Source organism: Saccharibacillus alkalitolerans, assembly GCF_011090185.1.
GTDB classification, from domain to species: Bacteria; Bacillota; Bacilli; order Paenibacillales; family Paenibacillaceae; genus Saccharibacillus; species Saccharibacillus alkalitolerans.
This window is the reverse complement of sequence record NZ_JAAFGS010000001.1, coordinates 173,015-403,700: the sequence shown is the minus strand read 5'-3', so window position 1 is coordinate 403,700 and position 230,686 is coordinate 173,015. Positions and strand designations below refer to the sequence as shown.

General features: G+C 58.5%; 197 protein-coding genes, 4 tRNA genes and 1 other RNA gene (2 of these 202 cut by a window edge). 40 read left to right on the top strand and 162 right to left on the bottom strand.

The features are described from left to right. The 6 genes from GYN08_RS01725 to GYN08_RS01700 form a co-directional block, all read right to left on the bottom strand. Window positions 1-1,219 carry the 5' portion of an L-lactate MFS transporter gene (locus GYN08_RS01725; protein ID WP_166271902.1) on the bottom strand. Its footprint begins 59 nt before the window's first position, so only the first 1,219 of its 1,278 coding nucleotides appear in the window; the start codon lies at window positions 1,217-1,219; its stop codon lies beyond the left edge, outside the window. A gap of 198 nt (window positions 1,220-1,417) precedes the next feature. Further along, complete coding sequence (locus GYN08_RS01720) at window positions 1,418-2,233, bottom strand: LytR/AlgR family response regulator transcription factor (RefSeq protein ID WP_166273068.1); 816 nt, start codon at window positions 2,231-2,233, stop codon at window positions 1,418-1,420. Between the two features lie 2 nt (window positions 2,234-2,235). Then, window positions 2,236-3,909, bottom strand: coding sequence for a sensor histidine kinase (locus GYN08_RS01715; RefSeq protein WP_206023566.1), 1,674 nt, complete (start codon window positions 3,907-3,909; stop codon window positions 2,236-2,238). Window positions 3,910-4,047: 138 nt separating this feature from the next. Continuing rightward, window positions 4,048-6,099, bottom strand: coding sequence for an ATP-dependent DNA helicase RecG (gene recG / locus GYN08_RS01710; RefSeq protein ID WP_166271900.1), 2,052 nt, complete (start codon window positions 6,097-6,099; stop codon window positions 4,048-4,050). A gap of 12 nt (window positions 6,100-6,111) precedes the next feature. Further along, on the bottom strand, window positions 6,112-6,975 hold the full coding sequence (locus GYN08_RS01705; RefSeq protein WP_166271898.1) for a DegV family protein: 864 nt from the start codon (window positions 6,973-6,975) through the stop codon (window positions 6,112-6,114). A 143-nt stretch (window positions 6,976-7,118) separates the two neighbouring features. Then, the gene (locus GYN08_RS01700; protein WP_166271896.1) at window positions 7,119-8,891 is read right to left on the bottom strand and encodes a DAK2 domain-containing protein; all 1,773 of its coding nucleotides are present in this window, start codon (window positions 8,889-8,891) and stop codon (window positions 7,119-7,121) included. A gap of 432 nt (window positions 8,892-9,323) precedes the next feature. Between GYN08_RS01700 and rpmB the strand changes: the two genes are divergently transcribed. Next, complete coding sequence (gene rpmB / locus GYN08_RS01695; RefSeq protein WP_087796850.1) at window positions 9,324-9,512, top strand: 50S ribosomal protein L28; 189 nt, start codon at window positions 9,324-9,326, stop codon at window positions 9,510-9,512. A gap of 197 nt (window positions 9,513-9,709) precedes the next feature. Here rpmB and GYN08_RS01690 read toward each other — a convergent pair whose 3' ends face one another. The 15 genes from GYN08_RS01690 to GYN08_RS01620 all read right to left on the bottom strand — a co-directional run bounded on the left by GYN08_RS01690 (window position 9,710) and on the right by GYN08_RS01620 (window position 25,713). After that, window positions 9,710-9,964 carry a hypothetical protein gene (locus GYN08_RS01690; RefSeq protein WP_166271894.1) on the bottom strand — a complete coding sequence of 85 codons (255 nt, stop codon included), beginning with the start codon at window positions 9,962-9,964 and terminating at the stop codon, window positions 9,710-9,712. Continuing rightward, window positions 9,961-10,626 (bottom strand): ribulose-phosphate 3-epimerase, encoded by a 666-nt coding sequence (gene rpe / locus GYN08_RS01685; protein WP_166271892.1) that lies wholly within the window; start codon window positions 10,624-10,626, stop codon window positions 9,961-9,963. Before rpe ends, GYN08_RS01690 begins: the two co-directional genes overlap by 4 nt. A 3-nt stretch (window positions 10,627-10,629) precedes the next feature. Then, window positions 10,630-11,535 (bottom strand): ribosome small subunit-dependent GTPase A, encoded by a 906-nt coding sequence (gene rsgA, locus GYN08_RS01680; RefSeq protein ID WP_166271890.1) that lies wholly within the window; start codon window positions 11,533-11,535, stop codon window positions 10,630-10,632. An 81-nt stretch (window positions 11,536-11,616) separates the two neighbouring features. Then, a complete protein-coding gene (gene pknB, locus GYN08_RS01675) occupies window positions 11,617-13,902 on the bottom strand; it encodes a Stk1 family PASTA domain-containing Ser/Thr kinase (protein WP_166271888.1) in 2,286 nt (761 codons plus the stop codon). Further along, window positions 13,899-14,678, bottom strand: a complete 780-nt coding sequence (locus tag GYN08_RS01670) for a Stp1/IreP family PP2C-type Ser/Thr phosphatase (protein ID WP_166271886.1) — start codon at window positions 14,676-14,678, stop codon at window positions 13,899-13,901. Before GYN08_RS01670 ends, pknB begins: the two co-directional genes overlap by 4 nt. A gap of 5 nt (window positions 14,679-14,683) precedes the next feature. Beyond that, window positions 14,684-15,742: a 23S rRNA (adenine(2503)-C(2))-methyltransferase RlmN gene (gene rlmN, locus GYN08_RS01665; RefSeq protein ID WP_166271884.1), complete on the bottom strand. Its 1,059-nt coding sequence runs from the start codon at window positions 15,740-15,742 to the stop codon at window positions 14,684-14,686. 239 nt (window positions 15,743-15,981) lie between these two features. Continuing rightward, window positions 15,982-17,553, bottom strand: a complete 1,572-nt coding sequence (rsmB, locus tag GYN08_RS01660; RefSeq protein WP_166273066.1) for a 16S rRNA (cytosine(967)-C(5))-methyltransferase RsmB — start codon at window positions 17,551-17,553, stop codon at window positions 15,982-15,984. 368 nt (window positions 17,554-17,921) lie between these two features. Continuing rightward, a complete protein-coding gene (gene fmt / locus GYN08_RS01655; protein WP_166271882.1) occupies window positions 17,922-18,863 on the bottom strand; it encodes a methionyl-tRNA formyltransferase in 942 nt (313 codons plus the stop codon). A gap of 5 nt (window positions 18,864-18,868) precedes the next feature. Next, window positions 18,869-19,351 carry a peptide deformylase gene (gene def / locus GYN08_RS01650; protein WP_166271880.1) on the bottom strand — a complete coding sequence of 161 codons (483 nt, stop codon included), beginning with the start codon at window positions 19,349-19,351 and terminating at the stop codon, window positions 18,869-18,871. A gap of 96 nt (window positions 19,352-19,447) precedes the next feature. Next, window positions 19,448-22,021, bottom strand: coding sequence for a primosomal protein N' (gene priA, locus GYN08_RS01645; RefSeq protein WP_166271878.1), 2,574 nt, complete (start codon window positions 22,019-22,021; stop codon window positions 19,448-19,450). Continuing rightward, window positions 22,018-23,460 carry a bifunctional phosphopantothenoylcysteine decarboxylase/phosphopantothenate--cysteine ligase CoaBC gene (gene coaBC, locus GYN08_RS01640; protein ID WP_166271876.1) on the bottom strand — a complete coding sequence of 481 codons (1,443 nt, stop codon included), beginning with the start codon at window positions 23,458-23,460 and terminating at the stop codon, window positions 22,018-22,020. The genes priA and coaBC overlap by 4 nt, the downstream gene beginning before the upstream one ends. A gap of 121 nt (window positions 23,461-23,581) precedes the next feature. Next, window positions 23,582-23,821, bottom strand: a complete 240-nt coding sequence (rpoZ, locus tag GYN08_RS01635) for a DNA-directed RNA polymerase subunit omega (protein WP_166271874.1) — start codon at window positions 23,819-23,821, stop codon at window positions 23,582-23,584. A 97-nt stretch (window positions 23,822-23,918) separates the two neighbouring features. Beyond that, window positions 23,919-24,491, bottom strand: coding sequence for a guanylate kinase (gene gmk, locus GYN08_RS01630; protein WP_166271872.1), 573 nt, complete (start codon window positions 24,489-24,491; stop codon window positions 23,919-23,921). A gap of 12 nt (window positions 24,492-24,503) precedes the next feature. Further along, window positions 24,504-24,764: an extracellular matrix/biofilm regulator RemA gene (gene remA, locus GYN08_RS01625; RefSeq protein WP_005548256.1), complete on the bottom strand. Its 261-nt coding sequence runs from the start codon at window positions 24,762-24,764 to the stop codon at window positions 24,504-24,506. Window positions 24,765-24,825: 61 nt separating this feature from the next. Continuing rightward, window positions 24,826-25,713 (bottom strand): YicC/YloC family endoribonuclease, encoded by an 888-nt coding sequence (locus GYN08_RS01620; RefSeq protein ID WP_166271870.1) that lies wholly within the window; start codon window positions 25,711-25,713, stop codon window positions 24,826-24,828. 203 nt (window positions 25,714-25,916) lie between these two features. Here GYN08_RS01620 and GYN08_RS01615 point away from each other — a divergent pair, with 203 nt between their 5' ends. After that, window positions 25,917-26,882: a ring-cleaving dioxygenase gene (locus GYN08_RS01615; RefSeq protein WP_166271868.1), complete on the top strand. Its 966-nt coding sequence runs from the start codon at window positions 25,917-25,919 to the stop codon at window positions 26,880-26,882. Window positions 26,883-27,102: 220 nt separating this feature from the next. Here GYN08_RS01615 and dapF read toward each other — a convergent pair whose 3' ends face one another. After that, window positions 27,103-27,939: a diaminopimelate epimerase gene (dapF, locus tag GYN08_RS01610; protein ID WP_166271866.1), complete on the bottom strand. Its 837-nt coding sequence runs from the start codon at window positions 27,937-27,939 to the stop codon at window positions 27,103-27,105. 287 nt (window positions 27,940-28,226) lie between these two features. Between dapF and GYN08_RS01605 the strand changes: the two genes are divergently transcribed. Further along, a complete protein-coding gene (locus GYN08_RS01605) occupies window positions 28,227-29,975 on the top strand; it encodes an Rqc2 family fibronectin-binding protein (protein ID WP_166271864.1) in 1,749 nt (582 codons plus the stop codon). Between the two features lie 105 nt (window positions 29,976-30,080). On the opposite strand, the gene GYN08_RS01600 is transcribed toward GYN08_RS01605, so the two are convergent. The 6 genes from GYN08_RS01600 to GYN08_RS01575 all read right to left on the bottom strand — a co-directional run bounded on the left by GYN08_RS01600 (window position 30,081) and on the right by GYN08_RS01575 (window position 34,784). Next, window positions 30,081-30,974 carry a PHP domain-containing protein gene (locus GYN08_RS01600; protein WP_235945690.1) on the bottom strand — a complete coding sequence of 298 codons (894 nt, stop codon included), beginning with the start codon at window positions 30,972-30,974 and terminating at the stop codon, window positions 30,081-30,083. Between the two features lies 1 nt (window position 30,975). Next, window positions 30,976-31,890, bottom strand: a complete 915-nt coding sequence (locus GYN08_RS01595; RefSeq protein ID WP_166271862.1) for a LysR family transcriptional regulator — start codon at window positions 31,888-31,890, stop codon at window positions 30,976-30,978. 177 nt (window positions 31,891-32,067) lie between these two features. Continuing rightward, entirely contained in the window at window positions 32,068-32,505 is a 438-nt protein-coding gene (locus tag GYN08_RS01590; RefSeq protein ID WP_166271860.1) for a hypothetical protein, read from the bottom strand. Window positions 32,506-32,694: 189 nt separating this feature from the next. Beyond that, window positions 32,695-32,979 carry a YlbG family protein gene (locus GYN08_RS01585; protein ID WP_166271858.1) on the bottom strand — a complete coding sequence of 95 codons (285 nt, stop codon included), beginning with the start codon at window positions 32,977-32,979 and terminating at the stop codon, window positions 32,695-32,697. A 39-nt stretch (window positions 32,980-33,018) separates the two neighbouring features. Beyond that, a complete protein-coding gene (locus tag GYN08_RS01580; RefSeq protein ID WP_166271856.1) occupies window positions 33,019-33,456 on the bottom strand; it encodes a YlbF family regulator in 438 nt (145 codons plus the stop codon). A gap of 158 nt (window positions 33,457-33,614) precedes the next feature. Further along, window positions 33,615-34,784 (bottom strand): M20 family metallopeptidase, encoded by a 1,170-nt coding sequence (locus GYN08_RS01575; protein WP_166271854.1) that lies wholly within the window; start codon window positions 34,782-34,784, stop codon window positions 33,615-33,617. A 271-nt stretch (window positions 34,785-35,055) separates the two neighbouring features. Here GYN08_RS01575 and ftsW point away from each other — a divergent pair, with 271 nt between their 5' ends. Continuing rightward, window positions 35,056-36,339: a putative lipid II flippase FtsW gene (gene ftsW, locus GYN08_RS01570; protein ID WP_166271852.1), complete on the top strand. Its 1,284-nt coding sequence runs from the start codon at window positions 35,056-35,058 to the stop codon at window positions 36,337-36,339. A 137-nt stretch (window positions 36,340-36,476) separates the two neighbouring features. Here ftsW and GYN08_RS01565 read toward each other — a convergent pair whose 3' ends face one another. Then, entirely contained in the window at window positions 36,477-36,863 is a 387-nt protein-coding gene (locus tag GYN08_RS01565; RefSeq protein WP_018975574.1) for an Asp23/Gls24 family envelope stress response protein, read from the bottom strand. Between the two features lie 194 nt (window positions 36,864-37,057). Here GYN08_RS01565 and cax point away from each other — a divergent pair, with 194 nt between their 5' ends. Further along, window positions 37,058-38,206 (top strand): calcium/proton exchanger, encoded by a 1,149-nt coding sequence (gene cax, locus GYN08_RS01560; protein WP_166271850.1) that lies wholly within the window; start codon window positions 37,058-37,060, stop codon window positions 38,204-38,206. A gap of 124 nt (window positions 38,207-38,330) precedes the next feature. On the opposite strand, the gene GYN08_RS01555 is transcribed toward cax, so the two are convergent. The 4 genes from GYN08_RS01555 to GYN08_RS01540 all read right to left on the bottom strand — a co-directional run bounded on the left by GYN08_RS01555 (window position 38,331) and on the right by GYN08_RS01540 (window position 42,439). After that, the gene (locus GYN08_RS01555; protein ID WP_166271848.1) at window positions 38,331-38,618 is read right to left on the bottom strand and encodes a YlaN family protein; all 288 of its coding nucleotides are present in this window, start codon (window positions 38,616-38,618) and stop codon (window positions 38,331-38,333) included. Between the two features lie 164 nt (window positions 38,619-38,782). After that, window positions 38,783-39,028 carry an HPr family phosphocarrier protein gene (locus GYN08_RS01550; protein WP_087796825.1) on the bottom strand — a complete coding sequence of 82 codons (246 nt, stop codon included), beginning with the start codon at window positions 39,026-39,028 and terminating at the stop codon, window positions 38,783-38,785. A gap of 110 nt (window positions 39,029-39,138) precedes the next feature. Further along, window positions 39,139-40,254 carry an aminopeptidase gene (locus GYN08_RS01545; RefSeq protein ID WP_166271846.1) on the bottom strand — a complete coding sequence of 372 codons (1,116 nt, stop codon included), beginning with the start codon at window positions 40,252-40,254 and terminating at the stop codon, window positions 39,139-39,141. 205 nt (window positions 40,255-40,459) lie between these two features. Then, entirely contained in the window at window positions 40,460-42,439 is a 1,980-nt protein-coding gene (locus GYN08_RS01540; protein WP_166271844.1) for a sensor domain-containing diguanylate cyclase, read from the bottom strand. 480 nt (window positions 42,440-42,919) lie between these two features. On the opposite strand from GYN08_RS01540, the gene rpsD reads away from it, so the two are divergent. Continuing rightward, window positions 42,920-43,519, top strand: a complete 600-nt coding sequence (gene rpsD, locus GYN08_RS01535) for a 30S ribosomal protein S4 (protein ID WP_166271842.1) — start codon at window positions 42,920-42,922, stop codon at window positions 43,517-43,519. A gap of 190 nt (window positions 43,520-43,709) precedes the next feature. Next, a complete protein-coding gene (locus tag GYN08_RS01530) occupies window positions 43,710-46,919 on the top strand; it encodes a penicillin-binding protein 1A (protein ID WP_166271840.1) in 3,210 nt (1,069 codons plus the stop codon). Window positions 46,920-47,026: 107 nt separating this feature from the next. Here GYN08_RS01530 and GYN08_RS01525 read toward each other — a convergent pair whose 3' ends face one another. The 4 genes from GYN08_RS01525 to GYN08_RS01510 all read right to left on the bottom strand — a co-directional run bounded on the left by GYN08_RS01525 (window position 47,027) and on the right by GYN08_RS01510 (window position 49,808). After that, window positions 47,027-47,731, bottom strand: coding sequence for a 5'-methylthioadenosine/adenosylhomocysteine nucleosidase (locus GYN08_RS01525; protein ID WP_166273064.1), 705 nt, complete (start codon window positions 47,729-47,731; stop codon window positions 47,027-47,029). A gap of 14 nt (window positions 47,732-47,745) precedes the next feature. Then, window positions 47,746-48,756: a catabolite control protein A gene (ccpA, locus tag GYN08_RS01520; RefSeq protein WP_166271838.1), complete on the bottom strand. Its 1,011-nt coding sequence runs from the start codon at window positions 48,754-48,756 to the stop codon at window positions 47,746-47,748. Window positions 48,757-48,896: 140 nt separating this feature from the next. Beyond that, window positions 48,897-49,238, bottom strand: coding sequence for a bacillithiol system redox-active protein YtxJ (gene ytxJ, locus GYN08_RS01515; RefSeq protein WP_166271836.1), 342 nt, complete (start codon window positions 49,236-49,238; stop codon window positions 48,897-48,899). Between the two features lie 114 nt (window positions 49,239-49,352). Then, on the bottom strand, window positions 49,353-49,808 hold the full coding sequence (locus tag GYN08_RS01510; RefSeq protein ID WP_166271834.1) for a hypothetical protein: 456 nt from the start codon (window positions 49,806-49,808) through the stop codon (window positions 49,353-49,355). A gap of 351 nt (window positions 49,809-50,159) precedes the next feature. Here GYN08_RS01510 and GYN08_RS01505 point away from each other — a divergent pair, with 351 nt between their 5' ends. After that, complete coding sequence (locus GYN08_RS01505) at window positions 50,160-50,696, top strand: type 1 glutamine amidotransferase domain-containing protein (RefSeq protein WP_166271832.1); 537 nt, start codon at window positions 50,160-50,162, stop codon at window positions 50,694-50,696. A 102-nt stretch (window positions 50,697-50,798) separates the two neighbouring features. On the opposite strand, the gene ptsP is transcribed toward GYN08_RS01505, so the two are convergent. The 4 genes from ptsP to aroA form a co-directional block, all read right to left on the bottom strand. Then, window positions 50,799-52,523: a phosphoenolpyruvate--protein phosphotransferase gene (ptsP, locus tag GYN08_RS01500; protein ID WP_166271830.1), complete on the bottom strand. Its 1,725-nt coding sequence runs from the start codon at window positions 52,521-52,523 to the stop codon at window positions 50,799-50,801. 92 nt (window positions 52,524-52,615) lie between these two features. After that, on the bottom strand, window positions 52,616-54,493 hold the full coding sequence (locus GYN08_RS01495; RefSeq protein ID WP_166271828.1) for a glucose PTS transporter subunit IIA: 1,878 nt from the start codon (window positions 54,491-54,493) through the stop codon (window positions 52,616-52,618). A 299-nt stretch (window positions 54,494-54,792) separates the two neighbouring features. Next, window positions 54,793-55,227 (bottom strand): CoA-binding protein, encoded by a 435-nt coding sequence (locus tag GYN08_RS01490; protein WP_166271826.1) that lies wholly within the window; start codon window positions 55,225-55,227, stop codon window positions 54,793-54,795. 67 nt (window positions 55,228-55,294) lie between these two features. Then, window positions 55,295-56,584 carry a 3-phosphoshikimate 1-carboxyvinyltransferase gene (gene aroA, locus GYN08_RS01485; RefSeq protein ID WP_166271824.1) on the bottom strand — a complete coding sequence of 430 codons (1,290 nt, stop codon included), beginning with the start codon at window positions 56,582-56,584 and terminating at the stop codon, window positions 55,295-55,297. 100 nt (window positions 56,585-56,684) lie between these two features. Here aroA and GYN08_RS01480 point away from each other — a divergent pair, with 100 nt between their 5' ends. Continuing rightward, window positions 56,685-56,993, top strand: coding sequence for a rhodanese-like domain-containing protein (locus GYN08_RS01480; protein ID WP_166271822.1), 309 nt, complete (start codon window positions 56,685-56,687; stop codon window positions 56,991-56,993). Window positions 56,994-57,233: 240 nt separating this feature from the next. Here GYN08_RS01480 and gndA read toward each other — a convergent pair whose 3' ends face one another. Continuing rightward, window positions 57,234-58,685 (bottom strand): NADP-dependent phosphogluconate dehydrogenase, encoded by a 1,452-nt coding sequence (gene gndA, locus GYN08_RS01475; protein ID WP_166271820.1) that lies wholly within the window; start codon window positions 58,683-58,685, stop codon window positions 57,234-57,236. Window positions 58,686-59,032: 347 nt separating this feature from the next. On the opposite strand from gndA, the gene GYN08_RS01470 reads away from it, so the two are divergent. After that, window positions 59,033-59,668: a YktB family protein gene (locus GYN08_RS01470; protein ID WP_166271818.1), complete on the top strand. Its 636-nt coding sequence runs from the start codon at window positions 59,033-59,035 to the stop codon at window positions 59,666-59,668. A gap of 74 nt (window positions 59,669-59,742) precedes the next feature. Here the strand turns inward: GYN08_RS01470 and GYN08_RS01465 are convergent, their stop codons facing one another. After that, window positions 59,743-60,537, bottom strand: a complete 795-nt coding sequence (locus GYN08_RS01465) for an SDR family NAD(P)-dependent oxidoreductase (RefSeq protein ID WP_166271816.1) — start codon at window positions 60,535-60,537, stop codon at window positions 59,743-59,745. 374 nt (window positions 60,538-60,911) lie between these two features. Further along, window positions 60,912-62,204, bottom strand: coding sequence for an MFS transporter (locus GYN08_RS01460; protein ID WP_166271814.1), 1,293 nt, complete (start codon window positions 62,202-62,204; stop codon window positions 60,912-60,914). Between the two features lie 579 nt (window positions 62,205-62,783). Here GYN08_RS01460 and GYN08_RS01455 point away from each other — a divergent pair. Next, window positions 62,784-64,262, top strand: coding sequence for an aminotransferase class I/II-fold pyridoxal phosphate-dependent enzyme (locus GYN08_RS01455; RefSeq protein ID WP_166271812.1), 1,479 nt, complete (start codon window positions 62,784-62,786; stop codon window positions 64,260-64,262). 210 nt (window positions 64,263-64,472) lie between these two features. Here the strand turns inward: GYN08_RS01455 and GYN08_RS01450 are convergent, their stop codons facing one another. Together GYN08_RS01450 and GYN08_RS01445 are read right to left on the bottom strand one after the other, a co-directional pair. Then, window positions 64,473-64,802 carry a DUF1292 domain-containing protein gene (locus GYN08_RS01450; RefSeq protein ID WP_166271810.1) on the bottom strand — a complete coding sequence of 110 codons (330 nt, stop codon included), beginning with the start codon at window positions 64,800-64,802 and terminating at the stop codon, window positions 64,473-64,475. A gap of 119 nt (window positions 64,803-64,921) precedes the next feature. After that, entirely contained in the window at window positions 64,922-65,470 is a 549-nt protein-coding gene (locus GYN08_RS01445; RefSeq protein WP_166271808.1) for a copper amine oxidase, read from the bottom strand. A 239-nt stretch (window positions 65,471-65,709) separates the two neighbouring features. Here GYN08_RS01445 and GYN08_RS01440 point away from each other — a divergent pair, with 239 nt between their 5' ends. After that, complete coding sequence (locus GYN08_RS01440; protein WP_166271806.1) at window positions 65,710-66,438, top strand: MBL fold metallo-hydrolase; 729 nt, start codon at window positions 65,710-65,712, stop codon at window positions 66,436-66,438. Window positions 66,439-66,738: 300 nt separating this feature from the next. Here the strand turns inward: GYN08_RS01440 and GYN08_RS01435 are convergent, their stop codons facing one another. Both GYN08_RS01435 and GYN08_RS01430 read right to left on the bottom strand, forming a co-directional pair. Further along, the gene (locus tag GYN08_RS01435) at window positions 66,739-69,957 is read right to left on the bottom strand and encodes a bifunctional cytochrome P450/NADPH--P450 reductase (protein WP_166271804.1); all 3,219 of its coding nucleotides are present in this window, start codon (window positions 69,955-69,957) and stop codon (window positions 66,739-66,741) included. Between the two features lie 284 nt (window positions 69,958-70,241). After that, window positions 70,242-70,646, bottom strand: coding sequence for a winged helix-turn-helix transcriptional regulator (locus tag GYN08_RS01430; RefSeq protein WP_166271802.1), 405 nt, complete (start codon window positions 70,644-70,646; stop codon window positions 70,242-70,244). Between the two features lie 361 nt (window positions 70,647-71,007). Here GYN08_RS01430 and hxlA point away from each other — a divergent pair, with 361 nt between their 5' ends. The 3 genes from hxlA to GYN08_RS01415 all read left to right on the top strand — a co-directional run bounded on the left by hxlA (window position 71,008) and on the right by GYN08_RS01415 (window position 73,190). Further along, the gene (hxlA, locus tag GYN08_RS01425) at window positions 71,008-71,658 is read left to right on the top strand and encodes a 3-hexulose-6-phosphate synthase (protein ID WP_166271800.1); all 651 of its coding nucleotides are present in this window, start codon (window positions 71,008-71,010) and stop codon (window positions 71,656-71,658) included. A gap of 4 nt (window positions 71,659-71,662) precedes the next feature. Then, the gene (gene hxlB, locus GYN08_RS01420) at window positions 71,663-72,244 is read left to right on the top strand and encodes a 6-phospho-3-hexuloisomerase (protein ID WP_166271798.1); all 582 of its coding nucleotides are present in this window, start codon (window positions 71,663-71,665) and stop codon (window positions 72,242-72,244) included. A 241-nt stretch (window positions 72,245-72,485) separates the two neighbouring features. Continuing rightward, window positions 72,486-73,190 carry a Na-translocating system protein MpsC family protein gene (locus GYN08_RS01415; protein ID WP_166271796.1) on the top strand — a complete coding sequence of 235 codons (705 nt, stop codon included), beginning with the start codon at window positions 72,486-72,488 and terminating at the stop codon, window positions 73,188-73,190. Between the two features lie 172 nt (window positions 73,191-73,362). Here the strand turns inward: GYN08_RS01415 and GYN08_RS01410 are convergent, their stop codons facing one another. Next, window positions 73,363-73,629 (bottom strand): hypothetical protein, encoded by a 267-nt coding sequence (locus GYN08_RS01410; RefSeq protein WP_166271794.1) that lies wholly within the window; start codon window positions 73,627-73,629, stop codon window positions 73,363-73,365. A 287-nt stretch (window positions 73,630-73,916) separates the two neighbouring features. On the opposite strand from GYN08_RS01410, the gene GYN08_RS01405 reads away from it, so the two are divergent. After that, a tRNA-Val gene (locus GYN08_RS01405) sits at window positions 73,917-73,988 on the top strand. Between the two features lie 146 nt (window positions 73,989-74,134). Beyond that, on the top strand, window positions 74,135-74,647 hold the full coding sequence (locus GYN08_RS01400) for a hypothetical protein (RefSeq protein ID WP_166271792.1): 513 nt from the start codon (window positions 74,135-74,137) through the stop codon (window positions 74,645-74,647). Between the two features lie 82 nt (window positions 74,648-74,729). Here the strand turns inward: GYN08_RS01400 and GYN08_RS01395 are convergent, their stop codons facing one another. Further along, complete coding sequence (locus GYN08_RS01395) at window positions 74,730-75,344, bottom strand: hypothetical protein (RefSeq protein ID WP_166271790.1); 615 nt, start codon at window positions 75,342-75,344, stop codon at window positions 74,730-74,732. Window positions 75,345-75,407: 63 nt separating this feature from the next. Next, window positions 75,408-75,626 (bottom strand): hypothetical protein, encoded by a 219-nt coding sequence (locus GYN08_RS01390; RefSeq protein ID WP_166271788.1) that lies wholly within the window; start codon window positions 75,624-75,626, stop codon window positions 75,408-75,410. A gap of 180 nt (window positions 75,627-75,806) precedes the next feature. On the opposite strand from GYN08_RS01390, the gene GYN08_RS01385 reads away from it, so the two are divergent. The 5 genes from GYN08_RS01385 (at window position 75,807) to GYN08_RS01365 (ending at window position 80,716) form a co-directional block, all read left to right on the top strand. Further along, on the top strand, window positions 75,807-76,127 hold the full coding sequence (locus GYN08_RS01385) for a hypothetical protein (RefSeq protein WP_166271786.1): 321 nt from the start codon (window positions 75,807-75,809) through the stop codon (window positions 76,125-76,127). Window positions 76,128-76,145: 18 nt separating this feature from the next. Next, a complete protein-coding gene (locus GYN08_RS01380) occupies window positions 76,146-77,780 on the top strand; it encodes a glycoside hydrolase family 32 protein (protein ID WP_166271784.1) in 1,635 nt (544 codons plus the stop codon). A gap of 231 nt (window positions 77,781-78,011) precedes the next feature. Beyond that, entirely contained in the window at window positions 78,012-78,263 is a 252-nt protein-coding gene (locus GYN08_RS01375) for a hypothetical protein (RefSeq protein ID WP_166271782.1), read from the top strand. 232 nt (window positions 78,264-78,495) lie between these two features. Then, entirely contained in the window at window positions 78,496-79,038 is a 543-nt protein-coding gene (locus GYN08_RS01370; RefSeq protein WP_166271780.1) for an RNA polymerase sigma factor, read from the top strand. After that, window positions 79,013-80,716, top strand: a complete 1,704-nt coding sequence (locus tag GYN08_RS01365; RefSeq protein WP_166271778.1) for a DUF4179 domain-containing protein — start codon at window positions 79,013-79,015, stop codon at window positions 80,714-80,716. The genes GYN08_RS01370 and GYN08_RS01365 overlap by 26 nt, the downstream gene beginning before the upstream one ends. 111 nt (window positions 80,717-80,827) lie before the next feature. Here GYN08_RS01365 and GYN08_RS01360 read toward each other — a convergent pair whose 3' ends face one another. Further along, window positions 80,828-81,985, bottom strand: a complete 1,158-nt coding sequence (locus GYN08_RS01360; RefSeq protein ID WP_166271776.1) for a copper amine oxidase N-terminal domain-containing protein — start codon at window positions 81,983-81,985, stop codon at window positions 80,828-80,830. Window positions 81,986-82,206: 221 nt separating this feature from the next. Here GYN08_RS01360 and GYN08_RS01355 point away from each other — a divergent pair, with 221 nt between their 5' ends. Next, entirely contained in the window at window positions 82,207-83,313 is a 1,107-nt protein-coding gene (locus GYN08_RS01355) for a glycerol dehydrogenase (RefSeq protein WP_166271774.1), read from the top strand. An 86-nt stretch (window positions 83,314-83,399) separates the two neighbouring features. Here GYN08_RS01355 and GYN08_RS01350 read toward each other — a convergent pair whose 3' ends face one another. The 3 genes from GYN08_RS01350 to GYN08_RS01340 form a co-directional block, all read right to left on the bottom strand. Continuing rightward, window positions 83,400-85,106: a hypothetical protein gene (locus GYN08_RS01350; RefSeq protein WP_166271772.1), complete on the bottom strand. Its 1,707-nt coding sequence runs from the start codon at window positions 85,104-85,106 to the stop codon at window positions 83,400-83,402. 177 nt (window positions 85,107-85,283) lie between these two features. Continuing rightward, window positions 85,284-87,596 (bottom strand): putative bifunctional diguanylate cyclase/phosphodiesterase, encoded by a 2,313-nt coding sequence (locus GYN08_RS01345; RefSeq protein WP_166271770.1) that lies wholly within the window; start codon window positions 87,594-87,596, stop codon window positions 85,284-85,286. A gap of 151 nt (window positions 87,597-87,747) precedes the next feature. Then, complete coding sequence (locus GYN08_RS01340) at window positions 87,748-88,239, bottom strand: general stress protein (RefSeq protein ID WP_166271768.1); 492 nt, start codon at window positions 88,237-88,239, stop codon at window positions 87,748-87,750. Window positions 88,240-88,462: 223 nt separating this feature from the next. Here GYN08_RS01340 and GYN08_RS01335 point away from each other — a divergent pair, with 223 nt between their 5' ends. Continuing rightward, window positions 88,463-88,909, top strand: a complete 447-nt coding sequence (locus GYN08_RS01335; protein ID WP_166271766.1) for a GNAT family N-acetyltransferase — start codon at window positions 88,463-88,465, stop codon at window positions 88,907-88,909. 70 nt (window positions 88,910-88,979) lie between these two features. Here GYN08_RS01335 and yfcE read toward each other — a convergent pair whose 3' ends face one another. From yfcE to rnhA, 4 genes are all read right to left on the bottom strand, one after another. Next, complete coding sequence (yfcE, locus tag GYN08_RS01330; protein WP_166271764.1) at window positions 88,980-89,531, bottom strand: phosphodiesterase; 552 nt, start codon at window positions 89,529-89,531, stop codon at window positions 88,980-88,982. Window positions 89,532-89,771: 240 nt separating this feature from the next. Next, entirely contained in the window at window positions 89,772-90,185 is a 414-nt protein-coding gene (locus GYN08_RS01325; RefSeq protein WP_166271762.1) for a hypothetical protein, read from the bottom strand. A 23-nt stretch (window positions 90,186-90,208) separates the two neighbouring features. After that, on the bottom strand, window positions 90,209-90,877 hold the full coding sequence (gene ung / locus GYN08_RS01320) for a uracil-DNA glycosylase (RefSeq protein WP_166271760.1): 669 nt from the start codon (window positions 90,875-90,877) through the stop codon (window positions 90,209-90,211). A 216-nt stretch (window positions 90,878-91,093) separates the two neighbouring features. After that, on the bottom strand, window positions 91,094-91,738 hold the full coding sequence (gene rnhA / locus GYN08_RS01315; protein WP_166271758.1) for a ribonuclease H: 645 nt from the start codon (window positions 91,736-91,738) through the stop codon (window positions 91,094-91,096). Window positions 91,739-92,019: 281 nt separating this feature from the next. Between rnhA and GYN08_RS01310 the strand changes: the two genes are divergently transcribed. Together GYN08_RS01310 and GYN08_RS01305 are read left to right on the top strand one after the other, a co-directional pair. Continuing rightward, complete coding sequence (locus tag GYN08_RS01310; protein WP_166271756.1) at window positions 92,020-93,828, top strand: ABC transporter ATP-binding protein; 1,809 nt, start codon at window positions 92,020-92,022, stop codon at window positions 93,826-93,828. A 216-nt stretch (window positions 93,829-94,044) separates the two neighbouring features. Next, window positions 94,045-94,905, top strand: a complete 861-nt coding sequence (locus GYN08_RS01305) for a polysaccharide deacetylase family protein (protein WP_166271754.1) — start codon at window positions 94,045-94,047, stop codon at window positions 94,903-94,905. 133 nt (window positions 94,906-95,038) lie between these two features. On the opposite strand, the gene GYN08_RS01300 is transcribed toward GYN08_RS01305, so the two are convergent. After that, the gene (locus GYN08_RS01300; RefSeq protein ID WP_166271752.1) at window positions 95,039-96,328 is read right to left on the bottom strand and encodes a Gfo/Idh/MocA family protein; all 1,290 of its coding nucleotides are present in this window, start codon (window positions 96,326-96,328) and stop codon (window positions 95,039-95,041) included. A gap of 207 nt (window positions 96,329-96,535) precedes the next feature. Between GYN08_RS01300 and GYN08_RS01295 the strand changes: the two genes are divergently transcribed. After that, window positions 96,536-97,363, top strand: a complete 828-nt coding sequence (locus tag GYN08_RS01295; RefSeq protein WP_166271750.1) for a MerR family transcriptional regulator — start codon at window positions 96,536-96,538, stop codon at window positions 97,361-97,363. 83 nt (window positions 97,364-97,446) lie between these two features. Continuing rightward, on the top strand, window positions 97,447-98,139 hold the full coding sequence (locus tag GYN08_RS01290) for a DUF554 domain-containing protein (RefSeq protein ID WP_166271748.1): 693 nt from the start codon (window positions 97,447-97,449) through the stop codon (window positions 98,137-98,139). A 32-nt stretch (window positions 98,140-98,171) separates the two neighbouring features. Here the strand turns inward: GYN08_RS01290 and GYN08_RS01285 are convergent, their stop codons facing one another. From GYN08_RS01285 to GYN08_RS01235, 11 genes are all read right to left on the bottom strand, one after another. Beyond that, on the bottom strand, window positions 98,172-99,887 hold the full coding sequence (locus GYN08_RS01285; RefSeq protein WP_328802433.1) for a hypothetical protein: 1,716 nt from the start codon (window positions 99,885-99,887) through the stop codon (window positions 98,172-98,174). A 123-nt stretch (window positions 99,888-100,010) separates the two neighbouring features. After that, window positions 100,011-100,988, bottom strand: coding sequence for a sugar phosphate isomerase/epimerase family protein (locus tag GYN08_RS01280; protein ID WP_166271746.1), 978 nt, complete (start codon window positions 100,986-100,988; stop codon window positions 100,011-100,013). Between the two features lies 1 nt (window position 100,989). Then, complete coding sequence (locus GYN08_RS01275; RefSeq protein WP_166271744.1) at window positions 100,990-101,862, bottom strand: carbohydrate ABC transporter permease; 873 nt, start codon at window positions 101,860-101,862, stop codon at window positions 100,990-100,992. Between the two features lie 42 nt (window positions 101,863-101,904). Next, a complete protein-coding gene (locus GYN08_RS01270) occupies window positions 101,905-102,852 on the bottom strand; it encodes an ABC transporter permease (protein WP_328802429.1) in 948 nt (315 codons plus the stop codon). A 134-nt stretch (window positions 102,853-102,986) separates the two neighbouring features. After that, the gene (locus tag GYN08_RS01265; RefSeq protein ID WP_166271742.1) at window positions 102,987-104,582 is read right to left on the bottom strand and encodes an extracellular solute-binding protein; all 1,596 of its coding nucleotides are present in this window, start codon (window positions 104,580-104,582) and stop codon (window positions 102,987-102,989) included. A 486-nt stretch (window positions 104,583-105,068) separates the two neighbouring features. After that, on the bottom strand, window positions 105,069-107,309 hold the full coding sequence (locus GYN08_RS01260) for a helix-turn-helix domain-containing protein (protein WP_166271740.1): 2,241 nt from the start codon (window positions 107,307-107,309) through the stop codon (window positions 105,069-105,071). Between the two features lie 76 nt (window positions 107,310-107,385). Next, the gene (locus GYN08_RS01255; RefSeq protein ID WP_166271739.1) at window positions 107,386-108,531 is read right to left on the bottom strand and encodes a glycoside hydrolase family 88/105 protein; all 1,146 of its coding nucleotides are present in this window, start codon (window positions 108,529-108,531) and stop codon (window positions 107,386-107,388) included. A gap of 159 nt (window positions 108,532-108,690) precedes the next feature. Beyond that, window positions 108,691-108,773, bottom strand: a tRNA-Leu gene (locus tag GYN08_RS01250). 177 nt (window positions 108,774-108,950) lie between these two features. Further along, window positions 108,951-110,651 carry a HAMP domain-containing methyl-accepting chemotaxis protein gene (locus tag GYN08_RS01245; RefSeq protein WP_166271737.1) on the bottom strand — a complete coding sequence of 567 codons (1,701 nt, stop codon included), beginning with the start codon at window positions 110,649-110,651 and terminating at the stop codon, window positions 108,951-108,953. 508 nt (window positions 110,652-111,159) lie between these two features. Next, window positions 111,160-111,402 (bottom strand): hypothetical protein, encoded by a 243-nt coding sequence (locus GYN08_RS01240; RefSeq protein ID WP_166271269.1) that lies wholly within the window; start codon window positions 111,400-111,402, stop codon window positions 111,160-111,162. Between the two features lie 190 nt (window positions 111,403-111,592). Continuing rightward, window positions 111,593-113,410 carry an APC family permease gene (locus GYN08_RS01235; protein WP_166271735.1) on the bottom strand — a complete coding sequence of 606 codons (1,818 nt, stop codon included), beginning with the start codon at window positions 113,408-113,410 and terminating at the stop codon, window positions 111,593-111,595. Window positions 113,411-113,750: 340 nt separating this feature from the next. Between GYN08_RS01235 and GYN08_RS01230 the strand changes: the two genes are divergently transcribed. The 5 genes from GYN08_RS01230 (at window position 113,751) to GYN08_RS01210 (ending at window position 116,115) form a co-directional block, all read left to right on the top strand. Continuing rightward, the gene (locus GYN08_RS01230) at window positions 113,751-113,933 is read left to right on the top strand and encodes a hypothetical protein (RefSeq protein WP_166271733.1); all 183 of its coding nucleotides are present in this window, start codon (window positions 113,751-113,753) and stop codon (window positions 113,931-113,933) included. 133 nt (window positions 113,934-114,066) lie between these two features. Further along, on the top strand, window positions 114,067-114,552 hold the full coding sequence (locus GYN08_RS01225; protein ID WP_328802423.1) for a NucA/NucB deoxyribonuclease domain-containing protein: 486 nt from the start codon (window positions 114,067-114,069) through the stop codon (window positions 114,550-114,552). 38 nt (window positions 114,553-114,590) lie between these two features. Beyond that, a complete protein-coding gene (locus GYN08_RS01220; protein WP_166271731.1) occupies window positions 114,591-114,965 on the top strand; it encodes a YidH family protein in 375 nt (124 codons plus the stop codon). Window positions 114,966-115,021: 56 nt separating this feature from the next. After that, on the top strand, window positions 115,022-115,159 hold the full coding sequence (locus GYN08_RS01215) for a hypothetical protein (protein WP_166271729.1): 138 nt from the start codon (window positions 115,022-115,024) through the stop codon (window positions 115,157-115,159). A 329-nt stretch (window positions 115,160-115,488) separates the two neighbouring features. After that, window positions 115,489-116,115, top strand: coding sequence for an FMN-dependent NADH-azoreductase (locus GYN08_RS01210; RefSeq protein ID WP_166271727.1), 627 nt, complete (start codon window positions 115,489-115,491; stop codon window positions 116,113-116,115). A 167-nt stretch (window positions 116,116-116,282) separates the two neighbouring features. On the opposite strand, the gene GYN08_RS01205 is transcribed toward GYN08_RS01210, so the two are convergent. Beyond that, entirely contained in the window at window positions 116,283-116,510 is a 228-nt protein-coding gene (locus GYN08_RS01205; RefSeq protein ID WP_166271725.1) for a hypothetical protein, read from the bottom strand. A gap of 316 nt (window positions 116,511-116,826) precedes the next feature. Here GYN08_RS01205 and GYN08_RS01200 point away from each other — a divergent pair, with 316 nt between their 5' ends. Further along, window positions 116,827-116,976 (top strand): hypothetical protein, encoded by a 150-nt coding sequence (locus GYN08_RS01200; RefSeq protein WP_166271723.1) that lies wholly within the window; start codon window positions 116,827-116,829, stop codon window positions 116,974-116,976. Between the two features lie 120 nt (window positions 116,977-117,096). On the opposite strand, the gene GYN08_RS01195 is transcribed toward GYN08_RS01200, so the two are convergent. The 4 genes from GYN08_RS01195 to GYN08_RS01180 all read right to left on the bottom strand — a co-directional run bounded on the left by GYN08_RS01195 (window position 117,097) and on the right by GYN08_RS01180 (window position 120,849). Further along, window positions 117,097-118,056 carry a ring-cleaving dioxygenase gene (locus GYN08_RS01195; protein ID WP_166271721.1) on the bottom strand — a complete coding sequence of 320 codons (960 nt, stop codon included), beginning with the start codon at window positions 118,054-118,056 and terminating at the stop codon, window positions 117,097-117,099. Window positions 118,057-118,238: 182 nt separating this feature from the next. Then, window positions 118,239-118,544 carry a hypothetical protein gene (locus GYN08_RS01190; protein WP_166271719.1) on the bottom strand — a complete coding sequence of 102 codons (306 nt, stop codon included), beginning with the start codon at window positions 118,542-118,544 and terminating at the stop codon, window positions 118,239-118,241. Further along, window positions 118,541-119,692 (bottom strand): DUF2264 domain-containing protein, encoded by a 1,152-nt coding sequence (locus tag GYN08_RS01185; protein ID WP_166271717.1) that lies wholly within the window; start codon window positions 119,690-119,692, stop codon window positions 118,541-118,543. Before GYN08_RS01185 ends, GYN08_RS01190 begins: the two co-directional genes overlap by 4 nt. Further along, window positions 119,686-120,849, bottom strand: a complete 1,164-nt coding sequence (locus GYN08_RS01180; RefSeq protein ID WP_166271715.1) for a glycoside hydrolase family 88 protein — start codon at window positions 120,847-120,849, stop codon at window positions 119,686-119,688. Before GYN08_RS01180 ends, GYN08_RS01185 begins: the two co-directional genes overlap by 7 nt. 134 nt (window positions 120,850-120,983) lie before the next feature. On the opposite strand from GYN08_RS01180, the gene GYN08_RS01175 reads away from it, so the two are divergent. Then, entirely contained in the window at window positions 120,984-121,805 is an 822-nt protein-coding gene (locus tag GYN08_RS01175) for a helix-turn-helix domain-containing protein (protein WP_166271713.1), read from the top strand. A gap of 123 nt (window positions 121,806-121,928) precedes the next feature. Next, window positions 121,929-123,104: a serine hydrolase domain-containing protein gene (locus GYN08_RS01170; RefSeq protein ID WP_166271711.1), complete on the top strand. Its 1,176-nt coding sequence runs from the start codon at window positions 121,929-121,931 to the stop codon at window positions 123,102-123,104. Between the two features lie 187 nt (window positions 123,105-123,291). On the opposite strand, the gene GYN08_RS01165 is transcribed toward GYN08_RS01170, so the two are convergent. From GYN08_RS01165 to pyrR, 11 genes are all read right to left on the bottom strand, one after another. After that, window positions 123,292-123,636, bottom strand: coding sequence for a DUF4064 domain-containing protein (locus GYN08_RS01165; RefSeq protein WP_166271709.1), 345 nt, complete (start codon window positions 123,634-123,636; stop codon window positions 123,292-123,294). 240 nt (window positions 123,637-123,876) lie between these two features. After that, window positions 123,877-123,950 (bottom strand) — tRNA-Ile (locus GYN08_RS01160). 48 nt (window positions 123,951-123,998) lie between these two features. Further along, a tRNA-Met gene (locus GYN08_RS01155) sits at window positions 123,999-124,072 on the bottom strand. A 61-nt stretch (window positions 124,073-124,133) separates the two neighbouring features. After that, window positions 124,134-125,711 (bottom strand): extracellular solute-binding protein, encoded by a 1,578-nt coding sequence (locus GYN08_RS01150; RefSeq protein ID WP_166271707.1) that lies wholly within the window; start codon window positions 125,709-125,711, stop codon window positions 124,134-124,136. A gap of 234 nt (window positions 125,712-125,945) precedes the next feature. Next, complete coding sequence (gene pyrE, locus GYN08_RS01145) at window positions 125,946-126,587, bottom strand: orotate phosphoribosyltransferase (RefSeq protein WP_166271705.1); 642 nt, start codon at window positions 126,585-126,587, stop codon at window positions 125,946-125,948. An 84-nt stretch (window positions 126,588-126,671) separates the two neighbouring features. Continuing rightward, on the bottom strand, window positions 126,672-127,439 hold the full coding sequence (pyrF, locus tag GYN08_RS01140) for an orotidine-5'-phosphate decarboxylase (protein WP_166271703.1): 768 nt from the start codon (window positions 127,437-127,439) through the stop codon (window positions 126,672-126,674). Between the two features lie 145 nt (window positions 127,440-127,584). Next, complete coding sequence (gene carB / locus GYN08_RS01135; protein WP_166271701.1) at window positions 127,585-130,809, bottom strand: carbamoyl-phosphate synthase large subunit; 3,225 nt, start codon at window positions 130,807-130,809, stop codon at window positions 127,585-127,587. A 2-nt stretch (window positions 130,810-130,811) separates the two neighbouring features. After that, window positions 130,812-131,942, bottom strand: a complete 1,131-nt coding sequence (carA, locus tag GYN08_RS01130) for a glutamine-hydrolyzing carbamoyl-phosphate synthase small subunit (protein WP_166271699.1) — start codon at window positions 131,940-131,942, stop codon at window positions 130,812-130,814. Between the two features lie 70 nt (window positions 131,943-132,012). Next, entirely contained in the window at window positions 132,013-133,362 is a 1,350-nt protein-coding gene (locus GYN08_RS01125; protein ID WP_166271697.1) for a dihydroorotase, read from the bottom strand. A gap of 102 nt (window positions 133,363-133,464) precedes the next feature. After that, window positions 133,465-134,376, bottom strand: coding sequence for an aspartate carbamoyltransferase catalytic subunit (locus GYN08_RS01120; RefSeq protein WP_166271695.1), 912 nt, complete (start codon window positions 134,374-134,376; stop codon window positions 133,465-133,467). Further along, window positions 134,373-134,930 (bottom strand): bifunctional pyr operon transcriptional regulator/uracil phosphoribosyltransferase PyrR, encoded by a 558-nt coding sequence (gene pyrR / locus GYN08_RS01115; protein WP_166271693.1) that lies wholly within the window; start codon window positions 134,928-134,930, stop codon window positions 134,373-134,375. Before pyrR ends, GYN08_RS01120 begins: the two co-directional genes overlap by 4 nt. A 570-nt stretch (window positions 134,931-135,500) precedes the next feature. On the opposite strand from pyrR, the gene GYN08_RS01110 reads away from it, so the two are divergent. Beyond that, the gene (locus GYN08_RS01110; protein ID WP_166271691.1) at window positions 135,501-137,009 is read left to right on the top strand and encodes a stalk domain-containing protein; all 1,509 of its coding nucleotides are present in this window, start codon (window positions 135,501-135,503) and stop codon (window positions 137,007-137,009) included. 225 nt (window positions 137,010-137,234) lie between these two features. After that, window positions 137,235-139,226, top strand: coding sequence for a methyl-accepting chemotaxis protein (locus GYN08_RS01105; protein WP_166271689.1), 1,992 nt, complete (start codon window positions 137,235-137,237; stop codon window positions 139,224-139,226). A gap of 162 nt (window positions 139,227-139,388) precedes the next feature. Here the strand turns inward: GYN08_RS01105 and pgmB are convergent, their stop codons facing one another. The 31 genes from pgmB to GYN08_RS00950 form a co-directional block, all read right to left on the bottom strand. Further along, window positions 139,389-140,015 (bottom strand): beta-phosphoglucomutase, encoded by a 627-nt coding sequence (gene pgmB / locus GYN08_RS01100; RefSeq protein ID WP_166271687.1) that lies wholly within the window; start codon window positions 140,013-140,015, stop codon window positions 139,389-139,391. A 203-nt stretch (window positions 140,016-140,218) separates the two neighbouring features. Continuing rightward, on the bottom strand, window positions 140,219-141,472 hold the full coding sequence (locus GYN08_RS01095) for an LL-diaminopimelate aminotransferase (RefSeq protein WP_166271685.1): 1,254 nt from the start codon (window positions 141,470-141,472) through the stop codon (window positions 140,219-140,221). Between the two features lie 563 nt (window positions 141,473-142,035). Next, window positions 142,036-143,007: an RluA family pseudouridine synthase gene (locus tag GYN08_RS01090; protein WP_166271683.1), complete on the bottom strand. Its 972-nt coding sequence runs from the start codon at window positions 143,005-143,007 to the stop codon at window positions 142,036-142,038. Between the two features lie 2 nt (window positions 143,008-143,009). Next, window positions 143,010-143,516, bottom strand: coding sequence for a signal peptidase II (gene lspA, locus GYN08_RS01085; RefSeq protein ID WP_166271681.1), 507 nt, complete (start codon window positions 143,514-143,516; stop codon window positions 143,010-143,012). Between the two features lie 196 nt (window positions 143,517-143,712). Next, window positions 143,713-146,805 (bottom strand): isoleucine--tRNA ligase, encoded by a 3,093-nt coding sequence (ileS, locus tag GYN08_RS01080; protein WP_166271679.1) that lies wholly within the window; start codon window positions 146,803-146,805, stop codon window positions 143,713-143,715. Window positions 146,806-147,300: 495 nt separating this feature from the next. Beyond that, window positions 147,301-147,831: a DivIVA domain-containing protein gene (locus GYN08_RS01075; RefSeq protein WP_166271677.1), complete on the bottom strand. Its 531-nt coding sequence runs from the start codon at window positions 147,829-147,831 to the stop codon at window positions 147,301-147,303. A 166-nt stretch (window positions 147,832-147,997) separates the two neighbouring features. Continuing rightward, a complete protein-coding gene (locus GYN08_RS01070) occupies window positions 147,998-148,780 on the bottom strand; it encodes a YlmH family RNA-binding protein (protein ID WP_166271675.1) in 783 nt (260 codons plus the stop codon). Window positions 148,781-148,811: 31 nt separating this feature from the next. Then, entirely contained in the window at window positions 148,812-149,102 is a 291-nt protein-coding gene (locus GYN08_RS01065) for a YggT family protein (RefSeq protein WP_235945688.1), read from the bottom strand. A gap of 7 nt (window positions 149,103-149,109) precedes the next feature. After that, a complete protein-coding gene (locus GYN08_RS01060; RefSeq protein WP_166271673.1) occupies window positions 149,110-149,559 on the bottom strand; it encodes a cell division protein SepF in 450 nt (149 codons plus the stop codon). A gap of 2 nt (window positions 149,560-149,561) precedes the next feature. After that, complete coding sequence (locus GYN08_RS01055; protein ID WP_166271671.1) at window positions 149,562-150,251, bottom strand: YggS family pyridoxal phosphate-dependent enzyme; 690 nt, start codon at window positions 150,249-150,251, stop codon at window positions 149,562-149,564. Further along, window positions 150,248-151,123: a peptidoglycan editing factor PgeF gene (pgeF, locus tag GYN08_RS01050; RefSeq protein WP_166271669.1), complete on the bottom strand. Its 876-nt coding sequence runs from the start codon at window positions 151,121-151,123 to the stop codon at window positions 150,248-150,250. Before pgeF ends, GYN08_RS01055 begins: the two co-directional genes overlap by 4 nt. A gap of 95 nt (window positions 151,124-151,218) precedes the next feature. Next, entirely contained in the window at window positions 151,219-152,340 is a 1,122-nt protein-coding gene (gene ftsZ, locus GYN08_RS01045) for a cell division protein FtsZ (RefSeq protein ID WP_166271667.1), read from the bottom strand. 51 nt (window positions 152,341-152,391) lie between these two features. Further along, entirely contained in the window at window positions 152,392-153,645 is a 1,254-nt protein-coding gene (gene ftsA / locus GYN08_RS01040; protein WP_166271665.1) for a cell division protein FtsA, read from the bottom strand. A 192-nt stretch (window positions 153,646-153,837) separates the two neighbouring features. After that, window positions 153,838-154,605, bottom strand: a complete 768-nt coding sequence (locus GYN08_RS01035; RefSeq protein ID WP_166271663.1) for a cell division protein FtsQ/DivIB — start codon at window positions 154,603-154,605, stop codon at window positions 153,838-153,840. 205 nt (window positions 154,606-154,810) lie between these two features. Then, window positions 154,811-155,944 carry an undecaprenyldiphospho-muramoylpentapeptide beta-N-acetylglucosaminyltransferase gene (murG, locus tag GYN08_RS01030; protein WP_166271661.1) on the bottom strand — a complete coding sequence of 378 codons (1,134 nt, stop codon included), beginning with the start codon at window positions 155,942-155,944 and terminating at the stop codon, window positions 154,811-154,813. A 16-nt stretch (window positions 155,945-155,960) separates the two neighbouring features. Then, on the bottom strand, window positions 155,961-157,391 hold the full coding sequence (gene murD / locus GYN08_RS01025; RefSeq protein ID WP_166271659.1) for a UDP-N-acetylmuramoyl-L-alanine--D-glutamate ligase: 1,431 nt from the start codon (window positions 157,389-157,391) through the stop codon (window positions 155,961-155,963). 4 nt (window positions 157,392-157,395) lie between these two features. Further along, window positions 157,396-158,361: a phospho-N-acetylmuramoyl-pentapeptide-transferase gene (mraY, locus tag GYN08_RS01020; RefSeq protein WP_166271657.1), complete on the bottom strand. Its 966-nt coding sequence runs from the start codon at window positions 158,359-158,361 to the stop codon at window positions 157,396-157,398. A 7-nt stretch (window positions 158,362-158,368) separates the two neighbouring features. Beyond that, a complete protein-coding gene (locus GYN08_RS01015; protein WP_166273059.1) occupies window positions 158,369-159,784 on the bottom strand; it encodes a UDP-N-acetylmuramoyl-tripeptide--D-alanyl-D-alanine ligase in 1,416 nt (471 codons plus the stop codon). Then, on the bottom strand, window positions 159,784-161,271 hold the full coding sequence (locus GYN08_RS01010) for a UDP-N-acetylmuramoyl-L-alanyl-D-glutamate--2,6-diaminopimelate ligase (RefSeq protein WP_166273058.1): 1,488 nt from the start codon (window positions 161,269-161,271) through the stop codon (window positions 159,784-159,786). Before GYN08_RS01010 ends, GYN08_RS01015 begins: the two co-directional genes overlap by 1 nt. A gap of 101 nt (window positions 161,272-161,372) precedes the next feature. Then, on the bottom strand, window positions 161,373-163,772 hold the full coding sequence (locus GYN08_RS01005) for a penicillin-binding transpeptidase domain-containing protein (protein ID WP_166271655.1): 2,400 nt from the start codon (window positions 163,770-163,772) through the stop codon (window positions 161,373-161,375). Window positions 163,773-163,859: 87 nt separating this feature from the next. Next, on the bottom strand, window positions 163,860-164,273 hold the full coding sequence (locus tag GYN08_RS01000) for a hypothetical protein (protein ID WP_166271653.1): 414 nt from the start codon (window positions 164,271-164,273) through the stop codon (window positions 163,860-163,862). A 34-nt stretch (window positions 164,274-164,307) separates the two neighbouring features. Then, window positions 164,308-165,264 (bottom strand): 16S rRNA (cytosine(1402)-N(4))-methyltransferase RsmH, encoded by a 957-nt coding sequence (gene rsmH / locus GYN08_RS00995; RefSeq protein WP_166271651.1) that lies wholly within the window; start codon window positions 165,262-165,264, stop codon window positions 164,308-164,310. A 44-nt stretch (window positions 165,265-165,308) separates the two neighbouring features. Continuing rightward, window positions 165,309-165,746 carry a division/cell wall cluster transcriptional repressor MraZ gene (gene mraZ / locus GYN08_RS00990; protein WP_166271649.1) on the bottom strand — a complete coding sequence of 146 codons (438 nt, stop codon included), beginning with the start codon at window positions 165,744-165,746 and terminating at the stop codon, window positions 165,309-165,311. A 229-nt stretch (window positions 165,747-165,975) separates the two neighbouring features. Next, entirely contained in the window at window positions 165,976-167,241 is a 1,266-nt protein-coding gene (locus GYN08_RS00985) for an adenosylhomocysteinase (RefSeq protein WP_166271647.1), read from the bottom strand. 51 nt (window positions 167,242-167,292) lie between these two features. Beyond that, window positions 167,293-168,924 carry a bacillithiol biosynthesis cysteine-adding enzyme BshC gene (bshC, locus tag GYN08_RS00980; protein WP_166271645.1) on the bottom strand — a complete coding sequence of 544 codons (1,632 nt, stop codon included), beginning with the start codon at window positions 168,922-168,924 and terminating at the stop codon, window positions 167,293-167,295. 212 nt (window positions 168,925-169,136) lie between these two features. Continuing rightward, the gene (locus GYN08_RS00975; protein ID WP_166271643.1) at window positions 169,137-170,060 is read right to left on the bottom strand and encodes an ABC transporter ATP-binding protein; all 924 of its coding nucleotides are present in this window, start codon (window positions 170,058-170,060) and stop codon (window positions 169,137-169,139) included. Window positions 170,061-170,093: 33 nt separating this feature from the next. After that, window positions 170,094-171,044, bottom strand: a complete 951-nt coding sequence (locus GYN08_RS00970) for an ABC transporter permease (RefSeq protein WP_166273057.1) — start codon at window positions 171,042-171,044, stop codon at window positions 170,094-170,096. Window positions 171,045-171,063: 19 nt separating this feature from the next. After that, window positions 171,064-171,996 (bottom strand): ABC transporter permease, encoded by a 933-nt coding sequence (locus GYN08_RS00965; protein WP_166271641.1) that lies wholly within the window; start codon window positions 171,994-171,996, stop codon window positions 171,064-171,066. 218 nt (window positions 171,997-172,214) lie between these two features. Next, window positions 172,215-173,948 (bottom strand): peptide ABC transporter substrate-binding protein, encoded by a 1,734-nt coding sequence (locus GYN08_RS00960; protein WP_166271639.1) that lies wholly within the window; start codon window positions 173,946-173,948, stop codon window positions 172,215-172,217. Between the two features lie 206 nt (window positions 173,949-174,154). Then, window positions 174,155-174,541, bottom strand: coding sequence for a DUF3397 domain-containing protein (locus GYN08_RS00955; RefSeq protein WP_166271637.1), 387 nt, complete (start codon window positions 174,539-174,541; stop codon window positions 174,155-174,157). 53 nt (window positions 174,542-174,594) lie between these two features. Next, window positions 174,595-175,551 carry a ketopantoate reductase family protein gene (locus GYN08_RS00950; protein ID WP_166271635.1) on the bottom strand — a complete coding sequence of 319 codons (957 nt, stop codon included), beginning with the start codon at window positions 175,549-175,551 and terminating at the stop codon, window positions 174,595-174,597. A 226-nt stretch (window positions 175,552-175,777) separates the two neighbouring features. Here GYN08_RS00950 and GYN08_RS00945 point away from each other — a divergent pair, with 226 nt between their 5' ends. Further along, the gene (locus GYN08_RS00945; protein ID WP_166271633.1) at window positions 175,778-176,863 is read left to right on the top strand and encodes a coiled-coil domain-containing protein; all 1,086 of its coding nucleotides are present in this window, start codon (window positions 175,778-175,780) and stop codon (window positions 176,861-176,863) included. A 97-nt stretch (window positions 176,864-176,960) separates the two neighbouring features. Here the strand turns inward: GYN08_RS00945 and GYN08_RS00940 are convergent, their stop codons facing one another. From GYN08_RS00940 to prmA, 43 genes are all read right to left on the bottom strand, one after another. Next, window positions 176,961-178,235: an ABC transporter substrate-binding protein gene (locus tag GYN08_RS00940; RefSeq protein WP_166271631.1), complete on the bottom strand. Its 1,275-nt coding sequence runs from the start codon at window positions 178,233-178,235 to the stop codon at window positions 176,961-176,963. 134 nt (window positions 178,236-178,369) lie between these two features. Next, window positions 178,370-179,707: a PhoH family protein gene (locus GYN08_RS00935; protein WP_166271629.1), complete on the bottom strand. Its 1,338-nt coding sequence runs from the start codon at window positions 179,705-179,707 to the stop codon at window positions 178,370-178,372. Window positions 179,708-179,863: 156 nt separating this feature from the next. Then, a complete protein-coding gene (locus tag GYN08_RS00930; protein ID WP_166271627.1) occupies window positions 179,864-180,316 on the bottom strand; it encodes a pyridoxamine 5'-phosphate oxidase family protein in 453 nt (150 codons plus the stop codon). A gap of 90 nt (window positions 180,317-180,406) precedes the next feature. After that, window positions 180,407-181,513: an LCP family protein gene (locus GYN08_RS00925; RefSeq protein WP_166271625.1), complete on the bottom strand. Its 1,107-nt coding sequence runs from the start codon at window positions 181,511-181,513 to the stop codon at window positions 180,407-180,409. 185 nt (window positions 181,514-181,698) lie between these two features. Next, window positions 181,699-183,540, bottom strand: coding sequence for a translational GTPase TypA (gene typA / locus GYN08_RS00920; RefSeq protein WP_166271623.1), 1,842 nt, complete (start codon window positions 183,538-183,540; stop codon window positions 181,699-181,701). 144 nt (window positions 183,541-183,684) lie between these two features. Next, the gene (locus GYN08_RS00915; protein ID WP_166271621.1) at window positions 183,685-184,191 is read right to left on the bottom strand and encodes a hypothetical protein; all 507 of its coding nucleotides are present in this window, start codon (window positions 184,189-184,191) and stop codon (window positions 183,685-183,687) included. Window positions 184,192-184,337: 146 nt separating this feature from the next. Beyond that, on the bottom strand, window positions 184,338-185,579 hold the full coding sequence (gene thiI, locus GYN08_RS00910) for a tRNA uracil 4-sulfurtransferase ThiI (protein ID WP_166271619.1): 1,242 nt from the start codon (window positions 185,577-185,579) through the stop codon (window positions 184,338-184,340). Between the two features lie 3 nt (window positions 185,580-185,582). Then, window positions 185,583-186,734, bottom strand: coding sequence for a cysteine desulfurase family protein (locus GYN08_RS00905; protein WP_166271617.1), 1,152 nt, complete (start codon window positions 186,732-186,734; stop codon window positions 185,583-185,585). A 126-nt stretch (window positions 186,735-186,860) separates the two neighbouring features. After that, complete coding sequence (locus tag GYN08_RS00900) at window positions 186,861-187,622, bottom strand: lytic transglycosylase domain-containing protein (RefSeq protein WP_328802392.1); 762 nt, start codon at window positions 187,620-187,622, stop codon at window positions 186,861-186,863. Window positions 187,623-187,722: 100 nt separating this feature from the next. Continuing rightward, window positions 187,723-188,223, bottom strand: a complete 501-nt coding sequence (locus GYN08_RS00895; protein ID WP_166271615.1) for a DUF3907 family protein — start codon at window positions 188,221-188,223, stop codon at window positions 187,723-187,725. A 361-nt stretch (window positions 188,224-188,584) separates the two neighbouring features. Beyond that, window positions 188,585-189,000: RNase P RNA component class A (gene rnpB, locus GYN08_RS00890), an RNA gene on the bottom strand. 85 nt (window positions 189,001-189,085) lie between these two features. Further along, complete coding sequence (locus GYN08_RS00885; protein ID WP_166271613.1) at window positions 189,086-190,201, bottom strand: Nif3-like dinuclear metal center hexameric protein; 1,116 nt, start codon at window positions 190,199-190,201, stop codon at window positions 189,086-189,088. Continuing rightward, window positions 190,168-190,938 (bottom strand): tRNA (adenine(22)-N(1))-methyltransferase, encoded by a 771-nt coding sequence (locus tag GYN08_RS00880; RefSeq protein ID WP_166271611.1) that lies wholly within the window; start codon window positions 190,936-190,938, stop codon window positions 190,168-190,170. Before GYN08_RS00880 ends, GYN08_RS00885 begins: the two co-directional genes overlap by 34 nt. Then, complete coding sequence (locus tag GYN08_RS00875; RefSeq protein WP_166271609.1) at window positions 190,935-191,768, bottom strand: hypothetical protein; 834 nt, start codon at window positions 191,766-191,768, stop codon at window positions 190,935-190,937. Before GYN08_RS00875 ends, GYN08_RS00880 begins: the two co-directional genes overlap by 4 nt. Window positions 191,769-192,116: 348 nt before the next feature. Then, window positions 192,117-193,244 carry an RNA polymerase sigma factor RpoD gene (gene rpoD, locus GYN08_RS00870; RefSeq protein WP_166271607.1) on the bottom strand — a complete coding sequence of 376 codons (1,128 nt, stop codon included), beginning with the start codon at window positions 193,242-193,244 and terminating at the stop codon, window positions 192,117-192,119. A gap of 44 nt (window positions 193,245-193,288) precedes the next feature. Then, entirely contained in the window at window positions 193,289-195,250 is a 1,962-nt protein-coding gene (gene dnaG / locus GYN08_RS00865) for a DNA primase (protein ID WP_166271605.1), read from the bottom strand. Window positions 195,251-195,287: 37 nt separating this feature from the next. Beyond that, window positions 195,288-195,737 (bottom strand): YaiI/YqxD family protein, encoded by a 450-nt coding sequence (locus GYN08_RS00860; protein ID WP_166273055.1) that lies wholly within the window; start codon window positions 195,735-195,737, stop codon window positions 195,288-195,290. 294 nt (window positions 195,738-196,031) lie between these two features. Further along, window positions 196,032-198,125 (bottom strand): glycine--tRNA ligase subunit beta, encoded by a 2,094-nt coding sequence (gene glyS, locus GYN08_RS00855; RefSeq protein ID WP_166271604.1) that lies wholly within the window; start codon window positions 198,123-198,125, stop codon window positions 196,032-196,034. Beyond that, a complete protein-coding gene (gene glyQ / locus GYN08_RS00850) occupies window positions 198,125-199,006 on the bottom strand; it encodes a glycine--tRNA ligase subunit alpha (RefSeq protein WP_166271602.1) in 882 nt (293 codons plus the stop codon). Before glyQ ends, glyS begins: the two co-directional genes overlap by 1 nt. A gap of 443 nt (window positions 199,007-199,449) precedes the next feature. Further along, a complete protein-coding gene (gene recO, locus GYN08_RS00845) occupies window positions 199,450-200,208 on the bottom strand; it encodes a DNA repair protein RecO (RefSeq protein WP_166271600.1) in 759 nt (252 codons plus the stop codon). Next, on the bottom strand, window positions 200,209-201,114 hold the full coding sequence (gene era / locus GYN08_RS00840; protein WP_166271598.1) for a GTPase Era: 906 nt from the start codon (window positions 201,112-201,114) through the stop codon (window positions 200,209-200,211). It abuts the gene before it with no gap. Window positions 201,115-201,171: 57 nt separating this feature from the next. Further along, a complete protein-coding gene (locus tag GYN08_RS00835; RefSeq protein ID WP_166271596.1) occupies window positions 201,172-201,576 on the bottom strand; it encodes a cytidine deaminase in 405 nt (134 codons plus the stop codon). Between the two features lie 70 nt (window positions 201,577-201,646). After that, entirely contained in the window at window positions 201,647-202,033 is a 387-nt protein-coding gene (locus GYN08_RS00830) for a diacylglycerol kinase family protein (protein WP_166271594.1), read from the bottom strand. Next, entirely contained in the window at window positions 202,033-202,539 is a 507-nt protein-coding gene (gene ybeY, locus GYN08_RS00825) for an rRNA maturation RNase YbeY (protein ID WP_166271592.1), read from the bottom strand. Before ybeY ends, GYN08_RS00830 begins: the two co-directional genes overlap by 1 nt. 3 nt (window positions 202,540-202,542) lie before the next feature. After that, complete coding sequence (locus GYN08_RS00820; RefSeq protein ID WP_166271589.1) at window positions 202,543-204,780, bottom strand: HD family phosphohydrolase; 2,238 nt, start codon at window positions 204,778-204,780, stop codon at window positions 202,543-202,545. A 76-nt stretch (window positions 204,781-204,856) separates the two neighbouring features. Then, window positions 204,857-205,828 (bottom strand): PhoH family protein, encoded by a 972-nt coding sequence (locus GYN08_RS00815; protein ID WP_166271587.1) that lies wholly within the window; start codon window positions 205,826-205,828, stop codon window positions 204,857-204,859. A gap of 204 nt (window positions 205,829-206,032) precedes the next feature. Further along, on the bottom strand, window positions 206,033-206,650 hold the full coding sequence (locus GYN08_RS00810; RefSeq protein WP_166271585.1) for a hypothetical protein: 618 nt from the start codon (window positions 206,648-206,650) through the stop codon (window positions 206,033-206,035). Window positions 206,651-206,673: 23 nt separating this feature from the next. Further along, the gene (floA, locus tag GYN08_RS00805) at window positions 206,674-207,678 is read right to left on the bottom strand and encodes a flotillin-like protein FloA (protein ID WP_166271583.1); all 1,005 of its coding nucleotides are present in this window, start codon (window positions 207,676-207,678) and stop codon (window positions 206,674-206,676) included. Window positions 207,679-207,776: 98 nt separating this feature from the next. Further along, window positions 207,777-208,616 carry an NfeD family protein gene (locus tag GYN08_RS00800; RefSeq protein ID WP_166271581.1) on the bottom strand — a complete coding sequence of 280 codons (840 nt, stop codon included), beginning with the start codon at window positions 208,614-208,616 and terminating at the stop codon, window positions 207,777-207,779. 208 nt (window positions 208,617-208,824) lie between these two features. Continuing rightward, the gene (locus GYN08_RS00795) at window positions 208,825-209,268 is read right to left on the bottom strand and encodes a GatB/YqeY domain-containing protein (RefSeq protein WP_166271579.1); all 444 of its coding nucleotides are present in this window, start codon (window positions 209,266-209,268) and stop codon (window positions 208,825-208,827) included. Window positions 209,269-209,420: 152 nt separating this feature from the next. Next, window positions 209,421-209,594: a 30S ribosomal protein S21 gene (gene rpsU, locus GYN08_RS00790; protein WP_005547957.1), complete on the bottom strand. Its 174-nt coding sequence runs from the start codon at window positions 209,592-209,594 to the stop codon at window positions 209,421-209,423. A 143-nt stretch (window positions 209,595-209,737) separates the two neighbouring features. After that, on the bottom strand, window positions 209,738-210,100 hold the full coding sequence (locus tag GYN08_RS00785; protein WP_166271577.1) for a histidine triad nucleotide-binding protein: 363 nt from the start codon (window positions 210,098-210,100) through the stop codon (window positions 209,738-209,740). Window positions 210,101-210,425: 325 nt separating this feature from the next. Beyond that, a complete protein-coding gene (locus GYN08_RS00780) occupies window positions 210,426-213,866 on the bottom strand; it encodes an AAA family ATPase (protein WP_166271575.1) in 3,441 nt (1,146 codons plus the stop codon). Further along, a complete protein-coding gene (locus GYN08_RS00775; RefSeq protein WP_166271573.1) occupies window positions 213,863-215,047 on the bottom strand; it encodes a metallophosphoesterase family protein in 1,185 nt (394 codons plus the stop codon). Before GYN08_RS00775 ends, GYN08_RS00780 begins: the two co-directional genes overlap by 4 nt. A gap of 136 nt (window positions 215,048-215,183) precedes the next feature. After that, window positions 215,184-219,203: a helicase-exonuclease AddAB subunit AddA gene (gene addA, locus GYN08_RS00770; protein WP_166271571.1), complete on the bottom strand. Its 4,020-nt coding sequence runs from the start codon at window positions 219,201-219,203 to the stop codon at window positions 215,184-215,186. Next, complete coding sequence (gene addB, locus GYN08_RS00765; RefSeq protein ID WP_166271569.1) at window positions 219,204-222,761, bottom strand: helicase-exonuclease AddAB subunit AddB; 3,558 nt, start codon at window positions 222,759-222,761, stop codon at window positions 219,204-219,206. A 144-nt stretch (window positions 222,762-222,905) separates the two neighbouring features. Further along, the gene (locus tag GYN08_RS00760) at window positions 222,906-223,457 is read right to left on the bottom strand and encodes a hypothetical protein (protein WP_166271567.1); all 552 of its coding nucleotides are present in this window, start codon (window positions 223,455-223,457) and stop codon (window positions 222,906-222,908) included. A gap of 57 nt (window positions 223,458-223,514) precedes the next feature. Further along, window positions 223,515-224,864 (bottom strand): class I SAM-dependent rRNA methyltransferase, encoded by a 1,350-nt coding sequence (locus GYN08_RS00755; RefSeq protein ID WP_166271565.1) that lies wholly within the window; start codon window positions 224,862-224,864, stop codon window positions 223,515-223,517. 42 nt (window positions 224,865-224,906) lie between these two features. Beyond that, window positions 224,907-225,338, bottom strand: a complete 432-nt coding sequence (locus GYN08_RS00750; RefSeq protein ID WP_166271563.1) for an NUDIX hydrolase — start codon at window positions 225,336-225,338, stop codon at window positions 224,907-224,909. A 129-nt stretch (window positions 225,339-225,467) separates the two neighbouring features. Beyond that, window positions 225,468-226,811, bottom strand: coding sequence for a tRNA (N(6)-L-threonylcarbamoyladenosine(37)-C(2))-methylthiotransferase MtaB (mtaB, locus tag GYN08_RS00745; protein ID WP_166271561.1), 1,344 nt, complete (start codon window positions 226,809-226,811; stop codon window positions 225,468-225,470). A 2-nt stretch (window positions 226,812-226,813) separates the two neighbouring features. Continuing rightward, a complete protein-coding gene (locus tag GYN08_RS00740) occupies window positions 226,814-227,575 on the bottom strand; it encodes a 16S rRNA (uracil(1498)-N(3))-methyltransferase (protein ID WP_166271559.1) in 762 nt (253 codons plus the stop codon). Between the two features lie 130 nt (window positions 227,576-227,705). Further along, a complete protein-coding gene (locus tag GYN08_RS00735) occupies window positions 227,706-228,377 on the bottom strand; it encodes a site-2 protease family protein (RefSeq protein ID WP_166271557.1) in 672 nt (223 codons plus the stop codon). After that, window positions 228,378-229,355 carry a 50S ribosomal protein L11 methyltransferase gene (gene prmA, locus GYN08_RS00730; RefSeq protein WP_166271555.1) on the bottom strand — a complete coding sequence of 326 codons (978 nt, stop codon included), beginning with the start codon at window positions 229,353-229,355 and terminating at the stop codon, window positions 228,378-228,380. A 103-nt stretch (window positions 229,356-229,458) separates the two neighbouring features. On the opposite strand from prmA, the gene GYN08_RS00725 reads away from it, so the two are divergent. Then, on the top strand, window positions 229,459-229,959 hold the full coding sequence (locus GYN08_RS00725) for a PH domain-containing protein (RefSeq protein WP_166271553.1): 501 nt from the start codon (window positions 229,459-229,461) through the stop codon (window positions 229,957-229,959). 170 nt (window positions 229,960-230,129) lie between these two features. Here the strand turns inward: GYN08_RS00725 and GYN08_RS00720 are convergent, their stop codons facing one another. Further along, window positions 230,130-230,686 carry the end of a DHA2 family efflux MFS transporter permease subunit gene (locus GYN08_RS00720; RefSeq protein WP_166271551.1) on the bottom strand. The gene runs 970 nt beyond the window's last position, so the window shows 557 of its 1,527 coding nt (coding positions 971-1,527); the start codon falls outside the window, past its right edge; the stop codon is at window positions 230,130-230,132.

Sequence of the window (230,686 nt, the reverse complement as noted above, 5' to 3'; positions counted from 1 at the left end):
CTTGGGCTTCTCTGCCGCGCGTTTCCGAAGAAGATTCCGCAGCGGTTCGCGCGCCCGCCGCCGGCGCCTTGAGCAGCAGGGCGATCAGGAACGAGATCGCGCACAGCGCGCCGATCACGAGGAACGTCGGCTTGAACCCGCCGAGCAGAGCCGCGATAAAGGACGCGGACAGGGCGCCGAGGCCGAAGCCCTGGTAGATGACGCCGTAATTTTTGCCCTGGTTCTTCAGGCCGAAGAAGTCGCTGACGATCGCCGGGAACACCGTGATATTGCCGCCGAAGCAGAAAGCGATCGCCGCCACGCTGGCGAAGAACAGCGGATAGCTCAGCGCCGCGAAGCTCAGGACCATGACGGCCGCGAACGTGACCAGCAGCGCGCCGGAGACGACTCTGAGGCGGCCGACTTTATCGGACAGCGGGCCGAGGATCAGCCGTCCCGCCGTGTTGAAGATCGCGATCATCGCTACCGCGTTGGCGGCGGTCGCCGCGTCCAGGCCGGCCAGCTGCACGCCGATGTCCTTGACGATGCCGATCAGGTACAGTCCGCTCATGCAGGCCGTGAAGAAGACGACGAACAGCAGGTAAGCCTGTTTGGTCTTGAGCATTTCTTTGACGGTATAGTCTTTGACGCGAACGCCCGAAGCCGATATCGGAGCCGCGGCGACCGCCGCTTCGCGGATCAGCAGCGAGCCGAGCACGACCATCGCCAGCACGATGATGCCCCAGATGAGAAAAGCCTGCGACACGCCGCGCGATTCGATCATGGCGCCGTTGACGTATTTGAAGATCAGGCTGCCCGTGCCATAGGCGCCGACCGACACGCCGGACATAAGCCCTTTATGCTTCGGGAACCATTTGATCAGGTTGGACAGCGACGTCATGTACGCCGTACCGTCCGCGTAGCCGACAAGCACGCCGGCGACCAGATACAGCAGACCGAGCGACGACACCTGCGAGGAGAGCATCAATCCGATACCGAGCAGAATGCCGGAAGCGGCGATCAGTCTGCGGATGCCGAATTTGTCCTGCAGCCTGCCGGAGAATAAGGTGGCGAAAGCGAGCGCGAAGCTTGTGATCGAAAATGTCATCGCCGTTCCGCCGAGCTCCCAGCCGAATTTATCGGCGAGCGGCTGGTTGAACAGGCTCCACGTATAAATGGTGCCGAGGCCCATCTGCACGATGATCGTCCCGATGACGATCCACAGGCGATTCACTTTCATAGCGGCATTATCTTGCGAACCCGAAAAGTTGGAGGAAGAAGCTGTAACGGTTTTCATTATTATTCCTTCTCTCATTCGTTATGCGTTCCTTATGGCTTTAGTATAAGCAGTCCGGCCGTTTCGGAAGCGTTTTTGGAATGAGATGCCGCCCAAGCGGAATGAAATGCACGGGAACCGTCACGAACGTTTTGAAACCGCTTAAATGCGCATGAGCTGACGGAATTCTTTGGATTTGCTGCGGCTGACCGGCACTTCGGCGTTCATATCGCGCAGACGCAGCAAGTACGTGTTGTTGAACCAAGGTACGATCTCCCGGATCTTCGACAGATTGACCGTGTAGGAACGGTGGCAGCGAAAAAATTTATCCTGCGGCAGATTCGCTTGAAAATCCGAGATGCTCATGTGCATGACATACTCTTCTTTGCGCGTGTAAACGAGCGTCGTTTTTTCCTGCGCGGACGCGTAGTAGATGTCGTCCGCGTCGACCACGATGATCTTGTCGTCCTTGTACAGATTGATGCGGCGGCTGCCGGACGGGCGGCCCGCTTCCGAAAGTTCCTGCGGCGACGCGCCGGATAACGGAGAGGCCGAAACCGCAGACGGTTCGCCCGAAGCCCCCGGCGGAGAGATTCCCGTTTCCCCTTCTTTTTTCGCCGCGAACGCCGCTTCGAGCTTGTGCAGCATCGCCGCGATCCGGGGCTCGTGATACGGCTTCAGAATATAATCGAACGCTTCGATCTCGAACGCCTCCGCCGCGTGTTCCTTATAGGCCGTCGTGAATACGATATACGGCCTGCGCGCGAATTTGCTGATGCTTTTGGCGAGCAGCACGCCGTCGAGCGACGGAATGTTGATATCGAGAAAAATGACGTCCACGTCGCTGCCCTGCAAAAATTTAAGCACGTCGATCCCGTCCTCGAATTTGCCGACGATCTCCACCGAGCTGTTTTTGCCGATCAGATAGTCCAATTCCTCCATCGCGAGAAATTCGTCTTCCACGATAATGCCTTTCATGCTCATTCCGTTCTCCCCTTTCTTACCGTAAATCCGATTACCGTCCCTTTTTCGAGCCTGCGGATGTCCACGCCTTCCCCGTAAATGAGCTTCAGCCGCTCGTGCACGTTCGACAGCCCGATTTTGTTCGACGGCATGCCGCCGCGGCGGATGTTCTCGATCACCGATTCGTCGATGCCGACGCCGGTGTCCGCGATCTCGAAGCGCACGGCCTCCCCTTCGTTTTTGACCCGAATGGTGACCGTTCCTCTCCCTTTGTCCTTCAAAATGCCGTGCACGATCGCGTTCTCGACCAGCGGCTGGATGATCAGGCTCGGAATTTTCACGTCCGTCTCGTCGTCGATGTCGTATTCCACCTGCAGCCGGCTGCCGAAGCGCGCTTTCTCGATTTCGACGTAATCTTTCACCTGTTGCAGCTCCCGGTGCACGTCGATCAATTCGTCGTTGAGTTCCAGGTTGTAGCGCAGATACCCGGACAGATTGATGATCAGCTCGCGCGCCTTGTCGGGATTCAGACGGATGGACGACGCGATCGCGTTCAGCGCGTTAAACAGGAAATGGGGACTGATCTTCGTCTGCAGCGCCTTGATCTCGGCCTTGTCCGCCATTGCCTTGATCTGTTCCACCCGGGACACTTCCATCAGCGTGGAAATGATCTGCGACAGCCCGACGGCCAGCTCGCGCAGCGAATACGTGATCTGGTGGGCATGCCGATAGTAAATTTTCAGCGCTCCCGTCACGACCCCTTTTTCCTGCAGCGGAATGATAATCATCGATTTGATCCACTCGTTCCGGTGATCGGCGTCGTTGTTGCGAATGGTGATGCTGCCGCTTCGGATCGTCTGCTTCGTCTCCTCCGTCATGATCTCGTGCCCGATATTGTAGCGCTCCTGCCCGAAGCCGGAATACGCCAAAATATGGCTCGTATCCGTGATCGCCACGGCGTCCGCGCCGATCTTCTCCTCGATGATCTCGCAGATCCGCAGCAGCGACGCACTGTCGACTTTGCGGAAATACGGCAGCGTCTCGTTGGCGATGTCGAGCGCGAGCTTCGCCTGCTTGGCCGCCACGTACTCTTTTTCGTCTTCCACGCTCTGCACGAGCATGACGATCAGCCCGATCATGACCTGGGCGAAAATCATCGGCGCGGCGATCTTGGACACGATGTCCGCTCCCAGTTCGTAAGGCTGCGCGAGCAGCAGAATCAAGCCCATCGTCAGCACTTCGCACAGCATGCCGGCGACGATCCCGTAATACCAGCGCTTAGGCTTGGGCACTCGCAGATGGATGACGCCCGCGACGATGCCCGCCACGATGCTGGTAATCAGACACGGCACGGCGGTCACGCCGCCGATGTCGATCAGATAACGGTGCACGCCGGACACGAGTCCCGTCACGATCCCGACCCAGGGACCGAACAGCAGCCCGCCCGACAGGATCGCCACGATGCGCACGTTGACGAGCGAGCCCTCCACGCTGATCCCCATATACGTCCCGAAAATGGCGAACAGCCCGAAGATTACCGTGACGGTCACGAGATCCTGCGGGCGGTATTCTTCTTTTTGAAAGACGGCTTTAAAGCGCGGGATGCGCGTCAGCACGAACAAGCACATGAGCAGCAGCGAACCCCGTTCGAACAGCTGCAAAAAAATAGTCAGCGGATGCGAAGAATCCATGGCGTTCCTCCTCCTTACTCGGTTTTGAATTTCAAACGCGCCGCGCTTCCGACGGATTTACTTGTCAGACTTATCTTTTGACGCGAAAAAGAAAGCCGCCGGCATAGACGCCGGCAGCCCTGCGAACGGACCGTTCTCTCAGTCGATCAGCTCGCCGCGGAACAGTTCCTGCGTTTCCAGCGAGCTCCGCAAATTTTCGTAAGCCGGCGAAGTCCAGAAGAACGAATCTTCCACCAGCTTCGCGGCGTCGTCGCGCGCCTGCTCCAGCACTTTGAAGTCGGCGACCATGTCCGCGACTTTGAATTCCGGCAGACCGCTCTGCTTTGTGCCGAAAAAGTCGCCCGGACCTCTCAGTTCCAGGTCTCGCCGCGACACTTCGAAGCCGTCGTTCGTATCGGTCATGACGCCCATGCGCTGACGGCCCAGCTCCGACTTCGGATCGGCGATCAGCACGCAGTACGACGCATGCTGACCTCGGCCGACCCGGCCGCGCAGCTGATGCAGCTGCGACAGGCCGAACCGGTCGGCGTCCATGATGACCATGAGCGTCGCGTTCGGCACGTCGACGCCGACTTCGACGACGGTCGTCGAGACGAGCAGATGCGTTTCGCCCGCGTAGAACTGCCGCATCGTTTCTTCTTTCTCCGCGGCGCTCATCCGGCCGTGCAGCAGGCCGACCTTGTAATCGGGCAGCGCCTGGCTCATCTGCATATGCAGATCGATGGCGTTCTGCACGTCCAGATTCTCCGACTCCTCGATCAGCGGGCAGATCATGTAAGCTTGACGGCCCTGGCTCACTTCGCGGCGGATGAAGCCCAGCACCCGCTCCATCATCTCGTGCTTGACCCAGTACGTCTCGATCGGCACGCGCCCTTTGGGCCGTTCCGCGATGGTCGAGACGTCCATATCGCCGAACGCCGTGATGGCGAGCGTACGAGGGATCGGGGTCGCCGTCATCGTCAGCACGTCGGGATTGTAGCCTTTGCGGCGCAGCACGCTGCGCTGGTTGACGCCGAAGCGGTGCTGCTCGTCGGTGACGACAAGGCCCAGCGCCCGGAAATTGACGTCTTCCTGAATGAGCGCGTGCGTGCCGACCAGAATATCGATCAAGCCCATCTGCAGGCCGGCGAGCAGATCTTTGCGTTTGCGTCCGGTCACGCTGCTCGTCAGCAGGCCGACCGTGATGCCGAACGGCTCGAACATTTTTTGCAGCGAGCGCGAATGCTGTTCGGCCAAAATTTCGGTCGGCACCATCAGCGCGCCTTGGAAGCCGGAGCGCACCGTCGTGAACAGCGCGACGGCGGCCACGGCCGTTTTGCCGGAGCCGACGTCGCCCTGAAGCAGACGGTTCATGCAGGCTTCCGAACGCATGTCTTTGAGAATTTCCAACTCGACGTTCTTCTGATCGTCGGTCAGCTCGAACGGCAGGCTGCGCACGAACTCGCGGATCGTGGCGTTGGGCGTCGTATGCACGACGCCGTCCCGCCGTTCCCGGTTCAGCGAACGGAACGCCTGCAGCCTGAGCTGGAACAGGAACAATTCCTCGTAGACCATGCGCTTGCGCGCTTCCTGCCCCTCGGCGATGTCGCCGGGCTGGTGCAGCAGGCGGATCGCCTGCGGGCGCGGCATCAGCTCGTACTTGTCGACCAATTGTTGCGGCAGCACCTCTTCCAGATGCTCGCCGTACTGGTCGAGCGCGCTGCCGATCGCCTTGCGCAGCGAATTCTGGGTAAGATTGCCGGCGATGGAGTAGACCGGCTGAAGCGAACCGCTGCGAATGACGCCGCGGTCAGGGAACTCCGAATGCGTCACGTTCATCTGCAGACGGCGTCCGTCCCATTTGCCGGTCAGAATGATCTCGCGGTCCAGCTCCAGCTGATCCTTGAGATAATTCCGGTTGAACCATACGGCCGTAAACATCGAATAATCCGCCAGCACCTTGCAGCTCAGCTTGGTCTTTTTGCCGAAACGCTGCACGATCGGCATGCCGACGATCTTCGCCTGTACGGTCGCTTTGTCCCCGTCCTTCACGTCGCCGAGCGATTTTTGCCGGAAATCTTCGTAACGAAACGGAAAATATTCGATAAGATCCTTAACGGTAAAAATGCCAACGGCGTGAAGCTCCTCCGCTCTCCGGGCGCCCACACCGTTGACTTCTTTCACCGGGATTTGATCCAGGCGTATGCTCATTATGCTCTCCTTCTATTTGACGGAAGGCCAGATATAAATCGCGTTGCAGCCGGGCCCCACGTGCGTGCCGACGACGGAGCCGATATGCGAGTAGACGACGTCGCCGACCTCGAAATGCCCACGAAGCAGTTCGAGAATTTCGTCGGCCGATTCCGGCTGCACGGTATGTCCGATCGCCACGTCCACCCGTCCGACGCCGCTCAGCTCCTGCTTGAACAGCTCCACGACCCGGGCCAGCGCCTTCTTGCGTCCTCTGGCCTTCTCTACCGCGTAAATGACGCCTTCCTTGTCGATCGACAGGATCGGCTTGATGTTAAGCAGCGTGCCGAGCACGGCCGCCGCGCGGCCGATGCGGCCGCCTTTTTGCAAATACTCCAGCGTATCGACGAGAAAATACAGGCTTCTCGCCGATTTCAGCCTTTCCACCTCGGCTTCGATCTCCTGCGGCGTGCTTCCGGCCTGCGCCATTTCCGCCGCGCGGACGACCATCAGGCCGAAGCCGTACGAAGCGGAACGGGAATCGATCATCGTAATGTTCGCGTCTTCGTTTTCCAGCATGGACTTTCCGAGCGTCGCGGACTGGAACGTGCCGCTCATGCCCGTCGAGATATGGATCGAGACGATCGGCGCGCCCGGATGTTCGTCCAGAATGCGCTGATACGCGGCGGTGAAATCCGCCGGGGAAGGCTGCGACGTCGTCGGCAGCTTGTCTGCGGCGACCAGGCGCCTGTAGAATTCCGGCGCCTTGATATCGACGCCGTCCATCAGCGCTTCGTCGCCGAACATGACTTTGAGCGGCACGACGACGATGCCGAGGCGCTGAATCAATTCCTCCGGAATATCGGATGTGCTGTCGGTTACGATAATCGGGTTCATCCTGTCACCGTCCTTTAAGTTAGAGGGGCGGCCTGGTGAAACCTTAAAATCCTATTCGTTCAGTTCGGAATCATAGGCTTCCGAACTGAACGAATCGAATTCCTAAGATCCCATACGGCCGGTTGTGGTGCGGGAAAGAATGATCAAGCTTCGACCGAGAACATGTAGTCGTAGACCGGCTGGCCGCCGCTGTGGAATTCCACTTCGGCGTCCGGGTACTCGGCTGCCAGCCACTCCGCCAGATCCGCCGTTTCGGCTTCCGAAGCGTCTTCTCCGGCGAGCAGCGTGACGATCTCGTCGCCGCTCTCGATCATGGCCGCCAGCAGGTTCCGGCTCGTCGTCAGACGGTCGGCCGCGGTCGCGACGATCTTGGAGTTGTAGATGCCGATATAATGCCCGGCCGTAATCTCCAAATCGTCGAACGTGGTGTCGCGAACGGCGTGAGTGACCTGGCCGGTCTTGACCCGCTTGATCGCTTCGTTCATCTGCGCCTCGTTCGCTTCCGGACTTTCGTCTTCCTGGAAGGCGAGCGCGGCCGCGATGCCCTGCGGGATGCTCTTGCACGGCACGACCGTGACCTGGCGTTCTCCTTCGAGCAGGTCGCGCGCCTGCTGCGCGGCAAGCACGATGTTCGAGTTGTTCGGAAGCAGGAAAATATGCTGAGCGGACAATTGGGCGATCGCATTGACGAAATCTTCCGTGCTCGGGTTCATCGTTTGTCCGCCGGACAGCACGATATCCACGCCGAGACTTTTGAAGATTTCCTCGATGCCCGCTCCGCTCGCGATGGCGATGAAGCCGTAAGGCGCCACTTCGTCGGCAGGCATCGCCGCCGTCTCTTCGTGAGCCGCCGCAGGCGCCGGCATGTCGGCGAACAGTTCCGGCGGAGCGGCTCCGTCCATGCCGGCATGCAGCAGATCGCGGTGCTGCTCGCGCATGTTCAGGATATGAATCTGCGTGATTTCGCCGTAGCGCAGAGCCAGCGTCATGACTTCGCCCGGCGTCTTGGAATGAACGTGCACTTTGACGATGTCGTCGTCCGCAATGATGATGATGGAATCCCCGTTCACGGACAACGCTTGACGGAAAGCTTCTTCGTCGAACTTGTCGCGCGGTCCGTCCCCGAGGCCGCGATTGATGAAGAATTCCATGTCGTACAGGAATTCGATGTTTTCCGTATCGAGCTGTGACTGCGCGGAAGCTTGAACGTTCGCCGCGGCGGGAGCGGATGCGGGAACCGGCTGCTTTTGCAGAGCCGGCGCGCCGGCCGCTGCCGGCTTGTCTCCGCTTGCCGAGGCTCCGTTTTCCAAGTAGTCGAGGAAGCCCTCGTAGATGTAGACCAGGCCTTGGCCTCCCGAATCGACGACGCCGACCTGCTTCAGCACCGGCAGCTGATCCGGCGTACGGTCGAGCGCGTACTGGGCTCTCGCCAGCACTTCGCGCATCAATTCGACGACATCCGTCGTACGGCGAGCGTAAGCGCCCGCATGCTTTGCCGCTTCGCGGGCAACGGTCAGAATCGTGCCTTCGACCGGCTTGACGACCGCTTTGTAAGCCGTATCGACGCCGACTTGAAGCGCCGCCGCGAACTGAATCGCGTTCAGTTCCTCATGCGAAGCCGCATATCGGCCGAAGCCCCGGAACAGCTGCGACAGGATTACGCCGGAATTGCCGCGCGCGCCCATCAGCAGTCCTTTGGACAGCACGGTCGCCGACTGACCGATCGAAGCGGAACTGCGCTCGCGCAGATCGGTTACCCCCGCCGTCATCGTCAAATTCATATTGGTGCCCGTGTCGCCGTCCGGCACCGGGAATACGTTCAGCGCATTGACATGCTCTGCCTGGCGCGAAAGTCTCTCCGCACCCGCCAACACCATGCCCGTAAAATCAGTTCCGTTAATCGAACGCCTGCTCAATGAAAATTCCCCTTCCTAAACCTGCTGGATACGCGGACGCCAAGCAAAAGGCGGCGACCGCTCTCTATTTCGATGTTGAGACCCTTATATTCCTTCGCTGTATGCCCGCCGGCCCCTGTAGGCTCGTGCGCGCATCGGAAACCCGGTTTCCGTCCCCCGCGGCGGCGCGCTGTCGGCTTGCGCCCGTTTCCTTGCATCCGTTTCGGATTTCATACGGACGAACCGCCTTTCGGTCCCATACATCATGAGCCCTTTGCAAAATCCGGGCAAAGTTCAAATCAGATTTTGCAAAAGGCCCCACCTAATATTGTACTATAAGCGCACGTAGAAATAAATAAAGTTTTTAGAACCGTTGACGGAGCTTTTTTGCGTGTGGTATGATGTTTTAAGTGTTGCTTATGTAGGTTTTATCTAAGCAAGGAGGTGTCATTCATGGCTCGCAGATGTTTTGTAACGGGTAAAAAACCAAGCTCTGGTAATCACGTTTCCCACGCTAACAACCGCAACCGTCGTTCTTGGGGAGTTAACGTCCAAAAGGTTCGCATCCTCGTAAACGGCAAACCGAAACGCGTATACGTCAGCACCCGGGCTCTCAAATCCGGTAAAGTGACTCGCGTTTAATCCAGATATAGACGAGAAAACACCTTCTTTCGAAGGTGTTTTTTTAGTCTATCGTCCGCCTTCGGGCATCGTCGACTGCGAAAAGATTCCGCGGACGACGCCCGTTAGGGCCGTTTTTTCCGTAACGAAACAAAAAGCCGAAAGCACGCGCTCCGCACGGAGCCGTCCTTCGGCTTTTTGTCTTTTTGCGCCGTTCTTCAGATCAGGCCCATCCGGTAGCGGATCGCGGAAATGAGCACGGTGAAAAACAGAAAATACACCAGCGTCCAGACCACGAAAGAAATCCGGCCGCCCCGCGTCTCGATTTTGCGGAAATACCAGACGACGAGTCCCGCCGCCAGCAGACCGACCAGAGCGTTGAACGGTACCGGCAAAAAAGCGAAGATGGCGATCAGCAGGCCGGACACGGAGGTGACCAGCGCAAGCATCAGCGTCGACTTGAAATTGTTCATTCGCCGCGCTCTGCCCCCGCGCGAATCGCCGAAATGGCGGCGGCACGGTCGCCCGCGCCGTAGACGGCGCTGCCGGCTACCAGCACGTCCGCTCCGGCGGCGACCACCTTGCCCGCCGCATCCGCGGCGATCCCGCCGTCGACTTCGATGTGCAGACCGCTCATGCCGAGCGAATTCGCCAGCTGCCGCGTTTCCCGGATCTTGTTTACGGTTCGCTCGATGAATGCCTGTCCGCCGAAGCCCGGGTTAACCGTCATGATCAATACGAGGTCCAGATCTTCCAGCACCTCGCGAATCGCGGATACAGGAGTCCCCGGATTCAGCGCAACGCCGGCTTTTACGCCGTGCTCCTTGATCAAGTGCACGACCCGATGAAGATGCACGCAGGCTTCGGCATGGACGGTAATGACCGAAGCGCCCGCTTTCGCGAATTCCGGGATATAGTTTTCCGGATTTTCGATCATCAGGTGCACGTCAAGCGGCAGATTGGTCAGCGGCGCGATCGATCGCATGATCGGGGCGCCGAACGAGATGTTCGGCACGAAATGCCCGTCCATCACGTCGACGTGCAGCCAGTCCGCGCCGCCGTTTTCCACTTCCTTGACGTCGGCTCCCAGCTTCGAGAAATCCGCGGACAAGATCGAAGGTGCAATCAGTACCATAAGTCAATACCTCCGTTTTTTATCTTTCATTTCTTGGTGAAAAGCGGCATAGTGCTTGTACCGGCTTGCGGCGATCTCTCCCCGCTCCAGCGCTTCGAGCACCTTGCATCCCGGTTCGTGCGTATGGGTGCAGCCGCGGAATTTGCAGCCTTCGGCCAGCGGCACGAATTCGCGGAAGCAGCTCGCGAGTTCCTCGACGCCCAATTCCAGAAAATCCAACTGACTGAAGCCCGGCGTGTCGGCAATATAGCCGCCGCCTCCCAGTTCGACCAGTTCCACGTGGCGGGTCGTATGACGGCCCCGGCCGAGCCGGAGGCTGATTTCGCTCGTCTGCAGATCCAGGTCGGGGAACATCGCGTTGAGCAGCGAGGATTTGCCGACGCCCGACTGGCCGGAGAAGACGCTGATCTCGCCCGCCAGCCGCTCCCGCAGCCGCTCGGCTCCCAAGCCTTGAGGAGAGCTCGTTTCCAGCACCTCGTACCCGATCGACGTATACAGCTCCCTGGCGCGTTCCACGTCTTCGCGGGTCTTCGCGTCGTCTCCGATCAGGTCCATCTTCGTCAGACAGATCAACGCATCCAGCCCCTCATGCTCGATATGTACGAGGAACTTGTCCAGCAGATTGAGATTCAGATCCGGTTCTTTGACCGAAAACACCAGCACCGCCAGATTGACGTTCGCCACCGGCGGACGAATCAATTCCGTCGATCGAGGCTTCACTTCCGTTACCGTACCCTCTCCGTTTTCGGTCAGGGCGTAGACGACCCGGTCGCCGACCAGCGGCGATTTGCCCTTAATGCGGAATACTCCGCGCGCCCGGCACTGAATCGCCGGCTCGCCTGGAGCAGCCTCGTCGTCCTTCACATAATAATAACCGCTTAACGCCTTTACGATTAATCCTTCAGGCATGCTTCACCTTCCTTTGTCCGTAACGGGAGCGGGCCGGACTTCCGTCCGGCCTGCGTTCTGCCCGTTTGATGGTCGGCCGGCTTATTGCCGGCCCTTGCCGTTCCCGTTACCATTTCCGTTGCTTTTGCCGTTTCCGTTGCCCCTGCCATTATTGGACTTTTCCTGCGAAGCCTCTGCCGCCGCTGCGGACGCCGTGGTCTTGCCGGGCGGCACGAAAGCCGACGGATCGGCTTCTTCCTCGCCGGTGTCTTCGCCCTGACCTTCCTGCCCGTTTTCCGGAGCGTTTTCAACGTTCGCTCCCTCGTCCGGCTCGGCATTCCCTTCGTTTTGGGCGCCGTTGTCGGCCGGAGGATCGACCGGTGCCGGCTCTGCGGGAGGAGGCGTCGGCTCAGGTTCTTTTTTCGGCATTTCCGGCTGCTGGAACGTCCCCCGGGCCGCTTCCGTGTAATCGACCGGATAAGTCGCGATGAGGGCTCCGTCCCGATAAACGGTAATCGCTCCGTTGCGATTCGGGGCGAGCACAAGCGATACCGGGAAAATGCGGAGCGAGGAAATCGTGTCCTGCCCCCATTCGATCCGCTCGCCGCGCGCGTCGCTGTATTCGATGCGGATTTTCGACGCCACGCCTTCCTGCGAAGGCTCGACCGGCACCTTAACGGTAAAGTTCAGCGCCTCCGGAGGAATGCCCGAACTGACGACAAATTTGACCGTCGCGCCCGGCTTGATCTCCGTTCCCGCCTGGGGATCCTGGCTCACGACTTTGCCTTTGTCTACCGTGAAGCTCGGTTCCTCCTGCGAAGACGGCGCCAACGCCTGTCCGTTGATCGCATCCAGCGCTTCCTGGCGCGTCTTGCCGACGACATCCGGCACCTGCTTGTTTTCGACGCCCTTGCTGACGGTCAGCGTCACGGTCGCTTGATCGGGATCGAAGTCTTCGCCCGCCTGCGGCGACTGCGCGATCACCGTCTCCGGATCGGAGTTGTCGAAGCTCTCGCTGCGCACGATCCGGTCTTCCGTCACTCCCAGGGCGACCAGGTCTCTCCGGGCTTCGTCATAGTTCGACGAAGTCAGCGACGGCATCTTGCTCAGCGGCTTCTCCGAGCCGACCGTCAGCAGCACCGAAGCGCCTTCCTTGACGCTTAAGCCTTCCGGCTTGCTCTGCTTGAACACCGTGCCCGCTTCCGTCGAAGGATCGTACTCGTACTTGACGCCCTCGACTTCCAGCTGACGTTCGGCCAGCGTATTGCGGGCCTCGTCTTCCGTCATGCCGACCACGTTCGGCACCGTCGTTTCCGGCACGACGAACTGCCGGCTCCAATACATGACCCCGATAAAGACGATAGCCAGCACCAGCAGCGTGGAACCGATAATGATCGCCGGTTTTTTCCAATTCTTTTTGCCGCCCGGCTGGGCTTTTCCTTTGCCGGCGGCTTCGCCGCGCTGCATCTCCGCCGAAGGCGGGGTATACGAGGAGCGGATTGCCGGCACGACCAGCGTACGATCGGCATCGTCGTTGTCGTCGAAGTTGACTTTTTGCTCGTCGCGGCGCGAAGGCAGCAGGCAGGTATCGAGGTCGCTCTGCATTTCGGATGCCGAGGAGTAGCGTTCAGACGGGTTTTTGCGCATCGCCCGGACGATGATGTTCTCCACGCTCTGCGGAATCATCGGGTTAAGCTTGCGAGGCTCTTCGAACTCGTCCTGCAAATGCTTAAGCGCCACGCTGATCGGACTCTCTCCTTCGTACGGAAGCGCGCCGGTCAGCATCTGATAGAGCACGATGCCGAGCGAGTACAGATCCGACTTTTCGCCGGCCGTCACGCCTTTGGCGTGTTCCGGGGAGAAATAATGGACGGAGCCCACGACCGAACCGGTCTGGGTGATCGTCGTCGACGTAACGGCCCGGGCAATCCCGAAGTCGGTCACTTTTACGCGCCCATTGCGTCCGATCAAGATGTTATGGGGCTTGATGTCCCGGTGAATGATCTGATTGTTATGCGCGTGATCGAGCGCGTCGCAGATCTGCGACGCGATGCGAACCGCTTCCTCGACGGGCAGCGGCGCTCTCTCCTTGATGACTTCATCCAGGTCGCGCCCTTCGATATATTCCATGACGATGTACTGCACTTCGCCGTCCTGCCCCACGTCGTAAATGCTAACGATGTTCGGATGGGACAGCGAAGCGGCAGACTGCGCTTCCCGCCGGAAACGACGAATGAATTCTTCGTCGTGCATGAACTGCTGGCGCAGCACTTTAACCGCGACGAAGCGGTTCAGCAGCAGGTCGAGCGCCTTGTACACCAGCGCCATCCCCCCGCCGCCTACACGCTCCAAAATCTCGTAGCGGCCGCTGAACACCTGACCGATCATTGTACCCACTCCTTCGTCGCCGCGTCCTGACCGGCGCGCCCGTTTTCAAACAAGGCGACCGTAATGTTGTCGTCGCCTCCGGAATTCAGCGCCATTCGAACCAGCTTATGCGCGCGATCTTCGAGCGCCGCACCCGGCTTCAGCACCGTGCGCATCATCTCGGCTTCGGCCACGAAATTGCTGAGTCCGTCGCTGCACAGAATCAGGGCCTCTCCCCGGTTCAAGGCCACCCGCCCGAGATCGACCTTCACTTCCGCATCGGTTCCGAGCGCTCTCGTCAGCACGTTTCGCCGCGGATGCGAACCGGCTTCCTGCGGACTGATCTGACCGCTTTTGAGCAGCTCGTTCACGAGCGTATGATCGTCGGTCAGACGCTCGATGCCGTCCGAATCCACCTTGTAGGCCCGGCTGTCGCCGATATGTCCGATAATTCCTTCGGCTCCGCTGAGCAGCACGGCTACGACCGTCGTCCCCATGTTGTGGTAGCGGATGTCCGATTCTCCCTGCCGGTACACCACTTCGTTGGCATGCAAAATCGCGTCGCTGAGCGCGGCTTCGCAAGCTTCGAGCGACAGGCCGGGTTCCAGCCCGCTCAAGTCGGCGACGATCGTCTCGACCGTCAGCCGGCTTGCCGTATCTCCGGCCAGGTGGCCGCCCATTCCGTCCGCCACGATGCCCAGCGTATAGCCGCCCGGCTTGATCCGGCCGACCCACGACAGGTCTTCGTTGATGCTGCGTACGTTTCCGATATGCGTTGCATGAACGGTATGAATCACCTAACTCACCTCGCAGCCTTTTCCTGTCCTTTTTCCATATGCTTGGCGCGCAGTTGCCCGCAGGCGGCCGCAATGTCGTGCCCCTGTTCCCGGCGGATCGTCGCATTGATGCCGTTTTCGGTCAAAATGCGCTGGAAGTTGAAAATGTCGCTGCGCGACGTGCGGACATATTTGCGTTCCGGCACGTGGTTGACCGGAATCAGATTGACGTGCGCCATACGGGTCTTGAGCACGTCCGCCAGTTCCTGGGCATGCTCGGCCTGGTCGTTTACCCCGCCGATCAGCGCGTATTCGAACGTCAGGCGGCGTCCCGTTTTTTCCACGTAGTAATCGAGCGAGGCCATGACGTCTTCGAACGGGAAGCGGCGGTTGACCGGCATCAGCTTGGAACGCAGCTTGTCGTTCGGCGCGTGAATGGAAATCGCCAGATTGATCTGCGTGTCTTCGTCGGCGAACTTGTAGATGTTCGGCACGATGCCGCTTGTCGAAACGGTAATGTGGCGCTGTCCGATGTTCAGACCTTTTTCGTGAATCATGATGCGCAAAAACTTCATCGTGGCGTCATAGTTCTCGAACGGTTCGCCCGAACCCATGATGACGATGCTGCTTACGCGCTCGCCGTCCGCGTCGAGAATTTTTTGCGCTTCCACGACCTGGGCCACGATCTCGCCGGCCGTCAGATTCCGCTTCAATCCGCCCAGCGTGGACGCGCAGAACGTGCAGCCGATGCGGCAGCCGACCTGGGTCGTCACGCAGACGCTGTTGCCGTAATTGTGCTTCATGACGACCGTCTCGATCGCGTGTTCGTCGTGCAGGCCGAAGAGGAACTTTACCGTGCCGTCTTTGGATTTGAACTTGGTGATTTCGTTCAGCGTCACGAACGCGAACTGCTCGTCCAGCTTGGTGCGCAGCGCCTTCGACAGATTGGTCATTTCCTCGAAGCTGGACACTCTCTTGACGTACAGCCAATCGAAAATTTGGTCGGCGCGGAACGCCGCTTCGCCGTTCTCCTTGACCCACTGCTGCAGGTCGTCGAGATTATAATCGTATATGAAAGGTTTCATGTTGTCGGATATCCCCTGTTCGTTGATTTATTGACTTTACCGCTTTCCATCTTATCTATATTAGCACAAAAGCCGTCCATGCTAAAGAAGAACCCCGGCCGTCCCGTAACGGGCTTCGGCGGAGGTCCCTCTTTATTATCGGTCGGAGATGTCTTTTTGCTGCGGTCCCGTTCAAAAGAAGCACCGGCGCCGTCCAAAATTGTTTTTCGGACGCGCGGACGTTTGCGGGCTCCGGCGTCCTAACCTCTTCGCCGCAGGCGGGCGATGTAGAATCCGTCCGAACCGAATTGGTTCGGCAGAATCTGCACGCCTGCACCGCCGGTCTGCGGCGCGTCCGCGAGCGCCGGCACGTCGAACGGCTCGGCGACGAATTCCGCATGGTCGCGCAGGAACTCGGCGACGGCGCGCTGGTTTTCCTCGCGCTCGATCGTGCACGTGCTGTAGACAAGGATGCCGCCCGGCTTCACGAGCTCCGCCACGCCGGCCAGCAGCTGACGCTGCAGGCGCGCGATCGACGCCGCGTCGTCCGGCGTCTTGGCCCAGCGCAGATCCGGCTTGCGCCGGATCACGCCGAAGCCGGAGCAGGGCGCGTCGAGCAGAACCCGATCGAACGAGGCCGGTTCGAAGCGCTCTTTCAGCGACAGCGCGTCGCCGACGCTCGTCTCGACCGAAGTCAAGCCCAGCCGCTCGGCTTGTTCCGCGATCAGTCCCTGCTTGTGCTCGTGCAGGTCGTTGGCGACGATGCGGCCGCGGTCTCTCATCTTCTCGGCGATATGCGCCGTCTTGCCTCCGGGCGCTGCGCAGCAGTCGAGCACGCTCATGCCCGGTTCCGGCGCCAGCGCTTCGGCGACCAGCATCGAGCTTTCGTCCTGAATGCTGAAACGTCCGTCGCGGTACAGCCGGTCGTTCGCCATATTGCCGCCGCTTTCGACGATGATTCCCTGCGGGGAAAGCTCGGAAGGACGTACGATGCGTCCCTCCGCCTCCAGCTCGCGCAGCAGTTCCTCGCGGCCGATCTTCAGCGGATTGACCCGGATGCTGACCTTCGGCGGCTCATTGTTCGCCGCGCAGACGGCTTCCGCCGTCTCCTCGCCGTACTGGGCGATCCAGCGTTCGACCAGCCACTGCGGATGCGAATGCTGCAGCGCGATTCGCTCGTTCGTCGGCAGGTCGCCGGGAATCTTCAATTCGTCGCCTTCGCGCAGCACGCTGCGCAGCACGCCGTTGATCATCGAAGCGATGCCCTGATGGCCCCGTTTCTTGGCGATTTCAACCGCTTCGTTCACCGCCGCATGCGGAGGAATCCGGTCGAGGTACTTGATCTGATACAGCGACATGCGCAGCAGTCCCCGTACCCACGGATTCAACCGCTTGACGCCGCTCTTGATAAAGAGATTCAGGAAGTAATCCAGCGTCGCCTGACGCGCGATCGTTCCGTAGACCAGCTCCGTGGCGAGCCCCGCATCCGCCGGACTCAGTTCCGCCTGTTGAAGCGTACGGTTGAGCAGCAGGTTGCTGTAAGCGCCGCTCTCGTCGACGCCGGCCAGCACGTTCAGCGCGGCTTCGCGAGCGGTGACCTGCACTTTTCTCCGGCGCGGAGCTTCGCCGCCGCTCTTCGCGCCTTTGGCGGCGATGCGCTCGGCCGCGCTGGTCGGCTTCGGCTGACGCGGCGGCTGTGCGGCTGCGCGCCGGGAAGCGGCCGGCTTCGCCGGAGCTTTGGACGCGGTTTCCGGCTTGGCGGCCGGACGAGGTTTCGGCGCCGGGCCGGATGGCGATCCGGCTGCGGGCTTCGCCGCGGAAGACGATTTCATGCCCGGTACCGGCTTACCGCCCTTCGCCGGCGTTGTGCCCGCAGCAGGCTTGGCTCCGGTTCCCGGTCTCGCGCTCGCCGAAGCCCGCTTTCCGTAAGCCGGCTTCGCATCCGTTTTGGAAGCCGATTCGGCTCCCTGTCCCCGCTTCGCCGCGATCCGCTTCTCCGCGAATGGCGCATTGCCGCGGCGCTCGGCAGGCTTCCTGCCCGAAGCTGCCGGCTTGCGGCCGTCCGCCTGCTTACGACCGGAAGCTTTAGTCTGTCCTTCCGGCTTGTTCGGATCGAAGCTTCCGCTTCCGGACGATTTCGCTCCTCCGAACATCCGAATGCCCGTCCCTTGGGGACGCTTGCCGTTCCCTTCCGCCGCGCTCATGCCAGCACCGTCCCCGTCTGCATCGACGCGCCGCGCACGAAATCGGACACCGGCATCGCTTTTTTGCCGGCCGGATGCACTTTTGTCAAACGAACCGCGCCGCCGCCGCAGGCGACGACGATCGCTTTATCGCTCACGTCGAGCACCGTGCCCGGCGCCGCTCCCGCTTCCGGTCCGTTCTCTTCCGGGCGCTGCACTTCCCATACTTTGAACACTTCGCCGTTCCACAGCGCATATCCGCCGGAAAACGGCGACAAACCGCGAACCTGATTGAAGATCTCCCGCGGCGAACGGCTCCAGTCGATCCGCTCGTCCTCGCGCGTCAAATTCGGCGCGTACGAAGCCAGCGATTCGTCCTGCGGCTCGGCCTGTACGCGGCCATGCAGCAGACGCGGCAGTTCGCGCTTGAGCAGCTCGGCTCCCGCTTCGCTCATCTTGGCGAAGAGCGTACCCGAAGTATCCTCGTCCGTTATCTCCACTTCGGTCTTCGCGATCATGTCTCCGGTGTCCAGACCTTGGGCCATATACATCAGCGTAATGCCCGTCTTCGTTTCGCCGTTTATGATCGCGCGCTGAATCGGCGCCCCTCCTCGGTAAGCCGGCAGCAGCGATCCGTGCACGTTCACGCAGCCGAGTTCCGGCACGTCAAGCAGCGACTTCGGCAGAATTTGCCCGTAAGCCGCCGTCACGATCAGATCCGGATGGAACGACGCCAGCTCTTCGACGGCATCCTTATCGCGCATGCGCTCCGGCTGCAGCACCGGCAGATGATGCTTGAGCGCCGCCTCTTTTACCGGCGACGGGGTCAGCACCTTTTTTCGGCCCTGCGGGCGATCCGGCTGGGTCACGACCGCTACAATGTTGCACTCCGACTCCAGCAGTGCCTCCAGGCAGGATACCGCGAACTGCGGGGTTCCCATAAATACGACTCTTTTCATTCCGCTCACTCCTTTGCCGCGCTCTCGCGGGCAGGTTCATACACTTTGTCCGCCACGTCCGTAAACAGAACGCCGTCCAAGTGGTCGATCTCATGCTGGAACGCCCTGGCCAGCAGGCCGCTGCCCGTCACGGTGAATTCTTCCCCGTCGCGGTTCAGCCCTTTGACCGTCACCGTCATCGCCCGGCGCACGTCGCCGTTCAGCCCGGGAATGCTGAGGCAGCCTTCCGGTCCGAACTGCTCGCCCTCCCTGGCCGTAATTTCGGGATTGATCATCGCGATCAAACCGTTCTCGTCGCCCACGTCGATCACGATAATCCTTTTCAAAATGCCGACCTGCGGGGCAGCGAGGCCGACGCCCTGCGCGTCGTACATCGTTTCCGCCATATCGCTCATCAGCTTTTGGACATTCGGCGTGATTTTCGCGACTTCCTTCGCCTTCTTATGCAGAACCTCATCGGGTTCTTTTACGATCATTCTTATAGCCATCGCCAAGCACCTTCCTCAAAACAATATTCATAGTCGTTTCCGCCCCGTACAGTTCTCCGCGCATGCCTTTCAACAAAAAAGACGCGGAGGACCGCGTCACATCATGACCTGGGGATCCACGTCGATGCTGATGAGCAGATCCTGCTCCTTCGCCGTGTCTTCCAGTTCGTCCGCGATTTCCCGCGCCAGCAGGGCGGCGTCCATATCTCCACGCCATTTTATCATACATTGAAATCTGTATCTATTTTTGATGCGGGGAATCGGCGACGCGATCGGTCCGAGCAGATCGAGCACGTTCGGGACCAGCTTGTCCATGCGGGCCAGCCAGCCGCGGGCGTGCGCCTTTTCCTTGACCATCGCCGCGTAATTTTCGGCCATCCGCACGACGACCGGCAGCTGCTCGTGCGAGAACGTCACGAGAATCAGTCGGCAGTACGGCGGATAACCCAATTTGCGGCGGTGACCCAGCTCCTCGCGCACGAACGAATGATAATCGTGCTTCGAGGCGTGCTGGATCGAGTAGTGGTCGGGATTGTACGATTGGATAAACACTTCGCCGGGCAGATGATGCCGCCCCGCGCGTCCCGCGACCTGCGTGAGCAGCTGGAACGTCTTCTCGCCCGCCCGGAAGTCGGGCAGGTTCAATGCCGAATCCGCGGCGATGACCCCGACCAGCGTCACGTCCGGGAAGTCCAGACCTTTGGCGACCATCTGCGTGCCGAGCAGCACGTCCGCTTTTTTGTCGCGGAACTGCTGCAGCAGCTTTTCGTGCGCCCCTTTTTCGCTTGTCGTATCCACGTCCATCCGCACGACGCGGATGCCCGGGAACAGCTTGGCCAGTTCTTCCTCGACCCGCTGGGTCCCGGTGCCGAAATATCGGATATGCTCGCTGCCGCACTCCGGACAAGTGTCCGGAATCGGCTCGGCATGACCGCAGTAATGGCATCGCAGATTGTTCGAGCGCTGATGGAACGTCAGCGAGATATCGCAGTTCGGACATTCCGCCACATAGCCGCAGGTCCGGCACATGACGAATGTCGAATAGCCGCGCCGATTCAGCAGCAGCACCGTCTGCTCCTTCCGTTCCAGCCGCTGCTGGATCGCATGGTGCAGCTCGCGGCTGAACATGGAACGGTTGCCTTCTTTCAATTCTTCCCTCATGTCCACGATCTTGACTCCCGGCAGTTCGCTTCCCAGCGCCCGCAGCGAAATCTCCGCGAGCAGCGGCGAGAAATGCGGATCGCTCTGCGAGCGCGCCGCATGATACGTCTCCAGCGACGGCGTCGCGGAACCGAGGATCACGACCGCATTATGCTGCTCCGCCCGCTTCACCGCCACGTTCCGGGCGTGGTATTTCGGGCTTTCTTCCTGCTTGTACGACGATTCGTGTTCTTCGTCCATCACGATCAGGCCGATGTCCTTGAACGGGGCGAAGATGGCGGAACGCGCGCCGATCGCCACCTGTACCCGTCCTTCGCGGATCTTGCGCCATTCGTCATAGCGTTCTCCGCCCGACAGGCGGCTGTGCATGACGGCGACCTTGGAGCCGAATCGGCTCTTGAAGCGCTCTACCATCTGCGGCGTCAGCGAAATTTCCGGAACGAGCACGATCGCCTGCCGTCCCTGCGCGATGCAGCGCTCGATCGACTGCAGATACACTTCCGTCTTTCCGCTGCCCGTGATGCCGTGCAGCAGGAAGACGCCTTCGCGCCGCTGGTTCAACCGTCCGACGACGGCGTCGTATACCTGCTGCTGCTCGGCCGTCAGCTTCGGCGCCGCGCTCGGCTTGAAGTCGCGTCCGGCGTAAGGATCGCGGAATACTTCCACGTCCTCCAGCCGGACAAGCCCTTTGTCCTCGAGCGACTTGACCGCGCTGGCCGTCACGCCGAGCGTGCTCAGCACGTCCTTCAGCGCCATCGGCACGCCGAGCTGCGTCAGAAACTCGAACACTTCCCTTTGCTTTTTGGCTCTCGCCGGAAAGTTCTCCAGCTCTTCCGCCGCCCGCTGCGCATCGACGTTCAGTTCGACGGTCTTGATCGTTTTGCGGCCCATCCGATCGCGAATTTCCTGGCTCTCGAACAGCAGGCCCCCGCGAATCAGCGCCTGCACCATTTTTTCGCGGCCCGGGAAGTTCTGGCGCAGCTGTTCCGCCTTGACCTGACCGCGGCTGCGCACATACCGAACGATCTCCAACGCGGAAGGCACGTCGGAAGCCGCCTGTCCTCCGAACAGCGACAACTCGCCCGATTCTTCCGGGATTTCCTCCAGCAGCCGTTCGATCTCCTGGCTTTCCTGCGCTTCTTCCTCCGGCTGCGCCGCATGAATGAAGCGTTCCGCCTTGCCTTTGAGCGCCGAAGGAATCATCGCCTGCAGCGCCGTCGTTTCGTGGCAGGCATATTTTTCGGCGATCCAGCTTCCCAGTTCCACCAGATCTTCCGGAAGCGGCGGCACCAGATCGAGCAGTTCGCGAATGGGCTTGATCCGGCCGTGTTTGTACTCGCTTTCGTCCGTCAGCCCGACGACGAATCCTTGAACCGTCCGGCCGCCGAAAGGCACTCCGACGCGGCTGCCCACGGCGATCCATTCCTGCATTTCGGGCGGAATCCGGTAATCGAACGGGCGGCTGACCGCCCGCACCGGCACGTCTACGATAACCCGGGCAAAATTCATCGCGTCGCTCCCTGGCCGAGGCGGCGCGAAGCTTCAAGCAGAATGCCGCGCGCGGTATCGTACTTGGACTGCTTCGGAAGATCGGCCACGCGTCCTTCCGGCCCGAAAATGCGCACGATATTCGTATCCGAACCGAACCCCGCGCCCGTCTGCGTCACGTCGTTGGCGACGAGCAGGTCGCAGTTTTTGCGCTGCAGCTTCTCGGCGGCGTACGTATCCAGATCATGCGTTTCGGCGGCGAAGCCGATCAGGAATTGATGCTCCTTCTGCGCGCCCAACGTCTGAAGCACGTCGACCGTCTTGACCAGTTCCAGCGCCATCGTATCGCCGACCTTTTTGATTTTGCGCGGGGAACTGGATTTCGGCCGGTAGTCGGCGACCGCGGCGGACATGATCAGCACGTCCGTGCCGCCCCACTCGTTCAGGCAGGCCTCGTACATGTCCTCCGCCGATTCGATGCGCAGGGCCGGAATATCCGGCGGAAGCGGAACCTGCACTTTGCCGGCGATCAGCTTGACGTCGGCCCCCAGGTCGCGCGCCGCCTGCGCAAGCGCGATTCCCATCTTGCCCGAGGAGTCGTTGGTGATATAGCGGACCGGATCGATACGCTCGATCGTTCCTCCGGCGGTCACGACGACCTTTTTGCCTGCGAGCGGACCTTCCGCGGAAAGCGGTGCCGAAGGCGAAGAGGTCAAAACATCCGCGAGTCCCGACTCCGCAGCTCCTCCGGCCGTGGCGAACAGCGTCTCTGCGCTGCCGGCTGCCGCCGTCCGCAGTTCGGCGGCCGCAAACGGCTCGGGACCCGGATCGCGGAACGCGCGTTCCGCTTCGCCGGTCTCCTCTGACGTTCCGATCGGCGCCGCTGCGTCCGACTGCGCCGCCGGACGGGAATCGCGTTCCGCGAAGAACCCGCGCAGCACCTCGACGATGCTTTCCGGCTCTTCCATGCGTCCTTTGCCGACGTAGCCGCAGGCCAGCATGCCGTCGCCCGGCTCGATCATCAGGACGCCGCGGTCGACCAGCGTTTGCATATTTTGCGCCACGGCCGGATGGGTGTACATATGCACGTTCATGGCCGGCGCGACCATGACCGGGGCGGTTACCGCAAGCAGCGTCGTGGACAGCATGTCGTCGGCCAAGCCGTTCGCCAGCTTGCCGATGACGTTGGCCGTCGCCGGCGCGATCAGGACCAGATCGGCCCAATCGGCCAGGTCGATGTGATTGACGACTTTCGGGTTATGCTCGTCGAACGTATCCGTATGGACGGAGTGACGCGTCAGCACCTGAAGCGTCAGCGCCGGAATGAACCGCTGCGCCGATTCCGTCATGATGACCTGGACTTCCGCTCCCGCTTTCGACAGTTGGCTGCACAGCGTCGCCGCTTTGTAAGCGGCAATGCCTCCGGTCACGCCGAGCAGAATTTTTTTTCCGTTTAACATGTCCGTTCCCCCTTCTGAAAAAAAATAACAACCTTTCGGTTGTTAAAAATGGAGCCTCCCGGCTTAGCTTATTCTGCCTCTTCTGTCGCATTCATGCCGATTGGCGCTGCCGAACGGAATCTTACAGATTCCGTTTGCCTTTTTGTTCTTCGACCACTTCGTTCTCGTCGCGGGCTTCCAGCTTGATGTAGTCGCCGTAGATTTCTTCGAGCGCCACGCCGACCTGCTTGTGCGATTTCGGGCGCGGGAGTTCGGATTCCGAACCTTCGCGCAGCTGTCTGGCCCGTCTGCTGGCCGCTACGACCAGGGAATATTTACTGTCCACTTTGGTCATGATTTTGTCGATGGAAGGATACAGCATTGTTTATCGTCCTCTCTGTATGCCCCGTCCGGCCTTCTTGCTTCGGTCCGAAGGGATTGGTCCGGTTTCTCCGGCAATCTGTGTGAAAATAATCGGCTTACTTCGCGATGCGGCAGTGCTCCGCCACGATGATCGATTCGATCCGCATGCAGGCCTTGTCCACTTCGTCGTTGACTACGGCGTAGTCGTAATGGCGCATCAGCGCAATCTCTTCTTCGGCTACGGACATGCGGTTGTGGATGACCGATTCCGTTTCCGTGCCGCGGCCGACGATGCGGTCCTTCAATTCTTCGAGCGAAGGCGGGGTGAGGAAAATAAACACGCCGTCCGGAAAAGTCTCCTTCACCTTGAGCGCGCCCTGCACTTCGATTTCCAAAATGATGTCGTTGCCCGCCTCGATCGTCTGTTCGACGAAATCGCGCGGGGTGCCGTAGAAGTTGTCCACGTACTGCGCGTACTCCAGCAGCTGATTGTCCGCGATCATCTCGCGAAACTCTTCCTGGCTTTTGAAAAAATAATTGACGCCGTGCTGCTCGCCCGCGCGGGGAGCGCGGGTCGTTGCCGACACCGAGTACACGAGTCCCGGCAATCTTTTGCGCAGCGCGCTGCATACGGTTCCTTTTCCGACTCCCGACGGTCCGGACAATACAATCAATAACCCTTTAGACATAGTTCTCTCCATTTATTCGTCGTTATCGTCGTCTTTGGTCGACAGACGGTGAGCGACCGTCTCCGGCTGCACCGCGGACAAAATGACATGATCGCTGTCGGTAATGATGACGGCGCGCGTTCTGCGGCCGTAGGTCGCGTCGATAAGCATATGCCTGTCCCGCGCTTCCTGAATGATCCGCTTGATGGGTGCGGATTCCGGGCTTACGATGGAAATGATTCGGTTGGCCGATACAATGTTCCCGAAGCCGATATTGATGAGCTTGATTGCCATGTCCAGGTTTTCCCCCTATTAATTGGTCCTCTTTCTGTAAGTCGGGCCGGGCGCCCGGCCGTTATTCGAGATTGGCGGCCTGTTCCCGCATTTTTTCAAGCTCCGCCTTCATCTCGACGACATGGCCTCCGAGCGCCAGATGGTTCGCCTTCGAGCCGATCGTATTGACCTCTCTGTTCATTTCCTGAATCAAAAAGTCCAGCTTGCGTCCTTTGGGTTCGTCGCTTGCGAGCAGCGCCGAGCACTGCTCGAAATGGCTGCCGAGCCTCGCCAGTTCCTCGTCGATGCTGCAGCGGTCCGCGAAGAGCGCGACTTCCATGCTCAGCCGCTGCTCGTCCAGCGCGAAACTGCCGTCCTGGAGTTCGCTAAGCCTCTGCCGAAGCTTGGCGCGGTAATCTTCGACCACCCCCGGCGCAAGCCGGAGAAGCTCCGCGTGGGCGGACGTCAAATTCGCGAGCCTCTGCCCGCAGTCGCGGGTCAGATGCCGTCCTTCCGAGCTTCGCATCGACACCAGCTCGCCGAGCGCCTGCGACAAGCCTTCCCGCAGCACCGTTTCCCAGTCCGTCTCTTCCGCGGCCGGAAGCGGCGCGTCCGAGGGAAGCATCACGTCCGGAAGCGCCAACAGTTCCGCCGCTCCGAGCCGTCCGTCGATTCCGAAAAGTTCTTCCAATTCGCGCGCGGCCCGGATATACGACTCGGCCGCCGCGCGGTTCAGCGTCATCGAGCTCCCGGACGACTCGCTCTCTCTGGTGACGTATACGTCAATCCGTCCGCGCTTGACATGCTGCTGCACGAGCCGCCGGAGACCTTCCTCGAAGCTGTTCCATTCCCGGGGCATCCGAAGTACGACTTCACAGTAGCGATGATTGACGGATTTAACTTCAAATTGAATTTTGTATCCGCCATGCTGCATGGCGGAGTGACCGTAACCGGTCATGCTGAAAGACATCGTCATCACATCCGTTACCCTATTTTAATGGATTATGCACGTTGAAACAAGAGGGACAGCGCCTGTTTGCGAATTCACGTTCCGCTCTTGCATATCTTGAACCAAAGATATATACTGAAATTAATAAAGCAGCTCAATTATTTTCACCATTCTATTTTGTCTTCGCCTCTTCAATTCCATTCCTTTTAAGGAGATGACCTTTTATGAAATTACTCGGACAGCACCACGTTTCGCTGATGACCGGCAGAGCCGAAAAGAATTTCGATTTCTTCACCCGCGTGCTCGGCATGCGTCTGGTCAAAAAATCCGTCAACCAGGACAATACGACTTCCTACCATCTCTTTTACGGAGACGCCGTCGCCAGCCCGGGCACCGAGGTCACGTATTTTGATTACCCGGGAATCGGTCCTTCCTATCCAGGAGTTTCCAGCATTTCCTCCACTTCGCTGCGCGTGCCGACGACCGAGTCGCTGAACTTTTGGGCCGGCCGTTTCGATTCGTTCGGCGTCAAACGCGGGGAAATTGTCAGCCGGGCCGGGCGGGACACGCTGTTCTTCGAAGATTTCGAAGGGACTCAGCTGATTTTGGCCGCGGACAACGGAGAAGCCGGCGTCGCGCCGGGACAGCCGTGGACTGCCGAAGGCATTCCGCTCGAGCACGCCGTCGTGGGCCTGGGCCCGGTCACGCTGACCGTCGCCGATCCGAAGCCGACCGCGCTCGTGCTCACGCAGCTGATGGGATTCCGAAAAATCGGGACTTATCCGTCTCCCGCGGGCGATTTTGCCGAGATCGAAGTGTTCGCGACGGGCGAAGGCGGTTCGGGCGCGGAAGTGCATCTCGAAGCGCGTCCCGACCTGCCTAAATTCCGTTTGGGACGCGGCGGCGCCCATCATGTCGCATTCCGCATTCCGAACGAAGAAGAATACGGCAAATGGATCGACCGCATCGCGGCGAGCGGCCTTCCGAACTCCGGACGGGTCGACCGGGATTACTTCCGCGCGCTGTATTTCCGCGAACCGAACGGCATCCTGTTCGAGCTGTCGACCGACACGCCGGGATTCGATATCGACGAACCGATCGAATCGCTGGGCGAAAAGCTCGGTCTCCCGTCGTTCCTGGAGCCGCGCCGCGCCGAGATCGAAGCCAATCTTCGGCCGCTCGACCTGTAAAGTCGGCCGCTCCCCGGCTGCCGGAATTCCGTAATGACTCGCCGCCTTCCCTTCAACGGGAGGCGGCGTTTCGGCTTTGCGCGCGGCGTCCGCGCCGCCGCTTTCCCGGAACGCGCAAAAGCCGCAGATCCGCGGCTCCGCCCCCGTTCCCCACGCGCCCGTGACAAACGAAAGCGGCTGCTCCGCGTTTCTGCGGCTTGCTCGGATGGTCCGGCCGCCTTTACTCGGCCAGTTTGCCCGTATAAACGAACGCCGCCGGCCCCGTCATATAGACGTGATTGTCGGCCTCGCTCCATTCGATGAACAGGTCGCCGCCTTTCAGCGACACGGTCGCTTCGCGGCCGCTGCGCCCATTCAGCACGGACGATACGAGCGTCGCGCAGGCTCCCGTTCCGCAGGCGAGCGTCGGGCCCGCGCCGCGTTCCCATACGCGCATGTCGATCTGTTCGCGGCTGTTCACGGTGGCGAACTCCACGTTGACTTTTTTCGGGAAAAGCGGATGCTTCTCCAGGACCGCTCCCCACTTGGCGAGATCGAAATTCACGGCGTCGTCGACGTAGATGACGCAGTGCGGGTTGCCCATCGAGACGGCCGTGAAGCGGAACGTCTCGCCGAGCGCTTCGATCGGCTGGTCGACGACCGGCTCGCCGTCCACGGCCACCGGAATTTTCGCGCCTTCGAGGATCGGGGCTCCCATATCCACGCGCACCGTCGCGGCGGCCCCGTTCTCCGCGCGGATCGTCAGCGGCTGCACGCCGGCGCCGATCGTCTCGATCGTGAGGTTCTCGCTCTGCGCGAGCTTATGGTCGTAGACGTATTTGGCGACGCAGCGGATCGCGTTGCCGCACTGCTCCGCTTCCGAACCGTCCGAGTTCATGATGCGCATCATGAAGTCCGCCTTTTCCGACGGAAGAATGTAGACGAGGCCGTCCGCCCCTACGCCGAAAAAGCGGTCGCATACTTTGATCGCGAGCTCGGCGGCATTCGCCGGCAGTTCCTTTTCTCCGTACACGATCACAAAGTCGTTGCCCAATCCGTGCATTTTCGTGAATTCCATAACGTTCTTTCCACTCCTTATCGTGTTCGAGACGGGACGTTCCGCCGCGGCATCATGCCGCGAAAAGTTGACGAAAGGCCCCGTTTCGCTCAATATAGATCATACCGTGCCCGTTTCCGGACTCCGCCCGCGGCGGCGTCCGGCAGCGGATTTTTCCGCGAAAGCTACATTAACTAAGATACCCGAACCGGAGCGCGAATGCTATTGATTTTCTGCGCGAAACTTTGTGTTTTTGCGCGCCAGCAGCCTTGGGACGTTCCGGTCAGACAGAAAGAAGGTCGTAATAGATGGCATTGGACGGAATCGTCACACGCGCAATATCCGCCGAGCTGGCTTCCCTGCAGGGCGCGCGCATCGGCAAAGTGCACCAACCGTCGGACAGCGACATCGTATTCCAGATCCGCTCCCGCGAAGGCAACCGCAAGCTGCTCCTTTCCGCCAGCCTGACTTATCCGCGAATCCAGTTTACGGAGCAGTCTTACATGAACCCGCCGGAGGCGCCGATGTTCTGCATGCTGCTGCGCAAACACTGCGAAGGCGGAGTCATCGAAAAGATCGAGCAGGTCGGCATGGAGCGCATTTTGCATTTTTGGATCCGGCAACGCGACGAGGTCGGCGACGTGTCGCTCAAAAAACTCGTCGTCGAGCTGATGGGACGCCACAGCAATATTATTCTGCTCGACGCCGCGACGGGCGCGATCCTGGACGGCATCCATCATGTCACGCCCGCGATCAGCAGCTATCGCGTCGTCATGCCGGGCTTCCAATACCAGGAGCCTCCGCAGCAGCACAAGCTGAATCCGCTGGAAACGACCGAAGAGCAGTTCAAGCAAAAATGGAACGAAAATATCGTGGAGCCTCCCGTCAACCGGATCGTCGACGCCTATACCGGGCTCAGTCCGCTGATCGCCCAGGAAATTCTGCACCGCGCGGCAGCCGGAGCGTCGGAGCCGGAAGCCGGAATCGACGCGGTATGGGCGGCGTTCGACGCTCTGATGAGCGACGTTCGCGAAGGCCGCTTCGCTCCGACCAGCGGCTTGAACGCGAAAGGCAAACTCGTCTTTTCCGCCATGCCGCTGACGCTGATCGCGGACGAGCTTCGCCGGTTCGACTCCATCAGCCTTTGCATGGAACATTATTATGGAGACAAAGCCGACCGCGACACGGTCAAGCAAAAAGTCGGCGACCTGATCAAGTTCCTGCAGAACGAGCGCAGCAAGAACGTCAAAAAGCTCGATCACCTGGACAAGGACCTGGAAGAAGCACAGGACGCGGAGCAGTACCGCATTTACGGCGAGCTGCTGTTCGCTTCGCTGCACGAGCTGCAAAGAGGCATGAAGGAGATCGAGCTGGTCAACTTCTACGACGAAGAACAGCGCCCGGTCAAAGTTCAGCTCGATCCGCTGCTGAATCCGTCGGACAACGCCCAGCGCTATTTCAAAAAGTACAACAAATACAAAAACAGTCTCGCCGTCATCGACGAGCAGATCAAAAAAACGCACGAAGAAATCGCTTATATGGACAATCTGCTCCAGCAGTTGAACGACGCTTCGCTGCGCGACGTCGACGAGATCCGCGCGGAGCTGGCCGAACAGGGATATGTGCGCAACCGGGCTTCACGCGGAGGCAAAAAGAAGAAAAAGAACGACAAGCCGACCCTGCACCTGTACACCTCGTCGGAAGGCATCGAAATCTACGTCGGCAAAAACAATCTGCAAAACGAGTTCATCACGAACCGGTTGGCCCACTCCAGCGACACCTGGCTGCATACGAAAGACATCCCGGGTTCGCACGTCGTGATCCGAAGCGGGGAATACGGCGAAGCCACGCTGAACGAAGCCGCCCAGCTCGCCGCTTACTTCAGCCAGGCCAAACATTCCAGCAGCGTGCCGGTCGATACGACCCAGATCCGCCATGTCCGCAAGCCGAGCGGTTCCAAACCGGGCTTCGTCATCTACGATCATCAGAAAACGCTGTTCGTGACGCCCGACGAAGATCTGATCAAATCGCTGCCGAACACGGTCAAAAACGGTTAACCGCAGAAAGTGCAGCATCTTTTTTTGCAGGCTTCGATAGTTAACTGATCAGACAAAAAGCGTATTCGCCATTTGGGCGGATACGCTTTTTTTGCGATTCATGCCTTATTCGAGCTGGCGTTTCCCCTGCATCCCCAAGTTCCGAAGCCTCTCTACCGCAGCAGCGCCTACCGTATAACCGCCCAGCTCGCCGTGGAACACTTTCCCCTGCCGGACTCCGTGATAATCCGAACCGGCCGTCGTCAGCAGTCCGTATTCCGCGGCCAGCTTCCGGTAGCGTTCCTCGTCTTCGGGCCCGTGATCCGGGTGACGGACCTCGATGCCGGCAGGCTTCGCTTCGCTCAGCACCGTCCGGACCAGTTCGTCGTCCCCGTACAGGCCGGGATGAGCCAGCACCGGAACGCCGCCCGCTTCGCGGATCCAGTCGGCCGCTTCGGACGGAGAGATTCGCGGCGGAGAGACGTAAGCGGCCGCCCCTTCGGCCAAATACTTATCGAAAGCATCGCGCAGGTCGGCCGCGTAACCTTTGCGCACCAGCACGTCCGCCATATGAGGCCGGCCTACGCTCTCTCCGGGAGCGAGCGGGCGGCCGCCGCGGTCCTTAACCTCTTCAAGCGTAATATCCACGCCGAGTTCCCTCAGTTTTCCCAAAATGAGATCGTTGCGCCGATCGCGAACGTCGCGCAGGCCGGCCAACCGCTCCAGAAACCGCTTGTCCGACGGATCGACGAAGTAACCGAGCACATGGATGTCTTTGCCTCCCGCCCGTGTGCTGATCTCTACGCCGGGTACGAAGTCCAATCCCGCTTTCCCGGCTTCCGCCGCCGCTTCGCTCACCCCGGCGACGGTATCGTGGTCGGTCAGCGCAACGCCCGCCAGCCCCCGTTCTGCCGCCAGCCGCACCAGTTCCGCAGAGGTATTCATCCCGTCGGAAGACGTGCTGTGCATATGCAAATCGTACAAAGCTGCCTTTTCTTTGCCGTTTATCATGCTTTCCATGTTATTCCTCCTCGTCCGTCAGCTGCCGATCCCGCAAAAAATTCAAAAAGGCTACGGCCGCGATCGGAAGCAGCGTCGATCGAAGGCGAACCGAATAAAACTGCCGCTTGAACGACGCATCCCGGATCGGGACGGCATGCAGCAGTCCGAGCGCCAGTTCGTGCTTGACCGAAGAAGGCGACAGCATGGTCACGCCCAGGCCCGCTTCCACGGCGGACTTGACGGCCCCCGTACTTCCGAGCTCCATCACCGTTTGCAGGCTGCGCGGGTCCATCCCTTTCGCTTTCCATTCGTCTTCCATCACCTGACGCGTACCGGACCCTTCTTCGCGCAGCACGAACGGATACGCGGAAGCCTCTTCCAGCGTCACCGATTCCCGTGCCGCGAGCGGATGTCCGCCGGGAACGATCAGGCGCAGTTCGTCCTGCATGACCGTTTCGCTGACCATATCCGGATGCGCCACGGGCGCCTCGACAAGGCCGAAATTCAGCGTATGCCGGGCAATTTCCTCCACAATCTGCGTCGTGTTCATCACCTTGAGCGAAATCGAGGTGTTCGGATGCCGGCGGCCGAACGGGACGAGCAGCGGAGGCAGAACATATTCGCCGATCGTGTTGCTGGCGCCGAACTGCAGCCGGCCTTCCAGCTTATGCGTAAAACGGGACATCTCCGTATCCGTCTCGCGCAAAAGCTCGATGCTGCGCCGCGCGAACGGCAGGAGCATGCGGCCGGATTCCGTCAGTTCGATTCTCTTCGTCGAACGGTTCAACAGTTTGGTGCCGAAATGCTCTTCCAGCGCCTGCACCTGCATCGTTACCGCAGGCTGGGTCATGTGCATGGCCGCCGCAGCAGCGGAAAAGCTCCCTTTTTCGGCAACCGTATGGAAGATATGCAGTTGGTGAAAATTAAGTGCCATTTTTATTCCTCCTCACAAAAAAAAGCATGAAAAATAAAATTTCCATGCCAGGGCTTCCCTATTCGATTGGATTCGATCCGTTATGCCGTACGCCCAGGTACGGCACGGCGAAGCCCGAAAGCTGCTGTCCGGTACGCCGCCCTTGTGCTTCGGCGCGCCGGATCCCTGTGTTGACCGCTACTTTTTTTTGCGTCCGTTTTTCATCAGCGTCATTCTCCGCGAGTGCCGAAGCCACGAGTAATACGATTTCAAATCGCGCAGCTCGATGGTTTCCGACATTTTGCCGAGGAAGGTCACGACGATCATCTTATGCAGCGGTCCGCCTTCGACCGGATAAGGACCGGTCAGCTCGCCGAATTCCGCCACCATGACGATATCGTCGTCAATCAGATAAACGTCTTCTTCCTTGCGGTAGTACGAAACGATTCGCTTGGCCTGCAGACATTCCCACAACCAGGACGCAATCTCCTCCGCATCTTTTTGTCCGCTTTCAATCCGATCGCCGTAGCGGCTTTTGGCATGATTCGTAATGACGATGTCTGCCACCTTTTTGTCACCGAGAGCGATGAAAAAAGGTTCGTAAGTGCTCCATCGTTCCGTCGCCTTATCCCGCACCGTTTATCACTCTCCAGAGACTCGACTTGGTCCATTTTAGGTCTTTATATCTATGTATATATACCCAATATATTACAACATGCCTCTAACTTATACAAGCGATTCAAAAAAAGCCGTTTTTATAAGGCTATGGTGCAGAAGAAGCGGCCCGAATTGGGCCGCTTCTTCTGCTGGCATCTGCCGATTCCGTTAGCCGGACAGCGCTTCGGAATCCGGAAGTTCAGCCGAAACTTCTTCCGGGAACTTGCTGCCGTAATCCGTCTTCAGCTCCGTCCGATGCGATCTTTCGATCTTGCGTACATAGGACAGCCTGCGCATATGTTTCGCCGTCTCCTCCGCCCGATCGGCGTTCAGGTAGACGACGGCGTAGTGCATCCGGCGCGATACGTAATGAAGCGTTCCGTACTTCTCCAAATTCCGTGCCGCTTTCAGGTCGTTCACCCATACAATATAGCCTATACGTTCCGGAACCATGATGCTCGCACCTTCTTTCTGTAATGACCGGCCCGCGGCTTAACCGCAGCCGCAGGAACCTCCGCTTCCGCAGCCTTTCTTCGGCAGCGGATCGTTGCCCGGTACCTTGATGCTCGAAGAGACCGAATAAGCGATCGTCTCCGACATTTCAAAGAGCAGGTCGTCGAGCGCTTTCTCTGCCGCTTTGAAACGGGCCACGGCTTCGATCTGTTCCATTTCCCGCTCCACGAGCTCGACTTCTTCTTTTGCCGCGTGATAATTCGGGTGAAAATGTCCGAAACGCTGCGTTTCCTCAAACAGTTCTCTCTTGGCGTTCAACTTGACGATAAGACGCCGCACTTCCGGATGCTCCTGCATCCGCTCGCGCCAATATAAATAATTCGCAACTTCGACAGAACCGTTGATCATATCGCCCAATTCGTATGCGCTCATGAGCACGCGGGCCATGTCGACTGTTTCAATCTCCGATACGCTCATTGTGTCATCCCGCTTCTATGCTGGAACTCTACCCGGTCCCACCCGGACCGGGCAGGTATGACTATCATAGCACAACGCCGCTCAGGATGTAAGCCTTTAACAGAATAGGGGAAGATAGAAGAGCTTCCATCGGCAGGCAAGGAAACCTGACTTCTGAGTCAAATTTCCTCTTCGAATACGGATTCCGCCATGGCGATTAATAAGGACGCCGCAGCCTTCATCGCCGATTCGTCGAAATCGAACCGTGGATGATGATGCGGATGAACGAACCCTTTTTCGGAATTACCCGCTCCCACGAGCATGAAGCAGCCGGGCTTTTCCCGCAAATAATAAGCGAAGTCTTCGGCGGGCATCAGCGGCTTCGCCGTTTCGATTCTGAATCCGGGCAGCGCCGCCGGCGCCACGCGGAAAAATCGTTCCGTCTCGGAAGCGTCGTTCACGAGCGCCGGGTATCCCACCAGATACTCCACCGAAGCCGAAGCTCCGTAACTTTCGGCAATCCGGAGGCTCATGTCTTCGATCCGTCCGCGGATCAGCAGGCGCGTATCCTCGTCGAACGTCCGTACCGTGCCGGTGATCCGGGTTTTTTCGGCCACCACGTTTTGCGCGAATCCCCCGTTGATCGTGCCGATGCTGACGACGGCAGGCTTAAGGGGATCGACGGAGCGGCTGACAACCGTTTGAAGCTGCATGACCAGCGCGGATGCCGCGACGATGCTGTCTACCGTTTCGTGCGGCATGCCTCCGTGTCCGCCCCGTCCGGCAATATCGATAAAAAACTCGTCGGTCGAAGCCATCATCGGCCCGGCGACGGATGCCGCCGTACCGGCGGGCATCGGCGTCCAGAGATGCACCCCGTACACCGCGTCGACCCCTTCGAGCGCGCCGTTCTCGATCAGCGGCATCGCCCCGCCCGGGCATACCTCTTCCGAAGCCTGGAACAGCAGCCGCACTTCTCCGCGCAGCCTCTCCCGCTTCTCCGCGAAGTAACGCGCGGCGCCGAGCAGCGCCGCCGTATGCCCGTCATGGCCGCAGGCATGCATGACGCCTTCGCGCAGCGACGCGTATTCCGCTCCGCTCTCCTCGGCGATCGGCAGCGCGTCCATATCCGCGCGCAGCGCCACGGTACGTCCCGGAAGACTCCCTTTTACCGTGCCGATCAGTCCGTATCCGCCGACATTGCGCCGCACTTCGATCCCGAAGCTCTCCAGCTTCCCCGCGACGAAGGCGGACGTTTCTTTCTCTTGATAAGACAACTCCGGATTGCGGTGCAAATATCTGCGCCACTCCACCATCTCTTCGAATCCGCGTTCTATCGTTTCGTTCATGATTTCAGGTCCTTTCCGTTTGGCCCGCGGCCTGCCGGGTTATGAAAATACGACAGCTTGCTTCTCGCGCCTTTCCGCCATTGTAGCAAAAAACAAAAGCGCCGCCCACCGTTATGACAGGTCTTGCACGGCTCTTTCAAAGCGACTATGATGAAAGATGAAGTTTGAGCATGCCGGATAAGGAACCATAAGGAATGTCGTCCCTGCCCACTGCATGAGTCTTTACACATAAACGGCGCTTCCGCAGCGTCCGCCGAAGGATTGAACTTACATGAGCACAATGAGAACGAATAGAACCAATCAGACGGGCGGGAACGGCGTGAAAACGAAAGCCGGGACGCCGAAGGCGCCGCCCGATTTTCAACTGCTGATCTTGACGCTGATCCTGACCGGCTTCGGCCTGCTGATGGTGTTCAGCGCAAGTTCCAGCTTCACCCTCCTTGGCAGCAAATTCAAAAACGATCCGCTCTATTTCGCCCTGCCCCAGCTTCAATATGCGGTGCTCGGCGTTATCGTGATGCTGATCGCCATGAGCATTCCGTACAAACGCTACAAAAAATTGTTTATCCCGATGTTTTTCTTCACTTTCATCATGCTGATCGTCGTGCTGTTCATGAAGCCGGTTAACGGCGCGCACAGCTGGATCAGTCTCGGCCCGGTCAGCTTCCAGCCGACCGAATTGGCGAAAATCAGCACGATCCTGTACCTGGCCGCCCTGATATCGAAAAAAGGCGAGCGGTTCCGCGACCTGCGATCGGGCTTCATGCCGGTTATCGTTATCGTCGGGGTCATTGCGGGGCTTGTCATGCTCCAACCGGACTTCGGCTCGTGCATGATTCTCGTTTCGGCCTGCCTGCTCGTCATTTATGCCGGCGGGGCGAGCTTGAAGCATATTCTGGGTTCGATTCTGATCGTAGGCGTCGTGCTCGGCTTATTTTTCGGCGCCAAAGAACTTTTGACTCCGAAGACTCCCGACGAAGCCATCGCAAGCTCGAGCTACAAAGCGGACCGGATTCAGGCTTATCTCAACCCGTTCGCCGATCCGAAAGGCTCGACCCAGAACCTGCTCAACTCGCTGATCGCCATCGGCGAAGGCGGCGCGACCGGCGCGGGCTACGGACAGAGCGTACAGAAGCTGTCCTACCTGTCCAACCCGCATAACGACTTCATTTTCGCGATCATCGGCGAAGAGTTCGGCTTTATCGGCACCGCGGCGTTCCTGCTGCTCTATCTCTACTTCCTGTGGAGAGGACTGCTCATTTCCCTGCGCTGCCCGGACATTTTCGGGACGCTGACCGGAGTCGGAATCGTGGGACTGATCGGCATCCAGGCCTTCGTCAACATCGGCGGGGTCAGCAATACGATTCCGCTGACCGGCGTCACGCTTCCGTTTATCAGCCACGGCGGCACGTCCCTGCTGATCACCCTGTTCAGCATGGGCATTCTGCTCAGCATTTCGCGCGACTCCAAAAAAGCGGCCCCGTCCGTAAAAGGGCAGACGACGGAGACCGTGACGGTACCGGAACGCCGGCCCGCGCTCTACCGTTCGCGATAACGGATAAGCCGGGCTTGCCCCGATCGGGCAGCTTCTCGTTCAAATCGCGGTCAAACAAAAAGGTTCCCCCGGCTGTCTTGGGAGAACCTTTTTTTGATGCCGCTCATGCGCATGCCGGCTCTGCCGTTCCCATTTCCTTAACGGATGCGGGACGGTTCTTCGATCGAAATGTCGTCTTTGAAAGCGACGCCTTCGACTTTGACGTTCACTTCGATCACTTTCAGACCGGTCATATTCTCCACCGCTTCGCGAACGTTCTGCTGCAGCATGCGGCAGACTTCGTGAATCGGCGTCTCGTACAGCACGATAATGCGCAGGTCGATCGCCGTCTCCAGCTGGCCGACTTCGACGGTCACGCCTTTTTGCACGTTTTTCCCGCTCAGACGCTTGGCCCAGCCTTCCGACAGACCGCCGGACATCGCAGCGATTCCCGGCGTTTCGAGCGCGGCCATTCCCGCTATTTTGGCTACCACATCGTTGGCGATTCGAACATTTCCATTGTCCAGTTGCACTTGTTCGGACATGACCATCCCTCCTTACTTCATACTTCTAGTTTAAGGGCTAACCCCCTTGCAGCGCAAATGACGATTTTGCTTTTTTTCGTTTCGCCTTTCCCAAATCGTTTCATCCGCCAAGAAAGTGTCGTATATTTGAAGTGGACTTGTTATTTTCATTTTTACATAACAAGCAAGACGACACCGTTACGGAGGCCTGATTCATGAAAAAAATGCTTTCTCCCATCCTGCTGATCGTCACGTTCGCGCTCAGCGCGGCCGGGCATCTGCTGCATTGGAACCCGACGCTCGAGTTCGTGCTGTCGGCCATCTCGGTCATCTTCGTGGCCGGCTTCCTCGGACGCGCCACGGAGAGCGTCGCCCACTATGCCGGACAGCGGCTGGGCGGCTTCCTGAACGCCACGTTCGGCAACGCCGCCGAGCTGATCATCGCCATCATGCTCGTCAAAGAAGGACTGTTCGACATGGTTAAGGCAAGCTTGACCGGTTCGATCATCGGCAACCTGCTGCTGGTGTTGGGATTAAGCTTGTTCGCCGGCGGATTGAAGTTCAAAGTGCAGCGCTTCAACGTGCCGCTTGCCGGCATGAACGGCTCGCTGATGATCGTCGCGGTCATCGCTCTGTTCGTTCCCGCGGTGTTCCTGAATACGCATTCGATCGAAGGCCTGCAGATCGATACGCTGAGCTTGATCGTTGCCGGCATTCTGATCATCGCTTACATCGCCTGGCTGTTGTTCTCGATGATCACGCACAAAGATTATCTGGCCGATCCGCCGGCATCTCCTGCGGCGGCCGCAGCGGTCGGCAGCGGCCTTCCGGCGAACGGGGCGGGAACGCCTTCCGCTCCGGCTGCCCACGACGGCGAAGACGACCATGCTCCGACCTGGTCGAAAGGACGCTCCATCCTGTATCTCGTGATCGCCACCGTCATGGTCGCCTTCGTCAGCGAATGGCTGGTCGGCACGCTGGAGACGTTCACGACTCAGTTCGGCCTCAGCGAGCTGTTCGTCGGCGCCTTCGTGGTCGCGATCGTCGGCAATGCAGCCGAACACAGCGCCGCGATCATGCTGGCCATGAAGAACAAGATCGGCGCGTCCGTCGAGATCGCCGTCGGCAGCAGCCTGCAGATCTCGCTCTTCGTCGCTCCGGTACTGATTTTCGTCAGCTTCTTCATGGGCGGTCTTAGCGGCACGATGGACATCGTCTTTTCGACGATCGAGATTGTCGCCATTGCCGTGTCGGTCTTCGTCGCCAAGTCGATTATTCAGGACGGCGAGACGAACTGGTACGAAGGACTGCTGCTTATCGCGGTGTACATCATCCTCGGCGTCTCGTTCTTCATGGTTCACTAAAGATGCCAAGCGGGATGCCGATCGATCGACCGGAAAGGCCTGCGAACAAAAAAAAGCGCGTACGGAGAGAGCTCCGTGCGCGCTTTTTGTTATGTTGAAGTCCGACAGAAGGGGCGGAAACCCGCTACTCCTTATTGTTCAGGGCTTCGTAGAGAACCGCCAAATTGCGTTCCAGCTTGCTCACGATCTGCTTGCCTTCCGACTCGCCGATAAGGCCCGCCCGGATCGCGAAATCGACCTGCCTGGAAAATCCGTACATTTGCGTATCCAGCACTTCCTCATAGAGAGGACAGTAGCGGGTCGCCAGATTCTCCATCTGTACTTCAATCAACTTCTCGATTTTATCTGCATCTTCCTGAAGAAGATTGGCTGCCTTGATTTGGAACTGCTCTTGCACGTCAGATGAAGTCATATTTTCTCCCCCCTATGCCCGAAAGTGTGGCCGGCGTTTCTAACCTAATATTAGACGAATTCAAAGGCTAATACAAGAACCGGCTAACAAAACGTAAACGAACATAAGAAAGGCACCGCCTCCGTTTGCAACGGGCGGTGCCTGGTTTGAATCCGTGCCTCTGCTTACTCCGGCGCGATGACGACGTTCAGGCCGTGTTTTTCGAACACTTCGACCATGGCCGCTTTCGCGTCTTCGGCGTCCGGTCCGATCACGTGCAGCTCGTACTGCTGGCTGCTCACGAGAGTCGTGAACAGGCCCAGAATGCTTTTCACGTCGATATACTTGTTTTCGGCCTGCAGGACGATCGAAGAAGAGTAGCGGGATGCGGTTTGAGCGATTTCGACAACCGCCGCATTGTTTTTAGCCATTATTATCCCTCCGTCTGAGTCTCAAAATGACAACCGGTGCTCACATGTTCCATGATAACTTGTATCCGCTTTCTTATCAACCGTTTTCCGCGTTTCTGAAACTTTTTGCTTTATTTCAAATTTTCCGGATTGAGGCATTCCAGCTCAGGGACGACAAAAATTCCGTCCTTGCGGATCAGTACGTCGTCGAAGTAAATTTCGCCGCCGCCGTATTCCGGACGCTGAATCAGCACGAGATCCCAGTGAATCGAAGAGCGGTTGCCGTTGTCGGCGATCTCGTAAGCCTGGCCCGGCGTGAAATGCAGGCTGCCGGCGATTTTTTCGTCGAACAGCGTGTCTTTCATCGGCGTCAGGATGTACGGATTGAAGCCGATCGCGAATTCGCCGATGTGGCGCGCGCCTTCGTCGGAATCGAGAATTTTGTTAAGCTTTTCCGTGTCGTTGGCGGTCGCTTCGACGATTTTTCCGCTTTCGAAACGGAACGTTACGTTCTCGAACGTGATGCCGTTGTACACGCTGGCCGCATTGTAAGCGATCGTGCCGTTGACGGAATCGCGCACCGGCGCGGTATATACTTCGCCGTCCGGAATATTGGCCGTACCGGAGCACTTGATCGCCGGAATACCTTTGATCGAGAACGAGAGGTCCGTTCCCGGCCCGACGATGCGGACTTTTTCGGTCTTGTTCATCAGCGCCTGAAGAGCGTCCTGAGCGCGGTCCATTTTGGCGTAATCGAGGTTGCATACGTCGAAGTAAAAGTCTTCGAACGCCTGCGTGCTCATGTTCGCCAGTTGGGCCATGCTCGGGCTCGGGTAGCGCAGCACGACCCATTTCGTGCGCTTCACGCGCTGTTCGCTATGTACCGGATGGTTGTAGAGCGCATTGTACATTTTCATCTTGTCTTCCGGAACGTCGGCCAGCTCGTTGACGTTTTCGCCCGAGCGGATGCCGATGTATCCCTGCATCTGCTTCATCCGGTTCAGATCGGTTTCCGCCCAGGTGCGGATCATCTCTTCCGTCGCGTTCATCAGCAGCGTGCGCTGCACCATTTTATCGGTCAGCTGCACGAACGGATTGCCGCCCAGAGCGGAAATTTCTTCCACGACCGCCTGAAGAAGATCGCGCTCGGGTCCGATCATTTCGACGAGAATATTTTCGCCGGGCTGTACGTTGACGGAATAACCCGCCAGCGTCTTGGCCAATTTCTGTACTCTTGGATCACGCATGCTGTCTGTTCCTCCCGCTGTTCGGGTGCCGGCAGCGCCGGCTGCCCGCTTGAATTGAACGGCGGTCGGCAAAATGCCGCCGCCGATGGCTTTACCATTGTAGCACTTCCCCCGCTTGAAGTCATTGCCGTCCCTGGGCCGTACGCGCAAAAAAACGCCCCGCCCGGCGCATGGCCGTTCGGAGCGTCGCCGCGAAACCGGGCGTTCAATCGGCGACCGCCGTCCGAATCCGGTTGCGGCCGCTGTGCTTGGCTTGGTACAGGGCCATGTCCGCCCGGTAAAACAGCGATTCGACGCTGATGGTGGAATCGTCTTTCGACCATTCCGCAACGCCGCACGATACGGTGACGGAAGGCCGCGTCTCCTCCTCGACCAGACTGCGGATTCGCTCGGCTACGAGCAGCGCCTCATCCAGCGTCGTTTCCGGGAAATACACGGCGAGCTCTTCGCCTCCCCAGCGCGCGGACACGTCGGTCGTGCGGATCGATCCGCTTACGATGCCGCTGACCTGCTGCAAAATGGAATCGCCGATTTGGTGGCCGTACGTATCGTTCACCTGCTTGAAGCGGTCGATGTCGATCACGAGCAGGGAACCTTTCGAACCTTCGAGCTGATGCCCGTGTATGCGTTCGTCCAGATAGCGGCGCACGTGCAGGCCGGTCAGCGCGTCCCGGTTGGCCATGCGCTGCAGCTCCGCGTGCAGCGTGGCGTTGCCGATGGCCAAGCCGAGATGCGTCGAAAGCATCTGCAGCAGCTTGAAGTTTTCGTAAGAGAAATAATGGTGTTCGCGCTGGGCCAGCAGCACGGCTCCCATCGTCTTGCCGTTCGAGATCAGCGGAGCCGCGATCATCGAACGGGCTTCTCCAAGCTCCATAAACCGGGACGGTACGGGCGATTCCAAATAATCCGACACGATAATCGGTTCCTGCGTCCGGAGTACGATGCCGCTGTATCCGTAATCGCGGCTGAACGAAGTCCCTTCCAACTCCTGCAGGCTGCAGGCCATGACGTCGAAACGATGTTCCGCCGGGTTGTCTTTTACGATGCAGCAAAATTCCGCCCGAAAAATGCCGACCAGTTCCTGAATCGCAAAGGAAAACACGTCGCTGAGCTGCAAATTCTGGTTGAGACGCTTGGTCAATTCGTTGATCAGCAGCAGTTCGCGGATCAGCAGATTCGACTGCTCGTACAGCTTGGCATTCTCGAACGCCTTGCCGGCCGTATCCGCGATCATGCCGAGCAGCCGCGTATCGAACCGTTCGGGGGGCAGGTCGAGCATGAAGTGGAACACGCCGTACACGCCCTGATGCCCGGCAAGAGGCAGCGCCGCCTCGATTCGCTCCGGGAATTCCGGCGACGGAATTCCCGCGACTTCCACGCTGCCCCTCATGAAAGCCGTCGTACAAACGTCCTCTTTGCGCTGGTCGAGCAAAAACACTTTGAGCTGCGGATTCGAACTCTGGTAATCCTGGGTCATGAGCAGCTGGCAGCGCGCCGACGGATGCAGCACGAGCACGATGCGCAGCAGTTCCTCGAGCACGCCCTCGACGTCGAACTTGTCGTACAGCCTCCGTACCATCCGGAACAGCGCCGAGTCGCCGTTCAGAGCCGAACTGCCGGCCTGCCGGGTATACAGCGTGTCGTAAATGAACGAATACTCCAGCTTTTGATAGAAGCAGGTTCGGAAATGAGCTCCTCCCATTTCGACGAGCTTCAGCATGCCGCCGGCTTCTCCCGCCGGCACGGAGCAGCCCAGCACGGCAAAGACGTCTCCTCCGCTGCGGGTAAATACCGGAACCGCCAGCGTGGCGCGCGTCCGCATATACCCGCCTTCATGGCCTTCGGCCGGAACCAGCACCGCTTCCCTTCTGGCAAGAGCCATCCATCCCGCATGTCCCGCTTCTTCGTTGAGCCCGAGGATCAGCTCGGAATCGCCGGCCACCGCTTCCCCGTCATGGCTGAACAGAAACCATTCCGCGCCTGCCGAGGAGACGCCGCTTTGTTCCTGCCATTCGGCAAAGCTTTCTCTTAGCAAAGGCTCTATATAAGGAAAATCGGCCGTGCCGATATCCACGGTCTGAATCCAGAAGGACTCGTCGCCGCGGGATATGACGGGAAACAGAGCTTCGCCGATTTCATCGCGCCGAATTTCTTCCACCGGGTTCTTCCCTGCGTGTTCGGACATAACTTCTCTCCTTTGCCGAAAACAATGCCGTATCGTAAAGCCCGGTTTTTTGCGCAGCAGCTGCGCAAAAGCCGGGCTTATGTGTGTAATCCGCTATACCTTCTTTCTATATTACTCTTTTCGCACCATTTTTGCATCCTATTTTTCACTGTTTCTCCTTGCTAATGGGCCTTTCGGCTCAAGACGATCTTTTTATTTTGTTCAATAGATTCTTTTTCGTTCTACCGCTTGACGCAGACGGTAATATCCTATAAAATTTAACGATGTATGAACGCCGGATACCTACGTATCCGGGTGTAACGGTGCGTCACCCTCACGCGTTTTGTTGCTATCGGGACAGCGGCTGAACTTTCCCGATATGAGTACGCTGATTCGTTGCTTCCTTATATAAAGGATGACGTTTCCGGCCTGCGTACGCGAAACAAAACACGGCGCACACGGTTCCCCGGCCATTACACATGACAAAGGAGTTTTTCCAATATGGCACGTTACACAGGCCCTAAATTCAAACTCAGCCGCCGCCTCGGTATTTCCCTGAGCGGTAACGGCAAAGATCTCAAGCGCAACTTCCCTCCGGGTCAGCATGGCGCTAACCAACGCAGAAAACAAAGCAACTACGGCATGCAGCTCCAAGAAAAGCAAAAGCTGCGCCACATGTACGGTCTGGGCGAAAAGCAATTCCGTACCCTGTTTGCTAAAGCACAAAAAATGCAAGGCATCGCCGGCGAGAACTTCATGTTCCTGCTGGAAAGCCGTCTGGACAACCTCGTGTACCGTATGGGCTTCGCCAACTCCCGCGCAGGCGCGCGTCAGCTGGTTGCTCACGGCCACGTAACGGTTAACGGCAAAAAGGTCGACATCGCTTCCTACGCGGTAAGCATCGGCGACGTGATCGGTCTTCGCGAAAGAAGCCGCGGTCTGTCCTCGATCAAGGAAGCTCTGGAAAACCGCGCTCACGTACCGGGCTACATCGAGTACAACGACGCGGCTCTGGAAGGCAAATACATCCGTTTGCCTGAGCGTGCCGAACTGTCGCAAGAAATCGACGAAAAACAAATCGTCGAATTCTACAACCGTTAATCGGAAACACGACGAATACCCGCAAGCTGCAGAGCTTGCGGGTATTTTTTATGCCGTTTCTTTTGCATGGACGCCGTTGTCCCGGTCTTCGCCTTCTTCTCCCCCTCAAGCCCTCCTCCCCATTTCTTATGCTGTTTTTCTTGTTTTTATGCTATAATAAGCCCTGTTCAATAAGGAGGAAGATACGCTAATGGCAGATGAGAACAAAACGCCCGAAACGAACCCTTCCGTCAAGAAAAGATCGTTTTTCCGCAAAACGCTGACTTTTTTCAAATGGATCGTCATTCTTGGCTTTGCGGTCGTTCTTTTCGGAGGAGGCGCGGCAGCGGGGTACATGACCTCCACTCTCAAAGATGAGCCTGTCCGCTCGAGAGCGGCGATTGAGCAGGCCATCGACGAGAACGCGATCACGGGCTTTGCTTTTTTCCGGGACAATTCCCCGATCGGCCAACTTCGGACCGATGAAGACCGAAGACCCGTCGGTTACGACCAAATTCCGAAGACCGTCATCGACGCGCTGGTTTCGATCGAAGACAAAAGCTTTTACGAACATCCGGGCATCGATACAAAGGGCACGCTTCGCGCAGTCAAGCAAAAGCTGCTCAACGACCCCGTGCAAACCGGCGGCAGTACGCTGACGCAGCAGCTCGCGCGCCGGATGTTTTTGAGTCTCGACAAAACGAACGACCGAAAAATCAAGGAAATCCTGCTGTCTCTGCGGATGGAGCGGTTCCTTTCCAAAGAAGAAATCGTAACGGCTTATTTGAACAAAATGCCGTTCGGGAAAGGTTCGGCCGGTTACAACCTGTTCGGCATAAAAGCCGCGGCCAAAGGAATCTTCGGACTCAGCGACCCTTCGCAGCTGAACTTGGCCCAGTCCGCCTACCTGGCGGGGCTCCCTCAGCTTCCGACGTCGTATTCCGCATTCGACAGCACCGGCAATTTTAACGAAAAGGGATTCCGGAATGCCGTCAGCCGGCAGCATCGCGTGCTTTCGAATATGCTGGAAGACGGAAAAATCACGCAAAGCGAATACGACGAAGCGCTTGATTTCGACCTGCAGAACTCGCTTGCGGGCCAAACGCCGAAAGCATACGCCACTTATCCGTATTTGATGGCGGAAGTGGAGCGCGAAGCCACCAAAATCATTATGACGCTGCAGAGCTCCGGAGACGCTTCGGCATCCGGCGAGGAAACTTCCTCCTACGAGACCGCCAACCAGGTACTGCTCACCGGCGGATACCGCGTCTATACGACCATCGACAAAGATATTTATAAAACGATGCGCAGCATCGCGGAAAACCCCGACAACTTCGGAGCCGCCGATCCCAATGGGCTGCCGCAGCAGCTTGCCGCCAGCCTGATCGACCAGAAAACGGGCGCGGTCGTCGGCATGATCGAAGGGCGCAGCTTCAGCACGCTGGAAATGAACCTTTCCACGCAAATGAAGCGCCAGCCGGGTTCCACGATGAAGCCGATCGCGGCCTACCTGCCGGCGCTCGACAGCGGCCTGATCCAGCCGGCCGGCGTCATCGACGACGCGCCGATCATTTTGCAGACGGGATCGACTTACCATATTCCGAAAAATGCCAACAATCATTATCAAGGACTCGTGACGGCGCGTTACGCGCTCAATAAGTCGCTCAACATTCCCGCGCTCAAATTGTTCAACGAAAAAGTCGGCATCGATAAAGCCTGGGCTTTCGCCAAAAATCTGGGCATTACGACAATCACCGACTCGGATTACAAAGCACAGACCGGCGTTCTCGGCGGGATGGAACAAGGGGTGACCGTCAAGGAACTCACCGGCGCTTATGCGGCGATCGGCAACGGCGGCGAGTTCAACGAGACGTACATGATCGACAAGATCGTCGACTCCAAAGGCAACATCGTCTACAAGCATCAGCTCAAGCCAAACCGGGTCTTTTCCGCGCAAACGGCTTATTTGATGACCGATATGCTGAAGACCGTCGTCAGCGACGGTACCGGCAGCACCCGGGGCAGCAGCATCCCGCAGATGTTCAAGCAGTACGGCCAGATTGCCGTGGCCGGCAAGACGGGTTCGACCCAGGATTACGCGGACGTCTGGTTTATGGGATATACGCCCGATCTGACGCTCGGCGTGTGGGCGGGCTACAACCAGCCGATCAATACGATGAACGACGACAAAGGACGTGCCCGGATGCTGTGGGCCACGATCATGAACGAACTGACGGCGCTGAAGCCGGAGCTGTTCCCGACCAAAACGTTCGCGGAGCCGGAAGGCATCGTCACGAAGACCGTATCGGGCTTCAGCGGCAAGCTTCCGACCGAACTTACGGTTCAGTCGGGCAAACTCGTGACGGACATTTTCAACGAAAAATATGTCCCGACCGACTACGACGACGGTCTTGTCCAGGCGAAATATATCGTGTATAACGGAGTCAATTATGTACCGCATCCCGAGACGCCGGACGATATGCTGCTGGAAAAAGTAACCGTCAATCGGGAAAAACCGATCAACCAACTGATTATCGAATTGAAGAATGCCCTGTCGAAGATGCGCAATGCGCAGCCGCTCAGTTACTATATCCCGGCGGACGCGGGCGTGGACATGCCGAAGGAAGTCGATCCGCGCACGGACGACGGTTATGCGCCTTCCGCTCCGGTAAACGTCTGGATGAACAACTCGGGAACGGCCATCGCCTTTACGGCCAATCCGGAAAATGACGTAGTCGGCTATCGCCTGTACACTTCGTGGGACGGCGGAAGTTCTTATCAATATGCGGGCACGGTTCGGACCGGCGAGTTCCTGCAGTTCGGACTGTCGCCGAACTCCGCGACGCATTACGTGACGGCCGTCGACGTGGCGGGCAAGGAATCGGCACCGAGCCGGATTGTCGGCATGGCGAGCCCGTCTCGCCCTTCTGCAGAAACCAAAACCGAAACCAAGCCTGCGGAAGAAGGCCAAACGGTCGAAGGAATCGTCGTACCGAACGAATCCATCGAAAAACCTGATCCTACGGAAGCCGAGGAGCCGCAGCAGGATCAGGAAGAACAAGGCCAGCCGATCGGCGAGATCGGAGGCGGCACGACCGAAGAAGCCGATAAGCCGAAGCCTCCGGTCGAAGAAGAAAAGCCTACTGCCGCGGTTACTCCGCCGGCAGCTCCAGGGCAGCTGCAAGCCAGCGCCTCGGCCGGCGGCGCCCAGCTCAGCTGGGCGGCTTCGGAAGGCGCCACTTCTTACACGATTTATTACAGCGCGACGGCCGACGGTCCTTATACCGCTATCGGCAGCACTTCGTCCGCTTCGTTTGCCTATACGGCCCAGGCTCCGTTCACGGCCTGGTTCAAAGTATCGGCGTCCAACGAAGCCGGCGAATCGCCGCAGTCGGCAGCTCTGTATACCGCAAGCCCGTAAACCGAAGACAGAAACGAAAAAAGCCCAGAGTCACCGATATTTCGGCGGCTCCGGGCTTTTTCGCAGCTCAATTCGCTTGAACCCTGTTTTCTTCGACACCCTATTCCTCAGCTTTCTTTCCAGCTTGCAAGCATCCCGGCGACAATCGCAAAAGAGCGCGCCGAGGCCGCCGCCGTGAAATCCGCAAAGCTGGCCGGTGCTTCTCCGTTCGCCTTGTCCGACATGGAACGGATCACGACATGCGGAAGCCCGTTCAGACGGCAAACTTGAGCGACCGCCGCTCCTTCCATCTCCGTGCATAATCCGTCGAATTCGCCGCGCAGCCGCTGCACTTCGTTTCGGTCCGCCACAAATCGGTCCCCCGACAGGATCCGTCCGACCCGAAACCGCACCCGTTCTTTTTCGCATGCGGCTTCGGCCAGCGCAACCAGCTTCCGATCCGCCGGAAACAGCCATTCTTCCTGAAAAGGAATAACGCCCGGCGCGAAGCCAAGCGGCGATGCGTCCATGTCGTGCTGCATGCTCTCGGAAGAAACGACAATATCGCCGATTTCCAGCTCGGGATGAAGCGCGCCGGCAACTCCGGTAAAGATCAGCGCATGCGCGCGGAATTCGCTGACCAGTACCTGTACCGCTGCCGCGGCGTTGACTTTGCCCACTCCGCAGCGGCAAACGACGACTTCATGTCCGCGAAAGCGTCCCTGCGTATAAGTAATGCCCGCCGCCTTCCGGCTGCGGGCATCCTCCATCTCTTCAAGCAGAAGCTTGATTTCTTCATCCATCGCGCCCATCAACGCAATAGGGTCTCTCATCGTCTTCGTCACGACTAATCGTTCAACCGGGCGACGGAAAGGCGAAGGATCGTTTCGTGCGGCAGAATGACCTGCGCGTTTTCCACGTTTTCCTTTTTCATCAGCTTCGTCAGCAGACGCATGGCTACGGCACCGATATCGTACATCGGCTGAGCGACGGTAGTCAGCTGCGGACGTACCATGGAAGCCATCCGAATGTTGTCCACGCTGATGATCGAGAAATCGTCCGGTACTTTATAGCCTTCGTCCTGCACGCTGTGAATGGCTCCGATCGCCATCTCGTCCGTAGCCGCGAAGATCGCGGTCGGCTTGCGCTTGAGACCGAGGAAATATTTCATCGCTTCCACGCCGGATTCATAGCGGTAATTGCCGATGCGCACCAGGTCTTCCTGGTATTCGATGCCTGCCGTTTCCAGCGCGCGCTTATAACCCTGGAAGCGCGAGTAACCGTTTGCCGGATCCTGCAGCGTGCCGCTGATCATCGCGATTTCGCGGTGACCGTGGCGAATCAGCGTGCTGACGGCGTCGAAAGCCGCCGCTTCGTGATCGATGTCGACGGACGGAATCGTACCGTTTTCATCTTTGGTCGCGCAAAGAACGATCGGCACGGAAGCCGTCTGGAACGCCTGGACATGATCTTCGGTAATCGTGCCGCCCATAAACAGCAGCCCGTCCACTTGTTTCTCGAGCAGCGTGTTGATGACACGAATTTCTTTTTCTTTCTTTTTGTCGGCGTTGCACAGAATGATATTGTAATGATACATATTGGCGATATCTTCGATGCCGCGTGCGATTTCCGCGAAAATCGAATTCGAAATGTCAGGGATAACCACGCCGACCGTCGTCGTCTTTTTGCTGGCCAAACCGCGCGCAACCGCATTCGGACGGTAGCCAAGACGCTCAATCGCCTCATAGACCTTTTTGCGGGTTTGCGGCTTTACGTTGGGGTTGTTGTTTACGACTCGCGAAACGGTGGCCATCGAGACTCCCGCTTCACGCGCCACATCATAAATAGTTACCGTCACATCTTTTCTCTCCATTGCCAGTAAATTTTTCAATCAGGTTTCAATGAATTACATTCAAGCTTTCATTAGTACCATGATACGATAAATTTGCTTGGTGCGCAATGTTAACGCTTCACTTTTTTCCAAAAAAGGCGGCTGTCCTAGGACAGCGCCTCCTTCAAAGCCGACGAAGTGATCCGGGAGTGCGACGTATTCCAGACCGCGCGGCCTTCTTTCAACAAAATGGCCTGCGGCGAAGCATGCTCCACGCCCAGACGGTCCGCCGCTTCCAGCGACACCGGACGGTCTTCCACGACGTGAATCAGAACATACGAAGCGTCGGAGTTCGGCGAGCCTGCCAAATAGCGCTGCGCTTCCGCATAGGCTCCCGCGCTGATCGGGCAGCGGGTGCTGTGCTTGAACAGCAGTACGGGCTTCTCCAGCGATTGTTGAATGGCGGCTTCCAGCTGTTCGCTGGTCGTAATTTGAGTAAAAGTAGGCATGGTTAAGTCTCCTTCCATTTTGCGGCGAATCTCGATGTTGTCCACACAAGTGTTCGATTTAAGTTTAACAACCCGGCAAAACGAAGTCAAAGACGCCTGACATGCGACTTTTTGTCATGCCGGCGAAAAGCGGGCTTCCCTGCCGTCGTCGACCGCGACTTTTTCGGTGAACTGCGCCAGGCGCAGTTCGATCTCGGCCATCCAAGAGCGATCGCCCGCGTCGCCGGCACAGCGGTACAAATCGAGCAGCGCATTAATCCGGGAGATGCAGCTTGCCTGGATTTCCGCTTTTAAAGCGTCTTTCGTATCCGCTTCGCTGCAGGTAAAGATCGTGTACATGATAAGCGCCAGCTCGTTGAATTCCGTGTAATCCAGCCCGTACGGCTCTTCGTCAAGCGGCAGGCTTCGCAGCAGCGAACCCAGATCTCCCTTAATCCAGGGAAGTACCTCTTCATGCTCGCATTTCGGGCAGATCAGAACCGGCACGTTGTCAATGCTGACATGTTTTTTGTAATCGACGAGCCGAAAATCCAGATCGTACCGTTGTCCGCATTTGCAATGCTCCTGCATTCCATAATCCCCTCCAACATCGATGTTTACCGCGTTCGGACGAATCTCTTAACAGCAGGCTTAAGCATGCGGCATTCCGCCGGCCGGATCGGCAAGAGCGGAAGCCGGAATCATCCCGACACAAGCAAAATGCCGGAATAAGGTCCTCATGCAAGGGATTCGCTGCGGCTTGCGCAAATTCCTGCTTGTTTTCCAAATTAATTAAGCGCTTTCAAAAAAACTTTCGCTTTTTTCTTCTCTTTTTTGCGGCGCTTCTTCCCGGCTGTTACAATGATACATGTGATATAGGGGGCGGAAACGATACGCTTTGCTGCCCGCTTCGTCGACAAAAATATGGAAGGAACGGTGAATATGCGTCTTGACGGAAAAAAAGTCATTGCTTTGGTAGATGAGGAATTCGAAGATCTCGAGCTGTGGGTTCCCGTTTACCGGGTACGCGAAGAAGGAGCCGAAGTTCATCTGGCCGGCGCGGAAAAAGGCAAAACGTATATCGGCAAATACGGCGTTCCCGCCGAAGCGGAGTACGGCTTCGACGAGCTGGACAGCGCCGATTACGACGGCATTCTCGTTCCGGGCGGCTGGGCGCCCGATAAGCTTCGCCGCTACCCGAAAGTGCTTCAGTTGGTCCGCGAAATGCACGAAGCGAAGAAGCCGATCGGACAGATCTGCCATGCCGGATGGGTACTGATTTCGGCCAAAATCCTTGACGGCGTTACGGTCACGTCCACGCCGGGCATCCGCGACGATATGGAAAACGCGGGCGCCGTCTGGAAGGACGAACCGGTCGTCGTCGACGGCCATATCATCTCCGCCCGCAGACCGCCCGACCTTCCTCCTTACGGGCGCGCATTTTGCGAGGCTCTGGCAAATTCGAAAGCCGCCCGGTAAGCGTCATCTCCCGCTCCGCGCATCCAAAAGAACCGCTCTCGCACAGAGAGCGGTTCTTTTTTGCGCCGATCGCGGCGGACGCTTCGTCGGCGCCGTGTTCTTCTATACGACCGGAGTCACGTACTCCGACAGCAGCCGCTCGATCTCGCCGGAACGCCCGAGCTTGAAGCACTCCCGTCCGGCTTCCCGCGCTTCGGACGCCGTCGTGTTCAAGATGCGGTGTTTCACCCGCAGCAGGGACTGCGGCGACATGCTGAGCTTGCCGACACCGAGTTCCAGCCAGATCGGAATCGCCCGTTCGTCGCCGGCCATCTCGCCGCACACGCTCACTTCGATCCCGCGCTCGCGGGCCGCGTTCGCCGTCATGCGCAGCATCCGCAGCACGGCCGGATGATACGGATGATACATATGCGCGATCTGTTCGTTCATCCGGTCGACCGCCAGCACATACTGGACAAGATCGTTGGTTCCGATGCTGAAAAAATCGACTTCTTCGGCCAGCAGGTCCGCAATCGCGGCCGCCGCCGGCACTTCGATCATAATTCCGACCGGAATGTCCGGGTTGTACGCTTCGCCGCGCTCGTCAAGCTGAATCATCGCTCTGCGGAGCAGCTCTTTGGCCTGACGAACTTCGTCGACCGAGGAGATCATCGGATACATGATTTTGACGTCGCCGAAAGCGCTGGCGCGCAAGATCGCCCGCAGCTGGGTCAGGAACAAATCGTGACGGTCGAGGCTGATCCGGATCGCCCGATAACCGAGAAACGGATTATCTTCCTCCGGCAGCGACAAGTAATCCAGCTGCTTGTCGCCGCCGATATCGAGCGTGCGGATGACGACCGACTGGCCGTTCGTCCGTTCCGCAATGCGGCGGTACACCTCGAACTGCTCTTCTTCGCTTGGGAACTCCGAACGATCCATGTAGAGAAACTCCGTTCGGAACAATCCGACGCCCTGGGCCCCGTGCTTGAGCGAAGTTTCCAGCTCTTTGAACGAGCTGATATTGGCCGCGAGCGTCAAGCGTTCGCCGTCGCGGGTAACCGCTTCGACTTCGGCCAGCAGCTGCAGCTGTTCCTTTTTGCGCTGAAGCTTTCGGCGCTTCTCCTCGTAAATGCGCAGCGTCCCTTCATCCGGCTCGGCAAACAGGACGCCTTCGTCCCCGTCGATCACGAGCAGCTCGCCGGTCTGGAACGGTTCTTCCCGCTTGCCTTCCAATCCCGCTACCAGCGGAATTCCGATGGCTCGCGACATAATCGCCGTATGCGACGTTTTGCCGCCAATCAGCGTCACGATGCCGAGCACATGCTGCGGATTCAAGTGCACAAGCTGCGACGGGGACAGCTCCTTGGCCACGAGGATATACGGCTGGGTATCGGACGGCAGCTTGATTTCCGGCGCTCCCAGAAGATGCTTGAGCAGCCGGTTGCCCACATCTTTGATATCGGCCGCCCGCTCCTTCATGTATTCGTCGTCGAGCAGATCGAACATGGTGACGAAATGGTCGATCGCCTCCTTGACCGCCACTTCCGCCGCTTTGTACTGCCGTTCGATAATGCCCCGGATTTCGCTCATGAATACCGGATCTTCGAGAATGGCGAGATGGGCGTCGAAGATGCTCGACTCTTCCGGCCCCACCATTTCCTTCACTTCTTTTTTCATGTCCTCGATCTCGCAGCGGGACGTTCGGATGCCTTCGGTCAAACGCTCGAATTCGCGCGTCAGATCAACGACGTCCATCTTTTGGTCCGGTACGTCCCATTCCCATGTCGGCAGAACGAAAGCTCTCCCGATCGCAACGCCGGGCGCGGCTCCGATACAGGTTATCATCGTTCTCCCCCTCTCGTTTCTCTTTCTGTTATGCGATCCCGAAATAAACGGCTGACGTCTTGGAGCGCGTGAGACACTTTTTCATCTCCTCTTTATTTCGGGATGTTCTCTTTATCGTAGAGTACGACCGACATGACCGATCCCTGGCCTTTTTTGACCGCTTTGAACGGCGCGAAGCTCCAGGATCGCACTCGGTCCGGATTCGTGATCAGCATAGGCGTTGCGAGCGACTTGGCTTTTTCCCGCAGCAGCGGCAGGTCGAAGCGAATCAGCAGCTGCCCCGGCTCGACGATATCCCCGACCTGCACGAACGCTTCGAACGCCCCTTCGAGATGCGAGGTGTCGATGCCGACGTGCAGCAGCACGTCGACCTCCTCGTTCGTCCGGATGCCCAGCGCGTGCTGCGTCGGATAAACGTGCAGCACCGTGCCGGCGACCGGCGATACCAGCTCGTCTTTTTCCGGAATGAACGCCACGCCGTCCCCGACCAACTTTTTCGCGAAAATTTGGTCCGGCACTTCGTCGAGCGGTATCATGCGGCCCTGAACCGGCGAGGAAAACAGCACGTGGTCCAGCTCGCGGTCGATCAGCTTGTTGATCTCTTCCCGGATCAGCTCGGAATACGTGCCGAACACGACCTGCACGTTGCCTCCGCCGAGTCGGATGAGGCCCGCGGAACCGAGCGATTTGAGCGCATGGCCGTCGATCTTCCGATCGTTCGCCACCGTCAGGCGAAGCCGGGTGATGCACGCCTGCACCTGCACGATATTGTCCCGGCCCCCGAGCGCCTGCAAAATGAGCGGCGCGCGGTAGGGAATGTTGCCGGCCCAGTCTTCGAGCGTCGAGCCTTCCTCGCGGCCCGGCGTCGGAATCTGGAACTTGCGGATCGCCCAGCGGAACAACACGTAATAGCCCAGCCCGTAGACGATGCCGATCGGAATCAGCAGCCAGCCGTTGGTCGACAGATGGAAGTTCAGCACGAAGTCGATCAGGCCGGCGGAATACGAAAAGCCGTGATGAATGTCCAGCGCGTACGTCAGCCACATCGCGAAGCCCGCAAGCACGGCGTGCAGCGCGAACAGAAACGGCGACGCGAACAGGAAGGCGAATTCGATCTGCTCCGATACCCCGGTCAGCAGGCAAACCAGCGCCGCGCGGACGAACGTCTTGCGTACTTTGGGTTTGAGATCCTCGCGCGCTTCGTGGATGACGGCCATCGCGGTTGCGGGCAGCGCAAACATCATGATCGGGAACAAGCCCGCCATGAACAGGCCCGCGGTCGGATCGCCGGCAAAGAAGCGGGGCAGGTCGCCCTGCACGATCATGCCGGAAGCCGTCTCGTAAGAGCCGAACTGGAACCAGACGATATTGTTGAGCAGATGGTGCAGCCCGAAAGCCGACAGCACCCGGTATAAAATGCCGTATACGAACAACCCGAAGCCGCCCGTCGCTTGAACTTCAAGGTCCATCCAATCGATCAGCGCCTGAAGCAGCGGCCCGACCGCCAGCATGGCGAACGCGAACAAGGCCGACAGAAGCCCCATAAACAGCAGAACGAAACGCGATCCGCCGAAGAACTGGATCGTTTCCGGAAGCTTGAAGTCTTTGAAACGGTTGTACAGCGCACCGGCGATGGCGCCGAGCAGAATGCCGATCAAAGTCGTCGGCTGAATCTGACCGCTCGCGAAGTGGTCGATGACCCGTTCGTAGATCGTCATGCCCATGAGCGCCGCCAGACCCGCATATCCCGCCTGATTGGCAAGCCCCAGCGCTACGCCTACGGCAAATAAATAGGGCAGGTAGAGCAGTACGCCCGAGCCTGCCACGTTCAACGCTTCGGATACGCCGGGAAGCCCCCACGCTCCCCAGGGAAGACTGCCCGCGCTGAGCAGAATGGCCGCCGCGGGGAGGACCATTGTCGGGATCATCACGGCCCGGCCAAGCTGTTGAAGCGAACCTAACCAATTCAAAGACGTCCCTCTCCTCTCTTCCTTCAAATGTTAAGCTTTGAAGGGGCGTTTGTCAAAGAATTTGCGGCGCTTTTACGCGCGGCAAAAAGGCTCTTCCTTATCGGAAGAGCCCCAGGCTGCCCTCAAAAATCCTATTCGTTGTAGAAGCTCGTCAGCCGCGGGAGAAATTCGTTAGCATATGCTTCCGAAGTGGCTTTCTACGAAAGCCCGTACTTCACTGAAGTTCTCTCTCCGTCTTCTCGCTTCCAGCTGCGTTAGACTTTCAAGGCACGTTGGGTTGATCAGACCGAACGACCTGTTCAGCGTCGGCTTCCGGCGCCGGTTACGGCGTCTTCGACCTTGATGCAGCGGTCCATAATGACGGTCATGCCGGCTTCGCCCGCGATCCCGGCGGCTTCGTCGCTGTATACGCCCGACTGCAGCCACAGCGTCTTTGCGCCGACGGCCGCGGCATCGCGGGCCACGTCGGCGCAAAATTCGCTGCGGCGGAACACGTCGACGATGTCGATCGGCTCCGGCACGTCGGCCAGCGACGCGTAGCAGGTCTCGCCGAGAATTTCTTGCCCCGCGGCGGTCGGATTGACCGGAATGATGCGGTAACCGCGCGACTGCATCGCCTGCGAGACCATGTACGACGTCCGGTCCGGCTTGTCGGACAAGCCGACGACCGCAATATTGCCGGCCTGCTCAAGAAGCTTTCCGATTTCTTCCCGGCTTGGATTTTGGAAAGGCATGTTAGACTCCTCCTTGATTCTCGAATGAATCCTGGAATACGTTTCTTTGTTATTTATCCGTTTGACCTTACTTTACCCATTCGACATTGGCGCCAAGCGCGATCATGTCGTCGAAAAATCCGGGATACGACTTGGCGACATGATAGGCGTCGGCAATCGTGATCGGCTGGTCGGCGCGCAGGCCCACGATCGTGAGAGCCATGATCACGCGGTGGTCGTAATGCGAGTCGATCCGGACGCCGCCGGCAACGCCCTGCGGGCGGCCGTGCACGATGATTTCGTCGCGCTTTTCCTCCACGTCCGCGCCCGCTTTGCGCAGCTCGGCCAGATAATCGGTGATGCGGTCGCATTCCTTGTAGCGCAGGTTCTCCACGTTATAAAAACGCGACGTCCCTTCGGCGAACACGGCCGCGGCAACCATTGCCAGTACCGCGTCGGTAGCGGCGTCGCCGTCGAATTCGACGGCTTTCAAGCTGCCGGTTCCCCGCACGACGGCAATGTCGTTCTCGTGCGTCAGCGGCGCTTCCATCATCCGCAGCACGTCGACGACGGCCCGTTCGCCCTGCTTGCTGTTCACGGCCAAGCGGCGCACGGTGACGTCGGACGGCAAAACGGAGGCGGCCGCCAGAATCGCGGCGGAACCCGGATAATCGCCCTGGACCGCATACTCGCCCGCCCGGTAGAACTGGCCGCCCGGCACGCGGAACAGCGAATAATCGTCGTTCGCTTCGATGGCGATGCCGGCCTGCTCCAGTACTTCGAGCGTCTGCCCGACGACGACTTTCGACTTCAGGTCGCCCGTGACCGTAATTTCGCTGTCCGCTTCGAGCAGCGGCGTCAAAAAGAGCAGCGCGCTGAGATACTGCGAACTGACTTCGCCCGATACGGTCACTTTGCCGCCTTTGACCGGTCCTTTGACCGTGATCGGCAGCCGGCCTCCGTTGTGATCGATCCGCGCGCCCATCTGCGTCAAGGCGTCGATGAGATCGTCATGCGGACGCTTGCCCAGCGAATCCGGATACGTATTGACGAAGTGAACGTCTTCCGACAGCGCCGAGACGGCCAGCAGAAAGCGCAGCACGGCGCCCGCGTTGCCCACGTTCAGCTCGGCGATCTTTTTCGGCTGCCGTCCGAAGCCCTTGATGACGATCTTCTCGTCGTCTTCTTCCAGCTCCGCTCCCAATTCCGCGATGCAGCGCCGCATGGCGTCGCTGTCTTCGCTGTGCGCAGGGAAGCGCACGGTGCTCGTGCCGTCCGCCAGCGCGGCGGCCAGCAGATAGCGCGTCGTATAATTTTTGGAAGACAGCGCCTCGATGGCGCCTTCCAGTTTCTCGGTGCGTCTGACAATCACGTCCATGCTTTTCCCCTCCAAGCCGTTCCCTTAAAATATTTGAGTTTGACACGGGTTTTTCCCGTTCGCTATCATGGACCTATCCCAACCGAAAGGCAGGAAGGCCATGAATCCTATTACGCAAATACAACCTTCGGAGCTGCGCGAGCGTATCGAACGGGGCGACGCCCCGCTGATGATCGACGTCCGCGAGCCGGAAGAAGTGGCCCAGGGCATGATCCCCGGCGCCGTCCACATTCCGCTCGGCCAACTGGCCGGACGATTGGACGAACTCGATCCCGACCGCGAGACGGTGTTCATCTGCCGCAGCGGCTACCGCAGCGAACGCGCCTGCGAATATCTGGAGCAATCCGGATTCGACAACGTCGTCAACATGACCGGCGGCATGATCGCCTGGCATGAAGACGAAGACTGATCCGGCAGAAGGAGCCCCGCGCGGGCTCCTTTTTTCATGTCTGCCCTTCCCCGGCCGCTTATCGGTCCCGCACAGCTTTTCCGCTTCCTCCACTATACACGCTCGTTCCGTCTTGTTCAATAATTAGACGCTGTGAAGCGTTAAATTACCTCTGTTCGGCAAAAGAAAAAGCGGCGCAGGGCAGTCCCGAAAGACGGCCCCCGCCGCTGTTCATCCGAAGGGATGAAAGGCTTTTTCCGATTACTGGTTTTTCGTGTTCGGCAGGTCGAGCGTGCCGTTGTCCAGGTCGAGCCACTCGTGGTGGAACACGCCTTCTTTGTCCACGCGTTTGAACGTGTGGGCGCCGAAGTAGTCGCGCTGCGCCTGGAGCAGGTTCGCCGGCAGACGCTCCGTGCGGTAGCTGTCGTAGTAAGCCAAGGCGCTGGAGAAGCCCGGAACCGGAATGCCGTTCGTGACGGCCGCGGCCACGACTTGACGCCACGAATCCTGGTAGTTCTCGATGACGCCCTTGAAGTAATCGTCGAGCAGCAGGTTCGCCAGCTTGCCGTCCTTGTCGTACGCGTCCTTGATGTTTTGCAGGAACTGCGAACGGATGATGCAGCCGCCGCGGAAGATCATGGCGATGTTGCCGTACTGCAGATCCCAGCCGTATTCGTCGGAAGCGGCGCGCATCTGCGCGAAGCCCTGCGCGTACGAAACGATCTTACTTGCGAACAGCGCTCTGCGCACGTTCTCGATGAACTCGGCGCGATCGCCGGAGAAGGCTGCCGCTTTCGGTCCGCTCAGCACTTTGCTGGCCGCCACGCGCTCTTCCTTCATGGCGGACAGGAACCGCGCGAATACGGATTCCGTGATCATGGACAGCGGAACGCCCAGGTCGAGAGCGCTTTGGCTGGTCCATTTGCCCGTGCCTTTTTGGCCGGCGGCGTCGAGGATGACGTCGACCATCGGCTTGCCGGTTTCCGGATCTTTTTGCGAGAAAATGTCGGTCGTGATCTCGATCAGGTAGCTGTCGAGTTCGCCTTTGTTCCACTCGCCGAAGATTTGGTGCAGTTCGTCCGTGTCGGCGCCGACCACGTCCTTAAGCAGGTGGTACGCTTCGCCGATCAGCTGCATATCGCCGTACTCGATGCCGTTGTGTACCATCTTGACGTAGTGGCCCGCGCCGCCAGGTCCGATGTATGTACAGCAAGGATCGCCGTTCACGTGGGCCGAGATCGAAGTCAGGATCGGCTCGACCAGCTCGTACGCGCTTTTCGGACCGCCCGGCATGATCGCGGGGCCTTTGAGCGCGCCTTCTTCGCCGCCGGATACGCCCGTGCCGATGAAACGGAAGCCTTTGGCTTCGAGGTCTTCGCTGCGGCGCTGCGTGTCCGGGAAGTAGGCGTTGCCGCCGTCGATGATGATGTCGCCCTGATCCAGATGCGGAATCAGCTGCTCGATCGTCGCGTCCGTCGCCGGACCCGCTTGAACCATGATCAGGATCTTGCGCGGCACTTCGAGCGATTGAACGAATTCTTCCACCGAGAATGTGCCTACGAGATTTTTGCCTTTCGCTTCCTCGACCAGATCGTGCGTCTTCTGCGGGGAGCGGTTATATACCGAGACGGTAAACCCTTTGCTCTCAATATTCAGAGCCAAATTTTTGCCCATGACGGCCAAGCCGACCACGCCAATTTGTTGTTTTGACATTTCAGGTTCTCCATCCTTTGCGTATGAAATAGGCTTGCAATAATTTTCATTGTACCCGTTTTGTTTAGTAAAGTGAAGTCCTCGGAATTGGCATCCTCCTTCGGGAAGACGCTCCGTTTCGAAAGTCCGCCGCCCGCCGCCCGCCGTCCGCCGCGTCGGAGCTCGAACACGCGGCTCTGGCGGGAAAAAGCGAAACCCGCCGTCCCGATCTCCCGGATCAAGCCGTGCCGTGCTTCATGAACTCTTCATCTTTTCTCCGCTTGTTCGGCTCCCCGCGCTCTGTGCTATAATGGCCGATGAATGTCTTGCAGGTTCCTTCGGAGCCGCTTTTTGAGAGGAGCATAATCATGGATTTCCAAGGATTCGACGAAAAAGATTTTGCCGTATTTGAAATAGAGGGGCTGGAACCCCGCATGAACGCCCTGATCGCCAACGTCCGCCCGAAGCTGGACGAGCTCGGCCGTACGCTGGCCCCTTTCCTGTCCGCCGCATGCGGCGAAGAAATGTTCCCCCACGTCGCCAAGCATGCCCGGCGCACCGTCCACCCGCCCGCCGACACCTGGGTCGCCTGGGCGGCCAGCAAACGGGGCTACAAGGCGCTTCCGCACTTTCAGGTAGGCATGTTCGCCGACTATCTGTTCATCGTGATGGCCGTCATCTACGAGAGCCCCAACAAGACGGTGCTCGCCGAGTCGCTGCGCAAACACGAACTCCAAGTCGCGAATCTCGTTCCGAACGGGCTGCAGGAACAGTTTTATTGGTCCGTCGATCACACCAAGCCCGGCGGCACCAAACATTCGGAGCTGGGCCCGGACGGCCTCTCCGCCATCGCCGAACGGCTCGGCAGCGTCAAGAAGTCCGAAGTGCTGTGCGGGCGCTTCCTGCAAAAAGGCGATCCGCTGCTCAAAGACGGCGGCAAGCTTGTCCAAACGATCGAAGAAACGTTCGAGACGCTGCTTCCTTTGTACAAAATGGCTTTCTGATCGCTGCGAACCGCGGCTTTCGCGCATGCTCGGCATGACGCGAAAGCCGTTTTTTCATGTCCGGAAAGGCCGCCTTACATGCCCTTGAACGAGCCGCCGTTGACCGGATACTCGGCGCCGAACGCATACTCGGCCCGGTCGGAGGACAGGAACACGATCATCGAAGCGATGTCCTCCGGCTGCCCGATCCGGCCGACCGGAAGCTCTCTCACCTCGTCGACGAAGAAATCGATGACCTCGTCTTTCGGTTTGCCGAACTTTTCGGAGATGGCGTCGATCATGCCGCCCGGCTGGTCCCAAATATTCGTATGGGTCGGCCCCGGGGACACGGTATTGACCCGGATGCCTTTTTCCCCGAATTCGAACGACAGCGCTTTGCCCACGCTCAGCAGCCCCGCCTTGAACGCCGAATAATCGACCGACATCGGCTGCGGCTGGCGCGCGTCTTCCGACGCCACGCTGATGATGACGCCCTTGCCCTGCTCGACCATATGCGGGATGGCGGCTCTGGACGTGCGCACCATGCTCATCAGATTGTTTCGGTACGTCTCGTCCCACTGTTCGTCGGTCGTGCCGAGAAAGCCGTCCAATCGCGAATGCGAAATGCCCGCGTTGTTGATCAGGATATCGATGCGTCCGAATTTTTCGACGGCCGCTCGGACGAGTTCCTTCGGTCCTTCCGCCGTACTGAGATCCGCTTCGACCGCCAGTACGGATTCCTCGTCTCCCAATTCCCGAATCTTCGCGGGATGGCGGCTCGCTCCCGCGACTTTCGCGCCTTCCTCCAGGAAAAGTTTGGCCGTCGCCAGTCCGATGCCCGAACTCGCGCCCGTCACGATTACCACTTTATCTTTCAGATTCAGCTGCATCCATTCGTCCTCCCGTCGTCCGATAAACTTTCGTTTTCGCCAAAAAGGCGCACCCTTATTCTTTAACCGTTTTGCCGGTTTTTGATCGGAAAGACGGAGGAAAAGACGCTGAAACGTCGAAAAGCCGCCCCGTCGGGCGGCTCAGGCTGTCGAAAAAGTCACGTAGTAGAGAGAAGCAAGCCGGCTCCGAGAGAAATTCGTTCCGGTCGCGTGTTGAAATCGGGAAAAGAGATCGAATTTTAGCGGAATTTTCCCGATTTCAAAGGCGAACACTATCGTTCCTTCACTGAATTTCTCTCTCCGCCGTCTCGCTTCTAGCTACGTTAGACTTTCTCGACACGTTGAGCCGCCCCGTCGGGCGGCTTTTATTTTGGTTAAGCGGTCCCGGCCCGGCGGCGCGACGACCAGGCCATCGGCGCATGAATCAGCAGCAGCAGGCCCATCGAGATGGCGCTGGCCCAGAACGGCGCCTGCGGACCGAAGCGGTCCCAAGTCCAGCCGCCGGCCAGGGGCCCCAGCACGGTGCCCACGCCCTGCAGCGTCAGGAACACGCCCCAGATGGCGCCGCGTTCTTTTTCCGGCACCAGCTCGGCCAGCAGCGTATTCCAGGCCGGCAGAATCATGGCGAAGCCGACCCCCGCGGTCAGGATGAAGCACCAGACGAGCGTCATCGCATGCGTCGAGGCCAGTCCGCACAGCGCGATCACGGCCAGCAGGAAGCCGATATGCAAAAACCAGCGGGTGCCGAATTTGTCGACGAGGCGGCCCGCCGGGATCATGCCGACGACCGCCACGCCTCCTCCGACGATCAGCAAAATATTGAACTGTCCCGGAGTCATGCCCAATTCGTTGCGGATATACACCGAAATGACGGGCGTCAGAATGCCGATCGCGAACGACTGCAGAAACATCGCCGGATAGAGCAGCGGCGTCAGCTTCAGCGCCGTCAGCGCCCTGAACACTTTGCGCACGGAGTAGACCGACCGGACCGTATGACGCTTCACGACGCGGCGTACCCTTTTGGGGAACGAGAAGTCGGCATGCGGACGGCGAACGACCTTCGGCGTAAGCGGAGTCAGCATCTGCCGGGGCAGCAGGAATGCGGCCGCCGTCACGAGCGCCATGACGCCGAAAAGCACCCAAAACACGATGCTGTAGGAGTCTCCGACCAACAGGTTGGAAACGAGGGGCCCCGCGCCGGTTCCCGCCAGGGTCGCGATTTGGATGCTGCCCATCTTGGCCCCCGTGCCTCCCTTCAGGTCGGCTTCCATGCTGATCGTGCTCATCACGACCGGCCAGATCGGCGCCGTTCCGATGCCGAGCAGCGTGCAGGCGACCACGAGCGACACGCCCGTCATGGAGAAAGCGATCACGCCCACCGCCGCCCATGACAGCAGCAGTCCGCCCACGATCGTCCAGCGAAGGCCCACATGCTCCGCCAGCCATCCCGTCGGGCTTCGCAGCAGATTGTCGCCCACGTACTGCAGCGAAAAGGCCAGGCTGATCGTCAAGGCCGGCAGGCCGAGCGTATCGTTCATATAAACGGGCAGCACCGTCACAAGCAGGGCGCCCTTTACGAATTCGGTCAAAAACACGATAATCCATAGACACGTAAACACGGAAAAAAGATTCGATGTCGGCTTGGCGCCGATGAATCGGCTGTTCATATAATGCCCCTTTCGGGCCGCTCGCGTTGTCGTCGCAGCAGGCCTCTCCACGTTCCGCACCCGGATGAATGCAGATTTTTTCTATACGGCTATTATATCGGGTGATCTTATAGGAAGTCTAACGAGAGGTTCGGCTGCCCCGATCGAAAATTCCTTCGTATACATCCAACACTTCCCGGCTCTCGAATCCGCAGCGACGGTAGAGCTTAATCGCCGATTCATTTTTCTCGCTGACCCCGCGAGCGAATTTTCGACTATGGCCAGCGTGAAATGGTTCTCCAGCTCCTCCTTTGAAAAATCGGTTTCCAACGAATGGGCAATTTCCGCCGCATCCATGCCGCAGTAACCGACATGACGATGTTCCAGCCGATTTTGCCGAGCGATCAGCAGAGCCGTTTCTTTCTTGTATCTCTCTGTGCTTCCGATATAATAGACGTTCATTCTGTTCATTCCCCCCGCATTTCGGTTTCGGAAAAATTGCTTTCTTGCAATCCTCCCCCGTTTTGCTATACTCAGTTTGTTTGATTTTTTTATTCGTGCTTCAATAATCTATGCACACGAAAGGTTGTGACAGCCCTAATGGATCATGCTCGTACTCCGCTCTTCACCGCGCTCAAGCGCCACGCGGACCAAAATCCGGTACAGTTTCACATTCCAGGTCACAAGAAAGGAATGGGTACCGATCCGGAATTTCGTGAATTTATTGGGGATAACGCCCTTTCCATAGACCTGATCAATATCGCTCCCCTAGACGATTTGCATCAGCCGATGGGCGTGATCGAAGAAGCGCAGCAGCTCGCGGCCGACGCGTTCGGCGCCACGCACACGTTCTTCTCCGTTCAGGGCACGAGCAGCGCGATCATCACGATGATCCTGTCCGTCTGCGGACCGGGCGACAAAATCATCGTCCCGCGCAACGTGCACAAATCGGTTCTCGGCGCCATCATTTATGCGGGAGCAAAGCCGGTATTTATCGCGCCGGTACGCGATACCAATCTGGGTATCGATCACGGCATTACGGTCAGCTCGGTGCGCAAGGCGCTGAAGCTGCATACCGACGCCAAAGCGCTGCTGGTCATCAACCCGACCTACTACGGCGTATGCGCGGATCTGCAGCAGATCGTCGCGCTGTCGCACAGCTACGGCGTGCCGGTGCTCGTCGACGAAGCCCACGGCGTGCTGATCCATTTCCACGACCAACTGCCGCTGTCGGCGATGCAGGCCGGCGCGGACATGGCCGCTACCAGCGTCCATAAGCTGGGCGGCTCGATGACGCAAAGTTCCGTTCTTAACGTCAATACGAAGAACGGCTATATCAATCCGAAAAGAGTGCAGACGGTCATCAGCATGCTGACGACGACGTCCACTTCCTATATTCTGCTCGCCTCGCTCGACACGGCGCGCCGCCAGCTCGCCCTGAACGGCTACGCGATGGCCGAGCGCGCGCTCGATTTCGCGGACTACACCCGAAGCGCGATCAACCAGATCGAAGGGCTGTACTGCTTCGGCGAAGAAATCCTGGGCAGCGAAGCGACATACGACTACGATCCGACCAAGATCACGATCCAGGTCAGACGCCTCGGCATCACCGGCTACGAAGCCGAGAACTGGCTGCGCGACCATCATAACATCGAAGTCGAAATGAGCGATATGTACAATATCCTCTGCCTGATTACGGCAGGCGACAACGAAGACACGATTCGCATCCTGCTGAACGCTCTCCGCGAAATGGCCGAAGAGTTCCGCGGTCAAGGCAAGGAAGTCAAGGAATTGGTCGTCAAGATTCCGGACATCCCGCATCTGGCCCTGCTTCCGCGCGACGCGTTCTACGGCGAGACGGAGTCGATTCCGTTCAAGGATTCCGCGGACCGCATCATCGCCGAATTCATTTACGTCTATCCGCCGGGCATTCCGATCCTGCTGCCGGGCGAAGTCATCTCGCAGGACAATATCGATTATATCACCGATCACGTCGACGTAGGCCTGCCGGTCAAAGGACCGGAAGACCGCTCGGTGCAGTTCGTCAAAGTCATCGTGGAGCCAGGCGCGATCCGGTAACGCGAAGACGCGGCAAGCCGCGGATCTCCCGGAGACTCCCGCGCTTGCACCGCACGGATACGCAAAAAAACGGCCGCTTTTGCGGCCGTTTTTTTGCGTCCGATTCTTCTGCCGCGGCAGCCCGCCCATGACGAAAAGCGGATGCTCTCCCGCGAGAACATCCGCTTTTCGTTTTCGGTACGGCTTCGCCCGGGGCTTGCCGAATTCTTCTTACTCTTCTTCGCTCTGCGCGGCAACGAGTTCGTTGTAGGCCGCTTCGACCTTTTCCCATTCCGCTTCTTCTTCGATATTGACGAGAACGGTCTCCCCGTCTTCCTCTTCGAGGCGCAGAATGAAGCCGTCGGCTTCCGGATTGTTGCGCTCGAGCAGCAGGGCGTAGACGTCTTCGCCGACGTCGAACGTCTGCACGAGCACCATTTCCTTCTCGTTGCCTTCTTCGTCGCTGAATGCGACTACGATTTCTTCGTCGTGACTATGATCATGACCGCATCCGCAATCGTCGCCGTGTTCGTGAGAGTGGTTATGTTCGTGTTCGCTCATTGTGGTAAAACCCCGTTTCTATAGCGTATGCGCGGACGGCGCACATGCCCTGAATTTAATGACACAGCCTATCCTACCACTTCGCCTGCCGGAGGTCAATTTGCTGCGCCCGCCGCCGTTCAATCGACCGCGTTGATCGTTTTTTGCGCAACCATCGAGTAGCCGCCGCCGTCTTTTTTGATATAAAACTCGACGTAGTATTTGCCGGCGCGGCTGAAGTCGTACGTAAAATCGTAGGTCTTGAACCAGAAATTGTCTTTGCGCGACTTGAGCTCCTGGGATTGGATATCTTTCACGTCGCCGGACGGATTCCGGATGGCAACCTTAACCGCGGCAATGTTGGCGTTCAGGCTGTCGACCTGCGAGAAGATGTAGAATTTCAGTTTGCCTACGCTGACGTTGCCGAACGGCGTATCTCCTTTAAAAAGAAAAATATCGACGTTGGGCTTGGTAAAGGTGACCGTCTTGGTATTGTCGTTGTATTCGGCCAAGCCGTCGAACTCGCGCACCGGCACGTAGGTCGTTCCGTCGATCAGGTAGCCGCCGGTGCTTACCGCGCTCCCGTTGATCAGAACCCTGATTTTTTGAAAAGCCGAGTCGGCGAACGCGACGGAGCCGCTCAGCAGCGACAAAGCCAGCGCACAGACCGCAATTCTCTTCCACCTCATTGTTGGGCGTCATCCTCTCTGTATGGTTTGGAGCTTGTAAGCTGGAGTTTCCCCTCTGCACAGCTTAAGGCCTTTTTCAAAAAGCCGTTCTCATACATGTATACTCCTGCCTCGCTGTCAAGTTGCGGTCCCTTCTGTTGATTCCGGCGGGGAAATCGGCCATAATAATGCGAAAGAAAAAGGGGTTCGACAGACAAAAATGCCGGCTGGCTCCGGCAATTCGAACGGGGGCATGCGCAATGAATCTGCAGATGATCGGAACGGGCAACGCCTTTGCCAAAAAGTACTTCAACAATAACGCGCTGATCGAACAGGACGGCTTCAAACTGCTGATCGACTTCGGCATTACCGCGCCTCTGGCGCTGTACGAGCTGGGAATCGGCATGGAAGAGCTCGATGCGGTGCTCGTCACGCATATGCACGGCGATCACGTCGGCGGATTGGAAGAGTACGGATTCCAGATGAAATTCAAGCACGGCCGGCGCCCGGTGCTGTATCTCGCCGACGCGCTCGCGGAACCGCTGTGGGAGAACACGCTGTCGGGCGGCATGACGCAGGACGGGCTCGAGCGTCTGGAGGACGCGTTCGACGTTCGCCTGCTGCGCGCGGGCGACGTGCAGCAGCTGGCTCCGAATCTGTGCGTGGAGCTGCTGCGTACCCGGCACATCCGGGGCAAAAAAAGCTACTCGCTGATTTTGAACCGCGACGTCTTCTACAGCGCGGACATGGTCTTCGACCGCGAACTGCTGACCACGCTCGTGCGCGACCGGGGCGTGCGGCGCATCTTCCACGAAGTGCAGCTCGAAGGTCCGGGAGCGGTACATACGACGCTGGACGAGCTGCTCTCGCTGCCGGAGGAAATCCAGGCGATGACGATGCTGATGCATTACGCGGACAACAAGGATCGGTTCGAGGGGCGGACGGGCAGGATGACGTTTTTGGAGCAGGGCTCGGTTTATTCGATTTGAGTTTCGCAAAAACGGCTTCTTTGCAGGCCCGGCGGCTTCGCACCGGGGAAGCATCGCACAAAAACCGGCGCATACTCGCGCCGGTTTTTGTGCGCGCCTTTTATCGAACGCGCAGAGCGATCCGAAGGCATGGCGGCGGACCCGAGCCATTCAACGGCTCGACGAAATTTCTTCGGTCTTACGCGCGGATGCGACCGCAATATTCGTAAAGTTCGGTTTCACGATCAAAAAAAGCCGACTTCCCGAACGATCCGGGAAATCGGCTTAATAATAGGGCGGTTGGTCAAGCGGCTCGTCCGCTTAGATGCCGGTCCAGACATCCTTTACGTATCGGCCGTTTTCTTCGAGCTCGTTCAGCCAGCGCTGCGCTTCTTCCTCGCCGACGCCGTGAACGTCGCGGTAGGAGCGGCGCAGGGTATTCTCGACGTCGGGAGCCATATGGACGCCGTCGCCGCAGACGTAGAAGATGCCGCCTTCGTCCAGCAGCCGGATCACTTCGTCGGTATTTTCGGCCATCCGATGCTGAACGTACGTTTTGGGCTGACCTTCCACGCGGGAGAACGCGGTATGAAGATGCACCAGACCGTCCTCGGCGTAAGACTCCAATTCGTCTTGATACAGGAAATCCGTCTCCGGGCTCCGGCATCCGAAGTACAGCTGGGCTTCGCCCAGAGCGGCTCCCTGCTCTTTGAGAACGCGGCGCGCCTGAAGGAAGCCGCGGAACGGAGCCAGGCCCGTGCCGGGGCCGACCATGACGATCGGGGTCGACGGATCTTCCGGCAGAGCGAAGCCGCTGCCGGGATCGCGGATGAAGGCGGAAATCTCCGCTCCTTCGGGAAGCGACGCCAAATAATTCGACGCGACGCCGGCGTATTCGCCGTTCCCGCTTCTCGCCGGTCCGCGAACGACGGCCACCGTCAGGCTGAGCCGGCGGGGGTCCGACTTCGGCGAGCTGGAAATGGAATAATAACGCGGTTTGAGCGGCGGAAGCAGCGTCAGGAAGCGTTCGAATTCCATTTCGCAGGCGCGGTACTTTTCCAAGATGTCCAGCATGGTCAACCGCTTGAACAGCACTTCGCGCTTGTACGTCTCCTCGTCCTTCATCAGCGCTTCGATCTCGACTTTGTGCGGCGGGCAGACGGTGCGCTCCGCCAGTTCTTTAAGCTGGGCGCGCGAAGCCGGCTCCTGAAGTTCCACGCTTCCGGTGAGCAGCTCGCGCAGCTCCACCGGACGGCCCAGAGGCAGATGCGCGGCGGCGCGGCCGCTGCCTTGAAGCTGAACGCGCGCGTCGCCTTGAAGACCGAAGCGTGCCAGCACCCGGTCGACGAGCGTTCTCGGATTGCGCGGCAGCACGCCGAGATGGTCGCCTTCCTTGTAAGAAGCTCCCGCCGGCACTTCCAGCTCGATATGCCGGGTACTGCGGCCGCCTTCCGGATGCTGCAGCTCGAAGCTGCGCACGATCTTCATCGGTACCGCTTCGTAGGCGTCGGCCAGCGGCGAATGCGCCTTGGCCGATTCCACGAATTCGACGCTAATGCCGCCCGGCGATCCCTTCGCCGATTCAGGCATCGTCGCTTCGATGTCCAGCGCCTTCAGCGCAGCCGGCCACAGCTTTTCCTTCCACTCGTCGAGCATCCGCTCGAAGTCGTCGTTGGCATCGCCTTCGCCGCGCTCCAGCGCCCGCTCGCCGCCGAGCCGCTCCAGCGCTTCGTCGACCAACCGAGGAATACGCTGATACGTATTCGCCCAGTTGCGGTCTCCGCAGCCGAACACGGCATAACGCAGCCCGCTCGCCGCTCCGGCTTCCGCCTTGTCCAGCCAAGCGACGAATTCGCCGGCATTGGACGGCGGACGTCCGTTGTACGAAGCCGTGACGACGATCAGCAGTCCGCTTTTCGGCAGATTGCCCGCGGCGTTGTCCATCTTCGACACTTCCGCCCGGAAGCCGAGACGCTCGCCTTCTTCGGCCAGCTCGTGCGCGATGCCTTCCGCGGTGCCCAGGTTGGAACCGTACAGAACGGTCAAAGGCGTCTCGTGCCGATCAACCTCAATCTCGTTTTCCTTGGGACCCGCTTCCGAGACCGCCGTTCCGCCTGCCGCTAGGTTTCCGCCGAACGCGGCAGGGGCGGGCGCCATCGGCGCGTTCGCGCGCGGGCGTACCTGCATGGTGAACCCGTCCGGCTTGAGCGTCAGCGTCTCCTTGATTTTCAGCTCGTAATTCGCGCCGTCCACAATATCGAAATGCCGCAGCAGCGTGCCGAGTACCAGCGTCGCTTCGTGCAGCGCGAACTGCTGTCCGATACAGGCCCGCTGTCCGTTGCCGAACGGCTTGTAGGCATCGTCCGGAATTTTCGACGGATCTTCGAAACGCTCCGGACGGAATTTTTCGACGTCGTCGCCCCACGCGCTTTTATCCCGATGCAGCGTCGGAATAAGCACATTGACCGCTTCGCCTTTTTGCATCGGATAGCGTCCGGCCAGCTTCGTGTCTTCTTTGGCCCGCAGCGAAAACGCAGGCGCGGTCGGCCACAGCCGCAGCGTTTCGTTCAAAATCATGCGGATATACTTCATTTCGCGAACTTGTTTGTACGTCGGGGCCGAGGAGTCGGTCAGGATGCCGTCGACTTCCGCCTGGGCTTTGGCCAAGGCATCGGGATGGTGCAGCAGAAAATACAGCGCGAACGACAGCAGCCCGCTCGTCGTTTCGTGTCCGGCGATCAGGAACGTTATGATCTGGTAGCGGATATTTTCGTCCGACAGCGAGTCGCCCGTATCCGGGTCCTGTCCGCCCAGCATATTGTTCAGCAGATCCTTCTCTCCCTGGTCTCCGCGCTCGCGGCGCTCTTTGACGATCTTGTCGACGAGCGCGAACATGTACTCGATGTCATGGCGCATTTGCGCCTTTTTGCCGATCATCAGCTTATTCTGCACGCCGAGGCGCTGCAGTTGGCTCATCGATTCGTCCAGCGAGCGGGTCATCGCCTCGACGAACGGATGGTTCGATTCGCGGTAGAAGCTGTTGAATCGGTAATGGAAGCCGCAGAGCCCGATCGTGTCGAGCGTCAGCCGGGTCATATCCTCCGGCACCTCGACGAATTCGTCCGGATTCAGCCTCGCCCATTTTTGCACGAGCTGCATCGCAATATCGACCATCATATCGTGATAGCCGGCCATCGCCCGCTGACTGAAGCTCGGCATCAGAATGTTGTGCGCTTTGCGCCAGTTGGGTTCTTCCGTCCAGCTGGTGAAAAGGCCGTCTCCCGAGAACGAGCGGACATTTTGCAGCGGAGCCCAAACGTTCTTTTCGAACCGCGACTCGTCGCAAGCGTCTTCCACCAGTTCGCGTCCCGAAATATAAAGATTGTTCGGACGCCCCGGAAGATCCATTTTAAAAATCGGGCCCTGTTCCTCCGCCAGCTTCATCAGCGATTGCACGGGCGCTTTCGTATCGACCAGCGGCAGATTGCCGAGCGGGCCGAACGTCTTGGGCTGCGGAATAGCCGTTTCGTTGGTCGCCATAAAGTTGTCCCCTTTCTTGTGCCGCATTCATTTGAAAAACCGGGCTTCCCCGGCGGTGTCTTCGTTGAATGAGTTCCGGTAAACGATCGAACGATTCGAATAAGGATGACCGAATGACCGTTTTTAAATTTCGGTTCTGCACATACCCTTATCCTTTGTCCCTTTTCCTTCTCGATGAAACGATGATCCGGGAAAATGAGTAAAAAGCCCCCCATTCGGCGTTTGCAACGCCCCGGGAGGCTCAGGCTTCGTACAGGCACAAAGAAGCCCATCAAAAAAGCGCCCTAAAGGGCGCCCGCTTGATCGCTGTTCGATTCCCCGACGCCGTGTTCCGGCTCCTTCCAGATGACTTCCTCGCCGTACTTTTTGCCCCAGTCGTACATCGTCCGCAGCACCGGAATCAGGCTTTCGCCGTAAGCGGTGAGCGAATACTCGACCTTCGGCGGCACCTCGCGGTATACTTCCCGGTGCACGAGCAGGTCTTCTTCCAGTTCGCGCAGCTGATTGGTCAGCATTTTCTGGGTGATGTTCGGGATCAGCTTCTTTAATTCGCTGAACCGCTTCGTGCCCTCGAGTCCCAGATGCCATAAAATGATCAGCTTCCACTTGCCTCCGATAACGGCCAGCGTCAATTCCTTCTCGCAGTTGATCGCCTGCAGGTCGATCCGTTCTCTTACTTCGCTTGCCATCGTCGTTTCCTCCGTTTATCGAATTCCGTGCGCCGCTCCTTCGGAACGTCGTCCGAATACCGTTATTTGCGTTCTGTCTTTCCCAATAGTATACATCGGATACGTACCCCCCGCAAAGAAAGTATAAACTTTTTCGAAACCGCCTTCCGTAAACCCTTGCCCCGTCCAATAGTATCCTCGGCGTAACTTCCCCACTTTGAAGTGCCTTCTTACGCGGCAGACGAGTTTGAGCTTACAATGGAAGCAGCGAAAGCGGCGCGGCGGCGAATCTCGCCGAGACGAGTTGGCGCTCGGCCGTTCGCCGCTTGCGAAACAGCATTTCTGCCGCTAATCCCACTAAACCGATAAGGAGTGTTTGTATATGAAATTGCAATTGGCATTGGACCTGGTCGATATCCCGGGCGCAATCGAAATCGTCGGAGAGGTACAATCCTATATCGACGTAGTCGAAATCGGAACGCCGATCGTCATCAACGAAGGCCTGCACGCCGTCAAGGCGCTGAAAGAAGCTTTCCCGAAACTTGACGTGCTCGCCGACCTGAAAGTCATGGACGCGGGCGGCTACGAAGTCATGAAAGCGACGGAAGCCGGCGCAAGCATCGTAACCGTACTCGGCGCATCGAACGATTCGACGATCCGCGGAGCGGTCGAAGAAGCGAAAAAGCACGGTACCGAAATTCTGATCGACATGATCAACGTGCCGAATCTGGCGGAACGTGCCGCTCAGGTCGACGCTCTGGGCGTAGACTACATCTGCGTGCATACCGGCTACGACCTGCAGGCCGAAGGCCAAAGCCCGTTCGAAGATCTGCAGACGATCAAATCGGTCGTGAAGAACGCCAAGACGGCCGTAGCCGGCGGCATCAAGCTCGACACGCTGCCGGGCGTTATCGCGGCTCAGCCGGATCTGGTCATCGTCGGCGGCGGCATCGCGAGCCAGGACGACAAAGCGGGTACGGCTGCGGAAATGCGCCGCCTGATCCAAGAAGGCTCCGCCGCAGCGCAGGTCTAAGGCCATGAGCGGCCAACCTTCCGCCCTTACGGGCATGGCGGCCTACGCCGCGGCGATCGCCGCCGAGCTGACCGAAGCCGTCCGCGGCATCGACCCGGCGCAGGCCGAAGCGTTCGCGGAAGCGCTGGACGGCGCCGCGAACGTGTTCACGGCCGGAGCCGGACGCTCCGGTCTGATGGGCAAAGCGCTGGCCATGCGCTTGATGCACAGCGGCAGCGCCGCCCACGTCGTCGGCGAGACGACGACGCCTGGCATCGGACCGGGCGACCTGCTCGTCATCGGTTCCGGCTCGGGCGAGACCCGGACGCTGGTGCCGATGGCCGAGAAGGCGCGCGAACTCGGCGCCGACGTCGCCGTCGTGACGCTGAAGCCCGATTCGACGCTTGCGAGGCTGGCGACCCTCGTCGTCCGGCTGCCCGGCGCGTCCAAATCCCGCGACGGCGACAATTATGCCACGATTCAACCGATGGGCTCGCTGTTCGAGCAGACCCTTCTGCTGTTTTACGACGCTTCCGTGCTGCGGCTGATGCAGCGGCGGGAACTCGACACGAACCGGATGTACGGCAAGCATGCCAATCTGGAATAGGCTTTTCCGTCTCCGTCTGTCATCTCCTCACCAAAAAGGTCGGCCTTCCCCGCGAAGCGCCGGCTTTTTCCTTTCCCCTCTTGCGAACCGAAAAAGCGTTCACTTTATTTTATTCAGGACATTCCCGGGCGGTTCCAAGCGCCTATTTAGGTTTATTTTGTAAGTAGACATTTTACCTGCTTCTCTCCTTATACATCCTAACGCTCCTGTACAATATCAAAGACAAAAGGAGCCCGGCGCCATGTCCCAGTACACGACCTCGGATACGATCCGTTATAAAACGCTCGCTCTGTTCGCGGAGCATTTCGGCATCTCGCCCGCGCGGGTTCATGTCACGCTCGACGACAGCTGCGTCATTATTTGCGCCGAACGGTTTCTCCAGCCTGTCGTAGAATCGCTGATTCACGAAGAATCCCACGGGGCGCTGCAGTCGACCCGCGAGCTGATGGTCGGCTATCTGCTGCCCGAACTGTGCCGCTACGTGCGCGACGACTGCCAGATTCCGGTCGAGGCGCACGCTTACGACTGGAACGACGATGATCTGTCCTGCATGATTTTTATGATGCTGAGCGAACCCGCCTTTTTGAGAGAAAACCTGTCTTATCCCGGACAAAACAAAATTCATCGGCACGTCGCCTCCCTTACATACGACGTCCAGAGATTTCCCGAAAAAATCTATTCGTTCTGGTTGGAACAACGGCTGCTCGTCATCATTCGCGACGGAACGATGATCGAGGTCGAACACGCCTTGATCGAAGACGGACACTGCGAAGTGCTGCGGAGGTCCAAACGCAGGGTGGAAAAGGCCAAATTTTGCGAAGAACCGCCTTTGGGAGGGACCGCCGCCCGCGATTTGAAAGGGGTCTATCTCGATTGGTTCTTCCCCCGGGACCGCAGCGTGCTTCTCTACGTGTTCGGCAGCCCCCAGACGAACGCCAACCCTTAACCGCCCTCTGCTTCGGTTCCGCTTCGCGATTCTTTTTTCCATGAGCTGCCTTGGCTTCCGAATCTTTTCGCGCAAAAAAAGAACCGGATTCCGCAAACCGGTTCTTGTTGAATCGGACCGGCGGACCGGTACGGCGAGGCCTCGTCCGCGGCGATCAAAACTGTCCGGCCGCCTACTCGTTATCGCCGGTCATTTCGATCCGGTCGATCCCCTGGACGGTAATCGAAACTTCGAAACTCCCGTCGCCGACGGGACTCATGCGCACCATTCCTTTTTCGGCCAAATAGCGGTAAGCCAGCTTTTTCTCCGTTTCGCCGTTGATCTCGTCCCCGGACAAAATGCAGGGCTCGCCTCCCCGCTCGAACCAACTGTCGTACAGACGGCCCAGCAGCTCGCGCCGAAGTCCGCGGCGGCGGTTGAATTGTCCCATGCGTTCCAAAGCCTTCTCCTCCTTCGCGTGTGGATCGCGGGGCTCTTCGCTCGCGCTCCGAGGCGAAAGGCCCTTACTCTCTATTACACGAATACCGGACACTTCTCCCAGATCAGTCGGCAAAATTCGGCATCGGCGCTTGTTTCTGACGCTCAGCCGGCCGCTTCGACATCCCTCGTAGTCAGCGATTTTCGAAAAAAAATTAAAAAATTACGAAAAGTGCTTGCTATACGTCCGCTTCTCATGGTATGATCTTTCTTGTCGAAAAGAACAGAAATTGTTCAACTCACACATGAAGGACGGTAGCTCAGCGGGAGAGCACTATCTTGACAGGGTAGGGGTCATGGGTTCGATCCCCATCCGTCCTATACAAGTAACAACGATTCGAAAATAGCCACTCTCTTACAGTTTACAAAACTGCGGGAGAGTGGCTATTTTTATGCCTTTAAGGACTGTCCCTTCCCCTAACGGACGATCGGACAAGCCGCCAAACCCGCACGAAAGGAACATCGCAATGAAAACCCTATCACGCGCCGCCGCTCTTATGCTCCTCATTCTCCTCGCCGCCTGCGGTTCCGACGGACGAAACGAACCCTATTCCACCTCGCAGGACGTAGGCGAATTTTTGAAGCACATGCATGCCGTGTCCCGGCGTATCGACGACATCCGGGAAAACATGCTGGAGACCGGACACGATTATCATCTGACGAAGAGAATCACAAGCTCGGAGGCCATGGATCGCATCGACGGCATGTACCGGTTATCCGACTCCCTGGAGAACGAATTTGACGAATTGAAAGTTCCCCATGTCAAAGACGCCGCCGCCGATACAGACCTGTATGACGTAAAGTCCGACTTGGAATCCATGCTTTCCGAAGAACGCCGAAGCGTCGATCTGTTGAAAGAAAGCGTCGAAAAAGAAGATTATGCTTATTTCGATCAAGCCATGGACAACACCACGAACGCGATGAACGCCATGGACACGATTGCCGAATCGCTGAATTCCCTGCAGTCCTGGCATGAATAGGAAGAGAAACGGAATACGAAAAAAGCGGCGCCTGCGAAGGCGCCGCTTTTTGATCGGACGGAATCGCTTTGCCCGAATCCGCTCACCTGTACTTCGGAACCCCCGCTTCCCACATCTCCTCCAGCGTGCGCAGCGGATAAGGATCTTCTCCCGTCCTCGCCTTCTCTTTCGCCGGATCGATCCAGCGGCCGCTTTCAAGCGACAGGATCAGGCGTCGGATCAGCTCGTAGCCGGTATTGTATCCGACCATTTCGCGATTTTCCCAGCACGAACGGTCGTTTCTCGGAACGTCTCGCCGCACGATCTCGTTTCCCATGATGCCCTGATCGCCCAGTGCGGGATCGATCCGTACCAGGTTATACACGAGCTCGCGATCCTCGAATGCGCTCCGGCGCAGCCACTGTTGGGGGTCGGGACTGATAAACCGCTCCGGCAGCGGCACGTTTGCACGAGGCATAAATTTCCCGTTCAGCTTGACTTCCGCGCAGGTTTTGAAAAAATCTTTTAGCACCATGCAGATTCCCAGCGGCGGGACGTCGTTCAGGTCCGCTCTCTCGCCCTCAAAGTCCTCCGTCCGGCTCGTTAGATCGAAAAAGACGGCGTAAGGCTTGGCGAGCAGTTGAACCGGAATATGCTGATCTTTCTTCAACCGAATCGAATAAATGTCGTTTTCTTTCCACACGAATCGTTTTAACACGCGTCCACCTCTTGCCCGGCCGGTTGAACGGCGAAGATCGACGGATTCGGCTCCCTTCGATCTTTACTCTTCCTCTCCCGCGCCTTCGTCGTCTTCCCGGATATCGTAGAACCAAAAATATTTGATCGTTGCCGTATTTACCGTATTGCCGTCGATTTCTACCCACGGATTCGAGGTGATGGCTTCAGGCAGGCGTTCGAATTCTTCCTCGCCGATTCCGATTTCCAGTACTTCCCCGTCCGTAAAATGAATCGCGATCACGGTCGTTGTTTCCGTTTCCATTGAACACGCCTCCCCATTGTTTCGACTCCCTTTTCATTTCGACGCCGGCCGGCTTTTTCCTTGTTTGATAAAATTATTCTTTGCCTGCGACGTCTTGATGATAGCGTATACACGGAAATTGGGACAAAGTCCTTCCTTCTGGTAAACTGAAGAAGAACCCGATCTGAAGGAGGATTCCCCATGCAGCTCAACCAACTGACCCGACAGGGCGAGGAGCTTCGCGAAAAGGCGGCGAACGGCGAAGATTTCCGCAGCATCACGCTGTGGCTGTCGAGCGCGGCCGTCTACCTCGAAGCCCGGCACAAGACGTTGAAGGAAACGGCTTCGTTTATCGCGGAAAAGGATAAGTTCAAATCGCTTGTCATGGAGAAAGGCGAATACTCGCTGCATTTGTTCGATTCCCTGTTCGGCACGCTGAAAGCGATCGAAATGCTGGAAGATATGCAGGCCCGGGAACGCAGCGAATCGAACCGGGGCACGCGCAACTGGAACGACTTCTGATAAGGAGGACGACGACCGATGACTTCGCCGCAGGATAGACACCGCGCAGCGCTGGAACAGGCCGAGGCTTCGCTGGCCGAAGCCCGGGAGCGAGCCGCACGTAATCCGTGGAGGCTCCGCTATCACCCCGCCGCTCCCGCTTACTGGATCAACGACCCGAACGGATTTTGCTTTTTTCGGGGCGAGTACCATCTGTTCTATCAGCATCATCCGTTTTCGAGCGAATGGGGACCGATGTACTGGGGCCATCTGAAAAGCCGCGACCTGGCGCATTGGGAGCATCTTCCCGTCGCCCTGGCTCCGTCCGAAGATTACGATGCCGACGGCTGCTTCTCCGGCAGCGCGATCGAAAAGGACGGGCGGCTCTGGCTGATGTACACGGGCAACCGCTGGACGGGGCCGGACCGCGACGCCGATCTGCTCCAGGTACAGGCGCTGGCCGTGAGCGACGACGGCGTCAGCTTCGAGAAGTTCGGCCGCAATCCGGTGATCGCCGAAGCGCCGCAGGGCGATATCCACGCTTTTCATTTTCGCGACCCCAAAGTCTGGGAGCATGACGGAAGCTATTACTGCGTGCTCGGTTCGCGCACGCAGGACCACCGGGGCCAGGCGCTGCTGTACCGCTCGGCGGACCTGATCGATTGGACCTTCGTCGGCGTCATGGCGGGCGGCCGGGAAGACGCCGATATCCTCGGCTATATGTGGGAGTGCCCGGATCTGTTTGCCCTGGGAGGGCAGGAGATTCTGGCCTTTTCGCCGCAGGGCGTGGCCCCCCGGGGCGATCTGTACCGCAATCTGCATCAGGCCGGCTATCTGCTCGGCAGATTGGACTACGGCACGGGAATTTTCGAACACGGCGGCTTCGTGCCGCTCGATTACGGCTTCGACTTCTACGCCCCGCAGACAATGGAGGACGACCGCGGGCGGCGCGTCCTGATCGCTTGGATGGCGATGTGGGAGAGCGAAATGCCGGAACGGGCCGGCGATTGGGCCGGCGCGATGACGCTGCCGCGCGTGCTGACGCTGGAGAACGGGCGGCTGCTCAGCCGTCCTGCGCCGGAACTTGCGCAGCTGCGCGGCGAGGAAGTCCGTCACGCGGACGTGACGGTCGGCGGCGCTGAGGTCGGCGGCATGGGGACCGCCGAAGACCAAGGCGGCGGAGCGCAGGAGCATACCGCTCCTGCGAGCGGCGCGGCGGCGGCCGAAGCGGCAAGCGGCGGTACTTTTCGAGCCGGCTCCGCCGCTCGCCGCGGAAAGGCACTGCCGGGCGTCTCCGGCGAGTGTCTCGAGCTGGAGGTCGAGTTCGACGCGGGTACGGCGTCGGCGTTCGGGCTCGCGCTGCGGGTCGGCGAAGCCCGCGGCGAGGAAACGGTGCTGGCGTACGACCGGACCGAGGAGCGTCTGCTCCTCGATCGGGAGCGTTCCGGCGCCGGGCCCGGCGGCGTGCGCCGGGCGCCCCTGCCGCTGCGGGAGGGACGCCTGCGGCTGCGGGTGTTCCTCGACCGGTCTTCGGTCGAGGTGTTTGCCGGGGACGGCGAGCTGGCGATGACGGCCCGCGTTTACCCGGATGCCGGTTCGACGGGCATCCGGTTCTTCGCGGACGGCGGCGTAGCGGAGATCGTGTCGCTGAGCTGCTGGACGCTGGACCGCTGAGCGGGCGAGCCGCGCCTTCATGCTTCCGGCTCTTCCGACGCGCTCAGCCGAGGCCGGGCAGGCAGGTCAGGCGGGCGAGACGATCGGAACGATAGGCGATCTCTCGTCCGCCGATTGGCTTCGGCTTTTTAAGTGTCGCAAAATCGTAAAAAACACCCCCCCGATCTCCATTTTTGTTTTCGCTTACAATGGATATAATGGGATTATAAATCAGGGAAGGTGGCGACGAAATTGGCGACTCGTAATCTTCTGTACCAGATTCTGAAAGAAATTCAATGCGAAAAGGACCCCACGGCGCTCGGCCTCGGAGTCGATCAGAGGGAATTTATGAAAGCGCTTATCGAAGTGGATCAGGCGGGCTATGCTTCCAATATTTCGTTTTTGCAAACCCAGGGCGGCGAGGCGATTCCGTTCGCGGAATACTCAAGGCTCAGACCGGCAGGCAGGGAATTCATACGCAACTATGAACACGGCGCGCGGTAATCCGCGCGCCGCTTTTTATTGTTCGGCCTTTTGCCGCTGCCTTTTCCGGCCGAAATACGTTCGCCTCGGCTTCCTTTCCTTCCTCCTTCCCTCTCCGCCGATTGATCCCCGCCCTGCCCCGACCGATTCCAAACATCGTATCCGCAATTCTCCGGTCGACGAAAAAAAAGAATGAACCTCCGCGCTCCTTCGTTTGTTGTATAGGCGAAACTACCGGAAAGGAGGCGCGCAAGTGACGAACAAAGAGCTGTTCGAGACGTATCGCTCGGACGTATACCGAACCTGCTATTACATGCTGGGCCAGGCTTCCGATGCCGAGGATATTTGCCAGGAAGTATTCATGACGGCTTTTCGCGGCGATTGGCAAAAAATCGACAACGTACGGACTTGGCTGCTGCGGATCGCGGTGAACCGATCGCTGAATCTGCTGAAGCGGCGGAACAATCTGCGCGCGAAGCTGAAGCATTATCCCCATCTGCTTGCCGGCAGGCCGGATACGACGCCCGACATTCGTGCGGAAGACCGGGAATCGGCGGAGGAATGGGCCGGTTATGTGGGCCGTCTGCCCCTGAAGATCCGGGCAGTCATCTCGCTGAGATACGTGCATGATCTGGGGACGGCCGAGATCGCGGATCTGCTGAACATTCCGCAGGGAACGGTCAAGTCGAGGCAGCACAAAGGACTGCGGCTGCTGAAGGCGATGCTGGAGCGCGAGGGAAAGTCGGAATCGATCAAAGGAGGAGCCTATCATGAATACCAATCTTACAAAGGATAAACGGGAGCGGATGGACGGATTGGAGAACGCGCTGCATCGCAAGATCGGAAAAGCTTCGCCGTTCCGGGAACCGGATTACGATTCCATGTGGCTGCGCATGGAATCGCAGCTGCGGCAGGAGGAAAGAACCGATGCCGCGCCGCGCCGCCGAACGGCGGCAGACCGGGGAGCGTCGAGACCGCTGCGCAAAACGGCCCTGGCGGCGGCGCTCGGCGCGGCCCTGATCGCCGTTCCGGCCTATGCGGCCGTTCAATACGACTGGGGCGGCCTGCTTCAGGGACGCGAGGGCGTTCGCGCCGCTCTGGAGGGAGGACTGGGCCAAGAAATCGGCCGTTCGGTAACGCATGACGGCGTGACGCTGACGCTGCATACCGCTTTCGTCGACGAAGGGCGCACGCTCATTTTATACAGTCTGGAAAGCGCGTCCGAACATTCGGCCTCCCTCCGATTTTCGAAAGCGACGATCACGGATGCCGAAGGAGAGACGTTCGAAGTCCAGATGACCTCGAAGTCCGAAGACGAAAACGGAGCGGCAGTCGGCTATTTCGAAACGGATTGGTCACCGAAAGGTTCTTCCGAAGCGGTGCGGTTCAGCGCGGAGGGTCTCGATTTTCACGAAAGCGCCGAGCAGCCTTTGTCTTTCGACGTTCGCAGCCCTCTGCCGCAGACAAACGAACTCGGCGTGGACGGCTTCCGATCCGCGCAAATTCAAGCATTGGACCAGGGAGACGGACGCACGCTGCTCCGCACGACTCTCGTGCCGGAATCGGGCGCGGCGGAAACGACGGCTTTTCCCAGACTGGCCGTGTACGATCGCAACGGGAACGAAATCCAGCCGTCGCAGCAGGCGATCGGCGCGCCGGGAGAAGGCGATTCGACGCTTAACGACACTTACTACGACACGACGTCCCTGCTGCAAAAAGGCATTTCGTTCAAATGGGTGTACGAGCGGATCACGCAGCGCAGCGACAAACGTTGGGAGTTCCCTCTCGTGCTGGACAAGTCGCAGGTCGAACATGCCTCCGCGAAGCAAAAGCTGGATGTTCGTATCGGAGAAGGCGACCAGGCATTTACCGCGGACAGCCTGACGGTCAGCCCGTCGCAGATTCGGATCGGCCTGCGGGGTTACAGCCGTTCTTCGCTGGCTTTTGCCGAATTCAAGTTGGCGGTGGACGGCAGGGAATTGGAGCAGCCGCTGTACTTCCGGTATACGGAAGGTTTGAAAGATCCCCAGTTGATATTGGAACGCCCCGCCGACCTCGCATTGTCCGCGGATTCGACGATCGAACTGCTGGCCCGGCACGCTATCGTCACGCATAAAGGCGATCTGCCCCATCCGGTCCTGCTGACGAACATCGGCGAGGGTAAGCAGACCGTGGTCTCGCAGGTCGGCGGCTACCCGGTGAGTTGGACCTATTACCGGCAAAACGGCGACCTGTACGTGGTGACGGGCAGCGCCGATCCGAATTTCGGCGGAATCGGCCAAACGCATATCGGAACCGGTCGGGACAAACTGTACACGGAACCGATCTCGGATCGCAGGGGCGGGACGGGCAGCAATCTGACAACCGAAATTTATCGCGGTTATGCCGGCGATACGGCGGAGATGCATATTTTCTCTTACACGGAGCATATGCCGGATCGGGAAGTCTCCGCGACGCTTTACCCCGCCGATTAAACGAAATCCCGGCCGCTTGGCCGAACTTCGAAAAAAAGGCAGCGCGAATGACGTAAAAACGCCGATTTCCCGAAAAGGGAAGCCGGCGTTTTCTTTTTCTTCGGATATTCGTCATGATCGCTTCAGCACATAGTCGAACCGCTCTTCGCGTCCCGAGTCTTTTCCCGGCGCGATCCGTTTGTAAGCGAAAATCAGGCGGTCGCCTTTTTGTTCGACGAAGCGGAGCCTCGATTGCAGGAGCAGGAGTTCTCCCGTATCTCCCGACATTTCCTCCCAGGCGCGAACTTCGTCCGGGTCGGGCAGCCGTTCGTACAGCAGCGCCGAGTTCCCGCTCGCCAGATCGATCACCGTCGGCTGCAGCGTCGCGAACGCGCGCACGAGCAGATAATCGGCCGTCACCGACTCGACGATGAACGGCCCTTCCTGTCCGGTTAATTCTTCCAGATCGTAGACGGCCGCCGCGCTGCCTCCCGCGCCTACGACATCGACGACTTTTCCGTCCGTCAGATAGGCCCGCTGTGCCGGAAGCGAAGCCGGTCCCATCTCGCTCGACGCGTACATGCCCGAATAGCGGTAATGCGTCTGCTTTTGCACGCTGCCGTCTTTGACCAGAAATTGATGGCGGTTATGTACCGTCTGCATGGCAGCTCCGTATTCCCGTTCCACGGTCAGCAGATAAGCGCCGTCTCCCAGGTTCCGAACGTCCGCCGTTCCCCAATCGAGATCCGAAACGTCGGCGGCCCGAAGTTTTTTCGGCAGGCCCGATTCCAGCGAATAGATCTCTCCCGTGGCAAAAAACACCCATACCGTCCGCCCTCCCGAAGAAACCATCCGGCAGCGGTCGGGATCCTCCAACGCGGCGCTACCGCTGGCGGCCTTCCAATCCGCTTTGGTCTTAAGCGCGGCGGAAAGAGCGTTCAGCGGCACATAGACCCGGCCGTTTTCGGCGAATGCCGCCGCGCTTTTCACTCGGCGTCCGTCGATCTCCGCCTCCCTGCTCCCAAGCTTCATCGTCAAACTCGCGTTCGGGCGCAGCAGCGTCAGCGTATGCGAAGCCCGATTATAATCGGCGAGGAAGCCGAGCAGCTCCGAAGCCGTTCGGGCCGGCATATAGGCCTGCCCTCCCCGGACTTCGAGCTTGCCGCTCTCCGCGGACGAACCGTTCAGCAGCAGCGAAGCCGTTTCTTCGGGTGCGGCATGCGCCACCGGCGCGATCAGCAGGCTTCCCGCGAGCAGTCCCGCCGCCCATTTGATCCATCTATTTTTCATTTGGGATATCCCCTCCATTCGGCGGATTCCGCGAAAACGCAGATCCCCTTTTACTAAGACGTTCAGCGGCGGGAAAAAGTTTCCGAATCGATCCCGGCTTCCGGTCGGACTTGTGAACGAAAAAGGAAAACCCTTTTTCCGTTCCTCGCGGGCGAGTCGGCCGAGGGCTTTTTCGGGTAAGAACATACGGTATGCTCAAAATGGAAAGGAGCTTGAAATCCATGAGTGAAAAAGTGTTTATCAGTCCCGGCAAGTACGTGCAGGGGAAAGACGTCGTCGACAAAGCGGGCGAATATGCGAAAGCGCTGGGCAGCTCCGCGCTCGTCATCGCGGACAAAGTCGTCTGGCCGATCGCCGGCGACCGCGTGCTCAAAAGCCTGGAAGAATCCGGTATTCGAACGACCAAAGCCGAGTTCCAAGGCGAAGCGTCCCGCGGCGAAATCAAGCGGATCGCCGACCTCGGACAGGACGTCGATCTGGTCGTCGGCGTGGGCGGCGGCAAAACGCTCGATACGGCCAAAGCCGTCAACGATGCGCTGGGTGCCGCCTGCGTCATCGTGCCGACCACCGCTTCCACGGACGCTCCGACGAGCGCATTGTCCGTGCTGTACACGGACGAAGGCGAATTTGACGCGTATTCGTTTTACAAAAAGAACCCGGATCTCATTCTTGTCGACACCAAAGTCATCGCCGGCGCGCCGCCGCTGTTCCTGACTTCCGGCATCGCCGACGCCCTCGCGACCTGGGTCGAATGCCGCGCCGTCATCGAAGCGCGCGCCACGACGATGGCCGGCGGCCTGCCGACGCTGGCGGCGGAAGCGATCGCCCGCAAATGCGAAGAGACGCTGTTCGATTACGGCCTGCTCGCCTACGAATCCGTCAAGCGCAAAGTGGTCACGCCCGCGCTCGATGCGGTCGTCGAAGCGAATACGCTGCTGAGCGGACTCGGCTTCGAAAGCGGCGGCCTGGCCGGCGCGCACGCTATCCATAACGGCTTCACCGTGCTCGAAGGCGATATCCATCATATGACGCACGGTCAAAAAGTCACGTTCGGCACGCTCGTGCAGCTTGCGCTGGAGCGCCGTCCGCTGCACGAAATCGAGCGTTACATCGACTTCTACCTGAAGCTCGACCTGCCGGTCACGCTCGAAGACCTGCATTTGAAAGACGTCTCGAACGAAGACCTGTACCGCGTCGCCCAGGCGGCGACCAAGGAAGGCGAGACGGCGCACAATCTGCCGTTCCCGGTGACGGCCGGCGACGTGCTTGACGCCATTCTCGCGGCGGACCAATATTCGCTGGCGTACAAGGCGAAGATCGGACGCTGATCCGCAGCATGCGAAAACCCCCGATTCCGAATAACGGAGCCGGGGGTTCTTTTATTCTTTTTACGGAGGCATGCGCGCCCTGATGCTTATTCGCTCGCAGGCAGCGTATACAGCACGCGTCCCGCTTCTTGATCGACGGACCAGATTACCCGGTCCCCCGCCAGGACGGGCTGCGTCTCGCCCAACCGGTAGTACGGGAGAGAACGAATCGGCCCGGCCGTCTGTCCCTGACCGTCGACGCGTACGAACTTCAGATCACCCGGTCGTCCTTCAAGATCGTATTCCTGCCACAACACCATGTACCGATCCTCGGACAGTTTGACCAGTTTCGGAACGGAAGCCAGACGGGATTGCCCGCTGTACGCCGCAAGCTTGATCTGACGGACCGCCGACTCGGTCATATTCCCTTTGGGAAGCACGCTCAGCATGATGTCGCGCTGATCGAGTTCCAACCCGGCCATCTCGTACGATGTGTAGGACTTTACTTTGGAGTGATCGACGGAATTCCAGGCCGTCAGATAGCCGGAAGGCGTCACTTCGAATCCTCCGATCGACACGCCGGTCGCGTTGGCTCCGGTCGGACCGGGAATATGGAACAATTCGACTTCCTGATAACTGGCGCCGTCCCCTTTTTGCAGCACGATCGAGCGGGGATAAGCGTCCCCGTGATCGACCAGCACATGCTCGCCCCCGTCGAAAGCCGCATATTGATCGAAAGAGTGGCTGACATGATTTTTTTGGAACCTGCCCAGATCGTTCGTCACGCTCATCGCGGACGTATCGACCAGAATCGTCAGCTGCGACTGATGGTTCAAGCTGTCGGGAGTCGTATACCGCTTCCGCGCAGTATGCACGACCAGCGTATTCCCCTGTTCCGCCATACGCAGACTGCCGGCGTTGAACGGAATAACCGTGTAGCTTGCTCCGCCGGTAATCGACACGCTGCCGATTCGCTTGAACTCCTTGTCGTAACGAACGATGCGAATAACTTCTTTGGCATCGTTCTCCTCTTCGTTTTTCTGCCCGAACACCGCATACTGGTACGTCTCTCCGCTGTAGAAACCGCCGAACAGCGGAAGCTCGTAGGCGATTTTGCGGCTGCCCTGCAGCTTATGGTCCGCCGTATACGTTTCGATCGTCAAGCTTGCCAGCTCGTCGTTTCCCGTCACGATGCCGGTCGTGCCGTCAGGGTTGAGCAGCAGGTTCGAGTGAATCGGCCGCTTCCATCGCTGGAAATCCGCCGTTTCCTGATTGTTCGGCGTCGGATAAGCCCGATCCAGCTCATATGCCCCTTCGGGCGGACGCGGCGACAACCGAATCTCGTTTTGCTCCGCATCGTATTTCAACCGAAACTGCGTCAGTTCCGCCAAGTCGCGCAGTTTGAAATAGGTGCTGCCTTCGATTTGATAAGCCTGTACCCGAAGCGGGCTGCCGTCGATCAAAATGTCGGCGTCCATCTTGCGGGCGTACGGGCGATACGCGTTTGTTTTTTTATCGGCGGCTGCCGGTACGTAAGGCTGCCCCGTCAGAATCTCCACTTTGCGCCGGCGTTCGTTCCAGGTGACCTGGAACTGGCTCGGCGTGCCGTTGAACAATGCGGCGACGTCTCTCAGCCGATAATACGTATTGTTGGCTATCGTGTATCCGTCTACCGGTGCGACTTCCCCATCCATCACGACGGACGCATAAGAACGCTCCGCGACGGTTCGCGGGACGTTCGCCGCATAAGCCGGGCTCCCCAGACCGGCCAGCAGTGTCGTTCCCAGCAGGACGACCAACGCTTTTTTTCTCAATTCAAACTCCCCCTGATTCCTTTTTGCTTGCTAAGTAATTATATCACGAGGAAGTATTAGGCAATATCATCTTTTTTCAATACGATTGGTTTCTTTGCGTCTTTTATGGATTGTTTATCAACAAAAAAGACCGCTCGTCGATGACGGCGGTCTTTCGAATGTCGGCTGAAGCCCGATTCAGGCCGTCCCCGGCATCGCGGTGCGGTCGTTCAACAGCTTTTCCACGCCTTCGGCGGGCAGAGGGCGGCTGAGGTAGTAACCCTGCACTTCGTCGCAGCCGGCGGTTCGCAGAAACTGCAGCTGCTCTTCCGTCTCCACGCCTTCGGCCAGCACTTCCATGTTCAGGCTTCGGCCGATCGCGATGATGGCCCGCACCATATTGCCCCTCTCTTCTTCGCGGTCGATCCCGTCCACGAAAAACCGGTCGATCTTCAGCAGATGAGGCTCGAACGTGCGCAAATATTTCAGCGAAGCATAACCGGTTCCGAAATCGTCGATCGCGATCCGGATTCCCGACTCGCGCAGCAGCCGAAGCTGCATCGATACTTTTTCGACATCCCGGATGGCCAGCGATTCCGTCACTTCGATCGTGACCTGATACGGATCGACGCCGGTTTCGCGGAGCGTGTGCAAAATTTTTTCCACGAACAATTCGTCCTGGAATTGATACGGCGAGACGTTCACGCTCATCCGCAGCGATCCGAAGCCCGATTGTTCCCAGCTTATCTGCTGCAGGCAGGCCGTCTTGAATACCCACTCGCCAATAGGAATGATCATTCCGGTTTCTTCCGCGACCGGAATGAATTCGGCGGGGGATATAAGGCCGAGTACCGGATGGTTCCAGCGGATCAACGCTTCCACGCCCACGACCGTGCAGGTCTGGATATTTTTTTGAAGCTGATAGTGCAGCGAGATCTCGCCGCGTTCGATCGCGCCTCGCATTTCGTGCTCCAGTTCGACTTTGTAAGCCAGACGCTCGCCGAAGCTCGGTTCGAAGAACAAACTCTTTTGATGCCGGTTCTTCTTGGCTTCGTGCATGGCCATGTCCGCGCTTCGCATCAATTCGTCCGCCGTCAGTCCGTCGCGCGGATACAAGGCGACGCCGATGCTCGCCGTCACGTACAGCGCCGTCCCTCCGACCAGCGCCGGCTTCTTGAACACCTCTTCGATCGCGGCAATCGTCCGGTAAGCTTCAATCTCTCCTTCGAGCGGATCGACCAGCACGATAAACTCGTCGCCCCCCTGTCTGGCAAGCAGCCGGGATACTGGGATATATTCACGCAGCCGCTCGGCCACGATCTGCAGCAGGCGGTCCCCCGCGGTATGCCCCATGCTGTCGTTAATGTGCTTGAAGCGATCGAGGTCGAAAAACAGCAGAGCCAGCTGCTTCCGTTCTTCGCCTGCCTGCTCTACGGCTTCGCGCAGCTTGGCATCGAATTTTCTGCGGTTGGGCAGGCCCGTCAGCGAATCGTGATTGGCTTCGTGTTCCTTGACCTCCGCCGTGTGGCTCAGTCTGTTCAGCAGATAATCGTTCTCGATAAAGGTCAAAATAAGCCGGGCGATAATAAGCAGGACGGCCAAAGCGCTGCCCAGCACCATGACATTGAATTCCGACAGTTCTTCCAAAATGATCGCGAACAAAGCTACCAGACTGACGTAAGGCAGCAGTCTTCGAATCCATCTCAGCCGAACCGCCAGCGCTCCCGATACCCGATTCGTTCGGCGCTCCGTCTCTTTTCGCAGCGATTCCAAGCCGGATGCGGCCAGCAGAAGAACGGAAGCCGTCCAGGTGGCGTCGATCGGGCTGCCGAGCAGATAAGTCCCGTTCAACTGCATATAGAGATACACCGAGTCACCGATCGTCAGCAGCAGCACACTGGCCAGAAAAGCCGTGTCCGTCCGGCGGCCGCCGATCGATTGGTTGGCGAACAACAGCAGGCTGAGCAAAAACAGATTCCCCAGGTCAATGATCGGGTAGCTCAAATTCACGAGTACGGGAAGCCAAAGGCTGTCCTGCAGGGAAGATTTGAACATCGGTTCGATGATCAGGCTCCAACTGAATACGACGGTCGTCGACATAAAGATCGAAGCGTCCAGCAGGTACTGCATCAGACGGAGACTTTTCAACCGCTGATACACGACGACAAGCAGCGCAAAAAACAGGGCCCCTCCTTCCGCCAGCCAAAAAAGGTCCGCCAAACTCGGAGAAGGCAGGGAAACGGAGTCAAACAGCGTATCGGCGAGCAGCAGGAGAAGGGAAAGCAGATAGAAAAAGCCGCTGCTTGCGTTAAACAGCCAGAAGAGGCGGTTTTCCGGCGCCGAACGTCTCCATACGCCAATCAACAGCAGCGTGCAGATCAGCATCGGAACGATATTCAAATGACCGATCCATTTAAGCGCGGTCTCGTTCCCTTGGTACAGACGGGATAAAAAAAAGAAAAGAACGAGGTAACCCGCAGAGATTCCGTAAAAAGTTTTTTTGTATGTCATGTTCTGCGGCCTCCGGGACAGAGTAAGGATATTCCTTATATCGGCCCCCCGCTTGTTGTTGCTTAGTTGTTTTTTACTTTTTATTACATAAATTCCGACAACAAAAAACCGGAACAAAAAGTTCCGGTCGTTTGCGAACAACGGAAATCCGTTATTCGCTTGTATTCGCCGACGTACCGAGAATGCTGCGAATGGCGCCGAGATCTCCCGACGTCTCTTCCAGCAGCAGCAGGATCGAGCCGCCCTCCATCGCTTTATCGTACTTTTCGGCTTCTTCTTCGCTGAAGCCGAGCGCGGTGAAGTCGTCTCTCCAGCCGTTGCCGCCGTAGTACGTGTCCGAGCCGATGAACTTCTTCGCCAAAGGTCCGGCCGCGACGTAAGGGCCGACGTTCGTGAATTCGCTCTCGCCCGAAGAACTGAATGTATCGCGAATGCTGTTCAGGAATCCTTTCGACTCTTCCGGCTTCGTATTCGATTCCGGAGAGTTCAGATTCGTATCTTCGCTGATCTCTTCGATATGCTCCGGGTTCCGGCCGATGATGGTAATCTTGTCGCTGCCGACTCCCTGCGTCTTCAACTGTTGAACGGCGTCGAGCGCCGCCTGTTCGGTCGGAAATACGCCGATAATGATTCGATTGGTCATAATGAGTTCCTCCTGTCTCTTCGGTTCTTGGTGGAATGCGTCTCGCTTCCTTCCCTTCCCCCTATTAACCTCATTGCCGCCGTTTCAACCGACCGCGCAGCGCGAGAATCGGAACCGTGGATTTTCGCTGCCGGCTTGGTTATAATGAGGGTTCGAGCCGCGGGCAGAACGACCAAAATCCATTAAGCCCGTTCGGCAGTAAAACGCGACAGGAGGGGTTCCCATGGAGAACTTGACAGTTGTGACGATCGAAAACGAAGACCAGCTCCAGCGCTGCCTCGCCGTGCGGCGCGAAGTGTTTATCGAGGAGCAGCAGGTACCCGAAGAATTGGAAATCGATGCTTACGACGCCATCGGCTCTTCCGCCGGACACGTTTTGCTGAGCACCGAAAACGGCGACGCGGCGGCGGGACGCTTCACGCCTTACAAAGACGGAGCCGCCAAGATGCAGCGCGTAGCCGTTCGTTCGGCCTATCGCGGGCAGGGAGTCGGCCGCGCGCTGATGACGGCGCTCGAAGACTCGGCGCGCCGGTCCGGCTACCGCCGCGCCGTCCTGGACAGTCAGTGCCATGCCGAAAAGTTTTACCTCTCGCTCGGCTACCGAACCGTTCCCGGCGAACCTTTTTACGATGCCGGGATTCTGCACGTTCGGATGGAAAAAGAGCTGTAGGCTGCCGCTTCAGGCGGCGAACGCTTAAACGCAAGAAGCCGGAAGCGGCAGCTTCCGGCTTCTTCGCTTGTCAGGCCAACTCCAGCCTCATGATCTCCGCGCCGTCCAGCCCTTTGACCGCAAGCCCGCTCCCGTCCAGCAGGCCGTAAGACGGCGGATAACCGCCCTTGGGCAGCGATACCGAGCCGGGATTGAACAAATGGATGCCGCCGCGCGTCTCGGCGACCGGGATATGCGTATGTCCCTGCATGAATACGTCTCCCGGCAGCAGGTCGGGCAGATCGTCCATGCGGCGATGGTGGCCGTGCGTGACGAACATTTTTCGCTCCTCGTGCAGCAGAACGGCGTATTCGCCCATGACTGCGAATCCGATCAGCATCTGGTCGACTTCCGCGTCGCAGTTGCCGCGCACCGCGCCGACGACCTGCGTCTTGCGCGAATTCAGCAGCCGGGCAACCTCCTGAGGGTCATAGCCTTCCGGCAGCGGATTGCGCGGCCCGTGATACAGCAGGTCGCCTAGAAGCAGAATGCGCTCCGCCCCTTCGCGGTCCGCCTGCTCCAATGCCCGCTGCAGTCCGGCCGCCGAACCGTGAATATCCGAAATGATCGCCAATTTTTTCATCCGTCTTCTCCTCCTTCATGCTGCGCAGCCTTCGGCCGCGTTCCTTCTCCCATTATAGCGCTCTGTTTCGGAGCAGCACAAAAGCCCCGAAAGCCGACGAGTTGCGGTCGGCTTTCGGGGCCCGTCTATCCGTTTTGATGCGTCCGCCTCGGTCTGCCTATCGGTCGATTGTCGGTCTGTTAGCCGAATGCTCCGGCCGACCGATTCGCGTGTCGAACAGGCTGTTTGGCGACTTCAGTCTCAGCCGCGGAACGAACGAACGATGAAGCGGTGCTCCCGCTTGTCCAGTACCGTTCCGTCTTCCAACGTGACGGTCTGGTCGTTATGCTTGGTCAGACGCGCTCGCCGAGCCAGCAGCTTGTCGCCTTCCCAGATCATCACTTCCGAGCCGAACAAGATGGCGTGTTCGAACTGCCGCATCGTCTTCATGACATAACCGATGGAGTTCGAACGCCCCGCGGCTTCGCGGCTTTCCTGCGGAAGAACGTCGATTTCCCGGATCGACATAATGTCCTTCATTCCGATCCGGACGCCGCCGGGGCTGAGCACGATATACTGCTCTTTGTCGTTCCAGCGGATCAAAGTCCCGTAGCGCTTCGTCTGATACGGTCCGCCGTTGTCGACTACCACTTTCTTTCCTACCCAATGTTTCAAAGCGCACACCTCCGGGCAATCGCTTACAGCGACGGTATTTCCCAATTTATCGGCTGGATGCCGTGAGATTTCAAGTAATCGTTCGTCTTCGTAAAAGGACGGCTTCCGAAAAATCCGCCCCGCGCCGACAAAGGACTCGGATGCACGGACTTCAACACGGCATGGCGATCCGTGTCGATCAGCGCTTCTTTTTTCTGGGCGTGGGCTCCCCACAAGATGAATACCGCGGGCCGCTCCCTTTCGCCGATGGACCGGATCACCGCATCGGTAAAACGCTGCCATCCCAATTTTTGATGCGAAGCCGCCTTGCCCTCCCGTACGGTCAATACGGTGTTAAGCAGCAGCACGCCCTGCTCCGCCCAGTGGATCAGGCAGCCGTGGTCCGGGGCCGCAATCGCAAGGTCCGAAGTCAGCTCCTTGTACATATTTCTCAGCGAAGGCGGAATCCGTACGCCCGGCAGGACGGAGAAGCTGAGTCCATGGGCTTGTCCCGGGCCGTGGTAAGGATCCTGGCCGAGAATAACGGCCTTGACGGCGGCAAAAGGGGTCAGCTTCAGCGCCTGAAATAAAAGCGGTTCCGGCGGATACACGGTATGCGTCCGGTATTCTTCCTCGACCCGATGCATCAACTCCTTAAAGTACGGTTGACGGATCTCGTCTTTCAGTACCTCATCCCAATCGTTGCCAAACATTCGCTTCGCTCCTTTACAAAATTTCCTGTTGCGGCATGAAAGAAATTCGTCCCGGCCTTCATTACCCGAAAATTGCGCTTGCGCTCCGAACGCCCCAAAACGGTCAAAAAGCCGACTCTCGCGCGAACAAGAGCCGGCCTGGCGGTCCGGTAAACGTTAGAAATTATACTAGCACGTTTGAGGGTACGGCGCAATTTGGCAAGCGCCCCGGGAGTCTTATTTCCGTCCATAGTCGGCTTTGATTTCTCCCCAATCCCGGGTCTCCCACTTCAGGATTTTCGTGCTGTATGGATGCGTTTCGAGCCACTGTACCGCCCGATCGACCAGCGTCCAGATTTCTTCGGTCGATTTGTCCCGCGGCAGCGTGGACGACACCCGGCGCTGCTTGACCCATTTAATGGCGTTGACGGAATCGCTGTAGACCGACTTGTCGCTGCCTTCACGCTGAATATGGGCAAGCGCGTGCACGATCGCGAGAAATTCCCCCAGGTTGTTCGTTCCCTTGGCAATCGGTCCATGGGAAAAGATCACCTCGCCGGTTGCCGTATCCACCCCCTTGTACTCGACGGGTCCGGGATTGCCGCGCGTCCCTACGTCAACCGAGATGCTGTTGTAGTCAATGTCTCCCACGGGTTTCTTCCCCGCTCCGGGGCTTCCCGCTTTCTTCGCGGCACCGGCTCCTCCGGACTTTATGTACGGCTTCGCGCCGCCGGCATAAGCTTCGTCCGCCGCGCTTCTCGATTCGAACGACTTGTATCTGGCGCCCGGAAATCCGTCTACCTGCGCCTTGCATTCCGCCCAGGTCGCGTAGACGCCGGGCTGTCTGCCCGCCCAGACCACGTAAAATTTTGACTTGCTCATACGCACCTCCAACCGTTATAGCTTTTTTGTGAAACACTTCATTATAAATGTTGGCCACGGAAGAATGCAACAAAAGACAAAGACTTACAGCTGGAAACCATATCCTTTCATGGTGGGCGGAACGATTCGCGCGCCGGAAAATGCGCGCTCAAAAACGATAGGTCCGCGAATTTTGTATACACTTGTATACGTTTTTGTATAGTGATAAACTATTTACATATCGAATTCGCTTGTCGGGATTTTGCTTGATTTTTTATTTCAAAAGGAGTTGGTTCATGCCCATGTCCAAATTCGGAACCCCTTCGATGGGACGTATGAAATTCGACGAAAATGCCGAAAAACCGGATTTGTCGCCCGCTATGCTGCGGCGGATCGCCGCTTATTTCCTGCCTTACCGGACGCGCACGCTGGCCGTGCTGGCCGTGTTGACGGTCACTTCCCTGCTGGGTCTGCTTCCGCCCCTGCTCATCCAGCAGATCGTCGACCGGGCGCTGCCGGACAAAGACCTGCGCCTGCTCGCCATCCTCGTGTTCTCTTCGCTCGCGACGACGATCGCGGCGGGAGCTCTCGGCGTGCTGCAAAGCTACCTGAATTCGTATATTTCGCAGCATATCGTATACGATATGAAGAACCGGATGTACCGCCATCTGCAGAGCCTGCCGCTGTCTTTTTTCTCGAACGTCAAGCAGGGCGAAGTGATTACCCGCATGACGAGCGACATCGCCGGCATTCAAGGCGTATTCAGCGGCACGATCGTGAGCTTCGCCAGCAACGTGCTGATTCTCGTCACGACCTCCGTCACGCTCTTTATCATGAACTGGAAGCTGGCCGTGCTCAGTCTGTTCGTGCTGCCGCTGTTCGTCGCGCCCACCCGGCGAATGGGCCGCGTCCGTTGGAAGTTCGCCAAGCAAACCCAGGAGAAATTGGGCGAGCAAAACCGGATTACCGAAGAAACGCTCGGCTTGAGCGGATATATGCTCATGAAGCTGTTTGCGCGCGACGACCGCGAATACGACGCTTTCCGCAAAGCCAACGCCGAGACGACCCGGCTGCAGATTCGCGAATCGACGGCCGGACGCTGGTTCATGATGATGGTAAGCACCTTCGGATCGATCGGCCCGATGCTGATCTATTTGTACGGAGGCTACTTGTTCATACAGGGCGAAATCACCGTCGGCGCAATTATCGCGTTCGTCGCCCTGCTCGGCCGCCTCTACGGTCCCGTCGGTCAGCTGACCAACTTGTACGTCGAAATCAAACGCTCCGTCGCGCTGTTTCAGCGCATTTTCGAATATTTCGACATCGTGCCGGAAATCGCCGACCGCCCCGGCGCTTCTTCCGACATTCCGGATGGCGGCATCGAGTTCCGCGGCGTCGAATTCGCTTACCGGCCGGACAAGCCGGCGCTGCGGGGGATCTCCTTCGCGGCGGAGCCCGGTACGATTACGGCGCTTGTCGGACCGAGCGGCGCCGGCAAAACGACGATTACCCAGCTCATTCCGAGACTGTACGAAGCCGAGAAGGGCATCGTGTCGATCGGCGGCGCCGATGTACGGTCGCTGAAACTCGACGCGCTCCGCTCGCATATCGGACTGGTCACGCAGGACACGTACTTGTTTAACGCCACGATTCGGGAAAATCTGCTGTACGCCGACGAAAATGCCGACGAGCGGCGGATGATCGACGCCTGCCGGGCGGCTTATATCCACGATTTTATCCTGTCGCTGCCGGACGGCTACGATACGCTTGTCGGCAACCGCGGCATCAAGCTCTCCGGCGGGGAAAAACAGCGCATCGCCATCGCCCGGGTACTGCTCAAGAACCCGCCGATCGTCATCCTCGACGAAGCGACCTCCGCGCTGGATACGCGGTCCGAGCATTATGTGCAGCAGGCGATGCGGTCGCTGCTGACCGGCAAGACCGGCATCGTGATCGCCCACCGCCTCTCCACCGTCCGCAGCGCGGACCAGATTCTCGTCGTCGACAACGGCGCAATCGCCGAACGGGGACGGCATGAGGAGCTGCTGGCGCTCGGCGGTCTCTACAAAGAACTGCATGACAAGCAGTTCGCGGCGAAATCGCCGGCTTGAGCTTCCGGGAGGACGCGAAGCGGGACGCAGGGCGACGCACAATGACCGCCCAGTGACCGCCGAATAGGAAAAATCCTGAAAAAGCTCTCGCGGTCACCGTCCGCCGCCGCTGGCTTTTCCCGGAACTTTGCGTCCATAATAAGGAAGAACGTCCGGGCGAACGAAGATCCGAGCAATCGGGCGGACACGAATTCGAACAGAGCGGAGGATGCGTTTATGCTTACTTTGGAAAACTGGAACAAACGGCGGCGCCTGATCGTGCACGCCGACGATTTCGGCATGTGCCATTCGACCAACCGCGCGATTCTCGACTTGTGGGAACGGCGCGCGATCACTTCCACCACGCTGATGGTCAACTGCCCCTGGGCGGCCGAAGCGGCGGAATACGCGGCGCGGGATTCCAAATTCGACGTGGGCGTGCACCTGACGTCGACCAGCGAATGGGAAACGTACAAGTGGGGGCCCGTGCTGCCTCAAGCGGGCGCCGAGACGCTGACGGACGAGTTCGGCCGCTTCCCGGCGGACTCGCAGCATATGGCGGACGTGAATCCCGCCGCCCTGCGCGCCGAACTGACGGCGCAGATCCGGCTGGCGCGACAGCTCGGCGTCGATCCCACGCATCTGGACAATCATATGGGCAGCCTGCGCAACGTGCATCATCGGCTGCTGATCGAACTCGGCGCGGAATTCGGGCTGCCCGTCCGCTTCTCGGAGCATCCCGCCTATGCTTCGGGAGACGAGGCGCGGATCGCCGCGCTGGCACGGGAGCTGGGCGTGCTGCATCCCGACCGGGTAATCGGTCTTCCGTTCGTTTACGGAGAAGGCGAAGATTTCGATTTTGCCCGGAACAACGTCTCGGAGCTGCTTCGGAATCTGGAGCCCGGAGTAACGGAAATGCTGCTTCATCCGTCCGCCGACACGGAAGAACTGAGAGCGATCACGGACTCCTGGCCTTCCCGCCGCTTCGATTACGATCTGTTCCTCGACCCGGACATCGCCCTGCTGATCGAGGAAGAAAATATCGAACTGATCGGCTGGCGCGAACTGCGAGATCTGCAGCGTACCCTGAACGCTTAAACCGATCGGCTCCGGCCGGCAGCCGGGCGGAAAGGGAGACGCCTTCCTATGCCGAACGAACAGCCGCGGAAAAATCCCGCGGCTTTTTGCTGCGCTTTATGCTTGTGAGGCAGCCGTCGCCGCTCCCGTTCGCTTAATCGAGCCGCACCAGCTCGTCGACCTTCACCGCCCGTCCCTGCGCCATCGAAAGATTGGCGGCGATGCCGGTCAGAATCGATCGGGCTCCGTCCGCGTGATCCGCCGCCCGGCGGAACCGGTCTTCCGTCGGTTCGCCGAACAGATCGTTCAGCAGGACGGGATCGCCGCCCCCGTGTCCGCCTTCTCCTTCTTCGAACTCCGCCTTGTAAGGCTCGCCGAACATCGGGAAGACGAGGATGTTGGCCCCCTGCAGAGCGCCCTCCAGCGCTTTGTCGCCGCCGGAATTGACGTACGACTGCTCCACCACGTTGGCTTCGATGCGCCCTTTCGTGCCGTTGAACGCGATGCGATAGCCTTCCCACGGGAGATAGGCGTTCAGCGAATAGGTGAGCAGCGCCCGATTTTTGTACCGGACCATGACGCTCATCGTATCTTCGATCGAGATGCCGTCGCCGAACACGCTCTGATCGCGCCGGTAGCCGTCCTCGCTCTCCGCGTCGAGGTACATCGCTTTCAGCTGCTCGTTGTCGTCCAGCGGCAGCGCGAAGGGGTCTCCCTGGGCGTTCGGATGACCCGTCGCCCGGTCGTAAAATTTCGTGATCCCGCGTTGTTCGGCGTTTTCCCGTCCGTAGAACAGCAGATCGCCCATCGCGAATACCGTTTCCGGCTGCGAACCGATCCAGAAATTGACCAGATCGAAGTGATGCGTCGACTTATGCACGAGCAGGCCGCCGCTGTTTCGTTTGTCGCGGTGCCATCTGCGGAAGTAATCGGCGCCGTGCTTGGTGTTCAGCAGCCATTCGAAATGAACGGACGTGACGTCGCCGATCGTGCCGTCTTCGATCAATTCGCGGATTTTCGTATGATGGGGCGCGTAACGGTAATTGAAGCTGACCCGCACTTTGCGTCCGGTGCGCGCGACCGCCTCCACGATCTCCCGGCATTTCGCCGCGTCGGTCGTCATCGGCTTCTCGGTGATCACGTCGCAGCCCAGCTCCATCGCGCGAACGATATAAGTATGATGCGTGCGGTCCACGCTCGTGACGATGACGCAGTCGGGCTTCAGCTCTCCGATCATCTCGTCGAACCGATCGATCTCGTACGTTTTGACCTCGGGGTAATCGTATTTTTCCCGCAGCATCCGATTGGCGTACTCCATCCGAATGCGGTTGATGTCGCAAAAAGCAAGCAGCTCCGCCGTTTCCCGAAAACGGCTCGCGATCGCTCCGTAGAAAAACTCCGCCCGTCCGCCGCTGCCGACCAGCACATAGGTTTTTTTGCCCATCTGTTCTCCTCCTCCGTTTGTCCCTTACGAATGTAAGCGTAACGCAAAAAAACGCAGTACTCTCCGCTTTTTTTCCGCAGCTGATGAAAACCCCGCTTTTTTTGTTACATTCCTTCCCTCTTTCCATTTTTGTTTGTGCCCTTTATCATAAAAACAAAGAATCCGGACGCGCATCTCGAATGCAGAGGAAAGGAAGAGTTCAAACGAATGAAAGAATTGTTCACGATCGGGGAAGTCTCGAAATTGTTCGGGGTCAAAGTGCCTACGCTGCGTTACTATGACGAGATCGGACTGCTCAAGCCCGAATATGTGGAAGAAGCCACGAAATACCGCTATTACTCGACCCAACAATTTGAACGTCTGAATCTGATCAAGTACCTGCGGGCGCTGAATATGCCGTTGGAGCGGATCTCCGATTTCTTCGAACTGCGGGAGATCGGGGCCATGACGGAGTTGCTGCGCATGCAGCAGGAAGAGTCGGCGGCGCAGCGGGAACGCTTGGAGCGGATCGAGCGCAAGATCGCCCGCAGATTGCAAGGCATCGAGGACGCGCTGAGCGTCCCGCTCGATACGATCGAGGAAGTCCGGCTGGGGCGGCGCCAAGCCGTTTATATGCGCAAAGATTACGAAACGGGCGACGACATCGAGCATCTTGTGACGGAACTTCGGGTACGCTACGGGTTGGAGGAAAATATTTTTCTCGGCAAGATCGGCATTTCGCTCTCCGCCGGAGACATCCGAGCCGGACGCTATGACCGATACGCGGGAATCTTCATGCTGCTCGAAACCGAAGATCCCCCTTTTACGGCATCCATGTCGTTTGCCGCGGGACCTTGGCTTCGCATCCGTTTCCGGGGAACGCATCGGGAAGCGGCCGCTTATTATGCCCAGCTCAACATCCATATGCAGACTCACGGCTACGAGCTGATCGGCAGCTCCGTCGAGACGACATTGATTGATTACGGGTTGACCAACGACCCCGATAAATTCGTGACCGAAATCCTGCTGCCCGTCACTCCTCCTCCAAGTCGTTGATCTGTTGATGCCCGGACTTGACCCTCTAGCCGCTTGAGGGTTTACCATGAGCGCATCAACGATACAAACGGAGGAATACAGCGATGTTCGGAACTTGGTTTAACGCAGGAATGATCGTACTCGGCTGCCTGATCGGCGGCCGCTTCAAAAAAGGACTGGACCCCGGGTCCCAAGAAATATTGATGCAGGCAATGGGATTGGCCGCCTCTCTTCTCGGCATCAGCGCGGTCGTGCAGCATCTCCCGGAAAGCCGATACCCCGTGTTATTTATCGTAAGCCTTGCGGCAGGGGGCCTGCTCGGAGAAAAGATGAATTTGGAGCGACGATTCGAAACGGCGATAACGCGATATTTCAAAAGCGGGTTGGGCGAAGGATTGGCCACCGCGATTCTGTTATTCTGCATCGGTTCGCTATCTATTCTGGGGCCGATCGAAGCGGCGTTGAACGGTAACTACAGCTACCTCTTGACCAACGGCATGCTGGACGGCATTACTTCGATCGTACTCGCCTCGACATTCGGTACCGGTATCGCAGTCTCCGCCTTGATCTTGGTCGGCTGGCAGGGTGCGATCTATATGCTGGCCAAGTTCGCCGCAGGGGCTCTGAACCCAGACATGCTAAACGAAATCACGATCGTCGGCGGCATCTTGATTTTCAGCTCCGGCCTAAGCATCCTGGGGATCCGCAAATTCAAATCCATGAATCTGCTGCCCGCGCTGCTGGGACCGCCGGTCTTCTGGGCGCTGCTCCATACGCTGGAATGGCTCGGGATGTAGTCAGCAGAGCATCCGGTTTTATTATCCTTTTATTATTCTGCCGCAGTCGTCTCCGTCGACAGCCGGATGCTCACCGTCTTGTCCAGCGGCGTCATCAGATTGATCAGCACGACTATGCAGCCGTCCGGCTGTACGGCTTCCCGGACCGAAGGCGCCAGATGGCTCATTTCCCCGCCGGTCAGCTCGATCCAGTCGCCGCCGCTTTCGTAGCGGAGCGCTCCGCCGCTCCACAGCCAGCGATCCTTCCCCGCCTTCGACAGCTCGCCGGATACGATCTTCCCTTCGCCGCCGAACACGAACGACAGCTGCGTCATGACGTCGCCGGGCTCGTCGGCTTGCAGCCGCAGATCCCAACCGCCTGCGATCGGCACCAGATCCGCCCGCATACGGAATACCTGCTCGTGCGTCAGCTCCCTGGCCTGGTGGGGCAGCAGGTACCACGGGCTAACGCCTTGCGCGGTTCCCGCCGGCAGCAGAGACGTCTCGACCGGGCCGTAGTAGCCTTTTCTCTGTTCGCCCGACAGCAGATAACGGCCGTCTTCCCCTCTCTCCATTTCCTGCATCGGCACGAATCCCGGATAAAAATAAGAAGAAGCCTGTACCGCCAGCAGCCGTGCTTGTCCGTGGCGCAGCGCAAAGAAAGACGGCGTTTCCGTCATCAGCGTGACGCTGGTGTTCCCGTCTCGGATCCGGGCGACCGGCGCACCGAAATCGGTATGCAGCCGGCTGTGAAAAATCCGCCCCTGATGGCCGGCCGCTTCCATCCGTCCCAAATATCCGCCGCGCAGAAATTCGCCGTTCAGCATTTTCTCGTAACGCACCGGCACGGCGTTCGCTCCGTCCCCCGAGGCCGCGAAAGGCCCGCGTACGCCCGGTTCCAGCAGCATCCGCACCAGCGTATGGACGGAAGCGGCGCCGGGGCCTTCCAGCGTCTTGGCCGCCCATTTGGCCATGCCGCCGAACAGCGGATCGCCGTCTTGAAGCGCCAGCATCGCATACGGCAAATAATACGGCGACAGGTCGTGGAACCGGCCCAGGTCCTGACGTCCGGAATAATCCGTCACGACCTCGCCGGACGGATGCACCAGATAGGCCATCATGCGCAGATTCGCCCGTACCGGCTCCAGCAGCTCCGGCCGATCCAGCAGACGGGCCGCATGAATCAGCATGATGTCGCTGACCGCGCTGTAAATGCCGTTGCTGCGCTCCGTCCATTCGCCGTCCGGCGTAATGTCCATCCCTTCCGCCAGCCATTGATCGGCTCTTCGCGCCGCTTGTTCCCCGGCTTCTCCGCCCAGCAGGCGGCGCAGGAAACCGAGCGCCGCGCACAGCACCCAGCGATGGTTCGGCGTATGGCATCCGCCCGTCAGCAGAACGGGCAGCGTCCGTTCCAAAAACAGCCGCATACGGGCAAGAGCGGGCGCCAGAGGCGCCCAATCCGCCCGCTCCAACAGTTCATGCAGCTGCGCGTAGCCGACAACGACGAATGCCGTATCCGGCGGCGAATGATAATTCGTCCAGCCCGGCGAAATGGAGCCGTCCGCGTGCTGCGACCGCAGCACGAATTCGGAAGCCAGCGTCAGCCGCCGCAGCAGCTCTTCGTCCCGGTAATAAGCGGATTCCGGATTGACCAGCGCAGCCCCCCAATTGCACATATCGGTCGGCGTCCCTGTCGTATGATTGACCCAGGCGATGCCGGTCGCCGGGTCGACCGTGCCGCCGTAATACCGGCTTTCCGGTTCCAGCACCTGCCGAGGCAGGCCGCCTGCGACCGCTTCGTCGTTTTTTCGTACCAGCCGCTCGTATTCGATAAGCCCGTTCCCCTTCCCTGTCGGCTCCGCGCGGCCTTAGAAGCGCACGGAGCACGGTATTCATCGTTCGAGCCGAACCCCCGCCCGTTTCCGGGCTTCGAGTTTTTCGGTCAGCAGCCGATGGCCGGCTTGAATCTCCTCCGGCAGGCAGGCCGCCTTCAGCTCGTACACTTTGACGCCCGCCCGCTCGATCATCGGCAGGTATCTGTCGTAAAAATGCAGGTCGCCGCTGTGCACGTACGGACACCAGTGATCCGACAATCCGATCGTCTCGTGGATATGCACGCCGACGATATGATCCATCAAACCTTCCATTTCCTTCACGCTGTCGTACAGGCCGAGCCGGTCCATCATGATCGCGTGTCCCGTGTCGTACCAGATGCCGACGGGCGCTCCCTTGAGCGCCTGCACGACCTTTTTCGCCTCCGCGAGAGTCGGCATCTGGTTGGGACGCGAACGGGTTTCGATACCGAATTTGACGTTCAGCCCCAGCGACTCGGCCCTGTCGCACGCTTCGTCCAAACTGGAGATGATCCGCTTCAGATAGACGCCGGCTCCCCGCTCCCGCCGTTCGATAAACGAGGCCCACGCCCGCCGGTACACTTCCGATTCCCGGCCCGCTTCGTGGTACGACCGCTCCAGCTCCTTGACGACCGCATGCTCGATCGGCACTTCGCCGGGATGAACGACCACCGCCTCCGCCCCGTAACGATGCGCGTATTCGGCGGAGCCGACCAGCAGGTCCACCGCTTTTTTCCGCTTATCCCCGTCTTCGAATCCGAGCAGCACCGAGTCCGTGCCGTAATCCGGATCGGGCGTATGCGGAAACGTGTTGTGCACGCTGGACACGCCGATCTCGCCGCGTTCGATCAGAGGCTCGATCTCCGTCAGCATCTCCCGTGTCACGTTATAATTCAATTCCGCCTCTCGGAATCCGAGCGAAGCGATCTCCTCGATCATCGCCCGGCCGCCGCCGCGCTTGATATTCCAGCAGGTCGAAAACGAAAATCCGCTTTTGTCCGTTGCAAGATCCGACATCTCAGCCTTTCACCGCCCCGAGCATGACGCCGCTGACAAAATATTTTTGCAGCCACGGATACACGCACAGAATCGGCACGGTCGCGAAGATGACGGTGGCCGCCTTCAGCGCTTCCGGCGTCAGCGGCGTCCGGTTGGCTCCTTCCAGCTGCGTCAGCTCGGTCACCATGTTGTTCTGCACCATCTGGAACAGCTTGAGCTGCAGCGGATAGATCTGAGGATCGTTGATATACATCAGGGCATCCTGGAAGCCGTTCCAGCGCCCGACCGCATAGAACAGCGCCAGCGTCGCCATGACCGGCAGCGACAGGGGCAGCACGATCCGCAGCAGGGTATTCAGGAACGAACTGCCGTCGATCTCCGCGGACTCTTCCAGGCTCGGCGGCAGATTTTTGAAGAACGAGATCAGAATGATCAGGTTAAACGGACTGACCAGCCCCGGCAGGATCAGCGCCCAGACCGTATTGATCATGTTCAGATCGCGGATCAGCAAATACTCGGGAATGATGCCGCCGCTGAAAAACATGGTCACGATAATCAGATAGAGGAAAAATTTGCGCCCTTTCAAATTCCCTTTGGTCAGCGGGTAAGCGGCGGCAATCGTGAAGATCATGCACAGCAGCGTAGTCGCGACCGTCAGCAGCACCGTAAAGCCGAGCGAGCGCAGCATGGAATGATCCGAAAAGACCTGCGCGTAAGCGTCCCAATTCGTTTCGACGGGCCACAGCGTGACTTCGCCCGAGGTGATCGCCCGGTTCGAGCTGAGCGATACGGCGATCGTATGAACGAACGGTGCCAGGCAGAAAATGACGAACAGCGATATAAACGTAATATTGACGACATCGAAAATCCGGTTGGAGGTGCGTTCACTCATCGCGGTTGCTCTCCCTTCTTCTTGTCCGATGATCGGCCTCGGTTACAAAATGCCGTCTCCGGTCGTTTTTTTGGAAATGTAGTTGGAACCCAGAATGAAGACCAGTCCGACGACCGCCTGGAACAGCCCGACGACCGTCGCCAGCGTGTATTGGCCGGCCTCCAGGCCGATCCGGTAGACGAACGTGCTGAGCACGTCGGAATATTCGCGCACCGCGGTATTGCCGATAATGTACGGACGGTCGAAGCCGATGCTGACCATTTTGCCCAGATTGAGAATCAGCAGCGTAACGATGGTCGGCTTGATGCTCGGAAGCGTGATATGCCAGATTTTCCGCAGCCGGGACGCCCCGTCCACGTCGGCCGCTTCGAACAGTTCTTTATTGACGCCGGTCAGCGCCGCGAGATAGAGAATGGTTCCCCAGCCCGCGCTCTGCCAGACGCCGGTGAACAGGTACGTAATGAGCCAGGAATTTTTTTCGGTCAAAAAAGGAACGGCTTCGAAGCCGAGTCCCTGCAGCACGCCGTTGATCATGCCCGACTGGGTGCCGAACAGCTGGTACACGATCCCGCCGATGATCACCCAGGAGATGAAGTGGGGAATGTAGAGCACGGTTTGAGAGAATCGCTTGAACCATCCGGAGCGGACTTCGTACAGCATGATCGCCAGGATGATCGGGGCGGGGAACGAGACGATCAGATCCAGAAAATTCAGCATGAACGTATTGCGCAGCGTGATATAGAAATCGTTCATCGCGAACACTTCGCGGAACGCTTCGAGTCCGATCCATTCGCTGTCGTTTATGCCTGTGAACAAATTGAAATCTTTGAACGCGATCTGCACTCCGTACATCGGGCCGTAGCGGAAGATGACGAAGTAGAGGATCGGCAGCGCCAACAGCGCGTACAGCTGCCAATATCGTTTGAGGTAAGCCGAGCGTTTGTTCAGTTCGCCGTACCGTTTGAGCGGAGTCGCTTTCGCTTTGGTCACGTCGTTTTCCTCCTGTCGGGCGCAGCGGCCTTTTTTGCTTCCGGCTGCCGGGCGTGCCCCTTAAAAGATAGCCGGAGCGAAAGCGAGGGGTTCCCGCTCGCGCCCCGGCCTTTTTCCGGACTTCGGTCTTTCGATCAGCCCTGTTCTTGAAGCGCCTCTTCCAGTTCTTTTTTCAGCTCGCTTCCGCCGATCTTCATGAAGTCGTTCATTTCGCGCTCGTAGACGGCTTCGAATTGATCCGGCGTCGCCATGGCGCTCTGCACGATGATGACTTTGAGCTTGTCGTTCAGCGCCGTGCCGTACTTGGCTTCCGCTTCGATCGGGCGATCGAAAATGATCGGTCCTACCGTGTCGGTATTGGCGATCTCGATCGACTGTTCCATCAGTTCCTGGTTCTGTTTCGGGAAGCCGGCCGTCCAGGCTCTCTCGTTCGTCTCCTGATCGCCGATCACTTTGCCGTTGGCCAGAATCGCCATGTCGCCGCCGTTGTAGACGCGGTCTTTGATTTCCTGGGAAGCGTCCTCTTTGATGACCGGAATGCCGTCCACCATATCGTAATTTTCGCCTTCCACGCCGGTGGACATGGTCAGCAGATTGTTGTCGGACGCCATCCAATCCAGATACTTGACGGCTTCCACGGAACGCTTGCTGCTTTTCGGAATCATGATGTACATGCCGTTGCTGCCGTACCGCGATTTGATATGCTTATTGTCCGCGTTCGGATTCGTATACGCGTCGACCGCCGCGACTTTGCTGTCCGGCATGTTTTTGTACAGACTGTCCAGCGCGCCGTCGGCGTACAAAATCTGTCCCACGTCTTCCGTCATAAAGCCGACATTGCCGTTCTGGAAATCTTTGCCGAGCTGTTCTTCCTGTTCGTCGAGACTGAAGTCCTTGCTGATCAGTCCTTCGTTGTACAGCTTGTTCAGGAACTGCATGGAGTCTTTGAATCCTTCGTGCAGCGGCAGCTCGTAGCGCTGGCTGTACGTCAGATCGCCTTTGACCGGCTTGATGAACCCGTAAATCAGCGGCTCGTAACCGGAAGGCGCGAGAGCCATGCCCATCGGGATGTTTTTGCTTCCGAGGCCGCCCGGATCTTTCTCTTTAAACGCTTTCAACGTTTCGTACAATTCGTCCGTCGTCGTCGGAGCCTTCATGCCCAGCTTGTCCAGCCAATCTTGACGGATATAGCCGTTATAGCGGGCCGTAATGGCTCGTTTGCCCGGAATGGCGAACTGCTTGCCTTCCAACTGCCCGAATTTCAGCGTCTCGTCGCCCAGATACTTTTTCAAATTTTGTCCGTGCTCGTTCAGCAGCTCGCCCACGTCGGTCAGGCCGCCCTGCTGCGCGTAACGGTAAAACACGCTGGAGTCGTACACAAATACGATATCCGGCACGTCGCTCGCGCTCGCCATCAGGACGTTCAGCTTGGTCGTTTCCTCGGAGCGCTGCACCGGCACGAACTGGATATCGATATTGTTCGGATCGCCGAATTCTTTCTGCGCGTACTGCGTCAGCCAATTGTTCGTGATGGTATGCGGAGAAGGACTGTTGCCCCGGTCGAACACTTCCACCTTCAACGTGACGCGTTTGCCGTCTCCGCTGCCGTTCGCCGCCGCTTCCTCTTTCGAGCCCGAGCCGCAGCCCGCCAGCAGCGATGCTCCCATCAATACGGCCAGTGCCGCACCCGCCGCTCTTTTCATGACCCCTCTGCGCGTGTTCCCTGTCATTTTCCCATCTCCTTTTTCTGTGGTATGACGGTACTTCGGACAATCTGCCGATGCTTCGGCTTTCGTCCTCGGGCTTCCTGCGTTTGCATGTCCTGCCCTTCGGAGTGACCCCAGTATTCCACACGGTTGATTGTTCTGGCAATAAACCAGTTTCGGCTGTCTTTTTTAAAAAAATCCCCCTTTCGGTTTATGCCGCGTCCTTTTTTCGTAGGGCTAACCGCTTTCCTCGAATCGCCAAAAAGTAAGCGTTTACAATAAAGTTCGAAAAGAATCAATAAACGATTTTCGTTCGATAAACCGGATTCGCAAAGCCCGAAGTCCCGCTTTTTGTCCCAAAATCAAAAATTTTCGGGTCCGCGCAGAACGAACGGATGCGAAACGACGGAACCGGAACGGTGGACAGCACAAAAAAACGCGTCCGAACGGGCGCCTTCCCGCCGGGGGAAGGCGTTCGTCCGAATGCGGCATCGCGACTCGCGCGTTCGTTCAGGCTTCGAACGTGGACATTCCTCGCTTCTGCCTGCGGTAATCGCCCGGCGTAATGCCCGAGACCCGTTTGAACACGCGCCCGAACGTAATGGCGTTGGCATATCCGACCTGCAGCGCGATATCCTGGAGCGGACAGTCGCTTTCCAGCAGCAGCCGCTCGGCCTCCTTCATGCGCAGCTGAGTCAGAAAATCGACGAACTTCATATCGAACTCCGTTTTGAACAGATAGCTGGCGTATTTGCCCGAAATTTGGAAGCGGTCGCTCAAGTGCTTCAGGGACAGGTCCGGATTCGCGAAATTTTCTTCGATATACGTCTTCATCTCGCTGACCATCGCGCGGTAGCTTTTGGTCTCGCTGGCCGACACGTATAGGCGGAACAGATCCGTCAAATGGTCCGACAGCAGGCTTTTCACCCGGGCCAGCGTGGTCGCTTCGGACAGCTCGCGTTCGAACTCGGCCGTCCGCTCGCCCGACAGCGCTTCTTGCAGCCCGTCCGACATGACGGCGACTTCCCGGCCCAGCATTTGCAGCAGCGCCTGGATCAGCGAACGGATCGCTTCGTCTTTGACGAAGTCCTGCTCGAACTCGTCGAACAAGACGTCCAGCTGCTCTCTCCACTGCCCGCTGGACATGCGGAACCGCTTGACCAGCTCGGCGATCGTCTGCAAATATTTGTACGTTTCCAGCAGCTGCGGAGCCGAATCACCGCTGTCCGCCAGCATGATCTCGCCGCTCAGCAGCAGTTTGTGCCGCAGCACCGAGTCGGCCGCTTCATAGGAAGCGAAAATGCGCTCCGTCCCCTGCACGACAGGACCGATTCCGCAGCAGAGGGACAGCCGAAGATGGCTGGCCACCCACGTCCGGTAACTTTCGGCCAGATGGCGGAGCGCCTCCATGGTCGTCGCATCGTCCTCTTCGGCAATGAAAATGACGGCCAGTCGGTCTCCTCCGAGCCACTCCGCCCAGCCCTGCAGCTTCGAAGTCCGGGTCAGTTCCTGGAAGACGTTCATAAGCGCGAACTTCAGGGTATTTTGGTCTCCCCGCGTGTAGCGGTCGCGAAAGACGCTCTCGTGGCGTTCGATTTCGTATACGACGACCGCAAACCGCGAAGAAGACGATCCTCCTCCTAGCGGAGAAAAGAGCTCCAGCCGTTCGGCGGCCTGTTCGGCACGTTCGCCGCGCAGCAGTTCGCTGAACAGCCGGCTGCGCTGCAGCCGTTCGTTTTCCCGCCGCTTCTGCTCGTAATCGTGCGTGTGATGAATCATGCTTTCCAGCACGCCGTCGATCAGCTTCAATTCGTCGGTGCGCTTCTCCCCTTGATCGAGCGTTCGAATCTGATGCGCTTCGATCCGGTTCATGATGACCTGTACCGGCTTGTAGTTGCGGCGGGTCACGTAAATCAGATACACAATCGCGCACAAGACCGTTCCGATCGCGATCGCGACCCACAGATAGGAAATGACCGATACCCAGCCGAACAGGCTGGCCCCCTTGATGCCGCTGGAAAAAGTCCAGCCGAGCCGTTCCAGCTTCAGTTCGTTGAGCGTCTGTCCCCCGCTTTCTTCCGCATGGGCCTGATACACCGTCTCCCCCGCTTCGTTTGTCACGTTTACGAAAGACAGCTCTCCGTTGACCATATTGTCGATCAAACGCTCGACGGCGCTCATCTTCACATTGATGACCAGCGTGCCCTCCGATCCGAACGGCAGCGGCATATCCTTATTGGCGGTCAGCACGCGTACCGGGCGCAGGTTCAGACCGGGCACGTATTCCCGCAGCGGCTGCCAACCCAGCCTTAATGCACCCGAATCGATTTGCTCGAGCCAGTCCTCGTCGAAAAAGCCGTTCGCTTCGGTCAGCCCGCTCTGCGTCAGAACGGTTCCCGTTTCTTTGTCGTACAAATAGACCGACTCGAGATACGCGGAAGAATCCGTCACGCTCCGAAGACTGCGCGCAATCGCGTACACGTTGTCCGTTCCGCGCCCTTCGGCATCGTTGAAGTACGCTTTGTAAGCCGGCGTCTCTTCGACGGCTTGGAGCACCGACATTTCCGCTTCCCGCACGGCCCGATCCACATTATCCACCAGATAGCGGGAGGCGGCCCGATCGGCTTTTTTCGTTTCCTGCCGGGAGATGTCGTTGATGAACACGAACGAGGTAAAGATCAGAATCGTGACGGTCAGCAGAAAAATCGGAAAATACGACAGCAGCAGCCTGCGGTACCATGTCCGTGACAATGGACGACTCCCCCCTCGCTTTTGCGGCCCGGAATCTCGAATCCGCAGCCGGTCTTTGTCCGATCGGACTCCCGTTTCAACCGCGATACAGCGCCTCTCCGAGCAGCGCGACGGTCAGCGCCTGGCCGTAAGCCATCGGCGCGGTGACGATGCGGGCGTAATCGTCGCGCAGCCTGCCGATCGGCGTTCCCGCGGAGACGCCCTGCACCAGACCGTCTTCGCCGATCCGATCCAGGACGGCGTCGACGGCGCGCATGGCCGGTTCGGCGAAGCTGCCGGGCAGCAGCCCCCGACGTACGCCGAACAAGATTCCGCCGGCGATCGCCGCGGAGCCCGACGTTTCCGTATAGCTGGCCGGATCGTCGAGCAGCGTATGCCATAAGCCGCTGTCATGCTGCAGACGAAGCAGCGCCTCGCTCTGCGAACGGAACGTTTGCGTCAAATAGACCAGAACGCCTTCATCGAGATAAGGACGCATCAGGTCGATGTATTCCGGCAATCCCAGCGTAAACCAACCGTTGCCCCGGCACCAAAACGCTTCGCTGAAGTTATGCCGGCCGCCAAAATGCCAACCGTGGAAAAACAATCCCGTCCTGCGGTCGTACAAATACTTGATATGTAACAGCAGCTGATGCAGCGAAGCCTGCCTCCAGTCGTCGCGGTCGTATTTGACCCCCATCTTGGCGGTGAACAAAATCGCCATGAACAGCGTATCGATCCAAATCTCGTTCTCGTTCAGCGTCACTTCATCCGGCGTCGTTCCGGTCGTCACGTGCTGATAGCCGTTCTCCTCCGTACGCGGCAGGCCGCTTGCCAGCCATTCGGCCCACTCCAGGCTGAGCGCATCGGCTTCCGGCAGCTCCATGAGCGACAGCAGCGGCGCCGTCGTATTGATGTTCCGGCTGGGCAGCCCCTCGGCGATTCGCGCCGCCATCCACGGTTTGGCGTAATCGGCAAAGCGCTCGTCGCCGAAATAGCTTCCGACCTTTTCCAGACCGTACAGTCCGATGCCCTGCGGCCAATCCCAAGCGTCCATGCCGAAATCGCGGGCGTAGTAACCTCTGCGCGCGGCATCTCCTTCAAGCGCCTTCAATTCGCTCTCGTTGTCCGGACGCTGCAGATGCATCAGCCGGTTCGTCACCTTGTCCAGCGCCTCGACGATCTTCGTTTTCCGCTTCTTCCCTTCTTCCGTTAACGTTTCGGTCGTCTCGTTTCTGTTCATTTTGCGCCTCCATTCGTCTGCCTGCCGCTTAGTTAAGCGCTTACTTTTATATTATCGCTTATTATAGCATCTCGGCGAGCTGTGCAAAACAAAAAGCACCGCATATCTTCTTCCGCTTCAAGCGGAAAATAAAGATATGCGGTGCTGTTGACCCACGGATGCCGAGAACCGGACTCGAACCGGTACGGGATTGCTCCCGGCAGATTTTAAGTCTGCTGTGTCTGCCATTCCACCACCCCGGCATATATGATGATAGTTTGCCGGCTTAAAAGATCATAGCATGGAGATCTTCGGCATGTCAATGAAAAAACCACGGAGCCTTTTTCTCGCGCATGAGTCTTTTCAAAAGTCCGTCTCAAAAGGAAAAAGCCCCGTTTCGGCCGAAACGGGGCTTCTAAGCGAGAAGCGTCAGGGCCGGCTCAGATCTTGAACCGGCTGACGTTGCTGTATAATTGCTCGGCAGTCTTCGACAGCGAACCCGAAGAAGATGCGATTTCTTCGATCGAAGCCAGCTGCTGCTGGGTCGCGGCCGATACTTCGGTCATGCCCGACGAAGCTTCGCCGGCGATCGTCGAGCTCTGCTGAACGTAATGAAGGATCTCGGAAGTGCTGGCCGACATTTCTTCGGCGCCCGCCGATACTTCTTCGATGTCGCTGGCGACTTGTCCGACCGCTTCGAGAATATTTTCGAAAGCATCGCCGGCGGCGGACACCAGCTCGATGCCTTTATGCACTTCGCGGTCGTTCGTTTCCGCCGCTTCGATCGCGCTGTTCGTGTCGGACTGAATCAAAGAGACCAGCTCGGTAATCCGCTTGGCCGATTCCGAAGACTGTTCGGCCAGCTTGCGCACTTCGTCCGCCACGACCGCGAAGCCGCGTCCGGCATCTCCCGCGCGCGCCGCTTCGATCGCCGCATTCAACGCCAGCAGGTTCGTCTGCGACGAAATGGCGGTAATTTCGCTCGTGATCATGCCGATTTCGCCCGAACGGGCTCCCAGTTCTTTGACGACCCCGCTCATGGAAGCGACGGAATCGCGGATCGAGTCCATCTGACCGATCGCCTGACGAATCGCTTCGTTGCCGCTCTGCGACTTGTGCGACGCTTCGAGCGCGGAAGAAGAAACGGCCTGCGCCTTGGCCGCGATCTGTTCGGCTCCCGACGACATTTCCTGCATCGCATGCGCGGAAGTCTCGGCGATGTCGACCTGGCGAACCGTGCCCGCCGCCGTCTCCTGCACGGTAGCCGCGATTTGTTCCGATGCCACCTTGTTCTGTTCGGCGCTTGCGGTCAGCTGCTCCGAAGACGCCGCCACGAGCTCCGACGAAGCGGCAACCGACTCGACCAGATCGCGAAGACTGAGCGTCATGGCGTTAAAAGAAGACGCCAGCGCCCCCAGTTCGTCCCGGCTGCGCACCCGAACGGCCTCGCCCGTCAAATCCCCCGACGCAATCTGCTCCGCCGCTTTTTGAATGCGTTTCAGCGGGCGCGAGATCATGCGGCCGAGCAGCAGGGCGATCAAGGCCGCCAATACGATCGCAATACCGCCGAACCCGATCACGATTTTCGTCGCAATGGCGGATTTGTCCACCGTTTCCTGAGACATCCCGCCGGCCTGACGGTTATCCAGCGCAATCAATTCCATGATCGTGCTGTTCGCCGTATTCCAGGCTCCGTACGCTTCCCGATGCATGTCCCTTGCGTCTTCGGTGCGATTGTTCTGCGCCGCCTGAATCAGAGGAGGCAGCGCCGCGATAAAGGCTTCGTAGTTCTCCGAAAACTTATCGTACAGCTGTTTTTCTTCGTCCGAGCGAATAAGCTGCTCATACAGTTCGCGCTTCTGCTCGATCTTGACCAGCAGCTCCGTGTATTCTTTTTGAATCAAAGTGAATTGACTCGACCGGTTTTCGACGATCATATTCAGTACGAGGCGTTCCACGTCCGAGATCTCTCCGTTCATCGTCCCGAGGAGCGTCACGCTCGGCATCCATTTGTTGTTCATCTCCTTGGCCTGGTGTCCCATTCCGTTAAGGTTGCTCAGCGAGACGAAGCTTACAAGCACGAGGAGCAGGATTACGCACAAAAAACCGCTCAGCAGCTTGGTTTGAATCGACATTTTCATTCCGTTTTCTCTCTCCTGTCTATGGTTGTCACGACAATATGTAGGCGGGCCTGTTCGTTCCGCAGCTTTAAGGATAAAGCCTCTTTATTTATCGACCAATCTTGCCGAATATTTAGAGGAGATTTTCGAAAATGGATATTTGGCGTTCAATCTGCACCGTCTGCATAACGTTTCTTTTATGAATTTTTCACATTTTTACACTTTAATATATGGAATAAAGATTTGGTAATCTTTATTCAAAAAGGGGTTGGCAGCGTCTTTACACTGTGCTAATATAACTTCAACAGAAAGGAGGTGCGTTCACATCTATAATGACATGCTGAACGTATCCCTTACCCGGACCGGTGCAGCTCTCTAACGAGAGTTTGCCCGGTGGCGCGGGATACGGAAGCCAAGCAATGAAATAGCGCCACGGGTAGAAAGGCCGTCCTCCGGGACGGCCTTTTTTGCGTTGTCTGTTTGTCGCGCAAAAAAGAGAAGCTTTCGCAACAAAGCTTCTCTTCGCCCGCTACTTTTTGACGGCGTAAGCCGATTTCCGCTTGCCCTTGGGCATTTCTCGCCGCCGAAACGGCGACGGGCTGCAGGCCAGAATCCGATCCCGGCGGAAAGTGCGGCGTTCCCCGCTCGCCAGGCAGGTCGAATATACCAACTCGCCGCGAATGCCGTGCACTTCGATTCTGCGCTGCGTCAGGTTGCCTTCCTTGTCCATATAAACGATCTCTACGACTTCTCCTATATATTTAACCGGCATATCGGTATCCTCCGTTCGGAACATGTGTTCGCTAATTCAATTATATGCGAACATTTGTTCCTTTGCAAGCGAACGAAAGTTTCTTTTTTGCCGAAAAGCCGCCGAATCGAATTCGGCGGCCGAAGGACATGTGTGCGGAAAGGAAGCGGGCGGCACAAAGGCCGTTTTTCCGGGCATCCTTGTCCGAAACTTACTTATGCAGATGGAACGGTACGGTCGTTACGATCACATCCTTGTTGTTGAGCAGGTAGGCGCGCATCATCAGGCTCGTCTGGTTATGCAGCACCGCTTCCCACCAATGCTTCGTGATGAACTGCGGAATAAGGACGGTAATGTTGTCGTGTTCCCCTTTTTTCCACTCGACCGTCTCGATAAATTTGCGCAGCGGGCGCATAATGCTCCGATAACGCGATTTGAGCACGATCAGGCGTATGCCCGGGTCCCACTCGGCCCATTTGTCTTCCATCTTGCGGATCGATTCGTCGTCGAAGCCGATGTAAACGGCGACCACGCTGTCCGACAGCGTCTTGGCATAACTGACCGTGCTGCGGACCACCTGAGTGATGCCCGACACCGGAATGATGACCGTATTGCCCTTAATGCACGGCTTGTCGGTCGCCAGGTCGATCCGCAGTTGGTCGGCCGTATTCTCGTAATGCAGATGGATCTTCGCGAACAGATAGACGACGAACGGCAGGAAGATGAAAATTACCCAGACCTGCGCGAATTTCGTGAAAATAAAGATCAGCGTAATCGACAATGTCGTAAGCATCCCGATCGTGTTGACGGTCAGTTTGCCCTGCCAGCCCTTCGGCTTATGTTTGATCCAGCGGATCATCATGCCCAGCTGCGAGAGGGTAAACGGAATGAAGACGCCGACCGCGTAAAGCGGAATCAGGCTGTCCGTGTTCCCTTTGAACACGACGACAAGGACGGCGGACATGACGCTCAAGAAAATGATGCCGTTGGAGAAGCCCAAACGGTCGCCGCGCACCATGAACATATGCGGCAGGTATTTGTCTTTGGCCAGCATGAATGCCAGCAGCGGAAACGCCGAATACGCCGTATTGGCCGCCAGGAACAAGATGACCGCCGTCACGCCCTGGATCACGAAGTACATCCAGCCGCGCCCGAACGTCGCTTCCGCGATCTGCGAAATGACCGTCGCCTTTTCGTCCGGCCGGATGCCGTACCAGTAAGCCAGCAGCGTGATGCCCGTAAACATCGCGCCCAGAATCAAGCCCATCATGACCAGGGTCGCCGCCGCGTTTTTCGGAGCCGGATCCCGGAAGTTCGGAATGGCGTTCGACACGGCTTCGACGCCGGTCAGCGCCGAGCAGCCGGAACTGAACGCTTTTAGGAGAAGAAACAAGCTGACATTCGAAATCGTCGCTTCAAGCTGCGGCGCGGCAGCCGGTGCTCCGCCGGTAAAATAGTTGATCGTGCCCACGATAATGAGCACGAAGATCGCCACGACGAACGCGTAGATCGGGATGGCCAGCACCGACGCGGACTCCGTTACGCCGCGCAGGTTCATGAGCGTCAGGAACACGATCATCGCAAGAGCGATCAGCACGCGGTCGTCGTGCAGGATCGGAAACGCCGAGGTGATCGCGTCCGTCCCCGCCGAAGAGCTGACCGCCACCGTCAAAATGTAGTCGACGAGCAGCGATCCGCCGGCGATCAGACTGGAGAACTTGCCCAGGTTGTCCTTGGCGACAATGTAGGCGCCGCCTCCCGTCGGGTAGGCGAAGATCGTCTGGCGATAAGACACGATCAGAATCGCCAGCAGCGCCAGCACCGCCAGGGCGATCGGCAGCGAATACCACAGCGCCGCGCTTCCCGCTATGATGAGAACAAGCAGGATTTGTTCGGTTCCGTACGCGACGGACGACAGGGCATCCGACGAGAGAATGGCGAGCGCTTTGAGCCTGCCGAGCTTTTCTCCCTCGAGTTCGTTCGATTTCATGGGTCTGCCGATCAAAAGTCTTTTAATATTGCCTGTCATGGTTGGGTAACTTCCTTTTTTGGTTGATATCGTAAGTTGAAGGCCCGATCGTCCGATACGATCAGCAGGCGCAGAATCTACCGTTTTACTTTAAGAATTTCCCCATTAATTAGCAATGCCTAATGAATGCTGTTTTCATTCATTTTCGTTCTTTTTTTCACATTTTCATTGTCGGATATCAACGCCGCGAAGCCCAGCGCGTTTAAGCTCATCCGCACGTGAAAATTCGCGCTTTGTGAACGGAAGTCGACGAAATTTTACAAAATGTTTCAGGCGGAAAGGGAACGTGTATCCTTTTAACATACGAAAAGCCTTATACTATGCAGAAAGGGTGAACAGTATGACCAGAGACCGCGACACCGATTTGGACGGCAGAGGGCCCGGCCCGGACGACATTCCCGATCCCGATCCCCGCTACGAGGATACCGACCCGGGCGAATTCAAGCAAATCACCCGGGACAATCTGAAAGGCAAGGACAGCCTGATCGACAATCCCGAAGATTCCGAAGAACTCGACAAGTAATCCGCAGGCGCGTCGGCACCGCTTACGCGCGTCACGGACGAAACACAGAAAACGGATCGAAAGTTCCGCATACGGGGCTGCCTCTTTTCCGGTATAATGAAGCTTCGACAACCGGTTAAGGAGGCTTCTTCGTGTGAGCAAAAAAAATTCCCGCAAAAAACAGGGCCGCGCTCCGTCGCTCATCACTATCGTGATCGCCGTTATGCTCGCCCTTTTTGCCCCCCAATTGTATAAACTGGTCGCTCCCCTGCTCGATTTGAACGTAAATATCGGCAGTATCGGTACGCGCACAGGCGAAGTCGTCAAAATTGAATTCCCTGCCGATCGCTATCCCCAGACGGCCAACCACATTCAAGAAGCCATCGAGAAAGGCGAATCTTCCGTCTGCACGATCGACCGGGACGGAGCGAAAGGAAATCGCGAAGATTCGCTCCGAGGCATCCCGACGAAAAAAGGATTCGACCGCGACGAATGGCCGATGGCGATGTGCAGGGAAGGGGGCGCGGGCGCGGACATCGAATACATTTTGCCGGCCGACAACCGCGGCGCGGGCTCCTGGGTCGGCAATGCGCTCGAAGACTACCCGGACGGCACGCAGGTGGAATTTACTTTTAAATAGTACGAAAGGCATTCCCGGAACGAAAGGAGGTGCGTCCGTTGAACGGGCACGATTCGGCCAATCCGATCGAAAACAAATACGTCCAGCAGCATCTGGCCAACGAACGGACCTACTTGGCCTGGGTTCGTACCTGTATCGCCGTCGCGGGACTCGGATTTCTTGCGGCAGGCCTGACGTTCAATTCCACTTACGGAGAAAAAGCCCATCTGTTTGCGGTGGCGGCAGGGGTCGGCGCGCTGCTCTTCGCCCTCTCCCTGCTGGTGTCCGCCACGTTCGACTACAAACGCAAACGCCGCGACATCAATGAAGGCATCTTTCGCTCCTCGCGAGGGATCGTCAATCTGACGCTCGGCTTCATGCTGGTCCTGTTCGTTCTGCTGTTTGTGTTGGCCGGATTTCTCCTGTTCGGCTGAAACGGTCGGAGGAGTTTGGAACCGAAATTTAAATTCGTCGGAAAGGAGGAAAGCGAATGTCCAGAGAAAATCCGCGCCAGGACCGGAACCATCAGCAGCAGGAAGGGATCATTTTGGTTCGCGAGCTGCGTACCATTTTGCTCTTCACGCTGGGTTCCGTCGCGGTCGTCGTCGGCCTGTCTTTCTTCTTATAATTCCCCCGGCCCTCGCTTGCGAGGGCTTTCGCCGTTCCGCGGGGGCGTCAATACGCAAAAAAGGGCCCCGATGCCGAAGCACCGGGGCTGAAGTCTATGTTACAGAGGGGTTGTATCGTTAATATACCTATCCAAGCTTAAGCGTACCTGATAGAAACCTGAAGATTCGATTAAAATTTCAAAAAAACCTCCCGGCTGGACGGCGATTGCGAAAACGGCTCCCTTTTGCTCGCTCTCTTTTTGTTAAAAACACTTGACGCTTATTTTTATTTCATATACTATATTAAAGAAAGTTAATACAAAAGATATTGTTCAGGAGGAAATTATCCATGTCCCACGTTCTCTTCATCAAAGCCAACAACCGTCCGGCCGAGCAATCCGCAACGGTCAAGCTGTACGACAGCTTCGTGCAAAGCTATAAAGCCGCTCACCCGGACGACCTCGTTACCGAACTGAACCTGTTCGAAGCGGATCTTCCTTACTACGATAACGACATGATGACAGGCCTGTTCAAAGCCGGTCAAGGTCTCGAAGCGACTCCGGAAGAACAGCGTCTGGCCGGCCTGGCCAACACGTACCTGGACCAGTTCCTGGGTGCAGACAAAGTCGTATTCGCCTTCCCGCTGTGGAACTTCACGATTCCGGCACAACTGCTGACTTACCTGTTCTACCTGAACCAAGCGGGCAAGACGTTCAAATACACGGCTGAAGGCCCTGTAGGCCTCGTAGGCGAGAAGAAAGTCGCTCTGCTGCAGGCGCGCGGCGGCGTCTACTCCGTCGAGCCGATGAGCGGCATGGAAATGTCCCTCAACTACGTCAAAAACACGCTGGCATTCTGGGGCATCCAAAATCCGGAAGTCGTTGTCGTCGAAGGACACAACCAGTTCCCGGACCGCGCCGCTTCGATCATCGAAGAAGGCGTGAAGCAAGCAGCCGAACTGGCCGCGAAATTCTAATCCGAATTATGCGAAAAGCTCCGCCTCGGCGGAGCTTTTTTTGCATTCCCCTCTGCCGGCGGCTAAAAATAAAGAGCTTCGTCCGAAGACGAAGCTCCTGCGCATGCGGGCGGTTCCCGAAAGATGCCTGCGTCGCTCTCTATACGATAAACGATCATGATCTGTTTCTATTCGTGGCCGGGAACTTCCGTGCTCTGAATATCCTCGATTGCGATCTGGTTCAATTCTCCCCATCTTCCGATCGTCAACGTTCCGCCATTCAGGTCAAGCTCCGTAATCTGCCCTACGAACAGTTCATCCGAACTGTGCACCCGAATCACGACAAAATAACCGTTCGTGAAAATGCGCTGCAAATCGGCATGCACCTTCATTACGCTCTGTTCTTCAATTTCCATATGAGTCTCCTTAATAAGGACCCACAAACGGACAGCCCGAACTTATAAATAAGCACAGCTATCAAATTGCACTCCTTTTTCAATACATTAACTGTACCACTCCTATGTTATGAAAAGCAAACTTTTTCACGCATGAAACGTTTCGGACGCTAAAAAATGGGTAAAATAGTGAGTTATATGTCATGTTTGCTGCCTTGCTGTTCGGGTATCGCCATTTCTATTTTCTATTCTCTATTCTTCATTCCCTGCAACCTTCGCTTCTTCGGCGCGTAACGGATGACAGCGACGACTTCGAACCCGAGGAGGAGGACAAAGAATGGCAAGAAGAGAACGAAGGGACCGGGACGGCCGGACAGGCCGTTTCGACACGATCATCGGCCTGCTGGAACTGCTGGTCGAACTTCTGGCTTATGCGCCTCGGCTGATTTTCGGACTGTTCCGCCTGATTTTCCGAATTTTCGACTGATCTCAGCCGTTCCCTCTGACAAACGACAGAGCATGAAGAACCTGTCCTCCAACGGGAGAACAGGTTTTTAAACGTCCGGAAGCTTTTCGCGAACCAAGCCGATTCCTTAAACGCTGCTCCTTATTTGTCTTCCTGCCGGATTTGCTTCAGCTCTCGAACTTCAAACGGAATCAGCGTCTTCTCCAGCTGCGCCCGGTACTGCTCGTACTGCGCCGGGAGCTTCAGCGCGGTTCCCATCGTCTCCGGCGTTTCGTCGTGCGCGAATCCCGGAGGATCGGTCGCGATCTCGAACAGAATCTCGCCGTGCTCCCGGAAATAGACGGCGTTAAAATAGCTGCGGTCTTGGACCGGTGTTACGCCGTAGCCGTGATCCGCCACGTAATCCTGCCATTCCAGCTGGTCCGCGTCGTCGTCGGCTCTCCAGGCGATGTGGTGCACCGTGCCGACTCCCATCGTACCGCGCGCGGCCGGCGTCAGTTTCAAGTCGATCACGTTGCCGATGTCCGACGCCGAACGATAGCGAGCCAGATCGCCGTCCTGCCCGACGTATTCCAGCCCCATCACTATCTCGAGCAGCTCGGCCGTCCGATCCGGCCGGGCCGACAGCAGCGTAGCGCCGCCGAAGCCCTTGATCGCCGTCTCGGGCGTCACGCCGCCGAACGTCCAATGGTTGGCCTCTCCTTCCGCGCGCTCCACCAGCTCCAGATGCAGGCCGTGCGGGTCGTCGAATTCGAGGTACCGTTCGCCGAAGCGTTCGTAATCCGCCACCGCCACGCCGAATCGGGTCAAGCGCTCCCGCCAGAATTCCAGCGAGCCGACCGGAGCGGCAAACGAGGTGATGCCGACCTGCCCCGAGCCGATTTTGCCGCGATAAGCGTTCGGCCAAGGGAAGAAGGTCATGATCGTGCCCGGTTTGCCGCCTTCGTCGCCGAAGTAGAAGTGGTACGTTTCCGGATCGTCGAAGTTGACCGTCTGCTTGACCAGGCGAAGTCCCAATACCCCCGCGTAGAAATCCACGTTTTCCTGAGGATGTCCGACGATCGCCGTAATATGGTGAATCCCTGCCGTTTGCTTGTTCATTTCAGATCCCTCCATTTATTTTATTTAAAGAATCTTTAATTTGAATTATTTCTGTTGAGTTTATGATATCTTTAATTAAAGATAATGTCAACACGTTTCGGCTTTCTTTTTTGATCGAATCCTAACCCAAAAGCGAACAAATAAAAACCGCCCGAAAACGGGCGGTTTTTCCTCGCTGCACATCAAGAATTGCGTTTGGCTTCGTCCTTGTTCAACTTTTCGATCAGGCGTTCGAAGCGTCCGTCGTATCCGAGTAGCAGGGAAATTTTTCTGACCGTGAAACGATCGTATCCGAAAGCGGCGGCGTCGCGCTCGATCTCTTCATAGCCGGTCGAAGACTTCGACCATTCGCGGTCGTTCTCGTAACGCTGCAAGATCGAAGCGATGTTTTCCTTGTCCTGATCGGTAATGCCTCGAAGCGAACCCAGTTCCCGTTCTACCGCTATAAATTCTGCGCGTTCGGGGAATGGGCCTTTATTTTTGCTCAAAGTTCTTTCAACGCGAAATCCATATTCATGTTTTCTCCCGCCGTGATCTTCACCGACGTCCAGGCCGCGTCAGGATCGATCCAAAACGGATCGTCGGGCGAAAGGCCCAACGGCAGAAATACGGTCGAACACAGATAAAGGCTGCCCACGCTGATATACCTTTCGGCCAGATTCGGCTGACGGCCGTACACTCCAGGCGTCAGCCATCCCTCTTCGTCCAGCGTGCCGGGAGCTTCCATGATCCGCCGAATAACCGAGGTCAGCGCGCAGCGTACCTGGGCCGGCGAAATTTTGTCTTCCAAAAAATGCTGCAGGGACGCCTGCGCAAGATGCTGAAACGCGCCGAAGCGGTATACGATCGAGCGTCCGATAAACGGATACGTGCCGTCCGGCGCGATCATGTGCTCCAACACCGAGGCGTATCTTTCGGCTCGCGCCATAATGACCTTCGCCATCTCTTCGTAAGCGAGCGAAGCCTGACGGTATACGGAGATCAGGTCGACCAACATCGGCTGAATCACGAAGCTGTTGTAATAGTCCCAGTGAAAATCGCGGCCGTCTCCGTACATGCCGTCGCCTTTGTACCATTCCATATGAAAATGCAGGGCCAAGTCGATCCGCATCCGATCGTAATCTTCGTCGCCGAGCAGATGCAGCGCCGCTTCCGCCATGGCGCTGAACAGCAGCCAGTTGCATTTGGGCGGAACGGTGCGGCGCGTGCGGCGCAGCTCCGTCTTCAAGCGTTCTTTTACCTCTTCGGACAGAGAGCCCGCGATCGCGCGCGGAGCCCGGACCAGAGCATGCGCCAAAAAGGCGGCGTCTACCAAAGGCTGTCCTTCCTCCGCGAAATTCATGTAATCCGGGGAAGCCGGGTCGGTCGCGGCGTCGATGCCGTCCAGCACCAGCTGCGCGTAACGGGCTCTCCGCTTCTCTTCTTCGCCCTGCAGCCCCTCCGATTCAAGCCAGGGCGCCATGCCGCAGACCAGCCGCCCGAACGCTTCCAGGCAGGCATAGCGGGCCCTGTCGGGGTGAAATTCCGTCGGCAGCCGCTCCTTAAGTTTGCGTTCTCCGAGAGCGTTCAGGACGGGCTCTCCGATCCGCAGCATCGTATCCAGCCAATAACGCCGATGATCGAGCCCGCTCACCACAGATGCACCTCCCTTTTACGGAAGCGGAGTACCGCCTCGACGAAGAAGTAATCGCCGTAAATGATCGGTACTTCTTGTTCCCCGTCGTGATAAGCGACCGTTCCGCCTCCGATCATTCCGTCTTCGTCCGGGTTCCAATTGGCGAACTTTCGCTCGACCGCCTGCAGGATGTTCAGCGCGGCTTCCGCGTACAGCCTGCGTTCGTGTTCGCCGACCGCCTCCGCGATCTCCAGCAGGCCGCAGACCGCGCAGAGAGCCGCCGTTGTATCGTAAGTGACCGGCTCGGCCGGCGAACGGAAATCGACCAACGGAATCCAGCCGGTCACCGCGGAATTGGCGATAAAGTAATGGGCGATGCGCTTGGCGGCGTCCAAGTATTCTTGTTTTTCCGTATGCCGGTGGCTCAGCGCCATCCCGTACAGCGCCCATGCCTGCCCTCGGCTCCACGAGGAGCCGCTCTCGAAGCCTTGTCCGCCCGGCGTTTCGAGCACGCGGCCGTCGTTCGGATCGAAGATCACGATATGATTGGAAGAACCGTCCGGGCGCAGCGCCGTTCGCAGCGCCGTATCCGCATGGCTGATCGCGATATCGCGGAACCTCGGATCGCCCGTCTCTTCGCTCGCCCAATGCAGAATCGGAATATTCATCAGGCAGTCGATAATCATCCAGCCGGCCAGATTGCTGTCCGGAGCACCGTTCCAGGCGCGGAGGTAGCGTCCGGCCGGATTGTAGCGGCCCGCCAGAACAGTTGCGGCATGAAGCCCTCTCCGTCTGGAGTCCGTACTGCCGGTCAGACGATAGTTGGCGACGGACGTATGCAGCCATAGAAAGCCCACGTCATGATCCAGCCCATCGAAGCCGTGCAGTGCGGCATCCAGACGGACTTCCACCTTTTCCGCGGCGGCGCGATAAGCGTCCTCCCCCGTCGCATGGTACATCTGCCACAGCATGCCGCCCCAGAATCCGTTGGTCCACCAGGAGATGTTTTTCGCTCCGTGGTCTTCGTAACGTCCGTTCACCGGAATATAGGGAATATTTTCGCCTACCCGCGCGCATTCCGTCGACATTTTCGCCTGCATATTGTTCCATACCTGCTCCAGCCATTCTTGGTCCGCGCCTTTAATCTCTGTATTCGTTCGTTTCTGCACATTTGTCATTGCGTTTTCCTCCGCTCTTTTTCGAAAAGTTAAGGGCTGCCGCTCTTCTTCTACTATAAAATCTTGCGGGCGGGCAAAGCGATAATCTATAATGAGCAAAAACTGACTTATTGTGCGAACGAAAGGAGAAGGCCATGCTGAGGCTGATTAAATGCGGCTTTAACACCACGCACCCTGAAGGGATATTGATCGACCGGCCGGACGGATCGGGCTGCTATGTTTTTGTCTTATTCAAAAGCAAAACGCAGGTCGAAGCCGCCGGCGGGAGCTTCACGGTGTACCCGGATACGTGGATGATTTTCGGGCCGCGAACGCCTTATCGCTACCGCAATCTGGAAGCGGCGTTCGTCAACGATTGGCTGCACTTCGGCGGGGACGAAGCCGCTGCGCTGATCGAAGAGCTGGATCTGCCGCTGGACGTTCCCGTTCCCGCCGTCCATTCCGCTTCGCTGTCGCGGCTCGTGATGGAACTTCATCGCACCGCTTCGCTCGGCGGCCCTCTGCAGGACCGGATCCTCGACGCCGATTTGACCGGTTTTCTGATGAAATTGGGCAATCTGCGCCGGCTTCGTCCCCGCTCCGAACCGATGGCCCGCTATTTCCCCCAACTGTCCGAAATCCGGAATCAGCTTTACAGCACGCCGCAGCAGCGATATACGATCGACGAGCTGGCGGCGGAGGTGAATTTGAGCCGTTCCCATTTTCAGCATTTGTACAAGGAACTGTTCGGATGCCCCGTCTCGCTGGACATGATTCGCAGCCGGCTCGAGTTCGCGAAATATTTGCTCGAGAACGGATCGCATCCGGTCGGAATCGTGTCCCGCATGTGCGGCTACGAGAACGAGACGCATTTTATGCGGCAGTTCAAAAAGTTCGCGGGCAAAACGCCGAGCCAATATCGGAACGGCTGCCTCGAGGAAGCGGCGCATGCGGCTGCGGGCAAAGCAGATTCGTGAACAAACGCGCGGTCCGTCCGCGTGCCGAAACCGTGAAAATCGGCGCTTCCTCTGTACAATATCGCCGAATAGGCTTACTATTTCCTGGGGAATGATTTGCGAGACAAAAGGAGACGTTGAAGTATGCTGAAACCGTACATAACCGAAAGGCTGCAGGAAACGCTGCGAACAAGCATCGAACGCGGCGAAATCGCCGGCGCGAACATGATGGTTCTTCAAAACGGCGAAGAAATTTTTTACCATGAAGACGGATACGCCGATCTGGAAACGCGGCGCCCGATCGCGCAGGATTCGATCTTCCGCCTGTATTCGATGACCAAACCGGTCACCGCCACCGCCGTCATGATGCTGGCAGAACGCGGCGAAATCGACCTGTTCGATCCGGTGAGCCAATATATTCCGGGCTTCCGCGGACAGCTCGTCGAGCACAGCGGCCAACTGCTGCCTCCCGGACGCGAGGTGACCGTTCACGATCTGCTGAATATGACTTCGGGGCTCGTGTACGGCGGAGAAGACCTGGCCGGCCGCCACACGGATGCCCTGTTCCGGGAACTGGGCGAGCGCCTGCACGGCGATCGTCCGATGAGCACCCTCGAATTCGCGAACCGCTTGGGCGAAGGACCGCTGTCGTTCGAACCGGGTTCCGCCTGGGCTTACGGCACGTCGGCGGACGTGCTCGGGGCGGTCATGGAAACGGTAAGCGAAAAGCGTTACGGAGAGTTTTTGTGGAAAGAAATCTTCGAGCCGCTCGGCATGCGCGATACCGGTTTCTGGCTGACCGAGGAGCAGCAGGAGCGCCTCGTCAATATTTATCAAAACGACGGCGAAGGCGGACTCAAACCGTATACGGACAGCCACTTGGGCGTCGTGCACCGGATGGACCGGGAACCGGCCTTCGAATCGGGCGGCGCGGGACTGGCTTCCACGATCGTCGACGCGGCCAAGTTCACAACGATGCTGATGAACGAAGGCGTTCTGGACGACGTGAGGCTGCTGAATCCGAAAACGGTTCAAAAACTGACTTCGGCCGGCTTGACGGACTGGCAGCGAAAAAACCTGAACGGCTGGCATACCCTCGCCGGTCACAGCTACGGCAATCAAATGCGGATTCTGACCGACCCGGAGCAAGCCGGCTTGATCGGCAGCGCCGGCGAATACGGCTGGGACGGCTGGCTGGGCGCTTACTTCACGAACAGTCCGAAGGACAAACTGACCTTCCTGTTCATGGTGCAAAAGCGCGACGCCGGCACGCTGCCGATCACGCGCAAACTGCGGAATATCGTGTTCAGCTGCTTGTAAGCTGCTGCGAAAAAAACGCTTGCGAGCATTCATACTCTGGCGGTTTTTCATACGGCGAATCCAAAACCCGTTCTTCAATCGGAGAACCTTCAGTATGAACCCACGTATTTTGACAATGTCTAGACGTTCGAACCCGACCTGCATAAAGCAAAAACTCCGCCAGCAATTTGCTAGCGGAGTTTTTGCTTTATGCTGCTTGTACCGGAGGAATTTCTTTGTTTTTCTTCTTCGAGAAAATTCCCATAAAACCGGCAACAATCAACAAAACGCCGGAAAGGATATAAAACATAGAAATACTGATAAATCCAGCGATACCGCTGATCAGCATTAGCCAACCGGCAAGCTTCGGCTTGCTTTTAGAGAACGCCGAGCCGATAATGCCCAAAATACTGAAAAGCAGTGCAGATACAGCAAGTCCCGTAATTTGGGACGTACCGCTTTCCGAAAAAGCTGCATCCACGCCTCCGATAAGCATAGCTACGATAGCAGCAATGATACCGAAAATGCCTCCAACCAATCCCATTGCAAACATTTTACTTCCCCTCTCTTTTATATAGTGCAATGGTATTATTCTAGCTATCCCCCTTACATCCTTCTTTTTACTCAATTATTTATGAATTTACTTGGAAAGCCAAGAAAAACGTAGGGGCCCTTGGTCATGATTACGTCAAAAAAATTATTATTTGGGGGTTGCCGCCGTAACTCCCTTCTGCTTTCCCAAGACGCAAAAATCCCCTTACTCGCCAAAGAGTAAGGGGATTTCCTGCCATAATGGGCCCTACAGGACTCGAACCTGTGACCAACCGGTTATGAGCCGGTAGCTCTAACCAACTGAGCTAAGGGCCCTGGTTCCGGAACGGCCGTCGAACCGTGCCGGGACAGTGATTTCTTCAATTGCGGGGGCAGGATTTGAACCTGCGACCTTCGGGTTATGAGCCCGACGAGCTACCGAGCTGCTCCACCCCGCGACATTCGCACGTCGTCTGCGAACAGCGACAATAATTAATATACCCTTTTTTACTGAGCAAGTCAAGAGTTTTTCAAGTTTGCCGCTTCTTCCGCAATTTGAACCCCCGCAAGCGGCCCGCCGGGAGGCGGCGGAGCGCCGAATGTCAGCGTTCCGTCCTCCGTAAACGGTCCTTTGAGCCAGCGGCGGCCGTCGTTTTCCCACTGTTCGAGCGCCTGCTTCACGGGCAGCTCGCCCTGCAGGACCCGCTGGAACAGCTTACGGCCGCTGTCTCCGATCTGCCACAGCTGCGGATTGTCCTGTACGGCCCGGTCTTCGCGTTCGGCAATCGGCTCGGCCGGGCGCAGCCGGGTAAACGCTTCGCTCCGGTAGCCGTTTTCCTCCGCTTCACGCGCGATCGCTTTGAGCCGGCTCGGCATCCGGTATGTATCGTGCAGCCCCATTGCTTGTATCCGCTCCCCGGTCGCGAAACGGATAAAATCCCACGCTTCCGCCTTATGGCTGCTCGACGAAACGATCGAAAACGTATCGCCGAGCTTCACGCCCGCCCCGATGCTTTCTCTGCCCGGATGCACCGGCAGCGCGACCGTCTTCCAGCGGAACGGATCGAAACGTTCGATCCGCTCGGCGTTGCGCGCCGCCGTCTGCAGATTCCCCGCGTAGCTGCTGTCCGCGATCGTCATGGCGGCTCGGCCGCTCAAAAACAGATCGCCGCCGAACGGATCGTAGCTGTCCGGGTCGGTCTCGGGTTTCAGGTCAAGAGGAACCGCGCCCTGACGGGTCATATCGGCCAGCTTCGTCCAAACGTCCAGCCATTCGGGCGTATCGACCGTCATTTCTTCCGTTTGCAGATCGAAGGTGGACAGCCCGAGCGGCTCGGTATAAGTCCGAATGGCCCAAAGCGGATCCTCTGCCGGCGCCTGAGTAAAGGACAGCCCGTAAACGTGAGCGCCGCTTTCGTTCTCTCCGCTGGCTGCCCGTGCCCGCGCGAACGCTTCGTCCCACGTCATGCCGTCTTCCGGCGGCTTGACTCCGCTGCGCTCGAACCAGTCGACATTGTAATAGAGCGCGGACGAAGCGTAGTCGGGCGCAAGCGCGTGCAGCTCTCCTCCTCCCAGGTCTTTCAGGCCGCCAATGACGGCAGGGGCAAATTCTTCCTCGGATTCGCCCGTGCTTTCCATATACGAAGCAAGAGGCTCCGTCCAGCCGTTTTGCGTCGCCCGGCGCAGCGCTTCCGGATCGAGGATCAACACGTCTACCGGATGTTCCCCTTCCGTAAGCTTCTTCAATTCGTCGAGCGGATCCTCCTCTTGGTAATGCTCCGAATCGGGATCGAGATACCGGTAACGCGCCGTGTCGACGGCCGGCACGATCTCGATATTTAGTTCGGGATGATTATATTCGTAAATGTCTGTATAAGTTTCGCGATAGTAGCGATCTCCCGCTTCGCCCGTCAAAATTCCGATCCGAAGCGTGTTCGCAGCATGCGGTTCGCCGCCCGACAGCCCGCCGGCAGCTTCTTTTTCCCTCTTCTCCGCCAGCGGCTGGCCCTTATCTTCCGAAAAGCAGCCCGGCAGAAACAGCAGCGCCGCAAGAGCGGCTGCCATGCCTTTCCGGGAAAGGCCTGTCCCCCTCTTCATGATCTCTGCCCCTCTCGTTGTCTGGTGACGTTTTTCCGGTAATGCCGTTTCGGCCGATCGGCCGCGCCCGAATCGTTCGGGTTCGCTCTCGGTCAAATCCGGCTTGCCTTTCCTGAATCAAGCTTAACGCATTCCCGAAACCGAGTCCAGGCAAGCGGCGGGAATAAGAACGAAAAAAGCCCGGTTCTGCCGAAGACCGGGCTTTCCTGTTCCGCAGAGCTCGCGGGTTTGAAATTAACGGCCGAACGCCGACGGATCTTCGCGCCAGGATTTCAGCAGTTCGATCTGGCTCTCCTGAATCGTGCCCAGCTCCAGCGCCGTCTGCATCAGCGCCGTATAGTTGGACAGCGTCGCCAGCGGCACGTTCTCTTCCGCAAAAGCCGACGTCGCGCGGTCCAGCTGATAGCTGAAGATCGCCAGGACGGCCAGCGGTTCCGCTCCCGCCTCGCGCACGGCCAGTGCCGCCTTCAGCGAACTGCCGCCGGTGGAGATGAGGTCCTCGATGACGACGACCTTCTGCCCTTCCTTGATCAAGCCTTCGATCTGGTTCTGCTTGCCGTGTCCTTTCGCTTTGTCGCGGATGTAGGCCATCGGCAGGTTCAGCTTCTGCGCCACCCAGGCGGCGTGCGGAATGCCGGCCGTCGCCGTTCCCGCGATCACTTCCGCGTCCGGGTATCGGCTGCGGATCAGTTCGGCGAAGCCCTCCGCGATGCGCTCGCGTACTTCCGGGTAAGCCATCGTCAGCCGGTTGTCGCAGTAGATCGGCGATTTGATGCCCGATGTCCACGTAAAAGGCTCATCCGGACGCAGCGCCACCGCTCCGATATTCAGCAGGTCCGCCGCAATTTTCGCTTCCGTCGTCGTTTGAGTCGTCATTTCCGTATCTCCTCCAGGTTTTGATTCGTTCATGCCTGTCCGCTCGGTTCGCTTGTCCGTCGCATGTTCGTTGCCATTCGTCCTTTACGTACGGTCCGCCTCGGCCGCATTCCGGCCTTGGCCCATTTCTTCGAGGATACGCTGAGCCGCCTCCCTCGGATCCGCCGACGCCGTGATCGGACGCCCCACGACGATGTAATCGCTGCCTCCGGCGATCGCTTGCCCGGGCGTCTTCGTGCGCGACTGGTCGTCGGCGGCGCTGCCCGCCGGACGAATGCCCGGCGTCACCGTACGAAATCCGTTCCCGCAGGCGGCCTTGATTTTTTCCGCTTCGAGCGGACTCGCCACCACGCCGTCCAGCCCGGCGCCGGCGGCCAGCTTCGCGTAGCGTACGACCGTTTTTTCAACGCTGCCCGGGATGCCGATCTCTCCGTTCATCGTCTCCTGATCCGTGCTGGTCAGCTGCGTAACGGCGATGACGAGGGGCCGGTTCAGCGAAGCGTCCGACGCCAGCGCTTCCTCGACTCCCTGTATCGCGCTTTCCATCATTTTGACGCCGCCCGCCGCATGCACGTTGAACATGTCGACGCCGAGCTTCGCGATGCTGTTCGCCCCGCCTTTTACCGTGTTCGGGATGTCGTGCATTTTCAAGTCGAGAAAAACCGAGTATCCGAGCGATTTGAGTTCCCGCACGAATTCCGGCCCTGCCTGGTAATACAGCTGCATGCCCACCTTCATGTAGCAGGGAATGCCCTCCAATTGGCGGATCAGCCCTCGGGCCGCTTCCGCGTCCGGATAATCCAGCGCGACCATCAGCCGCCGCGCCATTTGCGAAGTGGATATCGAAGTCATGGCGTTACCTCCGTATTTCGTATTCCGTATCCCGGTCCGATTCGCCGCCGAGCGCATGCGAGAGGCGCCCGCAGAATCTGCATGGCGCCTTTCGTCGTTTGTGATGGATTCGGAAGCCCGAACGATGCGAGCTCCGGTTCTTGTTTTAGACGTTCAGCACGCTCGCCGGCATCGCGCGGGACGTGAAGCTGACCGTCTCCAGCATATCGAGCAGCGCCGCGACCGTATCGAGCGAGGTCATGCAGACGACGCCGTTTTCGACCGCTTCGCGGCGGATGCGGAAGCCGTCGCGCGCCGGCGTCTTGCCTTTCGTCAAGGTGCTGAATACGAAGTTGGCTTCTCCGCTGCGGATTTTGTCCAGGATATTCGGCTCGCCTTCGCTCAGCTTGTTGACGCGCGTTACCGGGATGCCTGCATCTTCAAGCGCTTTGGCCGTGCCGCCGGTCGCCATGAGCGAATAGCCCAGCGTGTAGAAGCCTTCCATCAGCTTGACCGTTTCTTCCTTGTCCTTGTCGGCGACGGTCACGATGATCGAACCCGTGGACGGAATTTTCATGCCCGCGCCGACCAGGCCTTTGTACAGAGCCTTGGCGTAATGCTTGTCGCGGCCCATGACTTCGCCCGTCGACTTCATTTCCGGTCCGAGCGTCGGCTCGACGCGGCGCAGCTTCGCGAAGGAGAATACCGGAACTTTGACCGCGACCTGCTTGCTTTCCGGCCACAGACCTTCCTTGTAGTTCAAATCCGCCAGCTTGACGCCGAGGATAGCCTGGGTTGCCAGATTCGCCATCGGAATGTCCGTGACCTTGCTGAGGAACGGCACCGTGCGCGACGAACGCGGATTGACTTCGATGACGTACACTTCGCCTTTGAAGATGACGAACTGGATGTTGAGCAGGCCGATCGTTTTCAGTTCCTTGGCGATGCGGATCGTGATGTCGACGACTTTTTCCTGCAGTTCCTTCGACAGATGCTGCGGCGGATAGACCGCGATCGAGTCGCCGGAGTGAACGCCCGCTCTCTCGATATGCTCCATGATGCCCGGCACGAGCACCGTGTCGCCGTCGCAGATCGCGTCGACTTCCACTTCCTTGCCCAGCATGTAGCGGTCGATCAGCACCGGATGCTCCGGATTGACTTTGACGGCCTCTTCCATGTAGCTCAGCAGTTCTTCGTCGGAGTAGACGATTTCCATCGCGCGGCCGCCCAGGACGTAAGACGGACGAACCAGAACCGGATAGCCGAGGCCCTGCGCCGTTTCGACCGCCTGATCGACGGAAGTCACCGTTTTGCCGGCCGGCTGGCCGATGCCCAGCCGCGACAGCAGCGCTTCGAAGCGCTTGCGGTCTTCCGCTTCGTCGATGCTGTCCAGCGACGTGCCGAGAATGTTCACGCCCGCATCCTGCAGCGGCTTCGCCAGGTTGATCGCCGTCTGGCCGCCGAACTGCACGATGACGCCGATCGGCTGCTCCTGCTCGATGACGTTCATGACGTCTTCGAAGAACAGGGGCTCGAAGTACAGGCGGTCCGAGGTGTTGAAGTCCGTCGATACCGTCTCCGGGTTGTTGTTGATGATGACCGCTTCGTAGCCCGCTTTGCGGATTGCCCATACGGCGTGCACGGTCGAGTAATCGAATTCGATGCCCTGACCGATCCGGATCGGGCCGGAGCCCAGCACGATGATTTTCTTTTTGTCCGTCTTGGCGACTTCGTTTTCCTGCTCGTAGGTCGAATAGTAGTACGGCGTTTCCGATTCGAACTCGGCCGCGCAGGTATCGACCATTTTGTATACCGGCACGATGCCGATTTCTTTGCGGTACGCGCGGATTTCGGCTTCCTTCGTCAGCTTTCCTCCGGCGCGCCCCGGCGCGCGCAGCTCGGCGATGGCACGGTCGGTGAAGCCCATTCTTTTCGCTTCGTACAGCAGCTCGTCGGTCAGCTCGTCGGTCTCCGCGAGCACCGTCTCGAACACGACGATGCGCTCGATCTTATCGAGGAACCACCAGTCGATCTTGGTCAGATCCTGGATCGTTTCCAGCGTGTAGCCGCGGCGGAACGCTTCGGCCACCAGGAACATTCTCTCGTCGTCCGGCTTGGACAGGCGGCTGTCCAGTTCTTCCTGCGCAAGATCGCCCGCCCCCTTCAGCAGCAGACGGTGCGTGCCGATCTCCAGCGAGCGAACCGCCTTGTGGATCGACTCTTCGAACGTGCGGCCGATCGCCATGACTTCGCCGGTCGCCTTCATCTGCGTGCCCAGCTTGCGGTTGGCGCGGGTAAACTTGTCGAACGGCCAGCGCGGGATTTTCGATACGATGTAGTCCAGCGTCGGCTCAAAGCAAGCATAAGTCTGACCCGTAACCGGGTTGACGATCTCGTCGAGCGTGTAACCGAGGGCGATCTTCGCGGCCATCTTCGCGATCGGATAGCCGGTCGCCTTCGACGCGAGCGCCGAGGAGCGGCTGACGCGCGGATTAACCTCGATAACGTAATATTGGAAGCTGTGCGGATCGAGCGCGAACTGCACGTTGCAGCCGCCTTCGATGTTCAGCGCGCGGATGATTTTCAGCGACGCGGAACGCAGCATTTGATATTCGCGGTCGGACAGCGTCTGGCTCGGCGCGACGACGATGCTGTCGCCGGTATGTACGCCGACCGGATCGAAGTTCTCCATGTTGCACACGACGATGCAGTTGTCGTTCGCGTCGCGCATGACTTCGTATTCGACTTCCTTCATGCCGGCGATGCTGCGCTCGACCAGACACTGCCCGATCGGGCTGTAGCGCAGGCCGGATACGACGATCTCGCGCAGCTCTTCTTCGTTGGCGCAGATGCCGCCGCCCGTGCCCCCCAATGTATAAGCCGGGCGCACGATGATCGGATAGCCGATTTCGTTCGCGAAATCAAGCGCTTCGTCGAGCGTCGTCACGATGACGCTGTCCGGCACCGGCTGTTCGAGCTCCCTCATCAGGTCGCGGAACAAGTCGCGGTCTTCGGCTTTCTCGATCGAGTTCAGCTGGGTACCGAGCAGCTTGACGTTCTCGCTCTCCAGCACGCCGGCGCGGGCAAGCTCGACGGCCATGTTGAGGCCGGTCTGTCCGCCGAGCGTCGGCAGCAGGCCGTCGGGACGCTCGTGGCGGATGATCTGGGTCACGAAGTCGAGCGTGATCGGTTCGATGTAGACTTTGTCCGCCATGTTCGTGTCGGTCATGATCGTCGCCGGGTTGCTGTTGATCAGGACGACTTCGACGCCTTCTTCTTTCAGTGCTTGGCACGCCTGCGTTCCGGCGTAGTCGAACTCGGCCGCTTGTCCGATGACGATCGGACCGGAGCCGATCACCAGAATTTTTTTGAGTTTGTCGTTTTTCGGCATAATTAGCGTGCTCCTCTCATGGCGGCCATCATCGCCGCTTGGCGCGGCTGCTTCGGACTGCTCTTTTTATATTCGCGGATCGTGTCGATGAAGCGGTCGAACAAATAGCTGTTGTCGAACGGACCGGGTGCCGCTTCCGGATGGTACTGCACGGAGAAAGCCGGGAATTTCTTGTGGCGCAGTCCTTCGATCGTTTTGTCGTTGTTGTTGATATGCGTGATTTCGAAATCGGTGCCGGCCAGGGAATCTTCCTTGACCGTATAGCCGTGGTTCTGCGACGTGATGTAGCAGCGTCCCGTTTCGAGCTCTTTGACCGGGTGGTTGCCGCCGCGATGGCCGAACTTCAGCTTCTCGGTATCGGCGCCGCCGGCCAGAGCCAGCAGCTGATGCCCGAGGCAGATGCCGAAGATCGGGTACTCGCCGAGCAGCTGCTTGATCGTCTCGACCGCCTGCGGCACGTCTTTCGGGTCCCCGGGGCCGTTCGACAGCTGGATGCCGTCCGGGTTGAGCCGGCGGATCTGCTCGGCCGTCGTGTCCTGCGGCACGACCACGATGTCGCAGCCGCGGGAACTCAGCTCGCGGACGATGCCGCTCTTCGCGCCGTAGTCGATCAGGACGATACGCTCGCCTTTTCCGGGACTGTTGTACACATGCTGCGTCGAGGTGCGCTTCACTTGGTCGTTCACCAGCGCGGAGCCGTGCAGCATTTCTTTCAATTCTTCGACCGACTTGTCGCCCGCCGTCAGAATGCCGCGCATCGTGCCGTGGTTGCGCAGAATGCGTGTCAGCATGCGGGTATCGATGTCGCTGATGCCCACGATGCCGTGTTCTTTGAGCAGCTCGTCGAGCGTGTACTCGGCGCGCCAGTTGCTCGGCACGGGCTCATAGCGCCGCACGACGAAGCCGTTCACGAACGGGCGGACCGATTCGAAGTCGTCGCGGGTGATGCCGTAATTGCCGATCAGGGGATAAGTCATCGTCACGATCTGGTTGCAGTAAGAAGGATCGGACAGCACCTCTTGATAGCCGGTGATGCCGGTATTGAATACGACCTCTCCGGTTGTGTCGCCTTGGGCGCCGAACGAACGGCCGGTGAAGAGCGTGCCGTCTTCGAGCAGAAGTTTTGCCTGCATGATGTGTAATCCTCCCTTATATATGAAGAAAATGCTTTTTCGTGTATTCGCGATTCGGAAAGCGTGCCGCTTAAGCGTTGACGTTCTGCGCATGCTCGGCGCCGAATACCGCGCGGCCGCCGACGAAGGTGACCACCGGCCAACCGGAAAGCCTGCGGCCCGTGAACGGGGTGTTCCGGCCCTTGGTGGCGAATTCCGCCGGATCGACGGCTTTTTCGAGCTCCAGATCGATGATCGCCAGATCCGCGGCCGCGCCGACTTCCAGCCTGCCGGATTTCAGCCCGAACACGCGGGCGGGGTCCTGGGTCATGCGGCGGACGAGGAAGTCCAGCGTCCAGCGTCCGGTCTTGACGAATTCGGTGTAGAGCAGCGGGAAGGCGGTCTCGAAGCCCACGATGCCGAACGGCGCGAGCTGCATGCCTTTCGCTTTTTCATCTTCGCTGTGCGGCGCATGGTCGGTCACGATGATGTCGATCGTACCGTCTTCCAGCGCCTCGATGCAGGCCGCGACGTCGCGAGGAGTGCGCAGCGGCGGATTCATTTTCCAGTTGGCGTCCATGCCCGGGATGTCTTCGTCCGACAGCACCAGATGGTGCGGGCAGACTTCGGCGGTCACGTTCACGCCGATCGACTTGGCCAGACGGATCAACCGGATGGACTGTTCGGTGCTGACGTGGCAGACGTGGTAATGCACGCCCGTCGCTTCGGCCAGCAGCACGTCGCGTCCGACGTGGATCGCTTCGGATTCGTTGGGGATACCTTTGATGCCGTGTTTTTTCGCGAAGTTCCCTTCGGACACGTACAGCCCTTTTACCAGCGAGTCGTCTTCGCAGTGGGCGATGACCGGCATGCCCAGTTCGGCGGCCTTCGTCATGGCGTCCTTCATCATCTGAGCGTTCTGCACGCCTACCCCGTCATCGGTAAAACCGATCGCGCCCGCCTCTTTCAGCGCTTCGAAGTCGGTCAGCTCGCGGCCCAGCTCGTTTTTGGTAATTGCCGCATACGGAAGCACGTTGACGAGATTCGCTTCTTTCGCTTTGTCCAGCACCAGCTTGACCGTGTCCGGATTGTCGGTGACCGGCTTGGTGTTCGGCATGCAGGCGATCGTCGTGAATCCGCCCCGCGCCGCGGAACGCGCGCCGCTCTCGATCGTTTCCTTATGCTCGAATCCCGGTTCGCGCAGATGGACGTGCATGTCGATCAGCCCCGGCGTGACCAGCTTGCCCTGCGCATCGTATACGCTCAACGTTCCGCTGCCGTTCTCGATAAGCCGCCGGTCGGCCGCGCCGTAAGAGCCCGAAGCCAGAATGGCCAGCACCCTGCCGCCTTGAATCAGAATGTCGCTCTGCTGAAGCTGTCCGTCCTCGTTCAGCACGTTCGCATTTTGAATCCATACATCCACGTTCGAATAATTCGTCATTTTAAAAGTCCCTCCGGTTCCGTTCTCGGTCTCTCCGATTTGCCGTTCCTGTCCGTCCGTTTTCCGCTTCGCTTTATCGCTTGCCCGCTTTTACGGAGCAATTTAACGCAGTGCGCGTTCGACGACCGCCATCCGGATCGGCACCCCGTTCCGCATTTGCGGGAAAATTCGCGAGCTCGGCGCTTCCACCAGTTCGCTGTCGATCTCCACGTCCCGATTCACCGGAGCCGGATGCATGATGATCGCGTGCGGCTTCATCTTCGCGGCCCGGTCCGTCGTCAATCCGTACTGCGCCCGGTACTCGTCCGAAGACTTGAGAATGCCTTCGGCGTGACGTTCGAGCTGCACCCGCAGCATCATGACCGCGTCGGCCTGCAGCGCCTCTTCCATCGTCACGTAGGGCGCGTAAGCTTCCAGCTCCGGCGCTCTCATGCTGTCGGGCGCGCAGAACTTCACGTTCGCCCCGAGCATCCGCAGCGCCCACAGGTTCGAGCGGGCCACGCGGCTGTGCTTGATGTCGCCGACGATCGACACGGTCAGGCCGCGAACGTCGCCGAACTGCTTCTTCATTGTATATATGTCTAGCAGCGCCTGCGTCGGATGTTCGTTGTTGCCGTCGCCGGCGTTGATGAGCGGGACCCGGACATGCTGCGCCAGCTCGGCCAGCACGCCGATCGGCTTCAGCCGGATGACGCCCGCGTCGATGCCCATGCTCTCCAGCGTGCGGACCGTGTCGTAGATCGACTCGCCCTTCTCGACGCTCGAGGCGGCGGCCGCGAAGTTCAGCACCTGCGCGCCGAGCCTCTTCTGCGCCATCTCGAACGAAAATCTTGTCCGCGTGCTGTTCTCGAAAAACATGTTGGCGATGAAGCGATGTTCCAGCACCGGAATGCGTTTTTCTTCGTGGGCTTCCCAGTAAGCGGCGCGTTTCAGGATCGACTCGATCTCGGCGGCGCTCAGTTCTTTCAATCCGAGCAGTTGGCGGTCTTTCAGCGAATGTCGGTAGGCGATCATGCGAGCACCTCCCGGCGGCTGCTGATACGGACGATGTCGCTGTCGTCGATCTCGCTCAGGAACACTTCGATCTCTTCGGTGCGGGAAGTCGGCACGTTTTTGCCCACGTAGTCGGCGCGGATCGGCAGTTCGCGGTGTCCGCGGTCGGCGAGCACGGCGAGCTGGATCATCTGCGGCCGTCCGCAGTCCATCAGGGCGTCCATCGCGGCGCGGATCGTACGGCCGGTATAGAGCACGTCGTCGAACAAAATCACTTTTTTGTCTTCGATGGATACTCCGGCTTCTCCGAACAGCTCCTGGCAGTTCACGGTAGGTTCGCTGCCTTTGCGGTCGTCGCGGTAAGAGCTGATGTCGATCTCTCCGCACGGCACCGGCGTTCCCTCGATTTCGAAGATGCGTTTGGCGATCCGCTGAGCCAGCGGCACGCCGCGCGTCTTGATACCGACCAGCACGCAGCCTTCGATCCCTTTGTTTTTCTCCAAAATCTCGTGGGCGATCCGGGTCAGCGCTCGGCGAATGGCGGCTTCATCCATAATGACGTGGGTTTCGTTCATGACTGTGCGCCTCCTTGGCAAAAGGTTGGTGTCACCTTTCGGCCCCGTGAACGTCGGCTTCTTTTTGCCGGATATGCAAAAAGACTCCTTGCCCGTTCGGATGGTCCGAGTGCAGGCAAGGAGTCGAAATCGACATCTCGATGCGACGAAGCGCGCCAAAAAGCAATCCGCTCTCGGCGGACGCATTCCTGGTGAATCGTCGTTCACGTTACCTTGCCAGTCTCACGGGACTGAATTAAAGGTGCTATTCATCGGGCGCGGTAAGGCGCCTCTGTTGCAATGAATTATGACAGAAGGCCAACCCTCTGTCAACCACCCGCCTTCGCTTCCGGCTCCGCAGCCTCTGTCCGCAGGCAGAAGCGCCCCTATTCCATACACCTTTTTATGCGCCAAAGCGGCGATAAACGCCTTTAACTTTGTCTTTGTTTAATAATTATACATTAAATAGTTATATTTATTCAATCCCTTTTTCTATTTTTGTCCTTCGACAACTTTTATCGCGCCGAATACGTCTAAGAATAAGAAACTTTCGTCATATTCGCGCAGCGCTTATTAAAGGAGGAAACCACAATGACCATCACATCCAAAAAAAGCTTGGCAGCCGTTCTCCTGTCCGCATCGCTCGGCCTGTCCGTCGCGGCGACCGCTTCGGCGGCGGAGACCGGCCTGTCGATCCGCGATTTCACGCCGAATTCGCTGATCAAATCCGACGGCAGCTATTGGAGCTGGGGAGGCAAGACGCCGGTACCCAACGAACTGCGGGGAATCGGAGCGGCCGAGCAGGCCTTTTTCGACGGCGACATCGATTACTTGATCGAAAAAACGGACGGCTCGCTGCTGATGCTGAAGCCGGGCTCCCTGGCCGCCCTGCAGACCTACAAGCCCGTGCAGGGATTGAAAAACGCCGCGAAGATCCGCTTCAACGGCGACGCCCTGGCCATTGACGACAGCGGAAGCGTCTTCGTATCGGGCCGCGGCGAGGAAAACGCCTACGATTATTCGGTCTTTTCGCCCGTCGGCGGCATCTCGGACATCGTCGACGCCGCCGGCTATACCGAGTCCTCCCCTTCCGCTTACGCTCCCCACTGGCTGCTTTTGAAAAAAGACGGCACGGTCTGGCGCGACACCGGCAGGCTGACGGGCTTCAAGCCGGTGCCGAACCTGACCGGAGTGTCTTCCGTCGGAGAAAACGCCGCGCTCAAAAAAGACGGTACGGTCTGGACGCTGCCGACCGAATATGACAAAGCGCTGCCGACCTCCACGCCGTCCGCCGTCAAAGTCCAGGGATTGTCCGGCATCCGCTCGCTGAAAACGGCCCGTTACGGCGGCCTCCTGGCGATCGACCTGGGCGGCAATCTGTTTTACAAAGGGTACACGATCACCGGCTGGTCCGACGGTACTTCGATTAACGATCAAGGCGCTCCCGTTCGCTTGACCGGCGTCCGAAACGTCGAAGACGCCTGGGTCGTGGAACGCTCGCTGGTCGTCTTCACGAATGACGGCAGCGTGTACGAGACTTCGCTGAATCGTGCGAAGCTGCCGGCCAATGCCAAATTCCGCCTGCTGGCCTCGGGAATCGAGCAGGTCGAAGCGGGCTCCCGTCATATCATCATGCAGAAAAAAGACGGCAGCCTGCTCGGCTGGGGCGTCAACAAAAACGGCGATCTCGGCAGCGGCGATTACGAATTCGAGCACGATACGCCGGTTCCCGTTCAGCGCGCCATTTCCGTCTCGCTGAACGGGAAAGACGTCGAACTCGGAGGCGGCGTCATTACGCAAAAAAGCCAGACTTTCGTGCCTCTGCGCTCCGTGTTCGAACAGCTCGGCGCCAAAATCTCGTTCGTTTCCTCCAGCAAAGCCGTCACCGTCAGCCGCACCGCGAACGGCAAAACGACGTCGATCGCGATCGATACCAAGACCGGCGCCACGCGCGTCAACGGAAAAGCCGTGCAGTTGGAGCAGGCTCCGTTCGCCGTGAACGGCATTACCTATCTGCCGCTGCGCTTCATCAGCGAGCAGCTCGGCGCCAAAGTGTCCTGGGTTCAAGCGCAGGATACGGTAGCCATTACGCTGGAGTAAACGCTTATCCGCCTAGTACGGAAGGCCGGACGCTTTTTCGTTTTTCGCATCATTCGCCTAATGCAAAAGCCTGATTTTTCCACGAAAACGTTTGCTTGAATTTCCCTTTGGTCCTACCGACATATAAAGTATATGCAAAAACACGGCCCTTCACGCGGATTTGACGAACCCGTTCGATTTCGGAACTTCGTCGTTCGCGTGTGCGCCGCAAAGGGGGACTCGAGGATGAAAAGATTAAAAGTCAAACGGATTTCGCTGTCTTTGGGCAATAAATTGCTGCTTTTTTTCACGGTCATTCTGATCGCTTCGCTGTCGGTATCCGCCGTTCTATCTTATCAATCGTCAAAGAGCGCCTTGAGCGCCGAGCTGCTGGCTAACGCTTCTTCAAGCGTGGGCACCATGAACTCGATTATCGAGCGCGACCTGCAAACGAAAGTCGCGACCGTCGATTACTTTGCGGACACCTTGAACGCCGGTTCGTTCGAATCCGCGGGAGCGGCGGCAGACCTTACGAACGCTCCGCTGGAAACGTACGATCTTGCGCAGCAGGATGTCGATTTGGCTTATGCCGGCTCGGAGAAGGGCGAATACATCGCTTCGACTTACGAGAACCTTCCCGACGGCTACGACCCGCGCAGCCGGGGTTGGTACAGTCTGGCCATGAAAAGTCCGGAACGCGCAGTCGTGACCGAACCTTATATTTCCGCTTCGACGGGCCAGGCGGGCATTACGATCGCCAAGCGGTTGAAAGACGGCAGCGGGGTCGTCGGCATCGACATCTCCATCGACTCCCTGCTGCAGACGACAAAAACGATTCAGATCGGTTCGGAAGGCTATGCTTTTATCACGACGGGGACCGGCACTTACATCTCGCATCCGACGATCGAAGCGGGTTCCAGTGACAGCATCTCCATGAGGCTCTCCGATCAAGAAGCGCCTTCGGGCAGTTTCGAATATGTGTTCGAAGCCGAACCGAAAGTGCTGGTATTCGAGAAGAACGAACTCAGCGGATGGATCATCGCGGGCAGTTATTACGAAAACGAAGTGAACGAGGCGGCACAGCCGATCCTCTACCGTCTTCTGATCGTACTGGCCGTCTCGCTGATCGCCGGCGGAACGATCATCTGGCTGTTGACCCGTTCGATCGCCCGCCGCCTTCGCCGCGTCGCGCAGGCTGCCGAGGCTATCAGCTCGGGCGACCTCACGGGCAGCGTCGACGATTCCGGCAGGGACGAGATCGGCCAGCTGGCTTCTACGTTCCAAAGCATGAAGACGTCGCTGGGCGGGCTTGTCCGCTCGATTACCGCTTCCGTATCGGACGTGGCCGCTTCGTCGGAAGAACTGAGTGCCAGCGCCGAGCATACGGGCACGGCCAGCCGACAGATTACCGAAGCGATCGAAGGCTTCGCGTCGGGAAGCGAGCGACAGAGCGACAGCGTCGCCGACAGCTCGCGCCGCCTGGCCGAAGTCTCCGAATGGCTGACCGAGATCCGCAGCAGCTCCGAACGCTTGTCGGAATCGTCGCGGAATTCGGCGGAGATGGCCGAGGAAGGCGACCGCCTGGTCGACCGGACGCTAGGTCGTATCCGCGAGATCGACGGTTCCGTGCGCGAAGGCGGTCAGGTCATTTCCGGTCTTGCGGAGAAATCGCAAACGATCACCGGCATTCTGCATACGATCGACGAAATCGCGTCCCAGACGAATCTGCTGGCCTTGAACGCTTCGATCGAAGCGGCGCGGGCCGGCGAATCGGGCCTCGGCTTCCAGGTCGTCGCAAGCGAAGTCAAAAAACTCGCGCAGCAGTCGGCCGATTCGGCCAAAACGATCGAAAGCCTGATCCAGGACATCGTCTCCGATATCCGGGCTTCGCTGGAGACGTTCGTGAAGATCCGTTCTTCCGTGGAAGACGGGCTGGAGAGCGCCGAGCTCACGGCGGACAATCTCCGCCGGCTCAAGGAGGCTTCCGAAATCGTGGCGGGCGATCTCGGAAGCATGAATGTTCGGGTCGGCGAAGTGGCCGGTCATGCCGAAGAAGTCTCGGAAGCCGTTCGCGAGATCGCGAGAGCGGCCGAAGCCAATCAATCGGGCACGCACGAAATCGCCGCCGCCGCCGAAGAACAATTGGCATCGATGGAAGAAATTCGCGGCTCCGCCGCATCGCTCGCTTCCCTCGCCGAGCAGCTTCAGGGCGAGGTCGAACGGTTCAAAATCGACTGACCGCAAAAAAAGGTTCTCCAATAAAAACAGCCTTCCTGCGGAAGGCTGTTCCGCCGGGATATTCCCGGCGGTTTTTTGCGTATGCATCCGAAAGCTTCGCCCGGTCCGCTCCTCGCAGGCGCATTGGGCGAAGGGATTATGACCGACCGAAGCGCCGAATGCTTAAAGCTCCGCCTCTCCGAGCGTCAGCGACCAGCGGTCCGGTGCGACGTCCTTGACGTACTCGCCTACGCCGATCGTCTTCATGCCTGCGCTCTTGGCCGCTTCGATGCCGGCCGGAGCGTCCTCCACCACCCAGCAATCGCCCGGCTCGACGCCCAGGCGTTCGGCGGCGAGCAGAAAAATGTCCGGCGCCGGCTTGCTGCGCGTCACGTCCGCGCCCGTCACCACCGTATCGAACGTCTCGGACAGTCCGATCCGCTCCAAAATAAAGTCCGTATTTTTGCTCGACGAACCGATTGCGGTGCGCAGCCCTTTCTCTTTCGCATGTTCGATCCACTTCAGCACGCCGGGCAGAATATCGTCGGGCGTGAGTTCCTGCAGCAATCTGCGGTAAATACCGTTTTTTTCTTCGGCTAGCTTCGCCTTCTCTTCCGCCAAATAAGGCCGCGGTGCAAGCTCCAACAGAATTTCCAGGCTCTTCTCCCGGCTGACGCCGCGCAGCAGGACGTTCCGGTTCTCGTCGAACGGCACGCCTTCCCGGTCGGCAATGTCTTTCCAAGCCCGGTAATGATAATGGTCGGTCGATACGATGACTCCGTCAAGGTCGAAAATAATGGCTTTCATCATAACAGGCAATAAGCTCCTCTCCGAACAGACTGAAATTTCGCTTTCGCCGCGGACGGCTGCCTGCGGACAGGCCGATCCCCGAACGGCGGCAAAAAGCCTACCTCTTTCTTATACCCGCCGTCCGCCCCATTTTCCTGCATGCATCAAAAAAAAGCTTTCCGCTCGGGGCGGAAAGCTTTTTCGTACAGCCGAATGATCGACGATTAAAATTCGAATTCCACGTCGCTGAGGCGGCGCTTGATTTCTTCGATCACGCGTTTTTCTTCGTCCAGGCCTTTGGCTTCGAACGTAACCGAGAATCGCACGAACGAACCGGCATCATCCCAAGGCACGGTGGAAATGAGTTTCTCGCGGATCAGGAACTGCGAGAAGGCCTCGCCGCTGCCGAACGCTTCGCCGCCTTTGATGCCTTTAGGCGCCTGCACGTACAGGAAGAAGGAACCCTTCGGCTTTTCGGCCGTGAAGCCCAGCTCGTTCAGCGCAGCTACGAGCATATCGTGACGACGCGAATACTTCTCGGCGATTTTTTCCGTAATTTGCGGATTCGCCAGGCCGTAAGCGGCCGCTTTTTGAATCGCGATGAATTGACCGGAATCGTTATTGTCCTTCACGTCGCTGAACGCTTTGACGATCAGCGGGTTGCCGGCCACGAAGCCGATTCTCCAGCCGGTCATGTTGTACGACTTGGACAGGGAGTGCAGCTCGACGCCGACGTCTTTCGCGCCCGGCACGCTCAGGAAACTGAGCGGCTTCAAGCCGTCATACGTCAACGCGGCGTAAGGAGCGTCGTGCACGACGATCACTTCGTTCTTTTTCGCCCACTCCACGACTTTCGTGAAGAATTCTACCGTCGCGCTCGCGCCGGTCGGGTTGTTCGGGTAGTTCAGGTACAGCAGCTTGGCGCGCTTGGCGATATCGGCCGGAATGGAATCCAGGTCCGGCAGGAAGTCGTTTTCCTTCGTCAGCTGCACATTGTACACTTCGCCGCCCACATACTTCGTGTGCGTGCCCAGAACCGGATAGCCCGGAACAGTGAGGATCGAAACGTCGCCCGGATTGATGAACACGGACGGCAGCATGGCCAGCGCCGGCTTGGAGCCGATCGAGTGCACGATCTCGGTGTTCGGGTCGATTCCTTCGACTTTGAAGACTTCCGCCAGATACTTGGCGGCGGCCGCCTTGAATTCCGGAATGCCGTTATCGGCGTATCCGCGGTTTTCCGGCTTGGCCGCTTCTTCGGCCAGCTTGGACACGATTCCGGCATCCGCCATTTCGTCCGGCTCGCCGACGCCCATATCGATCAGCTCGACGTCAGGGAAAGCCTGGCGGGCCGCCGCTTTGGCGCGTTTGATCTTTTCGAATTTGTAGATGTTGGTGTCTTTGCCGTAATTCGCGCCGCCGATGCGGTCAGCGAAAACCTGCTGGATGTAAGTATTTTGGTATTGGTCGATACTCATGAATAAATTCAGCTCCTTGAACGGTATGATCTACTTTCCATGATGCCGCAAACGGACGGCGGGGGTACATGGATTATGTGGCGGAAAATTTAGCGTTTTTGCGCAGGGACGCTGGGAGGGGAGGGATTGGAGACGCTCCGGGCGGAAAGGGCCTGCGGATCGCCGTTGCAATTCCGGTATTTCTTCCGATTGGACTAAAACATGGCTGGCGGTAGAAAACCGGATTGCAAATGCGAACACTTCGTTTCCTACGGCTCCTTTCCGCCCTACGCTCCGCCCTCCCCTCCCGCGGGGGGTGAAGCGGGAAGGCGCTTGCCCCCTCCGTGCGGGGCAAGCGTCTGAGCGCTTTGCGCTTCGGATTCGCGGCTTCGGGCGAATCAAGTGCGGGGCTCCGCTTTGCGAATCGCCAAGTGCGTAAAGGCGAAAAGCAGGGCTCCGCTTCGCGAATCGCCAAGTGCATAAAGGCGAAAAGCAGGGCTCCGCTTCGCGAATCGCCAAGTGCATAAAGGCGAAAAGCGGGGCTCCGCTTCGCGATCGCCAAAGGCTCAAGAGCGGAATAGCGCTCAGCGGCTGCGAAGATGGGCCAGGAGATCTTCCAAATCCGCGGGAAGCGGAGCGGAGAACTCCAAACGCTCGCCCGTCGTCGGATGGGTAAATCCGAGCGAAGCGGCATGCAGCGCCTGGCCCTGCAGTTTCAAGCCGCCGCTGCGGCCGTACATGGGATCGCCCACGAGTGGATGGCCGATGAACTTCATATGCGCTCGAATCTGGTGGGTACGGCCCGTTTCGAGCTTCAGCTCGAGCAGGGTATAGTCTCCGAACCGCTCTGCCACGTTGAAATGCGTAATCGCGTGCTTGCCGCCGTTCGGAACGACGGTAAACATTTTACGATCATGGGGGTCGCGGGCCAGGTTGGCGTCCACGGTACCCTGATCATGTGCGATATTGCCATGCGCCAGCGCGGTGTACACGCGGCTCACGGAGTGATCCTTGAGCTGCGCGGCCAGCGAAGCGTGCGCTTTGTCGTTCTTGGCGGCCATCAGCAGGCCGCTGGTATCCTTATCGATGCGGTGCACGATGCCCGGACGCAGTTCGCCGTTGATGCCGGACAGGTCCTTGCAGTGGAACATCAAGGCGTTCACCAGCGTACCGGACGAATGGCCGACGGCCGGGTGCACGACCATGCCGCGGCGTTTGTTGACCACGATGACGTCGGCGTCTTCGTAGACGACGTCGAGCGGAATATCTTCGGGCACGATATCGACCGTTTCCGCCGGAGGCACGCGAACTTCGACCGTTTCGCCTTCGGCCAATTTATGGTTGGCTTTGACGGCGCGGCCGTTCACAGTGACGTGTCCCTGCTCGATCCACAGCTGGATCTGCGAACGGGAGACTTCTTCCTCCATCGCTTCGGTTACGTATTTATCGAGGCGCTGCTTCTTGTATTCGGCGGCGACGCTCCACTGCAGCGTTTCTTCTTCCGTCACGTTCTCCTCCGCCGAAGCGGCGAAGCCGTCACGTTCATTGTCGGTCATATTCAGTCCTCCGTACGCTGTTCTGGCTGCTCCGCAAGCTGCGGTTCTTTGGGGCGGCGAGCATCGAGCAGCGTATCCAAAATGATCAGGACCACGCCGACCACGATACAGGAATCCGCCACGTTAAAGATCGGGAAGCTGTAGCTGCCGAAATTGAACAGGAAAAAGTCGACGACTTCCCCCATCCGAACCCGGTCAAGGAAGTTGCCGAGCGCTCCGCCGAGCACGAGGCTGAGAGCGATCGGCAGCATGCGCGCCGAGCCTCTGGCATTTTTCACGCGCTGGAGATACCAGACGATGCCGGCGACGACCACCAGGGTCACAATCACGAAAAACCATTGTTTTTCCTGCAAAATGCCGAACGCCGCTCCCCTGTTGCGGTGGGACGTCAGGATAAAGAAATTGCCGATGATCGGAATTTGCTCCTGAATCTCCATGCGCGTGGCCACCAGATATTTCGTTCCCTGGTCGATCAGAAAAGCCACAAGCGCGATTACATAATAAATCACGTTAATCCGTCACCTCATACCTTCAAGTTGGAGCCGGCGGACGCTTCCTTGCCGACCCGTCTATTGTAGCACGGCGTCGAAGGGAGCGTCTATTGCCTCGGCTCTTGCGTCCCGGTCTTTCGCAAATCAAACAGCGCCCGTACAGCTTGTACGGGCGCCGTTTTGCCGCATTTCCACGCGGCTATCCCTGCGTCGCTTAATCGATCTTGATGCCGACTTCCTTGCCGTTCAGCGTCACTCTCTCCATGCCGTCCGCCGAACCGAACGATACGCCGTCGACGAGGACGTTCTCGCGCAGCACGGCATCGAACGCTTCAAGCGCCGCCTTCAGTTCGGCGTCGACGTCAAGCAGAAGGTCCACGCGCTGCTCGACCTTAAGATCGAGCTTCTTGCGCGTATCCTGTACGGCGCGAACGATCTCGCGCACCCAGCCTTCCTGCTCGAGTTCCGGCGTCACATCGGTGTTCAGCGCCACCGTCAGGCCGTAGCCGGACGCGGAAGCGAACCCTTCTTTAGCCTTTTTCTCGATCAGCAGCTCTTCGCTCGTCAGTTGAAGCTCTTCGCCTTCCGGCGACGTGATGTTGAACGAACCGCTTTCCACGACCGTACGCGTTTCGTCAACCGTCATGCCTTTGAAATGGTTCTGCAGGAAGCCGACGTTTTTGCCGTATTTCTTGCCCGCCACTTTCAGGTTCAGCTTGAGCGTGTAGTCGACGAAGTCGCTGTCTCCGGTCTCGATCCGGATTTCCTTGACGTTGATCTCGTCTTTGACGATATCGGCGTAATCCGCCAGATCGAATTCGCGGTCCATCGAGACGATGAGTTCGGACAGCGGCTGACGCGTCTTGAGGCTGTTCTCGTTCCGTACGTTGCGAGCGAGTTCCACGATCTGCTGCGACGTCTTCATGTCGCGCTCCAATTCCTCGTCGATCAGCGAAGCGTCGGCTTCCGGATAGTCCGCCAGGTGCACGCTCGTCTGACCGCCCAGGTTGCTGTAGAGATCTTCCGCCAGCACCGGCATGAACGGCGCGATCAGTCGGGCCAGCGTCGACAGCACTTCGGTCAGCGTGCGGTAAGCGTCGAGCTTGTCGTCCGTCAGCCCGCTGCCCCAGAACCGGTCGCGCGAACGGCGGATATACCAGTTGCTCAGGCCGTCGACGAATTCTTCGATGCCTTTGGCGGCCGTCAGGAAGTCGTTGTCTTCCAGCGCTTCGTTGGCGGAAGCCACGAGGCTGTGCAGACGGGACAGAATCCAGCGGTCGAGACGTCCGGACGGAACTTGGAACGGATGCTCCGCCGGATCAAAACCGTCGATGTCCGCATACAGCGTCAAGAACGCGTGCGTGTTGACGATCGTGTCGACCACTTTCGATTTTGCTTCGCCGACGACGCCTTTCGAAAAACGCTTCGTGTTCCAAGGCGCGCTGTCGGCCAGCATGACCCAGCGGAACGCGTCCATACCGTACTCTTCCAGCACTTCCCACGGATCGACGACGTTGCCTTTGGACTTGGACATCTTCTGGCCGTTCTCGTCGAGGATGTGACCGGTCGCCATGACGGATTTGTAAGGCGCTTCGCCGGTGATCATCGTCGAGATCGCGAGCAGACTGTAGAACCAGCCTCTCGTCTGGTCGATCCCTTCCACGATCATGTCGGCCGGGTACTGCGCTTTGAAAGCTTCTTGATTTTCGAACGGATAATGCTGCTGGGCGAACGGCATCGAGCCGCTGTCGAACCAGACGTCGATCACTTCCGGCGTACGGGTCATGACCGCGCCTTCTGCGAACGGCGATTTCAGCTTGATGGCGTCGACGTAAGGCTTATGCAGCTCGATGTCTTCCGGCACGAAGTCCACGGCGCGTTCGCGCAGATCGGCGATACTTTTCGGCGCGTACTGCTTGCCCGTCTCCTCGCACACCCACACGTTGAGCGGCGTGCCCCAGTAGCGGTTGCGGCTGATGTTCCAGTCGATCAGATCGTCGAGGAATTTGCCGAAGCGGCCCTCGCGGACATGATCCGGATACCATTTGACGCCTTTGTTGTTTTCGATCAGCTTGTCTTTGACCGCCGTCGTCTGGATAAACCAGCTGTCCGTCGCATAGTACAGCAGCGGCGTGTGGCATCTCCAGCAGAACGGATAGCTGTGTTCGTACTTTTCTTTGCTGTACAGGCGTCCTTTTTCGGACAAGTATTTCACGATTTCGATGTCGGTCTCGCCGTCTTTGACGAAGCGGCCCGCGAAGTCGGTCACTTCATCGACGAAGCGGCCCTGCGAATCGACCAGATTGACGAAGCTGATGCCGTTTTCGCGGCAAACGCGGTAATCGTCTTCGCCGTGTGCCGGAGCCATGTGCACGACGCCCGTACCGCTCGAATCGGTAACGAAGTCCGCACCCACGATGAAATGTCCTTTTTCCGGCGTGAAGTAGTGGAACGGCGCGTCGTAGTTCAGGCCGACCAGTTCCGAACCCTGCAGTTCCGACAGCGTTTCGTATTCGCCCTTCAGCACGCTGTCCGTCAAGTTTTTCGCCAGGATCAGCACTTCGCCGTCCTGCTTGACCTTCACGTACGTCATGTTCGGATTGACGGCCAGCGCGATGTTCGAAGGCAGCGTCCAAGGCGTCGTCGTCCAGGCCAGGACATATTCGCCGCTTTCCAGCTTAAACTTGGCCGTCGCGCTCAGGTCCTTGACGTCTTCGTATCCCTGAGCCACTTCGTGCGAGCTCAGCGTCGTCTGGCAGGACGGACAGTACGGGCTGACGCGGTGTCCGCGGTACAGCAGCCCTTTTTCGTGAATAGTCCCCAGCAGATTCCAGACGCTCTCGATATATTTGTTATCCAGCGTGATGTACGGGTTGTCGAGATCCGTCCAGTAGCCGATCGCTTCCGTCAGATCGCGCCACTGCTTCTCGTACGTAAAGACGCTCTCTTTGCACTTCTTGATAAACTTCTCCACGCCGTATTCTTCGATGTCGTGCTTGCCGGAGATGCCCAGCTGCTTCTCGACGCCCAGTTCGACCGGCAGGCCGTGCGTGTCCCAGCCCGCTTTGCGCACGACGTGGAAGCCTTTCATGGTCTGATAGCGGCCTACGAAGTCCTTGATGACGCGGCCCAGCACGTGACCGATATGCGGCACTCCGTTCGCGGTCGGCGGTCCTTCGTAAAAGACGAAGTTCGGCTTGCCTTCGCGGTTTTCGATCGATTTTTTAAAGGTGTCTTCCTCGTTCCAACGATTCAGCACCCGCAGGTCGCGGGCCCGCGCTTTCTCTTTGACATCGACTCTTTGCATGGCTGTCGGCTCCTTTTTTATGGGAAATGATGAATGAACAAACCTGAGAAAACAAATAAAACCCCGCCCCTGGAAAGGGACGAGGTTTGCTCGCGTTACCACCCTTGTTTCGCCTGCCTGCACAGTCTGTCCGAAAAACGCCGGAGCACGCCGCTTTTCGGGCATCGCGCAGCAGGGCGACACCTTGTCTCCGCGTCTATGAACGCGGGGCCGCTGTAACGGTCGGCTTTCCGTCGAGCCCTACTCTCTTCCGGGGAATTCCGCGAAAGGTTCGGACACGCTTCTCCGGGACGATCTTCCGTCAATGCTCCGCACGCCGGCTTGCAGCTCGTAAAGGCCCGGCTCTCTGGAGAACGATTGCATCGCGTACTGTTCCCATCGTCGAATTTGATCCATGATTCTTCTGCATAAAACGCCTGAACGGCGTCTTTTATTTATAGCGCTATCCGCGCCGGTTGTCAACAGCCGACATCATCCGGCAGCGCTCCGCGGACGTTAATACGATTCGCCGCCGGCCCGGCGATCGGCCAGGGCCTGCTCCATTTCGCGGTCCAATTCGCGGCTCTGGCGGTCGAGCGCGTCCCATCCGTCCTGACTGAGCAGATCCATCTGCGCTTCGATCAACGTGCGGAAACGGGTGCGGTAGATCGACGCCTGCTTTTTGAGTTCTTCCATTTCGACGGCGACTTTACGCGACTTGACCAGCGCTTCGTTGATGATCCGGTCGGCGTTTTTCTCCGCCTCCTTCACGACCAGCTGCGCTTCCTTCTTCGCGTTGCCCCGGACTTCGTCCGCCGCTTCCTGCGCCACGATGATCGTCTTGCTCAGCGTCTCTTCCAAGTTCATGAAATGGTTCAGACGTTCTTCCATCGACGCCATGCGGTGCAGCAGATCCTTGTTCTCGCGGATCACGCTCTCGTAATCTTTGATGACTTGATCCAAAAACTCGTTGACTTCATCTTCGTCGTAGCCTCGAAGACGCCGGCTGAATTCTTTGTTATGTATATCCAGCGGTGTTAATGCCATGATGTGCACCTCCAAATGTATTAAGCACGCTGCCAACCCCTCGGCAAAAGCGCCGGCCGTATCCGGTTCGTGCGTTAGGCCTCCGCGCTCCCCGCGCAGCGGCCCTTTTGGTTTTATCGGAATTTCGACGCGAAAACGTGAATTCCTGCATCGAGCCTCGCAAAAGCTATACAAATTTGCCGATTCGGATGCGGTAACGGCCTTTTTTGGTCAGGTCGCCGACTTCCAATACCCGAAAGCGGCCGAAGCCCTGCAGCGAGACGGTATCGCCTTCGCGCAGCGTTTTGGAAGGGTCTTCTTCCACTTTCCAGTTCACCCGGCAGCGCCCGGCCTTAATGGGAGCCAGAATCTTCGCGCGGCTCATGCGGTAGACGTCGCTCGCAATCCCGTCGAGGCGCGGCGAAGCTACCGTAAATTCCATTTCCGCGAGTTCCGACTCCGAAGCCAGCAGCGAACCGATCGGCAGCAGCTCGGTAAATACGCTTACCCGGTGCACCTGCCTCAGCTCCAGATTAAGAAAATCCGCGATCTCGGCGGCGGCCACGATGTGGCATCCGTCTTCGCGCGGATGGATATCGCCGACCTTGGAACGTTTGATGCCGAGTCCCAATACCGACCCCATATAATCGCCGTGCCCGAGCTCCGTGAACTTGCTGTCCGCCGGAGTAATCGACAGCACGGCCAACTTCATGTCCTCGTCGTCCAAGTCCCGATAGTCGGGCGCAATGATCGCACGCTTGCGTTCCGCGTACGCACTTCCGCCGTCCAGCCGAATCGCGACATCCGGCTCGGCATTCGCCAGCATCGAGAGAATTTGAAGCTGCCGAGGATCGAGAAAATCGGTCAGCTTCAGCTCGTGATAACGCGCCGCTCCCTCGAGCCATTCCGAAGCCCGATCCACGAATTCGCGTTCGTCGGGATGGACGTGTTCGTATAAATTTTTAGACATTGATTAAACTCCTTCCAGTTCGGTCGTCCGCTTACAGGAGCGCGCGGATGAGCAGCTCGAACAGGTAGAGTACCCCGCGCTGAACAAACTGGAGCACGAAGAAGGCCACGATCGGGGAAATATCAAGCATGCCGCCGATCGGCGGGATGAAACGGCGGAAGATAGAAAGGTACGGCTCCGCAATTTTGCCCAGAATGACGCCTACTTGGCTTTCGCGAACATTCGGGACCCAGGACATCAGGATATAAATGATCAGAATCCAAGAATAGATCTGGAACAGAAACGGAATAAATTGATAAATCTGAATCAGGAATCCTACCAAGCTGTCGTCACCTCATTTGATTAAATTCGTGATCGTCGCGGATCAAGTCCGCGATCGTGCCTTCGACTTCGACCGTGTCCGGCGTGCAGAGGAAAATGTCTCCCCCGACTTTGGAAATATTGCCGTTGATCGCATACACCGTTCCGCCCAAAAAGTCGATGATCCGCTTGGCGTGATCGCGGCGGACCTGCTGCAGATTGACGACGACCGAGCGATGCGCGCGCAGATGATCCGCGATCTGCTGGGCGTCGTCGTACGTACGCGGCTCCACCAGCATGACTTTGACGCTCTTCTGCGCGTGAATGCTGACCACATTGTTCGTTTTCGCGTTTTTGCGCGGTTCGTAATTGGAAGCCGAATCGTACGGTTCTTCCGGTTCGACCACTTTTTCGCGCTCTACGATCTCCTCTTCTTCCTGCAGGCCGAGAAAATTCATAAAACGGTTCATGACACCCATCTTCAGTCCTCCTCTTTTCCTACCAGAATAGAGCCCAGGCGCAGCCAGGTCGCTCCTTCTTCGATTGCGACTTCGAAGTCCCCCGACATTCCCATCGACAAGTGCCGGATCGGTTCCGTCTGCGCGCCGCGGGCATTCAGTTCGTCACGCAGCTCTCTCAGCCCCCGGAATACCGGACGAGCCGATTCGGCATCCGAGTCGAGCGGAGCCATCGTCATCAATCCGATTACCTCGATATGAGGATAGTCCTGCATCTGCCGCACGAAATCATAGGCCTTTTCGGGCGGCATGCCGGATTTGGAATCTTCGCCCGATATGTTGACCTGGACGAAAGCCTTAACCGTTATATCGGCCGCTGCCGCCTGGCGATTCAGTTCTTTTGCCAATGACAAACGATCCAATGAATGAATATAAGCGAATTTACCGATGACGTCTTTAACTTTGTTGCTCTGCAGCTGGCCGATGAAATGCCATACGCCGCGGCTGCCGAGCGCTTCCCATTTCGGCTTGGCGTTCTGCCAGCGATTTTCTCCGATGTGGAGAATGCCGCTGTCCAGCACCTGTGCCGTCTTCTCCGTCGACACATATTTGGTTACGGCTACTATGTTGACTTCTTCGGGCGATCTGCCCGCGCGTTCGCAAGCTTTCGATACCGCTTGGTTCACATGCGCGATCCGCTGTTCCAAGGTCACCGGAACGTGCCTCCTTCTTTCAGTCCAATCCAGCTTGCCATCCTGCCGGTCCGTCCGTTTTCCTGTCTATGCGAAAAGAACAGATCGGTCCGGCTGCTCGTACACCAGCTTGTGCGCTGTATGTTTTCCGGACGTATTCCTGATCTTATCATAATGTGTCGGTTCAATTCTTTCAAGTTCAGCAGCGCTTTGCCGCCTCCCAAATCCTTTGAAAAGTCGGACAGCGAACTTGAATCATTACCCGAGTCTTTTTCGAGCAAAACCCGAACTTTATCCAATACCGCACCGTCTACTTCATAACGGCTCTCGCCGATGCAGGGACCGATCGCTCCGAGAATGTCTTCCGGAAGGCTTCCGTAATGCCCGGCCATCTTCTCAACCATCCGCCGGCCGATCTCCGCTACCGTTCCTTTCCAGCCCGCATGGGCAAGGCCCACAACCCGTTGGATCGGATCGAAAAAATAAAGCGGCACGCAGTCGGCGTAAAAGGAAGTCAGCAGTATGCCCGGCACATTCGTCAGCAGACCGTCGGTGTCCTGAAAGGCGCTTTCCCGGTCCAGTCGGCCGCGGCCCCGGTCTTTCTCGGTTACGATTGCCACTTCCGCTTGATGAACTTGTTCGCCGCTCGTCCAGTCTTCGAAACGAAAGCCGGCCGCCTCCGCGACCCGAGCCCGGTTTTCGGCCACGCTCGCGGGATCGTCGCCGACGTGCAGCGCACAGTTCAGCGATGCACGGAAACCTTCGCTGACTCCTCCGGAGCGTCCGGTGAAGCCTGCGCTCAGTTCTCCGAATGCTTTCCACGGTTCGATCTCGAACACTTCCGCTCCGCTGTCCGCCATGCGGCGCACGAACGGCTCATGAATTGTCGTCATCTTTTGTATATCCTCCTTGCCGGTTATTCCGTTGTTGAAAAAAAGATCCGCTTCCGTAAGAGCGAAAGCGGATCTTCCATTAGCTTGATTGTCTTCTAGTCGTTGTTCGGACGCGAGCGATTGCGCAGGAACGTCGGAATGTCCAGTTGATCGGCACCCGACTGCGGATCGAAGGCCGGGCGCGGCGGCTGCTTCGAACGATCGTCCTGAGCTTCCGGTTGTTGGGCCGATGGACGGCGTACCGGTGGCTTCATGGCCGCCGGCTTGTGCTCGAATCCGGTCGCGATAACCGTAACCTTGATCTCTTCCTTCATGTTTTCGTCGATGATCGCGCCGAAGATCATGTTGACTTCCGGATCGGAAGCTTCGATGACGATCTCGGCCGCTTCGTTGACCTCGTACAGCGACAGGTTCGAGCCGCCCGTAATGTTCATGATGACGCCTCTTGCGCCTTCGATGGACGTCTCGAGCAGCGGGCTCATGATCGCTTTGCGCGCCGCATCCGCCGCGCGGTTCTCGCCCGCGGCTTCGCCGATGCCCATCAGCGCGGAACCGCGCTCGGTCATGATCGTTTTGACGTCGGCAAAGTCAAGGTTGATAAGACCCGGAACGGCGATAAGGTCGGAAATGCCCTGTACCGCCTGACGAAGTACGTTGTCCGCTTCGCGGAACGCCTCGAGCATCGGCGTTTTCTTGTCGACGATCTCCAGCAGGCGGTCGTTCGGGATCACGATCAGCGTATCGACTTTTTCTTTGAGCGCTTCGATGCCCAGTTCCGCCTGTCCCGCGCGTTTACGGCCTTCGAACGTAAACGGACGCGTGACGACGCCGACTGTCAGAGCGCCGCATTCGCGCGCGATCTCCGCGATGACGGGCGCCGCTCCCGTACCGGTACCGCCGCCCATGCCCGCGGTTACGAACACCATATCCGCGCCTTTGAGCGTATTGCTGATCAGTTCACGCGACTCTTCCGCCGCTTTTTTTCCGACGTCGGGATTGGCGCCCGCGCCGAGTCCCCGTGTCAGCTTGTCGCCGATCTGCAGCTTGTGTTCCGACTTGGCCAGGTGCAGCGCCTGCGCATCCGTATTGACCGTAATAAACTCCACGCCTTGTACGCCATTTTCGATCATGCGGTTGACGGCGTTGCTGCCGCCTCCGCCGACGCCGATTACTTTAATGCGCGCCAGGCTCTCCATTTCGAAATCGAATTCCAACATATTCCTCCATCTCCCCCTCGTTTTCCTTGGATGGGCTCGTTTTTGTGTTTTTCATATAAATTCGCTAAACATATTTTTGAGCTTTTCTAGGAAACCGGTTTTCTGGGACGTCTCCGGTGCGGGGCTCGATTTGGGACGACTGACGGGTTTCTTGCCCGGCGCTGCGCTTCCTCTGCCGCGATTCTTCCGAATGACGCTGTACAAAATGCCGATCCCGCTGGTGAAAGCCGGGTCCCGCACGCCGATATAATCCGGCACGGCGAGACGAACGGACGCCGCCAGTTCGCTCTGGGCGACCTGCAGGACACCCGGCATCGCGACAGTACCGCCGCTAAGCACATAGCCGCCCGAAATGTCCCGGTAGCCCATGCGGTAGATTTCCTGATGAATAAGCTGGAAGATCTCCTGAACGCGCGGCTCGATAATGGCGGCCAGGTCTTCCTGGGTGTATTCCTTCTCGATCGAACTGCCGATCCGGTTGACCTTGAACACGACGTCCGCCGCGGCGTCCGCCATCATGGCACAGCCGTACTTCAGCTTGACCTTTTCGGCCTGGTCCGTTACCGTACGCAGCCCGTAAGCAATATCGTTGGTGACGTACTCGCCTCCGACCGGAAGCGTCGAGACGGCCGCAAGATGGCCGCTTTCGAAGATGGAAATGGTCGCCTGCCCGGCTCCGATATCGATCAGGGCCGTACGCATCGTCTTCTCATCTTTGGTAAGTGCCAGCTGGCCGGCCCCGAGGGAAATCAGCACCAGTTCTTTCACTTTGAGGTCGGCCTTCTCCACGCAGCGCAAGAGGTTATGTATGGCCGTCTTTGCGCCCGTGACGATCGTAGCTTCCACCTCCAAGCGGGATCCGATCATGCCCCGCGGATCCTGAATTCCCTCCAAGCCGTCAACCACGAACTGCTTGGCCACGACATCGATGATTTCACGTTCCGGCGGCAAAGCCACGACTTCGGCGGCTTTCGTTACGCGCTCGATATCGTCTTCCCCGATCTCGCGGTCCTCGTTCGATACCGTCACGACGCCGCGGCTCGACTGCAGACCGATATGGCTGCCCGATATGCCGACATACACTTCCGTTATCTGAATGCCGACCATTCGCTCGGCATGTTCCACGGCGCCGCGAATCGATTGGACGGTTTGGTCGACGTCAACGATGGCGCCTTTTCGGATTCCTTCCGAATCGGCAGATCCAACTCCAATAATATTAAAGGTTCCGTTGCTTATTTCCCCAATAATAGCACGAACTTTGGATGTACCGATGTCCAAACTAACAATGATGTCATTGTTGCTCAAGCCCTTGGCACCTCCCGTTTACAAAAATTGATCACCTGGTTCGTTTAAAGCCGAATCTTATGGGTTCTCCATAAATAATTCAACGCGGCTTAAACTTTCCCTCTTTCGTTTCGAATTTTTTTATGCAGGTTGCGTGTTTTTGAGAACACAGCAAACATTATAGCATCTTTTATAAGCCGGGAGTAGCGGGCCTTAAGGCGTTACTTCGCTTTCCGCTTCGGATTCCACGAAAGGAACAAGGTAGCTGCCGTCCATCATGTTGATGAACCCCGGATTCTGCGTCTCGGTGATGCCGCCCAAAATTTCGAGTTTGTCCTTCAGCAGCGATACGGTCGTCTCCACTTCGAATCGCGATCTTGTAAAGATCCGGATTTTGTCCGGGAACGATTCCGTGGCGGCCGGCATAATCTCGGACAAATCGGACAGCTGGCCGTCCGGCACCGACGCCAGTACGCGGCACAATTTTGCTTTCTCCTCTTCTTTCCCCTCCCACTCCGTCAGCATCGGCTTCTCCGCCGGCAGCCCTTGATCCCCGAGGGGAATTTCGGCGCCGCTTCCGAGCAGAGCCTGAATGCTGCCGTCCCGAAGCAGTTCGTAGGCAACCGGATCGTATTCGTCGACGGTAAGCAGAATCTTTCCGGGAAACCGCTTCTCCACCGTCGCATGTTCGATCGCGTTCAGGTTCGAGACGATCCGCTGCTCGATGCTGGTGGCGCTCGACTCGAAGAATTGCCCCCCGATACGCAGTCCCGCCGCCTCGATGACCGCCGAGCGGTCGGCGTACACGTTGCCTTCCACTTCGATCTCCTGGATCCGGCTCAACGACGAGCGGAAAAACACGACGCTCAGCACGGCGGAGAGCAGCACGATCAGGGTCAGCCAGAGTTTCCAGCGCCCCTTCCGGCGAGGCTTGCGCGATTCTTGCTCTTGATGTTCGATCGGTTTGACTACTTTCAGCATGGCCATTCTCCATCCGGCCGCCCGGCTTTCGCCATTCCGAACAGGACCGGCGAAGCGGAGCGGTTAATTGCGCAGTACGCGAAATTCATGATGCAGCCGGCAAGCCGGGATCGGCTGACTGACTGCGCATGCTTCCATCGGCGACTGAATTTTGTGTTACGTTCATTATACACGTGCCGCGCGCGATGGCAAAGACGAAGACCGTTCACAAGGCTCCGCGGCGAATCGCTCCCGCGCGCACCGCCAGCTTACGCAGTTCCGCAGCGATGACTCCCGCCGAATCCGGCTTCCCCAGCGCGGCCGAGCATTCGGACATTCTCGCGCGCAAATATTCGTCGTTCACGATCGCTTCCACGGCCGTCAGCAGGCTTTGCCCGTTCAGATCGCGTTCCAGAATCACGATCGCGGCCCCGTCGTCTTCCAGCGCTCTTGCATTTACTTCCTGGTGATTGTTCGTCACGTTCGGCGACGGAATCAGCACCGCAGGGATGCCGAGCGAGGTCACTTCCGCCAGAAAAGACGCGCCGGCACGGCTGATCACAAGCATCGAAGCGGCCAGCACTTCAGGCATCCGTTCCACGTAAGGCAGAACGCGCAGATTTGCCGGCGTGACCCACGGCGCCTCGTCGATACTGCGTTTCGCTTCCTCGTAGTAGCGCTTGCCCGTGACGTACACGAACTGCACGTCCGGCATGCGGATGATGTCGGGGATCATTTGCAGCATCGCTTCATTGATCGCCTTGGCACCGATGCTCCCTCCGACCACGAGCACGATCGGCGATCCTTGAGAAAGCCCGAGCAGGCGGAATCCTTCGGATGCGGAAGCGTTTCTTACCGTAGTCGCCCGCGGATTCCCGCTGTACATCACTCTTCGGGCTCGCGGAAACTGATCCTGCGTCCCGTCGAAGCTGACGGCCACCGTGCTGACGTAACGGCTTAAAAAGCGGTTGGTCAAGCCCGGAATCGCGTTTTGTTCGTGAATAAGCGTCGGAATGCGCAGCTTATGGGCCGCGTAAACGACCGGACCGCAGACGTAACCGCCCGTGCCGACCACCACGTCCGGCTTGAACTTTTCCAGCAGCTCCGAAGAAGCCTGCACGCCCCGCAGGAAGCGGAGCACGGTCTTCAGATTATCGGCCGACAGGCTGCGGCGAAATCCCGTAATGTCCAAGGTCTCGAACGGAATCTGCGAGTTCGGCACAATAGTGTTTTCAAGCCCTCGCTTGCCTCCGATATACAAAAATTCGGTATCCGGTTTATCCGCCTTCAACTGTTCGGCAATGGCAAGGGCGGGATAAATATGTCCCCCGGTCCCGCCTCCGGTCAATACGACGCGCATACGCCTTCCTCCCCGTCTATTCGGATATCGAACGAACCGCTTCCTTGAACACCCGGCCGCGTTCTTCGAACGAGGCGAACATGTCCCAGCTCGCGCATGCCGGCGACAGCAGCACCGTGTCTCCGCTTTCGGCCAGCAGCCGCGCTTCGCTTACCGCCCGGCGAAGCGTCGCTTCGGAGCCCTCGGAATCGGGTTCGATGACCGCAATGCGATCGATCCCCGCCCGGCGGGCCACGTTCGCGATTTTCTCGCGCGTCTCTCCCAGCGTCACGAGCGCTTTGACTTGATCCCGCAGCGCAGGCAGCAGCTCTTCGTAATCGGAGCCCCGATCCAGTCCGCCCGCGATCAGCACGACCGGCTGCTCGAAAGCGGACAGCGCCGTCAGCGTCGCTTTGGAATTGGTCGCTTTCGAATTGTTGTAATAAAACACTCCGCCGACTTCGCCCAGCGACTCGAGCCGGTGCTCCACGCCTCCGAAGGCAGCCAGCGGCCCTCTCAACGCCGACGGATCAACCCCTGCCGCGATAGCCGCCGCGACGGCCGCCATCGCGTTCGCCGCGTTGTAGGAGCCCGGAAGGCCGATCTCGGAGACGCGGATGATTTCGTGCAGTTCGCCCGCCGCGTCGCGGTATACGATCGCCCGTCCGTCCGCCTCGCTTTCCGCCGAGTAGGAAGGCGAAGCGTAAACGCCTTCCAGCACAAGCTCCTCGTTCATCGAAAACGGAACGATTTTCCCTTTCAAATATGGCACCAGGTCGCGGCAGAACGGATCGTCCCAGTTGACGATGCTGACGTCTTCCGGCGTCTGATTGACGAAAATGCGGGCTTTGGACGCCGTATAATCTTCCATCGAACCGTGATAGTCCAAATGCGTTTCCGCCACGTTCAGCAGGCAAGCGATGCGGGGAGCGAATTGTTTCGTTCCCTTAAGTTGGAAACTGCTGAGCTCGACGACCAGCCAATCGTCTTCCTTCGCTTCCAATGCGGCATCGCACAGCGGCGTGCCGATATTGCCGGCAACGATCGGATTCAAACCGGCGGCTTCCAGCATGTTGCCGATCCAGGTCGTCGTCGTCGTTTTTCCGTTCGAACCGGTGATGCCGATCATCGGCGCAGCCGACAGATGGTAAGCAATCTCTACCTCCGTCACCACCTCGATGCCCAGCTCCAGCGCCGCGGCCACAGGAGGAGCCGTATAAGGAATTCCCGGGTTTTTGATCACGAGGGAGACGCCGGGGTGAATCAGGCCGTCGGGATGTCCTCCGCACACGACCGTCACGCCCAGCTCTTCCAGAACGGCCGCTTCCGGGCTTTCCTCGCGGGGTTTCCGGTCGTTGACCGTCACTTTCGCGCCGAAAGCGTGCATCGTCTTCGCGGCCGATACCCCGCTGCGGGCCAACCCCAGTACGACGACTTCCCGGTTTGCATACTCTTTTGGATGTTCCATCTTTTTACAGCCCCTTGTCGAGATACAGCCCGAACACGGCCAGAAGAAGCGAGACGCCGAAAAAGACGACGACGATGCGCCATTCCGACCAGCCGGACAACTCATAATGATGATGAATCGGACTCATTTTGAAAATCCGCTTGCCGCGCGTTTTGAACGAGAGAACCTGGAGCACGACGGACAGCATCTCGATCACGAAGACGCCGCCGATCACGAGGAACAAAAACTCGTGTTTCGTCAGGACCGCGATCATGCCGAGCGCCCCGCCGATCCCCAGCGAGCCGGTATCGCCCATAAACACTTTCGCGGGATGAGCGTTGTAGACCAGGAAGCCGAGCACCGCTCCGGCCATCGCCGAAGCGCCGAGCGCCGACGGAAACTGCGTCGCCTGCATGGCGATCAGGGCGTATGCCCCGAACGCCGGAGCGCTGACCGAGGACAGCAGCCCGTCCACGCCGTCGGTGAAGTTGACCGCGTTGGATATCGCCAGCAGCATCAGTACGACGAACGGATAATAAAACCAAGGTCCCCAATCGAACGAAAACGAAATGCCCGGAACCGAGAGTGCCGTGCTGTGTCCCGAACCGATCAGCATCCGGCAGGCGATCGCCGAGAACAGCAGCTGACCCGCAAGCTTTTGCAGCGAAGTCAGTCCGAGCGAACGCTTTTTCAAAATTTTGATCAGATCGTCCAGCAGTCCCACCAGGCCGAAGCCCAACGTCACGACCAGCAGAACGTAAAATTCGGTATTGACGACGGAAAATTTGACAAAGGCCAGCGTGAACGCCAGCAGAATGACAACCCCTCCCATGGTGGGGGTGCCCGCTTTTTTCAAATGGCCCTGCGGCCCTTCCCCGCGCACCTGCTGCCCGAGCTTCAGGCGCTGCAGCAGCGGAATGCACAGAGGACCTGCCAGGACGGCAAGAAGAAACGATACGGCGGCGGTCAGAACCAAAAGCTGCAAATCCATATGCCGCTTAAGCCCCGCCCGCTTCTCCGGTCAGCGGCTCGTCCCGGAGCGCGTAGACCACTTCTTCCAGCTTCATCCCTCTCGAAGCCTTGACAAGCACCGCATCCTCCGGCTTCAAATTCGCGAGAAGATGCCCGATCATCTCTGCCTTATCGGTAAAAGCATGCACCGCCTGCATGCCGAGAATTTCCCGGGCGCCTTCCGCCGAATCGGCGGACAGCGGACCGAAGGCGTAAACGGCGTCGAGCCCCGCGCGTCCCGCGTAGCGGCCGATCTCCCGATGGAATTCGCGCTCGTTTTCTCCCAGCTCCAGCATATCGCCCAACACGAGCACCTTCGACGCGTAGCCTTCCAGACCGGCCAACACGTCGATCGCCGCGCGGGCCGAGGTCGGGCTCGAATTATAAGCGTCGTTCAGGAGCGTCAGGCCGGATACGCCCGTCAGCCGTTCGATCCGCATGCCGGTCAGCTGCATTCCCGCCAACCCTTCCTTCATCGCCGGGGCATCGACGCCGAACGCTCTGGCCGCCGCCATCGCCGCCAGGGCGTTCGTGACGTTGTGGCTGCCGAGTATCGGCAGCGAAAAACAGATGTCGCCTTCGCTCCGCGCCGTAAACGTCATGCCTCCGCCCCGCTGCATCATGCCCGTCGGATAATCGTCGTTGTCCTCGCCAAGACCGAACGTGAACGTGCGCAGCCCTTCGGGCAGCGTCCCTTCAAGCTCTTTTAAGACAAGGGGGAGCAGCGGTTCGTCGCCGTTGTACACGAGCAGCCCGCCCGGCTTCGTGCCGGAAGCGATCTCCAGCTTGGCCCGTGCGATATTTTCCCGGCTGCCCAGGTTCAGCAGATGGGATTCGCCGATGTTCGTCACGATCGCCAAGTCCGGCGGCGCGATTTTGGCCAACAAGGCGATCTCGCCGAGGTCGCTCATTCCCATTTCCAACACGACGACGTCCGTCTCTTCCGGCATGGCGAGCAGCGTCAGAGGCAGTCCCAGATGATTGTTGAAGTTGCCCTGCGTCTTATGAACCCGCATCGACGTCGCCAAAAGCGCAAACACCATGTCCTTGGTCGTCGTCTTGCCGTTGCTGCCCGTAATGCCGACGACTTTCGCTCCGCTCGCCAGCAAATACGCCGAAGCCAGCTTTTGCAGCGCTTCGAGCACGTCGTCCACTTCGATCAGCGCTCCGCCCGGGGCGCCTTCGCGCCCCCGCTGCCAGAGCGAACCCGCCGCTCCCTCCTGCAGCGATCCGGCCACGTAACTGTGTCCGTCCGCTTTCGAGCCGCCCAGCGGCACAAAAAGGCAACCTTCGCCGATCTTGCGGGAATCGATGGAGACGCCGACGACTTTCCGCCCCGCAAAGGCGGAATCGAGCAGCCGGCCTCCGCACATATCGGCTACCTGGCCGAGTGTCCGTTCGATCACTTCGCGACTCCCCTTACCGCATCCGCCGCGACGAGCCTGTCGTCGAAGTCCAGCACTTGTTTGCCGACCAATTGATACGTCTCGTGTCCTTTGCCCGCAATCAGCACGACGTCTCCCGGCTGCGCTTCTTCGACGGCGCGCCGGATCGCTTCGGCCCGGTCCACGATGAGCGTGTAGCGGCTCTTGTCGACGCCGTCCTCGATCAAGCCCGCTTCGATGTCTTTCAAGATGGCGTCCGGATCTTCGGTCCGCGGATTGTCCGACGTCACGAAAGTCAGGTCGCTGTATTTGACCGCGATCCGTCCCATGATCGGACGCTTCGTGCGATCGCGGTCTCCGCCGCAGCCGAACACGCACAGCACCCGCTTTTCCGCGAATTCGACGACGGTGCGCAGCACGTTTTCCAGTCCGTCCGGCGTATGCGCGTAATCGACGATAATGGCGAAAGGCTGTCCGGCATCGACCGCTTCGACGCGCCCGTCGACGCCGGCGACCGCTTCCAGGCTGGTCTTGATCTCTTCCAGCGGCACGCCTTCGATCAGCGCCGCGGAGATTGCCGCCAGCGCATTGTATACATTGAATTTGCCGACCATCCGCAGTTGAATGTCCGCGGAACCTTTGAACGTATCGACATGGAAGAACGTGCCCTGCGCCGTGATTTTGATGTTGGAAGCACGTACGTCGCATTCGCTTTCGACGCCGTAAGTCAGCACCTCGGCCGCCGTTACTTTGGCGAATTCCGCCGAAGCTTCATCGTCCGCGTTCAATACGGCGTATTTGCGCTCGGACGGATCCGCAGGCAGCGAATTGCCCAAACGAGCAAAGAAGAGTCCTTTTGCCGCGCGATACTCTTCCATGGAATGATGGTAATCCAAATGATCCTGCGTCAAGTTCGTGAAGACGGCCGTCCGGTAATCCGTGCCTTTGACGCGACCCTGCTCCAGAGCGTGCGAAGATACTTCCATCACGCAGCATTCCACGCCGCGGCCGGCCATGTCGGCCAGCGAACGCTGCAGGCCGAGCGATTCCGGCGTCGTGCCGGACATCGGGAACGTCTCGCCGTCGTAGCGCATCTGGATCGTTCCGATCAACCCCGTCTTCACGCCGTGATCCTGCATGATCCGCTCGATCAGGTACGTCGTCGTCGTTTTGCCGTTCGTACCGGTAACGCCGATCATGCGCATTTTGCGGCTCGGTTCGCCGTAGAAAGCGTTGGCCAGCACGGCCATCGCCATCCGGCTGTCCCGCACGAGCAGCTGCGGCAGCTTCGTGTCGAGCTGCCGTTCGACGACAAGCGCCGCCGCTCCTTTTTCTTCGGCCTGCTTCGCGTAATCGTGCCCGTCCACGGTAAATCCCGGAAGGCAGATAAACAGGTCGCCTTTCTCCACTTTGCGGGAATCGATCTCGATTCCTCCGCATTCCGTTTCTCCGCTGCCGATCAGCCTGGCGGAAATCAGCTGCTGTGCCAATTGCTCCAATCGCATCATTTATTCTCTCCTTCTCGTCTTTTTATGCCGTCTTCCTTGCATGCTCGGGCCGCAAAATGCCCGAGCCCGCCGATGGCAGGCCCGGGCTGTGCGAAAACTCAGTTGAGCGGGGCAGCTTCGCTTTCCGGAGCGGGATCGGCCGGCGCCACCGTTCCTCCTTCAACCAGAGGTTGGCTGCCTTCGGCCTGCGTTCCGCCGTCTTCCGGCTCTTCCGCCACCGCCTCGCCGCCGGTCGATATATCCGCGCCTTCCGGATCGTCTTTGCCGGTCACCGTAGACTTGGCGGATTTAAGAGTCAGCACTACGACCCTTTTGCCCTCCGCGTCCTTGGTCAATTTCTGCGAAGCGACGTAACCGGAGCCTTTCGTACTGATCGAAACGTCCAACAGCGCCAGAATATCGACTGCGTCGCGCAGAGACAACCCGGTCAGATCCGGCACCTTCATTTCCTCTTTGTTCTCCGTGAGCAAATAAATCTTCTGCCCCGCGTACATGGCGCTGTTCGCGGCCGGATACTGCTCGATGACCGCAGCGCCCGCGCCGACCTGCTCGTAAGCGATCCCTTCGTCCAAAAGCTTCGCTTTGGCGTCGGACACGCTCATTTTGACCAGATTCGGGGCGGTGACTTTCAGCAGCGCGCTGCCGGAATCCGGATTTTGGCTTTCGCTTTGAATTTCGGTGTCCGAAAACTTCTTCGGCACGCCCATGTATTCCAGCGTCTGCGACATGATCTCCTGAACGTAAGGAGCCGCCGCCGAACCGCCGCCCGCTTTCGGATCATTCGGTTCGTCGATCATGAAGAAGATGGCGACTTTAGGGTCGTCGGCCGGCGCATAACCGATAAAGGAGACGACGGCGCGGCTTTTGCTGTAGGCGCTGCCGTCGACTTTGACATCCACCGGTTTTTCCGCCGTACCGGTCTTGCCCGCTACCCGGTACCCCGGAATATAGGCGTTGCGTCCCGTGCCGATTTTTTGGTCGGACACGACCTGTTCCAAATATCCGCTGACCGCTTTTGCCGTCTCCGGCGTAATCACGTCGCGGATCTTTTTGACGTCGTTCTTCTTCTCCACTTCGCCTGTCAACGGGTTGCTTATGGACTTGACGATATGGGGTTCAAGCAAATGACCGCCGTTGGCGACCGCCGAAATGGCGGCGATCTGCTGGATCGGCGTGACCGTAACGTTATGGCCGAACGTAATCGCCGCCTGGTCGATCAGCGGACTTTTCTCCGTCACGTTCATTACGCCCGTCAATTCGCCCGGAAGCTGAATGCCCGTTTTTTCGCCGAAGCCGAAATTTTTGATATATTCGGTCAGTTTGTTCGTGCCGACCTTCTCCATGCCGAGCTTGACGAACGCTACGTTACTGGAGTGTTTGACGCCGTCCAGGTAACTGAGAGTGCCCCAATTGCGGCTGACGTCGTGCACGGTCTGGCGCCCGACTTTGATGGCCCCAGATTGATAATGGTCGTTCGGATCGAACTTCCCTTCCTGCACGGCCGCGGACAGCGTGACAATCTTGAACGTCGATCCCGGTTCGTACATGGCCGTAACCGCGAGGTTGTTGAAATCTTCGAGTTTCTTCGCGTCCGAATAGTTATTCGGATTGAATGTCGGCATGTTGACCATCGCCAAAATGTCCATCGTATTCGGGTCGGCCGCAATGACGGAGATGCTTTTCGGCTGATATTTCTCGAAAGCCTTCTTCGCCGCCTGTTCGGCATAATACTGGATCGTGCTGTCGATCGTCAACTGAATCGACGAGCCGTCTTTGGGCGGCACGATCTCGCTTTTGCCGTCGGGAAGTTCGACGCCTTTCGCATCGCGCTGATACGCGATTTTGCCGTCGATGCCTTTCAGCTCTTTTTCGAAATAAGATTCGATGCCGTATTTCGGGTTGCCTTCGTTGTCGACGAAGCCCAGCACGTTCGCCGCCAGCGTGTGCTGCGGATAAAAGCGCTTGATCTGATCGTCGAATACGATGCCGATATCGGCGGTTTCTTTCAATCCCTTATCCTGACGGACGGCGGCGATGGACGATTCGATCTCCGCTTTCAGATCGCCGTCGATCTTCCATCCTTGAGGACGAACTTCGACCCATACGCTGTAATCGCCTTTTTTGTAAGTTCCGTTTTTGCTGTCTTTCTCATACTTGCGGACGACCATTTCGCGAAGTTTCTCTTCGGGTACGCCCAGCTTCTCGTGCAAAATCTTCACGACGTCTTCGGCCGTCCCCCGCTGGGCGATGATATTCGGTTCCACGACGACGGAGTAAGCCGGCGAATCGACCGCCAGCTCCTTACCGTTGCGATCCGTGATCGCCCCGCGCTCGGCGCGCAGCACTTTGGAGGCCGACCACTGCTTTACGGCCGTCTCGTGCCAGAAGTCTCCCTGAACGACCTGCAGGAAAAAAATCCGTCCGATAAGAACGAGAAAAAAGAGGGTAATAGCCCCTCCGATTAAAAGCGTCCTCATTTTCACTCTTTTTGTCAGCATGGCGATGGAACCTCCCGCTTTTTCGCTCCCTTTTCCGCAGCTGCCGCGCGAATCAAGGCGCCGTTCGGCGCCTCTGCCGGGATATTCTTAATTGCCCTTATCCGCCGCCGACTGTTTTTCTTCGCCGGTTTTGCGCTCGACGAAGATCGGCTCGTGTTCCGTTGCCTGAACCAGGCCCAAAGAGAGCGCCGTCGGCACGATCGACTGACGGAGTTCCTGCTTATCGCGTTCGGCTTGGGCGATGTTTTTGTTGATTTGGTTCGTTTCGCTTTGCGCCGAAGCGATCTTGTGGTTCAGGTCGTAAATATGTACGTACCGCCAAGCCACAATGCTGCAAAGGGCGACCGCAACCAGCACGCTGGCCAAATAAAGCAGTTTTTCCCTGGCGGGGAGCTCGGCCCGGCGCGTCACCACCGTCGTCTTTTGCCGGTACTGCTGCGAAGTTGAATTTTGCCGCTTCTCCTGTTCCCGGATCGCCAGATTCCCGCGTGTCTGTGCCATAGATCAATCTCCTCGTCTTGGAATAAATTCGATGTTATTTCAGCTTTTCCGCTACCCGAAGCTTGGCCGAACGCGATCTCGGATTCTGCTCGATCTCTTCATCCGTCGGTAAAATCGGTTTGCGATTAATGAGTTTGATGCTGTTCGGACCTTCGTACACTTCGACCGGGAAGCCCGGCGGAGCTACGTTTTTGCCCGTATAACCGAGCAGGAGCTGCTTACAGATCCGGTCTTCGAGCGAGTGGAACGTAATGACGCTCACCCGGCCGCCCGGCGACAGGCAGCGTACCGCCGCATGCAGCGCGTCTTCGAAGGCCGAAAGCTCGTCGTTGACGGCGATCCGCAGCGCTTGGAAGCTGCGCTTGGCCGGATGGCCGCCCGTTCTTCTCGCCGCCGCCGGAATGCCTTCCTTGATGATCTCCGCGAGTTCCGTTGTCGTCTCGATCGGCTGTTTGGCCCGGTGCTGGCCGATTTTGCCCGCGATCCGCCTCGAAAACTTCTCTTCTCCGTAGCGGTACAAAATGCGCGCGATGTCTTCCTCCGGCCATTCGTTGACGACGATCTTGGCCGTCAGCTCGGAAGAGCGGTCCATCCGCATGTCGAGCGGGGCTTCGTGATTGTAGCTGAACCCGCGGGAAGCTTCGTCGAACTGCGGCGAAGAGACCCCCAGATCGAACAGAAAACCGTCGACCTTCGGCACGCCTTCCTCGTCAAGCGGAACGCCGGCCTGACGGAGCGCGTTCTCTAGCTCCCGGAAATTGGTCTTGACAAGCGTGACGCGTTCGCCGTACGGCGCCAACTTCTCGCGCGCGTTGTCGAGTGCCCAATCGTCCTGATCGAGCGCGATCAACCTGCCGCCCTCGCCCAGCTTCGACGCGATCAGCGAGCTGTGCCCGGCCCCGCCGAGCGTGCAGTCGACATAAATGCCGTCCGGCCTGATGTTCAGCCCTTCGACCGCTTCTTCCTTAAGCACCGTAATGTGATGAAACAATTTCGTATCCCCCAGACGTTACATGTCGCATTCGTAATTTTTCGTTAAAAGTCGATGTCGAAATCGGACAGCTTCTCCGCAATCTCGCCGAAGGACTCTTCCGACTGCTTGTAATAGCCGTCCCATTTGTCCCGGCTCCAGATCTCTACCCGGCTGCCTGCGCCGATCACGACGCATTCCTTGTCGAGCTGCGCGTATTCGCGCAGATTGGCGGGGAGATTCGCTCTTCCCTGCTTGTCCCATTCGCATTCCGCCGCGCCCGAAAAGAAAAACCGGGTAAACGCCCGCGCGTCCGCTTTCATCAGGGGCAGGTTATTCAGCTTGCGTTCGAGAACTTGCCATTCCTGCTCGGAGTAAACGAAAAGGCACTGGTCCAGGCCGCGCGTCACGATGCATGCGGTTCCCAGTTTCTCGCGAAACTTGGCCGGCATAATGATGCGTCCTTTGTCGTCGATGTTATGCCTGTATTCGCCCATAAACATCGCCAGACCCACTCCTCGCCTCTATTCCTCCACTTCATACCACTTTCCACCACTTACAGCATAATAGATTCGACGCCCGAAATCAAAGTCCTTCCGCAAATTTCATGAATTTTCGCGTTATTTGACGCTTTTTTCGGTCCCATTCTTCTTTTTTTGCATAGAAACGGGCCGTTTCTCCTGATTTTCCCGGGAGAAACGGCCCTGTTTATACGCTCTTATACGTTCCGGTTTATACGTTCCAGCTCTGCAAATACTGTTTCTGCATGTCGTTCAGCTCATCGATCCGGATGCCCATGCTCTCCAATTTGTAGCGGGCGACCTGCTCGTCCAGTTCGTACGGAACTTTGATCATGTGGCGACCGATCTCCTCGTAATGCTCGTTCACGTAGCGCAGCGACAATGCCTGCAGCGCGAACGTCATATCCATGATCTCCGCCGGGTGACCGTCAGCCGCGCCCAGGTTGACAAGACGCCCTTCCGCCAGCAGGTAAATTTTCCGTCCGTCTTTGAACCGGTATTCTTCGATGTTTTTGCGAACGGTACGGATCGACTCCGTGCGCTCTTCCATGTCCGGCTTGCTGACCTCGACATCGAAATGACCGGCATTCGACAAAATCGCCCCGTCTTTCATCACGTCGAAATGCTCGCCCGCGATAACCGCCTTATTGCCCGTTACCGTGATGAAAAAGTCGCCGAGCGGCGCAGCTTCCATCATCGTCATGACGCGGAAGCCTTCCATATGCGCTTCCACCGCCTTGATGGGATCGATTTCGGTAACGATAACGTTCGCTCCCAGCCCGCGTGCCCGCATAGCCATGCCTTTCCCGCACCAGCCGTAGCCGACCACGACGACTGTTTTGCCCGCCACGATCAGGTTGGTCGTCCGCATGATGCCGTCCCACGCCGATTGTCCCGTACCGTAGCGGTTGTCGAACAGCGATTTGCAAAAAGCGTCGTTTACCCCGATCATCGGCAGCTTCAGCGTGCCTTCGTTCTCGAGCGAGCGCAGCTTGATGATCCCCGTGGTCGTTTCTTCGGCCCCGCCGCGGATCGTTTCCAGCAGATCCGGGCGTTCCCCGTGCAGGATCGTCGCCAGGTCGCCGCCGTCGTCGATAATCAGATCCGGCTTCGCTTCGAGCGCCTTGATATTCAGCGCTTTAAGCTCTCCCGGCGCAGGCTGATACTTGGCGAATACGGTGATGCCGTCTTCGACGAGCGCCGCGCAGACGTCGTCTTGAGTCGACAGCGGATTGCTGCCCGTAATGGTGACTTCCGCGCCGCCCGCTTGAATGACTTTCGCCAGATAGGCCGTTTTCGCTTCAAGATGGAGGCAGACCGTCACTTTCAATCCTTTAAAAGGCTGATCCTGCTCAAACTGCTCCCGGATGCGGTTAAGCACCGGCATGTGCGCAGAAGCCCAGTCAATCTTCAAATGCCCTTCCGGCGCCAGGTTGATATCGGCGATAATGCTGTTTTGCTTGGCCGACGAACTCATTGTGAAACCCTCCCGTTCCAGCATGCTGGCTGTTTTATTTTCAACTGCATTTTAAGCTTCGATAATTCTGTGGCCGCCGTTCAGATCCGGTTCGATCTTCATCAGCTCGTCGACCCAGTCCAATCCGTAACGGTTCAGCACATAAAACACGGTATAAACGCGTTCCTGCGGACGGTCCAGCGGGAACAGCGTTTTATAAATCCGGTCCCATCTGCGCAGCTCCGCTTCATTCTGCCGGGCGATCGTCTGCTTCGTTTTTTCCTGCAAAAAGGCGATCTGCCGGGCGATTTTTTCGCGATTGATCTCGCCGAGATTCGCCAAGCCGGCCTGCAGCTCGCCCAGTCGTTCGATGACGGGCTTATACAGCTGTTCGAACTCCGCCTTCGCCTGTTCGAACAAATCGTCCATCCCCAGCTTATCCTGCTCCGCGAGCCAAGCTTCCTTGCGGCTGCCGAAGCGCTCCATCACGTCTTCGAACGTTAAGCCGTAATGCTCCATATGCTTTTTGGTCGACGGATCGAGCAGCGTAAACGACATGCGGGGCAGCAGAATCGGCATCTGCATGCCCGCCGTTTCGAAGCCGTCCTTCGTGCCCGCCCAGTAAGCGATTTCGCCGAGCCCCAGCACCGCCTGAAGCACCGGGAACAAGTAATCCTGCATCAGCGGACGGGTCAGTACGTTATTGCTGAAACACTCCGGACATCGCCGAAGACGCTCGAGCAGTTCCTCTTTCGTCAGGATGACCGTACCGCGCCGATCGACGAATTTGCCATCCTGCTTGTAAAGCAGCAGCCGCTGACCTTCTTGAATATAAAACAGGTTGGCCGCGCCTTCCACCGCCTGCGCCTGCTGCTCGTAGCCGGCCGCTTCGATCCGTTCGGCCGCTCTGAGATAGGCCGCTTCAAACTCGTCATTGCGTTCGATCAGCCGCTCGAACATCGGAGTTTCCAATCTGCGCAGAGCCGGGTCGGCCGAATCGACCAGCACCAGGCCGTAGCGGCCGAACAATCGGCCGAGCAGCCGGGCAAAGCCTTCGCTCAGACTGAGCGATTGAGGAAGCTCGCTGCGCAGCAGTTCCATAATTTCCGCTTTGTATTCGGAATCGGCGAGCGTCAGCTCCAGTTCCGCAATCGCCTTTTCCCACTCCTCGGTCGGCACCTTCACGCCGCTGACCGACGACTTGCCGTCATGCCAAGACTCCATACGCAGCCGACGAACCTCCAGCTCCGAAGTCAGCACGTAAGTGTGATCGGCTTCGTCCCAGTCGTGGTCTTCGCCCGCGATCCAGAACACCGGGACGACATCGCGTCCGAGTTCCTCCGAAGCGAGACGCGCGGCGTGGATAATGGTGGCCGCCTTGTAAATGACGAGCAGTGAACCGGTAAACAATCCGCTCTGCTGTCCGCCGACCACGACAAGCGTTCGCTCGTCCTTCAGCTTCTCCAGCGATCCCTTTACTTCGGGACTGCCGTTATATCGGGCATTATAATCGCCCAGCACTTCCACAAGCGAGTTCCGGTCGACGCGCGGCCGCTGACGCGAAGCGTCCAGCCATTCGGCCCGGCGCCGCAGCGACTGTCCGTCGCGCAAATCGTATTCGTATAATTCCTGCGCGTGCTGTCCGCGCACATAATCTTCTCCCAAGGCCGAACCCTTGCGAAGCGCCTGCGGAATGACATTCATGTTTGGCCTTGCCTCCTGTCTCCTGTCTGCTAAACCCTTCTTGATTGTACCCAATCGTTCCCAAGTCGTCAAAGTAACTTTCTTTCGATTCGAAACAAAGTCGAAAAAAGAAAACAAAAAAACCGTCTTTTCCAAGCGTAAAACGCTCGGGAAAGACGGTGCGCCTCCTTCGCCGGAATACGGCCGAGGCATGGCGGGTCCGCACTTATCGTTTAATAAGGCGTAGCGACCCAGTGGCCCGGAGAAACTTCCACCAGTGTCGTTTCTTCGGTTTTTTCGTTCGCCGAGCGGATCGGACCGCCGCCTTCGGCCGTCATCAGAATCCGCTTTTTCTGCGCTTCGACTTCCGGATCGGCGACCGGAATCGCCGACAGCAGCGATTTGGTGTACGGGTGAATCGGATTGCTGTACAGCTCTTCGCTGTCCGCAAGTTCGACCATTTTGCCCAGATACATGACCGCGACGCGGTCGCTGATGTGCTTGACCATCGACAGGTCGTGCGCGATGAACAGGTAAGTCAGGCCGAGGCGCTCCTGCAGATCCTGCAGCAGGTTGACGACCTGAGCCTGGATCGACACGTCGAGCGCCGAGATCGGTTCGTCGCAAATAATGAATTTCGGATTGACCGCAAGCGCTCGCGCGATCCCGATCCGCTGGCGCTGACCGCCCGAGAATTCGTGCGGATAACGAGTCGCGTGATCGGTATTCAGGCCGACGAGGTCCAGCAGTTCTTCGATACGCTTTTTGCGCTCGCCCCGGCTGCCGGCCATATTATGAATGTCCAACGCTTCGCCGATAATGTCCGATACCGTAAAGCGCGGATTCAAGGAAGCGTACGGATCCTGGAAGATCATCTGCATGTCGCGGCGCATCGCTTTCATCTTGTTCGGGGACAATTTGTAAATGTCCGTTCCGTTGAAGCGTACGCTGCCGGCCGTCGGCTCGTAGAGCCGCAGGATCGTGCGTCCGGCCGTAGACTTGCCGCAGCCCGACTCGCCGACCATGCCCAGCGTTTCGCCTTCACGAATAAAGAAGTTCAGGTTGTCGACCGCCTTGAGCACTTTGCCGTTTCCTACATTAAAATGCTTTTTCAATCCTTCAACTTCAATCAGGTTCTTGCCCAGTTGTGCTCCCATGGCTGGCGCCTCCTTCTCTTAACAGTGTGCGAATTATTTGTTTTTAAGCGACGGATCCAGCGCATCGCGCAGTCCGTCTCCCAGCAGGTTGAACGCCAGCATGATCACGCTGATCAGCACCGCCGGGAACAGCATCCGCCAAGGATAAAACATCCAGCCGGTGAGCGCGTTCTCGACCATCGAACCGAGAGACGAGACCGGAGCCTGCACGCCCAGACCGAGGAAGCTGAGGAAGGACTCGGCGAAGATCGCGCTCGGAACCGACAGCGTCAGCGTAACGATGATCGGGCCGCTCGCGTTCGGCAGCAGGTGACGGAACAGCAGTCTGCCCGTGCCGGCGCCCATCGAACGGGAAGCGAGCACGTATTCGCGGTTTTTCAATTTCATGATTTCGCCGCGGACAATCCACGACATGTTGATCCAGCCCGTGATGGTCAGGGCCAAAATAATCGTGCCCAGGCTCGGTTTGAAGACGACGAGCAGCAGGATCGTAACGAGCAGGTAAGGAATGGAGTACAAAATTTCGGAAAATTTGTTCATGATCGTATCGACGCGGCCGCCGAAGTAGCCCATGATGCCGCCGTAGATAACGCCGATCAGCAGGTCGATCATTGCCGCCGCGACGCCGACGATCAGGGAGATGCGTGCGCCCGACCATGTTCTGACGAACATGTCGCGGCCCAGGTCGTCCGTGCCGAACCAGTGCTTACTAGACGGCGGTTGGTTCGTTGCCAGCAGGTCATTTGTCCGATAATCGTAACCGTGAACCCAATACGCGATCCACGGACCAACGATGGAAGCGATAATAATCAGAACAAGAGCGATCAAGCCGCTCATCGCGACTTTGTTTCTGCGCAGGCGCTCCCAAGTATCGCGCCAAGCCGTCAGGCTTTCGCGCTTGATGACTTCGGATTCGCGTTCGTTAATATTGACAGGCTCAAAGTCAGCTGCCGTAAGAGCGGGCAGAGGCTGCTTGTTCGCCATGTTTTCGTTAGCCACTTGATTAGCCCTCCTTGCCCGATGTCAATTTGATCCGAGGATCGACGAATACGTAAACGATATCGGTAATGAACCGCGCGGCCATCAGAATGATGCCGTAGAACAGCGTGACGCCCATAATCATGGTGTAATCGCGGTTCGTAATGCTGTCCACGAATACTTTACCGATGCCGCCGATGCCGAAAATGCGTTCGACTACGACGGAGCCCGTGATAATGTTGGCCGTCATCGGACCGACATAAGTAACTACGGGCAAAATACCGTTGCGAATGACGTGCTTCCAGAGAATCGCCGGCCATTTCAAGCCTTTGGCCTTAGCCGTCTTGATATAATCGGCATGCAGCACTTCCAGCATGCTCGAACGGGTCAGACGTGCGATGTATGCGATCGGTCCGGCCGAGAGCGCCACGACCGGCAGCACGTAGCCGAGCGGGCTTCTGAGTCCCGTAATCGGGAACAGTTCCGCCTTGAGACCGAGCGCATACTGCAGCAGCGAGGCAAGCACGAAGCTCGGCACCGCTATGCCTATGACGGCAAGCACCATAACGGCGCTATCAATGAATTTCCTGTGATATAGGGCCGCCAAGAGCCCGAGGGTTACCCCGACAATAATCGATACCACGACAGCAATCAGGCCGAGTCTCAGCGAAACGCCGAACGTCTGCCCGATGATGTGGGAAACTTCCTGATTCAGCTTTTTCATCGAGATACCCAGATCGCCCTGAACGATGTTCCCCAGATAATTGACGTACTGCGTCATCAGAGGTTTATCCAATCCGTACTGGGCTTCCAAACGCGCCCGAATAGGAGCCGGAACTTCTTTCTCGGACATGAACGGATCGCCCGGGATAGCCTTCATCAAGAAAAACGTCGCCGTAATCAAAATAAACAGCGAAAGCAGCGTATATATGAGCTTACTGGTTATATACCGTGCCATTTGCGAACCTCTCCCCCTTCTTCTCATCCTTTTTCGATACGGTTTTAGCTAGTTGGCATATATAGTTGCATATTCATTATTTTCAACCCTATTTACTGGTTAAGCAAGAGCAAAAATGGAAGTTTGGTGAACATGCAAAAAAATCGGGATATATGGGAAATCCACATATATCCCGAGCCTTTATTTAACTTGGATCTTACTCACTTCGATCTTGGATCTTAGTGTTCTTCCAGGTAAGCGCGAGTGAAGTTGATTGCACCGGAGAAGTCGGTCGTTACGCCTTTGAGGTAAGGTTTGGTGAGCGACGCTTGCGTATAGTAGTAAACCGGCATGATGACCATGTTGTCTTGGATCAGCATTTTTTCTGCGTCAGCCATGTCCTGCATGCGTTTTTCCAGATCGTTGCCGCCTTTGTAAGCTTCGTCGATCAGCTTGTCGTATGCCGGATCCGCATAGCCCGTGTTGTTGTTGCCGCCGCCGCTTACGAACATATCCATGTAAGTCATCGGATCGTTGTAGTCGGCCGACCAGCCTGCGCGAGCGACTTGGAAGTTGCCCGTTTTTCTGCTTTCCAGGAATACGGACCATTCTTCGTTTTTCGTTTGAATGTCTACGCCGAGGTTCTTTTTCCACATGTCAGCGATGGCCAGGGCCAGTTTCTGGTGGTTTTCGCTCGTGTTGTACAGCAGCGTTACCGGAGGAAGCGTAGTGTAGCCTTCTTCTTTCATGCCTTCTTCGAGCAGCTGTTTAGCCTGTGCCGCGTCTTCCTTGAAGTACTCGCTGTCCGGATGCGTGTCGCGGAACGATTGGTTGTTCAGTCCGGCGATCGATGTCGGTACGAATCCGAATGCCGGCGTTTGGCCTGCTTTCGTTACGTTGTCGATCAGCGATTGACGGTCGATTGCCATTGCGAATGCTTTACGGATTTTTACGTTATCGAACGGTTTAGCTTTTGTATTGAACTCATAGTAGTAAGTCGAAGCGATGTCGGTGAGTTTGAACTCGTCCGGCAGCTGCTGCGAAAGCGGCTGGATTTGGTCGGTCGGGATTTCGCCGGTAGGTGCGCCGGCATAATCGATTTCTCCACCTTGGTACGAAGCCGTTTCAGTTGCGCCGCTGTTTACGACGGAAGCCGTAACGTTAGTCAGCTTGATGTTGGCCGCGTCCCAATACTTGTCGTTTTTCGTCCAGCTCAGTTCCGAGCCCGGAGTCCAAGTCGTCAGGGTGAACGGTCCGTTGGTAACCATTGTGCTAGGGTCAGCTGCCCAAGCATCGCTGGCTTCAACGCTGGCTTTGTGAACCGGGTAGTACGTATAGAACGAAGTCAGACCCAGGAAGTACGGAGTCGGGTTCGTCAAGGTAACTTCCAGCGTTTTCTCGTCGACGGCTTTAACGCCTACTTTCGAGAAGTCTGTCGTTTTACCTGTGTTGAAGTCTTCAGCGCCGTTGATGTAGTACAGCTGGTAAGCGTATACCGGAGCCGGAACGGTTTCCGGGCTCAGCACGCGCTCCCAAGCGAATACGAAGTCATTGGCCGTTACAGGATCGCCGTTGCTCCAAGTCGCGCCTTCACGCATGTGGAACGTGTAAGTGAGGCCGTCTTCCGAAACGTCCCAGCTTTCAGCGGCGCCCGGAGCCGGGTTGCCGTCAGCATCGATCGTCGCGAGACCTTCGTACATGAAACGCAGCGCGGTGTTAGCTTGGCTGTCTTGAGCCTGCGCCGGGTCGAGTGTCGGCGGTTCCGCACTCAGGTTCAGGTGCAGGGTCTGGTCGGCTGCCAGGTTGGCGTCGGTAGCGGCCGGCTCTGCAGCCGTTCCGTTATCCGTGGTACCTTGTTCGGTCGTGTTGCCCGAATCCGTAGTAGCTGTCTCTTCGGCGCTTCCGCAGCCTGCGAGAACTGTGCCGATTACAAGAACCAGCGTGAGAAGCAACATCCAGCTTTTCTTTTTCATCCTGCAGCTTTCCCCCTAAAAAAGATTAATTTTTTTATTGATTATACCCCCCGTTGCAAAAAAAATCTATAACCTTTTTTCAGAATCTTACGCTTTTTTTCAAATTTAATGCGTTTTCTGTCACATTTCCTGTCTTAAACCTTGATATTCCGGCAAAAAAACCGAAGTTATTTTCGTTTTTTATTTCACAATGTACCATAGTCGTGTTAGCTATTTACGATATGCAGAATAAAACCGGAGATTCCGAGCAGCAGATAGCAAGGAGCCAGAAGAAGAAACGAAATTCTCCAGAAGCCTTTGAACAAACGGACGGGATCGATTCGCCCCCGCTTGCGGTTTTGCGCGCTGCCCAGCAGGCCTGCCAAAATCAGGAGAGCGAGAAGCAGCAGATAGAAACCGAAAGAAGAACCGAACACGTAGTTGTAGAGCGCGGATACGGAAAAGACGAGAAAAGGCGTCGTAAAATCCATGGCGCGCCGAAACGAAAGCCCCTTCGGTTCCCTGCGCAGCGCGCCGACGGCGTAAATCAAGAGGAATGGCAAAAAAGGCAGCACGCACAGCGTAATCAACACGCCGGAAACCGTCTCGAACATATCGTTCCTCCGCTTCGGTAATTTTTTGCAGGGCGCATGTGCCGGGCTGCCGCTTAATTCATTCCCGTAATCAGGCCCAGCAGCGTTCGGTTCATCGGCGCTTCCAAGCCCGCGCGCCGCGCCAGATCCGCTATTCCCCCGCTGATCCACTTCGCTTCCGTCTCTCTGCCGCGCGACACGTCTTCCAGCATCGAAGAGCGGTTGCGGGCCGTCGCCCGGCAGACTCCCAGCAGATCTTCCCACCAGCTGTCGGACACTCCGATCCCCGCTGCCGAATAGACCGCCGTCACTTCGTCAAAAAGAGCCCTCATCACGGCAAGCCTCGGCTCGCTGTCAAGAAGCGCGCCGTTTTCGATGCGCCAGATCGCGGTCAAGGGATTGATAACCGCATTGATCAGCAGTTTCCGGTACATGACGGTTTCGATTTCATTCGACGCCGACAGCGATAATCCTGCCGCCGCAAACGCGTTCTCCAATTTTTTCTCGGCCGCTTCCTGCTCCCCGCGGGGCCGTTCTCCCTTCGTATCCGGGATGCCGATCAACGTCGTTCCTTTTCCGGCATGCAGCACCGAGTCGGGGCCGAGCCTCCGCGCGCCTTCGGTCGTGATTCCCGCATAGATGAGCACCCCGGGCAGCGCTTCGCCCAGCCGTTCCAGATGGCCGGTCCCGTTCTGCAGGCAGAGCAGGCGGTCGCCCGGACGCATGCCTTCCCGCAGACGGGCGACCAGAGATTCGTCCAAATCCTTCTGCTTGACGGCGAGCACGACCCAGCGTTCCGACGTCTCTCCGCAGGATAAGCCGAACCGGCGGACCGGCAGCGCTTCGAGTTCGGGCGGCCCGACCCGGCTTCCGGCCTCCTCCTCCCGGTTTCGCACTTCGATGCCCGACCCGGACACGAGCCGCGCCTGTTCTTCCGTCCGCGCGTACAGTACGGTAGCCGTGCCTCCTGCCGCCGCCCGGGCGGCAAACAGCAGTCCCAGCGCTCCTCCCCCGATCACTTCGATTCTCATCGTTTCCTCCTTAATGAAATGCGCGCAGAAGCGCATGCGGTTTACTGACGCAGTCCCCGGCTTTATAATCAAGTTAAGAAAAAACCTGCGCCGGCGCAAAACGGAACGGCCGAGTCCGACTCTGTCTTCCGCACGGAACGCCGGCTTCTTTTTTCACCCGATCGACTCGGCGATTTTTTCGCCGCGGAGTTTTATTTTACCATAGCGGGAAAGCGAGGTATATGCCGTGTCGAAGCGCCTATGCGCAGGCCTGCTCGCAGCCGCGCTTGCACTGGCTGCCGGAGCGGACACCGCGTCTGCCTCCGGCACTGCCGAAGAGTGGACGCCCGAGCAGCGCAAGCTTCTTCAAAATACGCTGTCGCTGAACGAACTGCAGCGCGACGTCGAGCGGATTGCCGGCGAACAAGAACAGTTGTCTCGGCAGCGCGAACGGCTGAACGAAGAGATCAAACGCCTGGAAGGCCGGATCGCCGACAGCCGCGAGCGGACAGGCACTATCGTCCGTACCCAGTATATGCAGAGTCAGCGGCCGATGCTTCTGTCCCTGCTCAATGCCCGGTCTTTCGGCGAATTGACCAGACTGTATACGTATTACCGGCTTGCCGTCCGTCACGACGAAGAGGTGCTGCTCGCCTTTCGGAGGGATACGGACGATCTCCGCAGCCGGCGCGACGATCTGGCCGCCAACGCGCTGCGTCTGGAGGATATCAAGCTGGGCATCGAAAATCAGCAGCGCCGCCTCCGTGCGCTTCAGGAGGACATCGACGCCGGCCTGCTCGCCAGCGACGATCCCGCCAGCCTGGGCAGGCTGGCCGAAGAATTGAACGTGTACTGGAACAATGTGGGGCTGTACGAGGTTGACGAATACTTTTCTTCCCTGGCGGCGGCCAGCAACAAGCTTCCCGACTTTTTGCAAAGCAGCGGCAAGATGCAGGTGTCGGGACTCGGCACGCGTTACACGATCGAACTTACGGACGGCGAGCTGAACGATTTTCTTCGTTCGCAAAGCTCGGACTTCGAAAATTTCGCCTTTACGTTCGAGGACGGCCGGGTCGTGGCCGAGGGTCAGCAGGGCAGGCTGACGCTCCGGATCGAAGGCCGATATACGTTGGAAGCCGAACCGGATAACGCCATTCTGTTCCATGTCGACAAGCTGGTGTTCAACGGGCTCGAACTGCCGGAAAGCACCCGCAAGGAGTTGGAACAAAAATACGACCTGGGCTTCTATCCCCAGCAGGTCGCTCCCGTCGAAGTCAGCAGCGTCGAAACGGCCAACGGCCGCCTGAAAATTTCGCTGCGCTTGACCCTTTGAGCCTGCCTGCGAATATTCCGCTCGCCCGGATTTGTCCGCGAGCCGAAAAAGTCCCTGCCGCATGCGGCAGGGACTTTTTCGGCGGATAACCGCCCGATCAGGGCATCAAATAGGCGGCAAACTTGTCCGCGCCGAGCTTTCCTTCATAAAAGCGCTCGAGCGAGCGGTTCAACGAAATTTCGTGCTTCGCGACCTTTTTCGGATTCGGGACGCCGCTTCCCGGAGCCGGACGCTCGGTCTGCGACTGGGGCAGCCAGCGCAGCAGCCCGGCGCTTTCCGGTTCTTGATACACAACTCGGAGTACCGGCAGATGGCCGGTCGATTCATACCAGGCGCTCTGCGTTTCGCGGCCCGTCATGAAGGAAATCCAGAGAGAAGCCTCCCGCGAATGACGGGTGTTCGCCGTAATGCCGAAGCACCGGAGAGCTGCCGTGCGAGCGGCGGAAGGCAGCGGAATAACCCGGGAAGAAGAAGAATCTTCGGCGCCCAGTCTGGACAGCCGATCGACGGCCAGATCAAGTTCGCGGGATTCGACCCTCGCGCGAAGACTCGCGGAAGAATGTCCGTCCCGAGTGGACAACGGATTCAAATAAGTGCGGGATCGAAGATCATCCGCAAGCGTCAGCGCACGGCTTACCCGTTCGGCGTCTTCGCTGTCGGCCGAGCCTTTCCACAGAGCGATCAGCGCGGCAAAAGCCCGAATATCCCCGGCGGGCAGGCCGACCACCTCTTTTGAAATCGGCGAAGCGGCTTTCGGCATGCCTGCTTTTTCGGCTTTCGGCACATCCGCCTCCCAGTCGTTCCAAGCTTCTTCCGTCTGCGGCAGTTCCCCGGAAGTCGCCTTGAAACGTTCGGGGTTCCAGGCTGCGCCGTAAGGATCGAAGTCGAGCGGAACCGCCCAACGATAGCCGTTCCATTCTACCGAAGCCGCCGAAATCGGCAGCGAATCGGAAGCCGAAGCGACGCCCGCCTCGTACAGATCCGCAGGCAGCAGGCGGCCCGAAGCCGCAAAATCGGCTACCCAGCTTCCGTCAAGCATCAAAACATCAGGCTCGTTTCCCGCCGAATAAGCTGCCCGGTACGCTTTGTAGGCTTGTTCCGGCGCTACGTTTTTTAGAATCACGCGAGAGCCGGAACGCCGTTCATATTCTTCGCTTACCGACTGCAGCGCCTTGAACTCTTCCGCTTCCATCATCGTGTGGACTTCGATATCCCGCAGCGGCCGCTCCGATTCCCCTCCCCGGAATGCCGACGCCTCTTCGGCCCGATCCTTTTGCGGTCCTGGCGGAGAAGTCTCCGGCAGAGACGGCGACAGATTGATCAGGGCAAGCAGAAGTATGCCGAACAGCACGAAATGATTTTTTCGCTTCAAGTCTGTCCCCTCCGTTTCCTGCTTTCCCCATTGTATCAAACGATCCTTTTTCCAACCAAAAAAAGAATCCGGTAGCAAAACCCGGATTCCGTAAAATTCGATTGCGGTCTTATCGTCGCCGATCCGAATACAAGCTACAGCAGATCCGCCGCCAGCTGGGCAAGTTTCGACCGTTCGCCTTTTTCCAAATGAATGTGCCCGGCCAGCTTCTGCGACTTGAACTGCTCCACCGCATAGCTCAAGCCGTTGCTTGTCGCGTCGAGATAAGGATGGTCGATCTGGTCGGGATCGCCGACCAGCACCATCTTGCTGCCTTCGCCCGCGCGCGAAATAATGGTCTTCACTTCGTGCTTGGACAAGTTCTGCGCCTCGTCGATAATAATGAACTGCGACGGAATCGACCGGCCGCGAATGTAGGTCAGCGCCTCGACCTGAATACTGCCGAGCCCCATCAGAATCTTGTCGATGTCGCCCGCGCTTTTCGTATCGAACAAAAATTCCAGATTATCGTAAATGGGCTGCATCCACGGCCGCAGTTTTTCTTCCTTTTCGCCCGGCAGATAGCCGATATCTTTGCCCATCGGTACGACCGGACGCGCCACGAGCAGCTTTTTGTACTTGCGGTCGTCCTCGACTTTCATCAATCCGGCCGCCAGCGCAAGCAGCGTCTTGCCCGTGCCCGCTTTGCCGGTAATGGTGACAAGCGGGATGTCTTCCGACAGCAGCAGTTCGAGCGCCATTCGCTGCTGCGCGTTGCGGGCCATGATGCCCCAGACGGGATCGTGCCCCTGGAACAGCGGCTCGAGCCGTCTGGCTTCCGCATTCAGCTTGACGAGCGCGGATTTGCTGCCGCTCTCATCTTTCAAAATGGCGAATTCGTTCGGATACAGCTGCTCCGCCGCGCTTCCGATATCCGAGACGAACAGATACTTATCGCGGTAAAAGCGGTCGATCGTCTCGTCGGGCACCTGAAGCGGCACATACCCGGCGTACAGCGCATCGGGATCCGCCGTTCGGTCCGTCATATAATCCTGGGCGGTCAGGCCGAGCACGTCGGCTTTGACCCGGACGAGCACATCCTTGCTGACCATGACGACCAATCGGGCTTCGTTTGCCGGCAGTTCCTGCTGTTCTTTATGATAATTGAGCGCAACGGCCAGAATGCGGTTGTCGTTCGTCATTTCTCCGAACATATCCTTCACGCTCTGGAAACTGCGGTGATTGAGTTCGACCCGGAGCCTTCCGCCCGATTCGAGCTCTACTCCGTCATGCAGATGCCCGCGCTCCCGCAGAGCATCCAGCTCCCTCGACACGCTTCGGGCATTGCGGCCGATCTCGTCGGCAAGCCTCTTTTTCGAATCGATCTCTTCCAGCACGGCGGCCGGAATGATCACTTCATGTTCCTGGAACGAAAAAATGGAGCGGGGATCGTGCAGCAGAACATTGGTATCGAGTACAAAGAGCTTTTTCACGAGAAATCCCTCCCGAGGCTTAGTGAAACCGCAAGTCTTCTTCCCTCGCCGCGGCGATTCGAGAAGTGCCGATCGAAACCGTGCATCCCCCCTTTCAAGAACCGGAAAGCCGGGCAAGCCGTTCCGGTTAAAGGCAAAAAAGCCCGCGGTAAACCGCTAGGCTTTTTTCATGGCGCTCATGACCTGGCCGTCGAGCATTTCGGCAGCCTGGAAATCGAGCGTACGGGTATATTCGGGAGATGAAGATAAATGTGCTCCGTAAAACAGCGCGTTGCGCACGGCTTCGACTTCCACGTCGAAACAGCACATTTTGAAAGGCACATCCTGCAGCGGGTCCTGAGCGACCCGTGCCGTTCCGTTGACGGCATACACTTTCTCGCCTCCGAAAACGGTCAGCGTCACCTTCGGGTTATGCATCATATTGCGGACCAGACGGGAGCGATGATCTACCGCAAACCGGAGCGTGCCCGGATTGACGGCATACAGCCAGGAAATGGCCGTCGAGGTCGGACCGTTCGTTTCTGCGTCGACAGTAGCCAGCAGCGCGAACGTCTCGCCCTGCAGCTGCATGAACAAGGATTCGGTCAATTGCGTAACGGCTTCGGACATCATATGGCCTCCTATACGGCGTCTGATCGAAAATAGGCGCGAAGCTTCCTGCCTGTCCCGATTATACCATACCGCGAAAAGCTCATTCAATCACTGCCCGCTCTCGGCGGACGAAGACCGGTGGTTGCCGGCAAGCTCGTCCTTGAGCGCCTGCTTCGCGGCCGAAAGCTCGCCGTCGTTGATATAGACGAACGGGCTTCTCCATTGCCCCGTCACTTTCGGGTAGCTGATATTTTCTTTCGGGATGTCCCAGTACGTTTTGACCAGGTTGAGAATTTGTTTGTTCTCGAGATCGGTATCCGTATTGTCGGCCACCGCGTCGATCAGCGAGCCCGACTTGGTCAGCGCGTTGAACGTCTGCACCTTGTCCATGATCGCGCCGATCACCTGCTGCTGCCGCTGGTTCCGGCTGAAGTCGTCGGAAGGACCGGTCGGAGGGTTGCAGTTCGTCTTCCGGTAACGCACATAGTCGAGCGCGTTTTTGCCGTCCAGCTTCTGCGGCCCTTTTTTCAGGTTGATATCCGTTCCGTCGGCCGTGTCTTTGTAGCACATATCCATCATCACGTCGACTTCGATGCCGCCGAGCGCATCGACGATATCCCGCAAACTCTGGAAATTGACGACCGTCACATAGTCGATCGGAATGTCGAAATACTTGCTCAGCATGCGCTGCATCGCCGCTTTCGCTTCGCCTTCGCCCTTCTTTTCCTGAGCCAGGAAAGCCGGGTAGTAGGCGTTGACTTTGCGCACTTTATAGCCCTCAAGCTCGATACGCGTGTCGCGCGGAAGCGACACGACCGTGGCCGTATCGGTCTTCGGATTCATCGCCGCAACCATTACCACGTCGGTCAGGTGCGAATCGGTTTCTTCCCGGAAGTCCGTCCCCAGCAGCACCATGGCGATCGGCTGGGTCGAAGCCGGCTTTGCGGGTTCTCCGCCCGTGCCGATCGACTGCGACTTTTGATACATCCATCCCAGATAAACGCCCGCCCCTACGACCAGCAGGAGAAGCAGAACAAGAAAAAAGGTCCAAAAGCGCTTGGCTCCGCTCTTTTTTTTCTTGCCTGCCGGACGGCGTCCGTTTCCTCCCCCGCCGCCCGAAGCTCCTGCGCTTCGGCGTGCGGAAGGCGTTTCGGCGGAACGTCCCCGACCTCCGCCAGCACGCGGCGGCAACCCGCCTCCTCGTGTACTGCTCATTTCGTATCCAGCTCCTTCTCTTATGCAATCCGCACGGAATCGCTCTGACGCAACCGCGCAAATGAAAACAGGGCCCGCTCGCCACCCCGGCGGCGGACCCTGTTCGCCGCATCCGTCCGGCGTCTTCTCATTAAGACGCCGGCGGAGCGGGAAAAGTTACCGATTGCTTGCTCGAAAAATCGAAGTTACAGATTGGCTTGAGCCTGCTTGCGCTGTTTCTCGGCACGCTCGCGCTCGCCCTTGTTCAGGATCTTTTTGCGCAGACGAACGTTTTTCGGCGTAATTTCGCAGTATTCGTCGTCGTTCAGATATTCCAGCGCTTGCTCCAGCGAGAACAGGCGAGGAGTCTTCATTTTGACCGTATCGTCTTTCGTTGCGGAACGCACGTTGGTCAGCTGTTTTTCTTTGCAGATGTTGACGACGATGTCGTTGTCGCGCGTATGCTCGCCGACGATCATGCCTTCATATACTTCCGCGCCCGGCTCCACGAACAGCGTGCCGCGGTCTTCGACGCCGAGGATGCCGTACAGCGTCGCGTTGCCGTTTTCCGTCGAAACGAGTACGCCCTGGTGACGTCCGCCGACTTGGCCGCCGATCAGCGGACCGTAGCTGTCGAACGCGTGGTTCATGACGCCGTAGCCGCGAGTCAGAGTCAGGAAGTTCGTGCGGTAGCCGATCAGGCCGCGGGCCGGAATCAGGAACTCCAGACGGACTTGACCGGTGCCGTTGTTGATCATGTTGACCATTTCCGCTTTGCGCATGCCGAGGCTTTCCATAACGGCGCCCATGCTCTCTTCCGGCACGTCGATCAGGAGACGTTCGATCGGCTCCATTTTCTTGCCGTCGACTTCGCGCACGATAACTTCAGGCTTCGATACCTGCATTTCGTAACCTTCGCGGCGCATGTTTTCGATCAGGATGCCGAGGTGAAGCTCGCCGCGTCCCGATACGACGAACGCGTCCGGGCTGTCCGTTTCTTCCACGCGCAGGCTGACGTCGGTCTCCAGTTCGAAGAAGAGACGGTCGCGCAGTTTGCGGGAAGTGACCCATTTGCCTTCGCGGCCCGCGAACGGGCTGTTGTTAACGAGGAACGTCATCTGCAGCGTCGGCTCGTCGATCTTGAGAACCGGCAGTGCTTCCGGGTTTTGCGGATCGGCGATCGTCTCGCCGATGTTGATGTCCTTGATGCCTGCGATCGCGATGATGTCGCCTGCTCCGGCTTGTTCGGTCTCGATGCGCTTCAGACCTTGGAAGCCGAACAGCTTCTCGATCCGGGCCTGCTTCATTCCGCCCTCGCGCGTCATGACGGCTACCGATTGGCCTTGGCGAATCACGCCGCGGTTAACGCGGCCGATGGCGATACGACCGAGATATTCGTTGTAGTCCATCAGCGTAACGAGGAACTGCAGCGGCTCTTCGACGCTTTCCGTCGGCGACGGAATGTTCTCGATGATCGTGTCGTACATCGCCTGCATGTTGTCGTCCTGCTTCTCGGCGTCGAGACTCGACGTACCGTTCAGCGCCGAAGCGTACACGACCGGGAAGTCGAGCTGGTGATCATTCGCGCCCAGTTCGATGAACAGGTCGAGCACTTCGTCGATGACTTCCGCCGGACGTGCCGCCGGACGGTCGATTTTGTTGACGACGACGATCGGAGTCAGGTTGTGCGCCAGCGCTTTGCCCAGTACGAAACGGGTCTGCGGCATGCAGCCTTCGTAAGCGTCGACGACCAGCAGAACGCCGTCGACCATTTTCATGATGCGCTCCACTTCGCCGCCGAAGTCGGCGTGTCCCGGAGTATCCACGATGTTGATCAGATAATCTTTATAAGTAATCGCCGTGTTTTTCGCCAGAATCGTGATGCCGCGTTCTCTTTCGAGATCGTTCGAGTCCATTGCGCGCTCCTGCACATGCTCATGGTCGCGGAAAATACCGGATTGCTGCAGCAGTTTGTCAACCAACGTCGTTTTGCCGTGGTCGACGTGGGCGATAATCGCGATATTGCGGATTTGTTCTCTCGAATGCATGGGTGGAATGTTCCCTTCTCTATTAAAAATGTTAAAAAACGGATGCTTACGATTCTCACAAAAGAAGCGTCCGGCAGAAGTGCCGACGCCTCTCAATCCCTTCTATTGTACACGATTTTCATAAAATTTCAAGACTTTTTACATTTAACGCCATCCGCCGCGCTTCATCTGCTGAATCTCCGGCCAGAACACCAACACGGCCCCCGTCAAAATCAGAAGCACCGCGAAAGTATAAAGAAAAAACGGGCCGAGCAGGCTGAAAATAAACAGCACGAGCGATAAGCCGATCAATCCGAGCGCAAGATAATGCAGCGTCTTCGAACGTTCATGCGACAGCAGCACATATTCGTAAAGACCCACGCCGGGACCGAGGAAAAACGCCGGCCACAGCACATCGATCAAGCCGAATCCCCAGGTGTTGCACAGCGAGAAAACGATGCCGTATATCGTCAGCGTTCCGCCGGGCATGAGCGCCCAGGCCGGCAGCGTGCGCGAAGCGTAAGCCAAGTGCAGCGCCACGCCTGGAATGAGCAGCAGAAGCGGCCAGAAGACGCGGCCCAAAAACGTGAATACTCCCCATTGCCCCAAGAGAATGATCAGTCCGGCGATGATAATGAAAATTCCGACAGCCTTTTGATTATTGTTTGGCATCCGATTCTCCCCCTGCGGCTTTTTCGCGCCGCTTTGAGCCCAAAGAGCACCGCTGCGCGTACCTATCCTTCTTTTTATCGGAACCTTCCGGCCGTTTGTTCAGCGATTCGGCAAAACTTTGCGCGGTCGGAACGCCTCCCCGCTCCTCAGAACCATTCCTGCTTGATTGCCGATTCGGCGTCCGCTTCGTCGCGCCGCAGGCGCGAACCGCCCGCCAGCAGTTCGATCGTCTCGGTTCCGTCGGCCGCTTCCTCGATCAGCCGTTCCAGGTTCGGCGTCATCGCTTCGACCTTGTTCACGATGCGCAGATTCGGATTCGTTGTCGGCGACTTCGGCACAAACAGCGTGCAGCAGTCTTCATAAGGCAGAATCGAGATCTCGTACGTCCCGATCCGGCGCGAGAGGCGAATGATTTCGTCCTTGTCCGTCATGACAAGCGGACGCAGGATCGGCAGCTCGGTCGCCCTCTCGATCACGTTCATGCTCGGCAGCGTCTGGCTGGCCACCTGGCCGAGACTTTCGCCGGTGACGAGCGCCAGCGCTTTTTCCCGTTTGGCAATCTTCGTCGCGATCCGCAGCATGGCGCGGCGCATCAGCGTAATCATCAGATTGTCCTGGCCCATCCGGGTAAAAGAGGTCTGCACTTCCGTAAACGGCACGATATGCAGACGGACCTTCCCCGCGTACTCGGCCAGCGCCTGGGCCAGATCGATCACTTTTTCCTTCGCCTTCTCGCTCGTAAACGGATAGCTGTGGAAATGGATGCATTCGACTTCCAGCCCCCGCCGAAGCGCGGACCAGCCGGCCACGGGACTGTCGATGCCTCCCGACAGCAGCAGCAGCGCTTTTCCGTTCGTGCCCAGCGGGAATCCGCCCGCCCCCGGAATCACTTCTCCGTAGACGTAAGCGAATTTATCGCGAATCTCGACCCGCAGCTCCAGCTCCGGCTCGCGCATATCGACTTTCAGCAGCGGAAAACGCTTGAGCAGGGGAGACGCGATCAGCGGATTGGCTTCCTGCGACGAATGCGGAAATTGCTTCCACACCCGGCGCACATTCGTTTTGAACGTCGTTTCCCGTTTCAAGTCCATCGCTTCGACCAGCTCGGCGGCCGCGCGAACGATTTCGTCCAGCTCGGGCGCCACTGCCCGCACGGGGCTCATCGACGTCATGCCGAACACGTTTTGCAGCACAGGAATAAGCGTTTCCGCGTTTTCGCTGCCCGGATCGACATAAATGCGGCCGAATTCCCGGCGGACCTTGGCATCCGGATACGGACGCAGCAGCGCGCGCACGTGCTCCACGGCCGCTTTCTCGAAGCGTGCCCGGTTGCGCCCTTTCAGCGTCACTTCGCCGAAACGCAGCAGCAGGTAATCGTATTTTTTCATTCGTTATCTTTTTCTCCCCTCAATCGGCGCAAGACGGTCCACGGTCCGCTCGAGCGCCTCCGACAGCAGCCGGATTTCTTCTTCCGTATGTTCGTCGCCCAGGCTGAAACGGATGCCGGACGTCGCATGATCGCGTTTCCGGCCCATCGCGCTCAAGACCCGGCTCGGTTTCTCGGTTTTGGCCGAGCAGGCGGACTGGGCGGACACCAGCACTCCGAGCTCTTCCAGCGTATGCAGAATCACCTGCGATTTCAAGCCCGGAAACGTAAAATGCACAATATGAGGAGCGGGATGCTCCGGCTCGGTCAGCGTCAGCGCTTCGTGCCGGCGAACTTCCCGAACCAGTTTCTCGCGCAGTCTCTTCATTTTTTCGAAGCGCTCCGCCTGTCCTTCCGCCGCCAGGCGAAACGCCTTGGCCGCCCCCACGATCGAAGCGACATTCTCCGTTCCGGCGCGCAGTCCGCCTTCCTGCCCGCCGCCGGACAGCAGAGGGAACAGCTTTGCCCCTTCGCGAACGAAAAGCAGGCCGACTCCGCGCGGGCCGCCGATTTTGTGCGCGGACACGCTGTACAAGTCGATTCCGGCAGCGTTCAGATCGAGCGCCAGGCGGCCGAATCCCTGCACGCCGTCCACATGCGTCAGAATGCGGGAACTGCGCTCTTTGACCCGGCGCGCAATCTCCGCAGCCGGCTGCACCGCCCCCGTTTCGTTGTTGACGTGCATAACGCTTACGAGCGCGGTATCTTCCCGCACGGCCGCCAGCACTTTGTCCGGCGAGACGGTCCCGTCCGCTTCCGGCGGTACGTATGTCGTCTCGATGCCGAAAGCCTCCAACTGCCTGCAGCTCTCCGACACCGAGGAATGTTCGATTTGGGTGGTAACGATATGAACTTTGCCGTCGGTCCGGCCCAACAGGGCGCCTTTGACCGCCAAATTGTTGCTTTCGGTCGCCCCCGAGGTAAACACGATTTCTCCGGACTTCACGCCGAGCGCCGCCGCGCATACTTCACGCGAGCGCTCCAGCAGCTTCGAGGCCGCCTCGCCGCCGCGATGAATCGACGAAGGATTCCCGCTGTGCGCTTCCATCACTTCGGCGATTGTGCGGATCACGTCGGGATGAACCGGCGTGGAGGCCGCATGATCGAAATTCAGCATAAACCCGAACCCTTCTTTCCCTTCATTGGTCTTTCTATCTTATCGCGCTTTCCCGCAAACGGCAAAAAGATCAAAAAGGGAAAGCCTCGCTTCTCCTCTTTGATCTTCGCCTGACGCCGGAACGGCTCAGATATATTTCGCCTGAGCCTTCTCGACCCGGCCGATATAGTTCTGCGTCTCTCGCGGAAGCTGATCGAACTTGGCTCTGAGATCTTCTTCCGTACGGATGCCTAACCGCTGAAGCGTCCCCGGTCCCGCATTGTAAGCCGCTAGCGCCAAACTTTGGGAACCTCCGAAACGGATCAGCATCGAAGCGATGTAACTGGAGCCTCCGTTGATGTTCTGCTCGGGATCGAACGAATTCTTCACGCCGAGGCCGGCGGCCGTTCCGTCCATCAACTGCATGAGCCCTTTGGCTCCGGCGCCCGACTGAGCGTTGGGATTGAATGACGATTCGGCGTCGATAATGCCGTTGATCAGCGACTGCGGGATACCGTATTTGGCGCTGGCCGCCTGCACGATATCCGCATACTGCGCGGCACCTGCGTTCGGCGTTCCCGACTTGACCTTCGGCTCGGACACGTTCGGCATTTCGATCCGGGCCGCCGAGCTGTCCAGCGAAGAAGCTCCGCCGAGCGACGTCGCCCCCATTTTAAGCGAATCGACTTGATCGGCCGGCAGCGATATCGCGGCCAGCGTCTTCATCAGTTCCTCCGCCGAGATCGAACTGGTGCCGGACTGCTCCATCTTCTGCTGCAGCAGCGAAGCGAATACCGACGAATCGATTTTGCCCTGCGCCATGCTGCTTAACGAAGATTTGTCCAGATTCATGCTGTCCATCCATTGAAGTTCGATGAGCTGCTTGGCCGTTCTCGGTTCGATAACCACCTTCAGCACTCCCTTTCTCTCGGTTTTAAATCCAGCTTAAGCCCGGAAGACCGGGCCTGCAAAGGGACTTACGGACCGGTTATTCGGGATTTTGCGGCCTTTACGGGCGCGGAGCGCTCATCCGGCGCTGGCTCAGATAATCGCTCTCGTAGTAATCCAGATCGTCGCGCAGTTCTTCGTAAGTCTTGGTCACGTCGAGAATGACTTCGCGCGCCGGAGCGGCGATCTGTCTGCGGAAGCGGATCGCTTCCTGTCCCGTATAAGCGTAGCGGCCGTCTTCCGCGTAGCATTCGTTTTTCGGATAAAAGAAGCTGTTGATGACGTTATGATACACCTTGTACAGCGTGTCTTCCGCGGAATTGACGTCGAAATTGGCCCGCCGAAGCAGTACCCCGATTTTTTCGGAGGACGTTTCCGAAAACACGAGCAGATGGCGAAGATCGGACAAAAATCCTTTGTAGTAAGACACTTCCTCCTCGTCCTGCGACTGGGCAAGCTGAGGAAGCGAATACTCGTTCAAAAAAGCTTCGATTCTCAGGGCGGCGGTTTTCAACTTTTCTCTGGTCGATTCACACAATTTCTGTACGCTAGGCGCTGACATAACGGCGTTTCCCCCTTGGTATTTGATCGCGCTCGGCGCGAAGCGGGCTTCCTTGCAAACCCTGTTCCTGCTCCGTCCATCGTAGCATAAAATTTAAGCAAAAGCATCCGGCTTCCCTTCATAAACCCCGCCGATAAACAATACTTATCAGTCGGGGAGGCGGCATACGGAGCCGAGCCGAACCGTTTGCGAACCGCCGCGTTTATCCATTACTTAACCGGTGCGCCGATTTCCAAACGTCACGCCCAGGTTCCCCGGAAGCGTCCGTTCATGCAAAACGGCGCCCGCTCCCTTTGTAAAAGGAAGCGGGCGCCGCCAATCGGATTGTTCGTGCAAAAAAATCCTCAAGGGTTGCGTCAGTGCGGAAAGTTTACCGTAAGCCGGGTTCTGTGCTGCTTTGCGGTGATAACGGGAACTACCCTCCCGCTGTGAGCGACAATCATCTGTCTAGGCCGTCCATTGCTGAACGGCTCAAGCGACCAACCTAAACGCACCCCGGGCAAGGGCTGTTCCCGGCAAGCCGGAAACCGCGTTTCATTAGGTCTTGCTTCGGATGGGGTTTACCAGGGACGAAGTCACCAGCGCCCCTCGGAGTCTCTTACACTCCGGTTCCACCCTTACCTGTGCACGCCCGGAGGCGGCCATCGGCGGTCCATTTCTGTGGCACTAATCCTTCAGCTCGCGCTGACTGGACGTTATCCAGCATCCTGCCCTGCGAAGCCCGGACTTTCCTCCCGTACCGCCTTACGCGGCACCGGCGATTGTCTGTTAAACTTCCCTTAAGCAACGGCTCATATTATAACATCTATCAGAAGCGCTGACAACGGTTTTTTATTGACACGAACGAATATGCCGCTGCCGCCTACACAAAGCGGAACGGTTCCGTATTCGGTTCGGACGCGTGCACCGTCGTGCCGCTGCCGCTTTGCTCCAGCATCCGGCCGAGCAGCTCCGCCACTTCGCGCTTCATGACCTTCTCCGAGTTATGGCCCGGATCGATAATCGACAGTCCCGCCATCAAGGCGTCGTGCGCCGTATGGTAGTCGATATCTCCGGTAATCAGCACGTCCGCGCCCTGGCGAATCGCATGATGGATATAACGGCTGCCGGAGCCGCCGAGCACGGCCGCCTTTTTGATGAGCCGATTCGGATCGCCGACCACGCGAGCCGCCGGCACATCGAACCCTTTTTTCACGACTTCGGTCAGTTCCGCCAGCGTTTTCGGTTCGTCCAGTTTGCCGACGCGCCCCAGTCCGAACGATTTTCCCTTTTGTTCCAGCAGATACAGATCGTAAGCGACTTCTTCGTACGGATGGGCTTTCAACATCGCCTGAACGACCTTGGACCGCAGTCCGTCCGGCACAATCGTCTCGATCCGGATTTCTTCGGCGCGTTCCAGCTTGCCCGGACTGCCCAGATGCGGATGCGTCCCTTCGCCCGGCAGAAACGTTCCCGTTCCCTCCGTATTGAAGCTGCAATGCGAGTAATCGCCGATTGCCCCGGCGCCCGCCGCCAGGACGGCGTCCAGCACGCCCTGATGATGGCTTTTCGGCACGTACGCGACGAGCTTATACAGCTTCTCGCTCTGCAGTTCCTCCAGCGGTTTGGGATTTGCGATCCCGACGAGCTCCGCCATCCAGTCGTTCATGCCGCCTTCCGCCACGTCCAGATTCGTATGGCTGATATAAACGGCGATATCGTTCTTGATCAATTTTTCGTACAGCGCGCCCATCGGCGTATCGGTGCGCAGATTCGCCAGCGGACGGAAAATGATGGCGTGGTGAGCGACGATCAAGTTGGCGCCCAGCGCGATCGCTTCGTCCACGACTTCATGCGTCACGTCGAGCGCGACCAGCACTTTCGAAATCTCTTTGTTCAGCGTGCCGAGCTGCAGGCCGATCTTGTCGTTCTCGACGGCCAGATGCTTCGGCGCGAACTTCTCCATCAGTTGGATGACGGTTTGTCCTTTGGCAAGCATGCCAGCACCTCCTTCAGGAATTGAATATGGCGCTCGAGCGCTTCCTTTTTTTCGCGCGCGTCGGCGCTGTCCGATCGGCCCATCGATCCCGCGACCCGTTCGTGCTTGGCGATTTCGCCCGTCCACTTTTCGCGGAACACCGAAGAGGCCTCCCGCACGAGAAAAGGACCGAGCTCGAGCAGCTGCTCGCGGCCGAGCTCGACCGGCGGCTGCCCGACGACCGTGTCCGCATACAGGCGGCCGTTCTCCGCTTCCGCCGACTCGCTCCGATCCCCCACCAGCACCTCGTAAATTTTGCCGTCTTCCTCGAGAATGGTTTCCCCGGTCAGCAGCCAACCTTCCTCGAGCAGCCAGCGGCGGACGAGATCTTCCCCTACGTTCGGCTGAAGAATCAGACGTTTCACGCCTTCCAGCTTGTCTTTCCCTTCGGTCAGGATGCGGACGATCAGCGCCCCGCCCATCCCGGCGATCGTCACCACGTCGGCTTCTCCCGCTTCGATCGCGGCAAGCCCGTCTCCGAGCCTCACGGTGATCTTATTCTTCAACCCCGCTTCCGCGACCTGCCGGCAGGCGGCGTCGTAAGGACCCCGGTTAACCTCGCCGGCTACCGCCGAGACGGCTCTTCCGTCCAGCACCGCGCGCGTCGGAAGAAGCGCATGGTCGGAGCCGATGTCCGCCAGACGGCTGCCCGGCGGAATCGATTCGCAAATTGTGTTTAAACGTTCGGATAATTTCATACAGACACCCACGCAATCCATTTTTTTCGCCAGATAAACAAGAAGATGAACGCAAGCGCCAGCTTGCCGAGTATATACAGGATAATCCCCGCAGGCGCGTTCTGACGCAGCAGCAGATCGTCGAGCTCCGGCATGAACCAGAGCGTTACGCCGACCGCGAAATAGATCGAAGCAAACCTCTTCGCTTTATGGTGCGCCAGCCAGCTCAGCCACAGCAGCAGCGCGCTGAGCGGAAGCCAGAGCATCTGCAGCATCGGCCAGGAAGCTCCGGGATTCATCTGTCCGAAAAACTTCGCGTACAGCAGGATCAAAGCGCCCCAGCCGCTGTAATGCAGCAGGCCGCTTGGAACGATCATGCCTACCGCCAGCCAGACGACGGCGCACGCCGCGATCAGCCCCAGCATCCCTATCTCTTCCGGCCAGCCGTTCAAGCGCACCATCCAGGATCCCAATCCCAGCAGCACCAGACTGCCGACTGCGTATAAGATCTGTCCGCCCATGCCGCCCATCCAGGCTCTTCCCTTGGCGTATGTACCGAGCCCGTAGCAGAACGAGACAAGCGCCGCGATCGCGGCCAGTTGGAACGGCCAATCGAGAATCGAAAAATAAAAGCCGATCAGGCAGATCAGCGCCACGGTGATAAACGAAAGTCCCCACAGCTTGGAGTTGCCCTGCTGCAGCGCGTTTACCGACAGCGTGCTTTTATTTTTCTGCGTTGCCTCGTCGTCATATAAGTTTAACAAAAAATCGCAGTAATGTTCGGGTAAAAGTTTTCCTTTTCTCCAATTTTCGATCTCCATAATGATGACTCTCTTTTTTTCCCGTTCCAAAAGCGCTCCTCCTCTTGGGGCGTGTTGCTAAAATCGTGATCTTCGGCTCTTCTCACCTTATATCGGCAGGTCGCTTCGCTCCGATTAAGCAGGCGGGCATTTTCCCGGACAACGACGATGCGGTGCCGCCGATCCTGCGGCTTCGTCCGACTTCATGCTTATTTTACCCGGAAAAAGCGAACTCGGCTATCCGGCACTTTGCACGGGTAACCGGGACTTGAGATCGATCAAAGAGAAGAAAACGAAGGAGTTTGACGAAAAAATTTGAGCTCGGCGCAAAAAACCGCCGGAGCGGCGCTCCGGCGGTCTGCGTGACACGGCCCGTCGATCAGGGTCCTGCCCGAAGTATTATTCGAGGAAATCTTTGAGCCGCTTACTGCGGCTCGGGTGTCTGAGTTTGCGAAGCGCTTTGGCTTCGATCTGGCGGATCCGCTCGCGCGTGACGCCGAACACTTTGCCGACTTCTTCCAGCGTGCGCGTACGTCCGTCGTCCAATCCGAAGCGAAGGCGAAGCACGTTCTCTTCCCGGTCGGTCAGCGTGTCAAGCACGTCTTCGAGCTGTTCCTTGAGCAGCTCGTAAGCGGCCGCATCGGCGGGAGCCAACGCTTCCTGATCCTCGATGAAGTCGCCCAGATGCGAATCGTCTTCTTCGCCGATCGGCGTCTCGAGGGAAACCGGCTCCTGGGCGATTTTCATGATCTCGCGGACCTTCTCCACGCTGAGTTCCATCTCGGCGGCAATCTCTTCCGGCGACGGTTCGCGGCCGTACTCCTGCAGCAGCTGCCGGGAGACCCGGATCAGCTTGTTGATCGTCTCGACCATATGCACCGGAATCCGGATGGTGCGGGCCTGGTCGGCGATCGCCCGGGTAATGGCCTGGCGAATCCACCAGGTGGCATACGTACTGAATTTGAACCCTTTTTGGTAGTCGAATTTCTCCACGGCTTTGATGAGGCCCATGTTGCCTTCCTGGATCAGGTCCAGGAACAGCATGCCCCGTCCGACATAGCGCTTGGCGATGCTGACCACGAGACGAAGATTCGCTTCCGCCAGACGGCGCTTGGCTTCTTCGTCGCCTTCCTTGATCCGCTTGGCAAGCCCTACTTCGTCATCGGCGGAAAGAAGGGGAACTCGTCCGATTTCTTTCAGATACATGCGCACCGGGTCGTTAATTTTGATCCCCGGCGGAAGCGCAATGTCTTCTCCGAATTCGAACTCCTCGCCGCCTTCCTGTTCGCCGCGCGGACGGGGACGTCCCTCTTCCTCGTCGCTTTCGTCGTTGACCTCGATCCCCAGGTCTCCGAGCTGCTCGTAAAATTCGTCGATCTGCTCGGGATCCTGATCGAACGGCGACAGCTTCTCGGCAATCTCTTTGTAGCTGAGATGCGATCTCTTTTTGCCGAGTTCGATCAGCTGCTCCTTCACCTGATCAAGGGTCAGTTCGCCTTCCAATTCCGTATGTTGCTCGTTCGCCATTCTAGACTCCCTCCTCCCCGGACTTCGAACCGGAACCTCGTTCGTTACTGCCGTTCCAGGGCTATGATTTCACTTGCGATTTGAGCGGCAAGCAGGAAATCTCCGTCTTTCTCGGCGCGCATCATTTCCTCGCGTTTGCGTTCGATGCCGCTGGAACGAAGATTGCCCTGACTGCGGATCTGCTTGATGCAGTCGTCGAGCTCCTGCTCGCTCCACTCCCGCGCCCCCTCCATCATAACGATGGAGCTGACGGCCTTCTCCAGCTTCTCGTCCTGCAGCGAAGCGATGAAGCGGCTGCTGTCGGGGTCGCGGTCCTGCGCGTAAAAAGCATACAGATAAGCGGCGATCGCCGCATAGTCCGGCGTATTGAACTCGTCGCCGAGCCGCTGCGCCACGTAGTCGCAGACTTGGCGGTCCTGCAGCATGAGGAACAGGAGCCTGCGCTCGGCCGCCTGGTGGGCAGGCAGCAGGTCGCGGTTGGGACGCGTACGGCGCTGCTGCGGGAAAAAGTCTTCCTCGGCGGCATTCCCGTAGCCGTTTCCTCCGCCGAAGCCGCCTTTTTTACCGAATCCGCCTTTGTTTCCGTAGTCTCCGCGTCCCCGGCCTTTGCCGCCGTATTGGCCGCCTCCTCCGGGCTGAGGCCCCGAGTAAGCGGGCCCCGGATCTTCCTGCCCGGGCGCCGGCCGGCTCTGTTCCTGACGAATCAGGTTGCAGTCCTGCTTCAGGCTCTCGAACGAGACGTCAACCTCGGAAGACAGTTCGCGCAGATACACCTCGCGTTCCGTCGGCGACCCCAGCGCGGCGATGACCGGCAGAGCGGCTTTCGCGTAATCCAAGCGTCCGTTCTCTTCGTTCAGCTTGTAGCCGCGGCGCAGAGTCGCCAAGCGAAACTTGGTCGTCGACGCCGCATCCTCCACGACCTGGCGAACGAATCGCTCTCCTCCGTTCGAACGGATATAATCGTCGGGATCGACGCCGGCCGGCAGCATGGCGACCTTCACCTGCAGCCCCGCCTGTTCGAGAATCGGGATGCTTTTGAGCGCCGCGTTTTGGCCCGCGTTATCTCCGTCGTAGCAGACCAGCACTTCGTCGGCCGCCGTTTTGATCATGGCCGCATGCTGTTCGGTCAGGGACGTGCCCATTGTTGCGATGCCGTTATGCACGCCCGCTTCCCATGCCGCGATAACGTCGCCGTAGCCTTCGAACAGGATCGCCTGGCGCTGCTTGCGGATGGCGCTGCGCGCCTGGTCGAAATTGTACAGCACGCGGCTTTTGTTAAATAACCGGCTTTCGGGCGAGTTCACGTATTTCGGATGTCCTTCGCCGAGTATGCGTCCCGCAAAAGCGATGGTCTTTCCGCTGCGGTTGGCAATCGGGAACATAATGCGTCCGCGGAAACGATCGACATAACCGTCGCCGCTCTGTCTGGCCGATATTAATCCGCCTTTTTCCATCTCCGCCAAATCGAACGAACGCTTGTCCAGAAACTGCACCAGCGTATCCCAGCGATCCGGCGCGAAACCGATGCGGAACTGGTCGATCAGTTTGTCTCCGATGCCGCGTCCGCGCAAATATTCCAGCGCCGGACGGCCGTGCTCGGTGTTTTTCAACAAAAAATGATAAAATTTCTCGCTCCACTCATAAGCCTGAAGGAGACGTCCGGTTTCTCGGTCCTGAGGCGATTCCGGCTTTCCGCCTGTGCTCTGGAAAGGGATGTGCACCTCTTCCGCCATGATCTTCACGGCCTCGGGGAAGGATAGTCCTTCGATTTCCATCCTGAATTTGATGGCGTTGCCCCCCATGCCGCAGCCGTAGCAGTAGAAGATCTGACGATCCGGCGTCACCGTAAAAGAAGGGGTCTTTTCGGAATGGAACGGGCACAGGCCTTTCATGTACTTGCCCTGTTTGGTCAGATGTACGAATCTGCCTACCGTCTCGACGATATCGTGCTGCTTCAGCACCGCATCGATCGTTTCCTCCGGAATATTTCCGTATTCCGTACTCATGTTAACCACCTTCTAATGAAAATAATATTCGCTGCGCCTAAAGCTTCTCCTGCAAATCATGTAAAAGTTTTAAACATTTTTCCGAAAAAGCGGCCCGATCTTCCGCCGTAAATTTCTTCGGCCCCTTCGTCCGCCCGCCTCCGCGGCGCACTTTCGCGCTCGTATGGCGGCGATCCAACAGAAACTCGATATTGTCCGCGTCGTAAACGACGCCGCGCTCGGAGATCGCGTAAGCCCGTCTCGCCAGCACCAGCGCAGCCAACCCGTAATCCTGGGTCACGACCAGATCTCCGGCGCGCAGACGGTTCACGATGTACAGATCGGCGCTCTCCTTGCCGCGGTCGACGCGGACGACCTGCACGCCGTCTTCTTCGCGCAGCATATGATCATAGGAAGACACCAGAATAACCGGCACTCCCGCCGAACGGGCCGCGCGCTTGATTTCTTCTTTGACCGGGCAGGCATCGGCATCGACCAAAATGCGCATGCTTTCGGCTCTCTTTTCCACTGCCGCCTCCTTCCGCCCGGGGCATGCCGCAGGCCGGATTCGGCATGCCCGTCACGCCCCGGGCCCTTTCCGCGTCCGCCGTTTCTCTCCGAGCGGCGTTCTATGCGAAAAACGGAACTTTTCCCGCTAAAGGGAAGACAGGCGACTTCGGCGCCCGCCTTCCCGCGAAAGAGACACCATTGCTCCGCCGTTTTCCGGCGTTCGGTCCTGCTCTCTGTTCGGGAAAGATTCCGTATCGATAACTTATTTAACTGCTTGTTCGGACGCCTGCCGTCACTGCCAGACCAGCTTGCCGAAATCGGCAAACCGTTTCAGGCCGCCGTCGACAGCCGCCAGCAGCGCCAGACGGTTGGCACGGACGTTTTCGTCCTCCGCCATAACCATTACCCGATCGAAGAACGTTGTAATCGGCTGCTTGAGACCCGACAGAGCCGTCAGTTCGGCTTGAGCGGCGCTCATGCCGTCTTCTTTGCCGAAGGCCCCTGTGTCCTGCTGTTCGTGCAGCCGTGTCCACGCTTCGTAGAGTTCGCGCTCCGGTTCTCCTTCGAACAGTTCCGGCTTCACTTCGCGTCCGTCGGCTTTCGCGGCCAGGTTGCTCGTGCGCGTGAACGACTCGACCGTCGTTTTGAAGTCCTCTTCGTGCAGCACGGCGTTCATCAGCGCTTTTCCTCGCGAGACGACTGCGGGAACGTCGCCGAACCCGGCCGCGATGACCGCGTCGACCACGTCGTAGCGCAGCGTGTCCGACAGCAGCTTTTTGACGCGGAGTTCGAAGAAGTCGTGCAGGTCTTTGCGCACTTCTTCCGGCGTACGCTTCAGATTGCCCGCCTGTTCGTGCACCGAGATCGACAGCTCGAACAGCTCATCCAGCGTCAGTTCCAGCTTATGGTCGAGCAGAATCTGCACGATGCCGGCCGCCTGGCGGCGCAGCGCGTAAGGGTCCTGCGAACCGGTCGGAATGATGCCGATGCCGAAAAATCCGACGATGGCGTCCGTTTTGTCCGCCAGGCTGACGACCGATCCGACGATGGAAGACGGAACGGATTCGCCCGCGAAGCGGGGCTGATAGTGCTCGAACACGGCGCGCGCGACGGCTTCTTTTTCTCCGGCTTTGCGCGCATAGTCTTCGCCCATGACGCCCTGAAGTTCGGGGAATTCGTAGACCATCTGGGTCACGAGGTCGAATTTGCAAATATCGGCAGCGCGGCTGACATCCTGCGCGTCCTCGCTGTCCAGGTTCAGCAGCGAAGCGATTTTATCCGCCGTCTGGCGGATACGGCGCACTTTGTCGCCGGTGCTGCCCAATTCTTCGTGGAAGACGACGTTCTCGAGCTTCGACAGCGCATCCTTGATCTGAACCTTCTGGTCTTCTTCGTAGAAGAACTTGGCGTCGGACAGACGGGCGCGCAGCACCTTCTCGTTGCCCTTCGCGATGACGTCCAGCGACTTGTCGTCCCCGTTGCGCACCGTCACGAAGAACGGCAGCAGCTTGCCTTCGGCATCCAGTACCGGGAAGTAGCGCTGATGCTCTCGCATGGACGTGATCAGCACTTCCTGCGGAATGTTCAGGAACGATTCCTCGAACGTGCCGAACAGCGCGGTCGGCGTTTCGACGAGGAACAGAACTTCTTCAAGCAGGTCTTCCTTGATCGCGATATTCCAATTTTTCTGCTCGGCCAGATCGCGGATCTGCTTCAAAATCAGCTTCTCGCGTTCTTCCGTATCGACCATAACGTGCTCGGCGCGCAGCGCTTCGACGTAATCGGCCGCTCGGGCAATCGAAGTCTCGCTGCCGAGGAAACGGTGTCCGCGCGATACGCGGCCCGACGCGACGTCCGTGATCTCGAACGGCACGACTTCTTCGCCGAACAGCGCCACCATCCAGCGGATCGGACGGATGAACCGGAAGTCATAAGCGCCCCAGCGCATGTTTTTCGGGAAAGTCATGGAAGTAATGATGCCCTTGAGCCCTTCCGGCAGCAGAGCCGACGCTTCTTGGCCGTTCAGGCTTTTCGTCGCGTAGATGTACTCCACGCCGCCGACTTCCTTAAAGGTGAAATCGCTCGCTTCCACGCCCTGGCTGCGGGCGAAGCCCAGAGCCGCTTTCGTCCATTCGCCGTTCGCGTCCTGGGCGATCTTGCGGGAAGGTCCTTTCACTTCTTCGTTGACGTCGTCCTGTTTCTCCGCTACGCCGCGAGCCAGGACGGCCAAACGGCGGGGAGTCGCGTAAGCTTCGACTTTATCGTAACCGAGGCGGGAAGCCTCGAGCCATTTTTCCGTTTTCTCGCGCAGCTGGTCCATTGCGGCGCGCAGGAAGCGGGCCGGTACTTCTTCGAGCCCGATTTCGAGCAGCAGATCTTTTGCCATTACGCTTCCTCTCCTTTCTTGATCAGCGGGAAGCCCAGCTTCTCGCGTTCTTCCACATAAGCGGCCGCCACTTTACGCGCCAGATTGCGCACCCGCGTGATGTAGCCGGTCCGCTCGGTCACGCTGATCGCGCCGCGGGCGTCGAGCAGGTTGAACGTATGCGAACATTTCAGCACGTAATCGTACGCCGGGAACACCAGGTTCTCGTTCGCCGCGCGCGTCGCTTCCTGCTCGTACATGTTGAACAGGGTAAAGAGCATTTTGACGTCCGACAGTTCGAACGTGTATTTGGAGTGCTCGTATTCCGCTTGGCGGTATACGTCGCCGTAAGTCATGCCTTCCACGTATTCCAGGTCGAACACATTCTCTTTGTCCTGAATATAAGAAGCCAGACGCTCCATGCCGTAAGTGATCTCAACCGCGACCGGATGGGTTTCGATGCCGCCGACCTGCTGGAAATACGTGAACTGCGTAATTTCCATGCCGTCCAGCCATACTTCCCAGCCCAGGCCCGCGCAGCCCAGCGTCGGGTTCTCCCAGTTGTCTTCGACGAAGCGGATATCGTGCATCAGCGGATCGACGCCGAGGGCTTTCAGACTGTCCAGGTACAATTCCTGGATATTGTCCGGCGAAGGCTTGATGATGACCTGGAATTGATGGTGCTGATAGAGACGGTTCGGGTTTTCCCCGTAGCGTCCGTCGGACGGACGGCGCGAAGGCTCGACGTAAGCGACTTTCCACGGCTCCGGGCCGAGCGACCGCAAATACGTCATCGGATTCATCGTGCCGGCGCCCTTTTCCGTATCGTACGGCTGCGCGTTAATACATCCCTGTTCCGCCCAGAACTGCTGCAGCGTCAGGATCATGCCTTGAAAATTCATATAAGCACCCCTTTGCGAAATGGTTCGGCTTACCGGACCGGGAGCTTTCGCGGCGCGAAAAGCACGCAAAAAACTCCCGTCCTTACGCCTGATAAACAGACGTAGGGACGAGAGTCGTCGGACGCATCTTCGATGCATCCCAGTCCGTTGACCGCGTTAAGCGTTCGATTGAACGCCTGTGAACTCGATCAACGGACCAACCCCCGCGGTTCCACCCTACTTGAATGCGCGGCGCCGCCGTGCGGACGCGAATCGCATTCCTCTTTTCCGTACGCCTACCGTTTCGCCCGCTCCCGGAAGTGCCAAATCATGCGAATCACGGTCCGTCCGGGCTTGCACTCTCCCCGGCTCGCTGGTCTGGTTCCGTCTCATCGTTCGCATGTCTTCCGTTCGACGCGCTGCAAAACGTTCGGCAATGTTCCCTTATTGTAAGACGCAAAGTTTCATTTGTCAAAGCCGTAGTTGTCGAGCTGGTCGAGAAAACGCTTGGATTTCAGATTCATGCCGATATGTTCGCGCATCATCGCTTCCATCACTTTTTTCAGTTCCGCCTTCGTCTCCGGCTTCACGTCCACGTTGCCCAGCCTGCGCAAATCCAGCCTCGCGAATACCCGCAGCAGCGACAGCGTGCGAGCCGTCACATGCACCGCGTAAGGATCGGCCGCCCGGAACGGCACGCTGAGAACGCCGCCGAGCCGGGGACTGATAAACGCGTCGCCTTCCACGGGACGCTGACTGGCCGCGCACACTTCAAGCTCCGGCGCGTAGCCGGCTGCCTGGAGGATTTTCATCTCGAACAGCCTCGTCATCACTTCCGGATCTTTTCCCTCGCGCATTCCGTTCAGGAACGCCAGCAGCTGATCGAACCAGAAGCTGCCCGTATCTTCGTCCTGCAGCACCCGATCGATCAGTTCGCAGGCGTAAGAGCCGTGCGCCGCCAATACGAGGTCCTCGCGCAGCTTATGGTTCGATTCGTAGATTTCCGCGTCGTTCAGCGTGCCGAGCCCGCTTCCGCCGCGAAAAAAATTGAACACGCCGTACGTAAAAGGCTGGGTCAGCGAAGCATGGCGGCTTTTGACTTTTTTCGCCCCGCGCACGAGCACTCCGATCTTGCCGTGCGTCTGGGTGCACAGCGTAATGATCTTGTTCGTTTCGCCGTAGTCCATCGCCCGGATGACGATCCCATCGAGACGGTACAGCATCTACGCGTCCCGGTGGAAGCCCAGATCGCGCAGAACGCGGTCCTGGTTGCGCCAATCCTTTTTCACTTTGACCCACAGTTCCAGGAAAATCTTCGAACCGAGCAGATTTTCGATATCCTGACGCGCGCGCTTGCCGACTTCTTTGAGCATGGCCCCCTGCTTGCCGATGACGATCCCTTTTTGCGAATCCCGTTCCACGAAAATGACCGCTCCCACATAAACGATGCCGTTCTCCTGCACTCTCATGTCTTCAATCGTAACCGCGATGGAATGGGGCACTTCTTCGCGGGTCATCTGCAAAATTTTCTCGCGAATGAGTTCGGCGATGACGAACTGCTCCGGATGGTCCGTCACCTGGTCTTCCGGATAGTACTGCGGACCTTCGGGAAGGTATTTGCCGATCTGCTCCATCAGCGTATTGACGTTGCTGCCGAGTTTGGCCGAGATCGGCACGATCTCCGCGAACTCGTACAATTTGCGATACGTCTCGATCAGCGGAAGCAGCGCCTCCGGCTCGATCAGATCGATCTTGTTCAGAATCAGGAACACGGGCGTCTTGATCTTGCCGAGCTGTTCGATGATATAGCGGTCGCCTCCGCCGATGCCTTCGGAAGCGTCGATCAGGAACAGCGCCGCTTCCACCTCGCCCAGCGTGTTCAGCGCGGTATTGTTCATGAAGTCGCCCAGCTTGGATTGACGCTTATGGATGCCCGGCGTATCCAGGAAAACGATTTGTTTGCCTTCGTCGGTGTACACCCCGTGAATTTTGTTCCGCGTCGTCTGCGGTTTATCGGACATGATCGCGATCTTTTGCCCGATAATCTGGTTCATCAGCGTCGACTTGCCTACGTTAGGCCGGCCGACGATGGCGACGAACCCCGATTTGAAACCTTTTCTGCTCTCCATCTTATTCCTCCTCTTGATGTTCGGTCTCGTGCTGCCGCTTTATTGCCGATCTATATGTTACTTATCCAGATCCCAGGGACCGAACGCATCCGGCAGCAGTTCGCGAATGGTCGTTTCGCGGATCTCGCCCTTCATGTTGCCGAGCACCACCGGCATGTCCGGCTTGCACAGTTCCACCAGCACCTGACGGCACACGCCGCACGGCGCAATCGGCCCGTCCGTATCGCCGACGACGGCCAGCATGGCAAAGCTCCCCGGACGATGGCCGTCCGCTACGGCACGGAAAAGCGCCGTGCGCTCCGCGCAGTTCGACGGACCGTACGCCGCGTTTTCGACGTTGCATCCGTGATGCACGTGTCCCTGCTCGTCGAGCAGGGCTGCCCCGACTTTGAATCCCGAATAAGGCACGTAAGCCTGCGCGCGGGCTTTGATCGCTTCTTGAATCAATACGGCTGGATCCATAGTGTAGATCTCCTCTCTGTATCCCTTATGCCTGCTGCGGGGTGCATCCTATTGTACAGCCGCCCGGTCTTTACAACCAGCCCCATATTCTTGCCAACTGAAGCAGCGGAGGCGCGAACACGATCAGACCGACCACGGCGGCAAAAAACGCGGAGGCCAGTACGGCCCCCGCGGCGGCGTCCTTGGCTTTTTTGGCCAGCGGATGAATCCGTTCCCCCACAGTCAGATTGACGGCCGCTTCCACGGCCGTGTTCATCAGTTCGGCGGACAGGACAAGCCCGATCGCCAGGCACAGCAGCCCCCAGTCCAGCCGGGGAACGCGCAGCAGCGCACCCAGAAGCAGCACAGCCGCGCACAGCGCCAGATGCACTTTGAAATTCCGCTCCGTCGAAGCCGTCGCCCGGACGCCGTCCCAGGCATTCCGGAATACTTCCTTCCAGGTACGCCGCTTCCCCATCAGCGCGTCAATCCTATTTTTTGCAGGACGGCTTCCTGTTTGCCCATCATGACCGCCTCGTCTTCCGGCGTCTGATGGTCGTAACCGAGCAGGTGAAGGAATCCGTGCACGAACAGAAAACCGATCTCCCGCTCGACCGAATGTCCGTAATCTTCGCTTTGCGCAATCGCTCTCGGTACCGAGATAATGATATCGCCGAGCATTTCGTCGAATTCCGGCCCCAGTTCCGCCTCTTCGCCCTCTTCGATTTCGTAAGTGATCTCCGGTTCTTCGCCCATCGATTCGCGCATCGCGAACGACAGGACATCGGTCGGCCGGTCGATATTGCGGAACTCCTTGTTCAATCGGTGAATTTCTTCGTCGTCCACGAACGTCAGCGCCACTTCGCCTTCCGTTACGCCTTCCGTCTCGCCCGCCGCTTCGAGCAGCTTGCGCAGCTGCCCGATCAGCGTCTCGCCGATTTCGTATTCGTTTTGTTCGTTGCTCCATTCCAGCTGCAGACTCATGCTTCAGTTCTCCTTTGCCTTGGGCTTGACCTCTTCGGGATACTCAATCCGCGAATGGAAAATTCCCATTACCGCTTCCTTGAGCGTCTTGGCGACCACGTCCAGCTCCTTGAGCGTGATGTCGCACTCGTTGAACTGCTGATCGTCCAGACGGCTCTTGATAATTTTCCCGATCATCGATTCCACCTGCTCGATCGTCGGCTTGTGCAGCGAGCGGACCGCCGCTTCGACGCTGTCCGCGATGCCCACCACGGCCGCTTCCTTGGACTGCGCCTTCGGTCCGGGATAGCGGAAGTCCGCTTCCGTGAAATCCGGTTCCACGCCGCGCTCTTCGGCCTGCTTCAGCGCTTTTTGATAGAAGAAATACAGGAACGTCGTGCCGTGATGCTGTTCCGCGATATCGCGAATGCGCTTCGGCAGCTTGTATTCCTTCTGCATTTCGACGCCGTCGCGCGCATGAGCCACGATAATCGATTTGCTCAGCTTCGGATCGATGGAATCGTGCGGGTTCTCGATATTGTTCTGGTTTTCGATAAAATAGCTCGGACGCTTGGTTTTGCCGATATCGTGATAATACGAACCGACGCGGCAGAGCAGCCCGTTCGCGCCGATCGCCTCCGCGGCCGCTTCCGAAAGGTTGCCGACCATGACGCTGTGATGATACGTTCCCGGCGTCTCGATCAGCAGCTTGCGCAGCAGCGGGTGGTTCGGGTTGGACAATTCCACCAGCTTGAGCGCCGACAGGATACCGAACGTCACCTCGAAGAACGGCATCAGCCCGATAGCCAAAATGGCGGTCAACAGGCCGGATGCGAGGGCGAACGCAACCGGATACAAGATCGTGCTGCGGTTCGGTTCGGCATCCCCGATCAGCGCAAGCGCAAGCACCGCCAACGCTCCGAACAAACTGACCATGATCCCCGCCTTGAGAATCGTGGATCGCTGGCTGGCCCGGTGCACCGTAAAGATAGCGGCATACGAGACGACGAGCGTATAGAATCCGAAATGGAAATCAAAGATCCCCGTTCCCGGCTGTCCCGCGTTCAACACGATGCTGGCCAGAACGGAAAAAATAACCGCGCTGAAATAAGCGAAAGAATTGTTGAGCAGCAGGGTAATCAGCGTGCAGCCGATGGCGACGGGCGCCAAATAACCGACGTATCTCGACGTATCGCTCTGGACGAGCGCCGTCAGATGCATCGCGATCAGCATGATGAAATAGATCAGCACGATCATCAGCAGCTGCGGGTTGCCGTACCGGAATTCGGTTCCGCTTTGCCGGGTAAACAGGAACAAGCCGAGCGCAAGCAGGACGGACAGCAGAAGCAGGCCGAACTGCGGCCAATAATTGATCTCGGTCTTCAGCATGTCGTTTTCTTTCAACAGATTGTACATGTCCTGGGTAATCGTCTCGCCGCGCTGCACCAGCACTTCGCCCTGTTCGATATAAACGGTCTCGGTATTTTCGCGCGCCTGCACCGCCGCTTCCTTCGTCGCCTCTTCGTCATAAAAACGGTTGGGCGTGATGGAGAGCTTGATCAGTTCCTGAACCACTTCGCGCGAAGTCCGATCGGTCAGCGTGCTGCGGCTGACGAACTCCGCGACTTGGGCACGTGCCGTCTGCGCGTCTGTGACCTGGTCTCCCATCAGACGCGACACGATCCCCGTCGCTTCCGACTTCATCTCCTGAATCTGCGAAGACGACAGCGAAGGGATCTTATAAAAAGTCTCTTCCGGAATATCGTATTCCTGCTCGTTCACCCGTTTGCGAACTTCCTGCAGCAGCGCCGGAGAGTAGTTGGCGTTGTTGCCGATATTGCGGATCGTGTTCGACATGAATTGGCTAACCTTCTGCGGCAGTTCTTCCTTATAGATGTCGATCTTGTTCGCTTCGGTAAGCTGGTCGTCCTGGTTCAGCGTATCGATCCGGTCCAGGATTTGGCTGACCAGCGTATCGTTGCGCAGCGGCACGATCCGGTAAATCTGCTGGACTTTTTCCGCCGCTTCTTCCTGAGCCTGCAGAGTCGCTTTGCCGTTAGGAATCTGCGCGGGCGCAAGAATCTCCTTATCGCTCGGCATGTTGACTTGAATATCGTATTTTTCGGGCAGCAGCTTCGGCGCCAGCCCGATGTAAAACATTAGCGCCAGCAGGATGAACAGCGACAACTTGACGACGCGGCTGTTCTTCCAGCCCGACAGCTTAGGATCGGCCTTGCGTTTCCATTTTTCTTTTGAAGCCATATGGAAGGACCTCCGGTATTAGTTCCTGATTCCGCGCCGAAACCGATAGGAAACGTCTTCGCTTCGGCGCGAAATCTTATTCGATACTCTCAGCCGCCTTCTCGTAAGCCACGATAATTTTCTGGACGAGCGAGTGCCGAACGACGTCCTCTTGGGCAAACGTAACGAAGCCGATATCCGAAATATCGTTCAGCACGAGGCGCGCTTCGACCAATCCCGATTTCTTGCCCCGCGGAAGATCGATTTGCGTGACGTCGCCGGTAATCACCATTTTGGATCCGAAGCCCAGCCGCGTCAAAAACATTTTCATCTGTTCGGGCGTCGTATTCTGCGCTTCGTCCAAAATGATGAACGAATCGTCGAGCGTGCGGCCGCGCATATAAGCGAGCGGCGCAATCTCGATCAACCCCCGCTCCAACGCCTTGGCCACCTGTTCCGTGCCCATGACGTCGTACAGCGCATCGTAAAGCGGACGCAAATACGGATCGACTTTTTCCTGCAGGTCTCCCGGCAGGAATCCCAGGCTTTCCCCCGCTTCGACGGCCGGACGGGTCAGCACGATCCGTTTGACCAGGCCTTCCTTAAGCGCGGTAACGGCCAGGACGACAGCCAAATATGTTTTGCCGGTACCGGCGGGACCGATGCCGAACACGATGTCTTTTTTCTTGATCGTCGTCACGTAATGCTTCTGCCCGATCGTCTTCGGACGAATCGGCTTGCCGCGAAACGTTAACGCGATTTCTCCTTTGAACAAATCGAGCAGTTGATCGGCCCGGAATTCCTTAGCCAAATCCAGCGCGTATTGTACGTCTCGTTCCGTCAGGTTATATCCGTTTCGCACCAGCTGCAGCAGCACGTCGAACAGCTGCTCCAATTGATCCGCTTCCTGCTCGGGCCCGTGAACGGCAATCTCCGCCTCGCGGCTGTCGATGCGCGCTTCGAACTGTCGTTCGATCAGCTTCAAATACGTATCCTGCGGACCAAACAGGGCCAGTCCTTCTCCCGCATTATGCAGCGGGATCTTGATGCTTCTCGTCTGTTCTGTCAAAAGCTCTCAGTCTCCTTAGTCGATTATTCGTCTATTTTTTATGTGGAGCCAGGTTCTTATTCCTCAACTTTACCATTCTACGACTTCCCATGCAAAAGATTTCGGGAAGGGCTTTTTTTCTGCGGAGCGTAAAAAGCCGGCCTTTTCCGTCGAGGGCGGAAAAGGCCGGCAGCTTCGCCGTTCGGAAACGGCGGCTCCGCAGGTTTACCTGCGGCCGGAAGAGTACGGCTTTCTTGCGCGCGGTTCGCTGAGAATCTCGGCCCACATGATGCCTTTGCGCAGTTCCTCCGCCGCGATCTTCGGAAGAGGCCGCGAAGAAGAAGCCGAAACCGGCGGCTTGGCAGCCCTCTTTTCCGTCGCGGTTCCGCCCTTGTTGAAAGCGGCGGACGACCGTCCGTTCTGAAGCGCCGAGTTTTCTGTGCCGCGCGTGCGGCGCTGCTGCGAACGTTGATCTTTCAATCTCCGCTCAATCTCGGCACTCATCTGCCGGGATGCCTGCTCCAGATCGGTACGCTCGGAAGGGCGGCTTCTCCGCCCTTCCGAAGCCGGCCTGCGCGGCGATCCTGCCGACGTCCTTCCCTGCTGTTCGGGCGCGCCTGCAAATGGAGAACGACGCTCGCCTTCTCCGCCCGGAAGCTGGGCGGGACGGGCGGAAGCGCTTGGCCGAGGAGCGCTCGGCCGGGAGGCGCCCCTGCCGCCGAAAGGCTCTCCGCCTCCGTCGGCGGGTTTGCCGTTTTTCTTGCCGAACACGGACAGCAGGGCGCCGACAATAATGATAACCACGAAGAAATTGCTCATGATCCATTCCAAGAACTGGGGCATGGAACCCCCTCCTGTTCCGTCTTTTACTTATCGTGCGAGTCTTGATTGTCGACGTGGGTCACGTTCATGCCGCCGAGCGATCCCCGCATTTCCGTATCGGCTTCGAGATTTTTCATGTTCAGGTAATCCATCACGCCGAGCTTGCCGCCGCGCAGCGCCTCGGCCATCGCGATCGGCACTTCCGATTCCGCTTCGACGACGCGCGCTCTCATCTCGATAACGCGAGCGTTCATTTCCTGTTCTTCCGCTACGGCCATCGCGCGGCGTTCTTCCGCCTTCGCCTGTGCGATGCGCTTGTCGGCTTCCGCCTGTTCGGTCTGCAGGAAAGCGCCGATATTTTTGCCGACGTCCACGTCCGCGATATCGATCGACAGAATTTCGAATGCCGTGCCGGCATCCAGTCCTTTTTCCAAAACGGTACGCGAGATTTTGTCCGGATTTTCCAGAACTTCTTTGTGCGTATCGCTGGAACCGACGGTCGTTACGATCCCCTCGCCGACACGGGCGATGATCGTTTCTTCGCCGGCGCCGCCGACGAGACGGTCGATATTCGCTCTCACCGTAACGCGGGCGATAACGACCACTTCGATTCCGTTTCGCGCGACAGCCGATACGCTCGGCGTCTCGATGACGCGCGGATTAACGCTCATTTGCACGGCCTGCAGCACATCGCGGCCCGCCAGGTCGATCGCGGCGGCGCGTTCGAATTCCAGCGGAATGTTCGCGCGGTGCGCCGCGATCAGGGCGTTGACGACCCGGTCGACGTTACCGCCCGCCAGATAGTGACTCTCGAGCTGGTTGATGGTCAGCGTAAGACCCGCTTTGTGCGCCTTGATCATCGGATTGACGATCCGGGCAGGCGTAACGCGCCGCAGGCGCATGGCCACGAGCGTAATGATGCCGATGCGCAGGCCCGAAGCCAGCGCGGAAATCCAGAGCGCCACCGGGAAAAAGCTGAAGAAAATGCTCAAAAGAACGATTGCCACTACTACGATCAGCAGCGGAGTTACCCAAACTGCATCTGCCATAAGTACCCCTCCAAATTTGCATGATGCGGAGCCGGGGCCGATAATCCGTTACCCCGGCGATCCGATTTTTCAATAAGTACCGTACCGATTCCGCCGAATCAGATCGGCTCGATCGGTCCCAGCCCGCTGTGCCATTTTTCCTGCACGACGATACGACCGCCTTCGGTTTTGAGGATCACGACCGCCTTGTCTCGTTCGATGAATCCACCTTCGCTGACCACGTCGATCCGTTCGCCGTCGATCAGCACCGTGCCGGATGGACGCAGAGGCGTCAGCGTCACGGCATCGCGCCCTACAAGTTCATAGCGCGTGACCGCGGAGTTGTAACCGGCTTCCGACGTCAGGCTGTCTTTCAGGATGAAGCGATTCCATATTCCGCGTTCCTTGAACACGAACGCCACGATTCCGACCGCTGCCGCCGCCAGTACGAAGGCGATTCCCAGCTTCTGCAAGGCGTGTCCCGTTGCCCATGCCGCCATAACCACTCCTCCTATCAGCGAGCCCGCGCCGAGCAGGCCCAAAATTCCGAAGCTCGGCAGAAAGACTTCCAGCGCCATCAGGATAATGCCGACGGCGAACAGAAGCCAGACGTAAGGCCCCGCCAATCCTTCGATCGTGCTGCCGAAAAAGTACAGGATAAACGCGCACACGCCGAGCACTCCCGGGAAAATGAGTCCCGGCACGAGCAGTTCGATCACAACTCCCGCAAGCCCGATAAAGAGCAGCAGGGTCAGCATGACCGGCGTCGTCAGAAAACCTGCAAAATCGCCCACCATGCTTTGGGCAGGCAGGCCGGCCGAAGATCCCGCTGCTCCGGCCGCGGACGCCGTGGATACGAAAGACGTACACAAAATCAAAGGTATGCCGACAAACCAGACGACGCCCCAGAATGTCGCGGCCAGACCGAGCCACCATTTGGACCGCGATTGTGTATTCATAAGGTCTCCCTCCTTTTTCAAATGCTGTAAACGCAAAGCCTCTCGCTTTTTGTCTTCCCTCTGTCTTGGACTGTGCAAAAGTTCTTCACTACTAGTATACGCTTTTCCCGCTTGCGCGTTTCAAAAAAACCTGTCTTTTCGAAAAAAAATCAAAAACCGCAACAAAAACACCCTCCCGAAAATCCGGAAGGGTGTTCGTTTCATTCGTTTATTGCAGGCACTGCTGAACCACTTGGTTGACCAATTTCCCGTCGGCGCGTCCTTTGACTTTTGGCATAAGAGCGGCCATGACTTTGCCCATATCGGCTTTGGAAGAAGCACCGGTTTCCTGGATGGTCTGCTGTACAATGGCTTTAACTTCTTCTTCGCCAAGCTGAGTGGGAAGGTATTCAGCAACGATGTCGATTTCGGCTCTGACAGTCTCGGCCAAATCTTCACGACCTGCTTTTTCAAACTCCTGGAGGGCATCTTTGCGCTGTTTGATCTCACGACTCAGAATATCAAGCACTTCTGCGTCATCCAAAGTTCGCTTCAAATCGATCTCCTGGTTCTTGACCGTTGCGCGAATCATTCGTATGGTCGAGAGTTTGAATTTATCTTTACTCCGCATAGCTTGCTTCATATCTTCGTTCAATCGTTCGCTAAGATTCATCGACAAACAAATCCTCCTACTAATGACGTGTTTTCGGCTTCATGAAACGGCAGAATAACCGAAAACACATCCGATAATGATGTGTCTTCAGCCGAGTTAATCGGCCCGAAAACCCTGCAGCACATCTAATAAAGATGTGTCAGGAACACATCTTAGAACTTTCTTTTGCGAGCCGCCTCAGACTTCTTCTTGCGCTTTACGCTAGGCTTCTCGTAATGCTTGCGCTTTTTAACTTCCGCCAGCACGCCGTCTTTTGCGATCGAGCGTTTGAAGCGGCGAAGAGCAGCATCGATAGTCTCATTTTTGCGAACTTTAGTTTCAGACACCAGTTTCCCCTCCCTCCGACCAGACCGTCCAAGAGCATAACACGGTTAATCAACTTACATTATAGGCGAAAGCGAAACCCCGTGTCAATGCTTATCCGAAAGTCTGTGCAGATATGCGCGGCGTGCGGCCGCCGCCCGCGCTTTTAAGCGTGCGAGCCGGAAATTCCCGTCAAAGCCCCGAGCTTCGCGCCGCCGAGCAGGTGGAAGTGGAGATGCGGGACGGTCTGGCCGCCGTCGGCGCCGCAGTTGTTGATCACGCGGTAGCCGCTGTCGGCGATTCCGAGCTCTCCGGCCAACTGCACGGCCACCCGGTGAATCTCTCCGATGACCGCCAAATCCTCGTCCCCGATATCGTTCAGCGACGGAATCGGCTTCTTCGGCACGATCAGCACATGAACCGGAGCGGCGGGTTGAATATCGTGAAACGCGTAAATCCGCTCGTTTTCGAATACCTTTTTGCTCGGAATGCTACCTTCGATAATTTTGCTGAAAATCGTCTCTGCCATCTCTTTTCCTCCTCGACTGTCCGGCGCCGGCGCCCGGTGCGGCCAAGCCGCCCGGCCGATCGTCCGGAATCTCCATATTGGGAACGGAGCAAACCGCGCCCCGTCCGCTCGCCGTATCCATTGTACAAACTTTCCCGGAAAAAGACAAAAAAAAGAAGCACCCTGCAAATCCCAAAAGGATTCGCGCAGCTGAACGGCCATTCCGGGCGGGCTGTCGAACAGCCCGGCGAAGTCGCAGATCGGGGCACTTCTTATATGATGTCGGCTGACTGTATTATAACAACAGCTTGAATCTGTATCTGTGACTCAAATCACGCAGTGGAGTTTACATTTTTTCGAGCAGCACTTTCGATCCCGCGCCCGCGTGGTCGGCCGGCTGCACGATCAGGCGGCGCGGCAGCCGGGCCCGCAGTTCCTGCACGTGACTGATGACGCCGACCGACAAGCGGTCGTTGTGCAGATGTTCCAGCGACGTGATCACGGTGTCGAGCAGCTCGGGATCCAGCGTGCCGAAGCCTTCATCGAGGAAGAAGAATTGGAGCGGATATTCTCCCCGCAGCTGAATTTGCGCCGACAGGGCGAGCGCGAGCGACAGCGAAGTCAGGAACGTCTCCCCGCCGGACAAGGTCGAGACCGGACGGCGAACGCCGCCGTTGGCGTCATCGCATACGACGAATCCCCCGCCGGAGTCGACTTCCAGCGAATAACGCTGTTTTGTCAGGAAGCGCAGACGGTTCGACGCCGAGCGGCTGATCTGGATCAGCTGTTCTTCCGCCACGTATTCGACGAAGGCGTTACCCCGGAAGCACGTTTGCAGTTTGGAAAGCCGTTCCATCTCCGCGGCCGTTCCGGTGCGCACCTCTTCCAGTTCCGTCCAGCGTCCGTGACGGACCGATACGTCTTCGAGATCCCGCTGGGCGCGCGCTTTTCCGGCAAGCGCTTCTTCGTCGAGCCGCCGGGCCTCTTCCAAGCGGGACGCGCAGTCTTCCCATCGGTCTTCCGATACGTCGGCGCCGTCCAGCAGCTTCTCCAGTTCGCGCACGCGCGCGGTCAATTCGTTCTCTCTCTCCCGGTGCCGGCGGACGAGTTCTTCGGCTTCTTCGATCTTGCCGTCTTCCATGCGCGCGGATTCCGCCTCTTCCGAGGAAGCGAACACCGAACCCGACAGCGCTTCGTTCCATCCGGCCTCGGCCGACGCCGCATGCTCCGCGGCCGAAGCGGCCGCTTGGTCGGCGGCGGCGGACGCGTTGGCCGACGACTGCCAGGCTTCGCGCGCCGATTCGAGCTCGCCTCGAGTCCGTTCCGCCGCCGCGCGAAGCGCCGCCAATCTGTCCGATGCGCCGCGGAGCAGCTCCGCCGCCGGCACGCCGCCCGACGTCTCGCGCAGCCGCAGCTCTTTTTCCTTCAGCAGCTCCGTCCTTCCTTCCGCCTGTGCCGTAAACTGCACCAGCGCGCGCTCCGCTTCCGCGGCGCCTTCTTCGCGCGACTTCAGCGTTTCTTCCATGGTCCGGATGACCGGCACGCTCTTGTCGAGGCGGCGCTTCAGTTCTTCCGCTTGTCCGTCGCGGCGCCGAATCTCTTCGCGGCGGCGCTCCAACTCGTCCCGCCGAAGCTCCGCGAAGGAAGCTTTCCAGCGCTCCTCGCCTTCCGCCACGCGGCGTTCCAGCTCCGCCAGCCGTTCGCCGGCGCGCTCGCGCTGGCGAACGGCGGCCTCCAGCCGCGCGCGCGGCGCTTCCGTCCCGCGGACGGCCGCGCCGTAAGCGCGCTCCGCTTCGCGCGCCTGCGCTTCGAGCTGCGCGGCCTCGCGCTCGAAGCGCTCCGTCTCGGCCTGCAGGCGGACGTATTCGTCCGCGCAGGCCTGCGGCGACAGCGGGCTCGCCGGAGCCGCGGGCGAGCCGAAGGCCGTTCCGGCAGCCGGGCCGGAACGGTCCTCCGCCGGCGCGGCGGCGGAGGCGTCCGGCGTCTGCGCCAGCTCTTCGCGCAGACGCCGGACCAGGGCTTCGCCGCCCTGGCGCAGGCGGGCGGCGGCGAGGCGAAGCTCGCGCGCGCCGCCCTGCAGGGCGCGCAGCGGTTCCGCCTCCGCCGCGGCCTCGGCGGCGGAAGGGTCGTCATCCGCCGGCAGCGGATGATGCGTCGCGCCGCAGACGGGACAAGGCTCGCCGTCCGTCAGGGCATCCGCCAGCTCGGCCGCCATCCGGCGCTTGGCCGATTCGCGGCCCGCCGCCTCCAGACGGACTTCTTCGGCCGCGGCGGCTTCCGCAAGCGCGGCCGCTTCCGCTTCGAAGGCGCCAAGCGATTCCAGATGCCCGGCGGCGGAATCCGCCGCCTGCCGCAGCCGCTCGCGGCTGACCGCTTCCCGTTCGCGGCCCGCAGCCAGCTCTTCTTCGGCCTGAGTTTCCTGTCGCCGGGCTTCTTCCGCTTCCCTGCGCACGCCGGGAAGCTGCTCTTCCAGCGCGGCAACGGCGTCGCCCAGACGACCGGCCTCTTCCAATTCGGCCCGGTCCGAGCTGCGCACCTCGCAGGCGTCCAGCTGTTCCTGCAGTTCCGCGCGCAGCCGGCTCGCCTGCTCCAGTTTGCGCCGGAGTTCGTCGCCTTCCCGCCGAGCGGCTTCCAGACGCGAAGACGCTTCTTCGCGGCCGCGTTCCAGTCGGCCCGCCTCTTCCCGAAGTCCGGCGAGTTCCCGCTCGAGCTGCAGCGCCTGCTCGAGTTCCGCCGTGCGCCGCAGAAGTCCCGGCTCTTCTCCCGCCAGCGCTTCCCGGGCGGCGCTTTCCGACGCGGCGGCCCCGTCCGCCCGGCTGCGCGCTTGATCCGAAGCCCGCTTGAGCCGTTTCGCTCCGGCCGCCAATTCTTCCGCCCGGGCGGATGCCGTCCGGAAACGTTCCCAAGCCGGCAGCAGGGCGGCGGCCGCCCTCGCCCGCTCCGTGCGCGCCTTCAGCTCGCGCACCGTCTCCCCTTGTCCCCGCAGTCCTTCCAGAGCCGCAAGGGCATCCCGGCGTTCCGCGGAGCGCTCCCGTACCCGGGACAGACGACCGTGTTCTTCGGCGGCCGCATCGAGCGCTTTGCGCCGCAGCTCCGCCGTCCGGTCGGTCTCGTCAAGCCGTGTCTTCGCTTCTTCGACGGCTTCGGCGGACGCCAGGCCGAGACCCTGCTGCTCGGCTTCCACCGTACGCAGCCGAGCTTCCGTTTCCCGGGCTTTTTTGTTCAGCTTTTGGATCAGGCGGTCGCCGTACTGCTCCAAATGGAACAGCCGCTGAAGCATTTGACGGCGATCGCTGCCCTTCAGCGACAGGAATTCCGCAAATTTGCCCTGCGGCAGCACGACGGCGCGGGTAAAGTCGTCCATTTTCAGGCCGATCCGTTCCTCGACCGCTTTCGTCACTTCGGCCAGCTTGTCGGCGATCACGTCGTCGCCTTCCGGCTTGACCTCGACGAACCGGCTCAGCGTGTTGCTGACCGACACGTCGCCCGTGCGCTTGAAGCGCCGCTCGACGCGGAAGCGCCTGCTCCCCGCGGAAGACTCCAGTTCAAACGTGAACGCGACGTAGAGCGTATCTTCGGAGTGGTTCATGATTCCCTGCGTGCCGCCGTAAGCCCGCTCCACTTTGCCGTACATGGCAAGCGTGATCGCGTCCAGCACGGTCGACTTGCCGCTGCCCGTCGGTCCGAAGATCCCGAACAGTCCCGTCTCGCACAACTGCGTAAAGTCGATCTCCTGGGCTTCCCGATAGCTCTGCAGTCCGGACAATCTCAACGTAATGGGTTTCACTCGGCCTCTCCTCCTTCCGCGGAATCTCCGTCTTCGGCAGCCAATTCCATAAACAGGGAGACGAGCCCGTCTTCGGGCTCCGCTCCGCCCGTCTGCCGCCGGTAAAACGTCTTGAACAGCTCGTGCATCGGCAGCCGCGCCCGTTCCTCCGGCATGTCCGCCCGCTCCAGCTGCGGATAAACGGGGCGGATGTGAACCAAACCGTCGCAGGAACGCCGAAGCGCCTGAATGTCGCCGAGCGACATCGCTTCGGTCAGCGTGATTCTCAAGTCGATGAAGGCTCCGGCATCCCGGCCTTCGTCCAGCCAGCCGTGCACCTGCTGCAGTCCCTCCTTGGCATTCCATTCCACGAGCTGCCGTCCGCAGGATAAATAAATTTCTTGAAGCTCCGGTTCTTTGCCCGGCTCGATATCCATGAGCATGACCGACTTGGCCTGGCCGGCTTCCGAGAAGCTGTAGCAGATCGGCGAACCGCTGTAGCGGATCACGCCTTCTCCTTTCACCTTCTGCGGGCGATGAAGATGCCCGAGCGCCGTATATTGAGCCCCGCAGGCAAGCGCCGACGGATCGACCGTATAAGCTCCGCCCACCTGGATAGGCCGTTCCGAATCGGATTCCAGCCCTCCCAGCACATAAATATGGCTCATGGCCAAATTGACCGTTTTCGGCGAAAAGTCCTGGGCCAACCTGCGCATCAGCATGCCTACGCGCTCGCTGTACGCCCGGCGCAGCAGCCCTTCGTCCGTCCCGTCCAGCGTCAGCAGCTCGTTCAGCCGAGCTTCGGACGGGTAAGGCAGCGCCGCGATCACCGCCCGTTCTCCGGTACGGGCGGCGTCAAGCGTCAGCGCCTTTTCGGTCGGCAGACCGACGAGCGAAATACCGCTGTCCTTGACGAGCGGACGCACCGACGCCACCCGCTCGGGATGGTCGTGGTTGCCCGCGATCGCCGCGAGCTGACAGCCTTCCGCCCGGATTCTCGCCACGCTTTCGTAAAAAAGCTGCTCGGCCGATGCCGGAGGGTTGACCGTATCGTACACGTCGCCCGCCATCAGAATCAGATCGACCTTCTCCCGCCGGACGATATCGACCAGCTCGTCCATAAATTTTTCCTGTTCTTCGAATCGGCTCCGGCCTTCCAGCGTTTTGCCCAGATGCCAGTCCGCCGTATGCAGCACGCGCATCGTTCGCGCCCCTTCCCTTATCTATCGCGAATTCGTGATTCCCTCGTCGCCGTGCAAAGGCCGGCCCGCTTGCGAGCCGGCCTCCTTTTGACAAGGCATTCCAACCTGTTCGAAACCCGAAAACCCGGTTTCCGTTTTACAGCCGCACCCCTTCGGCGGCATCGAAAAAGTACAGCCATTTCTCGTGCACCGGCTCGCCGAGCATGTCTTCGACCGCTCGCGCATAAAAATCCAGCTGGAAGCGGTAATGCGCGGCCAACTCTTCGGTGCCGCGCCCCGGTCTGATCCGATCGGTCTTGTAATCGAGCAGAATCAGCTTCCCGTTCTCGCGGAACAGGCAGTCCACGACGCCCTGCACCAGCACCCGTTCGCCCGGAAGACGTTCCAGACGCACATCTCGGCTTCCGCCGCCTCCGGTAGGCGGCCAGGCATTCGCGCTTCCGCCCTGAACCGGCAGCACCAGGGAACCGAGTTCTTCGTCCGCGCCGACGCCCGCGCTGAACGGCAGTTCGCGGCGCAGCCATTGCGCCCGCACGGCCCTGCTGCCGATCTCGCTGCGGATAAACCCGGCGATATCGTTCGGATTCACCGTATCGGCTTCGGCCTGCAGCAGAATGCTTTTGCGGACGAGTTCGGCCAGCGTCTCCGCCGCTTCGCGCGCTCCCGTGTCCGCGTCCAGCGGCACATGCTGCATCAGCGTATGGTAAGCCGTGCCCCGTTCGGCTCCGGTCAAGCGGCTTCCCTCCATGAACCGCGGACGCCGAAGCTGCAGCGTCGGGCCTCCGGCTTCCGGCCGGCCCTGTTCGGCCGCCTGTGCGTCGTCTTCCAGACCGGCCAGCCGACGGGCCGCTTCGAGCGCATCAGCCGCGGGATATTCGTCGCCGGCAAAGCGCGATTTGATCTCGGTCACGGATGTCTTGGCGGCGGCTCCGCCGGCCGCCGCGTGAGGATACCGCCAGGCGAAGCGTTCGGCAAACTCCGAGCGGCGGCCGTAATCTTCGGAACGTTCGCCGCCCATAACCGCCTTCAGGCGCTGGATCCGTTCGGCGTACAGTTCTTCGCCCGCCTCTCTCTCGGCGGCCGATGCGGCGTCGCCGCCGCGAACGGCAAACGTCCAACCGGCCGAGGAACCCCGGACTCCGACCGGAAGAGCCGTATCCGCGGAGGCGCGCAGCTCCTCCGCTCCCGGTTCGAAGATCAGCGCGGGACCGATCCAGTCCAGGTATGATCGGGCTTTCGCCAGCGTATAGTCGGCGATGCCTTCTTCTCCGCCCGCCGACTGCATCCAAGCCGAGACTCGCTTCGGCAGATCCTTGACCGAAGCGGTCAAAATCATCTTGTCGCGCGGCCGCGTCAGCGCCACGTACAGCACCCGCATTTCTTCCGCCAGCAGTTCCATCAGCATCCTTCTGCGAATGGCGAGCGCGGGCAGCGTCGGATAACCGACGCGGCTTTCTTCGTCCACGAAGCGAGGTCCGAAGCCCAACTCTTTGTGCGTCATGAACGGCGCGTTCAGATCCTGCATATTGAAGTTCTTCGATAATCCCGCGATAAATACGACGGGGAACTCCAAGCCTTTGCTTTTATGGATCGTCATAATGCGCACCGAATCGTGCGCCGCTTCGGAAGGCGCTTCGGCCAGGTCGCCTCCGTTGTCCCTCAATCGCTCGACAAAGCGCAGGAAGCGGAACAGCCCCTGGGCCGACGTCGACTTCTCGAACTGTACCGCCCGGTTGTACAGCGCCAGCAGATTCGCCCGGCGCTGCGCGCCGCCCGGCAGCCCGGCCACCCAATCGGCATAGCCCGTCTCGCGGTACAGCGTCCAGATCAGCTCGCTGAGTTCGCCGCTTCGCGCCAGATCCCTCCAGCGCCCCAGCGAAGACAAGAAACGGTTCAGCGTCTCGCTCAGCGGCGAATCGGGCCCGGAAGCCAGATTCGAACGCGCCGACGTGTCATTCGGGGGCGGTTCGTCTCCGGACGCGCCTGCGCCGGGAACCTTCGCCTCTTCGTTTGTTCCCTGTGCTTCGCCGTCCGTGCCGGGAGATAAGCTCCCTACGGCCGCCGCGCATACCGCTTCGTAAAAAGGCAGCTTCGGACCGTGAAGCCGAATCCGAGCCAGCTGATCTTCGGTCAGTCCGACGATCGGGGAGCGGAGCACCGAAGCCAGCGGAATATCCTGGCGGGGATTGTCGATGATATGCAGCAGCGACATGATGATTTCCACTTCCGTCGCTTCGAAATAGCCCCGTGCCGCGTCGCCCATCGCCGGAATGCCCGCAAGCCTCAATTCTTCGATGATCATGGGGGCCCAGGCGCTTGCCGAGCGCAGCAGGATTACCACGTCGCCGTATCCTGCCGGTCGAAGACCTCCCGCGGATTTGTCGTAAATCCGCAGCGCCTCGCGCCCTTCCGACTGTCCGGTGAGCTCGTGAATCCGCGCCGCGATGGCACGGGCTTCCAGACGCGCGGTTTCGATTTCCGCCGCTTCGGCGGCAGGGCCGCCTTCCGCCGTTTCTCCTTCTTCCTGGCCGCCTCGCTCGATCAGCATCAATTCGGGCGCGTATTCGTCCTTTTCGGCTTCCGGATAAGCGAGCGCCCCGTAAGCCAGTTCGGCGCGTTCGTCGTATTGAATTTCCGCGACCCGCTCGTTCATGATGCGCTGGAAAATGCCGTTGACCGCTTCGACCACTTCTTTCCGGCTGCGGAAATTGCGCGCAAGATCGACGCGCAGGCCGCCTTCCGAGAAATCTTCTCCGTAAGCGCGGTATTTATGCAGGAACAATCCCGGTTCCGCCAGGCGGAAGCGGTAAATGCTCTGTTTGACGTCCCCGACCATGAACCGGTTGCCCGACCCTTCCCGCGCGATCAGCGAAACGATCTCTTCCTGCACGGAGTTCGTGTCCTGGTATTCGTCGAGCAGCACTTCGTCGAAGCGCTCCCGATATTCCAGCGCCGCGGCCGAAGGAATCAAACGGCCGGGTTCGGAGGACGGATCGCGGAGAATGCGAAGGCAGTAGTGTTCGAGGTCGGAAAAGTCCACCATTCCCCGCGTTTTCTTCGCTTTGGCGTAGCGCTCCCCGAATTCGATCGTCAAGGCCGCCAGCTCCTCCATAAGCGGAGCGGCTTCGTTCAGCTCGGCCAGAAAAGCTTCCGGCGGTCGGCCGAAATAAAATTCCCGGATTTCGGTCAGGTCTTCCTTCGCCGCGTCGCGCAGCGCTTTCGCCCGATCTTTGATCTGCGGATCGCATTGGTCTTTGCGGACCGCGTTCAGCTTGCCGAACGTCATGTTCTCGAAGTAAGCGTGCACGCGATGCCACGGTTCGCGTTCGGCGGCCGCCTGCAGCCGGCGCAGCATATCCAGGTCGTTTTGCAGCGTGTCGACGTAAGGAGCCGGTCCTTCCGGCGACGAAGCCAAATCGTAAGCGCGGAGCAGAAGGTTCTCCGTGCCCGCCAGCGCCAGCCGCGCGTCGGCCATCAGGCTGCGCGCCCAGGACGTCTCGCCGAGCGACTCCAGCGTATCGACGCGGAACTCGGCGGCGGCTTCGCGCAGCCACCGTTCCGGCCAAGGATGGCTTCGCGCGAAGTCGTACAGACGCTGCACGAGCGCAAATGCCGGATCGTCGGAACGCTCGCCGCCGAACCAGTCGATCAGCCGGCGGAACAGCCGGCCGTCTTCCTCGAGCGCGTACTGCTCCTCGAACAGCTCTTCGAGAATTTCCTGCCGCATAATCTCGCTTTCGTGTTCGTTCGCGATCCGAAAAGCCGGATCAAGCGGAATCAGCGTGTAATGGCGGCGGATCACTTCCAGGCAAAACGAATGCAGCGTCGTGATCGACGCCTGGCCGAGCAGCGACAGCTGGCGGCGCAGATGCTCGTTTTGCGGATCGGCGGTCAGTTCCTTGTTCAGCGCGTCTCGAATCCGCTGGCGCATTTCCGAGGCCGCCGCTTTCGTGAAGGTGGCGATCAGCATCCGGTCCACGCCCGTGCCTCCGGCGGGATCGGTGATCTTCCGGATAATCCGTTCGACGAGCACGGCCGTTTTGCCGGAGCCCGCCGCCGCCGCGACCAGCATATTGCCGCCCGAAGCGGCGATCGCTTTCCATTGATCGTCGCTCCAGTGGCTGCCGGCCGGCTTATCGGCATATGTCATTCCCATTTATAGGCTCTCCTCCTTCTCGTCTTCCCCGTCCGCTTCGCCGAACAGTTCCCAGATCCGGTCTTTGCCCGGTTTGTTCAGATGATTGTATCCCGCATGGTCCAGACTCTCGTCGAACTGGCAGACGGAGTGGTACGGGCAGAAATCGCACGCTTTCTCCTGCTGAATGCGGTAAGGCCGCGCTTCCGATTCGCCGTCCGTGATCCGTCTTCCGATGCCCGCGATGTTGCGGCGCACCCCTTTGAGCAGCGATTCCCACTGCCGGGGATCGGCGACGGCCGAGCTGCTGTAGAATCCGCCGTCCTTTTTGACCGCTACCGGAATGACCGGCGATTGGCCGCTTGTAAGCGTCCGGTCCATTTTGGCGACGACGTCGGGATCGGCCAGCACCAGCCCCTTCATCTTGAAACGCTTGAGCATTTCCTGCGCCGCCGCGTCCCGCGTCATGCCGTTAGGAGAAGCCAGCAGCGGATTTTGCACGTGGAAGTACAAGGTCCCGGCCGGCAGCGCGGGAGCTCCGATCCATTCCTCCGCGTGCGTCAGCAGCACATCCAGATAGGTCAGCATCTGCAGCGACAAGCCGTAGTAGACCTCGTGCAGCTTCAGGTCTTTGTCGCTCGACTTGTAGTCGATGACGCGAAGCAGCAGCCCTTCTTCGCCTTCGGCGACGTCTACCCGGTCGATCCGGCCGACGATTTCCATCGTGCATCCGTTGCCCAGTTCGAATACGAGCGGCGGAATGTCCTTGCCCGGGCCGAAGTCGACCTCGATACCGAGAGGCTCGAAGTCGCCGCGCCGCGCGTGCTCGCCCAGAATGATCGAAGCGCGGCCGACGATGTCCATCAACTTGCGCGAAATATAACCGTAGCGGCTCGTGCTGAACAGGATTTCGCCCTGCAGCCTCGGAGCGATCTTGTCTACGGAAGAGCGTGCTTCCGCAAGGCATTCCTCGACCGTCAAAGATCCCCAGCTCCGATTCTCGAGCCGCAGACGCGTCGCGATGTCGCTCAGCGCGGCATGGAACAGCTGTCCGATATCGGGCGCGTTCAGCTTGTAGAGCTGGCGCTCCTTCAATCTCAGGCCGTGGGAAGCGAAATGCGAAAACGCGCACGCCGTGAACTTTTCCATCCGGGATACGCTGGAACGCAGCTTTCGGCCGTAAAGTTCCATGCTGGTCTCCCGGGTGAGCCGGTCCGATTTGTTGGTATAGACGAGCGAAGCCAGACGGCTGCGCAGCAGGGCGTCCCATTCGGGCCGCTCCTGATAAGCGCCCAGCACATCCCACCACAGCGGATCGATCTCCGTTCCCGCTTTCCACAGCCGGAGCTGCGCAAGCAGATGCGGAAGCGTCGATTCCGGCAGGGTGACGAACCGGCGGTATTCGGAAGGCGCCATGCCCGGCGCCGGCAGTCCGCTCTCGCGGCGCTCGCCGACGAACGGAAACGCGGCGCGCAGCTCAAGCACGATTTCGGACGGCAGCAGCGGCTTGTCTTCGTCGTCGCCGAGCGCGTAGCTCAGCCACAGCTTGTGCGAAGCAGCGGTCAGCGTATGGTAGATGAACAGCCTTTCGTCGAGCATCCGGCGTTCCGAGCCGGGAGACAGTTCGAGTCCGCTCTCCGCCAGGCGGGTCCGTTCCGGCTCGCTCAGCAGCCCTCCCTGAACGGGAGCCAGCGGCACGATGCCGTCGTTCAACCCCAGCACGAACGCGTACTTGATATTCAGCGGACGCGTTCGTTCCATATCGCCCAGCAGTACCCGGTCGAGCGCCGGCGGAACGAGGCCCAGCGTGAGCCCGGCGATCCCCGTCTCGAGCATCCCGGCAAATTCCTCGACGCTCACCTCCTCCGAATCGATCAGCTCGGCGATTTGATCCAGCAGATCGAGCAGCGCGCTCCAGATCTGCCGGTGCACGTCGGCGGCCAGCGGATCGCCGGCGTCCGCAGCTTCGCGCCCCATCCGGTCGAGCCGCTGCGGCACTTCCGCGGCTTCCAGCATGAGATATACCGCTTCGCACATGGCTCGCGCCGTCCCCGCCGTCTTCAGCGCGTGCTCGAATGCCGCCAGCGGCGCCGCGATCCGGTCGCGGCACGCTTCCAAACGCTCCATTCGCTCCCGGACGTCCGCCTCTTCCTCCTCGACCACCGGACGACCTTCGTCATCCAGGGACAACTTCGGCGCGTCTCGCCACGGTCGGCCGTCCGTCCAGCGCGTGCCCCGAATGCCGGATGCCAGCACGAAATTCTCCAACCGATCCATATCGTCGCGGGTGATTCCGTCGTTTTCCGGCAGCAGCAGATCCGTCTTCACGCAGCGGAACACGTCTTCGTACCGCCAGCGGTACTGCACGACGTCGAGCGCGGCGCGCACGAATTCCGCAAGCGGATGATGCAGCACGCTTTTGCGCCGGTCGGTAAATACGGGAATGCCGTAATCTTCGAGCACCGGCGCCAGCACCGCCTCGTAATCGTCCAGATTGCGCACGAACACGGCCATATCTCGGTAGCGGGCTCCTTTTTCCCGGGCCAGACGCAGCATTTCCCGCGCCGCCGCGTCCGCTTCCGCCCGCCGGTTGTCCGCCGCGTGCAGCGTGATGCCGAGCTCGCCGTCCGCGTTCAGCCGCGCGCCCTCCGAGGCGGCGCGTTCAGCGGCCCGCCGATCTCCGCGAAGCCGGGATTCGAGAACGCCCAGCAGAGGGCTGGTCTCGAATCTCGGCAGCGGCCCCTCCTGCGCAAGCTCGACTTCGCAGCCGACTTCCAGCGCTTCGGCCAGCTGGCGCAGCTTCCGGTACGTCATGCCGGTCTGATGGAACAGGTCCAGTTCCCCGGGCTGCTCCCCGCCGTCGTAAGGGCGATCCAGCGTCAGCGTGCAGACGACCGTCTTCGCGCTGTTCAGCAGTCCCCCGATGACTTCGTACTCGCGCGGCGTAAAGCCGTAGAATCCGTCGATCCAAATTTCGGCGTTCCGCACGAGCGAAGAATCCCCGAGCTGCCGCGCCAGCCGAATCAGCGTATCTTCCGAGTCGACGTACAGTTCCGACAGCCGGCTTTCGAAGTCGCGGTATACCGGCAGCGCGTCTTCCAATTTTTCGCGCAGCAGCGGCGAATGCCCGGCCGAGACCAGGTCCTGCATATGTTCTTCAAGCACGCCCGAGTCGATCTTATACCGCTTCAGTTCGGTGTACAGATCGTTCAATTTGGCGATAAACCCCGGCTGCTCGCTCGAAGCGCCGAACAGCCGCAGATCGCCGCGGCGTTCCCTGAGCAGCCGGTACAACAGCATCCGCTTGCCTTCGTCGCCGATCGCCGTCAGCGCCGACCCGCCCGTCTCCTGCATGACCCGGTAAGCGAGGCGATGGAAGCTGAGCACCTGGGCGCGCAGGCTTCCTCCTCCTTCCTTTCCGGCGAACAACTCGTACTCCGCCTGGAAAGTCGACTGCTCCGGCACGATCAGCAGCAGCGGCGGACCGAGCGGATCTTTTCTCATGTTGAAGCGAATCTCGTCCATGATTCGGCTCGTCTTGCCGCTGCCGGATCGTCCGAGCCTAATGTGTAACGTCATCGGCCGATGGCCTCCTTATTGTGCAATCTTTATAAAATCTTCTTGTATCCAGTATAACTTATCGAGCAAAAGAAGAACAGGCGTTCCGTCCGCGGACGAAGGCAGGCCGCCGAGTCCCGAGCCCGACTTTTCCGTCGCGGCTCTTCAAGGCTTGTTCCGCCGCCCGCGCAGTCTGCGCCATACTTTGCCCGGAACGTCCAGCGACAGCATAAAGCCCATCGCGATCGGCGAAGCGCCGCCGACGATCGCCGCGCCCAGCCATAACCCGTCGTTGTTCCCGCCGATCAGATACCCCGCCCAGGCTCCGGCCGACGTAATCAGTGCCCAGAAAAAAATCATGACGGCCCAAAAACGGACGGTGGCAAAAAAATCGCGCAGAATTTCGCCCGGAAGCGACCGGAATTCCCGCTTCAGCTCTTCCCGGCTTCGGATCTCTCCCGTTGTCCGTTCCGCGTGTTTCGGCGCCTTCTCTTTCCATGAGCCGCTCCCGCCGTTTTCGCGCTTCGCGTTGTCTTCGTTCCCGTTTCGGTTGTCGCCCATTTTTCTCCTCCGTTCGCGGACGGCGTTCGGCAGAGCCGAAATCCGGCATTCCGGCTTCGCCGTTTTTCGCGTTTCCTCCAGCGTACGACGCCCGGCGCGCAAATACAAATGCTTCACGGCGCAGACGACGCCGAAGCGCCGACCCGAACGCGACAAACAGCCCGCCCCTCGCCGGAAAGCGAAAGGCAGGCTGATACGGGAAGCGGCGTCCGCTTAGCGGCTGCGCACTTCGAACACGGCGAATTTCAAATAATGGCCTTCGTCCACGCCGAGGATCTGCGGATGGTCTTTGCCGGCGGCTCTCCATTCGATCAGGCGCAGCGTTTTGCCCGCGTCGCGCGCCGCTTCCTGAATCGTTTCCAGGAACAGATCCGGACGCATATGGTACGAGCAGCTGGCCGTGACCAGGTAGCCGCCTTCGCTGACCAGCTTCATGCCGTGCAGGTTGATGTCCTTATAACCGCGAACGGCGCCTTTGACGGCCGAACGGGACTTGGCGAATGCCGGAGGATCGAGGATAACGACATCCCAACTGCGGCCGCCGCCGGCCGGCATCGGGACGGACGTGTCGACTTTGGACGTTCCTTCGGCGCGGCGTCTGCGTTCTTCGAGCCCTTTGACGTTCTCGCGCAGATAATCGAACGCGTCGGCCACCACGAATTCCACGCGGTCGTCGAACCCGTTCAAACTCACGTTTTCCCGCGCGCTTTCGATCGCGTGCGCCGAGATGTCGAGGCAGGTGACTTTCTTCGCCCCGTATTTGCAGGCATGCAGCGTAAAGCTGCCCGTGTGCGAGAAGCATTCCAGCACGGTGGCCCCGTCCCAATACGGGAACTCGACCACTTTGCCGTTTTTGTTGACCGGAAGGCGTCCGCCGTCCACGTCCTGCAGCGAGATGCCGCTGCGCTCGCCCCAGCCCGTCATCAGCGGAGCGATCGAAGCGCGGTTCTCCCGCTGGTCGAAGAAGTAACCCGTCTTCTGCCCCTGCTCGATATCCACCTTGATCAGCAGGCCGTTTTCCTCGACCGTCACGTGGCGCGGGCATTCGCCGTACAGCACGCCCGTCGTTTCTTCCAATCCTTCAAGCGTACGGACCGACACGTCGCTGCGTTCGTAAATGCCGGCGGGGCGCATGACCTCGACGAGCGCATTCACGATCTCCGCGCGGCGGCGGTCCATGCCGAGCGTCAGGATCTGCACGACCAGCACGTCCGCGAAACGGTCGACGATCAGTCCCGGCAGGAAATCGGCTTCGCCGTAGACGAGGCGGTAAGCCGTTCCGCCGACGAAGCGGTCTCGATGCCGAAGGCAGTCGCGGAAGCGGGAAACGAAAAACGCTTCGTCCATCGCTTCCACGGCGCCGTGCGACAGCAGCCGGACCGTGATCTGCGAATTGTCGTTGTAATAGCCCGTTCCGAGCGGCTTGCCGCGATGATCGGTCACTTCGACCAGATCGCCGGGAGCCGGATCGCCTTCCGTGCCCGCGATCTCGCTCTTGTAAATCCACGGATGGCCTTCTTCCAGCCGCTTTTTGCGGTTTTTGTCCAATATGACTTTTGCCAAGTTGCTTCCTCCTCAAATTGCCGTCCGCGCCCGAGTGCGGGCCTACAGCTTCAAACCGAGCATTTCCAGCGCCGTTCTCAAGATCGGATGGTTATTTTCGTAGCCCGATTTTTTATGCAGAATCAGCGCTTCTTCCGGAGAAAACCATTCCACGCCGCGGATTTCCTCCTGCTGGGCGCGAAGTTCTCCGCCGAGCGCTTCGACCAGATAATACCGGACTTCCTTGTCCACCAACCCGTATTTTTCGTTCTCGTATTGATAGCGGATAATGTCCACGAGCTGCACGATCCGGCCTTCGATGCCGGTCTCCTCGCGGATCTCGCGCAGCGCCGCTTCGCGCGGCGTCTCGCCCGGCTCCCGCTTGCCTTTGGCCAGCGATACTTTGCCGTAGCGGTCCTGGATCAGCTGGATGTGCAGCCGCCCGCCATCTCTTCGGTAGACGACGCCGCCCGCCGATATTTCCGTTCTGCTCACCGTCTTCTCCCCTTGTCCGTGCTTTGAATCCGCAAACAAAGGGACTCCGCATCTTACGGCGAAGTCCCCCTGCTGCCCGCATCCTGCCCGTTCGTCTTTCGTCCGCCCGCGTCCCGGCGAATCCGGGCTTCAGGATACCGAAGACGCGCGCGCTTCGTCCAGCACGCGCAGCAGCTGGCCGCGGCATTCGTTCGCGCCCGCTTCGACGATTTTGACCCGGCACAGCTGTCCCTGGAGCTCCTGCGAGCCTTCGAACACGACCGTCAAATAGTTGTCGCTGTGTCCGCCCACGAAGCCCTGCGGATACGTTCCTTTTTCGTTTTTCTCCGGAATGACGTCCACGACCTGGCCGAGGAACTTCTGCGCATATTCCAGCTGCATCCGCTCCGACAGCTCGATCAGTTCGTGCACGCGCGCATTTTTCACTTCGTCGTCCACCTGGTCGTCCATCCGCGCGGCCGGCGTGCCGGTACGCTGCGAGTAAGGGAAGACGTGCATTTCGGAAAAGCCGATTTTTTGCATGAACTCATACCCGTTTCGGTACATCTCGTCCGTCTCGCCCGGGAAGCCGACGATGACGTCGGTCGTGATCGCCACGTCCGGCATCGCCTGGCGGATGCGCGCGATTTTCTCGGCGAATTCCGCCGTCGTGTACTTGCGGCGCATTCTCTTCAGCACGGAATCGTCGCCCGCCTGCAGCGGAATATGGAAGTGGCGGCACATTTTCGTGGAGCGGTTCAGAACGTCCAGCATCTTGTCGTCGATCTGGCTCGCTTCGATCGAACTGATGCGGATGCGCTCCAATCCTTCCACTTTGTCCAGCTCTTCCATCAGATCGGACAGGCGGTAGTTTTCCATGTCGTCGCCGTAGCCGCCGGTGTGGATGCCCGTCAGCACGATCTCCTTATAGCCGGCCGCGACCAGCTGGCGCGCCTGAGCCAGCACGCTCTGCGGCTCGCGGCTGCGCGACAGTCCGCGCGACCACGGGATGATGCAGAACGTGCAGAAGTTGTTGCAGCCTTCCTGAATTTTCAAGAACGCGCGGGTATGTCCGTTAAAGCTCGGCACGTCGAGTTCCTCGAACGTCCGCGTCTTCATGATATTGCGCACGGCGTTGATCGGTTCGCGCTTGGCGCGGATCTCGTCCACCAGCGGCAGGATCTTCTCGCGGTCCTGCGTGCCGATGACGAGATCGACGCCCGGAATTTCGAGAATTTCGGCCGCGGACGTCTGCGCGTAGCAGCCCGTCACCGCGACGATCGCGTCCGGATTGCGGCGTACGGCGCGGCGAATGATCTGGCGGCTTTTCTTGTCGCCGGTATTCGTTACCGTGCAGGTGTTGATCAGATAAACGTCCGCCGTCTGTTCGAATTCAACCTGTTCGTAACCTTCTTTTTTGAACAGCTGCCAGATGGCTTCCGTATCGTAGAAATTGACTTTGCAGCCCAGCGTATAAAAAGCGACTGATGGCATTGTTAAATTCCTCCCATTTCTCCGGACTCGTACAGGATGCAGGACAGAGCGGCCATGCCGGCCGTCTCCGCTCTCAGGATGCGTCTTCCCAGGCCGGTGATCTTGGCGCCGGAAACTTCCGCTTCTTCCGCTTCGCGCTCGGTGAATCCGCCTTCCGGCCCGACGACGAGAAGCACCTTCGCTTCCCCTTCCGGCCGCTCTTCCGCAAACGGGCGAACGGCGTCCCTAAGCTGCAGTCCGTCTTCTTTTTCATAGCAAAACAGCACAAGATCGTAATCCGCGAACGTCTTCAGCAGCTGCTTGTACGTCAGCGGCTGGCGCACTTCCGGAATGCGGCTGCGATGGCTCTGCTCCGCCGCTTCCTTCGCGATCTTGCTCCAGCGCTGCAGGCGCTTCTCTTCCTTCTTCGCGTCGTACTGAACGACCGTCCGCTCCGACAGGAAAGGCACGAAAGCATGCGCGCCGATCTCCGTGCATTTTTGGATGACCGTCTCCAGCTTGTCGCCTTTGGGCAGACTCTGGGCGATATCCACGCGAAAACGGGCCTCGCTCCGCTCCGCCATCTCCTCGACTACGGAAGCCGTAACCTCGCCCTGTTCGACCGACTCCAGTTCGACCAGCGCGACCCGGCCCTCCCCGTCGCAGACGATGACTTTGTCGCCGGCTCTTCCGCGCATGACTCTGCCGATATGACGCGCATCCTCGCCGAGGATGCGGACTTTGTTTTCTTCGAACTGCTCTTTTTCCACAAAATATCTCTGCATCGCTCATCCACTTCTCTTCCGTTTTTGACCAAATTCCATCATACACGGTTTGTCTCCCGCTGACCAGTGGACACGGCGAAAAACCGGCATTTCCCGAAGGAAAGCCGGTTGATGTTCGAGCTTGGGACCGCTAAGTGAAAAGGCCGACGCCGAAATCGAACATGGCCTGCGAAATCTCATACACCCAGATCCCGAGCCGTCCGATCGTATTGTCTCTCAGCACCGGGATAAAGACCAGCAGCAGGAAAATGAAAATGGAATACGGCTCGAACTGCTGCAGCTTGCGGCGAATCCGAAGCGGAGCGAGGTCTTCCACGATCCGGTATCCGTCGAGCGGCGGCAGTGGAACCAGGTTGAACAGGAACAGCAGCACGTTCAACTGAATCAGCTTTTCGAAGAAAATATTAAAAGCTTCCGATCCTCTCGACGTCGCGGCAACATCCAGCACGCCGTTCACCAGCAATCCCGCGTAAACGACCGCTCCGATAAACGCGATCAGCAGGTTACTCAGCGGACCGACCGCCGAGACGATAATGCCCATCAGACGCGGACGGCTGAAATTCTCGCGGGTGACGGGTACCGGACGCGCCCAGCCGAAGCCCGCGAGCAGGATCAGCAGGGTGCCCAGGAAGTCGACGTGGCGAGCCGGATTCAGCGTAACCCGCCCCAGCAGCTTGGCTGTCGGATCGCCGAATTTGTAAGCCGAGTAAGCGTGGGCGAATTCATGCACCGTAAAAGCGATGATCAGTACTAGCAGAACAAAGGGCAGCTCCTCGAACGAAAAAGCGAGATATCTCTCCATTTACACGACCTTTTCCGCGATGAAAGCCAGCCAGTCTTCCTCGCGATGCACGTCGCGAATGGTCAGGCCGGCCGCGGTGAGCCCGTCGCGCACGGCCTGCTCCTTGTCTTTGTAAATGCCGGAAGCCAGATACAGTCCGCCCGGACGCAGCGCTTTGACCACGTCGTCGGTGAACAGCAGGATGATCTCGGCGAGAATGTTGGCGACGACGATCTGAACCGGAAGTTCCACGCCGATGTCGTTCGAAGCCCCGTGTCCGCCCGGCGTCAGCACCGACAGCAGATCGCTTTCGCGCACGGTGATCACCTCCGACAGCCCGTTCAGCGCCACGTTTTCCCGCGCGCTCGTCACGGCTACCGGGTCGAGGTCCAGAGCCAGAGCCCTTTTCGCGCCCAGCTTGATCGCGCCGATCGACAGGATGCCGGAACCGGTGCCCACGTCGACGACGTCCTCTCCGCCCTTGACGATGCTTTCCAGCGCCCGCAGGCACAGCGCCGTCGTCGGATGGGTGCCGGTGCCGAACGCCATGCCCGGATCGAGCTCGATGATGCGTTCGCCTTCGGCCGCTTCGTATTGTTCCCATACCGGCTTGATGGTGAGCGTATCGGACACTTTGAGCGGCTTATAGTAAGCCTTCCAGGCCGTCGCCCATTCTTCTTCGTCCACCAGCCTTTTCTCGAAAGTCGGGCTGCCGGTATCGATATCGAAGGTCGCGAGCTCCGCCGTGCGGGCTTTCACTTCTTCCATTACCGCTTCGATGTCGATTTCTTCGGAGAAGTAACCTTTGATCTCGGCGCGGCCTTCGGGAATGTCGTTCAGCGGCTGGTCGAACCATTCGCCGTACGGACGCTCCCTTTTTTTGTTCAAATTGCCCGATTCCTCGATCGAAACGCCGCCGGCTCCCGCTTCGTGCAGAAAATTCGAAATGGCTTCCACCGCTTCCTCGGTCGTATGTATGGTCAATTCGTGCCACAGCATAGTTATCGCTCCTCAATGTTTAACTTTTACGTTCGTTCTATTGTACTATAGACGAAGAGACAGCACAAAACCCTTAACGATGACGAGAAAAGAGGACGAGCGTATGATCTATTGCACGAACTGCGGAGCGCCCTGCCCGGACGACGCCCATTTTTGCGGAAAATGCGGCAAACCGCTGCATGCAGCAGCCGGAACTTCCGAAGGCCAACGCCAAAGGGCCCGAGCGGAACTTCCGGACGAGCGGAGCGAAAAAACGCTGTGGGAAGGCCGGCCTTCCGATCTGGGCGACCAGATCAGGACCGGCCTGCTGATGAACAACGTGCGCTACAAAATTACCAGCCAGCGCTTGATCGTCACCACCGGGCTGGTCGGCAAGAAAACGGAAGAAATCGAACTGGTCCGAGTCAAAGACATCTCGCTGGAAAAAACGGTCATGGACCGCATGATGGGCGTCGGCACGATCCTCGTGCATTCCAGCGATCCGACCGCTCCCGAGGTACGGCTCGAAGACGTCAAAGAAGCGGAAAAGGTCAAAGATCTGCTGCGCGCCGCCGTTCGGGAAGAGAAAGAGCGTTACGGAACCCGCTACCGGGAAGATCTGTAAGGCGGCTTCCCTACCGGAGCCGCGGCTCTGCCGCCGCTCGGGAACGAACGCAAAAAAAAGCCCGCTCTCCGGGAATCGGAGAACGGGCTTTTCGTATGGCCGCTTCGGCTTGCGGTCTGCCGAAGCGGCGAAGGGAAGACCGAAACGTTCGGTCGGATTCTTTTTGCTTTTTACGCTTTGGCGTTCGCATTTTCGGAAGCGGTCGTCTGCACTTTGTGGGCAGGCGCTTCGCGTTTGACGACGACGCGTTTGATAAAGAAAGCCAGTACGAACGCCGCTGCGGTCATCCAGGTCGCGACCACGAACGAGTGGTTGATGCCTTCGACGGTCGCCTGCAGCGTTACGGCCTGCATTTGAGCGGCATCCTGCGGATTCACGCCCATGCTGACCACAAGCTGTTTGCCGACTTCGGCCGCTTTGTTCGACATGATCGACACGAGCAGCGCCGTGCCGAGCGCGCCGGCGATCGTACGCAGCGTATTGGACATCGCCGTACCGTGCGCATTAAGGCGTGCAGGCAGTTGGTTCAGCCCCGCCGTCTGGATCGGCATCATCATCAGCGACATGCCGAACATGCGGATGGTATAGACGGCGATCAAATGACCGTAAGTCGTCGTGACGGTCAACTGGCTGAATTCGTAAGTCGTGACGACCATGATGGCCAGCCCCGCGACCGCCAGCCAGCGCGCGCCGATCTTGTCGAAAATGTAGCCGGTAATCGGGGACA

What these genes read in the sequence shown, in the direction of transcription:
- GYN08_RS01720 (WP_166273068.1), bottom strand. Translation starts at nt 2,233, where the DNA reads ATGAAAGGCATTATCGTGGAAGACGAATTTCTCGCGATGGAGGAATTG.
- GYN08_RS01715 (WP_206023566.1), bottom strand. Translation starts at nt 3,909, where the DNA reads ATGGATTCTTCGCATCCGCTGACTATTTTTTTGCAGCTGTTCGAACGG.
- recG (WP_166271900.1), bottom strand. Translation starts at nt 6,099, where the DNA reads ATGAGCATACGCCTGGATCAAATCCCGGTGAAAGAAGTCAACGGTGTG.
- GYN08_RS01705 (WP_166271898.1), bottom strand. Translation starts at nt 6,975, where the DNA reads ATGAACCCGATTATCGTAACCGACAGCACATCCGATATTCCGGAGGAA.
- rpmB (WP_087796850.1), top strand. Translation starts at nt 9,324, where the DNA reads ATGGCTCGCAGATGTTTTGTAACGGGTAAAAAACCAAGCTCTGGTAAT.
- GYN08_RS01690 (WP_166271894.1), bottom strand. Translation starts at nt 9,964, where the DNA reads ATGAACAATTTCAAGTCGACGCTGATGCTTGCGCTGGTCACCTCCGTG.
- rpe (WP_166271892.1), bottom strand. Translation starts at nt 10,626, where the DNA reads ATGGTACTGATTGCACCTTCGATCTTGTCCGCGGATTTCTCGAAGCTG.
- rsgA (WP_166271890.1), bottom strand. Translation starts at nt 11,535, where the DNA reads ATGCCTGAAGGATTAATCGTAAAGGCGTTAAGCGGTTATTATTATGTG.
- pknB (WP_166271888.1), bottom strand. Translation starts at nt 13,902, where the DNA reads ATGATCGGTCAGGTGTTCAGCGGCCGCTACGAGATTTTGGAGCGTGTA.
- rlmN (WP_166271884.1), bottom strand. Translation starts at nt 15,742, where the DNA reads ATGAAACCTTTCATATACGATTATAATCTCGACGACCTGCAGCAGTGG.
- rsmB (WP_166273066.1), bottom strand. Translation starts at nt 17,553, where the DNA reads ATGAAATCGTCTTCCGCGGCGAAGCCCGCAGCCGGATCGCCATCCGGC.
- fmt (WP_166271882.1), bottom strand. Translation starts at nt 18,863, where the DNA reads ATGAAAAGAGTCGTATTTATGGGAACCCCGCAGTTCGCGGTATCCTGC.
- def (WP_166271880.1), bottom strand. Translation starts at nt 19,351, where the DNA reads ATGGCTATAAGAATGATCGTAAAAGAACCCGATGAGGTTCTGCATAAG.
- priA (WP_166271878.1), bottom strand. Translation starts at nt 22,021, where the DNA reads ATGAATTTTGCCCGGGTTATCGTAGACGTGCCGGTGCGGGCGGTCAGC.
- coaBC (WP_166271876.1), bottom strand. Translation starts at nt 23,460, where the DNA reads ATGTTAAACGGAAAAAAAATTCTGCTCGGCGTGACCGGAGGCATTGCC.
- rpoZ (WP_166271874.1), bottom strand. Translation starts at nt 23,821, where the DNA reads ATGCTGTATCCTTCCATCGACAAAATCATGACCAAAGTGGACAGTAAA.
- gmk (WP_166271872.1), bottom strand. Translation starts at nt 24,491, where the DNA reads ATGTCTAAAGGGTTATTGATTGTATTGTCCGGACCGTCGGGAGTCGGA.
- remA (WP_005548256.1), bottom strand. Translation starts at nt 24,764, where the DNA reads ATGGCAATCAAGCTCATCAATATCGGCTTCGGGAACATTGTATCGGCC.
- GYN08_RS01620 (WP_166271870.1), bottom strand. Translation starts at nt 25,713, where the DNA reads ATGTCTTTCAGCATGACCGGTTACGGTCACTCCGCCATGCAGCATGGC.
- GYN08_RS01615 (WP_166271868.1), top strand. Translation starts at nt 25,917, where the DNA reads ATGAAATTACTCGGACAGCACCACGTTTCGCTGATGACCGGCAGAGCC.
- dapF (WP_166271866.1), bottom strand. Translation starts at nt 27,939, where the DNA reads ATGGAATTCACGAAAATGCACGGATTGGGCAACGACTTTGTGATCGTG.
- GYN08_RS01605 (WP_166271864.1), top strand. Translation starts at nt 28,227, where the DNA reads ATGGCATTGGACGGAATCGTCACACGCGCAATATCCGCCGAGCTGGCT.
- GYN08_RS01600 (WP_235945690.1), bottom strand. Translation starts at nt 30,974, where the DNA reads ATGGAAAGCATGATAAACGGCAAAGAAAAGGCAGCTTTGTACGATTTG.
- GYN08_RS01595 (WP_166271862.1), bottom strand. Translation starts at nt 31,890, where the DNA reads ATGGCACTTAATTTTCACCAACTGCATATCTTCCATACGGTTGCCGAA.
- GYN08_RS01585 (WP_166271858.1), bottom strand. Translation starts at nt 32,979, where the DNA reads ATGGTTCCGGAACGTATAGGCTATATTGTATGGGTGAACGACCTGAAA.
- GYN08_RS01580 (WP_166271856.1), bottom strand. Translation starts at nt 33,456, where the DNA reads ATGAGCGTATCGGAGATTGAAACAGTCGACATGGCCCGCGTGCTCATG.
- GYN08_RS01575 (WP_166271854.1), bottom strand. Translation starts at nt 34,784, where the DNA reads ATGAACGAAACGATAGAACGCGGATTCGAAGAGATGGTGGAGTGGCGC.
- ftsW (WP_166271852.1), top strand. Translation starts at nt 35,056, where the DNA reads ATGAGCACAATGAGAACGAATAGAACCAATCAGACGGGCGGGAACGGC.
- GYN08_RS01565 (WP_018975574.1), bottom strand. Translation starts at nt 36,863, where the DNA reads ATGTCCGAACAAGTGCAACTGGACAATGGAAATGTTCGAATCGCCAAC.
- cax (WP_166271850.1), top strand. Translation starts at nt 37,058, where the DNA reads ATGAAAAAAATGCTTTCTCCCATCCTGCTGATCGTCACGTTCGCGCTC.
- GYN08_RS01555 (WP_166271848.1), bottom strand. Translation starts at nt 38,618, where the DNA reads ATGACTTCATCTGACGTGCAAGAGCAGTTCCAAATCAAGGCAGCCAAT.
- GYN08_RS01550 (WP_087796825.1), bottom strand. Translation starts at nt 39,028, where the DNA reads ATGGCTAAAAACAATGCGGCGGTTGTCGAAATCGCTCAAACCGCATCC.
- GYN08_RS01545 (WP_166271846.1), bottom strand. Translation starts at nt 40,254, where the DNA reads ATGCGTGATCCAAGAGTACAGAAATTGGCCAAGACGCTGGCGGGTTAT.
- GYN08_RS01540 (WP_166271844.1), bottom strand. Translation starts at nt 42,439, where the DNA reads ATGTCCGAACACGCAGGGAAGAACCCGGTGGAAGAAATTCGGCGCGAT.
- rpsD (WP_166271842.1), top strand. Translation starts at nt 42,920, where the DNA reads ATGGCACGTTACACAGGCCCTAAATTCAAACTCAGCCGCCGCCTCGGT.
- GYN08_RS01530 (WP_166271840.1), top strand. Translation starts at nt 43,710, where the DNA reads ATGGCAGATGAGAACAAAACGCCCGAAACGAACCCTTCCGTCAAGAAA.
- GYN08_RS01525 (WP_166273064.1), bottom strand. Translation starts at nt 47,731, where the DNA reads ATGAGAGACCCTATTGCGTTGATGGGCGCGATGGATGAAGAAATCAAG.
- ytxJ (WP_166271836.1), bottom strand. Translation starts at nt 49,238, where the DNA reads ATGCCTACTTTTACTCAAATTACGACCAGCGAACAGCTGGAAGCCGCC.
- GYN08_RS01510 (WP_166271834.1), bottom strand. Translation starts at nt 49,808, where the DNA reads ATGCAGGAGCATTGCAAATGCGGACAACGGTACGATCTGGATTTTCGG.
- GYN08_RS01505 (WP_166271832.1), top strand. Translation starts at nt 50,160, where the DNA reads ATGCGTCTTGACGGAAAAAAAGTCATTGCTTTGGTAGATGAGGAATTC.
- ptsP (WP_166271830.1), bottom strand. Translation starts at nt 52,523, where the DNA reads ATGATAACCTGTATCGGAGCCGCGCCCGGCGTTGCGATCGGGAGAGCT.
- GYN08_RS01490 (WP_166271826.1), bottom strand. Translation starts at nt 55,227, where the DNA reads ATGCCTTTCCAAAATCCAAGCCGGGAAGAAATCGGAAAGCTTCTTGAG.
- aroA (WP_166271824.1), bottom strand. Translation starts at nt 56,584, where the DNA reads ATGGACGTGATTGTCAGACGCACCGAGAAACTGGAAGGCGCCATCGAG.
- GYN08_RS01480 (WP_166271822.1), top strand. Translation starts at nt 56,685, where the DNA reads ATGAATCCTATTACGCAAATACAACCTTCGGAGCTGCGCGAGCGTATC.
- gndA (WP_166271820.1), bottom strand. Translation starts at nt 58,685, where the DNA reads ATGTCAAAACAACAAATTGGCGTGGTCGGCTTGGCCGTCATGGGCAAA.
- GYN08_RS01470 (WP_166271818.1), top strand. Translation starts at nt 59,033, where the DNA reads ATGGATTTCCAAGGATTCGACGAAAAAGATTTTGCCGTATTTGAAATA.
- GYN08_RS01465 (WP_166271816.1), bottom strand. Translation starts at nt 60,537, where the DNA reads ATGCAGCTGAATCTGAAAGATAAAGTGGTAATCGTGACGGGCGCGAGT.
- GYN08_RS01460 (WP_166271814.1), bottom strand. Translation starts at nt 62,204, where the DNA reads ATGAACAGCCGATTCATCGGCGCCAAGCCGACATCGAATCTTTTTTCC.
- GYN08_RS01455 (WP_166271812.1), top strand. Translation starts at nt 62,784, where the DNA reads ATGGATCATGCTCGTACTCCGCTCTTCACCGCGCTCAAGCGCCACGCG.
- GYN08_RS01450 (WP_166271810.1), bottom strand. Translation starts at nt 64,802, where the DNA reads ATGAGCGAACACGAACATAACCACTCTCACGAACACGGCGACGATTGC.
- GYN08_RS01445 (WP_166271808.1), bottom strand. Translation starts at nt 65,470, where the DNA reads ATGAGGTGGAAGAGAATTGCGGTCTGTGCGCTGGCTTTGTCGCTGCTG.
- GYN08_RS01440 (WP_166271806.1), top strand. Translation starts at nt 65,710, where the DNA reads ATGAATCTGCAGATGATCGGAACGGGCAACGCCTTTGCCAAAAAGTAC.
- GYN08_RS01435 (WP_166271804.1), bottom strand. Translation starts at nt 69,957, where the DNA reads ATGGCGACCAACGAAACGGCTATTCCGCAGCCCAAGACGTTCGGCCCG.
- GYN08_RS01430 (WP_166271802.1), bottom strand. Translation starts at nt 70,646, where the DNA reads ATGGCAAGCGAAGTAAGAGAACGGATCGACCTGCAGGCGATCAACTGC.
- hxlA (WP_166271800.1), top strand. Translation starts at nt 71,008, where the DNA reads ATGAAATTGCAATTGGCATTGGACCTGGTCGATATCCCGGGCGCAATC.
- hxlB (WP_166271798.1), top strand. Translation starts at nt 71,663, where the DNA reads ATGAGCGGCCAACCTTCCGCCCTTACGGGCATGGCGGCCTACGCCGCG.
- GYN08_RS01415 (WP_166271796.1), top strand. Translation starts at nt 72,486, where the DNA reads ATGTCCCAGTACACGACCTCGGATACGATCCGTTATAAAACGCTCGCT.
- GYN08_RS01400 (WP_166271792.1), top strand. Translation starts at nt 74,135, where the DNA reads ATGAAAACCCTATCACGCGCCGCCGCTCTTATGCTCCTCATTCTCCTC.
- GYN08_RS01390 (WP_166271788.1), bottom strand. Translation starts at nt 75,626, where the DNA reads ATGGAAACGGAAACAACGACCGTGATCGCGATTCATTTTACGGACGGG.
- GYN08_RS01385 (WP_166271786.1), top strand. Translation starts at nt 75,807, where the DNA reads ATGCAGCTCAACCAACTGACCCGACAGGGCGAGGAGCTTCGCGAAAAG.
- GYN08_RS01380 (WP_166271784.1), top strand. Translation starts at nt 76,146, where the DNA reads ATGACTTCGCCGCAGGATAGACACCGCGCAGCGCTGGAACAGGCCGAG.
- GYN08_RS01365 (WP_166271778.1), top strand. Translation starts at nt 79,013, where the DNA reads ATGAATACCAATCTTACAAAGGATAAACGGGAGCGGATGGACGGATTG.
- GYN08_RS01360 (WP_166271776.1), bottom strand. Translation starts at nt 81,985, where the DNA reads ATGAAAAATAGATGGATCAAATGGGCGGCGGGACTGCTCGCGGGAAGC.
- GYN08_RS01355 (WP_166271774.1), top strand. Translation starts at nt 82,207, where the DNA reads ATGAGTGAAAAAGTGTTTATCAGTCCCGGCAAGTACGTGCAGGGGAAA.
- GYN08_RS01345 (WP_166271770.1), bottom strand. Translation starts at nt 87,596, where the DNA reads ATGACATACAAAAAAACTTTTTACGGAATCTCTGCGGGTTACCTCGTT.
- GYN08_RS01340 (WP_166271768.1), bottom strand. Translation starts at nt 88,239, where the DNA reads ATGACCAATCGAATCATTATCGGCGTATTTCCGACCGAACAGGCGGCG.
- GYN08_RS01335 (WP_166271766.1), top strand. Translation starts at nt 88,463, where the DNA reads ATGGAGAACTTGACAGTTGTGACGATCGAAAACGAAGACCAGCTCCAG.
- yfcE (WP_166271764.1), bottom strand. Translation starts at nt 89,531, where the DNA reads ATGAAAAAATTGGCGATCATTTCGGATATTCACGGTTCGGCGGCCGGA.
- ung (WP_166271760.1), bottom strand. Translation starts at nt 90,877, where the DNA reads ATGTTTGGCAACGATTGGGATGAGGTACTGAAAGACGAGATCCGTCAA.
- rnhA (WP_166271758.1), bottom strand. Translation starts at nt 91,738, where the DNA reads ATGAGCAAGTCAAAATTTTACGTGGTCTGGGCGGGCAGACAGCCCGGC.
- GYN08_RS01310 (WP_166271756.1), top strand. Translation starts at nt 92,020, where the DNA reads ATGTCCAAATTCGGAACCCCTTCGATGGGACGTATGAAATTCGACGAA.
- GYN08_RS01305 (WP_166271754.1), top strand. Translation starts at nt 94,045, where the DNA reads ATGCTTACTTTGGAAAACTGGAACAAACGGCGGCGCCTGATCGTGCAC.
- GYN08_RS01300 (WP_166271752.1), bottom strand. Translation starts at nt 96,328, where the DNA reads ATGGGCAAAAAAACCTATGTGCTGGTCGGCAGCGGCGGACGGGCGGAG.
- GYN08_RS01295 (WP_166271750.1), top strand. Translation starts at nt 96,536, where the DNA reads ATGAAAGAATTGTTCACGATCGGGGAAGTCTCGAAATTGTTCGGGGTC.
- GYN08_RS01290 (WP_166271748.1), top strand. Translation starts at nt 97,447, where the DNA reads ATGTTCGGAACTTGGTTTAACGCAGGAATGATCGTACTCGGCTGCCTG.
- GYN08_RS01280 (WP_166271746.1), bottom strand. Translation starts at nt 100,988, where the DNA reads ATGTCGGATCTTGCAACGGACAAAAGCGGATTTTCGTTTTCGACCTGC.
- GYN08_RS01275 (WP_166271744.1), bottom strand. Translation starts at nt 101,862, where the DNA reads ATGAGTGAACGCACCTCCAACCGGATTTTCGATGTCGTCAATATTACG.
- GYN08_RS01265 (WP_166271742.1), bottom strand. Translation starts at nt 104,582, where the DNA reads ATGACAGGGAACACGCGCAGAGGGGTCATGAAAAGAGCGGCGGGTGCG.
- GYN08_RS01255 (WP_166271739.1), bottom strand. Translation starts at nt 108,531, where the DNA reads ATGAACAGAAACGAGACGACCGAAACGTTAACGGAAGAAGGGAAGAAG.
- GYN08_RS01245 (WP_166271737.1), bottom strand. Translation starts at nt 110,651, where the DNA reads ATGAAAATGTCGATTCAAACCAAGCTGCTGAGCGGTTTTTTGTGCGTA.
- GYN08_RS01240 (WP_166271269.1), bottom strand. Translation starts at nt 111,402, where the DNA reads ATGCCGGTTAAATATATAGGAGAAGTCGTAGAGATCGTTTATATGGAC.
- GYN08_RS01235 (WP_166271735.1), bottom strand. Translation starts at nt 113,410, where the DNA reads ATGACAGGCAATATTAAAAGACTTTTGATCGGCAGACCCATGAAATCG.
- GYN08_RS01230 (WP_166271733.1), top strand. Translation starts at nt 113,751, where the DNA reads ATGACCAGAGACCGCGACACCGATTTGGACGGCAGAGGGCCCGGCCCG.
- GYN08_RS01215 (WP_166271729.1), top strand. Translation starts at nt 115,022, where the DNA reads ATGTCCAGAGAAAATCCGCGCCAGGACCGGAACCATCAGCAGCAGGAA.
- GYN08_RS01210 (WP_166271727.1), top strand. Translation starts at nt 115,489, where the DNA reads ATGTCCCACGTTCTCTTCATCAAAGCCAACAACCGTCCGGCCGAGCAA.
- GYN08_RS01205 (WP_166271725.1), bottom strand. Translation starts at nt 116,510, where the DNA reads ATGGAAATTGAAGAACAGAGCGTAATGAAGGTGCATGCCGATTTGCAG.
- GYN08_RS01200 (WP_166271723.1), top strand. Translation starts at nt 116,827, where the DNA reads ATGGCAAGAAGAGAACGAAGGGACCGGGACGGCCGGACAGGCCGTTTC.
- GYN08_RS01195 (WP_166271721.1), bottom strand. Translation starts at nt 118,056, where the DNA reads ATGAACAAGCAAACGGCAGGGATTCACCATATTACGGCGATCGTCGGA.
- GYN08_RS01180 (WP_166271715.1), bottom strand. Translation starts at nt 120,849, where the DNA reads ATGACAAATGTGCAGAAACGAACGAATACAGAGATTAAAGGCGCGGAC.
- GYN08_RS01175 (WP_166271713.1), top strand. Translation starts at nt 120,984, where the DNA reads ATGCTGAGGCTGATTAAATGCGGCTTTAACACCACGCACCCTGAAGGG.
- GYN08_RS01170 (WP_166271711.1), top strand. Translation starts at nt 121,929, where the DNA reads ATGCTGAAACCGTACATAACCGAAAGGCTGCAGGAAACGCTGCGAACA.
- GYN08_RS01165 (WP_166271709.1), bottom strand. Translation starts at nt 123,636, where the DNA reads ATGTTTGCAATGGGATTGGTTGGAGGCATTTTCGGTATCATTGCTGCT.
- GYN08_RS01150 (WP_166271707.1), bottom strand. Translation starts at nt 125,711, where the DNA reads ATGAAGAGGGGGACAGGCCTTTCCCGGAAAGGCATGGCAGCCGCTCTT.
- pyrE (WP_166271705.1), bottom strand. Translation starts at nt 126,587, where the DNA reads ATGACGACTCAAACGACGACGGAAGCGAAAATTGCGGCGGACCTGCTG.
- pyrF (WP_166271703.1), bottom strand. Translation starts at nt 127,439, where the DNA reads ATGACTTCGATATCCACTTCGCAAATGGCGCGGCGGCTGATGGTCGCG.
- carB (WP_166271701.1), bottom strand. Translation starts at nt 130,809, where the DNA reads ATGCCGAAAAACGACAAACTCAAAAAAATTCTGGTGATCGGCTCCGGT.
- carA (WP_166271699.1), bottom strand. Translation starts at nt 131,942, where the DNA reads ATGCAGGCAAAACTTCTGCTCGAAGACGGCACGCTCTTCACCGGCCGT.
- GYN08_RS01125 (WP_166271697.1), bottom strand. Translation starts at nt 133,362, where the DNA reads ATGACGAATTATTCGAACGTGGATGTATGGATTCAAAATGCGAACGTG.
- GYN08_RS01120 (WP_166271695.1), bottom strand. Translation starts at nt 134,376, where the DNA reads ATGATCGCCTACCGACATTCGCTGAAAGACCGCCAACTGCTCGGATTG.
- pyrR (WP_166271693.1), bottom strand. Translation starts at nt 134,930, where the DNA reads ATGAACGAAACCCACGTCATTATGGATGAAGCCGCCATTCGCCGAGCG.
- GYN08_RS01110 (WP_166271691.1), top strand. Translation starts at nt 135,501, where the DNA reads ATGACCATCACATCCAAAAAAAGCTTGGCAGCCGTTCTCCTGTCCGCA.
- GYN08_RS01105 (WP_166271689.1), top strand. Translation starts at nt 137,235, where the DNA reads ATGAAAAGATTAAAAGTCAAACGGATTTCGCTGTCTTTGGGCAATAAA.
- pgmB (WP_166271687.1), bottom strand. Translation starts at nt 140,015, where the DNA reads ATGATGAAAGCCATTATTTTCGACCTTGACGGAGTCATCGTATCGACC.
- GYN08_RS01095 (WP_166271685.1), bottom strand. Translation starts at nt 141,472, where the DNA reads ATGAGTATCGACCAATACCAAAATACTTACATCCAGCAGGTTTTCGCT.
- GYN08_RS01090 (WP_166271683.1), bottom strand. Translation starts at nt 143,007, where the DNA reads ATGACCGACAATGAACGTGACGGCTTCGCCGCTTCGGCGGAGGAGAAC.
- ileS (WP_166271679.1), bottom strand. Translation starts at nt 146,805, where the DNA reads ATGCAAAGAGTCGATGTCAAAGAGAAAGCGCGGGCCCGCGACCTGCGG.
- GYN08_RS01075 (WP_166271677.1), bottom strand. Translation starts at nt 147,831, where the DNA reads ATGGCATTAACACCGCTGGATATACATAACAAAGAATTCAGCCGGCGT.
- GYN08_RS01070 (WP_166271675.1), bottom strand. Translation starts at nt 148,780, where the DNA reads ATGTCTAAAAATTTATACGAACACGTCCATCCCGACGAACGCGAATTC.
- GYN08_RS01060 (WP_166271673.1), bottom strand. Translation starts at nt 149,559, where the DNA reads ATGGGTGTCATGAACCGTTTTATGAATTTTCTCGGCCTGCAGGAAGAA.
- pgeF (WP_166271669.1), bottom strand. Translation starts at nt 151,123, where the DNA reads ATGACGACAATTCATGAGCCGTTCGTGCGCCGCATGGCGGACAGCGGA.
- ftsZ (WP_166271667.1), bottom strand. Translation starts at nt 152,340, where the DNA reads ATGTTGGAATTCGATTTCGAAATGGAGAGCCTGGCGCGCATTAAAGTA.
- GYN08_RS01035 (WP_166271663.1), bottom strand. Translation starts at nt 154,605, where the DNA reads ATGCTGAAAGTAGTCAAACCGATCGAACATCAAGAGCAAGAATCGCGC.
- murG (WP_166271661.1), bottom strand. Translation starts at nt 155,944, where the DNA reads ATGCGCGTCGTATTGACCGGAGGCGGGACCGGGGGACATATTTATCCC.
- murD (WP_166271659.1), bottom strand. Translation starts at nt 157,391, where the DNA reads ATGGAACATCCAAAAGAGTATGCAAACCGGGAAGTCGTCGTACTGGGG.
- mraY (WP_166271657.1), bottom strand. Translation starts at nt 158,361, where the DNA reads ATGGATTTGCAGCTTTTGGTTCTGACCGCCGCCGTATCGTTTCTTCTT.
- GYN08_RS01010 (WP_166273058.1), bottom strand. Translation starts at nt 161,271, where the DNA reads ATGCGATTGGAGCAATTGGCACAGCAGCTGATTTCCGCCAGGCTGATC.
- GYN08_RS01005 (WP_166271655.1), bottom strand. Translation starts at nt 163,772, where the DNA reads ATGCTGACAAAAAGAGTGAAAATGAGGACGCTTTTAATCGGAGGGGCT.
- GYN08_RS01000 (WP_166271653.1), bottom strand. Translation starts at nt 164,273, where the DNA reads ATGGCACAGACACGCGGGAATCTGGCGATCCGGGAACAGGAGAAGCGG.
- mraZ (WP_166271649.1), bottom strand. Translation starts at nt 165,746, where the DNA reads ATGTTTATGGGCGAATACAGGCATAACATCGACGACAAAGGACGCATC.
- GYN08_RS00985 (WP_166271647.1), bottom strand. Translation starts at nt 167,241, where the DNA reads ATGAGTTCGTCGGCCAAGCAAAACAGCATTATCGCCGATATCAACCTG.
- bshC (WP_166271645.1), bottom strand. Translation starts at nt 168,924, where the DNA reads ATGAATGTCATTCCGCAGGCGCTTCGCAAGGGTTCGGCCTTGGGAGAA.
- GYN08_RS00975 (WP_166271643.1), bottom strand. Translation starts at nt 170,060, where the DNA reads ATGGGAGCACAACTGGGCAAGAACCTGATTGAAGTTGAAGGATTGAAA.
- GYN08_RS00970 (WP_166273057.1), bottom strand. Translation starts at nt 171,044, where the DNA reads ATGGCGAACAAGCAGCCTCTGCCCGCTCTTACGGCAGCTGACTTTGAG.
- GYN08_RS00965 (WP_166271641.1), bottom strand. Translation starts at nt 171,996, where the DNA reads ATGGCACGGTATATAACCAGTAAGCTCATATATACGCTGCTTTCGCTG.
- GYN08_RS00960 (WP_166271639.1), bottom strand. Translation starts at nt 173,948, where the DNA reads ATGAAAAAGAAAAGCTGGATGTTGCTTCTCACGCTGGTTCTTGTAATC.
- GYN08_RS00955 (WP_166271637.1), bottom strand. Translation starts at nt 174,541, where the DNA reads ATGTTCGAGACGGTTTCCGGCGTGTTGATTACGCTGTGCGTGCTGCCT.
- GYN08_RS00950 (WP_166271635.1), bottom strand. Translation starts at nt 175,551, where the DNA reads ATGAGAATCGAAGTGATCGGGGGAGGAGCGCTGGGACTGCTGTTTGCC.
- GYN08_RS00930 (WP_166271627.1), bottom strand. Translation starts at nt 180,316, where the DNA reads ATGTCCGAAGCCGTTACGCAATTGACCGAATCCTTGTTCATGCAGCTG.
- GYN08_RS00925 (WP_166271625.1), bottom strand. Translation starts at nt 181,513, where the DNA reads ATGAGCAGTACACGAGGAGGCGGGTTGCCGCCGCGTGCTGGCGGAGGT.
- typA (WP_166271623.1), bottom strand. Translation starts at nt 183,540, where the DNA reads ATGCATTCGAGAGAACAAATCCGCAATATCGCGATTATCGCCCACGTC.
- GYN08_RS00915 (WP_166271621.1), bottom strand. Translation starts at nt 184,191, where the DNA reads ATGCCAAACAATAATCAAAAGGCTGTCGGAATTTTCATTATCATCGCC.
- thiI (WP_166271619.1), bottom strand. Translation starts at nt 185,579, where the DNA reads ATGAAAAAATACGATTACCTGCTGCTGCGTTTCGGCGAAGTGACGCTG.
- GYN08_RS00905 (WP_166271617.1), bottom strand. Translation starts at nt 186,734, where the DNA reads ATGCTGAATTTCGATCATGCGGCCTCCACGCCGGTTCATCCCGACGTG.
- GYN08_RS00895 (WP_166271615.1), bottom strand. Translation starts at nt 188,223, where the DNA reads ATGTCAGCGCCTAGCGTACAGAAATTGTGTGAATCGACCAGAGAAAAG.
- GYN08_RS00885 (WP_166271613.1), bottom strand. Translation starts at nt 190,201, where the DNA reads ATGCTTGCCAAAGGACAAACCGTCATCCAACTGATGGAGAAGTTCGCG.
- GYN08_RS00880 (WP_166271611.1), bottom strand. Translation starts at nt 190,938, where the DNA reads ATGAAATTATCCGAACGTTTAAACACAATTTGCGAATCGATTCCGCCG.
- rpoD (WP_166271607.1), bottom strand. Translation starts at nt 193,244, where the DNA reads ATGGCGAACGAGCAACATACGGAATTGGAAGGCGAACTGACCCTTGAT.
- dnaG (WP_166271605.1), bottom strand. Translation starts at nt 195,250, where the DNA reads ATGAGTACGGAATACGGAAATATTCCGGAGGAAACGATCGATGCGGTG.
- GYN08_RS00860 (WP_166273055.1), bottom strand. Translation starts at nt 195,737, where the DNA reads ATGCGCATTTTGGTCGATGCCGATGCCTGCCCGGTCAAAGAAGAAATC.
- glyS (WP_166271604.1), bottom strand. Translation starts at nt 198,125, where the DNA reads ATGGCAAAAGATCTGCTGCTCGAAATCGGGCTCGAAGAAGTACCGGCC.
- glyQ (WP_166271602.1), bottom strand. Translation starts at nt 199,006, where the DNA reads ATGAATTTTCAAGGCATGATCCTGACGCTGCAGCAGTTCTGGGCGGAA.
- recO (WP_166271600.1), bottom strand. Translation starts at nt 200,208, where the DNA reads ATGCTGTACCGTCTCGATGGGATCGTCATCCGGGCGATGGACTACGGC.
- era (WP_166271598.1), bottom strand. Translation starts at nt 201,114, where the DNA reads ATGGAGAGCAGAAAAGGTTTCAAATCGGGGTTCGTCGCCATCGTCGGC.
- GYN08_RS00835 (WP_166271596.1), bottom strand. Translation starts at nt 201,576, where the DNA reads ATGGATCCAGCCGTATTGATTCAAGAAGCGATCAAAGCCCGCGCGCAG.
- GYN08_RS00830 (WP_166271594.1), bottom strand. Translation starts at nt 202,033, where the DNA reads ATGGGGAAGCGGCGTACCTGGAAGGAAGTATTCCGGAATGCCTGGGAC.
- ybeY (WP_166271592.1), bottom strand. Translation starts at nt 202,539, where the DNA reads ATGAGTCTGCAGCTGGAATGGAGCAACGAACAAAACGAATACGAAATC.
- GYN08_RS00820 (WP_166271589.1), bottom strand. Translation starts at nt 204,780, where the DNA reads ATGGCTTCAAAAGAAAAATGGAAACGCAAGGCCGATCCTAAGCTGTCG.
- GYN08_RS00810 (WP_166271585.1), bottom strand. Translation starts at nt 206,650, where the DNA reads ATGCCCCAGTTCTTGGAATGGATCATGAGCAATTTCTTCGTGGTTATC.
- floA (WP_166271583.1), bottom strand. Translation starts at nt 207,678, where the DNA reads ATGGCAGATGCAGTTTGGGTAACTCCGCTGCTGATCGTAGTAGTGGCA.
- GYN08_RS00800 (WP_166271581.1), bottom strand. Translation starts at nt 208,616, where the DNA reads ATGAATACACAATCGCGGTCCAAATGGTGGCTCGGTCTGGCCGCGACA.
- GYN08_RS00795 (WP_166271579.1), bottom strand. Translation starts at nt 209,268, where the DNA reads ATGAATCTTAGCGAACGATTGAACGAAGATATGAAGCAAGCTATGCGG.
- GYN08_RS00785 (WP_166271577.1), bottom strand. Translation starts at nt 210,100, where the DNA reads ATGGCAGAGACGATTTTCAGCAAAATTATCGAAGGTAGCATTCCGAGC.
- GYN08_RS00775 (WP_166271573.1), bottom strand. Translation starts at nt 215,047, where the DNA reads ATGCGCGTGCTGCATACGGCGGACTGGCATCTGGGCAAAACGCTGGAA.
- addA (WP_166271571.1), bottom strand. Translation starts at nt 219,203, where the DNA reads ATGGGAATGACATATGCCGATAAGCCGGCCGGCAGCCACTGGAGCGAC.
- addB (WP_166271569.1), bottom strand. Translation starts at nt 222,761, where the DNA reads ATGACGTTACACATTAGGCTCGGACGATCCGGCAGCGGCAAGACGAGC.
- mtaB (WP_166271561.1), bottom strand. Translation starts at nt 226,811, where the DNA reads ATGCCATCAGTCGCTTTTTATACGCTGGGCTGCAAAGTCAATTTCTAC.
- GYN08_RS00740 (WP_166271559.1), bottom strand. Translation starts at nt 227,575, where the DNA reads ATGCAGAGATATTTTGTGGAAAAAGAGCAGTTCGAAGAAAACAAAGTC.
- GYN08_RS00735 (WP_166271557.1), bottom strand. Translation starts at nt 228,377, where the DNA reads ATGGAGAGATATCTCGCTTTTTCGTTCGAGGAGCTGCCCTTTGTTCTG.
- prmA (WP_166271555.1), bottom strand. Translation starts at nt 229,355, where the DNA reads ATGCTGTGGCACGAATTGACCATACATACGACCGAGGAAGCGGTGGAA.
- GYN08_RS00725 (WP_166271553.1), top strand. Translation starts at nt 229,459, where the DNA reads ATGATCTATTGCACGAACTGCGGAGCGCCCTGCCCGGACGACGCCCAT.